A 230,686-nucleotide genomic window follows, 5' to 3' on the forward strand; every position below is an offset into this window, starting at 1 on the left:
GTTGCAGGACGTGGCCGACCCCGGCCGCGTGCCTTTGCTCAGCGCATCCCCGTTCACCAGCGCCGCGGGCGAGGCGGGCGTCGGCTACAGCTGGTTCAGCCTGTGGACGCCGCGCACGGCGCTCGACCTGTTCTCCGCCGGCGGCAATATGACGCCGTTGACGGCACCGGTCGGCACGGCCACCGACCTGGCCATCGTTTACCCGTCCATCGTGCGCGTCGCGGCGCCGAATGGCAGTTTGTACTACGGCAAGGCAACCGCCAGCTGGAATAGCGCCAACAGCTATGCCGAGCCGCTGGTGCTGGCGCCATCGCCGAATGCCCAACTGGAGTGGCTGGCCGGCGATTCCATCTATGCGGGCGGTTATGCCGTCAGCCAGTCCGGCGCCGGCGCGGACAGCATGGCGACGCCGTTCAAGCCAGCCTTCGTGGGCTGGAGCGCGAATGCGGCCGATGCTAATCCCGTGACGGGCAACATTTCCAGCACGGGCGCGCCGGCGACGCGCTGGAACTTCCCGCTGTTCGCCTTCGGCCCCGATTCCGCCGCCGGACCCGCCAACAGCGGCACGCAAGCGGCCCGCATCTACGCCGTGAAGGGCGATTTGATCGGCGTCAATAGTGGCCGCATGGTCGCGTTCTACGACGCCAGGCATGCGGGCACCACCTGGTATGAGGGGGCGCAACCGGTCTGGATGAAGGCGGGCCGCGATATCGTCAGCAGCGGCACGGCATTGCTTGAGGGTATAGACGGTGGCGAGAACACGAGCGGCATGATATTCAGGAATTACAGCAACCTGTTCGTGCACAACAATGCGTTTGACGTCTCGGTGGTCTCGGCCGGACGCGATATCCTGAACAGCTCCTTCAACGTGGCCGGCCCCGGCACGCTCGACATCAGCGCGGGACGCAACATATTGATGCAGGACAAGGGCAGCGTCGTCAGCCTCGGTCCCGTCGTCGCCGGAGATAAACGCCCGGGCGCCGGCATCGCGATGCAGGCGGGCGTGGGCGCGGCCGGTCTCGATTACCTGCGCTTCGTCAAGCCGTATCTGGACCCGGCCAACGTGGCCCAGGCGGGCGTGCCGCTGGCCGAGCAGGCCGGCAAGGTGGTGAAGTCGTACGCGACCGAATTGACGACCTGGCTGAATGAACGCTACGGCTTCAAGGGCACGGCTGCCGAGGCGCAGGCCTTTTATCTGGCCTTGCCCGAGCCGCAGCAGCGCGTCTTTGCCCGCGACGTGTATTTCGCGGAACTGAAGGCGGGCGGGCGCGAATTCAACGATGCGGACAGCGCCCGCTACGGCAGTTTCCTGCGCAGCCGCAATGCCATCGCGGCCCTGGCGCCGGCCAAGGACGCCAGCGGCAAGGCCATCGATTATGCGGGCGACATCGTCATGTACCGCGGGCTCTACGCCAAGCGGAACGACGGCGAGCAGCGCTGGGACTATTTCCCCCGCAGCGGCTACGTGCACACCAACTTCGGCGGCGACATCCAGCTGTTGACGCCTGGCGGCAAGCAGGTGTTCGGCATCGAAGGCGAGGCGCCGCCGTCGACCTCGGGCGTCATCACCAAGGGCGGCGGCAACATCGAGCTGTTCTCGCGCGGCAGCATCCTGCTGGGCCAGAGCCGCGTCATGACGACGTTTGGCGGCGATATCCTCGGCTGGTCGTCGGAGGGCGACATCAACGCGGGGCGCGGCTCGAAGTCGACCATCGTCTACACGCCGCCCAAGCGCGTGTATGACAACTGGGGCAACGTGACCCTGTCGTCCGACGTGCCGAGTACGGGCGCCGGCATCGCCACCTTGGCGCCGATCGCCGAAGTGCCGGCCGGCGACGTCGACTTGCTGGCGCCGCTGGGCACCATCGATGCGGGCGAGGCGGGCATCCGCGTCTCGGGCAGCGTCAACCTGGCCGCGCTGACGGTGGTGAACGCGGCGAACATCCAGGTCAAAGGCGAATCGAAGGGCATGCCGACGGTGGCGTCCGTCAACGTGGCCGCCATGACGAACGCCAGCGCGGCCGCCACGCAGGCCACGGCCGCCGCGCAGGACGTGGTGCAGCGCGAGCGCGCCGCCACCCGCGCCGCGCAGCCGTCCGTGTTCACGGTTCGCGTGCTGGGCTTTGGCAACGACGCCCCGCCCGACAGCGCGCAAGCGGCGCCGCAGGATGGCGCGCGCACCGAGGCGGCCGACTACAACCCGCGCAGCGCCGTGCGCGTGCTGGGCCTGGGCACGCTGCCGGAATCGGCCACGCGCCAGCTGACGGCGCAAGAGCGCAGCAGGTTGTCGCCATGATGGCCGGCATGGCTGGCGCCTTGCCCTTGCGCATGACAGGTGCCATGCGGCAGGCAGGCATGGCCTGGTACCGGCCCGCCATCCGGCCCCGCATGCAGGCGGCCAATGATATGGCGCCCGTGTCAACGCCGGCGCCGGGGCAGGGCGCAAGGCTGCAGGCGGTGCTGGAAGGCAATTACGCGGCCCTGCACCGGCGCCTGGCGCGCCACCTGGGCTGCGCCGAGCTGGCCAGCGACAGCCTGCACGACGCATGGCTGCGCCTGGGCGCGCTGACGGCCGGGGACGGCGCGGCGCTGGCGCACAGCCCCGTCGCCTATGTGTTTCGCGTGGCGTGCAACGCGGCCATGGACAGTCTGCGGCGCAATCGCGCCTGGCTGTATGCGGACGAGGAGGATGGCGTCGCAGGCCTCGTCGATTTCCTCGCCGATACGGCGGCGGGACCGGAGCGCCTGGCCGAGCTGCATGCCGACGTGCGGCGGCTGGCGCAAGCCGTCGACTTGCTGCCGCGGCGCCACCGGCAGGTGCTCGAAGCGCTGCGCGTGGATGAGCTGACCCGCCAGGAAGTGGCCGAGCGGCACGACATGTCGCTGCGCAACGTCGATACGGCCTTGCGCCAGGCGCTCGACCATTGCGCCCGCCACACGGGCTACGCGGCGCAGGGCGGCGTCGGCACGACCCGGCGCAGCTTGAGGCTGAACGTTCGTTCGCGTACAGACGCTTAGGCATCCGGCGGCCAGACTGCTGCTTCGGGCCTGCATGCGCCCACCCAGCCAGTCCACAGCCAGGAGGAAGCGCGAGATGACAGACTCTAATCACATCAATGCCGGCAGGCGCGGCTTGCTGATCGCCGGTGCGCTGTCGGCCACGGCGGTGGCCGTGCCCGGCGTGACGGGGGCAGCCGAAGCGGCCCATGGCGCGGCCCAATCCGGACATGTGCCGCCCGTCCTGATGAAAGTCGGCCTGAACGTCAACGGCCGGCGCCACAGCCTGGAACTCGACACGCGCACCACCTTGCTCGACGCTTTGCGCGAACATTTGCAACTGACGGGAACCAAAAAGGGCTGCGACCACGGCCAGTGCGGCGCCTGCACCGTCATGCTCGACGGCCAGCGCATCAATGCCTGTCTGACCCTGGCCGTGATGCATGACGGCGCCAGGGTCACCACCATCGAAGGGCTGGGCACGCCGGAGAAACTGCATCCGATGCAGGCCGCCTTCATCGCGCATGACGGTTATCAATGCGGCTACTGCACCCCGGGGCAGATCTGTTCGGCCGTCGCCGCGCTGGGCGAGATCCGCCAGGGCATCCCCAGCCACGTCAGCGCGGACCTGAACGCGGCCCCGCAAGCGACGCCCGAAGAATTGCGCGAACGCATGAGCGGCAATATTTGCCGCTGCGGCGCCTATTCCAACATCATCGAAGCCATTACCGAGGTGGCGGGGAGGCCCGCATGAGAGTGTTCAGCTATCAAAAGCCCGCCACGCCGGCCGAAGCGGCGGCGGCCGCCTTGACTACGCCGGGCGCCCGCTTCATCGCGGGCGGCACGAATCTGCTCGACCTGATGAAACTGGAAATCGAGACGCCCGCGCATTTGATCGACGTCAATGGCCTCGCGCTGGACAAGGTGGAGACGACGAAGGACGGCGGCTTGCGCATCGGCGCCCTCGTGCGCAACACGGCCCTGGCCGCGCACGCCACGGTGCGGCGCGACTATGCCGTGCTGTCGCGCGCCTTGCTGGCCGGCGCCTCGGCGCAATTGCGCAACAAGGCGACGACGGCCGGCAACCTGCTGCAGCGCACGCGCTGCCCGTATTTCTATGACACGAACCAGGCCTGCAACAAGCGCGTGCCGGGCAGCGGCTGCTCGGCCATAGCCGGCTTCAGCCGGCCGCTGGCCATCCTGGGCGGCAGCGAGGCGTGCATCGCCACGCACCCGAGCGACATGGCCGTCGCCATGCGCGTGCTCGACGCCGGCATCGACACGGTGCGGGCCGACGGCAGCACGCGCAGCATCCCCATCGCCGACTTTTACCGCTTGCCGGGCAGTACGCCGCAGCTGGAAACGGTGCTGCAGCCGGGCGAATTGATCACCAGCGTGACCTTGCCCCGGCCTATCGGCGGCACGCACGTCTACCGCAAGGTGCGCGACCGCGCCTCGTACGCGTTCGCGCTGGTATCCGTCGCGGCGATCATCTTGCCCGATGGCACCGGCAGGCTGGCCCTGGGCGGCGTCGCGCCGCAGCCGTGGAGAATTGCCGCCGCCGAGCAGGCCATGCCCGCTGGCGCGGCCGCCGTGAGCGAACGCCTGCTGGCCGGCGCCAGGCCGACGGCCGATAACGGCTTTAAGCTGATCCTGGCGCAGCGCACCGTGGCGTCCGTCCTGGCGCAAGCACCAGCGAAGAAAGGCTAGAGCGATGAAATTCACGACACCTGCGACCACCAATCCCATCGACCAGCTGAAGGTCGTGGGCCGCCCCACGGACCGCATCGACGGCCCCCTGAAAACCACGGGCATGGCGCCGTACGCGTATGAACAGAACAAGGCCGCGCCGCATGCCGCCTACGGCCACGTCGTCGGCGCGGCGATTGCCAAGGGGCGCATCGCTTCGATCGACACCAGCGCCGCGCGCCGCGCGCCCGGCGTGCTGGCCGTGGTGACGGCGGAATCGGCGGGCAAGCTGGGCAAAGGCAAGATGAACACGGCGAAGCTGCTGGGCGGGCCGGAGATCGAGCATTACCACCAGGCCATCGCGCTGGTGGTGGCGGAAACGTTCGAGCAAGCGCGTTCGGCCGCGCAGTTGCTCGACGTCAAGTATGTCGAGCAGCCGGGCGCCTTCGACCTGACCAAGGCCAAAGGCAGCGCTGCCAAGCCGAAGGACGGCAAGCCCGACAGCAAGACGGGCAACTTCGCCGGCGCCTTTGCGAATGCGCCAGTGCGGCTGGACGCGACCTATACGACGCCTGACCAGTCGCACGCCATGATGGAGCCGCACGCCTCGATTGCCGCCTGGGAGGGGGATAAATTGACGGTGTGGACGGCGAACCAGATGGTGGACTGGGGCCGGGGCGATCTGGCCCGCACCCTGGGAATGCCGAAGGACAAGCTGCGCATCGTCTCGCCGTATATCGGCGGTGGCTTCGGCGGCAAGCTGTTCGTGCGCGCCGAAGCGCTGCTGGCGGCCTTGGGGGCCCGGGCGGCGCAGCGTCCCGTCAAGGTGGCCCTGACGCGGCCCATGATGATCAACAACACGACGCACCGGCCCGCCACCATCCAGCGCCTGCGCATCGGCGCCACGCGCGACGGCAAGATCACGGCCATCGGCCATGAATCGTGGTCCGGCGACCTGAAGGGCGGTCAGCCGGAAACGGCCGTGATGCAGACGCGCCTGCTGTACGCGGGGCCGAACCGCATGACGGCCATGCGCCTGGCCGTGCTCGACTTGCCAGAAGGCAACGCCATGCGCGCGCCGGGCGAGGCGCCGGGGCTGATGGCGCTGGAAATCGCCATGGACGAGCTGGCGGAGAAATTGAACATGGACCCCATCGTCGTGCGCATCCTGAACGACACCAGGGTGGACCCGGAAAAACCGGGCCGGCCGTTTTCCCAGCGCCGCCTGATCGACTGCCTGCGCACGGGCGCCGTGGAATTCGGCTGGAAAGAGAGAGCAGCGCAGCCGGGCATGCGGCGCGACGGCCGCTGGCTCGTGGGCATGGGCGTGGCGGCCGCTTTCCGCAACAACCTCGTCATGCAGTCCGCCGCCAGGGTGCGCCTGGACGGCAACGGCATCGTGACCGTGGAAACGGACATGACGGATATCGGCACGGGCAGCTATACCATCATCGCGCAGACGGCGGCGGAAATGCTGGGCGTGACCTTGAACCGGGTCGTCGTGCGCCTGGGCGACTCGGATTTCCCCGTCTCGGCCGGTTCGGGCGGGCAGTGGGGCGGCAACAGCTCGACGGCCGGCGTGTACGCGGCCTGCGTGCGCCTGCGCCAGGCCATCGCCGGCAAGCTGGGCTTTGATGAAAAGGAGGTGCGCTTTTCCGATGGGCAAGTCAGCCAGGGCGAACGCAGCGTGCCGCTCGCGGCCGCCGCCTTTCATGGCGACGTCGTCGCGGAAGACCATATGGAATACGGCGAGCTCGATAAAAAATTCCAGCAATCGACGTTCGGCGCGCATTTCGTCGAAGTGGGCGTGGACAGCGACACGGGCGAAGTGCGCGTGCGCCGCATGCTGGCCGTGTGCGCGGCCGGCCGCATCCTGAACCCGAAATCGGCGCGCAGCCAGGTGATCGGCGCCATGACCATGGGCGTGGGCGCGGCCCTGATGGAGGAACTGGTGGTCGACCAGCGCCGCGGCTTCTTCGTCAACCACGACCTGGCCGGCTACGAAGTGCCCGTGCACGCCGACATCCCGCACCAAGACGTGATCTTTCTCGATGAAACGGATCCCATGTCCTCGCCCATGAAAGCCAAGGGCGTGGGCGAGCTGGGCATCTGCGGCGTGGCGGCGGCCGTCGCCAACGCCGTCTACAACGCGACGGGCGTGCGCGTGCGCGACTATCCGCTGACCCTCGACAAGTTGCTGCGCGGGCTGCCCGTCATGAGCTGACATCTGCCCGGCGCCGGCGCGCGCGTGACAAAGCGTGTATTTTTGGTAATTTCCAGATGCTATGCTCGGAACGCATGCTGCGGGGCAAGTTCCCTCTCCGCAAGGCCATGCCGCCAGGAGAATGCATGAACAGATCATCAATGCCGCCCCGGATACTGATCGTCGATGACGAGCTGGCGCACGTGCGCGCCCTGTGCGACACCTTGCGCGGCCAGGCGTACGACACGACGGGGCTCGCTTCGGGCGAGGCGGCGCTGGCCCTGCTGGCCGTCGAATCGTTCGACCTGCTGCTGGTCGACCTGATGATGCCGGGCATGAACGGCATCGCCGTGGTGGAAGCGGCGCGCAAGATCGATCCGGACCTGGCCTGCATCATCATGACGGGCGAAGGCACGATCGCCTCGGCCGTGCAAGCGATGAAGGCGGGCGCGCTCGATTACGTCGTCAAGCCGTTCAAGGTGTCGGGCATCCTGCTGATACTGGCGCGGGCGCTGGAGACGCGCCAGCTGCGCATCGCCAATGCGCGCCTGGAACTGCTGCTGCGCCAGCACACGGCCGAACTCGACGCCATGAACCGGGATTTGCGGCTGGCGCGCGAAGTGGCCGAGCGGGCGAACGAGGAAAAGACCAATTTCCTGGCCAGCATGAGCCACGAGCTGCGCACGCCGCTCAACGCCATCCTCGGCTTTTCGCAGATGCTCACGTCCGACTCCATCCCCTCGACGGCGCAGGAAAAGAAAACCTTTGCCTCGCACATCTTCGGCGCCGGCCGGCATTTGCTGACCTTGATCAACGATATCCTCGACATCGCCAAAATCGAGTCGGGCAATATGGCGCTGTCGATGGAGTCCGTGGGCCTGGCCGGCATTTACCACGAATGCTGGCAAATGATGGAGCCGCTGGCGCGCAAGCGCGGCATCACCTTGACGTTCGTCGAAGCGGGCAGCGTGCACGTGCTGGCCGACCGCACGCGCCTCAAGCAGGTGCTGCTCAACCTGCTGTCGAACGCCGTCAAGTACAACCGCGATCAGGGCGAGATCCACGTCGATTGCCAGCCCGTCGATGCACGGCAGCTGCGCCTGTCCGTGCGCGACACGGGCGGCGGGCTGAGCGCCGCGCAGCTGGAGGTGCTGTTCCAGCCCTTCAACCGCCTGGGACGCGATGGGCGCGACGAGGAGGGCACGGGACTGGGGCTGGTGGTCAGCAAGCGCCTGGCCGAAGCCATGCAGGCGACCATAGGCGTGACCAGCACGCCCGGGCGCGGCAGCACTTTCTGGCTCGATATCGACAGTTGCCCCGCGCGCTACCCGCTGCAGGAAAGCCCGCGCCTGTCGGCCATTGCCCGGCCCGCTGAATCGATGCCCCTGCCGGAGCGCAAGACGCTGCTGTATGTGGAAGACAATCCCCTGAACGTGACCCTGGTGGCGGGCTTGGTGCATTTTCGCCCCGATCTCGACCTGCTGTCTGCCGGCGACGGGCAGACGGGCCTGGACATGGCGCGCCGCCACCTGCCGCAGCTGATACTGATGGATTGCGACTTGCCCGACATCAGCGGCACGCAAGTCATGCAGCTGCTGCGTGCCGATGCCCGCACCGCGCACATTCCCGTCATCGCGCTGACGGCCGTGGCCGGACCCGGCGATATCCGCCAGGGGCTGGCGGCGGGCTTTTTCCGCTATCTGACCAAGCCGATCGACGTGGCGGCGTTTTCCGAGGCCGTCAACAGCGCGCTGGAGTCGGCCACGGCGCAGTGCAACGCATGAACGGCCCGGCGCCGGCGCGGCGGACGGTCTGGCTGGCGGCCGCACTGCCGCTGCTGGCGCTGGCCGCCGTGGCCGTCTGGCGGCTCGCTGCCCGTCCCGCGCCGCCGCCCGGCCCCGTGGAAGTGCTGCGCCTGGCCGTGAATGCGGAGTACGTGGGCAGCTGCCCCGTGCTGGCCGCGCACGCGCAGGGCGATTTCGCGCGCGAAGGCATCGACGCGCTGGTGCAGCCGTATTCGTCGGGCAAGGCCTCGCTGGAAGCCGTGCTGCAGGGCAAGGCCGACCTGAGCACGGTGTCCGATATTCCCGTGGTGCTGGCCAGCCTGCAGAACCAGTCCGTCGTCATCATCGCCAGCATCTTCGAGGCCGAGCGCGACCACGGCATCGTGGGGCGCCTGGACCGCGGCGTGTCCACGCCCGCGAGCCTGAAGGGCAAGCGCATCGGCGTCACGTTGGGCACATCCGGCCAGTTCACGCTCGAGGCCTTTTTGAACCGCCAGAAGCTGCTGCCCGCCGAAGTCAGCGTGCGCAATTACACGCCGGACCAGCTGGCCGGGGCGCTGGCGCGGGGCGAGGTCGATGCGGCGGCAGGCTGGGAACCGTTCCTGACGGGCATGACGCACGCCATTGCCGGCAATGCGGCCATCTTCTATGGCGAAGACGTGTATGCGGGCCTGTTCAACGTGGCCGGCACGGGCGGCTATGTGCGCAGCCACCCGGCGACGATGCGCAAGGTGCTGCGCGCACTGATCGCCGGCGCGCGCTTTTGCCGGGACGAGCCCGATGCCGCGCGCGCGCTGTTTGCCAAGGCGTCGGCCAGCGAGGCGCAGCGCCTGCAGGCAGCCTGGCACGGTTATCAGTTCGGCATCGTGCTCGACCAGCGCTTGCTGCTGGCGCTGGAAGACGAGGCGCGCTGGGCCATCAAGAACCGCCTGGCCGGGAACGGCGAGATGCCGAACTTCCTCGATGCCGTCTACCTGGACGGCCTGGAAGCCGTGGCGCCGTCGGCCGTGACGGTCATCCATTGAGAAGGCCACCGTGAAAATCGTCACGCGCTTCAAACTGGCAGAACTGTTTTGCGTGCTGCTCGTGGCCATCATCGTCGCCGTGCTGTTCTCCACCAGCATGGCGATGCAGCGCGAACTGGCGAAGAACAAGGCGGCGGCCGATATCCTGCAAGCCGTCACGTCGCTGCGCTACCTGTCGATCGAATATGCGCTGCACCATGGCGCGCGCACGCGGGCACAGTGGCAGCTGCGCAGCGAGTCGCTGTCCACCGGCTTGCTGGCCACGCCGGCCTTCGCCGCCGGCGAGGAGCGCGCGCTGCTGCGGGAATTGCGGCGCGACCTGGCAAGCGTGGACGGCCTGTTCGAGCTGTTTGTCGCGAATCACCGCGAGCTGGGTCAGGACCCGCAGCGGCGCGAGGTGCTGGGCGAGCTGGAGTCGCGTCTGTCCGGCCAGATCATGGGCAAGGTGCAGGGCATGATCGCCGATGCGATGCGGCTGTCCGCATTGAGCCGGCAAGGCGTGCTGGACGCCCAGCAGCAGGCCAACGTGGCCGTGATATTGTTCGGCGGCATGATCATCGCGCTGGTGGCCGGTTTGATCTATTTCACCATGACCAGCGTCACGGGGCCGCTGGAGAAGCTGCGCCAGGGCACCCTGATCGTCGGCGAAGGCAAGCTCGATTTTGCGCTCGGCGTGCATACCAGGAATGAAATCGGCGACCTCGCACGCGCCTTCGACGGCATGACGGAAAAGCTGCGCCGCACCACCGTCTCGCGCGACGAACTGGCGCAGGCGAATGCGGCCCTGGAAACGCAGATACAGGAACGTCAGCTGGCCGAGCGCAAGGTGCATGAACAGCTTGAGCGCCTGAACCTGCTGCAGCAGATCACGCGCTCGATCGGCGAGCGGCAGGATTTGCGCAGCATTTTCCAGGTGGTGGTGCGCAGCCTGGAAGAGCAGCTGCCCATCGATTTCAGCTGCATTTGCCTGTACGAACCGTCCGAACACGCGCTGCAGGTGATGTGCGTGGGCGTGCGCAGCGAGGCGCTGGCGCTATCGTTCATGATGGGCGAACACGCGCACATTCCCATCGACGAGAATGGCCTGTCGAGCTGCGTGCGCGGCAAGCTCGTGTATGAAGCCGACATCGCCGACGTGGCGTTCCCGTTTCCGCAGCGCCTGGCGCAAGGGGGGCTGCGCGCCCTCGTCATGGCCCCGCTGCCGGCCGAAAACACGGTCTTCGGCATCCTCATCGTGGCGCGCCGCGCCGCGCACAGCTTTACCAGCGGCGAGTGCGAATTCCTCAGCCAGCTGAGCGAACACGTGGCGCTGGCCGCCAACCAGGCGCGGCTCTACGGCGCGCTGCAGCGCGCGTATGACGATTTGCGCCAGACGCAGCAGTCGGTAATGCAGCAGGAGCGCCTGCGCGCGCTGGGGCAGATGGCCAGCGGCATCGCGCACGATATCAATAACGCCATTTCCCCCGTGGCCCTGTACACGGAATCGCTGCTGGAGACGGAAACTAATCTCAGTCCGCAGGGCCGGCACTGCCTGGAAGTGATCGAACGCGCCATCGACGACGTGGCCGCCACCGTGGCGCGCATGCGCGAATTCTACCGCCAGCGCGAACCGCAACTGGCGCTCTCGCCCATCGACGCGAACCTGGTGGTGCAGCAGGTGCTGGACCTGACGCGCGCGCGCTGGAGCGACATGCCGCAGCAGCGCGGCATCGTCATCGCCCTGCACACGGAGCTGGCGCACGGCCTGCCCATGCTGCCCGGCAGCGCGGGCGAGCTGCGCGAAGCGCTGACGAACCTGGTCTTCAACGCCGTCGACGCCATGCCGGAAGGCGGCACCCTGAGCGTGCGCACCAGCTGCGCCGACGTGGCGGGCGAGGCGGCGCGGCAGGTGCGGATAGAAGTAGCCGACACGGGCATCGGCATGGACGACAATACGCGCCGCCGCTGCCTGGAACCGTTTTTTACCACCAAAGGCGAGCGTGGCACGGGTCTGGGCCTGGCCATGGTGTACGGCATGATGGAGCGCCATGGCGCCAGCATCGACATCGTCACGGCACCGGGGCAGGGCACGGCGGTGCGCCTGGTTTTCCCCGCCTGCGCGGCGCACGAGGAAAATGAAGCGCCCGACATGGCCTACCTTGTGCCGCCGCGCCTGCGCATCCTCGTGGTGGACGACGACCCGATGGTGCTCAAGTCCCTGCGCGACATCCTGGAAATCGATGGCCACGACGTGGTGTCGGCCGATGGGGGCCAGGCCGGCATCGATAGCTTCCTGGCCGCGCGCGACAGGCACGAGGATTTTGCCGTGGTCATCACGGACCTGGGCATGCCTCACGTGGACGGGCGCAAGGTGGCCAGCGCCGTGCGCCGCTGTTCGCCGGCCACGCCCATCATCATGCTCACGGGCTGGGGCCAGCGCCTGGCGGCCGACAGCGATTATCCCGACCACGTCAACTGCGTGCTGGGCAAGCCGCCCCGGCTGAAAGAATTGCGGCGCGCCCTGAATGCGGTCATGTCGACGGGGTAGAGCCTATCCCAGTAGGGAGCGTCTTCTGCTGGCAGTTCATCAGGAGTGCGGACAAGGCGTGAGGAGGACGCGTGGCGAGCCACGCGACGACGACCAACGCAGTCCCCGCTTCTGAGGGGCGCCAGCAGCGGATGTATTCATCTACTGGGATAGGCTCTTAGCCTGCTGCGGCATCTCTCATCGCTGAAAAACCAGCCAGGACCAGCTGACTCCCGCGTGGCGGTTCTGCTGCTGAACGGATGGCGCCTGCGCACTCAGCACCACCTTCAGATGGTGGCGTGCCGCGAGGGCGATCGTTTCACTGGCAGAGACGTCAAAGATGCGCCGGTTCTCCGGGGCGGGGCCATGCCTGAGCGACATGACGAGCAGCGCGCCAGGCTTGAGCAACTGGCCGATGTTTTCCATCGCCGCGCTTCTTTCTTCCGCTGCAAGATGCATCCAGACGGCGGCGAGTACAACCAGGTCGAACCTGGTTTCGCGCGCCGTCATCACTGACAGCGCGGGCAGGCTGTCGTCCACCCACTCGATATCGGACGACGCATGCGCCTGCATGCCCGCTTCCCGGAACGCGGCGACGGGCTCCACTGCCACCACCTTGTGCCCCAAGCTCGCAAGCCACGCCGAATCGGCGCCTGTGCCGGCACCGATGTCGAGCACGGCGCCTGCCCGGCGTGGCAGCAGGTGGCTGACCACTTTGTATTTATCAGCGGCGATCACGCCGGCATACCGGGTGATCAGCTGTCCGGCATTGTCGGCATATCCTTCGGTGCCCGGGACTGGGGATGCATGCATGCGATGGCGAGTGTCCAATGGGATGGAGGTCAAATCAACACCCTGCGCGCGGCGCGTGCGATCGGTGGTGTTGCCTGCATAGGACAACTTTAGCAAAATTGCGCGACATCTTCCAGTCCCTGCCATATAATGAGAATCATTATCATTTATATCGCCGGATCCGCTCTTGTCTGCCTTTTCTTTTCCCCCGAATGACGCCGCCTTGGCCGCCAGCCTCTTTACGGGCCACCAGGGCTGGCTGCTGCAGCGCTTGCTGTTGCGCTTGCGTAATCGGGCGGAAGCCGAGGATGTGGTGTCGGAAACCTTTGTGCGCGTGCTGCATGCGGGAAGATTGTCCGCCATCCGCGAGCCGCGCGCCTACCTGACGACGGTAGCGAAAAGCATCTTGCTGCAGCAGTGGCGGCGGCGCGATATCGAGCAGGCGTATCTGGAGACCCTGGCGCTGCTGCCCGATGCCGTCCAGCCGTCGCCGGAGGAACGCGCCGTGCTGCTCGAAGCGCTGGAACGCCTGTCGCGCGCGCTCGAGACCCTGTCCGCCAAGGCCCGCAGCGCTTTTCTGATGAGTCAGCTCGACGGCTTGACGTATGCGCAGATCGCCGCCCGCCTGGGCGTGTCGGCCAGCATGGTGCGCCAGTACATGGCGCAGGGCTTGCGCTGCTGCCTGGCGGTGGCGGACGCGGCATGAGCGTTGCTTCGTCCGTCCAGGATGCCGCCATCGGCTGGCTGGTCGAACTCAGCTCGGGCGAAGCGGACGAAGGACAACGCCAGGCCTTCGCCCGCTGGCTGGCCGCCGATGCGCGCCATGCGGCCGCTTGGCGTACGTTGGGGCAGGCTGTCGAGCACAGCGTCGGCCCGCTGCAGGCAGCGGGCGGGGCGGCGGCCGTCGGGCACACCCTGGCGCGCGCCGCGCGGCACGATGACCAGCGGCGCCAATGGCTGCAGGGCGTCCTGTGCCTGGCGGGCGCGGCGTTCGGCGGCGCCTGGCTGCTGCGCGGCAGCCCGTTTTTGCCGGACTGGAGCGCGGACCTGCACACGGCCACGGCCCGGCGGGGCCGCTACACGCTGGCTGATGGCAGCGTGCTGACCCTCGACGCCCGCTCCTCGGCCGATACGGATGTCCGTCATGAACACCGGCAAGTCGCCTTGCGCCAGGGCCAGTTGCTGGCGCGCGTGGCACCTGTTGCCAACGCGCCGTTCGTGCTGCGCAGCGCGCATGGCACGGTGACGGCGCTGGGCGGCGAGCTGATGCTGCGGCGCGAAGCGCGCGGCACCGTGGCGCTGGCCGTGCGGGGCGATCTCGACGTGCGTCCGGCCGGCAAAGGCCTGGCGCGCGTGCTGCGCCAGGGCCAGGCGGCGCGGTTTGACGAGGATCGATTGACCCTGCTGCCCGGCATGGCGGCTGGGCAGGCGACGGCGTGGGAGCAGGGCATGCTGGTGGCTGTCGATGAGCGGCTGGGCGACGTGGTGGCCGCCTTGCGCCCGTACCGCCACGGCTACATCGACATCACGGCGCAGGCGGCGGCGCTGCGCGTGTCCGGCAATTATTCGCTCGACGACAGCGGCGCCACCCTGCTGGCCCTGGCCGAAACCCTGCCCTTGACCTTGCGCCAGGGCCCTGGGGGCTGGTGGACGGGACTCGACCTGAAGACAAGCTGACATATTTTTTGCGCCGGCACTGTCACTTTCGGCGCGCCGCGACTCATACCTGGTGTAGCCCCACTTTTCCTTCACCATCAAGATAGAGTCCCAGCATGCCACCATTGTTGATGCGCCAGATTCCCCTGGCTGTAATGTTACTTTCCTGCGCCGCGCCCACCGTCCTGGCGCAGACGCCACCGGCCCACGTCGCGTCGGCCACCATGCGCTACGATGTGCCGGCGCAGCCCCTCAATGCCAGCCTGATCGCCATTGCCAGCCGTGGCGGCGTGCGCATTTCCATTGATGCGGACCTGGCGCGCGGCGCCAGCGGAGCGGCCGTGCAGGGCGATTTCACGGCGGAGCAAGCCTTGCGCCGCGCCTTGCAGGGCACGCGGCTGGCCCTGCTGAAGACGGACAGCGGCGTGTATACCGTGCAAAGCGCCGCGCAAGCCGCGCCGCAGGCCGCCGCCCAGCTGGAGGCGACCATGCCGGAAGTGGTCATCACCACCAACTACCTGGGCCAGGTGACGGAGGACACGGGTTCCTACACGACGGGCGCCGTCAGCACGGCGAACCGCCTGGTGCTGTCGCCGCGCGAGACGCCGCACGCGGTCAGCGTGGTGACGCGCCAGCAGATGGATGATTTCGGCCTGGTGCAGCTGAGCGAGGTGCTCAATCACACGCCGGGCGTGTATGTGCAGCACATCGACAGCGAGCGCACGATTTATTATGCGCGCGGCTTTTCGCTCGACAATTTCAGCTACGACGGCTTGCCGTGGACGCGCGACGCCTCGCTGAACCTGGGCGAATCGCTGGCCAATATGGATCTGTACGACCGGGTCGAGGTGCTGAAGGGCGCGAATGCGCTGATGAGCGGTGCCGGCACGCCGGGCGCCACCGTCAACCTGATCCGCAAGAAACCCACGCGCGAATTGCGCGCGCTGGCCGACCTGTCGGCCGGATCGTGGAGCAATTACCGCGGCATGGCGGACGTGGGCGGTCCCCTGAACGCCAGCGGCAGCGTGCGCGCGCGCGCCGTCGCGTCCTACCAGGACAAGCACTCGTTCGTCGACCGCTACCAGCGCCGCTCCGAACTGGCGTACGGCACGCTGGAGGCGGATCTGTCGCCGCGCACCTTGCTGACCGTGGGCGCCGACTACCAGCACACGGTGCCGCGCAATAGCGACTGGGGCGGCGCACCGCTCTTCGACGCGGACGGCAAGCGTTTCACCATGCCCCGCTCGTTCAACGGCGCGCCCACCTGGAGCACGCAGCAGACGGAGGCCAAATCCGTCTTCGCTTCGCTCGAGCACACCTTCGACAATGGCTGGCTGGCCAATTTGCGCCTGATCCACCAGGCCAACGCCCTGTATGCGCCCGTCGCCTACCTTGACGGTTTTCCGAAGGCGGACGGCAGCGGCACGGCCGTCACGGCGCGCCAGTACAACAGCGATGCCACCAGCAATGGCCTGGACGTGTACGCCAAGGGCCCGTTTTCCCTGCTGGGCCGCACGCATGAACTGGTGGTGGGCGCGAACGCCTACCGCAAGCAATCGGACGACGTCTTCAGTCCGTATACCTTCATCAAGGTCGACAATATCTATACTTACCGTGGCGTCGTGCCGGAGCCGCAGTGGGAACTGGACACGGCCCGCGAAGTCATCCGCCAGAAGGCCGTGTACGCGACGGGCCGCTTTTCGCTGCCGCAAGGCGTGCACGTGATTCTGGGCGGCCGCCTGTCGTCCTACGTCAACCCCACGGCCGATATCGACGAGTCGTCCATCTTCACGCCGTATGCGGGCCTGACGTGGGACTTCGCGCCGAATTTGACGGCGTTTGCCAGCTATAGCGACATCTTCAGTCCGCAAAACAGCCGCGACGTCGACAACAGGACCCTGGACCCCGTGCTGGGCAAGAATATCGAGGCGGGCGTAAAGGGCGTGTTCCTCAACGGCCGCCTGAACGCCAGCGCGGCCGCCTTCGAGGTGCGGCAGGACAACTTCGCCGAGTCCGTCGATGCGGTCAACAAGGTGACGGGCATGGACGCCTACCGCGCCGTCGACGGCGTGCGTTCGCGCGGCGTGGAACTGGAAGTGTCGGGTCAGCTGATGCCGGGCTGGCAGCTGCAGGCCGGCTACACGCACAAGGTGGCGCGCGATGCGGGCGGCAAGGTCAATACCCTGGCGCCCGAAGACCAGCTGAGCCTGTACAGCACCTGGCAGCCGATACCGCGCCTGACCGTGGGCGGCGGCGCCCGCTGGCAATCGCATACCTGGCAGCAGACCCGGGCCGTGCGCGGCGGCATGACCACCGTGCACCAGGGCTCGTATGCCGTGTTCGACGCCATGGTGCGCTACCAGCTCTCCGGCCGGCTTGCCCTGTCGTTCAACCTCAACAACCTGACCGACCGCGCTTACTACGGCATCAGCACGGGCCGCAGAGTCAGTTACGGCGATCCGCGCAATGCCATGCTGAGCCTGAATTACCGCTATTGATAACAGTTGCCGTCGGGATGCGGCAGGGGAATGGGGCAGGGCTGCAGGGGCGTTGCATCGTCTATCCATGCGCCAAACAGTGGCGTGCTGCTATTTTTAGTGAGGCGTGAATTATTTTGCAAACTGGAGGTCTGATTTTTAGATATCTATACGCCTGTGCAACGTCCTTTGTGCGGTGTCGTGGTCCATTATGTCAACGGGGGGAGGGGTATGTCATCCGGAAATCAATCCTCCCCGCCGACAGAAGCGTCAACGCCAGTTGAGGTGCCACAGAGAAACGATGCCAATGCCGCACGCTTGGAAAACGTCAATCATCTGGCATCATTGGCCTACAAGATAGCCCTTGCCATTGGGGCCATCGTCGTCTTTTCATATTTATTCTCGATTCAGTTTTTCCCTGCCTCCTTGGCGCCTGGCGAGGTGGTTTTATTTGTCTTTATTGCACTGGCCTTCAGTTTCATATATGGCTTATTCTGGATGTATGGCACTTTCTCGGCATTGTGGGTGCTGCAGCTTGCCATTTGGCTAATGCCAAAATGCCGGTTCAGGCGTAAAAAATTATCGTCGTTTCGTCCATGGCGATATATGCAGGAAATAGCGGCCCTTCCGACTTCTCGCTGGTGGCCCGGCTTGCGTTGGATTCCCACAAGAATACGTCATTTTCGCAAGGCAGCGACGAGAAGTAGCAGCAGTCCATTAAATAACATTCCGGGTCCGCTGCGTGGCGCCTTTCCATCGTTATTTTCCATTACTGTATTCATCGTGATGTTGAGTCTTGTTCTCGTCAAAGGCTTGATGGTTTTTACCTTGCTATGGATAGGCTTCTTCCTGGCCGGTCTTTTCACCTTGTCGATGCTGATTGCGGTGAAATCAGGCTGGCCGGCAGACGCGGTTGCGCGCGGCTCCCTACGTCCAATTGTTTGGTGGCAATATGCTTTTTTCTTTTTCTTTTTCTTGCCCCTTGCCATCGTACTCTTTTACGCTGGCCCCACCAGATTGTCGCAGATGGCTTTCGAAGCCATGGGTATTCGCAGCCCGAACGTCAGTATCGAGGTAGCTGAGGCCGAATTGGGCGCGGTTGAACGCGCCAGCGAATTGATCGGCAGGCCCATTCTGGACTGTCGTCGCACTGCAGCAGGGCGACTGTTATTGCACGGTGCGGATGTATTGTGGACAGGCATAGGCACTACCTCTCTTGTGAGCTTCAGCCTGCGAGGGCCGGATCGATCGACAATCTTCGGCACGGAACAAGTGGTGCGGAGAGAAACTATCCTCCGTTTTGATTCGGCGTCATTGCGTGTCATTACCAGCAGTCCGGCGATCGATATGTGTTTCGACCTGAAGCATGAGCTGGGATTGGCATCGCGTGGTGACGAGTTGAATGCTCATATACTGGAGCGGCTGCACGACGCCGTCCTGACAGTGCGTGGCGCCGGTGTTCCGCGCAGCATGCTGGTGCTGGTGCAAGGCGTTGGCAAGGATGTGGTCCTTCCCAAGGATAAAGATGGCAATAAGTATGTGCAGCAGGCGCAGTTACGCGCCCGGGTGATTGCGAATGCAATCCGTCAGATAATGCATGACGACAATATCAAGATCGTGTCGGAAGGACGATTGAATACAGAAGCTGAGCATGTTCCTCTTCTGGCGGGGCCATGTATAGCGGATGATCGCATGGATTCATCTGAATGGAAGCGATGCGATATGCCGATTTTTAACGTTGAGTTGCACGTGAAATACGCGACCGCGCATGTGGACGAGCTCAGATAGGCACGAATCGTGTTGCTACCAGTGCCCGCCCTGCGCGCACGCCAACGAGGGACTGCTACATCAGAACCGGTACGTCAAGGTCCCTCGCACGCTGCGCGGCGCGCCATACGTGCCTTGCGCATAGGTGTTGATGTTGATGTATTTCTTGTCGAGCACGTTTTCCACGTTCAGCTGGGCCGTCAGCTGGCGTGACAGCTGGCAGGTGGCCATCAGGCTGACCGTGCTGTAGGCTTGCTGCGTGACGCGCTCTTTGCCGTTCGGGCCCGCATCGTCAAAGTAGAACTTGCTTTGCCAGTTGACGCCGCCGCCCACGGTGAGGTCGGGTCGTACTTTCCAGGTGGTAAACAGGCGCGCCGTCGAGCGGGGCGACAGGGTGTTGATATCCTGCTGTTCGCGGTCCTTGGCGCGGAAGTGGCTGGCGCTGGCCGTCACGTTCCAGCCTGGCGCCAGGCGGCCCGACAATTCCCCCTCGATGCCGCGGCTGGTGGCGCCGCGCGCCGCGTAATACGCTTGCGTGGTGGTGCCGGGGACCCGGTGTGCGCCGTCGGGCTGGGCCAGCTTGTCCTGTTTGATCTCAAAGAGGCCGATGGAGCCGTTGGCCTGGCCGCCGGCCCATTCTCCCTTCACGCCCACTTCCATGCTCTGGCCCGTCAGCGGGTCCAGCCAGGCGCCCGCGCGGTCCTGGTTTTCCTGCGGGCGGAAGATGTCCGTGTAGCTGGCATACATCGAATACGTGTCGTTCAGGTCCACCACCAGGCCCGCGTAGGGCACGAACTTGCTCTTGGCGAAGGCGAAGCGGGCGCTGCCGTCAAAGCCGGTGCGGTCCTTGTCCCAGCGGCTCAGGCGTCCGCCGACGATCAGTCTGGTGCTGTCGGCCAGGTTCAGGCGCGCCGCGCCATACGCGCCGTATTGTTTCGTCGTGTATTTTTCCGACAGCACGGGCTCGCCCCAGGCCGGCTGCGGGTAGCTGCCATCCCAGGCGAGGAAATTGCCGATCGGTTCGGGATCGAGCGCTTCCTTGACGCTGAATTGCGCGTGCTGCACCGTGTAATTGGCGCCGACGATGACTTCATGTTCGCGTCCGCCCAGGGTAAACGGGCCGGACAGTTTCAGGTCGGCGCTGCTCTGGTCGCGCGCGCCGATGTAGCGGTTCGGGTAACCGAGCATGCCCAGGCCCGTGATGCGGTCGGGCCGCTCGGCCAGGAACAGCAGCGGCGTGTCTTCCGTGTGCTTGCTGTACATGGCTTGCGCCTGCGCCTTCCAGCCCTGGCCCAGCGCGTGTTCCAAGGTGGCGTGCACATTCGTCTGTTCGGTGGCCCAGGCGGCCCAGCGGGGTGCCGTGGTGACGGAACGGTCGAAATCGGTGCGCGAACCGTCGCTGTACCACAGGGGGAAGCCGCCCCAGTTGCTGCCTTTCGGATCGTTCTTCTGGTAGCTGGCGCCCACCATGATCACGCTGCCGGGCGCCAGGTCCGCCTCGGCGGTGGCGTAGACGAGCTGGCGCTGGTTCGAATAGCCATTCGTAAACGACTTGCGGTCTTGCCAGGCGCCCGCCACGCGGCCGCGCACGGAGCCGTCTGCGTTCAGCGGCGCGGCCAGGTCGACGGTGCCCCGGTAATCGCTCCAGGAGCCGGCCGCCAGCGACCATTGCCCCTCGAACTGCCTGGCGCTGGCCCGCTTGCGCACCAGATTGATCGAGGCGGACGGGTAGCCGGCGCCCGTCAGCAAGCCCGTGGCGCCCCGCGTCACTTCCACGCGGTCGTAGATCAGGGAATCCATTTCCGATTCGCCGCCCGAATACTGCACCTTATACGTGGTGGGCACGCCGTCGTACTGGAAATTGTCGACGTCGAAGCCGCGCGCGGAAAAGGTGCTGCGCTCCGTGTCGAACTGGTTGACGGCGATGCCGGGCGTATTGCGCAGCACGTCGCGCACCGTCAGCAAGTCCTGGTCATCCATGCGCTGGCGCGTGATGACGCTGACCGATTGCGGCGTTTCGCGCAAGGACAGCACCAGTCCGGTGGCGCTGGCCGTGGCCGGCGTCGTGTACGAATGCGTCCCTTCCGTGCTGGTGCTGCGCTCGGCCGTGGCGCGCACGGCGATGCCGGGCAGGGTGGTTGCCTCGCTGGCGGACGGCAGCCTGCGCACGGCGTAGTGGCCGCCGCCCTGGTCGACCGCAATGAGGCCGCTGCCGTCGAGCAGGCGGGCAAAGCCGTCGGACACCTGGTAATTGCCGCTCAAGCCCCGGCTGTTCAAGCCGGCGTACAGGCTGGCGGCGCCGGAAATGCTGACGCCCGCCTCGGCCGCAAAGGCGGACAGGGCGGTACTGAGGGGACCGGCTGCCACCTGGTAGTGGCGCGCAGGCGCTTCCTGATGCTGGGCGAATGCGGGCGGCGTCAGGGCCAGGCTGCCCAACAAGGCCAGGGTCATGCTGGTGTTGCGGTAGTGCTTCATTGCTTGTTTCCCTTCGTTCATGTGTTGGTCCTGTGTGGATTGACGGGGCACATGCGCGAAAGGGACATTTTTTTAAAATATTGATGCGGGTTCGATGGAAATCCACCAGCGGCTGTGGCGCTGCACGCGGATGGGTAGCGATGCTTGCAATAGTGATAACAATTGATCCGTATCATGCAATTGGTACACGCCCGACACGCGCAGCCGCGCCACGGCCGGGTCGCAGCGCACCACGCCGTGGCGGTAGCGGCTCAGCTGCGCCAGCACGTCGGCCAGCGGCGTGTCGTCCGCGTACAGCAATCCTTTGGTCCACGTGAACGCATGCGGCGCCAGCGGCTGCGGCGCGCTGGCGGCGTCCGCGTCGAAACTGGCTTGCCAGCCCGCCTGCAGAAGGACGGGGCTGCCTTCGGCGGGCCGCACTTCGACGGCGCCCTGCGAGATGGCCACGTAGGTGTGCGCGCCCAGCAGGCTGTCTTCCTGGCGTACCGTGAAGCGCGTGCCGAGGGCGCGGATGCTGCCATTGCTGGTGCGCACGATGAACGGCCGCCCGAGGGCATCGGGGCTGGTTGCCACGTGAATCTCTCCGGCGCGCAAGTGCACCAGACGCAGGGATGCGCTGAAGGCGATGTCGGCGGCACTGGCCGTGTTCAGGCTCAGGGCGCTGCCGTCGGCCAGGGGCACATGGCGGATTTCGCCCGTCGCCGTGCGCAGTTCGGCCGTCCACGCCTGCCATGGCGGCACTTTCAGCATGGCCCAGCCGCCTGGCCCGGCGGCGATCAGCAGGGCCAGGGTTTTCAGGGCGGCGCGGCGCGGCGCGCCGGACGGACGGTCGAGCACCGGCATGGCCAGCGGCGGGGGCAGCATGCCGAAGGTGCGGCAGACTTGCTCGGCCCGCTGCCAGGCAGTTTCATGGTCGGGGTGGGCGGCGCGCCAGCGGGCCAGGTCCTGCTGCGCATCAGCGTCCAGTTCGCCGCCTTGCAGACGCATCATCCAGTGCGCCGCCACGCGCGCGGCGCGCGCATCGAGGGTTGCGCCCATGTCAGGCCAGCAGCAGGATGCATTGCTCGAACGCCTGCACCATATAGCGCTTGACGGTGCGCTCGCTGATGTTCAGGCGCGCGGCGATGTCCGCATACGCCATGCCTTCCAGCTGCGACAGCAAAAAGGCCGTGCGCACCTTCGTGCCCAGGCCATCGAGCATGGCATCGATCTGGTGCAGCGTTTCCAGGATCAGCAAACGCTCCTCCGCCGATGGCGCGGCGGGTGCGGGCAGCTGCGCCAGGGTGGCCAGCCAGGCTTGCTCCAGCGACTGGCGGCGGTAGTGGTCGATGAGCAGGCGCCGCGCCACGGTGGTCAGGTAGGCGCGCGGTTCGCGCAGAGTGGCGACAGGTTCGCCAGGCGTGGCCAGCAGCTTGACGAAGGTATCCTGCGCCAGGTCGGCCGCATGATCGGTGCAGGACAATTTGCCGCGCAGCCAGCGCAGCAGCCAGGGATGGTGCTGGCCATACAGCAGTGCGACAGGATCGGCGGCAGGGGATACGGCATACGTCACGGCACACTCCAGTTGGCGCGGAAGTCCCGTGCCGCTGGCGCATGCAGGCCCTTCTTAAATGCGAATGGTTCTCATTTTACATTGACGCGCCCGAATGTCAATGCGCTGGCTCAGTTGGCATGGCCATCATGGCATTTCCGCTATACTGGCCCCCCAATAATATTGCCGCCACCAGCCGAAAATCACCATGGACCTCAGTACCCACGCCGCCGTCGTCAATTGCGAAGCGTATCGCGACGGCAGGAAGATCGCCCACTTCGACATCGACAAGGTGGGCGACTTTCTTGGCGACCCCGATTGTTTCGTCTGGATCGGCATGGCCAGCCCCGACGCCACGGCCATGCAGGCGCTGCAATCGGCCTTTGGATTGCACGAACTGGCCGTCGAGGATGCGCAGGGCGCGCATGAGCGGCCCAAGCTGGAAGAGTACGGCGACACGCTGTTCATGGTGATGCACACGGCCACCCTGGACGGCGACGCCATCGTCTACGGCGAAACCCACGTCTTTCTCGGCCCCCGCTTCATCATCACTGTGCGCCATGGCCCCTCGGCCGGCTATGCGAAGCTGCGCGAGCGCAAGGAAAGCGTGCCCGAGAAGCTGGCCAGCGGCCCCGGCTACGTGCTGTATTCCATCATCGATTTCATCGTCGACCAGTACCAGCCCTGCATCGACCATTTGCAGGCCCGTTTCCAGCACTATGAATTGCAGCTGTTCAAGCCCAGCCTGAGCGAAGACAAGCTGCAGGATTTCTACCAGCTCAAGACGGAGCTGCTGAAGCTCGATGCGGCCGTCAATCCCCTGCACGACATCTGCACCCAGCTGATCCGTTTCCATGGCGATATCGTGCCCAAGGAAAACCGCATCTATTACCGCGACATCCTCGACCACGTCAAACGCGTCACGCACACGGCGGGGCAGATGCGCGAACTGGTCAATTCGGCCATGCAGGTGGCGCTGGGGCAGATTTCGATCCGCCAGAACGAGGTCGTCAAGCGCCTGGCCGCCTGGGCCGCCATCCTGGCCGTGCCCACCATGGTCTTCAGCCTGTACGGCATGAACTTCGAATTCATGCCGGAACTGAAGTGGCGCGGCAGCTATCCGGCCGTGATCGTCGTCATCATCGCCGGCTGCTGCTGGCTGCACCGGCGCCTGAAGCGCGAAGGGTGGCTGTAGCGGCAGATGGCCGGCATGCAAATATTGGAGAGTTTTGCCGCGCAATCAGCTGCTACGATGAAGTGGCATGGCAATGCGGTTGACGGCAGGTGGCTGAACCTCCTTGGCGTGGATAGCGGTCCGGCCGGCGCTGTACCCCAGAGCTGCCGGTGCGGACCACATTGCCTGTCCGGCGCCACAAGGCTCCTGTAACCCGGGAGCCTTCTTTTTTTGCCTATTTCACCAGCACCGCCGCAGCCGCCTCGAGGATCAGCGCGGCCACCTCAACGGGACGCGAGGCCAGCGAGGCGTGGCTGCTGGGTTTATGCTTGCGGCGCGGGTCGCCGAAGGCAGAAGGGCCGTCAATGCGGCTGTGCCCGGCAACAGCAGGCGGCGGGCGTGGCAATGCGTGCTGGCGGCCAATGCGCTGCTCATGCCGTAATCCCGTGAAGAAAGGCCGATGGCCTGCCGGGCGCGCTAGTGCGACACCAGCACCGGTAACGTCATCTCTTGCAGCACCGTGCGCGTGACGCCGCCCAGCAGCGCCTCGCGCAGGCGCATGTGGCCGTAGCAGCCCATCACGACCAGGTCGCAGTGCCGCTGGGCCGCCATGGCCAGCAGGGCCGTGCCCACGTCCTGGCCCGGCGGCGTGTCGTGCTGCAGCACCTCGACGTTGACGCCGTGGCGCGCCAGGTACAAGGCCAGGTCGGCGCCCGGCTGCTCGCCGTGCGCGGCCGGCTGGGCGTGCGAATTGACGACGGCCAGGGTCACTTGCCGGGCCCGCTGCAGCAGCGGCAGCGCATCGGTGATGGCGCGCAGCGCTTCGGCGCTGCCGTTCCAGGCCAGCAGCGGATGCTGCGCGATGCCCGCTGGCGCGGCGCAAGGCGCGTGCGGCACCATCAGCACGGGCCGGCCGCAATGGAGCATCAGGTATTCGGCCGTGCCGGCGATGACGCGCGACGGCGTATCCTGCGCATCCGTCTGGCCCAGGATCAGCAGGTCGCAATAGCGCGCCTGCAGCAGCAGCGCGCCTTGCGCATCGTCGTCGACGAAGCGCGTTTCGTAGGTGCCCAGGCCTTCCTCGCGGGCAATGCGCTCGAAGTCGTGCAAGGCCTCGCTGGCCTGGGTGCGCAGCGCCTGCATCTGCGCCGGTGCAAACTGCAGCGCGTTGACGCCGCCGCCATATGCGTAGCGCGAAATGCCGCTCATGGCCGAGCCGATCAGGTGCGCGCCTTCGGCAACGGCCAGGCGCACGGCCAGGCGGATGCGCTGGGCGCAATGGCGGGAATTGTCAACGTGGACCAGCAGGGTGGTGTAGGGCATGGCGTTTTCCTCGGTTGTTGGTTGTCAGGTCTGCAGCACGTAGCTGCCCGGCGCATCGCCCAGGTCGGGTCCCATGGCCGGCGGCGCCGCTTGCGCGCCCGGGCGTTCTGCCAGCCAGGCTTGCCAGGCGGGCCACCACGAACCGTCATGGTGCGCCACCTCGCGCTGCCAGCTGTCCGCGTCGATGTAGGGCGCGTCGTGGCGGTGCGTGGCCAGCTGGTAGCTGCGGTGCGGCTGGCCCGGCGGCGAGACCACGCCCGCATTGTGGCCGCCCGAGGTGAGCAAGAAAGTGACGTCCGTGTCGGTCAGCAGCTGCAGTTTGTAGACGGAGCGCCACGGCGCCACGTGGTCCGTCAGGGTGCCGACGGCGAAGACGGGCGCCTTGATGTCGGGCAGGGCGATGTGGCGGCCCGCCGTGCGGTAGCGCCCTTCGGCCAGGTCATTGTGCAGGAACAGACGGCGCAGGTATTCCGAATGCATGCGGCAGGGCATGCGGGTGGCATCCGCATTCCAGGCCATCAGGTCGCTGTCCTGTTCGTCGAGGCCAAGCAGATAATGGCGCAGCTGGCGCGACCAGATCAGGTCGTTCGAGCGCAGCAGCTGGAAGGCGCCCGCCATCTGTTTCGTATCGAGATAACCCTGCTTCCACATGGCCGCTTCCAGGAAACTGACCTGGCTCTCGTCGATGAACAGCGACAGTTCGCCCGGTTCCTTGAAGTCCACTTGCGAGGCCAGCATGGTCAGGCTGGCCAGGCGCATATCGCCGTCGCGCGCCATTGTCGCGGCGGCGATCGCCAGCAGGGTGCCGCCCAGGCAATAGCCGGCCGCGTGCACCTGCGGCGCGCCCGTGAGGCGAGTAATGGCATCGAGCGCCTCCATCACGCCCAGCTGACGGTAGTCTTCCAGCGACAGCTCGCGGTCTTCTTCCAGCGGATTTTTCCAGGAAATCATGAACACCGTGTGGCCCTGGCCCACCAGGTAGCGCACCAGCGAATTGTGCGGCGACAGGTCGAGAATATAGAACTTCATGATCCACGCCGGCACGAACAGCAGGGGCGTCGCATGCACCCTGGCGGTCGCGGGCGCGTATTGGATCAATTCGATCAAGTCGTTGCGGTAGACCACCTTGCCCGGCGTGACGGCCACGTTCACGCCCACCTGATAGGTGCGCTGGTCGGGCGCATGCGCGCCCATGGCGGCGCGCTGCCAGTCGTCGGCTGCGTGGGCCATGCCGCGCGCCAGGTTGGCGCCGCCGCTTGCCAGGGTGGCCTGCTGCACCACGGGATTGGTCAGCAGGAAGTTCGACGGCGCCAGCATGTCGAGCCACTGGCGCACGGTGAACGTGACGACATCCTCGTGGTGTGGCGCGACGCCGCGCACGCCCGTGGTGGCGCGGTGCCACCATTGCTGCTGCAGCAGGAAGCCCTGGTAGACCAGGTTGTAGGGCCAGCGCCGCCAGGCCGGGTCTTCGAAGCGCCGGTCCTGCGGCAGCGGCGCGATGCACGGCGGCTCGGCGGCGCCGCCAGCCATGGCCGATTGCATGGCGTACTGTTGCCAGCGGCCGATCTTCTTCCACGCTTCCTGCAGCAGGGCTTGCTGCTTCGATGGCGCCAGCGCCAGATGGCTGAGCCAGTCGGCATAGGCGTTGCCCAGCGCTGCCGGCGAAATACCGCCCGTAAACTTGCCCAGCCAGGCATTCAGCAGCAGGTCCAGGGAGGCGCCTTCCGGCGCGCTTTCCGGGTAGTCGGGCGCCGGTACGCCTTGCCAGGCGCTGCCCAGGCGCTCATGTTCCACGTTGTGCTGCGCATCGCTCGGCTGCGTCTTGCTCATCCACGGCTCCTGTCATTTTTTTACAGGATAGCAAGAGCTTGTTTAAAAAATTATGATCTACATCAAGTTTGGCCGGATGCGTGCAGCATATGGCTTGCCGCCTGGATGGCCGCCTCCGTTTCCTGCACAAACAGGCGCAACTGCTCTTCCAGCGCATCGAGGCGCGCCAGCAACGCGCCCTGCGGCGCCTTGGCCGCTTCGCGCTCGATGGCGGCGGCGATGGCGACGGCCGGCGCGGCGCGGAAGTTGGCCAGCAGGCCGGCCAGGGTGTGGGCTTGCCGGCTCACGGTGGCCCGGTCGCCTTCCCGCATGGCCGCCCGCAAGGCATCCAGCTGCGCCGGCAGGGCGGTCAGGAACGATGCGCCGATGATGCCGATCACGTCGGCATCGGCCTCGGCCAGCGCGGCCCCGTAGCCGAAGCGCGGCGTGTGCTTGTTTATTTGCAGCACATGCTGCTCGATCAGACTGTGGAAGGCGGCCGCGCGGAACGGCTTGGACAGGTAGTCATCCATGCCGCCGGCGATGCAGCGTTCGCGGTCGCCTTCGAAGGCGCTGGCCGTCATGGCGATGATGACGCTTCTCGGCATGCCTTGCGCTTCGCGCGCGCGTATCTGCGCGGTGGCTTCGAAACCGCCCATTTCCGGCATTTGCAGGTCCATCAGGATCATGTCGAAATGGCCGGCGGCCTGGCAATCGAGGGCGATGCGGCCGTTGGCCGCATGCGTGACGCGGTGGCCCGCGTTCGACAGCAGCACGGTGGCCAGTTCGCGGTTCATGGCGTTGTCCTCGACGAGCAGGATGTCCAGGCCGGGCGTGCCTTCGCTTACGGTCTGGCGCGTCGCCACGGGCGCGGCGCTGGGCATGCCGCGGCAGGTGCCCAGCACGCTCATGGTGACGGCCAGCAATTCCTCTGGACTGGCAGGCTTGAGCAGGTAGCCGTCGATGCCCAGTTCGCGGCAGCGCGCCGCGTCGCCCAGGCTGCCGCAGGACGACAGCACGACGACGGGCACCTGGCTCCAGTGGGGCAGGGAGGACAGCGCCGATGCCGTGTCGAAGCCATTCATGCCGGGCATGGCGAAGTCCATGATGATGCAGTCCGCCGGCAAGGCGCCGCGGCAGTGCTCCAGCGCCGCCTCGCCGGACTCGCAGGCCGTGACCATGGCGCCGCTGTGCTCGAAGATCCGGCGCAGGATGGTCAGGCTGCTGGGATTGTCGTCGACCACCAGGATGGCGCGTCCCGCCAGCGAGGCACCGGGCGACGGCAAGGACTGCTGTTCGCCGATGGGCAAGGCCAGGTCCACGGTGAAGCAGCTGCCCTTGCCCAGTTCGCTCGACAGGCCGATGCGGCCTCCCATCATCGTCACCAGGCGGCGCGTGATCGACAGGCCCAGGCCCGTGCCGCCGAAGCGCCGCGTGGTCGAACCGTCTTCCTGCTGGAAGGCGTCGAAGACGGCCTCCTGCATGTCGGCGGCGATGCCGATGCCGGTGTCGCGCACGCACAGGCGCAGGCGGGCCATGCCGTCGCCGCTGGCGCGCAGCCTGGCGCTGACGACCACCTCGCCCTGCGGCGTGAACTTGATGGCGTTGCCCGCCAGGTTGGTCAGTACCTGGCGCAGCCGGCCCGGGTCGCCGAGCAGGGTGTGCGGCAGCGCGGGATCGACGTCGAGCACCAGTTCCAGGCCGCTGGCCTGCGCCCGCATGGCGTGGGCGCGCATGGTTTCCTGCAGCAACCGGTGCAGGTCGAAGGGGATGCTTTCCAGGGTCAGCATGCCCGCCTCGATCTTCGAGAAATCGAGGATGTCGTTGATGATGCACAGCAGGGCGTCGGCCGAGGCCTTGACGATTTCCAGGTACTTGCGCTGGTGGGCATCGAGGTCGGAATCGAGCACCAGGTCCGTCATGCCCAGGATGCCGTTCATCGGCGTGCGGATCTCGTGGCTCATGTTGGCCAGAAATTCGCTCTTCGAGCGGCTGGCCGATTCGGCCACTTCCTTGGCCAGCAGCAGCGCGCGCTCGGCCGCCTTCTGACTGGAAATGTCGACGATGGTGCCCACCAGACCGTGCAGGCTGCCGTCGGACTTCAGCAGGGCCGCCTTGCTGCACAGGACATCGACCTGCCGCGTGCCGACGATCACCCGGTCTTCATATGTGTGGTTGCCCCGGTCCTGCAGCAGCGCCACGTCGTGCTGCCGCGCTTGCTGCGCCTGCTGCTGCGGCAGGATGTCCGCCACCGTCAGGCCCGCGATGCGCGCCTGGTCGAGATGGAAGAAGGCGCAAAAGGCGCGGTTGGCGCGCAGGTAGCGGCCGTGCACGTCTTTCAGGTACAAGGGGATGGGAATGGTCTCGATCAGCGCATCGACGAAGTTGAGGTTGTGCCGCAGCTCGCGCGCCGCCTGGCGCCGCTCCGTGATGTCCGTCAGGCTGCCGGTGATGCCGGCCAGCTGCCCCAGTCCATCGCGTTCGGCGCGCGCGCACACGTCGATCCAGCGCACGTCGCCGTCGCGGGTGACATAGCGCGCTTCATGGCGCATGCTGTCCACCTGGCCGCCCAGCAGCTGGGCCAGGCCGGCCGCGGCGCGCTCGCGGTCGCGCGCATCGACGAATTGCAGGATATGCTTGCCCAGGCTGTCGGCGGCGTCGAAGCCGGTGATGGTGTGCCAGGCGGGATTGAGGAAGGTCCAGGCGCCGTGCAGGTCCGTGCGGAAGACCACCTCGTTGAGGCTGTTGACGACGTTGCGGTATTCGCGTTCGCTTTTCGCGATGGTCTCGGCCATGCGCTTGCTGTCGCTGATTTCCGTGCGGATGGCGATGTACTGGTATGGCTTGCCGGCCGCATCGAGGAAGGGCACGATGGTGGCGTCCACCCAGTACTGCCCGCCATCCTTGGCATGGTTGCAGATTTCGCCATGCCAGACCCGGCCGGCGGTAATGGTTTGCCACATCTGCGCAAAGAAGGCGTCCGGATGCGCGCGCGAATTGATCAGGCGGTGCGTCTGGCCGACCAGCTCTTCGCGCGCGAAGCCGCTGATGGCGCAGAATTTGTCGTTGACGTAGATGATGACGCCGGCCGTATCGGTGACGCTGATAATGGCGTGCTGGTCCATCGCAAAGCGCTGGTTCTGCAGTTCGATGCGGCGCAGCTCCTGCTGCGCCACCAGTTCGGCCAGCAGCACCGACAGGCCCTCGATATCGCCTTCCTGCGGCAGGTGCAGGCCGGATTCGTCGTTGTCGAGCAGGCGCACGGCCGCCACGCGCAGCGACTGGATCACGCGGTTGCGGCTGGCCAGTTCCGTGCGCAGCAGGTCGTTGGTCATGCTCAGTTCATTCGAACTCAGTTCCAGGCTGCGCGAGCGCAAGTCCAGGTCGCGTTCGGACTGGTCGTAGGCGCCGTCGATGCGCTGCAGCAGGGCTGGCAAGCCGGCCAGGAAACCGGCCAGTTCACGCGGCGTGTCCGCTTTCCCGCACAGTGCCTGCGCCTGTTCCAGCAAGGCGGCGCAGGCGCTTTCCGAGTCGATATCGCAGACGCGGTTCAATTGGCGGGCGAGGGTGCGGTTCATGCTTCGCTCAACACAGTCACGGTCATCGTCTGGTTGTGCAGCTGGCAGCTGCCATGCGGCTGGGCGATGCCGATTTCGCCGTTGGAGTAAAAACCGGCGATACAGGACGCGCCGCCCAGCAGGTCGGCCACCGCTTCGACCTCTTCCTCGGCCCGGTCGCCCATCACCAGCTTGCGGCCCACGCAGCTGACCAGCAGGGCCAGCTGGTCGCCCTGCGCATCGGCATGGGGCACGACGCCGCGCGCGGCCGTCTCGGCCCCGTCGATCAGCCGGTTGGTACTGGAATGCATGAGCTTCAGGTAGCCGTCGGCGAGGATGTCGCCGGCCAGGGTCAGCGAACCCTGTTCTTCGTCGACGGCGAGGATGGTGCGGAAGACATTGCTTTTTTCATGCGCGGCCGTGAGCATTTCAAACGGGAACAGCAGGCCCGACGCGGGCAGATCGCGCGCATGGTCGCCCAGGTACAGCTTGTAGATGTCGAGCGCCCGCGCGCCATCGAGGCCATACAGCACGTTGTCGACGCAGCGCGTCACCTTGCGCGCGGGGCCGAACGCTTCCCAGCCCGCATGGCTGCCGTAGCCGAGGCGGATATGCTCGCCGTACAGGCCGACGGCGACGATGGTATTGTCGGCCGCGCCGCGCGGACCCAGGGTCCAGGTCTGGCGAAAGGCGCCGCCGTCCGCCGCCAGCCCGCCCGACACCGTCACGCCCGGCGGCAGGTTCGCCTGCAGGCCGGCGATGAGGGCGCTGCCGTTGATGGCCACGCCCGTGCCCAGCATGAAGACGGCCGTCAGACCGTCCTGCGGCAGCGCCTGCGCCAGGCGCTCGCCCGCCTCGTGCGAATCGGCCATGTCGCAGATGATGGCGTCGGCAATCGCCACCGTCGTGCGGGCGAAGCGGATGGCGGTGATGACGCAGCTGTCGTCGTAGACGCGCTTGCCGGCGATCTCGCCAGCCGTGGAGCAGCCGGCGATGACGGCGCCGGGCAGCTGGCGGCGCAGCGCCGCGTTTAGGCCGGGCGTGGCAAAGTAGGGGCAGGCGCCGAACACCAGCACCAGGTCGGGCGCCATCGCGGCCAGGGGCGCCAGGGCGGCATCGAAGTCGGCATGGTTTTTCAGGATCAGTTGTTGCACGCGCATGGCGGGCTCCTCGCTTACAGTGGGTGGGCGTGTTGCGGGACGGGGTCAGGCAGGCTGTCGCGGATGGCCAGCACCTCGTCCCAGGCGCCCAGGAAGGCGTCGAGGCAACGCGGGCAGAAATGGCTGCCCCTGTTTTGCTCCAGGTACTGGCGCGCCTGGGCCAACGGCCAGGCCGGCTTGTACGGGCGCTCCGAACTCAGCGCGTCGAAGACGTCGGCCACGGCGACGATGCGCGCCGACAGCGGTATCTGCTCCTCCGCCAGGCCGTCCGGATAGCCGCTGCCGTCGTATTTTTCGTGGTGGCCGCAGGCGATTTCCTCGGCCAGGCGGATCAGCGGTGAGTCGCTGCCGGCAAGGATATGGCCGCCGATTTTCGCGTGCTGGCGCATGATGGCCATCTCATCGGGGTCCAGCCGCCCCGGCTTGAGCAGGATATGGTCGGGCGTGGCCAGCTTGCCCACGTCGTGCATGGGCGCCGCCTTGAGCAGCAGGTCCTGCCATTGTGCGTCGAGGCCCAGCTCCCTGGCGATCAGCGCCGAGTAGCGCGCCATGCGCATGATGTGGGCGCCCGTTTCGGGGTCGCGGAATTCGGCCGCCCGCGCCAGGCGCGTAACCAGTTCCATCTCCCTGGCCGTGACGTTGGCGATCGCCTGTTCCACTTCGTGTTCGAGCAGCTTGGCGCGGTCGGCCAGCATGGTTTGCGCCGTGCGCAGGGCCAGCAGGTTGCGCACGCGCAGGCTGAACTCGATGGTGTCGACAGGCTTGGTGAGAAACTCCGTCACGCCCAGCGAAAAAGCCTGCTTGCGCACGGCGTGGTCGTTTTCGGTGGTCACCATGATGATGGGGATGTCGGCCATGCCCGGCATCTTGCGGAAAATGCTGAGGAACTCGTTGCCCGACAGGCTGGGCATCCGGTAGTCGAGCAAGACAAGGTCCGGCACATGCGACTCGCACCAGTACAGCGCATCGACGGGATCGTTCATGCAGACGGGTTCGATGCTGCTGGCCTTGCCCGCCAGGGTCGCCAGCAGGCTCAGGTTGGTGTCGTTGTCATCGACGATCAGGATGCTCATGGTGTCTCCGGCGGGGCGGGTTCGGGTGGTGGCGTGGCTGGTGGCTGGCTCAGGCCGCCAGTTTTCCGCCGGCGTGCATGCCCATGCCCGCCAGCAGGCTGTCGATGTCGAGTACGATCAGCATGCGCTCGTCGAGGGCGCCGATGGCCGTCACGTGGCCGGCCATGGCTGAACCGTGCAGCTGCGGCGGCGGCTTGATCTGCGCCGGCGCCAGCGGCACCACGTCGGCCACGCGGTCGACCACGATGCCGGTGGCGCCATGCGCGAAGATCAGGATGATCACCACGGTCGAGGCGTCGTAAGCGGGTTCGGCCTGGCCCAGCGCGATGCGCAGGTCGACCAGCGGCACGATGCTGCCGCGCAGGTGGATGAACCCCTTGAGGAAGGCGGGTGCGTTGGCGATGCGGGTGACGGCGCCGTAGCCGCGGATTTCCTGCACCAGGCCGATGTCGATTGCATATTCCTCCTTGCCGAGTCCGAAGACCAGCAATTCCCGGGCATCCGCTTGCGCCAGCTGGCTCGCTGCTGCGGCATGTGTCGTGATGGTTTCCATGTGCTTGCTCCTGTCAGGTGCTGCGTGATGCGTGAAACTGCGAAGGGTGTCGGGCGGGATTCAAGCCTGCTCGACGCGGTTGCGGCCATTGTTCTTGGCCTGGTACAGCGCGGCATCGGCTTGCATGAAGGCCGCCTTCCAGTCGCCGTTGTCGGGTAGCGGCGCCATTCCGATGCTGATCGTCACCGGAATGGACAGCTTGCCGAACTCGAAACGCGTCTCTTCCACGGCGCGGCGTATGCGCTCGGCCACCTGGCAGGCCATGCTCATGTTCGTATGCGGGAACAGGAAACCGAATTCCTCGCCTCCCACGCGGGCGACGACGTCCGAGGCCCGCGCCTGGAACTGGAACACGGCGGCGATGGTTTGCAGGACGGCATCGCCGGCGGCATGGCCATGCTGGTCGTTGACGTGTTTGAAGAAGTCGATGTCGGCGATGCCGATGGCCAGTGGGGTGTGGGCGCGTCTGGCACGCGCGGCCGCGCGCACGGCTTCGACCTCGAAGGCGCGGCGGTTGGGCAGATGGGTCAGCGGGTCGCTCAGGGCGATGCGCTGCAACTGCTGCCAACGGGCCGCATTCTGCTGTTCGAGCGCGCGCTCGCGGCGCTGGTCGATGAAAAAGGCGCCCATGTAGTTTTCGTCGCCGAGCTTGCCCAGGTCCATGGCCTTGAGCACGATGGGCAGCATGGAGCCGTCGTGGTGGCGAATGGCGAAATGGCGTTTGTGCCCGAGTACCCTGGACTTCTTCTCGCCGGCCAGATAGGCGCCGATCTGCGCGCCATGCTGCTCGCGCACGGCATCCGGCAGCAGCGCCTCGATCTGCTGGCCCGCCAGGCTGCCCTGCGCATAGCCGCTCAGCGCATACATGGCGTCGTTCGCATACTGGATGCGTGAAGCGGTGTCGATGATGACGGCAGCGTCTTCTGCGGCGTCGAGCAAGCGCAAGGCCAGGACTTTGTTCATGCGTATCTCCCTACATTGGTGCGGATTTCCCGAGTGGCGAAAGGCACGATGTCGTCGCATCGTTTTCGTTTCCCCATATCAATCATCATACCTCAAATAAAATAGAATGCAATGAATTTCATGATTTTAATGATTTGTGTTTGCCGTGCAACTGCCGTCTTGTTTGCAATATTGCCTCGAGACGCTGTGTTTTTCCTCTGTTGAGGCGAAAATCTATCCATTTGTCATCATTTCAAAAGTGATAAATTCGTTTAAATTTTTTATTTAAATGTTGTAATTGGTTAAATCATGGAGCAAAATGAATTTGATCTAAGTCAAAAAGATGGCAAATAGAGGCAAGTTGTTGGCAAGGCGCCTCTCGTCACTTGTCAGGATCTGTGCAGGAAAGAGCAGTGTTGTTCAGGCCAGGGCGCGAGCCCGCTTCTTTTCGGGTGGCGCCGCCATTCGCTTGTGTAGGACAGGGGAGATAGAAATGCGTACAAATATGCCGGTAACGAACAGGGAATATGTGCTTCATGACGGTCAGACGGTGGTATCGAAGACTGACCTGAAGGGCAACATCACCTATGTCAACCAGGATTTTATCGATATCAGCGGCTTTTCGGCCGAGGAGCTGATCGGCGCGCCGCAAAACATCGTGCGCCATCCGGATATGCCGGCCGAGGCCTTCGCCGACTTCTGGCGCACCATCAAGAGCGGCAAGGCGTGGACGGGCATGGTCAAGAACCGCTGCAAGAATGGCGATTACTACTGGGTGGAAGCGAATGCCGCGCCGATGCTGGAAAATGGCCAGATGGTGGGCTACACCTCGATCCGCGTCAAGCCCAGCCGGGAACAGGTGGCCGCTGCCGAGCAGGCATACCAGGCCATCAAGCAAGGCGGCACGACGCTGGAAGTGCGCGAGGGCGTGGCCGTGCACCGCTCGCTCGTGCGGCGCCTGAATCCGCTGGCGCAATTGACGCTGCGCGCCCGGATGTCTCTCGTGTTCGGCTCGCTGGCGCTGCTGTTCGTTGCCGCGCCGGCCATCTCCTATGTGGCGTCGGGACACGCCGGCATGCCGATGCTGTTCAGCACTCTCTGCGGCGTGGTGTCGTGCGCGGCCGGCGGCTACACCGTGCAGCGCGCGGCCGTGGTGCCGCTGGAGCGCATGCGCGGCGATATCGAGCGCATGAGCGCGGGCGACCTGTCGGGCAACATCAGCGCCAGCGGCAACGACGAACTGACGGCGGTGGCGCAGGCGCTGCGCGTCCTGCAGACGAACGTCAAGCTGCTGGTCGGGCAAATCAAGGAATCGACGGGCGTGGTGGGCCGCGGCGCGGAGGAAATCGCCGCAGGCAATGCGAACCTGTCGCGGCGCACGGAGTCGCAGGCCAGCGCACTGGAAGAGACGGCGTCGTCCATGGAAGAACTGACCGGCACGGTCAGGCAGAATGCCGACAATGCGCGCGAGGCGAACCGCCTCGTCAGTACCGCCTCCGAGACCGCGCACAAGGGCGAACAAGCCATGTCGCAGGTGATTGCCACCATGGGCTCAATCCAGGACAGCTCGCGCAAGATCGTCGACATCATCGGCGTGATCGACGGCATCGCCTTCCAGACGAATATCCTGGCGCTGAATGCGGCCGTCGAGGCGGCGCGGGCCGGGGAACAGGGGCGCGGCTTTGCCGTGGTGGCGTCCGAGGTGCGCAGCCTGGCGCACCGCTCGGCGCAGGCGGCCAAGGAAATCAAGGTGCTGATCGGCGATTCAGTGGACAAGGTGGGGGCGGGCAGCCGGCTGGTGCAGGATGCCGGCAAGACGATGGGCGATATCGAGCAGTCGGTGCGCCAGGTGGCCGGCTACATGGCGGACATTACGGCGGCCAGCCAGGAGCAGAGCGAGGGTATCGAACAAATCAACCAGGCCATCACGCAGATGGACGACGTGACGCAGCAAAATGCGGCCCTGGTCGAGCAGGCCGCCGCCGCCGCGGCCGGCATGCAGCAGCAGGCCGTGCAACTGGCGACGCTGGTCGATTCCTTCCAGCTGGTGCGCAGTGTGGCGGCCGGCGCGGCGGCCCGGCCGGCAGCCCGGGCTGCCGCGCCGCGCAAGCAGTTATCAGTGACGAGCCTGCTGAAACCGCAGCTGGCGTGATGCCGCGCCAGGCGCTGGCGCTGGCGCTGGAAAAGCCCGCTTACACCGCCTGGCTGGCGGCGTAGATCAGCAGGCCGGCCAGGCCGCCCACGATGGTGCCGTTGATGCGGATGAACTGCAGGTCGCGCCCGATGGCCAGTTCGATGCGCTCGCTCATTTCTTCCTTGCTCCACAAGTCCAGGCGGGCGGCGATGAAGGCGCCCACCTCGCCCCGGTAGCGTCGTACCAGCGCGCCGCTGCCGGCGACGATGGCGCCGTTCAGCCATGCCCGGGCATGCTCGTCCTTGCCCAGCACCTGACCCGTGTTGCGCGCCAGGCTGGCGACGGCTTGCGCCAGCACGGGCGCGTCGGCGTGCAGGTCGGCCAGCAGGCGCGCGCGGATGGCGTCCCACAGCTCGCCCAGCATCGCTTGCACCGTATCGCTGGCGATCAGCTGCAGCTGGTAGCGGCGCACCGTGTCCTGCCACTGCGGATCGGCCTTCAGGTGCAGCGCGCTGTCGGCGATCCAGCCGGCGATGCGCTGGCGCAGCGGGTGAGCCGGGTCGATGCGCACGGCGAGCGCGAATTTTTGCAGCGAAGCGATCATGCGCGGCTCGTACGCCTTCACGGCCTTTTTCACCAGCGTGTTCTCGATCTGGAAGGCGCCCAGCACAAAGTCGCCGATGGCGGCGTGGTGCGCCTCGTCGTCCAGGTAGGCGGCGCCCCGGTCGAGCAGGAAGTCCAGCAGCTGCTGCGGCTTGCCGTCGGCGATCAGTGCGTCGATGCAGTCGGCCGCCACGTCCGATACATTCAATTGACCGAGGTAGGCGCTGGCCTGCTCGCGCAGCAGCTGCCCCAGCTTGTCGTGGTCGGCCATCGCCAGCAGCTGTTTCACCACGCCCGCGCTGGCCATGCCCAGCTGCCGCGCATGGACCTCGTCACTGAGCCAGGCGCCCAGGCGGGCAGCGGGATCGGCTTGCACGATGCGCTCGGCGATGCCTTGCTCGGTAATGAAATGGTTTTCCACGAAGGCGCCCAGGCTGCGCCCGATATCCGCCTTGCTGTTCGGGATGATGGCCGTATGCCACAGGGGAATGCCGAGCGGGTGGCGGAACAGGGCGACGACGGCGAACCAGTCGGCGATCGCGCCCACCATCGATGCTTCGGCGAATGCCTCCACATAGCCCCATGCGGGATGGCCGCCCCGTTGCGAGCGGGCAACGGCGAAGACCAGCGCGGCCAGCAGCAGCAGGCCGGCGGCCAGCCACTGCATGTTGCGCAGGCGCGCGCGCTTGAGCTGGTCCGTGCTCTGGTCCAGCTGGGCGATAAGGTCGGGGGAAGGTTGCATGGATGGCGGTCTGCACAGTTGCGTGACCGCCATCTTACTGCGATGGCGCAGTGACGCGCTTACTGTTGCGGATGCAGCAGCGAACGGCGGCGCGCGTAGCCGAAATAGATGGCCAGGCCGATCACCAGCCAGATGGAAAAGGCCATCCAGGTGACCCAGCTGAGGAAGGTCATCAGGCCTACGCACAGGATCACGGCCAGCGCCGGCACGAACGGCACGCCGGGGCAACGGAAGGCGCGCGGCAGGTCGGGACGCTTCTTGCGCAGCACCACCACGGCGACGGAGACCATGGTGAAGGCGGCCAGGGTGCCGATGTTGATCAGCTCGGCGAGGATGTTGAGCGGAATCGTGGCGGCGATCAGGCCGAAGACGATGCCGACCAGCCAGGTGGCGAAGAACGGCGTGTGGAAGCGCGGGTGCACGGTCGACAGGCGCTTGGGCAGCAAGCCGTCGCGCGACATGGCGAAGATGATGCGCGTCTGACCGAAGGCCATCACGAGGATCACGGTGGTCATGCCGAGGATGGCGCCCAGATCGACGAAGCCGGCGATCCAGTTTTCGCCCGCATATTGCAGGGCCAGGGAGACGGGATGGTCGACGCCGAGGAATTTCTGGTACGGCACGATGCCCGTCATGATGGCCGACACCACCACGTACAGCACGGCGCACACGGCCAGTGAACCGATGATCCCGATAGGCAGGTCGCGCGACGGTTTCTTGACTTCCTCGGCGGCCGAGGTGACGGCGTCAAAGCCGATGAAGGCGAAGAAGACGAGGGCGGCGGCGCTCAGCATGCCGTGGTAGCCGAACGGCATGTAGGGTTGCCAGTTGGCCGGCTGCACGTGGCGCGCGCCGAAGATGATGAACAGCAGCACCACGCCCACCTTGATGGCCACCATGATGTTGTTCAGGCGCGCCGATTCGCGCACGCCCCAGCCCAGCATGGCCGTCAGCAGCAGCATGATGACGAGGGCCGGCAGGTTGATGAAGGTCGTCACGCCGGGCAGGGCGCCCGGTGCGGCCGTCAGGGCCACGGGCAAGGTGATGCCAAAGCCCGACAGCAGCGACTGGAAATAGCCGGACCAGCCGACGGAGACGGCGGCCGCGGCCAGGCCGTATTCGAGCAGCAAGTCCCAGCCTATCATCCAGGCCGCCAGCTCGCCCAGGGTGGCATAGCTGTAGGTATAGATGGAGCCGGCCACTGGCACGGTGGAGGCGAATTCCGCATAGCACAGGGCGGCGAAGCAGCAGGCGACGGCCGCCACGACGAAGGACAGCGACAGGGCGGGGCCGGCCGTCAGCGCGCCCGTGCCGGTGAGTACGAAAATACCGGTGCCGACGATGGCGCCGATGCCCATGAGCACAAGGTCGAACGGCCCCAGCACCTTGGCCAGACCTCCCGGCTTCTTGCTGTGGGCAATCATGTCATCCAAATTCTTGGTTCTAAATAAGCTCACTGTGTCTCCTGGTGGTTTTTGTCATGGCGCCATTGCCGCCTCGTGAGTAGCACGACGCAGCCAGATTCTAGCCCACGCGCCCGTGATTCTAGAAGGAAAACCGTACGCTACCGTGCGCGCCAGCCCTGTCAACTTGCCCGGCAGGCAAAAAAACAGCCCCGGACGGTGGGCCGGGGCTGGAAAGGAGACTGCTACAGTTGGTTACTCGGGCTTACTTGGAAAAGTGCGCCTCGATCTCTTCCAGGGTCTTGCCCTTGGTCTCCGGCAACAAAAACGCGGCCGCCAGGAAATACAGCACGGTGCAGCCGGCGCCGAAGAAGAACAGGGTCGAATAACCGTGCAAGCCCACGGTCGGCAGGAAGATGGCGGCGATCACGGTCGAGACGAACTGGTTGACCAGCAGGGCGATGCTCATGCCGTTCGAGCGGATGCGGGTCGGCATCAGCTCGGACAGGGCCAGCCACACGCACACGCCCGGTCCCACGGCAAAGCTGGAGACGAACACGCAGATGGCGATCGCCACCAGCCAGCCGTGCGTGGACGGGGGCACGGGGCCCAGGCTGGCCTTTTCGATGCGCAGCGGCGCCTCGCGTCCGGCGGCCGGGTCGGCGAACGGGTTCAGGTGCAGCTTGCGGAAGAACACGCCGATCACGCTGTCGGCCTGTACGGCGTCTTCGCGGGCGATCGTCACCTGGCGCAGTACGGGGTCGTCGCTGCGCAGGCTTTTCACGTTGGTGAACGGACCGTAGGCGTAGGCGATGGTCAGCTGCTGCGGCGTGCCGTCGGCGGCCGCGCCCAGGGCCGTCAAGGTGGCCGCATCGAGGTGCACGGCCAGGCCGTCGTTTTGCACCTGGGCGGCGATGGCGGGGCGCACGTCGGCCAGGTTGGCTTCGGCGCCGCGGAACAGCAAGCCGGCCGCCAGCAGCGAGACGACGATGCCGCCCGTGCCCAGCATCAGCAGGAACTTGCGGCCCTTGCGGTCGACCAGCAGCACGGCCACCACCGTCATCACGGCGTTCAGCACTTTCAGCAAGACGTCCGCCATATTGGCCGAGGCGCCCGACAGGCCCGCCTGGTTCAGGATATTGACGACATAGGCGAGGATGGAATTGATGCCCGTCGCCTGCGTGCAGGCGAGGATCAGGCAGGCCAGCAGGAAGGGCAGCACGTAGCGGCGGCTCAAGAGCGGGTCTTTTGCCCTGGCATTGCCGCTGGCCTTGGCCGCGTTCTCGGGCGTATCGAGCATTTCGCGCAGTTCCAGGTCGGCGGCGGCGGGCAGGCGCGTGCGCAGCAGCGACTGGCGCGCCTGTTCGACGCGGCCGCGGCGCGCCAGCCAGCGCGGCGACTCGGCCAGCAGCAGGGCGCCGATGGTGAATACGAGGCCAGGCGCCAGGCAGACCCAGAAGATGCTGCGCCAGGCGTGGTCCTTGGCGGCGAAGATGGCGGCGATGCGGCCCGCTTCCGGCAACGACTGCGCCGCCTGCGTGGCCGTTTCCACCGTCTGCGCCTGCAGCAGGCCGATCAGGGCGGCCGCTACCAGGCCGATGGTCAGCAGCAGCTGGAACAGGGCGGCACCGCGCCCACGCTGTTGCGCGGGCAGGCATTCGGCCAGGTACAGGGGCACGACGACGCCGATCAAGCCGCCGCTGATGCCTTGCAGCAGGCGGCCTAGCAGCAGCGGCGTGTAGCCGTCGGCCAGGGCGATCAGCGGGATGCTGGCGCTGAACAGGGCGCCGGCCAGGAACATCACCCAGCGCCGGCCCAGGATGTCGGCCAGGGCGCCGGCGAACAGCGACGACAGCACCGAACCCAGGAGCACGGCGGCGACGATAAAGCTCAGCTGCTGGGCCGTCAGTTTCCAGGCCACCGAGGCCGTCGATTCCAGGTAGGGCAGGGCGCCGGCGATGATGCCGATGTCTATGCCGTACAGCAATCCCCCCATGCCGGCAATAAATAGCAGGTAGCGCATGGCCCACACGGGGGCCTTGTGTGACGTGTCGTGCATGGTAACTCCGGGACGGGGTTGAGGTTGGGGGCTGGTTCTAGAGACGGAATCTAGCGGGTGGAAAGATCGATGGCCGCGCCTTCGACGAAGACGGACACTGGCTGTAGTGTGGAATCGAGGACGACGATATCGGCCCAGGCGCCCGGTGCCAAACGGCCCCGTTCGGATTCGCCCAGGTAATCGGCCGGGTACAGCGACAGGCGGTTCGAGGCGTCGGCCAGGTCCAGGCCCAGGTCGACGAAATTGCGCAGGGCCTGGTCCATGGTCAGCACGCTGCCGGCCAGCGAGCCCGTGGCCAGGCGCACGCAGCCCATGCATTTGTAGACGCGCTGCGTGCCCAGGCCGTATTCGCCATCGGGCATGCCGGTGGCCGAAGTGGCGTCCGTCACGCCGTACAGGCGCGGGATGGCGCGCAGGGCCGCGCGCAGGGCGCCCTTGGCCACATGCTGCAGGTCGGGGATGATTTCCGCGTATTCGGCATGCGCCAGCGCCGCGCCCACCATGCCGGGGTCGTAGTGCGTCATGCCCGTCATGCCGTTGTACAGGTGGGTGAAGCCCGAGACGCCGGCCTTGAGCGCCGCCACGCCTTCGTCATACGTGCCGGCGCTGTGGCCGATCTGCACGCGGATGCCCATCGCCGCCAGCTGCGGGATCAGTTCCAGGTGACCGGGAATTTCCGGCGCCATGGTCAAGACCTTGATCGGGGCGATGGCATGGAAGCGCTGCACCAGCGCCAGGCTCGCCTGCACCACGTCGGGCGGCTGCGCGCCCAGGCGGTGCAGGTTCAAAAACGGTCCTTCCAGGTGCACGCCCAGCATGCGCGCGCCGTTGGCGGGACGTTCGGCGATAACGCCGGCCAGTCCTTGCAGCGCGCGCACGATCGACGGCTCCTTGGCCGTCAGTGTGGTGCCCAGCAGGGCCGTGGTGCCGTGGCGCGCATGCACCTGCGCCACCGTGGCGCCCGCGTTTGCGCCCTCCATGATGTCGACGCCGGCCGCGCCATGCACGTGCAGGTCGATGAAGCCGGGCAGGATGGTGAGCGCGCTGTCGGCGGCAGGGTCTTCCTGTATCTGGACGATGCGCTGGTCAAAAGTGATGGTGCCCGTGATCCAGCCAGATGGGGTAAGGATTCTGCCGCTCAGCATGTGTTATTCCGCTATAAAAAGTTCGATGCCCAGCTTGTGCAGCCCTTCGCGGTATTCCTGGCTGATGCTGGCATCGGTGATGACGGTATCGACGCGGTCCAGCTGCACGATGCGGTGCAGGCTGACGCGGCCGAACTTGGAGGCGTCCGTGAGGACGATGATTTTCTTGGCCCGTTCCACCATCTTGTGGTTCAGGCTTGCTTCCGCTTCGTGGTGGGTGGTGACGCCGAACTGCAGGTCGAAACCGTCCACGCCCAGGAACAGCTTGTCGAAGCTGTAGGCCTGCAAGCAGGTTTCGGCCTGGCTGCCCTGGATCGACAGCGACTGCTTGCGCAGCAGGCCGCCCGTGAGGATCAGGTCCACGCCGGGCGCGTCGGCCAGTTCCCACGCGATGTTCAGGCCATTCGTGGCCACCGTCACGCCCGTCGCGTCGCGCAGATGGCGCGCCAGCGAGATGGTGGTGGTGCCCGAGTCGATGATGATGTTGTCGCCCGGTTCCACCAGCCGCGCCGCATAGGCGCCGATGCGCTCCTTCTGCTCGTGGTTGATGGCATCCTTCTGGCGTATCGTATGCTCGGGCGGCGGCGTGCGCGTCAGGGTCGCGCCGCCGTGGCTGCGCGTGGCCATGCCTTGCGCTTCCAGCGCATTCAAGTCGCTGCGGATGGTGACCGCGGACACGCCGAGCTTTTCCACCAGATCGGTCACCTGCACCGAGCCCTGCTGGGCAAGCATTTGGAGGATGGATTCACGGCGTTGGCTGGTATTTCGCATGGTGGCGGGCTCAGTAAAAAATGAAAATACCGAGCTTAACAGATTGCCGCTTCGGCAATGACGGCCACTGCCGCATTGCGGTTGCAGGCGCGCGCATATTGCGCCAGCAAGCTGCCGATCTTGTGCTCGATCAAGGCTGGCGCTTCCGCTTTCAGGCTGCCCTGCACCACGGCCAGATACTGTTCCGGCAAATGCTGGCTCAGCAGCGGCAGTGGAATCGCCACGGCATCGAGGTTGGCCAGCAGCTTGCCGACGGCGGCCGCCACTTCCGGCTCGCCCCAGTAATAGCGGCAACGGTCGCTCAAGCCGTAGCGGCGCATCAATCGCTGTTCTTCCGGCGTGCCCAGGTAATGCTTGATCCAGTTTTTCGGCTTGGCCACCATCACGTCGTCGAGCACCTGCATCAGCTGCGAGGTGGCGTGCGCCGGCAGCAGTTCTTCCTCGATCTGGCACAGGGCGAACAGTGCCTCGCGCAGGGCGAAGGTGGCGGCCGGGCCCACTTTCAGGATGGCGAAATGGTCGCGCACCATGGCGTGCAGGGCCGATTCGCGCTGGTAGTCGGTCGAGTGGGCTTCGAACACGAGGCCAGGCTGCTCGGCGACAAAGGCCGACAGTTCGGCGGCGGCCTGCGCATCGTAGTGCTGGATGCTGCTCTGGTCGAAATCGACGCCCGGCTGCACCACCATGGCGATGACGCGGCGCCAGGCGTCGTGCAGGCCGTTGTCGAGGAAGGCGCGGCAATGCACGTCGAGGGTGCGGCGCGCGGCCTGCGGGCTGGTGACGGCGCCGGCCTGCGCCAAGGACGCTTCGCCGCCGGGAACCGGCACTTCCGTGCCGATCACGTAGACGGGCGGCGCGAAGCCGGCCGCTGCGGCCGCCGCTTCGGCGACGATGCACAGGCGCGCCGAACGGGCGGCCACGGTTTCATCGTCGAGCTGCAGGGGATCATCGGCACAGCGCATGCTGCAATCGAGGTGGATTTTATGGAAGCCGGCCGACGCATACGCGGCGATCAGGGTCTCGGCGTGGGCCATGGCGGTGGCCGCGTCGAGGTGCTGCCAGGCGTTCGGACCCAGATGGTCGCCGCCCAGCACCAGGCGCTCGGTCGGGAAACCCTGTTCCCGGGCCAGTGCCAGCATGGTGTCGCGGAAAACGTTTGGTGTCATGCCCGTGTAGCCGCCGAACTGGTCGACCTGGTTCGAGGTCGCTTCGACCAGCAGCACGGTGTCGTACTCGCTGGCCACGCGCATGGCGGCGCGCAGCACGCTCGGGTGGCTGCAGCAGACGGCGTACAGGCCCACGCGCTCGCCGCGGCGGTGCGCCTTGATCACTTGCTGGATGGGCGACAGGGTAAAAGTCGGGTTTTCCGCTTGCTTCATCATGTTGACGCCTTTATATGTTGTCGTATCAAAAGGGCCGCGCCGCGCGCGCCGCCGGCGTCGCCAAAGCGGGGCGGCAGGATGGGCGGCACGTGCACGCCGGGGAACAGGTGGCGCTTCACGGCGGCCGGCAGCTTGTCGTACAGGTGCGGCAATTTGGACAGGCCGCCACCGAGCACGATGACGTGCGGGTCGTAGGCCAGCACCAGGCCGGCCAGGGCGTGGCCCAGCAAGTCGAGGTGCACGGCCACCGTGCGTTCGGCCACGGCGTCGCCCATGTTGGCGCGTGCCACGATGGCCAGCGGTTCGGCGCCATCGCCGCCAAAGTGCGCGTGAAGTTTGCTCATGGCGGGGCCGGAAACGTAGCGTTCCAGGCAGCCCGCCTTGCCGCACGGGCAGGCGTAATCGATCAGGCCATGCTGCGTCAGCAGGGTGGCGGGCAGGCTCCAGTGACCCCATTCGCCGGCCACGCCGTTAAAGCCGCGCAGCAGCTGGCCGCCCACGCAATAGCCGCCGCCGGCGCCCGTGCCGAGGATGGCGCCGAACATGCTGGCGGCATGGTCGGCCGCGCCGCCTTGCGCTTCCGACAGGGCGAAACACTGGCAATCGTTGCCGATGGCGACAGGGCGCTGCAAGGCTTGCTGCAGGGTTTGCGCCACCAGGCGGCCGTTCAGGGCCGGCACGTTGGAGCTCAGTTGCCGGCCGCTGGCGCTGTCGATCACACCGGGTAAACCGATGCCGACAGGCGCCGTCGTGCCCAGTGCCGCGTCGCCGCGCGCCACCAGGTCGACGATCGCCTGCACGAAGGCGCTAAAATCGTCGCCCGGCGTGGCGACTCTCTCGCGGAACATTTCGGTCAGTGCGCCGTCGCGGTCGGCAAAGGCGACCAGCTCCATCTTGCTGCCGCCGATGTCGATGCCGTGGTAGCCGGCCGTGTGATTAGAATTGGTCATGGCCATAGATGGTGACGCCCTGCACGACACGGTTGACGATGCCGCCGGCGAATGGATTGTCGGGGCGCAATTGCAGCAGCGCGGACTGGTGCAGCGCATATTGCTGGGCCATCAGCAGCCACAGCGGGGCCAGCCAGGCGTCGGGCCAGGCCGGCGCGTCGGCCGACAGGTCGCCGCCGATGCCTACCGTCAGGCACGTCTGCGCCACGCTGTCGCGCTGCAGCTCCTTGAGCAAATCATATTCGTACTGGCGCGCCAGTGGCTTGCTGCTGCGCAGCAGGATCACCAGGGACTCCGTGGTGACGGCCGATTTCGGGCCATGGCGGAAACCCAGCGGAGTATTTGCCATCGCCATCACGCGGCCGCCCGTCAATTCCAGGATTTTCAGGGCCGCTTCCTTGGCCAGCGCTTCCAGCGGGCCGCTGCCCAGGTAGACCACGCGCTGCACGGGTGTCGAGCCCAGGTCCGCCACGGGGGCAGACCAGTCGCGCAGGGCGTCTTCGCCCAGCTGCGCCAGGGTCTCCAGGCGCGCCACGTCGACGTCCTTGCCCAGTACCGACAGGGCCGCCAGCAGCATGCTGCTAAAGCTGCTGGTCATGGCGAAGCCGCGGTCGCAGCTGCCTTCCGGCATCAGCAGGTTATACGTATTGCTGTCGTTGGCGCCCTGGCGCGCCAGCTTGCCGTCGGCGTTGCAGGTGATGTTCAGGAAGCGCGCGCCGGGCACGACCTGGCGCAGCAGCTCCACGGCCGCCAGGCTTTCCGGGCTGTCGCCGCTGCGGGCAAACGAGACGAGCAGGGTGGGCGCATCCGCTTCCAGGTACAGCTCGTGGTGCGTCAGCAGGGTGGTGGTGGCGATGGCGCGGATCTGCGCGGGCCAGGCGGCATTCAGGGTGTCGACGGCGATTTCGCCCACATACGCCGAGCTGCCGGCACCCGTCAGGATCACGCGCTGCTGTGGATGGGACAGCGCATCGCCCAGAAAGGCGGCCAGGCTGGCTTGCTCGCTGCGCAAAATGCCGGCCAGCGCGCGCCAGATGGCGGGCTGATGGGCGATTTCCTCGGCCGTGTGCAGGCCGCCGATGTCGCGCCAGGTTTGAATGTCACGCTGAAGAAGGGTAGTCATGAGAGGTCAGTAAAGTGTTTGTTGGAGAAAGCATAAATACTAAATTTCGAAAAGTCAAATACGAAAGTAAAACGAAAGTAAATAGTTGTGTGGCTTGCGAAATAATGGCGTCGAACTGGTGCTTTTCTGGACATCAATCATGTTGCGCTGCCGCATGAAACCCAGTCGTGCCGCCGCCTGTCGCTGAAATGCCACGATAACGAAAGTATGTTTTGTGACATTTTGGTGAAACGTAAGAAAAATGCGCCAATTCTGGGCATTTTATTAATAAATCGGTCCAGGAACTTTCTTTTGATTGACGATATTTATTTTTCTTCTTAAAGTATTTCCATCACTTCGATTTCTGAAAGCCCGCAGATGAAACCTCTCCCGCTTCCCCGCCGCGCCCTTGCCGCCTGCGTTCTCGCCGCCGTTGCCACCCTGGCCGCTCCTGGCCTGCAAGCCGCGCCTATCGGCAATCTGCAGTCGCTCTCCGCCGTGCATGCGGCCGACGTGGCCAAGGGCGAGGCGCTGGGCTGGGATCTGCGCAGCGACACGGGCATGCAGCTGCGTATCAGCCTGCCGCAGGCGGACGTGTTGCGCATCCAGGCGGGCGGCAAGGGGGGCTTGACGGGTCCCGGCGACAAGGCCGCGCCCATCGTCGTGGGCCAGCCCGCCGCACAAGTGGCATACGAGATCAGCGAGCATCCCGACCATATCCTGATCAGCACCGAAGCCCTGAACCTGCGCATCGACCGCAAACCCTTGCGCCTTACCTTGTACCGCATGGGCGATGCGGTGCCGCTGTGGCGCGAAGTGCAGCCGCTGTCGCTCGACGACAAGCAGGGCGGGCAGGTGCTATCGAGCTTGCCGGGCGAGCGCTACTTCGGCGGCGGGCAGCAAAATGGGCGCTTCGAATTCAAGGGCAAGCAGGTGCCCGTGTCGTATTCGGGCGGCTGGGAAGAGGGCGACCGGCCGAATCCCGCGCCATTCCTCATGAGTTCACGGGGCTGGGGCATGCTGCGCAATACCTGGTCCGACGGGCACTACGATTTGCGCGACAAGGAACAGATCTCGCTGCAGCACGCGGAAGGGCGCTTCGATGCGTATTTCTTCGTCGGCAAGGACTTGCGCGACGTCGTCGCCCGCTACACGGACTTGACGGGCCGCGCGCGCATGCTGCCCCGCTGGGCGCTCGAATACGGCGACGCCGATTGCTACAACGATGGCGACAACGTGAAAAAGCCCGGTTCCGTGCCCAAAGGCTGGAGCGACGGCCCCACCGGCAAGACGCCGGACGTGGTGGAAACCGTGGCGCGCCAGTACCGCGAACACGACATGCCGGGCGGCTGGATCTTGCCCAACGACGGCTATGGCTGCGGCTACACGAACTTGCCGGAAACGGTGAAGGGCCTGGCCGGCTATGGCTTCCGCACGGGCCTGTGGACGGAAAACGGCGTCGACAAGATCGCCTGGGAAGTGGGCCAGGCGGGCAGCCGCGTGCAAAAGCTGGACGTGGCGTGGACGGGCAAGGGCTACCAGTTCGCCATGGATGCGAACAAATCGGCCTACGACGGCATCCTGAACAACTCCGACAGCCGCCCGTTTTTGTGGACGGTGATGGGCTGGGCCGGCATCCAGCGCTACGCCGTGGCGTGGACGGGCGACCAGAGCGCCAGCTGGGACTACATCCGCTGGCACATTCCGACCCTGATCGGCTCGGGCCTGTCCGGCCAGGCGTATGCCTCGGGCGACGTCGACGCCATCTTCGGCGGCAGCCCGGAAACCTATCTGCGCGACTTGCAGTGGAAGAGTTTTACGCCCGTCCTGATGGGCATGTCCGGCTGGGCCGCGGCCGAGCGCAAGCATCCGTGGTGGTTCGAGCAACCGTACCGCGACATCAACCGCCGCTATCTGAAGCTCAAGATGCGTTTGACGCCGTATATGTATACCCTGGTGCGCGAAGCGGAGCAATCGGGCGCGCCGCTGGTGCGCGGCCTGATGTGGGATTATCCGCAAGACCCGGCCGCCTACACGGAAGCCTATAAATACCAGTTCCTGCTGGGGCGCGACGTGCTGGTGGCGCCCGTCTACCGCAGCCAGGCCGTCAGCGGCGGCTGGCGCAAGGGCATCCACCTGCCGCAAGGCACGTGGTACGACTACTGGGATGGCCGCCAAGCCACGGCGGACGCGAAAGGGCGCGACCTCGATCTCCAGGTCACGCTGGACAAGCTGCCCGTGTTCGTGCGTGCCGGCGCCATCCTGCCCATGTATCCGGAAATGCTGTACGACGGCCAGAAACCGAAGGACCAGCTGACCCTCGATATCTACCCGCACGGCGATTCCGAATACACCCTGTATGAAGACGATGGCAACACGCGCCAGTACCAGGGCGGCGCCTTCAGCCAGCAAGTCATCCGCATGCGCCAGACGGGCGGCGACGTGCAGGTCGACATCGGTGCCGTCGATGGCAAGTACCAGGGCCAGGAAGCGCGCCGCGGCTATGCGCTGCGCATGCTGGCGGGCCAGCGACCTGCCGCCGTCAAGGCGGGCGAACGGCTGCTCGCGGCAGCCGCCGACCGTGCCGCCTACGACAAGGCGCTTGATGCCTGGTATTTCGACGCGGCAGACCGGCAAGGCACCCTGCACGTGAAAGTGGCGGCGCAGGACATCCGCCAGCCCTTGACCATGCAGGTGGCCGGCGCGCTGGCCGTGGCGCGTATCGATGCCGACCTCCCCGTCGCCCCCGTGCCGGGCCGCGCCTTGCCGGCCGACGCCATGCAGGTGGTGTCGCGTCCTGCGGAAGAAAGCGGCTATCCGCTGGAAAACGCCTTCGACGGCAAGCCGGAGACCTGGTTCCGCACCGTGCGCAGCCCGTCCGTGAAAAGCGGTCCGCATGAATGGGTGATCGGCTTTACGGAGCGCCGCCTGGTCGATGGCATCGAACTGGCGCCGCGCAACGACCAGCACTGGAAGCATGGCCAGGTTCGGGATTACGAAATCTACATCGGCGACAACAACGGCGAGTGGGGCGCGCCGCTTGCGCGGGGCACCCTCAAGCTGGAACAGGGCGTGCAGACGATCAATTTCCCCGCCACCGCCGGACGTTTGCTGCGCTTCCGCGTCATGAGCACGCAAAATCCGGAAGGCGATGGCGCCGCGTCCACCGACCCGATGGTGACGGCGGCGCAAACGGGCCCGGTGGCGCGCGCGTTCGACGCGGCGCTGGCGACCGACGTGGCGCCCGTGACCTTGTCCGAATTCCGCGTGCTCGAGCACCGCGTGGCCGAAGGAGAAGAGGTACAGCGCTATCTGTCGGACCTGGCGCTGCCGAAGACTGTCGCGAAAGACCGGCCGGCCGGCAAGGCCGCCGAGATGCGCATGAACGGGCTGTGGTTCCGCAAGGGCCTCGGCGTGGGACCCGCCAGCCGCATCGACTTGCAGCTGGCGGGCAACTGGAATCTGCTGCGCGCCGACCTGGGCGTGGACGATAGCTGCCGCAGCGCGGGCGGCTTGCAATTCCAGGTCTGGAGCGGCGAGCGGCTGCTGTACGACAGCGGCCTGGTCACGGCTCCCGGGGTGGTCAAACCCGAAATCGACGTGCGCGGCCTGAGCCAGCTCAGTTTGCGCACCCTGGGCGCGCGCGGCGCCCACCCGGCCCAGGTCTGCGGCAACTGGGCCAACGCCGTACTGACCGGCACGGAGGGCGCGACGGTCAAGCCGCGCTAACTACTTCAATTATTTCACCAAAACGAGCCCCTCTTCGGACCGGGGAGGGGCTCTTGCAGCCTGACGAAAACAAATCACTTATAAAAGGGAGATGGGAATGCACTTGAAAAAACTGATGGCCGCCATGGTAACGGTAGGGCTGGCGTCGACGGCGCTGGCAGCGGAGGAGGAGAAACTGGCGCGCGTCGAAGTGACGGGTTCCAGCCTGAAGCGCATCAACGCGGAAACGGCGTCGCCCGTGCAGGTGATCAATGCCAAGCAGATCGAAAACATGGGCGCGCTCACCTTGCTGCAGGTGCTGGACAACCTGCCTGCCGCCCGTCCTGCGCAGCAGGATTTCCGTTCGATGTTCACCGGCTCCGATGGCGGCTCGCAGGCGAACTTGCGCGGCATGGGCGCGCAGGGCACGCTGGTGCTGCTCAATGGCCGCCGCCTGTCGTTCTATGGCGCGCCGGCCGGTTTCCAGACCATGTTCGTCAATATCGACGCCATTCCCGCCGCCGCCATCGAGCGCATGGAAATCCTCACCGATGGTGCGTCGGCCGTGTATGGCTCCGATGCCGTCGCCGGCGTCATCAACGTGATCACCAAGAAGTCGTATCAGGGCCTCGAGGCGCGCGCCAACGGCGAGTTTTCGCCCAGCGTGAAAGCGTACGGCGAGCGCCAGGCCAGCGTGCTGTATGGCGTGGGCGACCTGGCCAGCGACGGCTACAACGTCTACGGTTCCGTCAACGTCTACCAGCGCGACCGCATCGCGCTGGCCGATACCTGGCAGAAGCGCCCCTCGTATTTTTATGTGAACAATCCCAATTTCATCCCGAACATGCGCGTGGGCGTGGGCAGCGAGCCGGGCGTGATGAATCCGGGGACCTTCTTTGTCTTCGACAAGGCCAACAACAATGCCCGCACCCAGCGCGCCGCACCCGGCTGCAACAACAGCATCACCGAAGCGTCGGGCACGCGCTGCGTGTGGAATGCGCTGCCCAACCAGCTCGATACGGGTCCCACTTCGGAGCGCGCCACGGCCTACTTGAGCGGCCGGCTGAAGCTGGGCGGCGACATGGAAGCGTTCGCGGAAGGTGCGTTCACCCACATCAAGATGCGCGGCGAGAATGGCCCGTCCAGCTTCAACAGCGGCAGCACGAACAACTGGTTCGCGCGCAATACGGGCACTACCCTCAATACCTTCGCCACGCCTTTCCTGAGTCCCAACAACGTCTACCTGAAGGGCAAGCTCGATGCCGACATGGTGGCCAAGATGGGCGGCGCGGCCGGTTTGAATTACCTGCTGCAGGATGCCACGGGCCACTTCGGCCAGAAGAATGTCGATGAAAACTACCGCGCGCTCGTCGGCCTGCGCGGCAGCATCGGCGGCGGCTGGGATTTTGAAACGGCGCTCAGCGTGGCGGGCAGCCATTCCACGCTGTTCCAGACGGCGAACCTGAATATCAATGGCTTCAAGCAGGCGTTCGGCCCGTTCACGAAAGATCCCGTCAGCGGCCGCACGTATATCTCCGACAATCCCGCCTACAAGTTCGGCGAAATCAGCGAAGCCAATGCGGCGCTGCTGCGCGCCGCCTATCCGACCTTCGCCATCGAATCCTGGACCAAATTGATGACCTGGGACGCCAAGCTGGAAGGCACGCTGTTCAAGCTGGGCGAGCGCGAAGTGCGCGCCGCCGTGGGCACCAACGTCATGCGCGAGAGCTTCCTCACGCCCGGCAACGCGGATGCGGCCAATGGCCTGATCACGCAGCAGGGCGGTTCCTGGTTCGATGGCAAGCGCACCATCGCCGCCGTGTTTGGCGAAGTGGTGGTGCCGCTCAGCGACACCCTGGAAGTCAACGCGGCCGCGCGCCTGGACAAATACCCGCATTTCTCGGCCAACCTGGCGCCCAAGCTGGGCGTGATCTGGCGCGCGCGGCCCGACCTGATGCTGCGCGGGACGTATTCGGAAGGCTTTCGCGCGCCCAACCTGGCTGAATCGGGCTCGGGCGGCGTCTTTGCCCAGGTGGGCGGCATCCGCGACACGGTGCGCTGCGATGAAACGAATGCCATGGCGCGCGCCCTGATGAAGTCCAGGGTGGCGACGGATGCGGACCTGGGCAAGAGCCTGCTCAATTCGAACTGCTCGACGACGGTAGGCGGCCTGACGCCGCCGAACCAGAACCTGCGTCCGGAAAAGGCCAAAATTTCCACCGTGGGCCTGGTCCTGCAGCCGGCCAAGGACGTGAGCATCTCCATCGATTACTGGTTCATCAACCGCCGCGACGAGATCGTGCGCCAGGACTTCAACGAACTGTTTACGGAACTGGTGGACAAGTACGGCCCGACCCTGGCAGGTACATCGAGCGCCATCCGCAACGACCTGACGGACACGGACCGGGGCAATATGGCGGCGGTGGCGGCCATGTGCGCCAATCCCGCCAATGCGGGCGTGTGCGCGGGCGGCGTGCCGGGCTACTCGGTGGGCAACCTGGGCGGCTTGATCAACTCGTATTCGAACCGCGGCCGCACCCTGATGGACGGCGTGGACATCGACGCGCGCACGCGCTTTACGCTCGGCGACTGGGGCAAGCTGAGTACCGGCATCGCCGCCACCATCCGCAAGCGCGACACCCACGACAGCGAAGACGGCAGCGACATCAAGGGCAATACCGTCGGCTACTACGATTCGCCGCGCTACCGCGCGACAGTCAACGCCGACTGGAGCTACCGCAATTTCGTCAGCAGCGTCTTCATCAACTATTCCGGCAAGACGCGCTGGGCCTACGGTCCGTGGGACAAGGACAACACGCCGGAAAATTGCACCGCCGCCTCGGTATCGCTGCCGGCCGGCCAGTGCAAGGGCGCGCCGTCGTACACCACGGTGAACCTGGCCTTCAGCTGGAAGCCGCTCAAGAACCTGGACGTGGGCTTGAATGTGAAGAACGCGTTCAACAAGCAGCCGTACTACGACCCGAACGGCTGGGAAGGCTACAACCATAGCCAGGACCTGTTCGGCCGCCAGTTTGCCCTGTCGGCCAGCTACAAGTTCTTTTAAGACGTGACGCCGCCCCGGCCTGCCAGCGGGCCGGGGCGTTGTCATGAAAAGAAAAAGACAATATTCCGAAATGCACAATACGAAAGATAAACGTAAGTGAAAGGGGATTGCCATGGCTACTTTCGCGTTTTTCCATCAGGATTGCCGTGCGGAATGTCCCCTGCGGGCCGCCTTATTGCCGATGCGTGTATCCGCCACGCCACGATAACGAAAGTTATATGCCGCATCACGGATTGAATCGAAAGATAAAACGTCTTTATTTACTGAATTTAGCGATAAATTTGCGCTGTAACTTTCTTTTTGTTGACGATACTTATTTTTCTTTTTAAAGTAATCCCAAGAAAACGAAAATCAGCCGATACGGACTGATTTCCCGGAAGGAACGGCTGCCTGGCTCTACCTTCCGACGCTCACCATAAGAATTGCATCCCCCCGACTTCGCCCTGGAGCGGGGAGGGCGCGTATAACCCTCGATATAGACGGAGAGACACATGCATACCACCCGACTCAAATTGCGCGACATCAGCCGCGCCGCCGCGATCGTGATTGCCCTGGCGGCCGGCGTGCCAGGCCAGGCCTGGGCACAGTCGAACGCCACCAGCACCATCTTCGGCGAAGTGAGCGCGCCCGCCGGCGCCACCGTGGTGCTGGAAAACCTGGCGACGGGCGTGCAGCGCACCTTGACGCCGGATACGTCGGGCCGCTATGTGGCCAACTCCATGCCGCCGGGCCGCTACGCGGTGCGCGTGCTGCGCGCCGGGTCGGTCGAAGCGTCGCAGGAAGTCGAAGCCCTGATCGGCGCGGGCGCCGAAGCGAACTTCGGTCCGGCCGGCGCGGCCGGCCCCGTGGGCCAGGAGCAGACCGTCGTCGTGAAGGCGTCGCGCAATCCGATCGACGTGTCGAACACGAACAATGGCGTGATCTTCACGGCCAAGGAATTGAAAGCGCTGCCGGTCGGCAATGACGTGGCCTCCATCGTGCAGCTGACGCCGGGCGTGTCGCGCGGCACCAATAGCGTGTACGGCAATGCGCCATCGATCGGCGGCTCGGGCCAGTCGGAAAACGCGTTCTACGTCAACGGCTTCCCCATCACCAACATCCTGACCCAGGTGGGCGCGTCGGAACTGCCGTTTGGCGCGATCTCCAACCTGCAGGTGCTGTCGGGCGGCTATGGTTCGGAATTCGGCCGCTCCACGGGCGGCGTGATCAATATCACCACCAAGAGCGGCGGCAACAAGGTCGAATTCGGCGGCAAGGTCTCCATCATTCCCCGTTCGCTGAAAGGCGAGCCGGAAAACACGTATTACCCGAACACGGGCGCCAATCCCAAGACGGACGGCAATCTGCTGTACTGGAACCGCGACAACGGCAGCACCAGCAAGGTGGTGGGCCTGTACGGCAGCGGTCCCCTGATCAAGAACAAGCTGTTCGCCTTCGTGGCGCTGGAACAGACGCGCACCGACAGCCAGGCCGTCGCCGCCACCGCCGACTCGGGCACGGCCCTGGCGCGCGGCTGGAGCACGAGCCAGAGCAAGGTGGACCGCATGACGGCCAAGCTCGATTTCAACCTGACGGACGACCATCACTTCGAATATACCAAGCTGTATGACCGCACGAAGACGGACAGCCAGGCGTATGGCTACAGCTACGCCACGCATGCGAGCAACGGCGTACAGGCAGGCAAGGGCGAGACGACGGTCAACTGCTGCGGCTCGTCGGCCGCGCCGGGCGCCAACATCGACATTTTCAAATATACGGGCTACCTGACGGACAACCTGACCGTGACGGCCATGATGGGCGAATCGCGCACCTCGCACACGCGCACGCCGAATGGCTACAATCCGCTGCTGGCGCAAACGTCGTCGAACGCATCGACCCAGGTGCCGGGCCTGAGCTATGCCAATCCGCAGACGGTGACGGGCACCCTGGTCGACCCGTCGTCGGAAGACCGCCAGAAAGCCAAGCGACTCGATCTCGAATACAAGCTGGGCAAGCATTCGCTGCGCGGCGGCATCGACCGCATCGACGTGGAATCGAAAGTGGGCCTGAGCCTGGCCGGCGGCTACCGCTGGAGCTACCAGCGCGCGACCGATCCGAACCGCCCGATCAACGGCGCGTTTGAGACGCCGGCCCAGGGCGGCGGCTACGGCGCGCAAGGCTACTACGTCAGCAAGGACTTGAACGCCAACCTGGCGCGTCCGACCAGCGTGCAATCGGCGCAATACATCCAGGATCACTACCAGGTCACGGAACGGGTGCTGCTGGACCTGGGCCTGCGCCGCGAACAGTTCACCAACTACAGTACCGATGGCGTGGCCTTCATTTCGCAGCGCAATATGATCGCCCCGCGCGTGGGCGCCACCTGGGATTACCTGGGCGACGGCACCCTGAAATTCTTCGCCAACGGCGGCCGCTACCACCTGCCGGTGCCATCGAATTTGTCGAGCAACATGGCCAGCCCCTTCCTGGCCACCAGCGAGATGTACACCTACACGGGTGTCGATCCCGTCACGGGCGCGCCGACGGGCCTGCACGCGATCAGCAAGCCGTATTCGGCCAACAACGCGTATGGCCAGAGCCGCGATGCGCGCGAAGTGACGGCCATCGGCCTCAAGCCGCTGTCGCAGGATGAATTCTCGCTCGGTTTCGAACGCGCCCTGAGCAAGAATCTGGTGGTGGGCGCCAGCGTCCTGTACCGCAAGCTGAACGACACCAATGATGACACCTGCGACGCGCGTCCGCTGCAAGCCTGGGCCACGCGCAACAGCGTCGACACGAGCAACTGGGGCGGCTTCCAGTGCGCCATCATCAACCCGGGCCGCGACAACAGCCTGATGGTGGACTTCGACGACGGCAAGGGCTTGCGCCGCGTGGATATTTCGGCGGCCGAGTGGGGCAACCCGCTGCCATCGCGCACCTACCGCGCCCTGAACCTGTTCGTCGAGCACCCGTACACGAACGGCTGGTACGGCAAGCTGACCTACACCCTGTCTGCGCTGAAGGGCAATATGGAAGGCCAGACGGACAGCATCGGCGGCGGCGACGTGGGCCTGACGGTCAGCGACGACCACAAGGAACTGATGTACAACGCCTATGGCTACCTGCCGGGCGACCACCGCCATGCGTTCAAGGCCTACGGCTTCATGCAGGTGATCCCGGACGTGACGGTCGGCGCCAACCTGTCGCTGACCTCGGGCGCGCCGCGCAACTGCATCGGCGCGCTGCCCGATAACCTGAGGTTCGAGAACGACTACGGCGATTCCTACTTCTATTGCAATGGCAAGCCGGCGCCGCGCGGCAGCCAGGGCCGCCTGCCATGGCAAGCCCAGCTGGACATGAATCTGGCCTATACTCCCAGCGCCGTCAAGGGACTGAGCCTGAAAGTGGACGTGTTCAATGTGTTCAACAGCCAGACCGTGACCCGCTACAACGAAACGCGCGAAGACCATGGCGCCATCGCCCGCAGCTATCTGCAGGTGGCAGGCCGCACGGCGCCGCGTTCCGTGCGCTTCACGGCGGAATACACTTATTAAACTGCAACCGGCCCGCCGTGCGGCGGGCCGGCGACGATCATTACCAATGGAAGCGAGAAGAGACCAATGACGACACAATTCAATCGACGCAATTTCCTGTCCGCCAGCGCCGCGCTGGCCGGTGGTGCCATGGCCGGTAGCGCCTTGCTGCCTGGCGAGGCCAACGCCGCACCCGCCGCCGGCCGCGACAAGGTCCGCCTGGGCCTGATCGGCACGGGCATGCGCGGGCAGGTGCTGCTGGCCGAACTGGTGCGCCGCGACGACGTGGAAGTCGTTGCCCTGTGCGATATCGAACCGATCATGCTGAAACATGCGCTGGGCCAGGTGGAAAAAGCCGGCAAGCCGCGTCCGCGCACGTATGGCGAAGACCGCGACCAGAAAGCCTACAAGCGCATGCTGGACGCGGGCGGCCTCGATGGCGTGATCATCGCCACGCCGTGGGAATTCCATGCGCCGATGGCCATCGCCGCCATGCAGGCGAAAATCGCCGTCGGCTGCGAAGTGGTGGCCGGCATCACCCTGCAAGACCACTGGGATGTCCTGAATACCCAGCTGAAGACGGGCACGCCGTACATGTTGCTGGAAAACGTGTGCTACCGCCGCGACGTGATGGCGGCGCTGCAGATGGTGCGCGCCGGCCTGTTCGGCGAACTGCTGCACCTGCAGGGCGGCTACCAGCATGATTTGCGCGCCGTGAAATTCAACAGCGGCAATCCGGCCAAGCCGTACGGCGGCGGCGTCGAATTCGGCGAAAAGGGCTGGTCCGAAGCCCATTGGCGCACGCAGCACTCGGTCGAGCGCAACGGCGAACTGTATCCGAGCCATGGCATCGGCCCCTGCGCCATGTACACCAACATCAACCGCGGCAACCGTTTTACGCGCATCAACGCCTTCGCCACCAAGGCGCGCGGCTTGCACGACTACATCGTCAAGCAGCCCGGCGGCGCGCAGCATGCGAACGCCAAGGTGAAATTCAAGCTGGGCGACGTGGTCACCACCACCCTGGCGTGCGAAAACGGCGAAACCATCATCCTGCAGCACGATACGAGTCTGCCGCGCCCGTATTCGCTGGGCTTCCGCGTGCAAGGCACGGACGGCCTGTGGATGGACTTGAACAATTCCATCCATATCGAAGGCGTCAGCAAGCCGCACCAGTGGGACGACTTCAAGGCTTACCAGGACAAGTATGAGCATCCCGTCTGGCGCAAGTACGCGGCGCAAGCCGAGGGCGCGGGCCACGGCGGCATGGACTTCTTCGTCATCCACGCCTTTGTCGAAGCACTCAAGGCCAACGCGCCGATGCCGATCGATATCTACGATGCCGTCACCTGGAGCGCCATCACGCCGCTGTCCGAGCAATCGATCGCCGCCAACTTCCAGACCCTGGACTTCCCGGACTTCACGGGCGGGCAGTGGAAATCGCGCAAGCCGATCTTCGCCCTCGACGGCAAGTACTAAGCCTTAACGACCCGCTACCGCACCAGTTGCCGTAGCGGGTTTTTTCTTTCCCTATCCATTTTTCAACCGCGGCGCAGGCGCGCAGGCCCTTGTTCGTCCGCCGCAAGCCGTACCGCACCAGGAGACGTTGATGAAGCACACAAGTTCATTGCTCTTTGCATTCCTTCCCGCCATGCCGATGCTGCTGGCGGCCTGCGGTGGCGCCACCGCCACCGGCTCGGGCGGCACCGCCTTGCTGGCCGCCACCGTGGCCGCGCCCGCCACGTCCGCCACCGTGGAACTGGCCGGCAACGCCTTCATCACGAGCGGGAATGAGGGCGCCGTCATCAACGAGCGTGGCCTGGCCGGCTGGAGCAATCCCGATGCCGTCGCCAGCACGTATTTCCGCGTGGCCGAGGCGGGACCCGTGCAGGTGGCGCTCGACGCCAGCCTGGCCGATGGCGGCAACAGCACCATCCGCGTGAAGGTCAACGGCACGCCGTTCGACGTCAAGCTGGCCGGCAAGGAGCGCAAGACCTATGCCGTCGGCACGGTGAACGTGGCGGCGGCCGGCTATGTGAAGGTCGACTTGCAGGGACTGTCGCGCGTGAAGGACACGTTTGGCGACGTTGCGGCGTTGAAGGTGACGTCGAACGCGGCGCTGACCTACGCCAACGACCCCGCCAATTACTACTGGTCGCGGCGCGGCCCGTCCGTGCACATGGGCTACACGGTGCCCGCCAATACCGAGTATTTCTATAACGAGATGACGATTCCCCAGGGCCAGGACGCGATCGGCTCCTACTTCATGGCCAACGGCTTCAGTCAGGGCTACATGGGCATCCAGGTGAAATCGCCGAGCGAGCGCTGGATCTTGTTCTCCGTGTGGGATGCCGACAATGGCGCGAAAACCACCCTGGTCAGCAAGGGCGCCGGCGTGGTCGACAATGCGTTCGGCGGCGAGGGCACGGGCGGCCAGACCTATCTGTCGTATAACTGGGCGGCCGGCACGACCTACCGTTTCATCACGCGCGCGCGGCCCGACGGCAATGGCGGCAGCGATTACTCGGCCTGGTTCTTCGCGCCCGAGACGGGCAAGTGGCGCTACATCGCCACCTGGAAGCGGCCGGCGATTTCCACGTATTTGACGGGCGTGCATTCCTTCCTCGAAAATTTCATCGATACCCTGGGCTACACGGAGCGCCGCGTCCAGTTCGGCAACCAGTGGGCGAGGAACGTTGCCGGCACCTGGTCGGAAGTGACGGCGGGGCGCTTCACGGGCGACGCCACGGCCACCAATGCACAGCGCATGGATTACGCGGGCGGCGTGGAGAACGGCAGGTTCTATCTGCATAACGGCGGCTTCTTTGCCGATGTCGTGAAAAGCAGCCAGAACTTCACGCGCCCCGCGACAGGCCAGGCGCCCGCCGTCGATGTGAGCGCCTTGCCGATGCAATAGGCGTGGGTGCTTAGCCCGGCCGCTTGCCCGCCATCGCTTCGATGCCGCGATAGTAGGTAAGCGGCCGGCCTATCGTCACGCCCATCAAGGCCGCCGCCTGGATGATGTCGTTTGTATCGCGCCGGTACACGAGCAGCGCATCCATTTCGTCGGAGCCGTTGCCGTCGATCTGGATCAGCTCATAGCCGCCTTCGTCCACGGCGCGCTGCGCCAGTTCCGTATCGAGCCACTCGAAGTACGGCAGCGCGCTGCCGCGGCCTGCCTTGAGCAGTTCGTACGGGAAGTCGGGGAATTCGTCGAACATGTCCTGTATCTGTTCGTGCAGCTCATCGAGCTTGTCGCTCGACGCCATATAGCCGCCCAGCTGCGAGAGGATCTCCAGCGCATAGGCCTGGGCATCGCTGTCGATCCACTCATCGCGTGGCGCGGAGGGCGCAGCGGTGATGGCGGCGACGGCCTCGTCGAGCTCCTCGCCTTCGAGGTCACCGCAGGTCAGTTTGGTCAGCAATTCGGATAGCAGCATGTTCGCCTTTCAATGGGGGATGCATGGCCAGGGTGGCCGGCTTGTCGATGATGTTGCCGATACTATCATTGCCGCGTAGCCGGGAGCGTTCTGCTGAATTTGCAATGCAGGCTACGCCACCGGATACGATCAGCAAGGAAATTTTGGAAAGAAGCGCGTCAAACAAGCGCTGGCAGGGCGCTTGCGCCGCAGCAGCGCATGGATATAGAATGCGAATCATTATTATTTGTGAATCAGGGAGTATGCGACGTGTCGGCTGCCCAACCCGGCGCTCACCAGGAGGTGGGCAGCCTGTATCACGAACACCACCGGTGGCTGCAAGGCTGGCTGCGGCACAAGCTGGGCAACGCCTTTGACGCGGCCGACGTGGCGCACGACACCTTCATGCGCCTGCTCAATCGCGACGAAGCCATCGCCGCGCGCGAGCCTCGCGCCTTTTTGACGACGGTGGCCAAGGGCGTGCTGGGCAATCTGTACCGCCGGCGCGACCTGGAGGCGGCTTACCTGGAAACGCTGGCCAGCCTGCCGGCGCAGCACGCGCCCGATCCCGAGGCGCAGGCGATCCTGCTCGAAGCCCTGTTCGACATCGACCGCCGCCTCGATGGCCTGGCGCCTGCTGTGCGCCGCGCGTTCCTGCTGTCGCAGCTCGATGGCATGCCGCAGGCGGCCATCGCGCTGGAATTGAATGTCTCGCTGGCGACCGTGCAGCGCTACCTGGTCAAAGCCATGCATCAGTGTTTCTTTGCCCATCCGGCATCGTGATGGGCGCCTTCACGCCGGAAGCGGCCAGCCTGCAAGCGGTGGAATGGCTGGTGCGCCTGCAGGCCGGCGACGCCACGTCGGAAGTGGAGCAGGCCTGGCGCGCCTGGCGCGACAGCGACCCCGAACATGAGCAAGCCTGGCAGCATGTGGAGGGCTGCATGGCGCGCATGCGTGCCTTGCCAGCGCCGCTGGCGCACGGCACGCTGGCGCGCAAGCCGGTCCATGCGCAGGCGAATGCGGCGCGCCGGCAGTCGCTCAAGCTGCTGGCGTTGCTGGCCGTGGGCGGCGGCGCCTGGCTGGCGGGCGGCGATGAGCAGGCGCGCTTCTGGCTTGCCGACTACCGAACGGGCACGGGAGAATTACGCCACGTCGTGCTGGACGACGGCACGCGCATCGCGCTCAATACGGCATCCAGCATCGACGTGCGCTATGACGCGGGCCAGCGCCTGGTGACGGTAGTCAAAGGCGAGATCATGGTCAGCACGGCGCGCGATCAGGCCGGCCGGCCATTTGTCGTGCAAACGGCACAAGGCCGCTTGCAACCGGTGGGCACGCGCTTTGCCGTGCGCGTGGAAGGAGAGCGCACGCAGCTGGGCGTGTTCGCCGGTGCCGTCGACATTCAACTGGAACAGGCGTCCGATGCGGCGCGCAGGCTGCAGGCGGGCCAGCAAACCAGCTTTACGGCGGCGCAGATCGGCGCCGTTCGGACCTTGGCTGCGGGTGCGGATGCGTGGACGGCCGGCATGCTGGTGGCGCACGACATGCCGCTGGCGGAATTTATCGGCGAACTGGCCCGCTACCGCCATGGGCGCCTGGCTTGCGATCCGGCCATCGCCCACTTGCGCGTGTCCGGCATCTACCCGCTGGCCGACACGGGGCAGGTGCTCGACATGCTGACGCGCACCTTGCCCGTCGACGTGCGCCAGACCACGCGCTTCTGGGTGAGCGTGGTACCGCATCGGCAGCCTGCATGAATATTTTCTGAAAAGTGAGGGGTTTGCGATTTTCGCGTGACATAGCAAGTGAACCCTTCATTTACTTTCAGGAAAACAGTCCGCATGCCCAGCACAACACTTATTCACGTTTCTTCCGCCTCCCGTACCTGCCGCCGCAGCGTGGCGGCGCTGGCTGTCAGCCAAGCTCTGTGGCTGCTCGCCGCCAGCGGCGCCACCATCTTCGCTCCTGCGGCCCAGGCCGCGAATGCGGCGCGCATCGCGCTGGCGATACCGGCCGGCTCCCTGGAACAGGTGCTGGTGCGTTTCGGCCGGGAGACGGGTACCATGATTTCCTACCAGGCCGCCGCCTTGGCGGGCAAGCGCAGCGCCGGCCTGACCGGTAGCTACAGCGTGCCTGAAGCGCTGGGCGCCATCGTCGCCGGCTCGGGCTTGCGCGCCGTGCCGCAGGCCAATGGCGGTTATGTGCTCGACGTGGCAGCGGCCGATGGCGGCCAGACCATGCCCGAGATGAAGGTCAGTGCCAGCTTTGATGCGAACGGCGCGACGGAAGGCAGCGGCGCCTATACGACGCAGACCATGCGCTCGGCCACGCGCCTGGGCCTGTCCGTGCGCGAGACGCCGCAAGCCGTCAGCGTGGTCACGCGCCAGCAGATGGATGACCAGAACCTGCAAACGGTGGAAGAGGTGCTGCAAAACGCGGCCGGCATCGCCATCAACCGCTACGACAGCGACCGCACCTCGTTCTTCGCGCGCGGTTTTTCCATCGCCAGCTACCAGTACGACGGCATTCCCACCACGGTCGACAATGCGTTCAATGTGGGCGACAGCACGCTGGACATGACGGCCTACGACCGGGTCGAGATCGTGCGCGGCGCCACGGGCCTGCTGACGGGCGCGGGCGAACCGTCGGCCACCATCAACCTGGTGCGCAAGCGCGCATCGTCGACGCAGCTGGCCGGGAATGCGGCCCTGAGCCTGGGTTCCTGGCAGAATGCGCGCGCCAGCGCGGACCTGTCCACACCCCTGAGTGCCGATGGCAAGGTGCGCGGAAGAGTCGTGGCCAGCTACCAGGACAGCGAATCGTATGTGAATCTGTATCATGGCAAGAAGGCCATGGCTTACGCCACCGTGGAGGCGGATCTGGCGCCCGGCAGCGTGCTGATCGCCGGCTATGAATACCAGGACAACCGCCCGCGTGGCGGCATGTACGGTGGCCTGCCGCTGTGGTACGCGGATGGCGAACGGGCCACGTTTTCCCGCTCCACCACCACGGCCACCACCTGGAGCCGCTGGTTCAGCACCAGCCAGACTGCCTTCCTGCGCCTGGAGCAGGAACTGGGCAAGGGCTGGAACCTGACGGCCATGCTGAATCATGGCTGGGGCAATTACTCGGCGGCCGAACTTTTCGCCAATACCTGGCCGGACAAGGCCACGGGCCAGGGCGTGACGGGCTACGCCGGCTTTTACTCGGGGACGCGGCGCCAGGACAGCGTCGACGCCTATGTGCAGGGACCGCTGCAGCTGCTGGGGCGCACGCACGACCTGGCGTTCGGCGTCTCGGGCAGCAACCAGTTCGCCAGCAACCCCGGCATTGCCGGCGGCAGCGTCGACTACGGCAATTTTCATCAGTGGCAGGGCGTGACGCCGGAGCCGGACTGGAACGACCCGAATTTCTCGCGCTGGAAGCTGCTCGACACGGTGCAGCAGCGCGGCATCTATGGCACGGCGCGTTTTTCGCTGGCAGATCCCCTGAAGCTGATCGTCGGCGCGCGCTACAGCCGCTACAAGGCGGACCACGTCGACGACTGGGGCGGCGGCTATGCGTATGCCAAGCACGCCGTCACGCCATATGCTGGCCTGGTATGGGATATCGATGCGCAGCATGTGCTGTACACCAGCTACAGCAAGATCTTCAAGCCGCAGGGCTACCAGGACCGGTTCGGCCGCTATCTCGACCCCGTGCAAGGCAAGAATGTGGAAGCGGGCGTGAAGGGCGAGTATTTCGGCGGCAAACTCAATGCGGCGCTGGCCGTGTTCCGCATCGCGCAGGATGGCCTGGCGCAGGAAGACACGGGCCATTTTGTCGGCAATTCGCTGACGCAGGCGTACTACGCGGCCTCGGGCACCACCAGCAAGGGTGTGGAACTGGACGTGTCGGGCGAGCTGGCCAAGGGCTGGAACGTCTCGGCCAGCGTGTCGCATGCCGCAGCCGAGGACAACACGGGCGCGCGCCTGAACAGCTATGTGCCGCAGACCTTGGCGCGCGTGTTTTCCACGTACCAGCTGCCTGGCGGCTGGCGCGCCTTGTCCGTGGGCGGCGGCGTGAACTGGCAGAGCGGCGCCTACCGCGATGCCACGGGGCCGGATGGCACGGAGCGCGTGGAGCAGGGCGGCTATGCCGTGGCCAGCCTGATGGCGAAATACGCGCTGTCGCGCCAGCTGTCCCTGCAGGCGAACATCAGCAACGTGTTCGACAAGCATTACTACAGCCAGCTCGGCATGTACAACCAGGGGTACTGGGGTGCGCCGCGCAACGCCAGCGTTACCCTGCGCTACATCTTCTGATGCGCTTGCCTGGTGCTACAGCGGCCAGGCCTGCTTGGTGACGGCCACGGCGACGATGTAGGCGAAGACCAGCACGGCGAGGGCGAAGGCGGCGCCGCGCACGGCCGGCGTCTTGCCCCGTTTCAGCGCAATGGTGCCCAGCGCGATGTAGGCCACCAGCGCGCACAGTTTGGCGGCCAGCCAGGGCTGGCTGCCCGGCGACTGGCCGCTCCACACGGCCAGGGCGATCGCGCTGGCCAGCAGTGCCGTGTCGACCAGGTGCGGCAGGATTTTCACCCAGCGCTGCTGCAAGGCGGGCGAGGCGCGCAGCATCCAGGCGCCGCGCAACAGGAAAAGACAGCCGCTGGCGGCGGCGCAGCCCATGTGGAAATGTTTGAGGCTCAGATAATCCATGCGAGAGGTGGTGGGCGTTGATTGATGGTGGCGCCAGCATAGCCGCCTTTGGCGTCCTGCGCCATACGCCGTCGGGACGAGATGCAGCTAACGCAGGAATTTCACGTACACGAACTCCGGATCGCCCTCATCGAGATGGTCGATCCGGCCGCTGCGCACGAAGCCCGCGCCGGCGAACAGCCGTTGCGCGGCGCCGTTCGACCGGTTCGTCGAGGTGAATAGCTTCCCTGTCTGGCACGCGTCCGCGGCGGCCGCCAGCAGGCGCAATCCCACGCCGCAGCACTGGTGCGCGGGCGCGACCACCACCAGCGAGACAAAATCGTGGCCGAAGAAGTCGTCGTGCAGGAGCACATAGCCTGCCATCTGGCCGGCCCGGAGGGCCACCTGGCAGTGGCCCTTGCCGACGGCGGCGCGCACGGCCTTGCCGCGCTCCGGGTGCGTCTGGGCATAGGCGTCGCAAGCGAGCATGGCGTCCACATCGCCGCATTCGGCCACGCGGGTGATGATAGGGTCTGTATCGTGCAGGTTCTCCATACCGCTCCTTTTCTCCTGGTGCCGAGTGTGCCAAAAATGCGCCGGTTTGTAAAACACCCGCCATCCAGGCTAGGCGCGCACCCCGTCATCTAGTCACTTTTGCCGATGCGGCTATCCAGATTGCCTTCCCAGAATCACCCTGTGGCCGATAGTGCCTTTCGCCGCTGCCACGTAAGCTGGTCGGGACGGCTGGCCAGACGGCCAGTGCATTCATGGAGAAACATCGTGGCTACCCTAGATGGCACTAACAAGAACAGTAACAGCAGTAACAAGGCAGTCGAACCGGGCATGCGGCGCAAGCAGGCGTCCGTATTAATCAGCAGTACCTTCGCATTTACCATCTGCTTTGCAGTCTGGATGATGTTTGCCGTACTGGGCATCCCCATCAAGACCAGCCTGGGCTTGACTGAAACGCAATTCGGCCTGCTGGCCGCCATGCCCGTGCTGACGGGCTCCCTCGTGCGCGTGCCGCTGGGCATCTGGACAGACAAATACGGCGGACGCCGCGTCTTCTTCCTGCTGATGCTGGCCAGCGTGGTGCCGATCTACCTGATTTCCTACGCCACCGCCTACTGGCATTTCCTCGTGCTGGGCATGTTCGTGGGCCTGGCGGGCGGTTCGTTTTCCGTCGGCACGCCGTACGTGGCGCGCTGGTACGAAAAAGAGCGCCGCGGCCTGGCGATGGGCATTTTCGGCGCCGGCAACTCCGGTTCCGCGCTGACCAAGTTCGTCGCGCCGGGCATCGTCGCCGCCTTCGGCTGGCAGATGCTGCCCAAGGTGTATGCGGTGGCCATGCTGGCCACGGCCATCATCTTCTGGCTGTTTTCGTACACGGACAAATCGCACCTGGCGCCATCGGGCGAAAGCTTTTCCGCGCAGATGAAGGTGCTGAAGGACCCGCGCGTGTGGCGCTACTGCCAGTACTACTCGGTGGTGTTCGGCGGCTACGTGGCGCTGGCCCTGTGGATGACGAAGTACTACGTGGCCGAATACGGTTTTGATCTGAAGCACGCGGCGCTGCTGGCCGCCTGCTTCTCGCTGCCGGGCGGCGTGCTGCGCGCGCTGGGCGGCTGGATCTCCGACAAATACGGTGCGGCGAAAGTCACCTGGGCCGTGATGTGGGTGTGCTGGGTGTGCTTCTTCCTGCTGTCGTATCCGCAAACGCAGATGGTGATCGAGACCGTCACGGGGCCGCTGGCCTTCCATATCGGCCTGTCGCCGCTGTGGTTCACCGTGCTGCTATTCATCGTCGGCATCGCCATGGCTGTCGGCAAGGCGTCCGTCTTCAAGTTCATCGGCGATGATTTTTCCGACAACATCGGCGCCGTCTCGGGCGTGGTGGGTCTGGCCGGCGGCTTGGGCGGCTTCATCCTGCCCGTGATGTTCGGCGCCCTGGTGGACTTCACGGGCGTGCGTTCGAGCTCCTTCATGCTCCTGTACGGCACCGTCTGCGTTTCCCTCGTCTGGATGCATTTCTCGTTCAAGCCGCTGCGTGCGGCACCAACTACTCAACCTGCAGGAGTTAAAGCATGAGCCGCTATATGATCAATACCTGGGAGCCGGAAACCCCGAGCTTCTGGCAAAGCACGGGCAAGGCCACGGCCGCGCGCAATCTGTGGATCTCGATTCCCGCGCTGCTGCTGGCGTTTGCCGTGTGGATGGTGTGGAGCGTGGTGGTGGTCAACCTGCCCAACATCGGTTTCACCTACAGTAACAACCAGCTGTTCTGGCTGACGGCCTTGCCGGGCCTGTCCGGCGCCACCTTGCGCATCTTTTACTCGTTCATGGTGCCAATCTTCGGCGGCCGGCGCTGGACGGCCATTTCCACGGGTTCGCTGCTGATTCCCGCCATCGGCATCGGCCTGGCCGTGCAGGACGTGAACACCGGTTATCCGACTATGCTGATCCTGGCGCTGCTGTGCGGCTTCGGCGGCGGCAATTTCGCCTCGTCGATGGCCAACATCAGTTTTTTCTATCCGAAGGCCAGCAAGGGCTTCGCGCTGGGCATGAATGCGGGCCTGGGCAACCTGGGCGTGTCGGTGGTGCAGTTCGTCGTACCGCTGGTGATCACGTTCGCCGTCTTCGGCGCCTGGGGTGGCGATTCGCTCACCTGGGTCAAGAATGGCGTGAGCAAGGAGATGTGGCTGCAAAACGCGGGCTTCATCTGGGTGCCGTTCATCGCGCTGTCCACTTTGCTGGCCTGGTTCGGCATGAATGACCTGGCGTCGGCCAAGGCGTCATTTTCCGAACAGGCCGTGATCTTCAAGCGCAAGCACAACTGGCTCATGTGCTGGCTGTACACGGGCACCTTCGGCTCCTTCATCGGTTACTCGGCCGCGTTCCCGCTGCTGATCAAGATCCAGTTCCCCGACGTGAACCCGCTCGATTACGCCTTCCTGGGACCGTTGGTCGGCGCCCTGGCGCGCGTCGCCGGCGGCGTGATTTCCGACAAACTGGGCGGCGCACGCGTCACCCTGTGGTCCTTCCTCCTGATGATAGGCGCCGTGCTGGGCGTGCTGTACTTCATGCCGCAAGCCGGCGGAAGTGTGCACACTGCGGGCAGTTTCAGCGGCTTCTTCTGGATGTTCATGCTGCTGTTCGCCGGCACGGGCATCGGCAATGCGTCGACCTTCCGCATGATTCCCGTGATCTTCCTGACGGAGCATCAGCGCGCTGCGGCCGGCAAGGGCAAGGCGGCGCAGGAGCAGGCGATCGTCGACGCCAACAAGGAAGGCGCGGCCGTGCTGGGCTTCACGTCGGCAGTGGCGGCCTACGGCGCCTTCTTCATCCCGAAAAGCTACGGCACGTCGATTGCGCTGACGGGCAGCCCCGACGCGGCCCTGTGGTGCTTCATCGGCTTTTATGTCAGCTGCATCGCCATCACCTGGTGGTGCTATGCGCGCAAGAATGCGCCGATGCCTTGCTAAAGTTGGAATGTCTGGCAAGTCGTTCTTGCCAGACGTTGAGGAAATGAGAGTATGTCATGGAAGAACTGGAAAAATTCGTCAACGGCTTCAGCCTGTTTCAGCAGCAGTATTTCAGCGAGCCGCAAACCTTGTACGACAGCCTGCGTGACGGGCAGCGGCCCACGACCCTGCTGATCGGCTGCTGCGATTCGCGCGTCGATCCCATGCTGCTGACGGGCAGCGACCCGGGCGACATGTTCGTCGTGCGCAATATCGCCAACCTGGTGCCGCCGTGCACGCCAGACGCGCCGCCCGGCGTCAGTTCGGCCATCGAATTCGCCGTCTGCAAGCTCGAAGTGGCCAGGGTCATCGTGCTGGGCCATGCGCGCTGCGGCGGCATCCGCGCGCTGCTGGAACCGCAGCCGCGCGCGGAAGGGCAGGAAACGGACTTCGTGGGACAGTGGATGCGCATCGCCGAACCGGTGGCGCAAAGGGTGCGGCGTGACCTGGCGCACCGCTCGTCGGAGGAACAGCACCATGCGTGCGAACTGGCCAGCATCCTGCAGTCGCTGGACAACCTGCTCACCTACCCGTGGCTCAAGCGCCGGGTGGAGCAGGGCGTATTGAAACTGCATGGCTGGTATTTTGACATCGACAGCGGGGCGCTGATGGCCTATTCGGCGCGCCAGCAGCAGTTTTTGCCGCTCGTCTGTCCGATAGAGCGGGCGCGCCATCTGCATGAGCGCCCTTGGCCGGATGCGGCCAGGTAATCCGAAACGTGCCGCCAACAATGTGTCGGATTACGCTACGCTAATCCGACCTGCATCTGGTAGGTCGGATTAGGCGGGGCCGCCGAGGCCGCAGGGCGTAATCCGACAAGTCCCCTCAGCTAAAACGCAATAAATCCCCGCTGCGGTCAAACGCCAGCAGGCTGTCGATGCGGCCTTGCTCGATGGCCGTTACCATGGCGCGCAGGGGCGCTTCGCATTCCTGCGCGGCTGGCGGCTGGCCCTCGCGACCCGCCAGTCCCGCCACGAAGACCACGTCCCAGTGCGTCTGCATCTGTTTCGACTCCTCCTTCAATGTCTCGAAGCTGCCCAGTTCATCGGGCAGCTTGTCGGCGCACATCACGGGCGTGAGGGACTTGCCCTGGCCGCCAGGCTGGGCCTGCGCCTGGGTAAAGGTGAACAGCAGGCGTTGCGGCTGCTCCTGGTTGCGGGCGCTGTGCAGCAGGCTGGCGTAATCGGTAATCGACATGGTGCTCTTTCTCTGTGTTGAACGATGACGACAGGTATACCGCAGCACGGTCGCGGCGCCCATAGGCAATAGTGACTATCCGGGTGACTACGCGCCTATGCATTCCTGGTGCCGGAAACCGACTTCTTGCCAATACCGCCGCGCAGGGCGCGTCGATAGACTGTTTGTATCGACGCGTGGGCCATCCGGCTTGCAGCGTTTTTATGACCTGGCGCCGCTTCGGCGGCGCAATGTGGAGGTAGCATGAGTCACTTTCTGGACCGTCTTAAATTTTTTAGCAAGCCCGCCGAGCCGTTCTCCAACGGCCATGGCACCGTGGTCGACGAAGACCGCACCTGGGAAAACGCCTACCGCCAGCGCTGGCAGCACGACAAGATCGTGCGCTCCACGCATGGCGTGAACTGTACCGGCTCGTGCAGCTGGAAGGTGTACGTCAAGAATGGCCTGATCACCTGGGAAACCCAGCAAACCGACTACCCGCGCACGCGGCCCGACCTGCCCAACCACGAACCGCGCGGCTGCCCGCGCGGCGCCAGCTATTCCTGGTACGTGTATTCGGCCCAGCGCGTGAAATACCCGATGGTGCGGGGCCGCCTGATGGAAATGTGGCGCGAAGCGCGCAAGACCATGGACCCCGTCACGGCCTGGGACTGGATCAGCCAGGACCCCGTGCGCTCGCAGCAGTACAAATCCATCCGCGGCCTGGGCGGCTTCGTGCGCGCCACGTGGGAAGAATCGAATGAAATCATCGCCGCCGCGAACGCGCTGACGATCAAGAAATACGGCCCGGACCGCATCGTCGGCTTCTCGCCGATTCCCGCCATGTCCATGGTCAGCTATGCCTCCGGCACGCGCTACCTGTCGCTGATCGGCGGCGTGGCCCTGAGCTTTTACGACTGGTACTGCGACTTGCCGCCGGCCAGCCCGCAAGTGTGGGGCGAGCAGACGGACGTGCCGGAATCGGCCGACTGGTACAACTCGACCTATCTGATGGTGTGGGGCTCGAACGTGCCGATGACGCGCACGCCGGACGCCCACTTCTACACGGAAGTGCGCTATAAGGGCACGAAAACCGTGGCCATCTCGCCCGACTACGGCGAAATGGTGAAGTTCGGCGACATCTGGCTGGCGCCGAAGCAGGGTACCGATGCCGCGCTGGCGCTGGCCATGGGCCACGTCATCCTCAAGGAGTTCCACTCGGAAGGCCAGAGCGCCTACTTCCGCGACTACGCGCGCCAGTACACGGACTTCCCCATGCTGGTGCTGCTCAAGGAGCATAACGGCACCCTGGTGCCCGATTACTTCCTGCGCGCCTCGCACCTGGACAACAACCTCGACGAAACCAACAACCCGGAATGGAAAACCCTCGTCATCGACGAAACCACGGGCGCCATCACCGCGCCGGCCGGCTCCATCGGCTTCCGCTGGGGCGAGTCGGGCAAGTGGAACCTGGAACAGAAGGCCGGCGGCAGCGGCGCGCCCATCGTGCCGATGCTCTCCATGATCAACGACAGCGACGCCGTCACGGAAGTGGGTTTTGCCTACTTCGGCGGCAAGGACGCGTCCGACATGCTGCTGCGCAAGGTGCCGGTGAAAACCATCCGCCTGGCCGACGGCACGACGGGTCTCGTCACCACCGTGTTCGACCTGACCCTGGCCAACTACGGCATCGACCGTGGCCTGGGCGGCGAGAACGTGGCCGAGAGCTATGACGACGACGTGCCGTACACCCCCGCGTGGCAGGAGAAGCACACGGGCGTGAAACGGGCCGACGTCATCACCGTGGCGCGCCAGTTCGCGGAAAACGCGGACCAGACGCGCGGCAAGAGCATGGTCATCGTGGGCGCCGGCCTGAATCACTGGTACCACATGGACATGACGTACCGCGGCATCATCAACATGTTGATGATGTGCGGCTGTATCGGCCAGTCGGGCGGCGGCTGGGCCCATTACGTGGGCCAGGAAAAACTGCGTCCGCAAACGGGCTGGACGCCTTTGGCCTTCGCCCAGGACTGGGTGCGCCCGATGCGCCAGATGAACGGCACCTCGTTCTTCTATGCCCACACGAGCCAGTGGCGCCATGAAAAGCTGGAAACGGGCGACATCGCCTCGCCATCGGCGGCCGGCGGCACGGGCGACCTGACCCTGCTCGACTACAACGCCAAGGCCGAGCGCATGGGCTGGCTGCCATCGGCGCCGCAGCTGCAGACCAATCCGCTGGAGGTGGCCAAGGCCGCCAAGGCGGCAGGGCAGGCGCCGGCCGCGTATGCGCTCGACCAGATCAAGGCGGGCCAGCTGCAGTTCTCGTGCGACGATCCGGACAATCCGGCCAACTTCCCGCGCAATATGTTTGTCTGGCGCTCGAACATCCTCGGCAGCTCGGGCAAGGGCCACGAGTACTTCCTGAAATACCTGCTGGGCACGCAGAACGGTTTGCTCAGCGACGAAGACGACTGCATCACGCCGAAACAGGTGAAAGTGCGCCCGGCCGCCGAAGGCAAGCTCGATCTGCTGGTGGTGCTGGATTTCCGCATGTCGACCACCTGCCTGTATGGCGATGTGGTGCTGCCGACGGCAACCTGGTATGAAAAAGACGATCTGAATACGTCGGACATGCATCCGTTCATCCATCCGCTGTCCGAAGCCGTGCAGCCGCTGTGGCAATCGAAGTCGGACTGGGAAATCTACAAGGGGCTGGCAGAGAAATTCTCGGAAATCGGCGGCGAGCTGCTGGGCACCCAGCAAGACATCATCCTCACCCCGCTGATGCACGATACCCCGGGCGAACTGGGCCAACCCTTCGATCCCAAGGATTGGCGCGCCGGCGAATGCGATGCGATTCCCGGCAAGACCATGCCGAACATGACGGTGGTCGAGCGCAATTACCGCGACGTCTACAAGAAGTTCACCTCGATCGGACCGCTGCTGGAAACCATCGGCAATGGCGGCAAGGGCATTTCCTGGAAAACGGGCCATGAAGTCGAGGTCCTGCGCGGCATCAACCGCACGGTGCTGGAAGAGGGCGTGTCGAAGGGCCAGCCGCGCCTCGATACGGCCATCGATGCAGCCGAAATGATTCTGTCGCTGGCGCCGGAAACGAATGGCCACGTGGCCGTCAAGGCCTGGGCCGCGCTGTCCGCCATCACGGGACGCGAGCACACACATCTGGCGCTCCCGCGCGAGCATGACAGCATCCGCTTCCGCGACGTGCAGGCGCAGCCGCGCAAGATCATTTCTTCGCCCACCTGGTCGGGCCTGGAAAGCGAGGAAGTCAGCTACACGGCCGGCTATACCAACGTGCATGAACTGATTCCATGGCGCACCCTGACGGGCCGTCAGCAGTTCTACCAGGATCACCTGTGGATGCGCGACTTCGGCGAGGGACTGTGCGTGTACAAGCCGGCCATCAACACGAAGACGACGGAAGCGCTGCTGGGCACCAAGCCGAACGGCAACAAGGAGCTGGCGCTGAACTTTTTGACGCCGCACCAGAAATGGGGCATCCACTCCACGTATTCGGACAACCTGCGCATGCTGACCCTGTCGCGCGGCGGACCGCACGTGTGGCTGTCGGAGACCGACGCGCAAGCTGCCGGCATCGTCGACAACGACTGGATCGAGGTCTTCAACGTGAACGGCAGCCTGACGGCGCGCGCCATCGTCAGCCAGCGCATCCCGGCCGGCATGACGATGATGTACCACGCCCAGGAAAAGATCATCAACGTGCCCGGCGCGGAGATGACGGGCAAGCGGGGCGGCATCCATAACTCGGTGACGCGCGCCGTGCCCAAGCCGACGCACATGATCGGCGGCTACGCCCAGCTGGCCTACGGCTTCAATTACTACGGCACGGTGGGCTCCAACCGCGATGAATTCGTATTGGTGCGCAAGATGAACAAGGTCGACTGGCTCGAAGGCCCGTTGCAGGAAGAAGGAGCATAGTATGAAAATCAGAGCGCAAATCGGCATGGTGCTGAACCTGGACAAGTGCATCGGCTGCCACACCTGTTCCGTCACCTGCAAGAACGTGTGGACCAGCCGCGACGGCGTCGAGTACGCATGGTTCAACAACGTGGAAACCAAGCCCGGCATCGGCTATCCGAAGCAGTGGGAAAACCAGGACAAGTGGAATGGCGGCTGGCGCCGCACGGACTCTGGCAAGATCGAGCCGCGCCAGGGCAGCCGTTTGAAGATCCTGGCCAATATCTTCGCCAATCCGAACCTGCCCGCCATCGACGAGTACTACGAGCCGTTCACCTACGACTACGAGCACCTGCAAAGCGCGCCGCTGTCGCAGACGCCGCCGACGGCCCGTCCGATCTCCGTGCTGACGGGGAAAAAGATGGAAAAAATCGAGTGGGGCCCGAACTGGGAAGATGACTTGGGCGGCGAGTTTGCCCAGCGCAGCAAGGACAAGCTGTTCGACAACATGCAGAAGGAGATGTACGGCACGTTCGAAAACACCTTCATGATGTATCTGCCGCGTCTGTGCGAGCATTGCCTCAATCCGACGTGCGTGGCGTCTTGCCCGTCCGGCTCCGTGTACAAGCGCGAAGACGACGGCATCGTGCTGATCGACCAGGACAAGTGCCGCGGCTGGCGCATGTGCATCTCCGGTTGCCCGTACAAGAAGATTTACTACAATTGGTCGTCCGGCAAGGCGGAGAAGTGCACGTTCTGCTTCCCCCGCATCGAGGCCGGCCAGCCTACCGTGTGCTCGGAAACGTGCGTGGGCCGCATCCGCTACCTGGGCGTGCTGCTGTACGACGCCGACAAGATCGAGGCTGCCGCCTCCGTGCCGCAGGAGCAGGACCTGTACCAGGCGCAATTGGGCCTGTTCCTCGATCCGCACGACCCGGCCATCATCGCCGAGGCGCGCCGCCAGGGCATCCCGGACCTTTGGCTCGAAGCGGCCGTCAAGTCGCCCGTCTACAAGATGGCCGTCGAGTGGAAAGTGGCGTTCCCGCTGCATCCCGAATACCGCACCTTGCCGATGGTGTGGTATGTGCCGCCGCTGTCGCCGATCCAGGCGGCCGCCGAATCGGGCAAGCTGGGCGTCAACGGCATGCTGCCGGACACGCAAAGCCTGCGCATTCCCGTGCAGTACCTGGCCAATTTGCTGACGGCCGGCGACCAGCCGCCCATCGTCACGGCGCTGGACCGCATGCTGGCCATGCGTGCCTACATGCGCAGCAAGACGGTCGAGAAGGTGGAGAACCTCACGGTGCTCAAGCAAGTGGGATTGACCAAGGCGCAGGTGGAGGACATGTACCACATCATGGCCATCGCCAATTACGAAGACCGCTTCGTCATTCCCAGCAGCCACAAGGAAATGGCCGAGGACAGCTTCAACGAGAAGGGTTCGTGCGGCTTCAGTTTCGGCAACGGCTGCTCGGACGGCAGCAGCGAACCGACCTTGTTCGGCAAGAAAAAACACGGTTCGGCCATCTTCATGCAGATGCCGAAGTCGCGCAAAACGGCGCCTGGCGCCTAAGGAACCGATATGAACAACGCTATGCATCACTACCAAGTCCTGTCGCGCCTGCTGCTGTATCCCGAGCCCGAGCTGATCGCGCACCTGCCGCAACTGGAGGCCGCGCTGGCGGCCGTGCCGGAGCAGCAGGCGCTGTTGCGGCCCTTGCTGGCGCACCTGGAAAGCAGCAGCCTGATCGACCTGCAGCAGCAGTACGTGGCCACGTTCGACCGCAATCCGTCGCACTCGCTGCACCTGTTCGAGCATATCCACGGCGAATCGCGCGACCGGGGCCAGGCCATGGTCGACCTGATGGAGGAATACAAGCGCCACGGCCTGCAGATGGTGGGCGACGACTTGCCCGACTTCGTGCCCCTGTTCCTGGAGTTTTTGGCGCAGCTCGACGAGGCAGTCTCGGCGCCGCTGCTGGGCGACGCCGTCCACGTGCTGGCGCACATCGGCCGCAAGCTGACGGCCAACGGCAGCCCGTATGCGCCCGTCTTCACCGTGCTCGAACGCCTGAGCCCCGTGGCGGCCGAAATGCTGGCCGAACCGCCGGTGCGCGACATGGATGAAGCGCTGGAAACCTTCGGTCCCGGTGCGGACGGCGTCGAGCCCTTGCTGCGTCAAGCCCCGGGCGGCGTCCATCCCGTGCATTTTCACCCGCAGCCGCGGCGCGCCGCCTGAATGGCCCACTGCGCCCGCATGAGGAGAGTACATCATGAGTAATTATTTGCATCAATTTGTGTATGGCATTTATCCATACATCGCGCTGGCCATCTTTTTTCTTGGCAGCCTGATCCGTTTCGACCGCGAGCAATACACGTGGAAGTCCGATTCCAGCCAGCTGCTGCACCGCGGCAGCCTGCGTTTGGGCAATATCCTGTTCCACATCGGCATCATCGGCCTGCTGTTCGGCCATGCGGCCGGCTTGCTGACCCCGGTCTGGGTGTGGGATACCTTGGGCGTGTCGCATAGCCTGAAGCAGGGCGTGGCCATGGCGGCCGGCGGCGTGATGGGCGGGCTGTGCCTGGCCGGCATCCTGATCCTGCTGGCGCGCCGCTTCGGCAATGCACGGCTGCGCGCCGTCACCACGGCCGGCGACAAGCTGGTGATGGTGTGGATTTTGCTGACCTTGCTGCTGGGCCTGTCGTCAATCTTCGTCTCGGCATCGCACATGGATGGCCACATGATGGTCTTGCTGATGAACTGGGCGCAGCACATCGTCACCTTCCGCGGCGACGCCGCCAGCTTCATCGTCGACGCGCCGCTGGTGTTCAAGCTGCACCTGTTCATGGGCATGTCGCTGTTCGTCATCTTCCCGTTCACCCGTCTGGTGCACGTGTGGAGCGGCTTTGGCGCAGTCGCTTATCTGGGACGCACTTGGCAACTGGTTCGTCGCCGTTAAGAAAGGAGTCATATCATGGGAATCTCCGTCAATGGCATCGATATCGACGATGCCGACATCGCGCAGGAATTGCCGCATCACGACGGTGCCGGCAATCCGCTGAAACAGGCCGTGCATGAACTGGTGCTGCGCCGGCTGCTGCTGGACGAGGCCGAACGCCTCGGCGTGCAGGGCGGCAGCGATAACGACCGCATCGAGGCGCTGTTTGCGCAGGAAGTACGCGTGCCGCCCGCCGACGATGCGGCTTGCCGCACCTTTTATGCACAGCGCCCGCAGCTGTTTCGCAGCGGGGCGCTGGTCGAGGCCCGCCACATCCTGTTTCAGGTGACGCCGGAGGCGCCTTTGGAGCTGCTGCGCACGACGGCGCAAGCCGTGCTCGATGCCCTGAAACTGGCGCCCGAGCGCTTCGCCGAACTGGCGGCGCAGTATTCGAACTGTCCGTCGGGCGCGCTGGGCGGAAGCCTGGGCCAGCTGTCGCCGGGCCAGAGCGTGCCGGAATTCGACGCCCTTGTGTTCCGCCTGGAGGCAGGCGCGCTGGCCGGCCATTTGCTGGAAACGCGCTTCGGCTACCACATCGTGCAGGTGCTGCGCCGGGTCGAAGGCCAGGCCATCCCGTACGAAGCGGTGCAGGCGCAGATCGCCGACCGCCTGGCGCGGGCGGCGTGGCAGCGCGCCGTGCACCAGTACCTGCACCTGCTCGTGGGGCGGGCCGACATTGCCGGTATCGAGCTCGAAGGCACAGCCAGCCCGCTGGTTCAGTAAGTAGAAATGCGTAGCTAAAAAGGCGTAGGCCGCTAGGCCTTCTGGGGCACAGCCAGATCGTGCCCCAGCCTTTACAATCACGGAAGAATCAGGAGTAGCGTCATGGGTAGCGTCAAGTTGCAGGACCGTTTTGGCCGTTCGATCGATTATGTGCGGCTGTCCGTCACCGACCGCTGCGATTTGCGCTGCGGTTATTGCATGCCCAAGGGATTTCGCGGCTTCGAGGAGCCGAAGGACTGGCTGACGTTCGACGAGATCGACCGCCTGCTGGGCATTTTCGTGCGCCTCGGCACGCGCCGCGTGCGGCTGACGGGCGGCGAACCGCTGTTGCGGCGCAATCTGCCGCAGCTGGCGCAAAGGCTGTCCGCGCTGCCCGGTCTGGACGACCTGTCGCTGTCGACCAACGCCACACAACTTGGCAAGCATGCCGTGGCCTTGCGCGCGGCCGGCGTGGACCGCATCAACGTCAGCCTCGATTCGCTCGACCGCGCCTGCATGCAGCAGATCACGGGGCGCGACAGCCTTCAGCCCATTCTGGATGGCCTGATGGCGGGCAAGGCGGCCGGTTTCGACCCGATCAAGATCAATATGGTGGCCATGCGCGGCATCAATGACGGCCAGATCGAGGCCATGGCGGCCTTCTGCATCGAGCAGCAGTTCATCCTGCGCCTGATCGAAGCCATGCCGATGGGCAGCACGGGCCGCAATGCCAGCTACATGCCGCTGGGCCCCGTGCGCGAACGCCTGGCGGCCCGCTTCGGCCTGGTGCCGCAGGCGATGGAATTGGGGGGAGGGCCGGCGCGCTACATGGCGACCCCCGACGGACGCTCGAGCATCGGCTTCATTACGCCCATGTCGCAGCATTTTTGCGCCACCTGCAACCGAGTGCGCCTGTCCGTCGATGGTACCCTGTACCTGTGCCTGGGACAGGAAGAGAAATTCGCGTTTGGCCCCATGCTGCGCGGCGGGGCCACGGATGCGCAGATCGAGGCGGCGATCCGCGCCGCCATCGAACTGAAGCCGCAGCAGCATGATTTCAATACGCAGCCCGATAAAATCATCCGGTTCATGGCACAGACGGGCGGCTGAGGCAGTTTGCATTCACATTCAAGGGCGGTATGAAATTCAAGGCGATGTTTTCCTCCTGGCAGAAGCTGTCGACCAAGATTGTCGGCGCGCTGCTGCTCATGCTGGTGCTGGCCTTGAGCGCCATCGGCTGCACCCTGTTTTTGTCGTGGCAGCTCGAAGGCAGTTCGGCCGCCATCAACGAGACGGGCCGGCTGCGCATGCAGACCTACCGCCTGACCCTGCTGCTTGCCAGCGACGCCCGCGAGCAGGCGCGCCAGCAAGTGCTGCTGATCGACGAGACCCTGGCCAAGATCGGCCACGGCGACCCGCAGCGTCCCCTGTTCCTGCCCCCCAGCACGGCCATCAAGTCCGAATTCGAACGCATCGGCGTCGCCTGGCGCAGTGCCTTGCGTCCGGCCGCCCTGGCCGCCGATTCCATTGTGCGCGCGCGCCAGTTCGAGCATGACGCCGACACCTTCGTGGGACAGGTGGACCAGCTGGTGCGCCTGATCGAGCACGACAGCGAACAGCGCACCTTCTGGCTGCGCGCCTCGCAGCTGATCCTCGTCGGCATGGCCGTCATCGGCACGGTCAGCATGATTTACCTGATGTTCATGCTCATCATCGAACCGGTGACGCGGCTGCGCCTGGGCATGCAGCGCATGAAGGAGCGCGACTTCAGCGTGCGCCTGGCCGTCGAGAGCAATGACGAATTTGGCCAGCTGGCCAGCGGCTTCAACCAGATGGCCGACCGCCTGCAGGCGCTGTACGGCAACCTGGAAGAGGGCGTGCGCAGCAAGACGGCCACGCTCGAATACCGCAACCGCGAGCTGGCGCTGCTGTATGAAAGCGCCGCCTTTTTGCAGCGCCCGCAGCCGCTGGAAGACATCTGCGGCGGTTTCATGCAGCGCATCGTCGATTATTTCGAGGCCGACGGCTCCACCGTGCGCGTGCTCGACGCCGAGCGGGGCAACCTGCACATGGTGGTGCATACGGGCCTGTCCGAAGAACTGGTGGCGTCCGAGCATTGCCTGAAGGTGGGCGACTGCCTGTGCGGCACGGCCGTCGAGATGAAGGTGGCGAAAGTGCACGACATGCGGCGCATCGACAAGGCGCACGAGCTGCGCTGCCACCGCGAGGGCTTTGCCACCGTCTCCGTTTTCCATATCCACGCGCACGAACAGCACCTGGGCTTTTTCAACCTGCATTTCCGCCATGCGCGCGTGTTTTCCGCGCGCGAGCTGGCCTTGCTGGAAACCCTGGGCCAGCTGCTGGGCATCGCGCTGGAAAACCTGCGCCTGGCCGCGCGCGAACGCGAGATGGCCATTTCCGAAGAGCGCAACCTGGTGGCGCAGGGTCTGCACGACAGCATCGCGCAAAGCCTCAACTTCCTCAACCTGCAGGTGCAGATGCTCGACGACTCCGTGCGCAATGCGCGTTTCGACGAGGTGGCGGGCATCGTGCCGGCCCTGCACGCGGGCGTGAAGGAAAGCTACGAGGACGTGCGCGAACTGCTGGCCAATTTCCGCAGCCGCCTGATGGAAGATGACCTGATCGGCTCCCTGCGCGCGGCGCTCGAGAAATTCCGCCGCCAGACGGGCATCGACGCCGAGCTGCTGGCCGACGTCGACGGCGCGCCATTCCCCCGCGAGCAGCAATTGCAGTTATTATTCATCGTGCAGGAAGCGCTGTCGAACATCCGCAAGCACGCGCAGGCCAGCCACGTCGAGGTGCGTCTCGCCGATCACCAGGATTTTACGCTGACGATCAGCGACAATGGCGTCGGCTTCGACGCTGCCGCCGTGCTGGAAAAGGGCGACAGCCATGTCGGCATCCATATCATGCGCGAGCGCGCGCAGCGCATCGACGCCACGTTCGACGTGCATGCCTGCCCCGGTGGCGGCACGACCGTCGAACTGCATTTGTCGCGCGAGCAGCGCCGCGCCGCCTAAGCCACTATCTGAAAGTATAAAAAAATGGAGATTCCCGATAAACCGATCACCGTCATGCTGGTGGACGACCACGCGCTGTTCCGCAGCGGCATACGCTCGCTGCTGCAGCGCCATACGGATTTTTCCGTCGTCGGCGAGGCGGCCGATGGCGTGGAAGGCATCAAGCGCGCCATCCAGCTGCAGCCCGACGTGGTGCTGCTGGACCTGAACATGGCCGGCATGTCCGGCGTGGAAGCGCTGCAGCTGATGCAGCACGACTGCCCCGATACGGCCATCGTCATGCTGACCGTGTCGGAAGACGCAGAAGACCTGGCCACGGCCCTGCGCGCGGGCGCCTGCGGCTATTTGATCAAGAATATCGACGCCGACTACCTGGTGCGCGCCATCCGCCGCGCGGCGGCCGGCGAAGTCGTCATCGCCGAAGCGATGACGGGCAAGCTGGTGGCGCAGCTGCAGGCGGGCACGCGGCGCGAGGAACCCGTGTCGGAACTCGACAAGCTCACCCCGCGCGAAAAGGAAATCATCGACTGCCTGTCGCGCGGCGAGAGCAACAAGGGCATCGCCCGCACCCTGGACCTGGCCGAAAGCACGGTCAAGATCCACGTGCAGAACGTGCTGAAAAAACTCAACCTCACGAGCCGCGTGCAGGCGGCCGTGTACGCGGTCGAGCACCGCCAGGGCAAGTAGCCCGAGTCGGGGTCGGACCCGCCGGGTCAGACCCCATGGTGACTTCTCGCTATCTCTCTAGTCCTTTATGCCGATGGCGGCATCTGCGCTTTTAAAGTAGTATATTGAATATATCTTTAAAGGCGACTCCATCATGGCCATCACCCCGATCAGCGAACCTTCTCCACCTTCCACGACAGCAGGCGCCGCTCCCTGGCATGCCGGCCACGCCGTCTGGCAACTGGGCTTCCGCCCGTTCTACCTGCTGGCGGCCGTGTTTGCGGCCATCGCCATTCCCCTGTGGCTGGCCAGCTATGCGGGCCTGCTGCCGGGCGGTCTGCAGGTGGGTCTGGGATGGCACATGCATGAAATGGTGTTCGGCTTCGCGCTGGCCGTCGTCGTCGGTTTCCTCTACACGGCGGGGCGCAACTGGACGGGCTTGCCCACGCCGCACGGTGCGCAGCTGATGGCGCTGGCGGGGCTGTGGCTGGCGGGACGCGTGGCCATGCTGTGCGGCCCCGGCCTGCTGCCGGCGCTGATCGACTGGCTGTTCCTGCCGCTGGCCGCCTGGCCCCTGTACCAGGTGCTGCGCCGCTCGGGCAATACGCGCAATCTGTTTCTCGTCGGTCTGCTGGCCTTGCTGGCGCTGGCCAATGCCCTGTTCCACGCGGCCGTGCTGGGCTGGCTGCCGCTGTCGCTGTTTGTGCCCGTGCAGGCGGCCATCTTCATCATCGTGCTGATCGAATCGGTGATCGGCGCGCGCGTCATTCCCATGTTTACCCGCAATGGCGCACCTGGCAGCACGCCGGTGGCCAGCCCGAAACGCGCGCTGGTCGCCGTGGCCTGCATGGCGGCGGCCGCGATCGCGTGGCTGGCCGGCGCGCCCGCCTGGCTGACGGCGCCGCTGGCCTTGTGCGCGGCAGGCGTATCGCTGGCCAATCTGCTGGCCTGGCAGCCGCAGCGCACGGTGCGCGTGCCGCTGCTGTGGATTTTGCACCTGTCTTACGCGTGGATCGGCATCGGCTTTGCGCTGCTGGCGGCCGCCAGCCTGGGTCTGCTGCCGGCCAGCGCCGCCTTGCACGCGCTGACGGTGGGATCGATGGCGGGCCTGATCATCGGCATGATGACGCGCACCACCCTGGGCCACACGGGACGTGCGCTCAAGGGAGGCAGGGCGGAAGCGGCGATGTACTGGCTGATCCAGCTTGGCGCGCTGGCGCGCCTGCTGGCTGCCGTCGGTCCCGCCGCGCTGTCCATGCCGCTGCTGCTGGCGGCCGGCGCGTGCTGGTCGCTGGCCTTTGGCCTGTATGCGTGCGTGTATGCGCCTTATTTGTGGCGTGCCAGGGTGGATGGCCGCGAAGGCTAGCCTGGCGTCAGAACGGGCGCCAGGCCAGCAGTTTCCTGATTTCCGGCGTCCAGTAGGACAGCGATTCGCCCACGACGAATAGCAGCATGCCCAGCATGAAGGCTCTCAACAGCAAATCCCTGCACCAGATCATGGTGTCTCCTAAAATTTCATATTGGCAAGTCTATCATTGGCATGCGCTGCCATGTTGCGTTTCTGGCATGGCCGGCTGGCCGGGCGCCGGCGTCTGTGCCGTGAATGCGGCGGCGGCATCGATGGCGTGCGCCAGCGCCTGTTCCAGGGCATCGAGCGCGGCAGACGCATCGCCGCCCGCGTGCAGCAGCTGTTCGGCTTGCTGGGCGGCTTGCAGGGTGGCGGGCAGGGCCAGGCTGCCTGCCACGCCGGCCAGCTTGTGCGCCAGCGCGGCGGCGTCGCCGCGTGCATTGGCCGCCAGCAGCGCGCGCATGGCGCCCACCGTGTTGCGGTAAGTGTTGCCGAAGTGCGACAGATGCTGGCGGTAGGGCGCTTCGTCGAGCCACTGCGCCATCCCTTGCGCCAGGTCGATCACGGGCGCCGCGCCGCCTGCCCGCAAGGGCGTCGCCGCTTCGGTCGCTGCCGGCGGCAGGGCCGGCAGCCCTTGCGCATGGCGCCGGTGCGCGCTCGCGATCAGGGCGATGGTCTGCGGCACGTCGAACGGTTTGCTGATGAAATGGTTCACGCCCGCTTCCAGCGCCGCCGTGCGCTGTGTCCGGAACGCCCCGGCCGTCAGGGCCACCACGGGCAAGTCCTGGAACTGCGGCAGCTGGCGCAGCGCGCGCGTCGCCTGCAAGCCATCCATGACGGGCATCTGCACATCCATCAGCACGATGTCGACGTCGGACGGGTGGGCCAGCAGCCAGTCCAGCGCCTGCTGGCCATCGCAGGCGAACGAGGGCAGGGCGCCCTGGTCGCACAGGATATGGTTGACCACGTCGCGGTTGATGTCGCTGTCGTCGACCACCAGCACGCGCACGCCGGCCAGCACGCGTGCGCCCAGCGCTGCGTGGCCCGTGTCCAGGCCGGCCGCTTCAGCACGCCGCTGGCGCGCTTCCATCGTCGCGTTGTACAGGCTGGAAGCCGTCACCGGTTCGTTGAGGATGGCATCGGCCGGATTGGCCGGGTCCGTATGGCGGCGCGCGGGCGCTGTCGCCGGTGCGCCGCTGGCCGCCAGGATCACGATGGGGCAATCCTGCGGCGGCAGGTGCTCGCGCAGGGCGCGCGCCGTGGTTTCCCCGTCCATGTCCGGCATGCGCGCGGCCAGCACGATGACGCCGGGCCGCGCGTCCTCGGCGCAGGCCAGCGCATGCTCGAGCGCCGCCTGGCCGCCGGAGACGGCATGCACGCGCCAGCCCAGACCCTGCGCGACGGCGGCCACGGCGGCGCGCGAGTCGGCCTTGCCGTCGGCCAGCAAGACGCGCAAGCCCTGCATGTCGGGCGAGGACGGGGCGCTGGCGGGCATCAGCTCTAGCGGCACCGTGAAACTGAATGTGCTGCCCTGGCCCATGACGCTTGTCAGGCGCATGGCGCCGCCCATCAGGCGCACCAGCTGGCGGCAAATGGTCAGGCCCAGCCCCGTGCCGCCGAAGCGGCGCGTGGTGGAGCTGTCGGCCTGGGCGAAGGCGGAAAAGATCGCCTCCTGCACCTCGGGCGCGATGCCGATGCCCGTGTCGCGCACGCTGAAACACAGCACCGCGGCGTCGCCGTCGCGGCTCTCCAGCGCGCTCGTCAGCTCGACCGCGCCTTGCGCGGTGAACTTGATGGCGTTGCTGGTCAGGTTGACCAGCACCTGTTCCAGCCGCAGCGCGTCTCCCATCACCTGCTCGACGCCATCGGGCAGTGGCCCGATGCGCACTTCGATCGGCTTGTCATGCGCGGCCACACCCATGCTGGCGGCGATCTTTTCGATCACGTCGGCCAGGCGTAACGGCGCCCGTTCGATGGTCATGTGGCCCGCCTCGATTTTCGATACGTCCAGCACGTCGTTGATGATGCCCAGCAGGGACTGGCCGGCGGCGCGGATCTTGCGCGCCATGAGCAGCGCTTCGCCATCGAGGCCGTCGCGTTCCAGCAGCCAGGCCATGCCGAGGATGGCGTTGAGCGGCGAGCGGATTTCATGGCTCATGTTGGCGAGGAATTCCGCCTTGCTGCGGTTGGCCGATTCGGCCGCGTCGCGCGCCAGCAGCATGGCCTCTTCGGCCTGCTTTTGCGTGGAAATATCCTGGGCAAAGATCAGGGTCGCCGGTCCATCCTTGAGCACCACGCGCGTGGTGGTCTTGTACATGGGCACGGGCAGGCCCTGCTTGCCCAAGCCCACGGCCTCGAACACCTGTTCGCTGGGCGAATCCGCCTCGATCAGCGCTTCATTGGCGGCCAGCGCCGCCAGCGATGGCGCGGAAATCATGGCGGACCAGGGCAGGCCGTTCAGATTGTCATCCGCCGTGTAGCCGTGCAGCCTGCGGTAGCGGGGATTCGAGTAGATGAAGCGGCCGTGGCGCAGGATGGCGATGGCCACGGGCGCGTCTTCGATCAGGGTGCGAAAGCGCGTTTCGCTGTCGGACACGGCTTGCATGGCCTGGCGCTCCGTTTCCTGCTCCGCATGCCAGGCGGCCTGCTGCCGGCGCCGCCGCTGGCTCCAGAACAGCAGGCTGGCCGCGGCCAGCGCCAGCACGGCAAAGGAAAGGACGTAGCCGAGCGCCTGGCGTTGCAGCGGGGCGGCGATGGCCGCTTCTTCGCGGCTCAGGCCGATGATGAGGGCGCGGTCCATGTGCAGGGCCGGCGGGGCGATGGTCGCCATGGACATGACGCGGGGGGCGGCGGGGGCGCCGGCAATGTCGACGCCGCTCAGGACGCCCGCCTGATAGCCGCTGTCGCGAAAGCGCCGCAGGAAGCTGCCGGGGACGTCCATATTGGCGCCATTGGCAGTCCTGGCCGGGTAATTCAGGAACTGCCGGCCGTCGCCATGCAGCACCACGGCCCAGACGTCGGGCGCGTACATGGCGGTGCGGAACTTGGCCGTGAAGTATTCGGGGGCGAAGGTGGCCACCACCACGCCGGCAAAGCGGCCTTGCTTGTCCTGCACCATGCGCGACGCCGTGATGACCAGGTCGCCCTTGAAGGTATGGAAGGGCGCCGAGATGTACAGCATGCGCGCATCGGGGGCGTCGCGCGCCGTCTGGAAGTAGCCGCGGCGCGAAAAATCCTGGTCCGCCAGTTCCGCGATGTTGGTGGCGACCGGCTTGCCTTGCGCATCGATGACCAGCATGGTGCGCACGCCAGGCATGGCGTCGACCAGCGCGGCCAGGCGCCGGGGCAGCGCTTGCCCGGCGTCCGGTGCCGTGCCGGCGGCCAGATAGTCGCGGATCACGCCGCCCAGCACCAGGTTGGTTGCCTCCAGGTCGACTTCGATATTTTTTGCCAGCAGCGCCGTCAGCACGCTCAGGCGCTCGCGTTCGGCCGCGTCGTGGCGCGCCGCCTCGGCCAGATGCGCATAGGCGAGGGCGGCAGCGACGATGAGCAGCCCGAGGAGCAAGAACAGCCATTCGATCCATTGTCTGCGCACCGCCGCCGCATCTGTGTGATAGGTCATGTGGCGATGCTATACCCGATATGGATTGAGAACAACTTTTGCGCACAACTATGCATGTGATAGTGTGGCCAATTTGCCCCCAAGGGGCAGGTGCAGGCGGAAGACGGCGCCCTGGCCCGGCGCGGATGCCACGCCGATGCTGCCGCCCATCAGCACGACGAGCTGGCGCGCGATGGCCAGGCCCATGCCTGCGCCGTCATGGGCGCGGCTCGGCGAGTCGTCCGCCTGCGAGAATTTGTCGAAGATGACGCCCTGCTGCGCCTGCGCGATGCCGATGCCCGTATCGCGCACTTCGATCTGCAGGTCCGCGCCGCTGTGCATGACGTGCACGTCGACCCGGCCCGCAGCCGTGTAGCGGATGGCGTTATCGAGCAGGATATCGAGCACGCGCACGAGGCGCACGCGGTCGCAATCGATGCAGGGCGGCGTGGCGGGCGCCACGTGCGCGGCCAGCTGCAAGCCCTTGCGGGCCGCGCGCGGCCGGTGCGGCGCCAGCGCCAGTTCCAGCAACTGGTCCAATGGCGCGGCGCTGGACTGCAGCCTTACCTGGTCTTGTTCGAGCGCGCTCAATTCCATCGCCGCCTCGACCATGGCCAGCAACTGGCGGCCGCTGTCCTGTATCGTTTGCGCGTAGGCGGCCTGTTCCGGCTGGCGCAGCTGCTCCAGCAGCAGCTCGGAAAAGCCGAGGATGCCGTTCAGGGGCGTGCGCAATTCATGCGACATGTTCGACAGGAAGCGCGACTTCGCCTCGCTGGCGGCGATGGCCCTGGCGCGGCTGTCGACCAGGCGGCCGATCAGCAGCACCAGCGCGGCCCACGACAGCACGATCAGGGCGCTCGTGATGGCCGCCATCAGCAAGGCCTGGTCGCGGCGCGAGACGTAGTCGGCCAATACCGTGTCGCGGTCCAGCCCGACCAGCATGTACAGCGGGTAGCCGGCCAGTTTTTCGAACGCGTAAAAGCGCAGGACACCGTCGACGGGACTGCGTTCGGTGAAGCCGCCCCGCGTTTTACCTTGCATCAGAGAAAATACCTTGCTGCCGCCGATATCCTGGCCGATGGTGTTGACGGCGCCGACCCGGCGCGCGCGCACCACGCCGTCGTTGCCGACCAGTTCGGTGGAGCTGTTGTCGCCCAGGTCGACTTCGTCGTACAGGCGGGTAAAGTAATACGGGTCCATCGAGACCACCACCACGCCCTTGAAGCGGCCATCGGCATGGTTGATGCGGCGCGTCATCTGGATCGACCATTTTTTCGACACGCGGCCCAGCACCGGCTTGCTGATATACAGTTCGCCGCTGTCGCGCTGCATGTGTACCCGGATGTGCTCTCGGTCGGCCAGGTTGGTGGGCTGGAAAGGGCGGCTCGACAGCACCATGTCGCCCTGTTCGTCGACAATGGTAAACAGGTTGTACAGGGGGCCGGGATTGAGGCCTTGCCGCAGATCGGCCACGATGTCGAGGCGGCTGCCCAGCGCCTGGTAGCGGCTGCGCAAATACGTGACCGCCTGATCCGCCGCCTCGATCGTGCGGATTGCGTGTTCGTCAAAGACGCGCGCCATGCTGCGCGCATCGCGCCCGGCACCGGCGACGGCGGCGTCGTAAGCGTGCCGCAGTTGCAGCATGGTGATGCCCCACAAGCCCGCCAGCAGCACGGCCATGAAGAGCGACAGCAGGGTGCGCGTATCCCAACGCTCCCAACGCTCCCAGGCCATGGCCTTCCAGTATCTGTGCTGCCGCATGCCGCCTCCGCAAGGTCTGCCAGTTGTGCCGTTGTGCGAGGATGCCCGGCGTCGCTGGCGCGTCGTTTTATCAATTATAGCAAATATAATTGATTTTAACGATTAAAATGATTTATCGAGGAAAAGTGTTGTTTTGTGCGCGGCCCGGGCGGCTAAGTAATCCTCGGGAAATTATTGTGAATTTATGACGAACAGAACCGGATGCTGTGCAAGGCGCCTGCAGTGACGCAGTGCGAGCACTGCTAGCTGCGGGCAACACAGCACAGCGCCGGTTATGGAAGTCAGAAATTACAATAATTTATTGGGGGTTACTTCGCGTATCGCCGCCTGGCGCGTCAGCCAGCGGTCGACCATTTCGCGCAGCTGGGCGGCCGTAAACGGCTTGGACAGATAATCGTCCATGCCGGCCGCCATGCAGCGCTGCCGGTCGTCCTCGGTGACGCCGGCCGTGAGGGCGATGACGGGCAGGCGCGGCGCGCCGCTGGCCGCTTCGCGGGCGCGCAGGGCCTGGCACGCCTGGTAGCCGTCCATGACGGGCATCATGCAGTCCATCAGGACCAGGTCGTACTGCTGCTCGGCCAGCGCCTGCAAGCCCAGCTCGCCGTTTTCCGCCGTGTCGATGCGGTAGCCGCGCGCGCCCAGCTGCAGGCACACCAGCTGGCGGTTCAGCGCCGTGTCTTCGACCAGCAGGATGCGCGCGCCCCCTTCCGATGCGGGAACGGGCGCGCAGGCGGCTGCGGATTCCGATGGCGCGGCTGTCTCCGGCTCCGGCTCCGGCTCCGGCTCCGGCGCCTGGGCCGGCATGCAGGGGATGCGCACGGTGAAGCGGGAACCGGCGCCGGGCGCGCTGCTGCAGAAAATCTCGCCGCCCAGCAGCGCCACCAGGTGCTTGCAGATGGTCAGGCCCAGCCCCGTGCCGCCATAGGCGCCGCTGATGCTGTCGTCGGCCTGGCAAAACGGCTCGAAGATGCGGCTCAGCTGGTGCCCCGTCATGCCGATGCCGTGGTCGCTGACCATGGCGACGAGGCAGGCGCTGGCGCCGTCCGGCGTGGCCGGTTCCAGGTGCAGGCGCACGGTCACCGTGCCGGAGGGCGTGAACTTGATGGCATTGCTGAGCAGGTTGCCGAGGATTTGCGCGAGGCGCGTGCGGTCCGAGCAGATCAGCGGCGGCACGCTGTTGCCGATTTCGCTGACCAGGAGCAGCTGTTTGCTATCGGCCTGCGGGCGGTGCAGCGCCAGCACGTCGTCGAGCAGCAGGCGCGGGTCGAAGTCGCGCAGCTCGATGCCCATCTGGCCTGCCTCGACCTTGGACAGGTCGAGGATATCGTTCAGGATGCGCATCAGGTGCTGCACGCCATCGCCGATGCGCTGCGCATGCTGCCGCTGCGACGCATCGAGCGCGGTGTCCTGCAGCAGTTCGGCCATGCCGGCGATGCCGGCCATCGGCGTGCGGATCTCGTGGCTCATGACGGCCAGGAAGCGCGACTTGGCGGCATTCGCCGCTTCCGCGCGCGTTTGCAGCGCCAGCGCCATGGCCGCGTCGCGCTCCTGGCGCCGCAGCAGGGCCAGGATCAGCGCGATGGCACCGGCCAGCACGAGCAGGCTGACCACGGCCGCCCCGCCCATGGTGCGCAGCATGCGCCGCCAGCCCGCCAGATACACCGCGTCCGTGACGGTCACGTTGACGGCCAGCGGATAGTCGCGCACCAGCCGGATGCCGGCCAGGCGGTCGACCGTGCGTCCCTGGTCGGCCGCGCGCGGCGTGTCCACCTGCAGCACGCCATCGCTCTTGCCCTGTTCCAGCAGGCGGTAGGTGCTGCCCGTCAGGTTGCGCTTGCCCATCATCTCGGGCACGGCCGGCCAGCGGGCCAGCAGCGTGTAGTCGCTGCGGTACAGGGAAAAGGCCGTGTGTTCGCCGATGCTGGTGCTCTGGAAGAATTTGCTGAAGAAGTCGCATGACAGGCCGACCAGCACCACGCCCAGGAAGCGGCCGTCCGGTCCGCTGATGCGCCGGCTGATATAGAAGGTCCAGGCGCCATTGCCCTTGTTTTGCACGGGCGCGCTGACGTGCATGCCGCCGTTCGGGTGGCGCCGGTGATACTCGAAGTAATCGCGCTCGCCGAGGCGGATGGACGGCGCGGGAAAGGCGCGGCTGAAGGCCAGCACGCTGGCGTCGCTGCCGACGATCGATACGACGTCCACTTGCGGCACGCCGCCGATCTTGTGCCGCAGCGTCTGGTGCATGGCCTGGGTACCGACGGCGGCGGCCAGCGCCTGCGCGTCCGCGGGGGCGGCGGCCTCGATCTCGTTGCTGACGCTGTCGAGCACCAAACGGGCCGCCGTCATGCTCTGCGCCGTGTTTTCCGCCAGCAGCAGCGACAGGTTCGACAGATCCTGTTTCCAGTCATCGACGGCTTCGCGGTGCAGCAGCACGCCGGAGACGGCGATGCGCAGCGCCAGCAGGCCCACCAGCACCAGGCCCACGACGGTCGTCATGGTGCGCGGCCGGTAGCGGTGCACCAGGCGCAGGACGGCCTGGCGCGCGTTCATTCCTGCGCGCCCGTGTATTCAAGCATGCTGCGGCGAACCTCCTGCTCCACCGCGCCGAGCAGCGCCGCCGTTTCGGTCAGCCAGTCCGCTGCCGCCGCACCTTGATGGCGCACCAGCTGCTCGAGCGCCGCCAGGCGCGCCACCAGGGCGCTGGCCCCCAGCAGGGCCACGGTGCCGCGCAAGGTATGGCAGCTATGCACGATGGCTTGCGCCGCACCGCCGCGCACGGCCTGCTCGACGCGCGCAAACATGGCCGGCGACGTGTCGAGGTAGGTCTGCGACAGGGCGCGGAACATCTCCAGGTCGTGGCCGGTGGCGTGGAACAGCACGGCAGGATCGATGTGGCGATAGGCTGGCATGGCGGCTCCGTGGCGAGGGGAAAGCGGTGGCGGGAAGGTGACGCGCTAGGCGGCCAGGCTGTTGCGCCGCGCATGGCCGGCGCAGCAGGCGCGCAGATAGCCGCGCAGTTCGTCGTAATTGACGGGCTTGGCAAAGAACACCACGCCGGGCGGCACGCCGCCCCGTTCTTCCAGCTCTTCCTGCGTCAGGCTCGACAGCATGGCGATGTGCATGTCCGCCAGCAGCGGGTCGGCCAGGATGGTACGGATCACTTCGTAGCCGTCGATGCCTTCCATGACGATGTCGGCCAGCAGGATGTCGGGCTGGTCGCGGGCGATTTCCATCAGCGCCTGGTAGCCGTTCTCGCAAAAGCGCAAGTCCGCCTGCAAGCCCCATGAACCGATCTGTTTTTCATACAGCGCGCGTTCGATGGGATTGTCCTCGATCACGAGGATGGACGGTGGACGGCCCGATGGGACGGGGCGGTTGGCCCGTGCCGCGCGCTGGTCCTGGCCCGGCTGGCCGGGATTGCCCTTGTAGGCTTCGACGGCCGCGAGGGGAATGCGCCGGTGGCCGCCCTTGGTCTTCCAGGCTTCGATCACGCCGGCCTCGACCAGTTGTTGCACCGAGGTGACCGAGATGCCGAGGATTTCAGCGGCCTTTTGGGTAGTGCAAACGTCTGCAGTGTGCATGATGGGCTTTATGGTCGCGGATATAGTTGAAGGGAATGATACGCAATCGGGCTCAAAAAATCAATTTCAACGAATTATATGAATTCACTAAAAACCTCGCGTGCGGCGGGCCGGACTCGCGTGCGCGTGCGGCCGGGGGCAATATGCGTCTGCGGTTCCAGGAGATCGCGCCGTTCGCTGCACTCGGCGCTGCTGTGGCGTAGCAGGGTTTCCATGTCGTTTCTGTCCAGGCCCAGTACCCGCGCGGCGGCCAGGACCGGTCCGCGAGGCCCCGCGCCGTTGCGCAATATCAGGTCGGCGAAGCCGCTGGCCAGCTTCAGCAGCCAGGCCAGGTCCGTCATGCGCCCGGCCCGCCCGAAGCCGGGCGGCGCGGCATGGCAGCGCACGGCGTCGCACAGGATGTCCGGCATGCCCCAGCCCCGCATGAGCATGGCCGACAACGCCAGCTGGTGGCGGCCGAAGCGCTGCGACTCCGCGCACAGCAGCCGGGCCCTGGCGCCATTGCCGTACTGGCCCAGCAGTTCCCCATATTCCTGCGGATGCCAGGTGGCCAGGGCCAGCTGGCCGCAGTTGGCCAGCAAGCCGCAACTGTACAGCTCATCGGCCGGCGCCAGCTGCAGCGCATCGCCGGCCACGCGGGCGGCGCACGCCATGGCCAGCGCGTGCGACCAGTAGCGCTGCGCGTCGAAGTGCGCGCACGTGGCCGCCGGCAGGGCCGGCGCGGCGAATGCCTGGCGCAGGGAGGGCAGGCCGATCGCGGCCAGCATCGCCGCGCTGACCGCCGCATGCGTGCGCTCGCCCGGCGGTACGCCCGCATTCGCCAGGCCGATGACCTTGCCCGTCAGGGCAGGATCGCAGCCCAGTTGTTCCGCCAGCTCATCGAGCGATACCTGCTGCTCGCACAAGTTTGCCAGCCAGTGGCAACGCCCGGCGGGCGAAGGCAGGATGGCGCCGCCGGGCAGGTGCGCGAGGTCGATATGCGCGCTCATGGCCGGCTCCCGACGCCGCTGCGGTCATCGGCTTGTGCCGCGCCCGCCGTCTGCAGGACCGTGACGGCCTGCGACAGCGCGTCGAGCGCCATCAGCAGTTCCGCATGCAGGCGGCGCAGCGCGCCGATATCGTTGGAAAAGCCCGCGTGCACGGCCTGGCGTGCCAGCGCCTGCAGCGGGAGCAGGCCCATGGACTGGCTGCCGTCGAGGATTTCCTGCGCCAGCACGCGCGCCGGCGCGGTCCGTTCGCAGCGCAGCGCATGGGCGATGCCGGCCAGGCGGTCGCGCGTCTCGGCCACGAACAGGGCCAGAATCTCGCCCTGCAGGCGCCGGTCGTAGCCGAACATGGCGTCCAGGCGGGCCGCGTCGAACGGCGGCGTGTCCGGCGCCCTGGACGCTGGTGGTGGCGGTGTGCTGTCCGCCACCTTGGCCAGCGGGACCATTTTGCGCATCTGCAACAGTGCATGCAGATCGGCCGGTGCCGCGCGGCCGGCCTGACGCCCGCGGGTACGGCGCCAGAGCAGGGCGGCCAGCAGCAACACCAGGCCGGCCAGGGCCAGCGCCGTGCGCATCAGCGACAGGTCTTCGCAGCGAAGGAAGGGGTGAATGGTGAAGAGGGTGTTCATGACCGTGCTCCAATGAATGCTATCTAGGCAAGTGATGCTGCGGGATGGCGGGCCTAAAAGACGTCCCAGTCGCCCGCGTCGGCGGTGGCCGGTGCCGCGGCTCTGGCCTGGCCTGCGGGCCGCGTGGCGACCAGCTTGAGCGCCGCCTTGTGCTGTGCGGGCCGCCGCGCGGCTGGCGCTTGCGGCGCCGCGCCGGCCTGTCCTGGCGCCAGCTTGAAGGCGCCCACCACGCCAGCGAGCTTGGCCGCCTGCTCCTGCAGCGATTGCGATGCGGCCGCCGCTTCCTCGACCAGGGCCGCATTCTGCTGCGTGGCTTCATCCATCTGCGTGACGGCGCGGTTGATTTCCTCGATGCCCGTGCTTTGTTCCGCGCTGGCGGCCGAGATTTCGCTGACGATGTCGGTGACGCCGCGTGCCGTGTCGACCACTTCCGTCATGGCCGCGCCGGCCTGCCGCACCAGCTTGCCGCCTTGTTCGACCTGTTCCACGGAATCGCCGATCAGTACCTTGATTTCCTTGGCGGCGGCCGCCGAACGGTGCGCCAGGTTGCGCACTTCCGTGGCCACGACGGCAAAGCCGCGCCCCTGTTCCCCGGCGCGTGCCGCTTCCACGGCCGCATTCAGGGCCAGGATATTGGTCTGGAAGGCGATGCCGTCGATGACGCTGATGATGTCGGCGATCTTGTTGGACGAGCTGTCGATCGCTTCCATGGTGCGTATCACGTCGTCCATGACTGCTCCGCCCCGCTGCGCCTTGTCCGAGGCGCTGACGGCCATTTGCTTGGCCTGGCGGGCGTTGTCCGCGTTTTGCCGCACGGTGGCCGTCAGTTCTTCCATGGCCGAGGCGGTTTCTTCCAGCGAGCCGGCCTGCTGCTCCGTGCGCGCCGACAGGTCCAGGTTGCCGGCCGCGATCTGGCCCGATGCGGTGCTGATGCTGTCCGTGCCGGAACGCACTTCGGCCACGATGCGTACCAGGCTCGCGCTCATGTCCGCCATGGCCTTCATCAGCTGGCCCACCTCGTCGTTTGACGCGGTGTTCACTTGCACGCTGAGGTCACCGCCCGCGATGGTGCGGGCCACGTCGATGGCGCTGGCCAGCGAAGCGGCGATGCGCCGCGCCAGCAGCAGACCCATGCCGGCCACCAGCGCCGTCACGGCCAGGGCCAGGCCGATGGAAATCCAGCGCGCGTTGGCGGCGGCGGCGGCGCCATCGGCCGCGCCCTTGGCGGACACGTTTTCGTTGTAGCGGTGGTGGGCGGCGAGGGCGTCGACCAGTTCCTTGATGATGGGCTGGTTTTCCATCAGCAAGTCGCGTGCCGCGTCCACTTCGCCCGCCTTCGACAGCGCCAGCACCTTGTCGCGCACCGTGTCGTAGCGCGCCAGCACGGCACGGTCGGCGGCCAGCAGCGCGCGGTCCTGCTCGTCGGTGACATCGTCTTTTTCATACTGGTCGAGCGCCTTGCCCACCGCCGCGCGCGCTTCCCTGATGCCCGCTTCGAGCTTGTCGCGCCCGGCCGCATCCTTGCTGGCCATGTGCTGCCAGACGGCCGTGCGCATCTGCGCGAACGGCACGAAAGCCTGGTTCAATGTCAGCAGGCTGGGCACTGTGTTGACGGTGGCATAGCTGGCCGCCGTGTACACGCGGTCCATCTGGTAAATGCCAAAACCCGCCAGAGCGGCCAGTCCGAGGACTACGGAAAGAATCAATGCGTACAGCCGTTTAGCGATGGTCATGATGGGCGCCGCTCCAGTGAAGTGAAATGCAAGAAAAAGTGGTTGGTTTCAGTGTTTTTTTCATTCTACGATAAAAATTCGTTTTATTCGAGAAATTTGTTGTTAATTTATTTTATTCAATGATTTTCATCAAAATCGTACTGCTGTGGCTGGCTCGACGGTCAGCTCGTGTATAAAAAGCCACACGGCACGCGGCGCGCGTTCTCGCGTGTGGCACGCTTTGCCGATTGGTGAAAAAATGGGATTTGCTTGATTGCAATCAAATACGGTGCGCAGGCGCGTGCCGCCGACTGACTCTTGTAAAGGAGCATCATGACTGCCTCTGCCCGGCCTGGACCCTTGCTTGTCATCACCGCAGTCATCTTCATCTTGCTGGGCCTGGCGCTTGCCGGCGGCGGCGCCTGGCTCGTCAGCCTCGGCGGTTCCTGGTATTACGTGGTGGCCGGCATCGGCATGCTCGTCGCGGGCGCGCTCGTGTGGAAGGGGCGGCGCAGCGCCCAGCTGTTTCTCGCGCTGCTGCTGTTCGCCACCCTGATCTGGTCCGTCATCGAAGTGAAGTTCGACTGGTGGCAATTGCTGCCGCGCCTCGATATCTGGTTCGCCGCCGCCGTCTGGCTGCTGCTGCCGTTCGTCGACCGCCGCCTCGATCCGCCCTTGACGGCCGGGGCCAAACCGCGCGACGCGGGCAAGAGCGCCCTGACGGCGGCCGTGGTGCTGACGGCCGCCGTGGGCGTGTTCTCGCTGTTCCAGGACTATTACACCTTGCATGGCGAAGTGCCGGCCGAGAACATGGCGGCCGCGCCGCAAGGCGATTTCGCGCCGGGCGTGGCGCCCAACGACTGGGCCGCGTATGGCCGCTCCGGCTATGGCGACCGCTATGCGCCGGCCGCGCAGATCACGCCGGCCAACGCGGCGCAGCTGAAACAGGCGTGGGTGTACCACACGGGCGACTTCAAGGGGCCGAACGACCCGGGCGAGATCGCCAACGAAGTCACGCCCCTGAAAGTGAACGGCATGCTGTACCTGTGCACGCCGCATAACATCGTCATCGCGCTCGATCCGGACACGGGCAAGGAACTGTGGCGCCACGATCCGAAGATCAACCGCGACGCGTCGAGCTACCAGCACATGATCTGCCGCGGCGTCGCCTACTGGGACGTCAACGCGGGCCGCGCCAAGGACGACCCTGCACCCGAGGCGGCCGGCATGGAGTGCCCGCGCCGCATCTTCGCGCCGACCATGGATGCGACCCTGATCGCCGTCAATGCCGATACGGGGGCAGCGTGCAAAAGCTTTGGCGAAAACGGCGTGATCGGCCTGTACCACGGCATGGGCATGAAGAAGCGGGGCTTTTTGATGCCGACCTCGCCGCCGGCCGTGGCGCAAAACGTGGTGGTGATGGCCGCCAGCGTGACCGACAATTTTTCCACGGAAGAGCCGTCGGGCGTGATTCGCGGCTACGACCCCGTCACCGGCAAGCTGATGTGGAACTGGGATGCCTCGAACCCCGACGACACGGCACCGATTGCCGATGGCAAGACCTACACCAACAATTCACCGAATTCCTGGGGCGTCTCCAGCGTCGATGAAAAGCTGGGCATGGTGTACATCCCGATGGGCAATGAAACGCCCGACACGTGGGGCGGCAACCGCAATCCGCATGGCGAGAAATACAATAGCGCCATCGTCGCGCTGGACCTGGCCACCGGCAAGGTGCGCTGGGTCTACCAGACCGTGCACCACGATATCTGGGACATGGATATCGGCGGCCAGCCGACCCTGGTCGACATCGATACGTCGAAAGGCAAGGTGCCGTCCGTGGTGGCGACCACCAAGCGGGGCGACATCTATGTGATCGACCGGCGCGACGGCAGCCTGGTCGTGCCGGCGCCGGAAAAACCCGTGCCGACCGCCAACGCGGCCCCTGGCGACCGCCTCTCGCCCACGCAGCCGTTCTCGGCGCTCACGTTCCTGCCCGAGAAGCACATCAGCGAAACGGATATGTGGGGCACGACACCGTTCGACCAGCTCGCTTGCCGCATCATCTTCCGCCAGCACCGCTACGAAGGGCCGTTCACGCCGCAGACGGTGGCCGAAGGCAAGATCAAGGGCGCCATCATTTCGCCCGGCCCGCTGGGCATCTTCGAGTGGGGCGGGGCGGCCGTCGATCCCGTGCGCCAGCTGCTGCTGGTCAATCCCGATTACATGGGCTTCCTCGAGCGCCTGGTGCCGCGCGCGCAAGCCAATGCGCCGGGCGGCACGGGCACGGAAATGGGCTTGCAGCCGCAGACGGGCGTGCCGTTTGCCGTGGAAATCAAGCCCTTCCTGTCGCCGCTGGGCTTCCCGTGCCAGGCGCCGCCGTGGGGTTATATCGCCGCCGTCGACCTGCGCACCATGAAAAAAGTGTGGATGCACAAAAACGGCACCACGCGCGACAGCGCCCCCGTGCCCATCGCCTTGCCGCTGGGCGTGCCCAGCCTGGGCGGCATCAGCACGACGGGCGGCGGCGTGGCCTTTCTCAGCAGCACGCTCGACTATTACATCCGCGGCTACGACGTGCGCAACGGCAAAACTGTATGGAAAGCCCGCTTGCCGGCCGGCGGCCAGGCCACGCCGATGAGTTATGTCTCCGACAAGACGGGCAAGCAGTACGTGGTGGTGATGGCCGGCGGCCACGGTTCGCTGGGCACGAAGATGGGCGACAGCCTGGTGGCGTTTGCCTTGCCGGATGAGGCCGTGAAGGAGGCGGGGAAAGGGAAGTAATTAAGTTCGCTGCGGTGCCGCCACTGCTGGTGGCAGCGCAGCATAATTAATTGCCGGGCTGGCGAGTTTTTAAAGTTGCATGTTGCTTATAATAATGTCGTTTGTTAGACTCGGGACCGGACTCATATCGCCTATCCTGTGACTTATTCAATGAACACGACGACCTTTTCGGTAATGACAGCAGTACTACTTTCCATTGGCGCTTGTTCTCCTAAAGCACCGAATGCCGAACTCGACGCGGCGAATAAAAAGATCGCCACGCTGGAAGCCGAGCTGGCGGTTGAAAAGGCAAAAAATACTTCAGTTCCCGTAGCCGCGGCCTCTGCGCCAGCGGCAAGTGCCGCCGCCGACATGGCCGTGACGGGAAAGCAGTGGAATTATGATGTGAACGAAGACAAGATGGATGGCGGCACGACTTATTTTGCCAACGTGTATAGCACCAATGCCGTCAATTTTGACTTCCCCTACAGCGGATTGCAAAACGCCAAATTGACTTTGCGGGCAGGATACCGTCAAGGTAAAGATGTGATCTTTTCGATCAGAAAGGGGCAGATATTATGCCCCTCCTATCAGGATTGCACGGTGCTGGTGAGATTTGATGATGAAAAGCCCGTCAATTATTCCGCGGCGGCGCCTGCTGATAATAGTTCAGATACGATTTTCTTCCGCAATTATGAGAAATTCCTGGGGAAACTGCAAAAAGCGAAAAGAGTACGCATTGCCGTGGATATTTTTCAGGAAGGCGCACCTGTATTTGAATTTGATGTCAGCGGATTTGATCGTCAACAATATCAGCCCAAGCGAGCAAAAGCATTGGGTACTTAAGCAATACCGCGAAAATGCTGGGGTCGGACCCTGAGGGTCCGACCCCAGATTTTATTGTGCCGCCAATCCCAGCTTCAAGCCCACCAGCTTGCCCGGCGTGGCCTCCGTTTTTTCCGGCGCGCCCGCGCTGACCCTGGCCGCCGGCGTGCCGTCCTGCTGCAGGGCAGCCACAATCGCCGCGCTGCGCTGGGCACCCAGTTTATTCAAGGCATCGGCAGGCAGGGGCTGCTTGGCTTCCAGCTGTTCGCGCAAGCCGTTGTAGAACGCTCCCGTGTCGGCCACTTGCGGCTCACCCTCGATCAGCTTGCCCAGGCGTTGGAAGACGGGGATCTTGGCCGCCGCCGGTGCGGAAGCGTTGGCGGAGGCCGCCGCTGGGGCAGGCGCAGTTGATTCCGCCGCCTTTTTCTGCTTGTCCAGCTCGGCCTTGCCGAAGCGCTCGCCGTACAGCTCGCGCAGGGCGCCCCGTATCTTGCGTTCGCCCAGATTCAACGGTCCCGGTTCCTCTCCCGCTTCGAGCTTGATGCCGGCCTTGGCGGCGACGGCGCGGCGCACGGCCTGGGCGCGCAGGGCGGCTCCGTCCGTGTCGCTGTACTGGCCCGGCACGGCCAGCTTCAGCTGTTCGCGCTTGGCGAGGATCTGCGCCACCTGCTTGAGTTTTTCCCGCTCGGGCGGCAGCAGCACGGCGCTGCCCGCATCGAAGTCGATCGATTCCAGCTTGTCGGCGCTGATGCCCAGCAAGTTGCCCAGCGCGCGGAACGGCGCCGTGACGATTTTCGTCAGCACATTGCCGACGGCTTTCCAGATCAGCGCGCCATAGCTGAATTGCGGATCGTTCATGTCGCCCGACACGGGCAGGCCCAGGTCGATGCGCCCGTCGCTATCCTTGAGGATGGCCAGCGCCAATTCCAGCGGCAGCTTCAGGGCGTCCGGACTGTCGATGCGTTCGCCCAGGGTCAGCTTGTCGAGCACAATCTGGTTGGTGCCGTCGAGCTGGCGGTTGCGCACCTTATACTGCAAGTCCAGCGAAATCTTGCCTTCCGCCACTTTATAGCCGGCGAACTTCATCGTGTACGGCGAGGCGGACACCATGTCGACGTTCTTGAAGACCACGTTCAAGTCCGTGTTGTCGGTCGGGGCGAAGGGATTTAATTGTCCGCGCACGCGGGCCAGGCCGAATTCGTCGATGCGGCCATCGAGTTCGATCTGGCTGCGCGCATCGCGCTTCGTCGACAGGCCCGTGACGACGCCGTTCAATTCATAGATCTTCGCCGCAAACTGCGGGCGCAGGCTCAGGTCGGCAAAGTCCAGCTTGGCATTCTGCAGGCGCACGCGGCGCACGCGCACGGGGAAAGCGGCGTCCGGCGCTGCCGTAGCGGCGGGCGCGCTGGCCGCCACTGGGGCTTGCGCCGGCTCCGGCGCCTTCACCAGCAGGCGCTGCGCATTGAGGCTGCGGTCGTTTTCGATGATCAGCTGCGCATTCGGTTCGACCACGCGCAGCTCGGGGATGTCGACAAAATCGGGCCCCACGCTGGCCGTCAGCTTGTCGGTGCGCACGCTTTTCCATGACGCAAAACGCTTGCCATCCGTTTCATTGAGCACGAGGCCGGCGATATCCACGCCGCCCTCATAGCGTACCTTGGGCGCTTTCGGCGCGCCGCCGCCCGTCGTCAGGCGGCCGCTGCCGGAGAGCGAGCCGCCCGCCAGCTTCAGTTTCAGATGCTGCGCCAGCAGCGGTTGCACGGGCGCCAGGGTCAGCTGTTTCAGGTTCAGCTGCGCATCGACGGCGCCCGTGCCCGGCACGAACTTGCCGTTGGCCGTGAGCAAGCCGCCTTCGCGCAGGCCCACGCCCAGCTCGAACGGCAGCGCCTGCTTCATGTCGTTGCTGACCTTGTGCAGCGACAGCCGCGCATCCTGCAGCGTGCCCTTGATGCCCGTGCCCGCATCGTCGAAACGGGCGCCGAACTTGCTCAGTTCCACCTTGTCTACCGTCGTGGACCAGGGCGCGGATGGCGCTTCCTTGCTTGCGTCGGCTTTGCCGGAGGCAAACACGGGCAGCTTTTGCGCAATCGCAAACTCTCCCTGGCGGTTGCGCGCCAGGTCGATCTGCGCGCCGCTGGCCGTCACGGCGCCCAGGTGCACGGTATGCGCCGCCAGGTCGACCTTGCCTTCCGTAAAGCCCAATTGGGCCAGCTTGAACGGCGTTTGCGCACCGCGCTGCATGGCCAGATCGGCCAGACTGAAATTGGCGCCGTCGATGACGGTCGCCATGCCCGCTGGCCCCTGCTGCATGCCCAGCTGCAGCTGCAGTTGCAACTGTCTGGCGCTCAATTGCAGGGCAGGCGAGACGGTTTCATCGATGGCGGACACGTCCACATTGGCCAGCGCCAGCTGTTTTAAATCCACCTTCCACTTGCCAGGTTTGGCTGGCGCGGCGGTGACCGATGCTGCGGGGGCGGGATTGCCCGGCAGCACCAGGTTCGCCACGTCGATCTCGCCCTTGCTGTCGCGCCGCACGGCCACCTTGCCGCCGTACAGATTGACTTTATCCACCGTGACATTCTGGCGCGCCAGGTCCACGTTCACGCCGGCGATGCCCAGGGTGTCCAGTGATGTAAATGGCGCGCCCTTGCCGTCTTGCACCAGCGCCAGGTCGCGCAAGGCCAGGCCCGCGCCCTTGACGGTCGCTTGCAGCGTGCCGTCGGCATAGGAAAAGGCGTAGGGCAGGCGGGCCGACAGCTTGCCGCTGGTGACCGTCGCCCGCGTGTACGCCTTCAAATACGCGGCCAGGCCGGGCAGGGAAGCGTCGTTCAGTATCAACTCGCCTTCGCCCCGGATCGGGCTCAGCGAGGCCGTGCCGCGCCAGTGCAGCTTGCCGCCGCGCGCCGCGTCGGCGCTGAGGCTGTAGCTGCCGTTGGCATCGGGCAGGGTGGAGATATTGTCGAGTGTAAAGTTGATCGGCGTGAAGTTGTCCGCATAACCGGCCTTCTGGTCTTGCCAGTCCACTTTGCCTTGCTCCAGCGCAAAGTGGCCGATGACGAGGCGCGGCATGCCGCCGTCGCTCTTGTCCGGATGATTGCGTTGCCAGGTGGCCAGCACTTCGGCCAGGTTGAACTTGCCGTCCGGCGTGATGGTCAACTGCGCCTGCGGCGCCGTGATGCGGATTTCCGCCAGGCTCCAGGCGCGGCGCACGATGGATTTCCATTCGAGTTGCACGGCCAGCGCGCCGATGGACAGCAGCGGCGCGCCGCTCTGGCCACCAGCGCTGGCCGCTTCCTTGAAAGCGATCTGGTCCGCTTCCAGGCGCAAGGTGAACGGGTTGAAGCGCACGTCGGCGATGCTGGCCTGGCGCGCCAGTTCTTTTTCTGCAAATTTGGGCAGCTGGTTTTTGATGACGTAGGGTACCAGCCAGAAACCGGCCGCGCTGTAGGCGGCCAGGACGCAGCCGGTGCCGACGGCCCAGCGCTGCCAGCGTTTCCAGCGAAATGTTTTCGTCTGCACGCTTTTGTTGTCGATTGTGTTCACGAACTTACCTTTTGATCTTGTTGGGCGGCACATCCTGCACGCCGTGACTGTCAGTATGCCTCTTTGCGGCCTCGTCTGCAAAATCCAAACGTGTTCAAGTGATAACAGGCGCCAGGGTGGCCTTGTTTCTCCTGTAAAACTCACACAAACCCACTCTTACTTGATAATGATTCTCATTATCGGTATCATGCGCGCTAACCGTAAGTTTCCATCCGTACATATTTTCTCATTGAAAGCCCGATGTCATGTCTGTCGTCTCTCCCCGCACCCGCTTACTTCCAGTCGCCGCGGCCCTGTCGCTGGCCTTCGCTTCCCATGCGGCCCATGCCGCCAGCGGCCAGGACGATCTGACGGCTGGCGATGAGAAAGTCATGCAAGCCGTGCAAGTGACGGGCGCCCGCGCGCAAGGCCTGGTGCCCGTCACGACGGAGGCGGGCAGCTTTCGCGGCGCCAACATCATGGACGTGCCGTCGACCGTCAACGTGATCACGCGCGAATTGCTGGAGCAGCAAGCCGTGTCCGGCCTGTACGATGCTGTGCGCAATACGGCGGGCGTGACGCGCCAGCAAAATGGCGGCGAAACGTGGGATCAGCTGGTGATACGCGGCATCGCCGTGGAAAACCGCACGAATTACCGCCTCAACGGTTCCATGCCCATCATGAATTTCTCGCAAGTGCCCATGGAAAACAAGGAACGGGTGGAAGTGCTGAAGGGCGCCTCGGCCCTGTACTACGGTTTTACGTCGCCGGCCGGCGTCGTCAACTTCGTCACCAAGCGGGCGGGCAGCAAGCCCGTCACCAGCATGGGCTTGAGCCTCGATGACCGGGGCAGTGCCGTGGCGAATGTCGACGTGGGCCGCCGTTTCGGCGCGCAGCAGGAATTCGGCGTGCGCATCAACGCGGCCGGCGGCACCCTGGGTTCCTACCTCGATCATGTCGGCAATGGCAACCGCAGCTTTCTCTCCACGGCGCTGGACTGGCGGGTGACAAATAAACTGCTGTTGAAATCCGACCTGGAATACGACCGCCGCAAGGTGACGGAGCAGGCGGGCGTGGCCTTGCCCACCGCCGTGAAAGGCGTGATCAACCTGCCGCGCGCCGTCGATCCGCGCAACTTGATCGGCCCCGACTGGTCGAATTTCGAGGCGCAGACGAAAAACGCGCAATTGCGCGCCGACTACGCCATCACGGATGGCTGGGCCTTGACGGTGGAGGCGGGCCACTCGGAAACGGCGCGCGACCGCCGCCTGGCCATCTTCCGCCTGAATAACGCGGCGGCGCTGGCCACGGGCGCGGGCCGCATCACGGGCAATATCCAGCACAGCGTGACGGCGTCGGACTTGCTGCGCGCGGAACTGGCCGGCAACTTTAATACGGGTTTGATTGCCCATGAACTGACCCTGGGCGCCTCGCGCACGGACAAGTCGCAAGATCCTATCTACCAGAGCAACTACACGATCGCGTCGCAAAACCTGTACAGCCCCGTACCCGTGACGAATGTCGTGTTCGGTCCCAAGCCGACGGCGCCGACGACGGCTGCGCTCGAGACGCGCGACACGGGCTTGTACGCGCTCGACCGCATGGTCTTCAGCCCGCAGTGGCAAAGCGTCATCGGCGTGCGCCGCAGCAGTTATCAGAGCGACCAGGGCGCCAGCCACTACGACGTCAGCAAGACGACGCCGATGGCCTCATTGATCTACAAGGCCACGCCCGAACTGTCGTTTTACGCGTCCACGGCGCGGGGCCTGGAAGAGGGCGAGACGGGCCCGACGGGCACCGTGAACCAGGGCGTCAAGATGGCGCCCGGCGTGAGCAAGCAGAAGGAGCTCGGTGCGCGCTGGCTGACGCCGGGCGGCACCTTGCTGTCCGCCGCGCTGTTCGACATCACGCGCCCCGGCTATTACACGAATAGCAGCAACGTCTTCACGTCGGACGGCGAACAGCGCTACCGTGGCCTGGAACTCTCGACGCAAGGCAAACTGACGCGCCAGCTGTCGTGGCAAACGTCGGCCCAGTTCCTCGACCCAAGCTTTGCGCACATCAACGCCGATTACAACGGCAAGGCGCCGGAAAACGCGTCGAAACGCACGGCCAGCGCCTTCCTCGCTTACGCGTTTGACGCCGTGCCCGGCTTGTCCGTCAACGGCGGCGCGTATTACTACAGCGCCCGTCCCGTCAACGACCTGAACCAGGCCTTCCTCGGCGGCGTGAGCCTGTTCAGCGCGGGTGCCCGCTATGCGAGCACGGTCATGAACAAGGCCGTCGTGTGGCAGCTGAACGTGGAAAACACGGCCGACAAGCGCTACTGGGCCGGCGCGGGCACGCGGCTGGCGTCGGGCGCCCCGCGCGCCATCAAGCTGTCGATGAAGGTGGATTTGTAAGAACGCCTATCAAAACCTACTGCGCGTCGTGATCTGCGGCCTGCGATGCTCACTGTGCTCAAGCACAGTTCCGCTTCTCAGCCACAGCTCCCTTCCGCTCGCTACGGTTTTGTTAGGCGTTGTAAGCAAGGTTTGACTTGCACCCTGTGCGCAGGGGCCTTGCCCTGATACAATGTTGCCATGTTCATCAGCAAAGGCAAGGCCGGCATCGTCCTGTGGATCGCGTGTATCGCCATCTTCCTGGCCACGCTCGCCCCTACGGTGTCGCGCGCGCTGACGGTCGCCAGCGGCCTGGCCGTGCCCAGCCTGGAAATCTGCTCGGTGGCGGGCGGCATGCAAGCCGTGCCCGCCCGCTACGATGCGCAAGAGCCTTCCGCGCCTGAGAAATCGGGCATGCGCATGGGCGATTGCCCCTGCTGCAGCATGCATGCGGACACCTTGTCGATACCGCCCACCACCCTCGTGCTCGCTTCCGGCGAGCTCCTCACGGGCTTGCTGCCCGAGCTGTTCTACCAGTCCGCCACGCCATTGTTCGCCTGGACGCCCGTCCAGCCCCGTGGGCCTCCCGCCGCTTTCTGATCTGTCCCTTTCCCTGAACTGCCTTGCGCCGCGCGGCCATGTGCTGTGTTGCGCTTGCGCCTGTTCATCTTACCTATACAGCATCTGAAAGCAGCACCATGAAACATTTACCGTTCTTGATTTCCCTCGCCATCGCCATGCCCGCCGTGGCGCAAACCCACAATGAAGCAGGCACCACCGTTTTGCCGGAAATGAAAGTCATCGTCACGGCCATAGGCGACGGCTACCGTCCTGCCGCCGACTCGGCGCTCATGCTCTCCAGCACGCCCGGCTACAGCGTGGCGGCCGGCGGCGGCGTGTCCGGCTTGCCAGTGGTTAATGGCTTTGCCGATGACCGCCTCAAGATTCGCATCGACGGCATGGAACTGACGTCCGCCTGCGCCAATCATATGAATGCGCCGTTGTCGTACATTGATCCGCAACAAGTGCAGCGCATCCGCCTGATCGCGGGTGTGACCCCCGTCAGCGCGGGCGGCGACAGCATCGGCGGCACCATCGAGGTGCAATCGAACGCGCCCGTTTTCGCCCGGCCGGGCGCGGGCCTGCTCACGCAAGGCAGCTTTGCCGTGTCCGGGCGCAGCGTCAACAACAGCGTGGCGACCAGCGTGCACGCCACGGCCGCCAGCGACGTGCTCAGCATCGGCTACAGCGGCGCTTACACGCGCGGCCACAGCTATGAAGACGGCCACGGCAATACCGTGCTGGGCAGCATGTTTGAAAGCATCAACCAGGCCATCGTGCTGGCGGCGAAGGGCGATGGTCAGCAGCTGACCTTGCGCGCCGGCGTGCAGCACATCCCGTACCAGGGTTTCCCGAACCAGTACATGGACATGACAGACAACCATGGCCAGTTCGCCAACCTCGCTTACCAGGGCACATTTGCCTGGGGCGTGCTGGACGCACGCGCCTACTGGCAGCAGACGGACCACGAAATGGGCTTTTTCACGCCCGAGCGCAAGGGTTCGATGCCGATGATTACGCATGGCCGCAACACCGGTTATGCGCTGATGGCCAGTCTGCCGACAGGGGCTGGCGAGTTGCGCCTGGGTCAGGAGTGGCACGGTTTCCGCCTCGACGATTACTGGCCGGCCGTGCCCGGTTCCATGATGATGGGGCCGCGCACCTACCTGAACATCAATGACGGCAAGCGCGACCGCACCGTGCTGTTCGGCGAACTGGAAACGCGCCACGCTGCGCGCTGGACGAGCGTGCTGGGCGTGCGTGGCGAATCCGTGCGCATGGATGCGGGCGACGTGCAATCGTACGGCACCAACATGATGAACATGCCCGACGTGATGGCTGCCAAGGCCTTCAATGCGCGCAGCCGCAGCCAGCGCGACACGAATATCGATGCCTCCGCGCAAGCGACGTTCACGCCGGACCTTGCCAGCAGCTATGCATTCGCGCTGGCGCGCAAGGTGCGCTCGCCCAACCTGTACGAGCGCTACTCGTGGGGCCGCGGCTCGATGGCCATGACCATGACCAACTGGTTTGGCGACGGCAACGGCTATGTGGGCGATATCGACCTGAAACCCGAGACGGCGTACACGGCCGCGTTCACGGCCGACTGGCATGGCGGCGGCGAGGAGGGCTGGTTCCTGCGCGTCAATCCCTATTACAGCAAGGTCGACAATTACATCGACGTCGACGTGCTGGCGTCTTTCCACCCGTACATGAAAATGGGCGCGAACGGTAACTTGCTGCGCTTTGCCAACCACGACGCCAAATTGTACGGCGCGAATCTGGCCTGGCAGCTGCCGCTGGCCAGCAGCGCCCGCTGGGGCCGCTTCATGGCGACGGGCAATGCGGCTTACACGCGGGGAAAGCGCAGCGATGCCGGCGACCTGTACCGCATGATGCCGTTCAACGCCTTGCTGGCCGTCGAGCACAAGCTGGGCGCCTGGAGCAACCGCATCGAAACGAAGATCGTGGCCCGCAAGGACAAGGTCGACGTGCGCCGCTTCGAGCCGGAGACGGGCGGCTATGCGCTCGTCAACCTGCGCAGCAGCGTGGCGCTGAACAAGATGGCCAGCCTGAGCGCCGGTGTCAGCAACCTGTTCAACCGCGCGTATGCGGACCCGCTCGGTGGCGTGTACCTGTCGGGACTGAAGGCGAACGGCGGGGCGCTGCAAGCCTTGCCGGCCGAGGGCCGGTCGATTGATATGGGGCTGCAGCTGAAGTTCTAAGCCTGCTATCAGTGTGCGCCTTCCTGCCACCGATGCGGCAGGAAGGCGCACGCTGGCATCGCCGCATCGGTGAGCGCCATGTGGGCGTGACAATGTGCGCATGTTTCTCGACGGTAATTTGTTATGCTCTCTGGCGCCTGCTTCTGGCGTTGGCGCACATCGGTGCGATAGCGGAGGCTGAAGGCTTTATCTGCTCAAATGAAGCTGACTGAATAAAAGGTGTCCATGATCGCATTTAAAGATTTTCGTTCGACCACTGCGGGCAGTCCGCTTTCCGATGGCATGGACCGGTCGCTGGTATTGGCCAATGAATGGCTGTTAAAAACCGGCGTTCGTCCGGTCAACATCGAAACCATCACGGAAACGCGAGGCTGGACGGCGTTAGCCAAGGTTGAGCGAGGGATACGGGTTTGGTATGAAGTGGCGCCTCCTCCCTTGAAGTCCTGAGCTGTTCAGGCAGACCATTCCCCGCTCACCGGCCGCAGAGCCATCAACTTCCGCCTCCGCTCTTTTTTCGCCGTGAGCCCGTCAGCACGCGCAGCGCGGTGGCGATCGGCACCTTGTTCTTGGCCAGGTAGGCGGCGGCCGTGGCGGTATCGAGCATTTCCTGGAAAATAATGCCGACCTCGACCTTTTGGGCCGTCAAATCGTCCTGCCTTGCGCAGTCGAGGATATCCATATTCGTAGCAGTAACTTTGTCATTCTTGGAGCGCATTTTTGCCTCGGTAGAAAAGAGAAAAAATGTCTCCTTTATTTGCCTTTAAGATAACTTATTTTTGTGACTTTGTGGAAATTTTTCTTTAATCGATAGTGCCTTCAAGAATTAAATTTAGCTATGGGCCAAGGTTAGTGCCTGGGGATGAATGCGTGATAGATGACATTCCCTCATGCATTGCCTGATCAACCATCGTTTGCCAGCGGCGCCCGGATGCGCTCTAATCATGGCTTGTTCCTACACGAGGTTGCCATGCTGCCCACTCCCGCCATCGCCGCGCTGCGCGAAAAATTTCCCCTGATTGCAGAACTGATGGCCTTGCAGCCCTTGAGCTGGTTCAATCCCCGCATCGCCCCGGCGGCCGAGGGTTTGAAGGATGTGGGCTTGACGGCGGACGACGTGGCCGATGCCAGCGCGCGCCTGGCGCGCTTCGCGCCGTACCTGGCCAAGGCGTTTCCGGAAACGCAGGCCAGCGGCGGCGTCATCGAGTCGCCCGTCGTGCCGCTGCCCGCCATGCAGGCGGCCTTAGACATGACGAGCGGTCAGCTGTGGCTCAAGCAGGACAGTCATTTGCCCATTTCCGGCTCGATCAAGGCGCGCGGCGGCATCTATGAAGTGTTGAAACATGCGGAAATGCTGGCGCTGGACGCGGGCTTGCTGAAGGAGGGCGATGACTACAGCCTGCTGGCCAGCGACGCCGTGCGCGCCTTCTTTGGCCAGTATGCGATCGCCGTCGGCTCCACGGGCAACCTGGGTTTGTCGATCGGCATCATGAGCGCGCGTCTGGGCTTTCGCGCCACCGTGCACATGTCGGCCGATGCGCGGCAATGGAAGAAGGATAAATTGCGCAGCCACGGCGTCACCGTCGTCGAGTACGCGACCGACTACAGCGTGGCCGTGGAAGCGGGGCGCCAGCAGGCGGAGAACGACCCCACCTGCCACTTCGTCGACGATGAAAATTCGCACGATCTGTTCCTCGGCTATGCGGTGGCGGGCCAGCGCCTGAAAGCCCAGTTTGACGCTGCCGGCGTCGCGGTCGATGCGCATCACCCGCTGTTCGTCTACCTGCCGTGCGGCGTGGGCGGCGGTCCCGGCGGCGTGGCCTTCGGCTTGAAGCTGGCCTTTGGCGATTTTGTTCACTGCGTCTTCGTCGAGCCGACCCACTCGCCGTGCATGCTGCTGGGCGTGCACACGGGCTTGCACGAGGGAATCAGTGTGCAGGAGATCGGCATCGACAACCTGACGGCCGCCGATGGACTGGCCGTGGGACGCCCGTCCGGCTTCGTCGGGCGCGCCATGCAGCGGCTGATCGACGGCTACGCCACCGTCACCGATGAAGAACTGTACCGCTTGCTGGCGACGCTTGAGCAAACGCAAGGCTTGCGCCTGGAACCGTCCGCCGTGGCCGGTTTCGCGGGCATCCCTGCCGTGCTGGCCGCGCCGCAATACCAGGCGCAGCTGGAAACGGCCACCCACCTCGTGTGGGGTACGGGCGGCAGCATGGTGCCCGAGCAGGAAATGGCTGCCTACGTGGCGCGCGGCCGCGCCTTGCTGGCGGCCGGAGCCGCCTGATGCCGCCCGGCATGCCGCGCATGTCCACGCTGACGGCCAGCCAGTTCGCCAACCTGCACACCTTTCTCGTGGCGGCGCGCCATGCCAGCTTCGCGCTGGCCGCGCAGGAACTGGCGCTCACGCCCAGCGCCGTCAGCCACCGCATCGCGCGGCTGGAAAGCAGCCTGGGCTTGCGGCTGTTCCAGCGCCTGACGCGGCAAGTCAAACTGACGGCCGACGGCGAGCGCATCTTTGCCGCCCTGCAAATCGGCTGGGATGGCTTGCAGGCGGCGCTGGCCGGCGGCGATGCGCTGGCGGGCAGCATCACCGTGCATGCGCGCCCGTCCATCGCCCAGTGCTGGCTGGTGCCGCGCCTGGCAGGCTTCGCTGCACAGTATCCGGACGTGTCGGTCGACTTGCGCGTGGACAATGAAAGCGTGGACTTTCGCGCCGGCCAGGTCGACCTGGCCTTGCACTATGGCGACGGCCACTTTCCCGGCCTGGCATCGCGCAAGCTGATGGAGGAATGGCTGGCGCCCGCGTGCAGCCCGCACTATGCGCGCGAACACGGCTTGTTTGACGCGCCGCATCAGCTGTCCAGCGCGACGCTGCTGCACGACACCCTGGCCTGGCCCGCCTGCGCGCCCGACGCCGAGTGGCGGTTGTGGCTGGACGGGCAGGCGCCGGAGGTGACCTTGCCGGCGCGCAGCCTGCGTTTCGACCGCGCCGACCTGTGCGCGCAGGCGGCCATCCACCACGCGGGCGTGGCCATGGGCCGGCGCCAGCTGGTGCAGCCGTGGCTGGCCAGCGGGCAGCTGGTTTTGCCGTTCGGCCCTTTTAACTTGCCCAGCCCGCAGGCGTATTACCTCGTGCACAGCGCACACGCCGCGCTGCCGGCGCGCGTGCAGGCCTTGTTCGATTGGCTGCTGGGGCAGGCAATTTGATACACTGCGCCCCTTGTTGAAGCACACGCCAGAAAGAACACCCATGCAGCCCTCCCCATCGCCCCCCACCGCGCCGGCGCAATTGCGCGAGTTACGCAGCACTGCGCTGGCCTGCCTGCTGGAACCGGACCCGGCAACCAAGGTGGCGATGGTAGCCGCCATGGCCGAGGCGCCGTTGGCACTCGACGCGCAGGCGGACTTGGCGCCCACGGGCGCCGTGCCGGGCCGGCCCGAGCGTCCGGAACTGGTGCCGCCGCGCCTGGTGGGGCGGCGTTCGATGATCACGCCGGAAGGGCGCGCCATGCTGGTGCACGCGCTCGCGCATATCGAATTCAACGCGATGAATTTGGCGCTCGATGCCCTGTGGCGCTTCCCGGACCTGCCGGCCGAATACTATATGGACTGGCTGCGCGTGGCGAAGGAGGAAGCGACGCACTTTGCCATGCTGCAGGCGCACCTGCAGGTCTTGGGCCACACGTATGGCGACTTCCCCGGCCACGACAGCCTGTGGGAAATGGTCGACAAGACGCGCGGCGACGTGCTGGCGCGCATGGCGCTGGTGCCGCGCACCCTGGAAGCGCGGGGCCTCGATGCGATTCCGCCGCTGCGCGCCAAGCTGGCGCAGGCGGGCGACATGGCCGCCGCAGCCATCCTCGACATCATCTTGCGCGACGAAGTGGGGCACGTCGAGATCGGCAACCGCTGGTACGGCTATCTGTGCGGGCAGCGCGGCCTGGAGCTGCGCGCGACGTATGCGGAACTGGCGCTGCGCTACGAGGCGCCCACCCTGCGCGGCCCGTTCAACCTGGAAGCGCGGCGGCGGGCGGGGTTTTCGGAGCTGGAATTGTCCGATCTGCCCGCCTGACCATGCTTACGGATGGGCCGTGATGCTGATGTGCCAGTGGCTCAGGTGTCCCGCCTCGATGTGCACTTTTGCCGGCTTGGTCCAGGCCCCGGCGCCGGGGATATTGTCGGTAGGGGCGGCGGAAAAACGCCCGTCGACGAGGGCCCGCTTGATGAAACTGGGGCCGATGTAGATGACGCGCGTGCTGGCCTGCGCCGCTTCCAGGGCCAGCATGGCCCGGTTTGCCGCGATCCACGCCAGCAGGGCTGCCAGTTTCGGCTTTTGCGCGGGGTTGGCCACCACTTCCGCTTTTGCGTCGTTGATCAGCTGGTGAATGGCGGCGCCGTCGTTCTGGCCGCCCAGCGCGTCCGTATAGCCGCCGGCGCCGTCCGCGTAGCGCAGGTCGATCTGCTGGCCGTCGCTGTGGCCGCTGTGGCCGAGGATGGACCGGCCCGTTGCCGTCTGCGTCACGTGCTGGCCGCTGATGTCGTCGAAACGGTAAGCCTTGCCCGCCAGCCAGGCGATGGCCAGGCGCGTGGCCCACGAATCGCCGCCAGGATCGCGCGTGCCGTAGCGCCGCGCCGCCAGCGCCGCCTCGTCGTTGGCCAGGTACAGGGGGATATAGGCCGTGTCGCCCTTGAACGCCACTTGTCCCCCTTCGGCCGGGTCGGAGCTGGCATCGGTATTGTCGATGCGGCCCTTCAGGCGCACCGTGACGACGGCCTTCTTGTCGAGCTTGGCGCCGGCAAAGGCGGGCAGCACCAGGCTGGGAAATTTCACGGTGCCGGCAGTCTTGGTATTGGTCTGGGACAATAAATTCTGCGTGCTGAAGGCGGGGTCGCCGCCGCCGGACGCAATGCCGATGTTCACTTCCGTAATCGTCGCCGCCGCCGGCGTGTAGTGCAATTCCAGCGGCAAGGTGTGCGTGGCCGTGGCGTTTCCTTGCGACACGGATACATACGGTCCCGGCAGATTGCCCGTCAACTTGATCGGCTGCAACACGGGGTGGGCATCCTTGTTGGGCGAAAGGAATTTTGCCAGCGTCACCTTCAAGCCCTTGCACGCGAGGCTCAGTTCCACCGTCGTCACGGTGGCCAGAGCGCTGTCGCCGATATTCGTGGCGCTGACATTGCCGCCCAGGGTCAACGCCCCATCCTTGGTTTGCTTGCTGACATCGACGCACTCGGTCCTGACGATGGTGCCCTGCGTAAAGTGGCTCTGGTTGACGGCGCCTGCGGCGGCCAGGTTGACCCCGGGCAGCCCCGTCACGGAATAGGACCAGGTATCGTTGTACTGGCTTTGCGCCGTCGTGTAGACGGGATACTCGGCCGTGCTGACGGTGATTTTCACGCCCACGTTTTTCGTATCCTTGGGCACCGTGAAGGCGATGGGCGAGCTGATGGTCTGGTTTTGCGCGGCCGCCGTGGCCGTGAAGGTCTTGCTGTCCGCGTCATCCTGCGGCGTGACGTCGCCCGCGGCGCGATGGCTGGCGGGCACCTCGCGCGCGGGCGGCGCGGCGCCATCCTGCGTGACGCTGCCGGCGGTATAGGTCTTCGCCTCGGCGCGCAAGGCCGGGCTCGCCGCATACGGGTAGACGATGTCGACATTGACGTTGCTGCTGCTGTTGAAGACGACGGCGCTGACGCTGACCACGTTTGGATGGACGAGGTCGTTCAAGGTCAGCTGGTAGGTGTCGGGCAGCACGCCATCGAAGTGGAAGGCGCCCGTGGCGTCGACCACGGCTACCTGGCGCTGGCGGTTGTTGTAGCCGGCCAATAACATTTTCTTGCCGGCCAGTCCCGTGGCATTGCCGCCTGCGGGCGTGCGCAGCTGTCCTTGCAGCACGATGCCGGACTTGATGACGATCAAGGCATAGCTGGCCGTGAACTCGCCATCCTGCGAGACGAAATTGAGGTTCAAGTCGTAGCTGCCGTTGGGCAAGGGTGCCAGCAGTTGCTGCATGGCCGTGGCGCCGATGCTGAAGGTGCCGCTGGCCGCATCGAACGTCCAGTAGCTCTTGAGGCTGATGGCCATGCCATCCGGGCCGGACAGCAGACCGTCGCTGTCATCCTGCAGGGCCAGCGGCGGCGCGCCCACGAGGCGCAATCCCAGGCCGCCCGGCTGCAGGCGGTTGTTCGGCCCCAGCCCAGTGATGGCCAGCACGGGCGCCGCCGCGGGCACGCTGCCGTCGTCGTTCGGCTCCACATAGGTTTCCACGGCCGTCGGCAGTTCGGTCTGGATCAGCAGATCCAGGATGGTGACCTTGCCGCCCTTGCTGAGGGAAAATTGCGCATGCTGGTCGACGCCCGTGTCGCCCGGCGTGGAAAAGCGCAGGCTGCCTTCCTGCAGCAGCACGTCCGTGACGGCGCCGCTGGCCTTGACGCTGTCGGCGCCGTCGGGAAAGCCCAGCCCGGACAGCGGCAGCACGACCACTTGCGCGGGCCGCACGGGGTCGAGGGCGATGCCGGTGCTGGTGCTGAAAGTCCAGGTCAGGCCGGCGCTCTGGAAGGCGATGCTGCGCTCGATGCGCAGGGTGATGGTGTCAGCGGGCGTGACGGTGGCGCCCGCGCCGATGCTGCCGGCCTGCACGTCGCCATCGATGATGGTGCTGCCTTCTGGCGCGCTGGCCAGCACGGCTTGCACATTGCCGGCCGCCTCGCTGCCATTGTTGCGGATGTGCACGCGGTAAGTGTAGTCCCAGACCGTGCGGCTGACGCGCTGTTCAGCCACTTTATCGAGCATCGTCACTTCAAAGTCGCCGGCGGCCTGGACTGTGGCTGCCGCTGCCGCCAGCATGACCTTCGGCGCGGGCGACTGCGTGGGATCGTTGGGGCCGCCGCAGGCGCACAGGCCGAGCGCCAGGCCTGTGGCCAGCGCGGCACACGCCAGCTGCCGGCGCCGCAGGCACGCCAAGCCCAGCACGCCGGCCAGCAGCAGCCATGGCGTGGAGGGCAGGGGCACGGCGGCCGGCTGCGTGATGCCTGCCTCCAGTTCGATGAAGGAGACGGGGTCGAGGATGGAAAACGGCTGGGTGCCGGGACTGCCCGCGCCCAGGTAATCGAAGGTGACGGAAAAGCCCGTGGCCGTGGCGCCGGGGGCGATGCCGCCGGCCAGCGCCAGCGCGTCGAGGTAGCCGCTGGCGGGAATGGCGGGATCGGGCTGCACCAGCAGCACGTCCCAGCCCGGCGCCGTGGAGACGCTCTGCAGGTTGGCGAACTGGCCCACGCTGAAGAACAAGGTGAATTCCTCGATGGGCACGGCCAGAGTGGTATTGCTGACCGTGTAGTCGTAGCGCCACTGCGTGCCGCCCAGCGACGTTGCCGTGTAGCCGATGCTGGTGGCGTGCGCGGCCGACATTGCGCATAGCAGCAGCGCCAGCAGCACTTGTTTGATAAAGCTCATGATCGTTCCCCCGTTGACTGGCGCCAAGCGTGCCCAGGCGAGAGGTCAAGCAGGAAACGTTCCTGTCTGGATTATGCTGCAAAAACAAGGGCTAGTCTCGGACGGGCCGGAGCAGGTGTCAAATTTGCCGACATCGGCATTTATGGCTGAGTCTGTCAGCGCTGTCCTACCCGTCTTGTCGAAACCGTCTGATTGTATGCCTTGTGGAAACACGCGATGATCGTGTCCATGCTGCAACAGCCAACCAGTCCGACGGAGTATGCGATGCAAAAGCCAGGCCAGTCCCTTCACGTGAACAAGCCATTCCTGCTGATCTGCCTGTTCACCTTTTCGACCCTGGCGGCCACTTTGATGAATGCGGGCGAGGCGCAGAACGGCGATGCCGCGCCGGCCCCCGTGGCGCGCGAAGCGGGGCATGGCGCCTTGCCCGTGTGCCGCAGCGATGCCCTCACGCTGTCGGCCCAGTGCCAGCGCCAGCCCGCGCGCCAGGCTTGACCGCACTCTGCAGGCGCTGCTGCAGCAAGGCCAGCACGGCCGCTTCCTCCGGCGCCAGCGCCGGCAGTTCTTCCCGTAATTGCTCCTGCGCCCGCGCGCGCATGCCTTCCAATAAACTGCCCTCCAGATACGATTCCAGCACGGCCGGGTGCACATAGCACTTGCGGCAGATCGTCGGCGTGTTGCCCAGTTTTTTCGCCACGGACTCGATCGCCTGCACGATGTTTTTCTTCGCTTGCGCATCGGAATCGACCTGCTCGAACGCCTGCAGGGCCAGCGCGGCCAGCAGGGTGCCGGACCAGGTGCGGAAATCCTTGGCCGTGTAGTCTTCGCCCGTCACCTCGCGCAGATAATCGTTGACGTCGCCCGAATCGACGCCGTGGCGAGCGCCATCGTCATCGATGTATTGAAACAGTTCCTGGCCCGGCAACTCGCGCATGCGCCGCAGCACTGTGGCCAGCTTGCGGTCGCTCAGGCGGATATCGTGGCGCACGCCGCTCTTGCCCTTGAAGTGAAAGGCCACGGCGCTGCCGTCGACCTGCACGTGGCGCGTGCGCAGGGTGGTCAGGCCGAACGATTTGTTCGCGCGCGCATATTCTTCGTTGCCGATGCGCATCATCGTCAATTCCAGCAGGTGCACGATGGTGGCCAGCACTTTTTCACGTGGCAAGCCCGGCAGCTGCATGCCGCGCGCGACGGCGGCGCGGATGGCGGGCAGGGCGCGGCCAAAGCTGAGCATGCGTTCATATTTCACTTCGTCGCGCACCTGGCGCCAGCGCGCATGGTAGCGGTACTGCTTGCGGCCACGCGCATCGCGTCCCGTCGCCTGCAAATGGCCATTCGCGTGCGGGCATATCCACACGTCCGTCCAGGCGGGCGGGATGGCCAGCGCCTTGATGCGCGTCAAGGCGGCGCTATCGCGCACGATCTGGCCGTCCGCGTCGCGGTAGCGGAACTTGCCGGGCTTGCCCGATCGGGCGATGCCGTTCTGATGGTCCCCCGTGTAGCGCAGGCCGGCGGCGCGGGCCGTGGTGGTGGCAGATATTTCCATGACGATAGCTTACCTTGCAGGCCGCCCACCCGGCGCGCCATTATGCTAAGGTGCGCATTCGTAACGCCGTGCGCGGCAGACAGGAGCAGCAGATGTTTGGCAGAAAAAAGAATCTGGAAGAAGACCACGCCCCCCAGGCCGACAAGCAGTATGAAAAGAAATACACGGATGACAGCTTCTGGGACAAGGTCGTCAAGTTCGCCAAGACGGCGGGGCGCGAAGTCATCGAAAAAGCCCTGTGGCTGTACTACGCGGCCCAGCAGCCGAACACCCCGCTGTGGGCCAAGACGGCCATTTACGGCGCGCTCGGCTATTTCATTTCACCCATCGATGCGATTCCCGACATTACGCCCGTGGTCGGCTATGCGGATGACCTGGCCGTGCTGGCGGCGGCCGTCGCCACCGTCGCCACCTACATCACGGCCGAGGTCAAGGAACGGGCCGCCGAGAAACTGCGCGGCTGGTTCGGCGCCTAACCGCCGGCAGCGGGCAGACCCGGCTGGCCTTTGACGGCGTTGCGGTACCTGGCCCTGGCTTCAGCCTTCTTCACCGCCTCGGCGGCGATGTTCTGCGCCTTGATGCGGGCTTTTTCACTCTTGCTGCGCTGCTGCGCCACGTCCTTGTTGCCGATGCGGTTCGTCATGCTGGTCTCCTCGTTGATGGTCAAGTTTGACCAGCACAGCATACGTTCTTGCCCAGGCGCTACCGTGCGCCCGCTAACACAAGCGCCATGCCTACCTGGCTGGCGCGCCGCCGGCCCCGTGCGCGAGCAGGCGCAGCACGACTTCTTTCTGGAATGAACGAAACTCCTTGTCGGCGCTGACGTTCGCGAAGGCCAGCACGGCCGTCTTGCTGGCCCGGTCGACGCAGACGACGGACGCGGCCCCCGGGTCGCCGCCGCTGTGCGTGGCCAGCGCCCGGCCGTCGACGTCGCGCAGCAGCCACACCAGCGCTTGCTGCACGGATGAATCGGCGGGCACGACGGGGGCCGCTTGCGGGGCGAAAAACAGTTGCAGCGTCGCGTCTTGCAGGTAGCGGTGGCCATCGACCCGGCCGCCATTGCTGAAAATGGCCAGGAAACGGGCAAAGTCCTGCGCCGAGCTGCGCAGCAGGCCGGCCGGCCAGTCCGGATAGCCGACGGGCGGCAGCGCTTGCAGGCCCGGCTCCTTGTGCGCGTACGGCTGGGCGACGACGGCGCGCCGCGGCAAGCCGGCCAAGTTCCAGGCCGTGCTGTCCATGCCCAGCGGTTCGAACAGGTGCTCGCGCGTGTAGGCGTCGAGGCCATCGGGGTTCAAACGGCCGACCAGATAGCCGAGCAGGGCGATGCCGACATTGCTGTAGCGCCATTCCGTGCCGGGCCGGGCGGCAAACGACACATCCGCGTCATACCAGGCGCCGCCGCGCGACAGATAGCCCTTGACGAAGTCGCGCAGGGGCAGGCGCGGGTCGCCCTGGACGGCAAACGCCGTCGTCTTGTCGTACACGGCGTCGGAAATGCCCGAGGTGTGGCTGAGCAAATGACGGAAGGTGATGGGCACGTCGGGAAACTTCGGATGCATGAGCGGAAAGTCCAGGTAGGCCGCCACCTTGTCGTCGAGCTGGAAGGCGCCCTGTTCCAGCAGCATCATGACGGCCGTGGCCGTGACGAGTTTGCTGACGGAGGCGACATGGAACACCGTGTTCGCATCAGCCTTCTTGCCGGCCTGGATGTCGGCCCAGCCATAGCCGCGCGCGAAGACGGTTTGTTCGCCGCGCACCACGGCCACGCTCATGCCCGGCGTTTCCGTGCGGGCCAGGCCATCGCGCATGAAGCCGTCAAATTCCGTTTCCCACGCCAGCCTGGCCGGATCGGTGGCGCAGCCCGTTTGCAGCAGGGCCAGTGAGACGCCCAGTCCCAGCATGCTTCGTCGTTTCATTGATTCTCTCTTTTGCCATTTTTAATTATCTTAACAATATTTCCGTCCGCCATAGGGGCAATTGACAAATCATTGCTTTGCAGCAATGACAAAGGGAGCGGCGGGTGCTTGTTTGGCCAGTTACTTGCGCCAGTAGCGTTCCAGCAAAGGCTTGACCGTCAGACCGTGCACGACGATGGAGAGGATGACGACGACGAGGGTGATGTCGGCCAGTTCGCGCGCCAGGCCGCGCGGCAAGCCATGCGCGATGGCATAGCTGAGGTAGTACAGCGAGCCGATGCCGCGCACGCCGAACCAGGCGGCCAGCCCCCGCAGCCGCACGCTGGTGCCGGAAGCCAGCAAGCCGAGCATCACGCTGGCCGGACGCGCCACCAGCAGCAGGAACAGCGCCACGCTCCATGCCCGCCAGCTCCAGGCGGCGGCCGTGACGGCGCCGCCCAGCAACAGCACCAGGGTCAGTTCGGACAGGCGTTCCAGATGTTCCTTGAAGACGAGGGCTTCGCCGCTGACGGTCAGCGTCACCTCGCTGTCGTGCGGTTTGGCGGCGGACACGGCATGGGTTTCTTCCGCCTGCAGCAAGCCTTGCCGGTCTTTCGGCGCGCCGGCCAGCCGTAGTTCCGTCTGGCGCAAGGCCACGCCGGCAAAGAACACGGCCAGGAAGCCCCACGCGTGCAGCCAGGTGGACACGCCGTAGACGAGGGCGATCAGACCCAGGGCCGCCAGGTCATCGAGCACTTCATGCTTCGGCTCCTTGGCGCGCAGCTGCCAGCCCAGCCAGGCCAGCAGCGCGCCGCCGGCCGCGCCCAGGGCGATGGCGCCCGCGCTGGCCCAGAGTAAATCGCGCCACAGCCAGGTGGCGCCATGCGGCCCCAGTTCATGCAAGCCCAGCAAGCCCAGGCCCAGCATGACGAAAGGAAAACCGCTGCCATCGTTCATGCCCGCCTCGCTGGTCAGCATGAAGCGCAATTGCTCGCTGTCGCCCGCATGGCGCAGCTGCACGTCGGTGGCCAGCACAGGGTCGGTGGGTGCGAGGATGGCGCCCAGCAGGATGCCCGCGCCCAACGGCAGGTCCAGCACCAGGCAGGCAAAGGCCGCCACGAGGGCCACGGAAATGGTCATCGACAGCCACGCCAGGCGCAGCGAAGGCAGCCAGCGCGCCAGGCTGAAGGGCACGGGCATTTTGACGCCGGCGGAAAACAGGGAGATGAGGACGGCGATTTCCGTCAGGGTTTCCAGCAGGGGCGCCTGTTGCACCAGGTCGAACGAGAACAGGCCGAGGAACAGGGGGCCCAGCAGCAGGCCCACGCCCAGGTAAGCCATGGCCGAGGTCAATGGCAGGCGCGCGATGCCGTCGGCGCCCAGGCCACGCGCCAGCATCAGGCAACCGATCAGGATGAACCAGGCGGTGGTGCTCATGCTCCTATTCTAGCGGCGCATGGGCCGGGGCAGCGCGCCGCAGGTTTTGTTATGCCTTGTACAACTGCACCGTATCGTTCTGCGCCTGCATGGCGTGCAGCTCGATGGGGTCGAGCGTGGAGCGCAAGCGGGGCAGGCTGTGCGGATAATTGGTCGTGATAAAGGCCAGCATCTGCTCGCGCACGAGGCAGCGCAATTCAAACGCCGTGCCTGAATCCACCGCGCTGATCAGGAAACGCACGCGCACGGCCCGCTCGTTCGAATCCGTCGCCTGCACGGTGCAGACGCGGCCGTCCCATTGCTTGGCGGATGCGCAGATGCGCGTCAGTTCCGCCCGCAGGGGCTCGATCGGGATGCTGAAATCGAGCCACAGGAACACCGTGCCGAGGATGTCGGAGGAGGTATGCGTCCAGTTCTCGAACGGATTTTCGATGAACCATTGCAGCGGCACGATCAGCCGGCGTTCATCCCACACGCGCACGACCACGTAGGTCCCCTTGATTTCCTCCACCGTTCCCCACTCGCCATTGACGATCAGCACGTCATCGATGCGGATCGGTTGCGAAAACGCAATTTGCAGCCCTGCAATGAAATTGCCGAGCACGGGCCGGGCGGCAATACCGGCCACCAGGCCAGCCACGCCGGCCGAGGCCAGCAGGCTGGCGCCGATCTGCCTTGCGCCGGGCAAGGTCAGCAGCACGAAGGACACGCCCAGCAGGACGACGATGGCATGCGCGCTGCGCGTGAGCACGCGTGCTTGCGTGATCCGGCGCCGCGCGCGCAGGTTGTCGGCCGCATCGACGGGATTGATCTGGGAAATCGTGATGCTGAGCGACTCGATGCATTGCATGGCCAGCCAGGTCAGCGCGATGATCAGCGCCACGCTGGCCAGGTGCGACATGGCGACGAGGCCCGGCGTGTCGTCGGGCGCGCTGGCCAGCACCATGCGCAGGCCGAAGACGATCAGGCACAGCTGGCTGGCGCGGAAGGCCACGCGCGCCACGTTGCTGGCCAGCGCGTGGCCATGGGCCAGTCTTTTCAGCAAGCCGATGCCGGCCCGGTGCACGCCGATGGCGACGAGGGTGACGAGCAGGGCGGAAACGAGCACGGTCAGCGCCGAGCGCAGCGGGCCTCCCATCAGCGAGTGAAACGTGCTGAGATCCATAGGCGAAAACTCCTTATTGATAAGTGAAATGGATGTCGGAAGCGGGTATTTTACGGGCAGATGACGTCGCGGGGGCGTGCGTTGCCGTACGGATAAGACTTCGGTCAAGGCGGATACTGGAAGAAATTGCTGCGCTGCGCCATGCCACGTTGACGTTTCAATACGGAAAGCAAGCGGGCGTCGCCGCATTGGAAACATAGTCATACTTGCCATGCTTTTTGTTTTTGCAAAGGAAACCGATGATAGTACGATCACTCCGCATGTCCTTGCGCTTCATCCTGCCGCTTGCCCTCGTGCTGGGACTGTTTGCTTATATCGTGGTACCCCTGTTAGACAATATTACCCTGCGCTGGTATGTGCGCGACCTCGACAGCCGGGCTGAATTGCTCGCTGGAACCCTCCGCCCCTCGCTCACCGAATACCTGCCTGCGCAAGACGCCGCGCGCATCGGCGAACTGTTCCAGGGCGCCACGCGCGACGAACGCCTGATCGCCATCGGCTTTTGCGACAACGGGGGCCACTTGCTGTACCAGTCCGCGCAATACCCAACTTCCATCGGCTGCTGGAGCACGCCATCGACGGGCGGTTTGTACAAATCCCTGGCGCAATTGCCGCAAGGGCAAGTCCACCTGAGCGAAACGCCCGTGATGCAGGACGCCTCGCAGCTGGGCCGCCTGGTGCTGGTGCAGGACATGAGCTTTGTCGAGCGCCGCAATACCGATACCAAGCGTTTTATTTTTGCCTTCCTGGCCGTGCTGGCCGTGCTCATTTCCCTGATGACCGTGTTCGTCGCCCACCTGAGCTGGCGCGGCTGGCTGTCGGCCGTGAAGGATATTTTACGGGGCGAGTTGCTGCCGAAAAGCAATGGCGCAGTGGCCGCCGCCACGGCGCCCGCCGCCGCACCCGCGCCGCCGCCGGAAATGCAGCCGCTGATCGGCGACTTGCGCGAATTGCTGCAGGAATACCATCTGGAACGCCAGGGCGATAACGGCTGGTCGTCCGACTGGACGCCGGACAAGCTGCGCGCCTTGCTGGAGGCGGACTTGCAGGGCGACCAGGTGCTGGTCGTGTCGAACCGCGAACCGTATATCCACACGAAAGCCGATGACGGCAGCGGCGATATCCGCGTGCAGCGCCCGGCCAGCGGCCTGGTGACGGCCGTGGAAGCCGTGATGCGCGCGTGCTCCGGCACGTGGATCGCGCATGGCGCCGGTTCCGCCGACCGCGAGACGGTCGACAAGCTCGACCACGTACCCGTGCCGCCTGATAATCCCAGCTATACCTTGCGCCGCGTGTGGCTGACGGAAGAGGAAGAACAGGGCTATTATTATGGTTTTGCTAATGAAGGCATGTGGCCGCTGTGCCATATCGCCCACGTGCGCCCCGTGTTCCGCTCGTCCGACTGGGAGCAGTACGTCAAAGTCAACCGCCGCTTCGCCGATGCCGTGATCGCCGAGGCGAAGACGGACAATCCCGTCGTGCTGGTGCAGGACTATCACTTCGCCTTGCTGCCGCGCATGGTGCGCGAGGCCTTGCCGAAGGCGACGATTATTACGTTCTGGCATATCCCCTGGCCGAACTCGGAATCGTTCGGCATTTGCCCATGGCGCGAGGAAATCCTCGATGGCTTGCTGGGCAGCACGATCCTGGGTTTCCATACGCCATTCCACCGCAAGAATTTCCTCGAAACGGTGGACCGCTACCTGGAAACCCGCATCGAGCCGGAAGCGTCGACCATTTCGTATGGCGGCGAGATGACGCAAGTCGAGGATTACCCGATCTCGATCGCCTGGCCCGAGGATGACCCGGCGCAGCCCGATGTGGCCGCGTGCCGCGCGCAAATCCGTGCCGAACTGGGCGTGGCGCCTGACCACTTGCTGGGTATCGGCGTGGACCGCCTTGACTATACGAAAGGCATCGTCGAGCGCTTCCAGGCCGTCGAGCGCATGCTGGAACAGCAGCCCGGCATGGTGGGCAATTTTACGTTCGTGCAGATCGCCGCCCCCAGCCGCGCGTCGCTTGACGAATATCAAAGCTTTGACGCCAGGGTGCGCAAGATGGTCGAGCGCATCAACCGCCGCTTCGGCAGCGGCGACTACGTGCCCATCCTGCTGAAAGCGGAACACCATGGCCAGGACGATTTGCAGCGCTATTTCCGCGCCTCGGAAGTGTGCATGGTGACAAGCTTGCATGACGGCATGAATCTGGTGGCCAAGGAATTCATCGCCGCGCGCGACGATGAGCTGGGCGTGCTGGTGCTGTCGCAATTCACGGGCGCCGCGCGCGAACTGCATGAAGCGCTGATCATCAACCCGTATCACATCGAGCAGGGCGCCGACGCCCTGTACCGCGCCCTCGTGATGCCGCCCGTGGAACAGCGCGAGCGCATGAAAAGCATGCGGGCGAGAGTCAAACATTTCAACGTCTACCGCTGGGCCGGGCGCATGCTGCTGGACGCGGCCCGCTTGCGCCAGCGCGACAAGGTCATGACCAAGATCGACGCCCACAGCCGCATCAAGCGGCGCAAGGGGATGTGATGGCCGATATCCCTGACGATAGCGCAGCCCTGTTGCAGCTGCTGAGTGCGCCCGGAACAGCCGTCTTCCTCGACTTCGACGGCACCCTGGTCGACCTGGCGCCCACGCCCGACGGCGTGCGCGTGGCGCCCGGCGTCATCGAAGCGCTGGCGCTGCTGGCCGAGCGTCATGGCGGCGCGCTGGCCCTCATTTCCGGCCGTCCCATCGCGCAGATCGACGCCATGCTGGCGCCCCTGGTCTTGCCTGTTGCCGGCGTGCACGGCGTGGAGCGGCGCGGCGCCGATGGCCAGTTGCACGTGGCCGCCACGCCCGACGTGGCGCCCGTGCTGGCGCGCGCGCAATCGCTGGCGGCGATTCACCCCGGCTTGCTGGTGGAACGGAAGCGGGGCGCCGTGGCCCTGCATTATCGGCTGGCGCCCCACCTCGAGCAATTGTGCTTGCAAGAAATGACGGCCGCCGTGCAAGCGTGCCCGGGGGTATTGCTGTTGCATGGCAAAATGGTCCTGGAAGCCAAGCCGGCCGCCACCGACAAGGGCGGCGCCATCGCCGCCTTCATGCAGGAAAGCCCATTCGCCGGCCGCCGGCCTGTGTTCGCGGGCGACGACACCACCGACGAGGCAGGCTTTGCCTTTGTACAACAAGCAGGCGGGCAGGGCGTCAAAGTGGGCAGCGGCCCCAGCGCCGCCACCTTGCGCCTGGCCAGCCCCGGCGCCTTGCGCACTGCGCTGCTGGCCGCTGCCGTATCCCCGACATCGAAGGAGTAGCCCATGACGACATCCCTTGACACCCGCGCCAGCCAACCGTCCGCGCAAGCATCGCTGAACTGCGGCGTGGTGGGCAATTGCGCCTTCAACGCCCTGATCGACCAGGCGGGGCAGGTCGTCTGGTCCTGCCTGCCCCGTTTCGACGGCGATCCCGTCTTCAACCGCTTGCTGGACGACACGGAAAACGGCAGCGTGTGGGCCATCGACATCGAGGACTTTGCGCGCAGCGAGCAATTCTACGAGCCAAACACGGCCGTGCTGCGCACGCGCCTGTACGACACGCAGGGGCGCGGCGTGGAAATCACGGATTTCGCGCCCCGTTTCCTCAGCCGCGACCGCATGTTCCGCCCGCTGATGCTGATCCGCCGCGTGCGCCCGCTCGACCACGCCGTGCGCATCCGCGTACGGCTGCGCCCCCGCTACGACTGGGGCCGGCTGGCGCCGCAGATCACGCAGGGCAGCCACCACATCCGCTACGTGGGACCGGAACAGACTTTGCGCCTGAACACCGATGTGTCGCTGAACTATGTGCTGAGCGAAACGTATTTCGTGCTGGGCGGCACGGCCAACTTCCTGCTGGGCCCCGATGAAACGCTGGCCGGCGGCATCGACGAGACGGCGCGCATCTTCGAAAAGGAAACGATTAACTATTGGCGCACCTACACGCGCCGCCTGGCCGTGCCGCTGGAATGGCAGGACGTGGTCATCCGCGCCGCCATCACCTTGAAACTGTCTTTATATGAAGACACGGGCGCCATCATCGCCGCCATGACCACCAGCATCCCCGAAGCGCCGGGCAGCAGCCGCAACTGGGATTACCGCTATTGCTGGCTGCGCGACGCCTTCTTCGTCGTGCGGGCATTGAACAGCCTGTCCGAAGTGGGCACGATGGAAGAATATCTGCGCTGGCTGACGAATATCGTCGCCCGCTCGAAAGGCGGCCACATCCAGCCCCTGTACGGCATCGGCCTGGAAGAGCAGTTGCCCGAATCGATACTCGACCACTTGCCCGGCTACCGGGGCAACGGCCCCGTGCGCGTGGGCAACCAGGCGCAGGAACACTTCCAGCACGACGTCTACGGCAACATTGTATTAGGCGCGGCGCAGGCCTTCCTTGACCACCGATTGTTCCACCGCGCCGGCAAGGCCGAGTTTGCCGCGCTGGAAGCCGTGGGCGACCAGGCGTTCCGGCTGCATGCGGAACCGGACGCGGGCATGTGGGAGCTGCGCACGCGGGCCCGCGTCCACACATCGTCCATGCTGATGAGCTGGGCCGCCTGCGACCGCCTGGCCAAGGTCGCCCATAAACTGGGCTTGGCGGACCGCGCCGACCACTGGAACAGCCGCGCCGTGCTGATCCGAGAAAGATTACTGCGCGAAGCGTGGAGCGAGGAACGCCAGGCATTTGCCGAAAGCCTGGGCGGGCGCGACCTCGACGCCTCCGTCCTGCTGATGGCGGAAGTCAACTTCATCGACCCCATGGACCCGCGTTTCATCGCTACAGTCGACGCGCTCGAAGCATCGCTGTGCGACGGCCCCTACATGCGCCGCTATGAAGCCCCCGACGACTTCGGCAAACCCGAGACCGCCTTCAACATCTGCACCTTCTGGCGCATCGACGCCCTGGCGCGCATCGGCAGGAAAGACGAGGCGCGCAAGATCTTCGAAACCATGCTGCTGGCGCGCAACCACCTGGGCCTGCTGTCGGAAGACACGCACCCGGTGACAGGCGAAATGTGGGGCAATTTCCCGCAGACGTATTCGATGGTGGGCTTGATTAACTGTGCCGTGCGGTTGTCGGCGCCTTGGGATAGTGCGGTGTGATCGTGTGACTGATATCAGCGAGAAAGTTTTCTTTATCGGCTTAACACGGAAAGCCCTCTGAAGGATAGTGCCGTTCAGGTGAGCCTGCACGGCATTTTTTTAGGAAATTCCATTTAAAAGAGCCTGCTAGCTAGTCTGACGAGATTAGTTGTGAATGCAGTTTCGAATCCTTTCATCAAGGATTCCACTCGTCCCCCAGATCCGTGCCAAGGTCGTGTTTTACACAGGTGCGTGTCGTCGCGCTGTATGTCGCTACTATTGAAAAACAAACGCATTGTACCAAAGCAGTTGATCGAACAAGGATTACAATAGACCTTCCCACACTACCTAAATTACGAAGTTGAGATCGAACTATAAGGCCATGCCGCAGCGTTACTCTGACCGAGTCTTGGCACTACACATTAACCGAGCGACATGAACATGTCCCACAGGCCATTGCTATGAAAGTGTCCAATTCGTGCTATCAATCTTCTCTTGTTCAACTAATCATTGCAAATTTCTTATCTAGCAAATATAGTATTTAAAACTAATATGCTAAATAGGAAGAGCAAGATGGCCAGAAAAATCGAGACGGATGCAACGGAGGCATCGGATAAGTTGGTTCAAGACTTATTGGGCCGGATTCAATTGGCAACTAAGTATATGCGCGAAGGTAAAGTAACCTATCTAATCGGTAATAATGGAACTGGAAAAAGCAGCATCTTAGGTAAATTGGCAGAGCAACTTGAACACACACGTCCTCTACGTCCGGTGGCTTGCATCGCTAATTCCATTTATGATAAATTTAAATTCAGAACTGTAAATGTTGGTAACGTCCGTTATCTGGGGGCGAAAAATGCACCCAATGCAGTATTTCATTCTGCGATTGATCGACAATTAAGTCGATTAATTCTTCAGGCTATGTTGCGTGATCGAAACCTTCTTAAGAAACTGTCTAATACTGTAAAAATGGATTTCTCCTTCTCGCTTGGGAAAGATTTAAAAAGAGAAGTTGAGGAGCGTATTGATGTAAAAACTACGCGTGGCAAGGCACGTGCAGACTTGCTAACATCCACATCCTTATCTATGCTTGATCGAATTTCCAAGGGTGGGGGGCGATTCGAACGCCTGACGGTTCCTCAAATAAGAGTATTTTTACGGTATCTGGAACTCAATATTGATTTTGATCTCTATGTTCGACTACCAAGTGAACAACTGCTTCTCTTTGGATTTCTCAGTACAGGAGAACAGAACCGAACATTGTTATTCGCAAAAATATTAAGCGTGATGGAAGAAGGTGTAGTTTTTCTCATCGATGAACCAGAGATTAGCCTGCATCTTCATTGGCAGATGGGATTTCACGGCACTTTGATGTCGTTGCTTTCCGGACTTAAACGTTTTCACGCAGTGATTGCAACACATGCGCCGATCGTAATAAGTGAGGCTGCTAGGTATGATCCTCAAAGTCAGCTTAATAAAGTTGCTGTCATGCGTCATATAAGGGCTGAAGGCAAAGTCCCTGGTGAAGAAGGCCCTGGTGCAGCTCCTGTGACATGTGAATTCCATACATTCGCTGAGGTTGCCAGTCATGATCAACTTGTACTTCGTTACTTTCAGACAGCTCCATATCACGCACGCGAGGTCAGCTTGGAAATTGCCGACGCCGTTCTGAGCGCCACAGAAGATTTTGGAGGTGAAAATGAGCGAAAAGCCAAGAAAATTTTACTCGACCTTCGAGAGGCAGTTGGTCTATCCGATCAAGTCAAAAAGCAAATAGATATGGCATTAGAACTTATTGAGCATGGACTTATGATGTCTCTAAAAGGTTAAGATAAATATGAAATCTTTATGTGTGGATTCGATCCAACTTGGACATCTCGCTAAGTTGGTGATGCTTATTCGATCGGGTTCAATAAATGGTACCCAAGCATGGTCGGCCTTCTCATCACCGGAAAACTCTAAAATATTGAAGCTGCGTGATGGTACATCGCAAACATTTAAGTTTTCCTTGGCAGAAAGAAAAACATATGATTTCATTCGCGAAGTTGCGCAGAAGAAGATCTATGAAAAATATGGGCGAATATGTTCTTACTGCCGACGTCCTGTTGGGCACTATGGCTACAGCTGGCATATTGAACACGTATTACCTAAAAGTATTTATCCATCTCTTACGTTTAAACTCGCTAATCTTATACCGGCATGTGTCGATTGCAATAGATGGAAAGGAGTAAGGGTTGATAAGTATGTAAAAAATAAGAAGTTATCAATCATAAATCCGTTAGATTCTGGATTTAAATATTCCAGTCATCTTCGTTACCTTCAAATAGGTACGGAAGATATTAGTTTCGCAAAATATATCCCCAATCCTGGATCCGCTGAAGGAATGGCGACGTATAAAAATTTAAGTTTTTCAGAAATTGAAATGGCGCACGCGATAGATAGACTTGATCCCATAACATCGGCACTTCATGAAAGGTTGATACGTGCGATGTCCATTGGGCTTGCAGCTAAAGATGCTAAAAATTTCTTAAATCTACTAGGTGAGATTAAGTCCGCCATTTACAGTCGGCCGTAATTGATAAATTTTAAGTTATTTTTTGAAATTTTAACTAATTTTATGTGATGTTAAATAGATTCGTTTAGAGGTCGAGCAACCATGCGGACAGGTGTTGCATAGAGGGTGTGTCTTGCAACAATAGCGCATAAGGAGGGGCGAATGCTATTGGCGACAGCGTCAGCTCCGGTATTCTGACACGACCTCGGCTGTAACTATACCGAATAAGTTGCTCATTCACTGCGCGATCCTCCCGGCTGCGAGGTGGACGGCAACTGCCATGCTTGCTTCGCTTGGGGGCTAAGGTGCGCGCCTAAGTATGCAGATGAAATTATGGTGTATGCAGTTCCAAAACCCTTCACCCGTGATTTGACCTCGCTCTGCCACTCACTTGGCTGGCTCCCTGCGCCCATACAACCTGCACTCCGCCGCCAGCGCCAGCAAATTGGGATCACGCTCGCGGCTGCTCTGCATCAACAGGGTGATTTGCTGGTGCGAGCCGTAGCGCGCGTCGAGGGGCAGCAGTTCGATGCGCGAGCTGAAGGCGCGCACTCTGCCTGGCAGCAGGCTGTAGCCGATGCCGCCGCTCACCAGGTTGATCAGCGAGAAGATGTCGCCCACCCTCATGGCCGTGTCGGGCACGAAGCCGGCCAGCTCGAATGCGTGGTTGAAGCTTTGCGAGGTGACGAATCCCTCGTTGAGCGTGACGAATTTGTCGTCGCGCAACTGTTGCAAGTCCACCGAGGCCGCGCCCGCATAGGGCGAGGCGAGCGGCGCGGCCAGGAAGATGTCGTCTTGGAACAGGGGCACGGCCACCAGGCCCGCATGCTGTTCGTCTTCCTGCACGCCGATGATGATGGCGTCCAGCCGGCCGTCGGCCAGGCTTTGCAGCAGGTCGCGGTTCGAACCCAGGGTCAGGTCGATGTCCAGGCCCGGCCGGCGCAGTTTCAGGGCGATCACCAGCTGCGGGATGCAGTGCAGGGTCAATGAATACAGCGAACCGATCTTCAGGCGCACGGGGTTGATGCCCGACATTTCGCGCACCTTGCGCACGCCTTCCTCGCATTCGGCCAGCGCGCGCCGCGCCGACTCGGCAAAGGTGTAGGCCGTATGCAGCGGGATCAGGCTGCGGCCCTCGCGCTTGAACAGGGGGCAGCGCAAGCCGTCTTCCAGCGAGTGCAGGGCGCGGTGCACGCTGACCGTGCTCTGGCCCAGCGCATCGGCTACCCGCGCCAGGTTGTTCAATTCCATGAAGCTGAGAAAAACTTCCAGCTTTTTCAAGGTAATTTCTTCGTTGATGGCCATGCCTACCCTTTTTAACGGCAGTTCATTAACTTCAGAGTAATGAACATGCTAGCAGATTGATTGTCGCGCTGGCGCTTTCGTTCTATCGTCTGGATTCGATAGCTCATTCCGGAGGCATGATGTCAACCGCCACAGCAGCGCCAGTGCAGCGGCAAAAACAATGGGACACGCGGCGCACCGAGAAACGCCGCCGCCTCGACGCCGTGCGCGACTACGCGAGCGGCCCCGTGCTGCAACAGGGCGACATGGTCGCCGTGCTCGAAGCGCTGCTCGCGCCGGGCGACCGCGTCGTCCTCGAAGGCAATAACCAGAAGCAGGCCGACTTCCTCGCCCGCATGCTGACCCAGGTCAACCCCGACAAGATCCACCATCTGCACCTGATCATGCCCAGCGTCAGCCTGCCCGAGCACCTGGACCTGTTCGAACGGGGCATCGCCCGCAAGCTCGATTTTTCGTTTGCCGGCACGCAAAGCCTGCGCATCGCCCAGTTCCTGCAGGATGGCTTGCTCGAGGTGGGCGCCATCCACACGTATATCGAACTGTATGCGCGCCTGTTCGTCGACCTCACGCCCAACGTCGTCATGGTGGCCGGCTACATGGCCGACCGCCAGGGCAATCTGTACACGGGCCCCAGCACCGAGGACACGCCGACCCTGGTGGAATCGGCCGCCTTCCGCGACGGCATCGTCATCGCCCAGGTGAACCAGATCGTGGACGACGTCAGCGACTTGCCCCGGGTTGACGTGCCCGGCTCGTGGATCGATTTCGTCGTGCAGTCCGACAAACCGTTCTTCATCGAACCGCTGTTTACCCGCGACCCGCGCGTGATCAAGCCCGTGCACGTGCTGATGGCCATGATGGCGATCCGCGGCGTGTATGAAAAACACCAGGTGCAGTCGCTCAATCACGGCATCGGTTTCAATACGGCCGCCATCGAGCTGATTTTGCCCACGTATGGCGAGCAGCTGGGTCTGAAGGGCAAGATTTGCCGCAACTGGGTGCTGAACCCCCATCCCACCCTGATCCCCGCCATCGAAACGGGCTGGGTCGAGAGCGTGCATTGCTTCGGCGCGGAGCTGGGCATGGAAGGCTATGCGGCCGCGCGGCCCGACGTGTTCTTCACGGGCCGCGACGGCTCGATGCGCTCGAACCGCGCCCTGTGCCAGCTGGCGGGCCAGTACGCGGTCGACCTGTTCATCGGCGCCACCTTGCAGATGGATGGCCTGGGCAATTCGTCCACCGTGACGAATGGCCGCCTGGCCGGCTTCGGCGGCGCGCCCAATATGGGCCACGACCCGCATGGCCGGCGCCACCCGACGCCGGCCTGGCTCGACCTGATCGAGACGGACGACCCGCTGGCGCGCGGCAGGAAGCTGGTGGTGCAGATGGTCGAGACGTTCCAGGACGGCGGCCAGCCGACGATCGTCGAATCGCTCGATGCCGTCGCCGTGGGCCAGGCCAGCGGCATGCCGCTCGCGCCCGTGATGATCTACGGCGACGACGTCACCCACGTGCTGACGGAAGAAGGCATCGCCTACCTGTACAAGGCCCGTTCGCTCGACGAGCGCAAGGCCATGCTGGCGGCGGTCGCGGGCGTGACGCCCATCGGCCTGCGCCACGACCCGAAAACGACGGCGGCATTGCGCGCCGACGGCCTGATCGCGCTGCCCGAGGATATCGGCGTGCAGCGCGGCGCAGCGAACCGCTCGCTGCTGGCCGCGAAAAGCATCGCCGACCTGGTCGAATGGTCCGACGGCCTGTATCAACCACCCGCCAAATTCAGGAGCTGGTAATGAGCACGATGATGACGACGATGACAATGACGCCGGTGCGGGAACGCTCGTTTGCGCTGGGGCGGCAGGTGCTGCAGGCGCTGCTCGATGAAGTGACCCTGACGCCGAAACCGGGCCTGGTCGATTTGCGCAGCCGGGGCGCCCACGCGGACTTGAACTGGGCCCTGATGTGCCACTCTGCCTGCGTGCTGGAACCCGTGTTTGCCGCCATGGCCCAAGCGGCTTGGGAAAGCGGCGATGACGATGGCCTGCGCCAGCGCATCGGCGCCCTCGGCCGCGAAGGCGAGGCGTTGATGCTGGCAGCGACGGGCGGCGTGAACACGCACCGGGGCGCCATCTGGGCGCTGGGCCTGCTGGCGACGGCGGCGGCGCAGCTGGGCGCGCGCGGCGCGTCGCTGGCGCCGCACGCCGTGGCGGCGCGGGCCGGCGCGCTGGCCCGTTTGCACGATCGTGGCGCGCCTGTCGCCACCGGCAACAAGGGCGAGCTGGCGTGCCGCCAGTACCAAGTGGACGGGGCGCGCGGCCAGGCCCGCGCCGGCTTTCCCCTCGTGACGGGTGCCGGACTGGCGCAGCTGCGCGCCTCGCGGGCGCGCGGCGACAACGAGACGACAGCGCGCCTGAATGCCTTGCTGGCGATTATCAGCCAGCTGGACGACACCTGCGTGCTGTCGCGCGGGGGCGAGGCGGCCTTGCTGGACCTGCAGGCGGGAGCGGCGCGGGTGCTGGCGGCCGGCGGCGCGGCTACCAATGCCGGAACGCAGGCGCTGCTGGCGCTGGAAGCGGCGGCGCTGGCGCGCGGCGTGTCGCCGGGCGGCGCGGCCGATCTGCTGGCGGCGACCCTGTTCCTGGACAGATTACAAGAAGGAGAAGCGCATGGAGACGCGTGACTATACATTCCCCGCCGGGCAGCCGGCATCGGGGCGCGCGCTGGCCGGCGTCGTCGGTTCGGGCGACCTGGAAGTGCTGCTGCAGCCCGCCGACGATGGCGTGACCCGCATCGTCGTCAACACGTCCGTCGACGGCAAGGGCGCCGTCTGGGACGCGCTCTTGCTGCGCGTGTTCGGCGGCGAGCTGCTGCCGGCGGCGACCATCGTCATCAACGATTGCGGCGCCACGCCGGGCGTGGTGCGCATGCGCATCGAGCAAGCCTACGAAGAATTGCAAGCGGGGAGGGCGGCATGAGCACATTACAACAACTGCTTGAGCGCGACAGCTTCATCGAACGGGGGGCGCGCAGCCGCGCTAAAGCCTTGCTGGATGCGGGCAGCATGCGCGAACTGCTCGACCCGTTCTGCGGCATCGCGTCGCCGTGGCTGCCGCAGCAGGGCGTCACGGCCCAGGCGGACGACGGCGTGGTGGTGGCCAAGGGCCTGTTCGACGGCCAGCCGGCCGTGGTGCTGGCCATCGAGGGCGCCTATCAGGGCGGCAGCATGGGCGAAGTGGGCGGCGCGAAGATCGCCGGGGCGCTGGAACTGGCGGCGCGCGACAACCGCCAGGGCGTGCCGACGCGCGCCGTGATCCTGTTCGAGACGGGCGGCGTGCGCCTGCAGGAAGCCAACCTGGGCCTGGCGGCCATTGCCGACATCCATGCCGCCATCGTCGACCTGCGCCGCTACCAGCCCGTCATCGGCATCACGGCCGGCACGGTGGGCTGCTACGGCGGCATGTCGATCGCTGCGGGCTTGTGCAGCTATTTAGTAGTGACGCGTGAAGCGCGACTGGGTCTCAATGGCCCCGCCGTGATCGAGCAGGAGGCGGGCGTGGACGAATTCGACTCGCGCAGCAAGCCATTTATATGGAGCCTGACGGGCGGCGAACAGCGTTTTAAGAGCGGCCTGGCCGACGCCTATGTGGAAGACGATACGGCGCAGATGCGCGCCATGGTGGCCGAGCTGTTCGCGCGCGGCGTGCCGGATCGGCACCGCAGCGACCAGGCGGAAAGCTACCTGGCGCGCCTGGCCGATGTCGACGCGGCCGTGCAAGCCACGCCGGAAGCCGTGCGTTTGATCTACAGCAAAGGAGCCGCAGCATGAACGCCATCACCGATACGAGCCGCGGCGCCGTCTGGCTGGCGGCCCTGACGCACAACGCCGCGCCGCTGGACGGCTATCCGCCTTCCGTGCGCGTGGTCGACGCGCCGCTGGCCGGCGCACCGGCGCGCTATCTGGCCGTGCTGCCCGACCCGGACAACCGTTTTATGCGCGCCCGCACGGGTGAAATCGGCCTGGTCGAGGCGTGGCAGCTGGCGCGCGCCGTGCAGCAGGTGGTTGTTGAAGACCGCGACTTGGCCGTCAAGCGGCCGTTTGTTGCCGTCATCGACGTGGCCAGCCAGGCGTATGGCCGGCGCGAAGAGGCGTACGGCATCCACCAGGCGCTGGCCGGCGCGGCGGGGGCTTACGCCGAGGCGCGCCTGGCCGGCCATCCCGTCATCGGCCTGATCGTCGGCAAGGCCATGTCGGGCGCGTTCCTGGCGCACGGCTACCAGTCCAACCGCCTGATCGCGCTCGACGATCCGCAAGTGATGGTGCACGCGATGGGCAAGGCCTCGGCCGCGCGCATCACCTTGCGCACGGTGGCAGCGCTCGAAGCGCTGGCCGCGACGATTCCACCGATGGCTTATGACGTCAAGAATTACGCGACCCTGGGCCTGCTGTGGCAAACCTTGCAGGTGGCGCAGCCCGACCATCCTTCGCCGCAGGACACGGCTGCCGTCGATGCCTGCCTGCAGGCGGCCCTGGCCGACATCCGCGCCGATCCGGAAAGGGACCTTTCCAGCCGCCTGGGCGCGCCGCAGCGCCAGGCGTCGGCAAAAGTCAGGGAGGTGCTACGGCAGCAGTGGTAAGTGAAATAACAGAGAAGACAGCAAGTCATTCCTATTCCAATAACGGAGACAATCATGATCATTTACGGAACCGCACTGCTGGCCCTGTGCCATTTGCTCGGCATCTTCCTGGGCGACCTGCTCGGGCAGCTGATGGGCGTCAAGACCAACGTGGGCGGGGTGGGCATCGCCATGCTGCTGCTGATCTGCGCCCGGCTCTATATGCAGCGCCGCGCATGGCTGCCGCAGATGACGGAGCGGGGCGTCGAATACTGGGGCGCCATGTATATTCCCGTGGTGGTGGCCATGGCGGCGCAGCAGGACGTGGTCGCGGCGCTGCGCGGCGGGCCGGTGGCCGTCCTCGCCGCCATCGGTTCCGTGCTCGTTTGCGGCGCCGTGATTTCGTTGATTAACCGCTCGGAAAGCCCTGCTGCCATCGCTGCCGCTGAAGCTGACCGCGTGCAAGCCGACTCGATGTTGATGAAGGAGCACCGTCATGCTTGAGCTCTTTGAAAAAGCCGCCATCCACAATGGCCTGGTGACGGCCTTCGCCTTTGTCGGCCTGATCATGCTGGTCTCGATGGCGCTGTCGAAATACCTGACCTTCGGCCGCGTGCACGGCTCGGCCATCGCCATCGTGATCGGCCTGGGGCTCGCTTACTGGGGCGGCGTGCATAGCGGCGGCCACAAGGGCCTGGCCGATTTGTCGCTGTTCGGCGGCATCGGCCTGATGGGCGGCGCCATGCTGCGCGACTTCGCCATCGTCGCCACCGCCTTCGAAGTGCAGGCGACCGAGGCGCGCAAGGCGGGCCTGATCGGCCTCGTGGCGCTGCTGCTGGGCGTGGTGCTGCCGTTTCTCGTCGGCGCCGGCGTCGCTTACGCGTTTGGCTATTCGGACGCCGTCAGCATGACCACCATCGGCGCCGGCGCCGTCACCTACATCGTAGGCCCCGTCACGGGCGCGGCCATCGGCGCCAGCTCGGACGTCATGGCCCTCAGTATCGCGGCAGGCCTCATCAAGGCCATCCTCGTGATGGTGGGCACGCCCGTCGCGGCGCGCTTCCTGCGTCTAAAAACGCCCCGTTCGGCGATGGTCTTCGGCGGCCTGGTCGGCACCGTCAGCGGCGTGTCGGCGGGCCTGGCCGCCACCGACCGCAAACTGGTGCCGTATGGCGCGCTGGTGGCCACGTTTCACACGGGCCTGGGCTGTCTGCTGGGACCTTCGCTGCTGTTCTTTGCCGTCAAGGCGGTGGTGGCCTGATGGAAGCCTGGCGCGCGCATGATTTGCTGTGGGTGTCCGGCTTGTCGGACGGCGCATCCTTGCCCGCCTGGCTTGATGCCGCGTGGCTGGCCGCCGCGCCGCTGGTGGTGCGGCGCGCCAGCACCGTGCCAGGGCGCATCCCCGTCGGTGTGCGCGGCATGCTGCGCAGCGAGCGGCAGGCGTGCGAAGTGGACGTTGCCGCCGTCGTGCGCCGCGTGACGCCGGAAACGGTGGCGAGGATGCCGCTGCCTGATTTTTCCTGCGCCGCGCTGGACGCATTGCGGCTGGTGGCGCCGCTGCTCGACGCCACGGGCTGGGCCTGGGGCCCGACGGGCGGCGTGGGTTTCGCCCTGGCCAGCGGCTTGCCCGTGCTGCGGGCCGACAGCGATCTCGATCTCGTGCTGCGCATGGCCGCGCCGCCGGACGCCGCGCAGGCCGAGGCCCTGCGCGCCATCGCCGCCAAGGTCACGGCGTGCCGGCTGGACCTGCAGATCGACACGGGCCATGGCGGCTTTGCGTATGCCGAGTGGGCGGCGGGGCGGGGCCGGGTCTTGCTGAAGACGGATCGCGGTCCCGTGCTGACGGCCACGCCATGGGAGCCGGCATGAGCGTGCTGTTTACCTTTCCCGGCCAGGGCGCCCAGACTCCGGGCATGCTGCACGCGCTGCCCGACGACGCGGCGGTGGCCGATACCTTGGCCGAGGCGGCTGAAGTGCTGGGCCACGATCCCTTGAAGCTGGACACGGCTTGCGCGCTGGCGTCGACGCGGGCCGTGCAACTGTGCTTGCTGATCGCGGGCGTGGCCATGGCGCGCTCCTTGCGCGCGCGCGGGGCGCCGCCCGACATGGTGGCCGGCTTTTCCATCGGCGAGTATGCGGCGGCCGTCGTCGCCGGCGCGCTCGATTACGGCGATGCCGTGCGCCTGGTGGCGCTGCGCGGACAGTTGATGGAGCAGGCGTATCCCACCGGTTACGGCATGGCGGCCATCATCGGCCTGGATCTGGCGCAACTCGAACCCTTGCTGGCCCGGGTGCACGGCGCCGCCACGCCCGTGTATATCGCCAACCTGAATGCGCCGCGCCAGATCGCCATTGCCGGCAGCGAACCTGCCTTGGAGGCCGTGATGGCGCTGGCCCTGGCGCACGGCGCCGGCAAGGCCAAGCGCCTGGCCGTCAGCGTGCCGTCGCACTGCCCGCTGCTGGAAGGCGCCGCGCTGGACTTGCGCGCGGCTTTCGACGGCGTGGCCATGCGCCGGCCGTCGCTCGTCTACCTGAGCAGCAGTGCGGCGCGCGCGCTGTTCGACCCGGCCCGCATCCGCGACAGCCTGGCCGCCAACATGGCCCAGCGCGTGCAATGGGCCGCCACGGCGCGCCTGGCGTGGGAACGGGGCGCCCGGCTGGCGCTGGAAATGCCGCCCGGCAGCGTGCTGACGCGCCTGACGGCGCCTGACTTCACGGATGGCGTGGCCGTCTGCTGCGACGGCAACCGGGGCGACAACCTGCTGGCGCTGGTGGGGCGGGAGCGCAACGGCAGCGTGCCTTAAAGCCTGGCGCTCAGGCCAACTTGGAAGCCACGGCCCGGCAAGGGCGCGATGTATTTCAGTGGAGAGTTGTGCGGCCTGGCATCGACATCGAGCAGGTTGCTGCCGCTGATGAACACCTCGACGCTGGCAAACGGCGAATCCGGCACCTGCAGTGCGCGGCTTACCTGGAAGTTCACCATGGTGTAGCCGTCGAGCGGCACTTCCTCGCTGACGCTCTTGCCCAGGTACTTCTGCTTGTCGTAGCGGGTGCCTGACAACCGCGTCTTCCAGCCCTGGTTTTCCCACTGCAGATTGGCGCCGTAGCGGTTGGTGGGCATGTTGGGCAGGTAGGCGCCGTCATTGTGCGCGCGCAGCTTGTCGGGATAGTCCGCCTTGTTCTTGACCAGGTCAGCAAATGCGGAGAGGTTCAGCTTGCCGTAGGCGCCGAGTTGAACGGTCTGTGAGGCATCGATCTCGAATCCCCGGACCGTCGTATCGGTCTGCTTCCAGTATTTTAATGGCAGGCGATTGGCCATCTGGGCGCCCGAATGGCCAAGGTAGAGATAGTTCTCGTATTTCATGACGTAGCCCGTCGCGGACAGCTGGAAGCCGCGATTGGCGAACAAACCGGTCAGTTCCGTATTCCTCGCGCGCTCGGCCTTCAAGTCCTGGTTTCCCTCTTCCTGGGTCATGATCGAATAGTGGCGGTTGCTCGCATACAACTCATTGACGTCGGGCGCTCTTTCCGACGCCGAGTAGCGCAGCTTTGCGCCGAACAGCTGGCCAAGCCTGGTTGAAGCGCCCAGGCTGTAGCTGTTCAGGCTGAACGACTTGTCGTCGAGTGTGGAGTTGCTCGCATTCCTCGACGTCCTGAATCCGCTCTTGCGGATATCGTGCTCCACGTTTTCATGGCGAAAGCCCGCATCGAAGGTGGCCCAGTCGAATTCCAGGTTTTGCTTGACGAACAGGGCGCGGCTGAGCGTGCTTGCGTCGGGCAGGTACAGCTGCGTCCCGCTGCCGGTGATATCCCTGGCCTTGTAGCTGAGGCCAAGCAAGCCGCTCAAGGGACCGGCGCGCCGCTGCGCCAGCAGGAGCTCGGCTTGATTCGTGTCAAACCGGTAGTCATTCGCCTTGGCGGCACCGAGGCGTTCTCCCGACGTATTGTTCAGGCGGGACACGCGCAGTTGTGCGCTTTCAATGTAAGCGACGGGGTCGCGCAGATGCGCTTCCAGCGCATATTTATCCTGCTTGATGATCACGCCGACGGGCAGCCCCTCGTCATAGTTCGCCCCGAACGACTTGTTTTCCATGGAAAAGCCCGGCACGCCATATTCGCTTTCCTTCGAATCGAGGCTGACGGCCACGTAGCCGCGATCGAAAAAGTAGGTGCTGCCGACGCCAAAGTGGGCATTGCTGGCGTGGCTGTTGCCCAGGGTGCCGTGGTAATCGGGCGTCACGTCCTTGTTGATCTTGTTCTGGGTCATCGATGGCGTGCCCGGCACGTAGGCGGGGTTGGCCGGATTGACGTAGGTCTTGCGTTGCCAGACGGAGGTCGGCTGATTGGTATAGAAGGAAAAATCGCCGTCCGCCCAGTCCGGATTTTCCTTCATGAACTGGTCGATAAACGGCTGCGACGCCTTGTTGTAGACTTGCTGGATCCGCGCTTCCTTCTGGCAACTGTCGGCCAGAAAGGTATTCACGCCGCCCTTCGCGGGGAACAGCTGGCTGTTGCACACGCCTGCCTTGCTGTTGCCGGGAATATCGTAATGGCCGATCTTCTGGAATGACAGCTGCAGATTCGTCGAAAAGCGCTGCCCGTCGTTGAAGTTCGCGCGCAAGCCTTGCGCGTTCGCATCATTGAAGCCCTTGCGCAGCACCAGTTCCACATCCTTCCGCGTGCTCTCCATCTTGCGGGAAACGAGGCCGGAATCGACGTCGACGCTGCCGCCGATCGCATTGCCGCCGAAACGCACGCTATCGGATGATTTGTTGACGGTGACGCTGCGCGCAAACAGGGGATCGAACGGGATGTCGATGTCGCCGCTGAGCGCATTCATGCCGAGGATGGACTGGCCGTCTTCGAGGATCTGCACGCGGCTGCCGCTCAGGCTGCGGATCACCGGTGCGCCCGCATTCGGCCCGAAGGCGCTGCTTTGCACGCCCGAGACATGCTCGAGCATGCCGCCCAGCGTCCTGTTCTGGGCTTGCGTATTCTCGACCAGAACGACGCTGTCGATGTTTGAAGGCTTGTCTGCCCGGACCTTGATGGTTTGCAGGGTGACGTCGTCTGCCGCATAAGCGAGTGGGGCGGTGGACAGCATGGCAGCTGCGAATACGTGATGGCGCATGGATCTCTCTAAAAAGGCGGAATGGGGTGCTGGCGCGGGATGCAGGCGCAGCGCGATGGTATAGATGCAATCGAGTTGCAATAATAGCCGGCACGCCATGCTAATGCAAGTAAACTGCATTTGAGGGTTTGGGATGTCTGGCGCACGGCAAGCGCGCAGCGCAGACGGCCGGCATGTGCCGGCGACTGTGGTGCAAAGTGCTGAGGTGCGAGGGGCGTTGCGCGTTGCACATGATCGTGCCGGTGGCAATGCGTGCGGCGCAGGCTGAGTCAGTCCGCCTGCGCCCTATGGGGCGCTACTTGAGGCGGGTGTCAGCGGCTTTTCGCCTGCAGCCGGCGCGCGCGGCGCTTTCTTTCCCAGATGACGATGCCCGTCACGGACAGCATGGCGACCATCAGCCCCATGCAGGACATCAAAATACGCCCCGGCAAGCCGAGGATGCGGCCCGAGTGGAGGGGAAATTGCAGTTGCACGAAGACGTCGGCGGCCGTGCCTTCCCAGGGTTTGTGCTGGCCGATGATGCTGCCGTCCATGCCGTCGACGTACAGGTTCGACAAGCCCATGCCGGCCGTGCCGAACTCGTCGGCCGGGTCGAAGAACGAGACGTTGTAGAACGAATAATTGCCGCCATAATAAATGCCGCCGATGGGCGCCGTGATGCCGCGCTGCACGGCTTGCTTTTTCGCAATGTCCACCGCCTGCTCGAAGCCGATCACGGGCGTGATGTAACTGCCGTACGGCGCCGGCGTCTGCGTTTCATACGGTCCCGGCGTGGTGGTGGAGACGAGCGACATGACGGGGTAAAACACTTCGCGGTACAGGTTCAGCGAGAACGACGTGAACGCGACGACGATGATGACGGCCCACACCCACAGGCCGCCCGCGCGGTGCAGATCGAAATTGAGCTTGTAGCCGCCGGCCGCCCAGCGCACCACCCACGACGGTTTCCAGCGTTGCCACCAGCTGGCGGCGTCGCGGTGGCGCGGCGCTTCGTCCGGGGCGCGCTGGCGCAAACGGCGCGGCGTGGTCAGATACAAGGCCACCATGCTGTCGAGCAGCCAGATGAGGGCCACGCTCCCCATCAGCCAGTAACCCCAGCGGTCCGTGCCCCAGAAGGCGGGCACGTGCAGGCTGTAGTGCAGATGGCGCAAGAACGGCATCAGGCTGCGGCGCGACAGGGAAATGGCCGTCGAATCGCGCGTGCCCGTGATCTGCGCCGTGACGGGGTCGATGTAGACGGTGTTGTAGCCGAGCACGAACGGTTTGCCCGTGGCCGTATCGGTCAATGGGCGCACCATGAAGGCGGCCGCATGGCCTTCTTCCAGGCCCAGGGTCATGTAATTGACTTCCACGCGCGGGTCGGCGGCGGCCACCTTGTGCGCCAGCGCAAACGGCGCCTGCAGGGGGCCGCGGCCCGGGGTGTCCATGATGTCGGCGTTGAGCCATTCATCGAGTTCATGGTCCCACGACGTGACGGCGCCCGTGAGTCCCGCGACGATGAGGAAGAGGGCGATGGTCAGGCCGGCCCAGCGGTGTATGACAGTCCAGAAAGCGCGCATGCGGTACAAACCTTCAACATGAAACCGGCTTGTTGCCGCCAGCAGGCGCCAGAGCGGCGCACAGGAAAACGCCAGGCATACGCCTGGTAGTCTGATAATGGGAATCGTTCTCATTATCCGCCGTGGCCAGGCGTTTGTCCAGCGCCAATGGTGTTGCCCAAGGTCAAATCGCGCATGTTAAGATGCTAGCAATAAATTAATTTACATTCCACATGGAAATATCCAAGGCTGAAGCGGCATGCGTATAGAAGATCGGAACAATGTCCGCGTAAGCGAACGCAGCGGTGCATCGCAGGCGGGCGCGGCAGCCACCATGGTGTTCATGCACGGTTTTGGCTGCGACCAGACCATGTGGCGCTATCTGGAGCCGCTGTTCCGTCCCCGCTACCGCACGGTGCTGTTCGACCTCGTCGGCAGCGGCGCTTCGGACCTGGGCGCCTATGATTTCGATCGCTATGCGCGGCTCGACGCGCATGGCGCCGATTTGTGCCAGATCATCCATGCCGTCGGCGGCGGCCCCGTCATTTGCGTGGGCCATTCCGTCAGCGCCATGAGCGCCTTGCTGGCCAGCATCGCCGAGCCGGAGCTGTTCGCCGCGCAAGTCATGCTGGCGCCGTCGCCGTGCTATGTCGACGATGCGGCGGCCGGCTACCGGGGCGGCTTCAGCCGTGCCGATATCGACGACTTGCTCGATGCCATGGACAGCAATTACCTGGGCTGGTCCGCCGGCATGGCGCCGGCCATCATGGGCGCGCCCGGCCAGCCGGCGCTGGGCGAGGACCTGGCAAGCAGCTTTTGCCGCACCGACCCCGCCATCGCCCGGCATTTCGCGCAAGCGACGTTTTTGTCCGATCACCGCGCCAGCTTGCCGCACAACCGCACGCCGGCCCTGATCGTGCAATGCAGCGACGACTTCATCGCGCCGCCGCCCGTGGGCGTGTACTTGCGCGAAACGCTGCCGCACAGCAGTCTGCACGTGGTCGAGAATGCGGGCCATTGCCCGCACATGAGCGTGCCCGACGCCAGCTACCGCGCCATCCGTCACTTTCTCGACGGCCTGCACCTGTAATGCGGGACGCGATGCCTTCCTTGCCTGATACCGGTACCTTGTTCCAGCATGCGGCCTGCGGCTTGCTGCTGTGCACAGCCGACGGGACCATCGTGCAGGCGAACGCCACCTTTTGCGGCTGGCTCGGTTATGGTGCCGGGGAATTGCTCGGGAAAAAGAAACTGCAGGACTTGCTGACCATCGGCGGGCGCGTGTTCCATCAGACGCACTGGCTGCCGCTGATGCAGGTGCAGGGCAGCGTGTCGGAAATCCTGCTCGACATGCGCCAGCGCCATGGGCAATCCATCCCCATGCTGTTCAATGCCGTGCGGCGCGTGCACGAGGGCGTGCGTTATGACGAGATCGCCGTCTTTGTCGCCAGCGACCGCCGCAAATACGAGCAGCAGCTGCAGCTGGCGCGCAAGGACGCAGGCGAGCTCAACGACCAGTTGGCGGCCGCCGACCGGCGCAAGGACGAGTTCCTGGCGACCCTGGCGCACGAGTTGCGCAATCCGCTGGCGCCGATCCGCAACGTGCTGGAAGTGCTGCGCCTGGCGCAGCTGGACGATCCGCAGCTGCGTTGGGCCCGCGACGTGCTGGGGCGGCAAGTGGGGCACATGACGCACTTGGTCGACGATCTGATGGAAGTGTCGCGCATCACGCGGGGGCGCCTGGAATTGCGCCGCGCCAGCGTGGAGCTGGCGCCCGTGGTGGAAGCGGCCCTGCACGGCGTGGCGGAGCTGGCGGCGCAGTCGGGTCACAAGGTGCACGTGGAGCAATGGCCGCAGCCGATCTGGCTCGACGCCGACGCCACGCGCCTGGGGCAGATGATCGCCAACCTGCTGACCAATGCCGTCAAGTACACGCCCGCCAACGGCGTCATCGGGCTGGAAGTGGCCTGCACGGAAAGCGACGTGCACATTACCGTGCGCGATTCGGGCATCGGCATTGCGCCCGAGCACCTGGACACCGTCTTCGACATGTTTTCGCAGCTGGAGCCGGCCCTGTCGCGCGCGCAGGGCGGCCTGGGCATTGGCCTGTCGCTCGTGCGGGGCCTGGCCGAATTGCATGGCGGCAGCATCAGCGCCCGCAGCGATGGCGTGGGGCAGGGCAGCACGTTCGAACTGCGCCTGCCGCTGCCCGCCGTGCCCCTGCAGGCGCCGCCCGAGCCCAATCGACGCTTGCTGGCCGGCACGCGCGAGGGCAAGGTGCTGGTCATCGACGACAGCGCCGACGCGGCCGAAAGCCTGGCGCTGGCGCTCGACATCCTCGGTTATGAAGTGCGCACGGCCTACGATGGCGCGGCCGGCATGGCGGCCGCGCAAGCTTTTATGCCGCGCGTGATCCTGCTCGACATCGGCTTGCCGCACATGAATGGCTACGACGTGGCGCGGCTGCTGCGCAGCGAGCCCTGCGGTCAGAACGCCATCCTCGTGGCCGTCACGGGCTGGGGCCAGGACAAGGATCGCCAGATGGCGTCCGACGCGGGCTTCGATCTGCACCTGACCAAGCCTGTGGATTTTTATGAGCTTGATGCGGTGCTGCAAAAGATGCTGCAGGCGCAGTGAGGGACATATGCTGTGTCAACAATCATCGCGCAGCGTGATCCAGGAAGAATGGCATCTGCCTGACTTGCTGGATGGCGCCCGCGCGCTGCACGATGCCTTGCTCGATTATGCAGGCGATGGCGTGTATGCCGACCTGCTCCTTCCCTGGTTGCGCGACAATCCGCAGGTACTGGGCTGGCTGCGTTCATTTTCGAAAAGGCAAGGAAATCCTGTTCCGCCAGCGAGCAGGGAGGAATTGTGGGTATTGCACGCGCTCAGCCGCATAGGCCAGCTGCTGCTCTTGCCCTTGCAACAGGGGCGCGGCAATGGGGAAGGCTGGGCCGGACCGCCGCTGTCGCTCCCCGAGTATGAGGCTTTCGTCGAGGCGCTGGGCATGACGGTGCTGCGCCCGGCGCAATTTTCGCCTTTTTATCACGAGATAGTCGAGCTGCAGCCCGCTGGGTCTGCGCATGCGCGCGCCGCGATCTTGGCATGGCGATGGCCGTGCGTGATGCTCGGCAACATGCTGTTTTCGCGTGGCGGCGTCGATGTCTGCGCTGGCAAGACAATTTTCAAGCCCGGCATCGCCGACGCATCGACGCTGTACTGGACTGACCGCCGCAAGGGACGCCCTGTCAACGACCTGTCGCATGGATGGGGTGCTAATTCGCAATGGCGCACGTCTTTCCGCCGCGACTACGTCGTCGGCGATACGCGACTTTACAATGTGGATGGCAAGTATGATCTGGCGACGAAAGGGACCGATACGGCAGATGACGGCCGGTTTCCGGTGCTGACCCTGGCGGAAAGAATTGAGCTGCTGACGCAGCGATGCCTGGTCAGCAGCACGAAGGCCCATGATGAGCTGTGGCCCTATGACGACTGCTGGCGCGACTCGGCAGACAACGGCGGCGTGCGGGAGCGGTGGCCGCGCTGGCTGTCAGCCTTGCGCGGCAGCGGCAGGCGGGGAACAAATGCGTGAAACCGCGATACGGGATGCAAGCGAACTCCACCCGGTGTCGGCATGACAATCACCGGTATTGAATGGAAAAACATGGAACAACTGACAGAATTGGAAATCGCATTTTTTCAACTGCACATGGGTTTTGGTCCGGCGGACCGCTGTGTCGACTGGGCCGTGGAGCGTTTGCGCCTGGATGAGGAAGGCGACGACCTCGAGGTCGTGCTGCTGGCCAGCGCCCGCGGCCGCGATGAGGTGCTGCACTTGGGCGAGGCCATCATCGAGCGCTACCGGGGTGTGCAGCGTCTCAGTGACCAGTTTCTGGCGGGAAAATTCATCGTCGAATTGCGCGCCGCCTATCTGTCGGGCAGGGAAAGCGTGGCGTCGCTCGACGCCATCCTGACACGCCTGTACCCGGCGCTTCGCTATCCCGACTGGCTGGTCATGCTGAGCCGCAATTGCGAGTATGCGACGGACGTGGCCGACTTTGAGCAGCCGTTCGAGCGGGAGTTCGATTACGTTGCGGGCTTATGGTCCGAGGCCGGTAGTGCTGCCGAGTTTGAGCAGCGATATTCCCGCGAGACGTCGAACCGGCACGATGTGAGCGCTACCTGATGCAGAACCCACGATGAAGAAAATCGATATCTTTGTCTGTTCCGATGCCGAGATGCGCGCATGTGCCAGCTGGCACGTTTCCCGTCACCGGCATCACCTTGCCCGGCGAGCTGGATTTTATGTCACTTGGGCAATTGTTGACGCAGTCGACAGCGCCTGCTCTCCGGCCTGCGCCGATGCAGGGCCGGGAACTTTACGTGTTTACGGACGCCATGGCGCAGGCGATCGGGGGCGTGGCGGCCGACGACTTGTCGGATATCGCCGTGGCGTGGTCGAAGACGGCTCCTTGGGCCGGTGCGGATATCAATCCCTTCGACCTGGCGGGATTTCTCATGGAGCTGCAGTCGGCCTGGCATCAATCCGTGACACCGGACAAGGCGCTGTTTGCGTGGATCGACGCGTAATGTCGGCATACTCATGGCGGGTGATCGCTATCGTATAATTTGCGCAATTCTTTTCGCTGGGAATAATGTGCAACACAAAACGATAGGCTTGATCGGCGGCATCGGCTGGGCTTCCACCCTGGAATATTATCGCTTGCTTAATGAAATGCTGGTGGCGCGCCTCGGCCCCGCGCATAGCGCGCGCATCATGCTGGTCAGCATCGACCAGGCCGATTTCGTCGCGCACGCGGCGCAGCCCGATTCCCGCGCCATCGAGCAATTTCTCGTCGCGGAAGGGCAACGCCTGCAAGGCATGGGCGCGGATTTCTTCCTGCTGTGCGCAAACGGCGCCCACCGTTTCGCCCCGGCCGTCGTGCCGCGCATCGGCTTGCCTTTTATCAGCATCGTCGAGGAAACGGCGAAGCGGGTGCGGCAGTCGGGTGTGCGCAAGGTTGGCTTGCTGGGCGTCAAGCAAACGATGGCGGGCCGCTTTTATCACGATGCGCTGGAGCAGCAGGGCATCGCGACGGCGACGCCCGACGCGGCCGACCAGGATATCCTGCACGATATTATCTACACGGAACTGGTGCAGAATATCTTTACCGATGCGAGCCGGAACATTTTCCTGGAGATCATCGAGAAACTGCGGCGGCAAGGCGCGCAGGGCGTGATTTTGGGCTGCACGGAGATTCCGCTGCTGATCCAGCCCGGCGATATCGACTTGCCGCTATTTAATACCACAGCCATTCATTGCGAGGCGGCGGTGGCGTTTGCCGTCGAAGACTAGCCGCTTGCATGTGCGCGGCGCCCGCAGGGGGCTGCCGCTCATTTCACACCATCAAGCCGGCTGCACACCGCCCACATTCCGGCTGCGATTTTCCACCAGCACGGAAATGCCGAGCACGACGATGCCGCCGCAGGCCAGCATGGCGCCCACCCAGCCCGTCGAGCGCAAGCCCATGCCCATGGCGATGGCGATGCCGCCGGCCCAGGCGCCCAGGGCGTTGGCGATGTTGAAGGCGGAATGGTTGAGGGCGGCGGCCACCGTTTGCGCGTCGCCGGCCACGTCCATCAGGCGCGTCTGCACGGCCGGGGCGACGGCGATGCCGGCGCCGATGGCGAACAGGTTGATCGCCGTCAACCAGACATTGCTGCTGGTATAAGTAAACGCGGCCAGCGCGGCCACGTTCCACAGCAGCACGCCGAAGATGGTCCACAGGCGCGAGCGGTCGGCCAGCCAGCCGCCGATCAGGTTGCCCACCGTCATGCCCACGCCGATGATGGCCAGCAGGATCGAGATGACGAGGGGCGAGACTTTCGTGATTTCCAGCAAGGTTGGCGTAATAAACGTGTAGACGGCAAACATGCCGCCGAAGCCGATCGCCACCATCAGCAGGGTCAGCCACACTTGCAGGCGGCGGAACACGCCCAGTTCGCGGCGCGGGCTGGAATCGCCGGCGGCGACCATCGGCACGAAGATGCGCACCATCAGCATGGTCAGCAAACCCAGCGCGGCGACCAGCAAAAAGGCCGAGCGCCAGCCCAGGGTCTGGCCGATATAGGTGGCCAGCGGCACGCCGAAGATATTTGCGACCGTGAGGCCCATCAGCACGCGGGCAACGGCCTGGCCGCGCCGGTCCGGTTCGGCCAGCGCGGCCGCCACCAAGGCTGCCACGCCGAAATACGCGCCATGCGGGATGCCGGCGACGAAGCGGGCGACGACCAGCAAGCCGTAGTTGGGGGCGATGGCGCTGAGCAGGTTGCCGCCGGCGAACATCAGCATCAAACAGATCAGCATCAGCCGGCGCGGCATGCGCGCCAGGAAGATCGTGATCAGGGGCGCGCCGATGACCACGCCCAGCGCGTAGGCGCTGATCATGTGGCTCATCTGGGGCAATGTCGTGCCCAGGTCGTCGGCCACCACGGGAAGGATGCTCATGGAGGCGAATTCGCCCGTGCCGATGGCGAGGCCGCCGATGGCCAGGGCCAGGTCGGCATAGCCAGCGCCAAAAGGCGCGGTGACGCGCGGAATCAATGGGTCTACGGAGGCGTGCATGTTCTTGTTGTTTGGGTAAAGAATGACAGGGTGGAGAGGGCGCGCTGTGGCCCGGCCGGAAGTGGCAATGCGCCACCAGAGTCGACGGCTGGCCGGTATTTTCGGGCTATAACAACTGCCCAAGGACAACATTGTAAAAGATTCGGGCAAGCTCTGCTGGGCGGCGGCTAAAATCTGCTGCACTGCACACAACAGCGATGGCGCTTGTTGTTAACGATAACACGGAATGCGCGCGATTCCGCCACAGGGCAGGCGAAGAAAACCTGGCTGTGGCGGAAATGGTCTTACTTCGCCAACGTTTGCTGCAGCGCTTCCAGTCCCGCCACGTAGATCCCGTGGAACAAGTCGGTTACTTCCTGCTCGCTCGCGCCCACGGGCGTGAAGCGGCCCGACCAGGTGACCCGCGCGCCAGCGCCGCCTGCCAGGGGTTCGACTTGCAGGGTGGACAGATAATCGCTGGCGGGAAACGGCGCCTGCAGGATGGAATAGCTGTAGCTGCGCGCCGTGTTGTCGTACGCTTCCAGTTGCTCGACGATGACGTCGCCGGCCGGATTGGCCAAGTGGCGGATGCGGCCCCCGTCGCTCAAGGTGCTGCTGGGAATGTAGGGCAGCCAGTCGGGCAGCGAGTCGAAGCCGCCGATCAGTTGCCAGACCTTTTCCGGTGTGGCGGCGATGTCGATGGAGGTGGTGGTATGGGCCATGGTGCGTTCCTTGTATCTATTAGTTGGAGCCGGTTGGCAGCGGAGCATGGGCGGCTACCAGCTGTTCGGCGCGCATGTCGTGCCAGAACGCGGCGGGGATGACGCTGTGCAATGCTTGCTGATCTTCGGCCAGGCGTTCGGGACGGCTGGCGCCCGGAATCACGGCGGCCACGGCCGGATTGGCCAATGAAAACTGCAGGGCGGCCGCCTTCACGCTGACGCCATGGCGCGCGGCAATCGCCTTGATGCGTTCGACCTTGGCGATGATGGCGGGCGAGGCCTTCTGGTATTCGAAGTGCGCGCCGCCGGCCAGGATGCCTGAGCTGTAGGGGCCGCCCACGACGATGTCGACGTTCTGGCTTGCCGCGGCCGGCATCAGCCGCTGCAGCGCCCGTTCATGGTCGAGCATGGTGTAGCGCCCGGCCAGCAGGAAGGCATCGGGCTGCGCTTCGCTTAAATCGAGGGTCAGTTCCAGCGGTTCCACCTTGTTCACGCCCACGCCCCAGGCCTTGATGACGCCTTCTTCGCGCAAGCGGGTCAGCACGCGGAAGGCGCCCGTGCGGGCAATCTCGAATTGCGCCAGCCAGTTGTCGCCATGGAAGTCTTGCGCAATGTCATGCACCCAGACGATGTCGAGGCGGTCCGTGTCCAGGCGCTTGAGGCTGTCTTCGATCGAGCGCAGGGTGGCGTCGGCCGAATAGTCGTCGACGATTTTGTTCTTGCGGCCGAATTCGAACAAGCCGCCTTTTTCGCCCAGTTCGCGGGCAGCCGGGTCTTCCAGTTCGTCGAGGATGAGGCGGCCGACCTTGGTGCTGAGCACGTAATCGTCGCGGCGGCGCTGCTTCAGGGCGGCGCCCAGGCGCAGCTCGGCCAGGCCGGCGCCGTAGAACGGGGCCGTATCGAAATAGCGGATGCCTGATTCCCAGGCGGCGTCAACGGTGGCCAGCGCTTCTGCTTCGGGAATGTTGCGGAACATATTGCCCAGCGGCGCCGTGCCGAAGCCCAGTTTGCCTGTCAGTAAGTGTTTGATCGTCATGGTGTTTTTCCTTCAATGAGTGAGTCAATGGAGACAGAATAGCTGGACAAGTTAAGCCTGTCCAAGACATAATTTGCGTAACTTGAGTCCTGAAAGGTCTGACATGTTGGACATACGCCAATTGCAATATTTCATCGCCGTCGCCGAGGAAGAACATGTGGGACGGGCCGCCGAGCGCCTGCATATTTCCCAATCGCCGCTGAGCCGGCAAATCGCCCAGCTCGAAGAGAAGCTGGGCCTGACCTTGTTCGAGCGCAGCGCCCAGCGCATCCGCCTGACGCGCGACGGCCATACCTTCCTGGCCGAAGCGCGCGCTTTTATTACCCACGGGAACCGGCTGGAAGCGCTGGCCAAGCGCCTGGGGCGCGGGGATGAAGGGGGCTTGTGCATCGGCTACATCGAAAACGCCATGCATGCGGGCGTCTTGCCGGACGGCTTGCGCACCTTGCGCGCCACGCGGCCGCAAGTGCACGTCGCCCTGTATAACCTGCATTCGGCCGAGCAGATCGAGGGCTTGCGCCAGCGCAGCCTCGACATCGCCTTGCTGTGCGAACCGCCGTTGCCGAACGACCCGGACCTCGATTGCGCGCAGGTGCTGAGCGACCCCATGCTGCTGGCAATGCCTGAAACGCATCCACTGGCAGGCAAGGCCGAGCTGACCCCGACCGACCTGGCGGGCCAGGAGTGGATTGCCGTGCTGCACAAGGAAAGCGTGCTGAAACACGATAACTTCATCGCCGCCTGCGCGCGCGCCGGTTTTACGCCCGATATCCGCATGGAAGCAACGGAGCCGCTGACGGCGCTGGGCCTGGTGGCGGCGGGCCTGGGCATGGCCATGATCCAGCACAGCCTGCGCCAGCACGCGCCGGCCGGCGTCGTCGTGCGCGAGCTGCCGTGGTTCAGCTACCGCACGCCATTGTGGCTGGCCTGGCACAAGGTGAATTTGCGCCCGCTGGTGGGGATCTTCCGTGCAACCTTGCTGGAACAAGCCAGCGGTGTGGCCATGGCGGGGCAAAAAGACGTATAAATAAGGCAATCATCTGTCGGGAGGATTGCCATGTTCGATCTGGAGGTGCCGGTGTGGGAACTGGTGGTGCGCGCCGTCATCGTCTACCTTGCCTTGCTGCTGATGGTGCGCATGACGGGCAAGCGGACGGTGGGGCAATTCACGCCGTTCGACTTGCTGGTGGTCATGTTACTGAGCGAAGCCGTATCGAATGCCTTGTCCGGTGGCGACGATTCCGTTCCCGCCGGCCTGGTGCTGGCCTTGACCCTGATCTGCCTCAACATGCTGATTGCGTGGATCACCTCGCGCAGCCGCAAGCTCGCCGAGCTGGTCGATGGCACGCCCGTGCTGCTAGGCCGCGATGGCGTGATTTTCGATGATGTCGTCAAGAAATGCAGGGTGGCGGGCGGCGATGTCGAGCAAGCGCTGCGCGAGGCCGATTGTCCCTTGCCGGACATGAAATGCGCGTTCCTGGAAGCGGACGGCAAGATCACCATTCTGCAAAAATAGCCGCGGCGGCCAGCCACGCCTATATTTTCTTGCTGCGTTTTAAGTGCAGGGGCAGCAGCCACCACATACAGACGATCAGCGTGCCCATCAGGATGCTGGCGACGATGCCGGGCAGGTGGCCAAAGACTTCCGACATCACCAGATTGGTGCCCAGAATAAACGCCAGCGCGAGCGAAAAGGCGCCGCACATCATGATGCGGTCAGCCACGCGCTTGAAGCGTTCGCGGTCTTGCAGGGGGCGCATCACGCGGTGCTGGATGGCTGGCGCGCTGAGCAGTACCAGACTGGTCATGGAGAGGAAAAACGTCAGCAGGAAGACGACCTTTTCCGTCTGCACGATCTTCGCGAAGCCGCCGTTGAAGGGCAGGATGATGAGGAAGGCCGTCAGCATCTGCGCGCCCGGCAAGAGGATGCGCAACTCGCTGAGCAGATCGGACAGGTCGCCGTCGTCGCTTGGCTGGTCATCGTCTTGCTGCTGTCGCGCGTGTGGCATGGGGTGGTCCTTGAGGTAGTGATGGGACCAGTCTACGCGCAGGCGCCCAGGCTGACTGTGGGCGCGCGCACCTTCAGAAGCATTGCGCGATGTGTTGGCGCAAGCGCCACAGCGGTGTCGAGACGATGGCCGTGGCGCTGTGCGAGGCGTCATGGCCGCAATGGCCGCAGCTGTGGCGGCGGTGCGGCGCCAGCGCGAAGCTGCCCAGGTCCAGGTGCGGATGGCCGCAGCGGGCGCAGTCGCTGCAGTCCAGCGGCATGCCTGCCTGCAAGGCGGCGGCGTAGGCTTGCGCGGCGGGCGGCGTGAGGTTCAGCTGGACCATGTCGGGCGGGAACAGGCCGGGCAGGGCGCGGCAATCGATGGCCAGCGCGGCCGCGTCGCGCGCCAGCAGGCTGCCGCCATCATTGGCCAGGGCGCGCAGTTGCAGCAAGCCATCGGGGGACAGGCGCAAGGTGGTGGCGTGAAAGCGGCCGGGGTCGAACAGTTCCGGATACAGCACATAGCCCATGGGGCTGGCGTGCTGGCGGCAGCGCATCTGCCGCGTCGCCTGCCAGTCGGCCAGGTCGGCCTTGGCGCCCCAGTAGCACTGGTGCGTGCGGCACCAGTGGCGCGCCGCGCCATTGCGAAATTTTCCAGCCGGCAGCAGGTCGCACAGCACGATGGCATCGCAGCCCGCGCCGGCGCGAAAGTGCCCGGTGATGTGCTGCGTGGTGACGGCGAGATGGCCCGTGCTCGCTTGCAGGGGCCAGCAGATGCCGGGCAGGGTCAGCGGCGTGGGCAAGCGCGCCTCCGCGCGGCGACCGGCTTGCCAGCCGCCATGGCGTAAAAAAGCCCGCCGGCTGGGGCGGGCCGTGCTGACGGGAATGCCTGCGGCATGGCCCGGTTTATTCTTCCGTATCGGCCAGGGTGACGATGGCGCGCGCCCACTTCGAGTATTTCAGGTTCGCCAGATCGCGCACGGTCTTGATATTGAACGCCTGCTTGAGCAGTTCCGCATCCTTCTCGCTCACGCCTTGCAGCGCATCGACGGGGGCATCGGCAATTTCCTTGAACGTCTTTTTTTCGTAGGCTTTGTCTACCGCTTTATTGATGTTCATGTGTTGATACTCCTCAGTAAGTAGGAAAATTAATTCTACACGGTTTTGTAACTCGTCAATTTACGCTTGCATGTTGTGCCGAACTAAATATGATGGAGGTGGGTGAGGCTGCGGCCGAGCCTGGTTTTGTTCCGCCTGTTAAATTGTAATTATAGCATTTGAATTATGTATAGTATAATTGTTGCGTGTGTCGGCGACTATGCGCCGGCCTTACCGGATGCCGCTGTATGCGGCACCAATTGACAGCGTTCAGGAGAATACGATGAGTTTGCTAGATCAACTTGCAGGACAGGCGATGAGCGCTTTGGGCAACAAGGGTGCGGACGGCGAAGCCTCGTCGGGACTGATGGCCAGCGTGATGGACCTGGTCAACCAGCATGGCGGTTTGCCCGGCCTGCTGCAGAAATTCCAGGAAAGCGGCCTGGGCGACCAAGTGGCCAGCTGGATCGGCACCGGCGCCAATGCGCCCGTCTCCGGCGATCAGATCAAGGATGCGCTGGGCGCCGACACGATCACCGAGATCGCTGCAAAAGCGGGCGTCGCCCCGGACGCGGCCTCGGGCGGCCTGGCCGCCTTGCTGCCCCAGCTGATCGACAAGCTGACGCCGAACGGTCAAGTACCTGAAGGCAATGACCTGGTCAGCCAGGGCTTGAATATGCTCAAGGGCAAGATCTTCGGTTGAGCAGCCAATGCCACAACAAAAAACCTCGCAGCGATGCGAGGTTTTTTTATGTGCAAGGTTTTGTGTGCGAACTATGAACGTCTGAAAAACGCCCAGGGCTAGGCGCCGCCCCGAAGACAGTACGCGAGTACGGCGAGGGGCAGGCAACAACGCCATGGGCGTTTTTCAGGCGGCGGCCATCATGCCGAAGTGGGGAGGCGCGCCGGTCAGCCTGGCCGTACTCCCCTCGACCAGATAGGAACAATAGCGGCGCCGCTCGGCGATGCCGCCGCGCCGCTCCATCAGCTCGCCCAGCATGGCGACGGCATCGGCGGCCATCTTTTGCACGGGCTGGCGCAGGGTGGTGATGTCGTAGCTGAGCCAGCCCGATGCTTCCAGCGCGTCGAAGCCGGCCACGGACATTTGCAGCGGCACCTGGATGCCCATCTGGTGGCGTGCCGTGTCCAGGCAGCCGATGGCCATGATGTCGTTGCCGCAAATGACGGCGTCCGGCACGCGTCCCAGGCGGTCGATGACTTTGCGCAAACCATGGCCGCCGCTGGCGTAATCGTAGTTGCCGCTGACGACGATGGGCGCGGGCAAGCCCAGTGTGAACAGCCGGTCCAGCACGCCGGCCTTGCGCTCCTGCGCGACGGCCGAGTCGCCGGGGCCGTCGATGACGGCGAACTGGCGGTGGCCCGCCTCGGCCAAGCGCGAGACGAGCAGGCGCGCCGCTTCGCCCTGGTCGCACAGCACCGCGTGCACGGCGTGTTCGCGCGGGCTGCGGTTGAACAGCACCAGCGGCACGTCGCGCCGGCCGAATTCGGCCATCTGCTCGTCCGACAGGCAGGCGGCCACGACGGCGCCATCGACCTGGTATTGCCACACGTCGCTCAAGACCTTGCCGATGTCCGCTTCGCGCTCCAGGGTAAACAGCAATAAACGCTTGCCCTGGCGGGCGATTTGCTGGCTCAGGTCGGACAACACTTGCGGATAGTACAGATTGGCCAGGTTGGAAATGATGACGGCCACCAGATTCGAGCGCCGCGTGATCAGGCTGCGCGCGGCCGCGTTGGGAATGTAGTCGAGGCTGATGGCCGCCTGCATGACCTTGGCATGCGTGGCGGGCGAGACGCTGGCGCCCGGCTTGAAGCAGCGCGACACGGCCGATTGCGACACGCCGGCCAGCAGGGCCACGTCATACGAGGTCACGCGCCGTCCGGCACCGGGTATGGCGCGGGCAGTGGTGCCGGGTGTCCGGGCTACAGTATTCTTTTTTCGCATATTGGTCTGGCAAGCAACCTGTCTCAAAGTATTCCTGCAGGCCCGGCCGCTTGTGGCGGCCTGGGCGGGAAAAATGAGCATAGCGAAAATATTTCCATGTGGCAAGACTGTTTTCTTATCCATGTTGCAAATAATTTGATTGAATGGCAAGTGGTATCCATGCCCTTCCATGGTCATGGTCGCAGGGGCCGCTGCCATAGGGGCGGAGGCGTCCCGTCGGGTCCCGGCATCAATTTTCCAACAGGAGCTTTTGCGTGGGGCCCGTACCGAATGCAAAGCAAGCTTGGGATGTTCACCGGGCTGAACGGGTTTTTCTGGTGCAATGGCCTGCCTTCTGATAACATAACGCCCCTTTATTCAGGGAAGGGTCGACATGGCCAATGCTTGCGGCGTCGATTTCGGCACGTCAAATTCCACGGTAGGCTGGGCGCGTCCCGGGCAGAGCACCATGCTTGGCCTGGAAGATGGCAAGACGACCTTACCGTCCGTTGTCTTCTTCAATGCGGAAGACGAGGAAGTCAGTTTTGGCCGCGCGGCGCTGGCCGGCTATCTGGCCGGTTACGAGGGGCGTCTGATGCGCTCGCTGAAAAGCTTGCTGGGCACGAGCCTCATCGATGGCCAGACGGAAGTGGGTGGCCGCGCCTTGCCGTTCCGCATGTTGCTGGCGCAATTCATCGGCGAAGTGAAACGCCGTGCCGAGCAGTCCGCCGGCCGCGAATTCACGTCCGCCGTGTTCGGCCGTCCCGTCTTCTTTATCGACGATAATGCGCAGGCCGACCAGCTGGCGCAGGATACCCTGGCCGAAGTGGCCCGCTCCGTCGGTTTCAAGGACGTCGCCTTCCAGTTCGAGCCGATCGCCGCCGCCTTCGACTACGAGTCGCAAATCGACAAGGAAGAGCTGGTGCTGATCGCCGACATCGGCGGCGGTACTTCCGACTTTTCGCTCGTACGCCTGTCGCCGGAACGGGCGAAAAAGATGGAACGGCGCGACGATATCCTCGCCACGGGCGGCGTGCACATCGGCGGCACGGACTTCGATAAATACCTGAGCCTGTCCTCCGTCATGCCCTTGCTCGGCTATGGCAGCCGCCTGCACAACAATAGCGAAGTGCCGTCCAGCTATTATTTCAACCTGGCAACCTGGCACACGATCAACCTGGCCTACACGAAGAAGATCTGGGTACAGCTGGCCGACGTGTGCCGCGATGCACGCGAGCAAGACAAAGTGAAACGGCTGCAAACGCTGATCGACGAGCGCGCCGGCCACTGGCTGGCCATGAAAGTGGAAGAGGGCAAGATCGCCCTGTCCGACGCGGCCGAAGTACAGCTGGAGCTGGACCGTTTGTCGCCCGCGCAAAGCCTGTTGCTCAAACGTACGCAATTCGACGACGCCATCGGCCACCTGTGCGGCTCCGTGGAAGAAACCGTGCTGCGGCTGCTGCGCGACGCGGGCGTGGCGCCGGACGCCGTCGACACCGTGTTCTTCACGGGCGGCTCGAGCGGCGTGCGCTTGTTGCGCGAAAAGATCGCCGCCCTGGTGCCGGCCGCGCGCAAGGTCGAGGGCGATTTGTTCGGCAGCATCGGTGCGGGCCTCGCGCTGGACGCGGTACGTAAATTTGGTTGATAAAATGTGCATGGCGGCGTTGCCGCGTCTTGCCGTACTAGTGTACTGTCTGCGACGCGGCGCCTTGCCTTGCGCATTTTATCGATACACCCACTGTTGCACCCACGAAAGAGCGTCCCATGCATGTGTTTGACAAACCGATCGTCATGATCGACTTCGAGACGACCGGCTTGTCGCCCGACATGGGCGAACGCATCACGGAAGTGGCGGCGCTGCGCATCGAGGGCGGGCGGATCACGGACCGCTATGTGACCTTAATCAATTGCCATGCGCGCATTCCCGCGTTCATCACAGGCTTGACGGGCATCACGCAGGCCATGGTGGACAAGGCGCCGCCCGTGGCCGAGGTGGTGCCGCAATTACTGGACTTTATCGGCAGCGACGCCTTGTCGGCGCACAATGCCAGCTTCGATGAAAAATTCCTGCGCGCCGAAAGCGCCAGGCTGAACCTGACGCCCGCGCACCAGTCGCTCGTGTGTTCCTTGAAACTGTCGCGCCGCGTGTTTCCCGGCATGGCCAGCTACAAGCTGGGCTTGCTGTCGAGCCAGCTGGGTATCGCCTTCAAGAGCGCCGCCCACAGGGCCGAGTCCGATGCGGAAGTGGCGGCGCAAGTGCTGATCCATATCGGCCGCCACTTGCGCAGCAGCTACGGTATCGCCGATGTCGATGCCGACCTGCTGGTGTCGCTGAACAAGCTGGCCGCCGCCAAGGTGCCGCAATTCCTGCAAAAGCATCCATCGCGCCGCTGAGCGCCTTAGCCTGTCTAAGCAGGCTCATCAAAACGATATAATTTTGTTATTTCCTTTGAGCCTGCTCAAGTCCTTCGCCCGCATCGAATTTAAAATTTAAGCAACACACGATTTCGCCGCCCTGGGCCGCCGTTTTGCGCGTGCTGCCGGCAAGCGCAATGTGGATGGGGGCGCACATGGACAAGCACCATACTGCCAGAGATAGCCACGAAGCATATATCTGGTTCCGCACGGCTGCCGAGCAGGGCAATGCGTACGCCCAGTTCAATCTGGGATTGATGTACAAGAAGGGCGAAGGCGTGGCGCAGGACGATGCGCGCGCCTTTGTCTGGCTGCGCCTGGCCGCGCTGCAAGGGCTGGCTTTCGCGCAGAACCATCTGGGCGCCCTGTATTACCACGGCCGCGGCGTGGCGCAGAGCGATGCAGACGCTGTGCTGTGGTTTCGCCGCGCGGCTGCCCAGGGCGATGCCTCGGCCCAGCAAAACCTGGGGCAGATGTACCGCAAGGGGCGCGGCGTGCTGCAGAGCGACGAGCTGGCCCTGGCGTGGTTCTACCGCGCTTCCGAGCAGGGCGTGGCCAGTGCGCAATCCTTGCTGGGCGAAGCGTATGCGCAGGGGCTGGGAGCGAAAAAAAACGATGCGCTGGCCCTGGCCTGGTTCCGCAAGGCGGCCTTGCAGGGCGATGCCCAGGCGCAGCTGAACCTGGGGCTCGTCTACAAACGCGGGCAAGGCGTGGCGCAAAGCGATGCCCAGGCGCTGGCCTGGTTCCGCCAGGCCGCCGCCCAGGGCTTGGCCGTGGCGCAGCGGCAACTCGGCGTGGCATATGCGGAAGGCCTGGGCGTGGCGCCCGACCAGCTGCGCGCCTATGCCTGGCTGCAGCGGGCGGCTGAACAGGATGACGCCGACGCCCAGTTCAACCTGGGCCTGATGCTGGCGCGCGGCCAGGGCGTGGACAAGGACGAGGCGCGCGCCGTCGTCTGGTACAGGCGTGCCGCCCTGCAAGGCCATTGCATGGCGCAATACAATCTGGGTGGCATGTTTGCCGGCGGGCGCGGCGTTGCCCGCGATTTGCGCCAGGCGCTGGACTGGTATGCGAAGGCGGCGGCCCAAGGCGCGTCGAATGCGCAATTCAACCTGGGCGTGATGTATGCCAACGGCCAGGGCGTGGAGCGTGACGAGGTGTGCGCCGTGCGCTGGTACCGCACGGCTGCCGAGCAGGGCGATGCCAGCGCGCAAAATAACCTGGGCGTCATGTATGCGAATGGTCATGGCGTGCCGCAAGACGATGGCCTGGCCGTGCATTGGTATGCGCGCGCGGCGGGCCAGGGCCATGCGCTGGCGCAGTACAACCTGGGCGGCATGTACAACGGCGGGCGCGGCGTGGAGAAGGATCGCGTCTGCGGCTATATGTGGCTGGCGCTGGCGGCCGAGGGGGGCGATAGCGGGGCGGTCAGGGCCAGGGAAGCGGCTGCCACCAGGCTGGCGCCGGCGCAGCTGCAGGAGGCGCAGCAGCGCGTGCGGCAATGGCATCAGGTGCGCTCGCCGCCGTTGCCGCCGGTCGACTGACGCGCCGGCGCCGTGCGCGCAGCGATGCGCGCTGCATGCGATAATTGCCCAAGAGCATGCCGCGAAGGCGGCGCGGTTTTCGGCAAAGTGAAAGGTGGAGCATGGTAAGGCAGGCAGGTGAGGATGCATCCGAGCAAAAAGTTATCGACGACATCGCCACGCATGGCTGGCATGGCGTCCATATCGGTCCCGATGAAGAGGGGCCCGGCTATGCGTTCACGATAGGCGCCGGCCACAGCTTCGGCCAGCCTGAATTGCTGATCATGGGCTTGCCGCGCGCCATGGCCCACCAGATACTCGACGTGGCGCTCGATGCCGTGCGCAGCGGCGCCATCACGGATTTCACGGCCACCACGGACGCCTTGCTCGAAGGCCATCCCTGCGCCTTCGTGCGCGTGCCCGTCGAGCAATACCGCAACTACGTCGGCTATGCGCGCTGGTATTACCAGGGCGATGATTTTACCTTGTACCAGATCGTCTGGCCGTCGCGTGATGGCCATTTTCCGTGGCAGGCGCAAGCGAGCGCGCAGTACGTGGAGAGCCAGCCCCTGTTGGGGCCGGCGCCGCTGGCCGCATGACGGCAGGCACCTCCGTCCGCATTCTGACCGGCACGGCGACCTTGTGCGTGTTCGACCCGGCCCTCCTGCGCCACAAGCTCGACGATGACTGCGACTGGTGGAGCCTCCCCAGCGCGGAACTGGCGGCCGTGAATGCGGGGCAGGCGGCGTTTTTCAACGTGGGCGGCGACGGCGCGTATGACATGGTTTTGCACGGGGAACTTGCCGAGCCGCATGCGAGCGTGCACCTGGTTGTGGCCTCGGGCCGCGTCTTCATCGGCGCCGGGGAAGACGTCACGGGCGGCGGCCTGGAACCGGACACGGCATACGGCGGCCTGTTCGTGGACGTGCCCGTGGGCAGCTACCGCGTGCAGGCACGCCGCGATGGCGCGCGCATCAGCCTGGCATTCGTGCCCGATGCGCGCAGCAGCAATGCGTTTGCCGACCTCGTGCGTATTTGATGCGCCGTTGCACCTTGGCTAGGCGTCCATGCGGGCCACGGCCGCGCCTTGCCGCCGGTCCAGGAACAGGCTGTTGCCGTGGATTTTCTTCGCCTGTTTCTTCGCTTCCGCCGCCTGGGTGGCGATCTGATGGTGCGTGTAATACTGGTGCGCCTCGACCTTGATCGCGCCCAGCGACAGGCTGATCAAGGAATAAAACACTTTTTTGCCTTGCCGGTCTTCGCTGATGTAGCCGCCCCGTTCGCAGTCGCTGGTGCTGTAGTAGGCGGGGATGGCGGCCGCGAAGTCGTCCAGCATGGCCTGGCAGCGCGTTTCCCAGTCTTCGCTCTGGAACAGGATCATGAAATCGTCGCCGCCGATGTGGCCGATGAAGTCGCGGTTCGGGTCGCAATGGCTGCTGAGAATTTCTCCCGTCAGCTGGATCACGTCGTCGCCCTTGCGGTAGCCGTACACATCGTTGAAGGGCTTGAAGTGGTCGAGGTCGCAATAGCAGACCCAGAAGCGGCTGCCGCTGTGCAATAAGCGGTCGATATGTTCGTTGATGGGCACGTTGCCGGGCAGTTGCGTCAGCGGGTTGGCGTACCGGGCCGCATTGATCTGCATCTGCGTGATTTCGCGCATCAGGTCGTGGCCCGTGCCCATGCCCAGGTAGCGGCCGTGTTCGGTAATGATGAAGCCGTTGAACAGGTGGTGAGCATCAGACTGCACCATGGTGTAGCTGAGTTCTTGCAAGCTCGTCTCGTGGTCGGCGATCAGGGGCGTGGCATCCATGAACAGGCTGCATGATTTCTTGCCGTACAGTTCGCGCTGGTAGGGGCGGGCGAAGTGGTCGATCATTTCGAAGCGGCTGATCAGGCCCAGCGGCACGCCGTCGTCGACGACGGGGATGATCATCAGCTTCGGTTCTTTCAGGAAGATGTCGTAGACCTCGTTATTATTGAACTGCGGCGAGACGGCCGCCACCTTGTTCAGCAGCTTGCGGATGCTGGCGCCGTTCTTTTCCAGGCTGCTGCGTTGCGGATACACGGCCACGCCATTGCGCCCCAGCGCCTGCACCACTTCGGCGGGCAGCGCGCGCGCCGGCACCGCGTTGGGCCGGCCCAGGTGGTAGCCTTGCCCGAACGCCACGCCCAGGTCGCGCAAGACCAGCAATTCCGTCTGCGCCTCGATGCCTTCGGCGATCACCAGGGTGCCCGATTTTTCCGCGATTTCCTGGATTGAGCGCACGAACTGCAGTTTCACGGGGTCGTTGTTGATGCCCTGGATGAAATGCATGTCGATCTTCACATATTCAGGGCGCAGTTCCGACCACAGGCGCAGGCTGGAAAAGCCTTCGCCCAGGTCGTCGATGGCGATCTGGAAACCCATGTTGCGGTAGTGCAGCACCGCTTCGCGCATCAGCTCGTAGTCATACGTGGGCTGGTTTTCCGTCAGTTCGATGATGACACGGTCCGGGTTGATGCCGATGTGCTCGATATATTCGAGGGTTTCGCCATGGCGGGCATTGCGCAGCAGCAGGCATTCGGGACTGACATTGAGAAACAGTTTTCCTGGCAACTGCAGTTCGGCGAAGCGTTCAAGCACGACTTGGCGGCACAGGTGTTCTACTTCGAGGGTCAGGTCGTGCGCGCGCGCCACCTTGAACAGATTCATCGGCGCGTGCAGCGGGCTGTCGGACGGACCCCGTATCAAGCCTTCGTAGCCGATGATGTCGCCGCTGTGCATGTGGATGATGGGCTGGAACAGCGCGCTGAGCTTGCGGCCCGCCAGGATCTCGTGCAAGGCATCCGTCCCTTCGATGGTCATGCTGGCCGATGGGGGCTTCAGGTAAGCCACGTTCGATGGCGTCGCGGGGGCCGGCGCGGCGGTGGCGGAGGGGAGGGCGAGAGTGTACATAGGCGGACGTGGCGGCACGGCCTCTGGACGGGCCATGAACATGTTGCCGATAGTAAAGAAGTTTTATGACAGCTTGATGAAACGACTTTGCTTTTGATAATGTTTCTTGTATGAACGTCAGTTTGCCGATTCCGCCGAAAGCGAGATTTATCATGGCGATCCATGTAAATTTGCCAAACAAAAGACGGCAAATCCATCGGATAACTGTGCTTTAAAAGTGGCAATCCGCGCTATGATTTCTCTTGGCGAAAGTCAACATGGGCAGCCGCGGTGAGTGTGCGGCTTGCTTTCCTCGACATCCAACAATGAGACAACAACCCATGCAATTACGTAGTGCAACCCTCATATTCAGCTTGCTGGCCGCTTTCGGTGGCAATGCCCTGGCGCAAAACGCCGCGATGCCATCGTGCCCGGCCGGCGACGGCGCTCCCGTGACGTATCCGGTCAGCAAAAAAGTCGATCAGCAAGACAGCTATTTCGGCACCACCATCGCTGATCCGTACCGCTGGCTGGAAGACGCCAACAGCGCGGAAACGGGCGAGTGGGTCACGGCGCAAAACAAGCTGACGCAGTCGTACCTGGGCACCATCCCCGAGCGCGCGGCGATCAAGCAGCGCCTGACCAAGCTGTGGAATTATGAGCGTTTCTCTACGCCAACGAAGCAGGGCGGCCGCTACTTCTACAGCCGCAACGACGGCTTGCAGAACCAGGCCGTGCTGTACACGGTGAAAAAGCTGACGGACGAACCGCGCCTGCTGCTGGACCCGAACACCCTGTCCACCGATGGCACGGTGGCGCTGGCCGGCACCTCGATCAGCCCGAACGGCAAGTACCTGGCCTACGCCACGTCCGCGTCCGGTTCCGACTGGAACGAGTGGAAAGTGCGCGACATCGAATCGGGCAAGGATTTGACGGACCACATCAAGTGGGCCAAGTTCTCGGGCGCTTCGTGGACCAAGGACAACACCGGTTTCTTCTACAGCCGCTATGACGCGCCGAACGAAGCGACCAAGCTGGCCGATATCAATTATTTCCAGAAACTGTATTTCCACAAGATCGGCACGCCGCAAAGCGACGACGTGCTCGTCTTCGACCGTCCCGACCAGAAGGAATGGGCGTTTGGCGGCAGCACCGTCAGCGATGACGGCAATTACCTGATCATCACGGCCACGCAGGGCACGGAACGCAAGAACCGCGTCTTTTACAAGGACTTGCGCCAGAAGAATGCCAAGGTGGTGGGCTTGCTGGAAGAGTTCGACGCATCGTACTCGTTCATCGACAATGACGGCCCCGTCTTCTTCTTCAAGACGGACAACAAGGCGCCGAAATCGCGCGTGATCGCCATCGATACGCGCAAACCCGCGCCTGCCGACTGGAAAGAGATCGTGCCGCAGGCGGCGGAAACCCTGGTCGCCGTCAACCTGATCAACAACCAGCTGGTGCTCGATTACTTGAAAGATGCGCAAACGCAAATCAAGATCGTCGATCTGAAAGGCAAGCTGGTGCGCGAAGTGGCTTTGCCGGGCATCGGTTCGGCCGGCGGTTTTGCGGGCAAGCGTGGCGACACGGAAACGTTCTACTCGTTTACCAGCTTCACGACGCCGGCGACCATCTATCGCTACGACATGAAGTCGGGCAAGAGCACGGTGTACCGCCAGCCGAAGGTCGATTTCGACCCGAACGCCTTTGAAACGCGCCAGCAATTCTTCACCAGCCGCGACGGTACCAAGGTGCCGATGTTCATCGTCTCGAAAAAAGGCATGAAGCTCGATGGCACGAATCCGACCTACCTGTACGGTTATGGCGGCTTCAATATTTCACTGACGCCGAGCTTCTCCGTGGCGAATCTTGCCTGGGTAGAAATGGGCGGTGTCTACGTGATGGCCAACCTGCGCGGCGGCGGAGAGTACGGCGAAGCCTGGCACCAGGCTGGCACCAAGCTGAACAAGCAAAACGTGTTCGACGACTTTATTGGCGCGGCGCAATGGCTGGTGGACAACAAGGTCACCTCGCCATCGAAGCTGGCGATCGGCGGCGGCAGCAATGGCGGCCTGCTGGTCGGCGCGGCCATGACGCAGCGTCCCGACCTGTTCGCCGCAGCGATTCCGCAGGTCGGCGTGCTCGACATGTTGCGTTTCCACAAGTTCACCGTGGGCTGGGGCTGGGTACCTGACTACGGTTCGTCGGACGATGCCGAACAGTTCAAGGCGCTCGTGAAATACTCGCCGCTGCACAACCTGAAGGCGGGCGGCTGCTATCCGGCTACCATGATCACCACGGCCGACCACGACGACCGCGTCGTGCCTGCCCACAGCTTCAAGTTCGCCGCCGCGGCCCAGGCAGCGCAAGGCGGCCCGGCACCCGTGCTGATCCGCATCGACAGCAAGGCGGGCCACGGCGCCGGCAAGCCGACGACCAAGCAGATCGAAGAAGTGGCCGACCGTTGGGGCTTCCTCAGCCGTTCGTTGAAGATGACGCCGGCAGTGGTGGAGCCGGCCAAGGTGGCGGCACAGTAAAACCGGGTAGGTCGGATTAGCGCGGCATCGCCGTGCGTAATCCGACACCACCTGTCATGTCAGCACGATGTCGGATTACGCGGCGTGCCGCCGCTAATCCGACCTACGCTGGCCTGCTTCCGTAATCCTCGCCAGCACCCCCTCCCCAAACACCGCCTGAAACGGCAAATCCTTGCGCTGCGCATAGCCGATGTAGCAATCGCACTTGAAACGCGGACAGCTGCGTTCCTGCAGCATGTCGGCCAGGTCATCCTCATATAAATTCCCCAGCCGCTCGGGCACGAAGTGGCAGCGCGCCAGTTCGCCGTCGCCATCGACGGACAGCGACGCTTCGCCCGCCAGGCACGGTTTGCCGCGTGAGGGAGACGGGCGGCGGTTTTGCGCAAACCACGGGTCGACGGCGTCCAGTTCGGCCAGGTCTTGTTCGCTGTAGTAGCCGGGGCCACGCCGGTCGTAGGCGTTCAGCCACAGGTAGATGTGGGCGGGCAGCGCCGCGCGCAGGGCGCGGATGGCGTCCAGGTGCTCGTTCATGGCGACGACGCCGACGGAGTAGCGCACGCCCATGGCATCGAGCTTCGCGCAGCGGGCGAGAAAGCGGGACAAGGTCGTCTGGTCCGGGTGGTAGGTGCACCACAGGCCGACCTTTTCCAGCCCGTCCATGTTCTCCAGCCAGTCCAGGGGGCCGGACAGATTCGTCTGCAGCGCCACTTGCCGTACGTGCGGCAGGCTGGCCAGGGTTTGCATCGCGCTCCGGTAGTGGCGCCGCACCAGCGCCTCGCCCCAAGGCGTGAACAGCACGCCGATGGGGCGCGTCTGCTGCGCCAACCAGCCGGTAAAACGCGCCACTTCGCGCGCATCGCGGGCCAGCGCGGCGCGGCTGTCGCGCTTCTTGGCGAACGGGCAGTAGCCGCAGGCGTAATTGCAGCTGGCCAGCGTGCCCCGGTACAGCAGGGACAAAGCGCCAGGCTGCGTTGTCAGCACGTCTGGCCGCCTTCGGCCATCAGCGCGCGCACCGTATCGGACGCCAGCCAGGGGCCGATGGTGTCGGCGTAGCTGTAGCCCCGGTCATTCAGGCGCAGCAGCGGGCCTTCTTCTTCCACCAACTCCAGCGCGTGCAGCTCGACCAGCTGCGGCAAATCTGCTTCGCAGCGGGAGCCGAAGCGCGCCGCGTAGGCGTCGCGGTCGAGGCCCGGCTCCGTCAGCAGCGACTGGATCACGTAGCGCCGGCGCTGTTCTTCGTCATCGAGCTGGTAACCGTGTTCGGCCTGCGCGAAGCGCGCCTCGTCGAGCGCCAGGTAGTTGTCGATGATGTTGATGGTGTCAAGCCGCGCCACCGCGTATTCGCTCGAATAATGTAGGCGCGACGTGTAGGAGCGGGCGCCCGCGCCCAGGCCCACCATGCCGTCGTTCTGGCAGCAGTACGAAGGACCATTCTGTTCCGGCGCATGGGGGGCGCGGAACATGCGCATCGAGACCTGCTCATAGCCCTGCGCGCGCAAATGGTCGCGCGCGGCCGCGTACAGGGCCAGACGGCTGTCGCCATCGCGCGCCAGCATGATGGGGTTGAGCGACTGCGCGCCCTGGCGGCGCGCTACCTTGCCGAGACCCGTCTGTTCGCGCACATACAGCGGATACAGATAGAGCTCTTCGGGCCGGAAGGCCAGCGCGCTGTCGATGGAGGCCAGCAGGCTGGCGACGGTTTGCCCCGCGATGCCGTAGATCAGATCCAGGTTCAGGGTGGGAAAACCGGCCGCGCGTATCAGACCGATGGCGTGATGGACGGTGGCGTTTTGCTGCGGACGGGCCAGCGCGCGCATTTCGCCTGCGGCAAAGCTCTGGATGCCCAGGCTGACCCGGTCGATGCCATGCGCGCGGCACACGGCCAGCCGTTCCGCCGTGATGGTTTCGGGCGACGCTTCGATGCCGGCCGGCGTGTGCTGCAGGTCGATGCCGAGGATGTCGCGCGCGCCGCACAGCAGGGTGCCCAGCTGCGCGGGCGACAGATAGGTGGGCGTGCCGCCGCCCAGCGCGAAGCGGGCGAAGCGCCGTTCGCCCAGTGCGCCGTTGAGTGCGCGCATCTGCACCAGCACTTGCTGCACGTAGCGCTCGACCATGTCGGCGCTTGGGCGGGCCATGGCGAACAGATTGCAAAAGCCGCAGCGCATCTCGCAGAACGGGATGTGGATGTAGGCGAAGAGGGCGGAACGGTCCTGCTGCGCCCACAGCGGTGCCAGGGGCGCGGCCTGCGGCAAGGCGCGGTAGGCCGCCTTGTGCGGATACGAATAGGAATATGCCTGGTAGGGCGTGTGGCGCATGCGCTGCGCCAGGGTGCCCGGCTGTTCGGATGGGTTCACGGTGGGGACTCCTGGGGTGGCGGCGTTGAGGCGGCCGTATCTGGTTGAATAAAAAAGTGCGCATACGGCACGTTCCACACGCTGTCGTGGGCGATCCTGTGGCCCCGGTAGCCGTCTTCGCCATACGCGCTGCCGTGGTCCGAGCAGACGATGGCGAACGTGGGCGCGCGCGCGGCGCAGGCGGCGAACAGCGGCGCCAGTGCCCCGTCCACATAGCGCAGGGCGGCAGCATGGCTGTCGAGGTTGTCGGCGCGGCAGCCGGGCAGGTAGGCGCGGTTCGGCGTATGCAGCGCGGCCACGTTGATGAACAAAAAAGTGCGTTGATCGTTTTGCGCCAGCAGCTGGGTCGCCAGCGCCACCTGCTTTTGCGTCGAATGGCGGCTGGCCACGCCCATGCCCGCGCTCCAGTGGCTTTCCTGGAACAGCGAGGGCAGCACGGAGCCCAGCGCCGTCTGTTTGTTAAAGAAACCCACGCCGCCGATGCAGATGGTGCGGTAGCCGCGCGCGGCCAGCGCGGCGGGAAGGTCGGCCTCTTCGAAGGCCAACGTGTGCGGCGACGTCGTTTCGCTGCCCGCAAAAGCACTGGCCAACAGACGCGGGTGGCGGCCCGGCGCGGCCGGCGTGGGCAGAAAGCCCGCGAAGAAGGCCTGGTGCGCCGCGTAGGTGAACGTGGCGGGCGAGTGGCGCCGTTCCCAGCCGCCCGGTGCTAAAAAACGCCCCAGCACGGGCAATTCGCCCGCCTCGTACAGGGCTTGCGCCACGTCAAAGCGCAGGGTGTCGAGCGTGAGGAAGACGATGTCGTGGCTGCCGACGACGGCGTGCATGTCGGGGATGATCGGTGTTTCTTTAAGCATGGGCCAGTTGTGCCGTGTAAGTATCGATGCCTTGCCAGAGCAGGCCGGGCAGCAGGTCGCCGAAGGCGTTCGCTTCCAGCACATGGGCCTGGCCGTGGCGCACGACCAGGTCGTAGCCCGTCACGTGGCTGGCGGGGAAGGCGCGCGCGGCCAGGGCGGCGGTGTCTTCCAGCGCGGCCAGATCGGCTGCGTTCAAGAGGCCGGACGCGTCGCCGCGCCGGTTGTCGAGGTGCAGATTCGTCATCATCTGCTGTCCGATGCGCGCCACGCGGTGCGCTGGCTGGCCCGCCACGGTCACGACTCTCAGGTCGTAATGGCTGTCGCCGCAGCGGGGCTTGTTCAGCCACCCTTCCGCGTACAGCTCCTGCGCGGCCAGCGCGTCGACGAGGGCGGCGATGTCGGCGGTCGTCTCGTAGCGCGCCATGCGCTTGACGTTGAACAGGCGCGCCGCGCCGTCCCCATGCTGCAAGGCGGCCGAGGTGGTGGCTTGCTGGCGCCCGGCCCGGTTGCGCCGGTAGGCGACGACGCCCGATGCGGACGAGCCGTAGCGCGGTTTCAGGTAGACGCGGTCCAGGTCATGCTGGTGCAGCAGCGCCTGCAGATGCTCGTAGCCGTGCACTGGTCCCAGCAAGTCAGGTATCGGCACGCCGTGCGCGGCCAGGTGGCGCTGGCATGCCAGCTTGTCCGTCATGCGGCTGATGTCGGACGGCGCATTGAATACGCGCGTGTGCGGCAGCTCAAGCAATTGCGCCGCCAGGGCCGCCATGGCCGCCGTAAAACCGGCAAACCACGCATCCATGGCCAGCAGTTCGCCGTGTTCGGGCGCAGCGACCGGCGGACGCTCCAGCAGCCTGCAGCCTGCCTGCAGCAACAGCCGGTGGGCGGCGGGATCGTCGCCGGGCGGTTCGATTTTCAGCAAGCCTGGCTGGCTCAGTGCAACATCGAGCAGCACCGGCTGCGCCAGCCAGTCGCGCCATTCCAGCACTTGCGCGGGCGGCAGGCGCAGTTGCGCGCGCGCCGCCTGCATCAGGCGCACGCGCTTGCTGCCCTGTGTCGCCAGCAGGGTGAGTTGCGTGTGCAAAGGGCGAAGCTCCGCTTATTCGCCCACGGCCACGTAGCGGTAGCTTTCGCCGTCGTCCTCGTCCGCTTCCTGCGGGTCGTCCAGCACCACCTCGAAAGGCAGCGCCTTCAGTTTCGCCTGGTTTTCCTCGGAAATGTAATGGTGCGACAGGTCCAGGCGCTTCAGGTTCCCCAGCTGCGTGTGATTGAGCACGGCCACGGCGCCCAGGTCGCCGATGGTGCCCAGCGACAGGTCCAGCGTGTCGAGCTGCGCCACCAGCGGTTCCTCGGCCAGCCAGACGGCCAGGTCGTCGGCGATTTCCGCGTCGCGCAAGCCCAGGTAGCGCAGGGTCGGCACGGTCAGCTGCGCCAGCACCTTGCGGTACAGGTCCACGTCGCCCGAGAAGCCATAGTCGTCCGTGCCCAGCCACAGCTCCAGGTGTTCCAGCTGCGGCATGCTCGATTGGGCCAGCGCTTCGGCGATCTTTTGATCGAGGCCGCCCGCTTCGATGGTGAAGCGGCGCAGGTGCTGGTGCGCGAACGGCTCGATGACGAGCTCATTGCCGCCACGGATGCGCAATTCTTCCAGCAGCGGGAAGGCGTCCAGCAGGGGCTTGTAACTGCCTTGCACGATCCACGAGATTTCGCATTCCTCGTAAGTCATGTCGCCGATGAACAGGGCGCGCAGCTTCGGCAGCTGCGGCGCGTGGGCGATCAGCGCGGCCATCACTTCGTCGGCGCCCGATTCGTACGGGTCGCCCCACATGCCGATGATCAGCGCTTCGAGCGCGCCCTTGTCGGCTTTGTCGAGGAAGCCGGCGATCAGCTCGTCCATCTTGCGCTTGTCGTCGTATTCGAGCGACAGGCGGTAGACGATGCCCGGTGACGCATCGAACGGCAGGTCGGGGTCGTACTGGACGACTGTCTTGTTGTGGAAGGTGGTGGTGCTGTCGGAAATGGTCATCGCTGTGGCTCCGTGTAGGCGGTGGAGGCCTGGATGCCGCGCGCAGTGTGGCGGAGGGACGAGCCGGGATGTGCCGCGACGCTCTGCGAAGACATCCAGGCCTGGAAATCTTGTCTATACTAAAATCTTAGCATAGCCATATGGACATATTGCGCACTGCTGGCGTGCCTTATCGATGGATCACCACCAGCAAAGCCTTGCCCTCGGTCTTGCCCAGGTTGCGTATCGTATGCGGCTGGTCCGCCGGATAGCGAGCCGTGCCGCCATTCTTGACCTTTTTCTTCGCCGCGCCCACTTCCAGTTCCAGGTTGCCGTGGATGACCGTCAAATGCTCGGTGGTGCCCGGGTCGTGCGGCTGCGACGCCAGTTCGCCACCGGGCGCCAGGGTCACTTCATACCACTCGTATTTGCCGGCCAGTTCCATCGGCCCCAGGATGCGCAGCACGTAGCCCGCGTGGTCGCCGGGCAGGGTGGGGGTTTCGTGGGCATCCGTGATGCGGATGGTTTCCACGGCTTTTTCCGCGCTCGACAGCAATTCGCCGATCTGCACGCCCAGGGCGTTGGCCAGGCGCCACGTAATGGCGATGGTGGGATTGGCTTTTTCGCGCTCGATCTGCGACAGCATGGACTTCGACACGCCCGCGATGCGCGACAAATCCTCGAGTGTCAGGCCGCGCGCCAGGCGCAGCCGTTGCAGGGTGGCACCCACTTCAGGGGGAGAATTGGTCGAAACGCTGGTTTTCATCGGCAGGTGGCTTGCAAAGTTCAAAAGGCTTGGGTAATATCCACTATATTGAATTTCAGTTCGAAATAGTGGATTTTGAAGAAAAACATGGAAACGTGTAGACTTCAAACAGCGCTTCACGGTACAGCATTGTGCGCGCACCGGTCAAGCGGCGGCTTTTTCCCTATGGCGGCTGAAACCACACGCACACCACACGCATACATCAGGGACACAAGGAATATCATGAGCGAGCAAGCGAAGAACACCTTTTTCAGCGGTCTGCAACAGAATCTCGATCAACTGCGCCAGCAGGGCTTGTACAAGCCCGAGCGCGTGATCGCCTCGCGCCAGGGCGCTGAAGTGGTGTGCGACGATGGCCGTACCCTGATCAATATGTGTGCAAACAACTACCTGGGCCTGTCCGGCGACCTGCAGACGCAGGAAGCATCTATTGCCGCCACGCAAAAATACGGCTACGGCCTGTCATCCGTGCGTTTTATCTGCGGCACGCAAACCGTGCATAAAGAGCTGGAGCAGGCGATTTCCGCCTTTCTGGGCACCGAGGACACGATCTTGTATGCGGCTGCCTTCGACGCCAACGGCGGCGTATTCGAGCCCCTGTTCGATGAAAACGACGCCATCATCTCGGACGCGCTGAACCACGCTTCCATCATCGACGGCATCCGCCTGTGCAAGGCCGGGCGCTACCGCTATGCGCACAACGACATGGCCGACCTGGAAGTGCAGCTGCAGGCGGCGATTGCCGCCGGCAAGCGCCATAAAGTCATCGTCACGGACGGCGTGTTCTCGATGGACGGCACGATTGCGCAACTCGACAAGATCTGCGACCTGGCCGACAAGTACGGCGCGCTGGTGATGATCGACGAATGCCACGCTTCCGGCTTCATGGGCGCGACGGGCCGCGGCACGCACGAGCACCACAATGTGATGGGCCGCATCGACATCATCACGGGCACCCTGGGCAAGGCCCTGGGCGGCGCCATGGGCGGCTTTACCTCGGCGCGCAAGGAAGTCATCGACACCCTGCGCCAGAAATCGCGTCCTTACCTGTTCTCGAACACCCTGGCGCCATCGATCGCCGGCGCTTCGCTGTCTGTGCTGGAGCGCCTGGCCAAGTCGACGGAACTGCGCGACCGCCTGCATGACAACACGGCGTTCTTCCGCAGCGAGATCGAGCGCATCGGATTTACCATCAAGCCGGGCACCCATCCGGTAGTTCCCGTGATGCTGTTCGACGCGCCCGTGGCACAGAAATTCGCCGCCCGCCTGTATGAACTGGGCGTGCTGGTGACGGGCTTCTTCTACCCGGTCGTGCCGATGGGCCAGGCCCGTGTCCGTGTGCAGCTGTCCGCCGCGCATACCCGCGAGCAGCTGGTGCAGGTGCTGGCCGCCTTCGAGCAGGCCGGCAAGGAACTCGGTCTGCTGACCACCACGACCACGACCAATTAACAAGAATTCAGGAAAATAGCATGGAACGCATCTTAGTCATTGGCGCAAACGGCCAAATCGGTAGTGAACTGGTGGGCGCGCTGGCGCAGCAGCACGGCGCGGACAACGTCATCGCCAGCGACATCGGCACGAACAATCTGTACCAGGCCAGGCGCTACGCGCAGCTGAACGTGCTGGACAAGGACGGCCTGGCGAAGATCATCGCCGACGAGAACATCACCCAGGTGTACCAGCTGGCGGCCATGCTGTCGGCCACGGGCGAAGCGGCGCCGCTGAAGGCGTGGAGCCTGAACATGGATGGCTTGCTCAATATCCTGGAACTGGCGCGCGAGCGGGGCGAGGCGGGCAAGCCGCTGCGCATCTTCTGGCCATCGTCGATCGCCGCCTTCGGCCCGAACACGCCGCAAGTGAACACGCCGCAAATGACGGTGATGGACCCGACGTCGATGTACGGCATCAGCAAGCTGGCCGGCGAGCGCCTGTGCGAATACTACTTCAACAAGTATGGCGTGGACGTGCGCAGCATCCGCTACCCTGGCATCATCAGCTACAAGTCGCCTCCGGGCGGCGGCACCACCGATTACGCGATCGCCATCTTCCATGCGGCCTTGCGCGGCGAGCGCTATGACTGCTTCCTCGATGCGAACACCACCTTGCCGATGATCTACATGCCCGACGCGATCCGCGCCACCATCGAACTGATGGACGCGCCGGCGGCATCGATCAAGATCCGCTCGTCCTACAATGTGGCCGGCGTGTCGTTCAACCCCGAGCAGCTGGCGAAGGCCATCGTGCGCATGGTGCCCGACTTCAAGATCAGCTACAAGCCGGACAGCCGCCAGGCCATCGCCGACAGCTGGCCGCAAAGCCTGGACGACAGCAAGGCCAGCGCCGACTGGGGCTGGAAGGCGCAGATCGGCGTCGAGCAGATGGTCACCGACATGCTGGCCAATGTCGATGCGGGGCAGGCGGCCAAGGCGGCCTGAATTCAGCACCGGCATTTATAAAAACATACTAATATAAAGAGACACTACATGGATATGAGCGTATTTGACCTGTTCAAGATCGGCATCGGGCCGTCGAGTTCCCACACGGTGGGGCCGATGGCGGCGGCGCGGCGTTTTCTGGTCGAATACGGTCCGCTGGACCAGGTGGTGGGCGTCGAGGCGGCACTGTATGGCTCGCTGGCGCTGACGGGCGTGGGCCATGCCACGGACAAGGCCGTCATTCTTGGCCTGATGGGCGAAACGCCGCAAGACGTGGCACCCGACGAAGTCGACAGCAAGCTGGCCGCCATCGAGGCGGCCGGCGAGATCGCGCTGCTGGGCACGCACGTGGTGCCGTTTACGGCGGCCACGGGCTTGATCTGGCACAAGAGCGAATCCTTGCCCGAGCACCCGAACGGCATGCGCTTTACGTTGAAGCTGGCTGACGGCGGCCGGGTCGACAAGGTGTATTACTCGATCGGCGGCGGCTTTATCCGCGAGGCTGGCGAAGCCCAGGCGGAAGCGGCCGTGGAATCGGCCGCTGCTGCCCGCGTCGTCTTCCCCTTCGATACCATGGAGCAATTGCTGGCGCATGGCGTGGAAAGCGGCCTGTCGATCCCGGAAATGCTGCGCGCGAACGAGTGCGTCAAGCGCAGCGACGAGGAATTGAACGCGGGCCTGGACCGCATCTGGCACGTCATGCGCGACTGTATCGCGCACGGCCTGGAAACGACGGGCAACCTGCCGGGCGGCTTGAACGTCAAGCGCCGCGCCGCCAAACTGTGGCGATTGGCGCAGGAAGCGAAGGCGTCGGACAACCGCGCCAACGACTTGCCGCACGACGCCGTGCACCTGGTCAGCCTGTACGCGATGGCTGTCAACGAGGAAAACGCGGCCGGCGGCCGTGTGGTCACGGCGCCGACCAATGGCGCCGCCGGCATCATCCCGGCTGTGCTGCGCTACTACGCCCAGGATTGCCGCCCCAGCGATCCCGTCGGCGGCGTGCGCCGCTTCATGCTGACGGCCGCGGCCATCGGCATGCTGTGCAAACGCAATGCCTCGATCTCGGGCGCCGAAGTGGGTTGCCAGGGCGAAGTGGGCGTGGCCTGCGCCATGGCGGCGGCCGGCCTGGTGGCGGCCCTGGGCGGCACGAATGAACAGATCGAGAACGCGGCCGAAATCGGCATCGAACACCACCTGGGCATGACGTGCGACCCCATCGGCGGCCTGGTGCAGATCCCATGTATCGAGCGCAATGGCATGGGCGCCGTGAAAGCGATCACGGCCGCCTCGCTGGCGTTGAAGGGCGACGGCACGCACTTCGTCAGCCTCGACGAAGTCATCGAAACCATGCGCCAGACGGGCGCGGACATGCAGGACAAGTACAAGGAAACGTCCCTGGGCGGCCTGGCCATCCACGTGATTACAGTCAACCACGCCGCTTGCTGATGCGCTGGTGGTGGCGTCGGATTACGCGCGCAGCGCTAATCCGACCTACGCCATGACGCAAGCAACGCAGGTTGGTGCAGGTTGGCTCCGGTCGGCGTAGGTCGGCGTAGGTCGGCTTAGCCCGCAGGGCGTAAGCCGACATCACCACGGCAGCAAGCCGACATCACCAAATAAGTAAGCCGACATCACCAATGCAGCAAGCCCACATCACCAAAGCAGCAAACCACCACCTCACTCATCCTCAAACAACTGCTCCAGCCTCCGCGGGTAGTTATTCAAAAAATCACGCGTCACGGCATAGTGTTCCGTGTCTTCATACGCCACTTCATGGATGCCGCCGCCCGTAAACATCAGGATTTTCGCGTTCGGGTAGGCGAGCAGTATCGGCGAGTGGGTGGCGATGATCAGCTGCGAGTCGTCCTGCACCAGCTGATGGATCACCGATAAAGCCGCCATCTGGCGGCTGGGCGACAGGGCCGCCTCGGGTTCGTCCAGCAAATACAGACCTTTTCCGCGCAGCTTGTTGATCAGGGTCGCCATGAATGCTTCGCCGTGCGATTGCGCGTGCAGCGACTTGCCGCCGTAGCTGCCCAGGTATTCCGGCATGGCGTCCATGTAGGTGGCGACGTTGAAAAAGCTTTCGGCGCGCAGGAAATAGCTGTCCTCGGGTTTTTTATGGCTCTTGCTCAGGCGCAAGTGTGCATGCAAGCCCGATTCCTCGTCCGACGGCAGGGCGATGCGCACGTTGCGCGTGCCGCCATCCTTGCCGAAGCCCAGCCCCACGGCCAGCGCCTCGAGCATGGTCGACTTACCGCTGCCGTTCTCGCCCACGAAAAACGTCACGTCGGGGTGGAAATCCATGTGCACGAAGTCGCGGATGGCGGGGATGGTGAACGGATAGTGATCGAGGTCGACGACAGCGTCGGAGCGCAGCGCGGCGCTTTGCAGATATGGTTTTTTACTCAGCGACATGGCCGGTTTTCGACTCCATTATTGGCATTTTGCAGGGCAGAAAGCTCAGTGTGGCCTAAATCGTCGGCGCGCGCCAGTGCATACGCGGGTCATGTTCGCCTGGCTTGATCTCATACAATTATGGCTTGTTTGATAATAAGCAGGCTCTCCAATTGTCACATCTTGATCAGGCTGGCGCCACGCGATTCGCCTTGGACGGCCGCTGGCACTATAATATCCGCTGCCATTCATGATCAACCGCACTCAGCTCAACTGGACTCTTCAAATCTATGCATTACGTGTCTACCCGCGCTGACAAAGCGCCATCGAATCCGCAGCAATTCTCCGACATCCTCCTGGGCGGCCTGGCCCCCGATGGCGGACTGTATCTCCCTGAACACTACCCGCAAGTCACTGGTGCCGAGCTCAATGCCTGGCGCACATTGTCGTATGCCGACCTGGCCTGCGAAATCCTGAAGAAGTTCGCCACCGATATCCCGGCCGCGGACCTGAAGGCACTGACGGCGAAAACCTACACCAAGGCAGTCTACAAGAACGCCCGCGCCGGCGAAAACGCGGCCGACATCACGCCGCTGCGCGTGCTCGAAGAAAACGTCGTCAAGGGCGGATCGACCACGCTGATGCTGCAGGCGCTGTCGAACGGCCCGACCCTGGCCTTCAAGGACATGGCCATGCAGCTGCTGGGCAACCTGTTCGAATACACCTTGGCCAAGCACGACGCCGAACTCAATATCTTCGGCGCCACGTCCGGCGACACGGGCAGCGCGGCCGAATACGCGATGCGCGGCAAGAAGGGCATCCGCGTCTTCATGCTGTCGCCGCACAAGAAAATGAGCGCCTTCCAGACGGCGCAGATGTTCAGCCTGCAAGACCCGAACATCTACAATATCGCCGTCGAAGGCGTGTTTGACGACTGCCAGGATATGGTGAAAGCCGTGTCGAACGACCTGCCGTTCAAGGCGAAACAGAAGATCGGCACCGTCAATTCCATCAATTGGGCGCGCGTCGTGGCGCAGGTCGTGTATTACTTCCGCGGCTACCTGGCGGCCACCACCAGCAACGAGCAAAAAGTGTCGTTTACGGTGCCGTCTGGCAACTTCGGCAATATCTGCGCCGGCCATATCGCCCGCATGATGGGCTTGCCGATCTCGAAACTGGTAGCGGCGACGAATGAAAACGACGTGCTCGACGAATTCTTCCGCACGGGCGTCTACCGCGTGCGCAAGTCAGCCGAAACGTACCACACGAGCAGCCCGTCGATGGATATCTCGAAAGCGTCGAACTTCGAGCGCTTCGTCTACGACCTCGTGGGCCGCGACAGCGAGCGCGTGCGCGCCCTGTTCACGAAAGTGGAAACGCATGGCGGCTTTGACCTCTCCGGCAAGCCTGGCAGCGACGGCGACGAATTCAAGCTGGTGGCCAAATACGGCTTCAAGTCGGGCAAGTCCACGCACCAGGACCGCCTCGACACCATCCGCGACGTCGCCGACGACTACGGTATCACCATCGACACGCACACGGCCGACGGCATCAAGGTGGCGCGCGAACACCTGGAGCCGAACGTGCCGATGATCGTGCTGGAAACGGCGCTGGCGGCCAAGTTCAACGAAACCATCCTCGAAGCGCTGGGCGTGGACGCGGAACGCCCGACCGGCTTCGAAAACATCGAAGATCTGCCGCAAAAGTTCGTTGTGATGGGCACGGACGTGGAAAAAATGAAGGCGTACATCGCCGCCAATACGGGCTTGTGATGAGCGATCCGACTGCACAACGCAAACCCATGCTGTCGGTGGCCGAAGCGCAAGCCTTCATGCTGGGCGCGGCGCGCCCGGTGACCGAGGTGGAGCTGGTCGACACCATGCGCGCCAACGGCCGCGTGCTGGCCACGGCGCAAACGTCGACCCTGAACGTGCCCGAGCGCGACAACACGCAGATGGATGGCTATGCCGTGCGCGCCAGCGATTGCGCCAGCGGTGCGGCCAGCCTGCCCGTGTCGCAGCGCATCGCGGCCGGTCACGTGGGCCAGCCCCTGCAGCCGGGGACGGCGGCGCGCATCTTCACGGGCGCCCTGATCCCCGAAGGCGCCGACTGCGTCGTGATGCAGGAGCAGTGCACGGCGGCGGACGGCATGGTGACGGTCAACCACGTGCCGAAAGCCGGGGAATGGGTGCGCCGCCAGGGCGAGGATATCCGCGCCGGCGGCATCATCCTTGGCGCGGGCCGGCGCCTGCGCAGCCAGGAAATGGGCCTGGCCGCCTCCGTGGGGCTGGCGCAGTTGCCGGTGCTGCGCAAGCTGCGCGTGGCCGTGTTCTTCACGGGCGACGAACTGGCCATGCCGGGCGAACCTTTGGTGCCGGGCGCCGTCTACAACTCGAACCGTTTTACCTTGCGCGGCCTGCTGGAAAACCTGGGCTGCGAGATCACGGACCTGGGCATCGTGCCCGACAGCCTGGAAGCGACGCGCGCCGTGCTGCGCCAGGCGGCGCAGGGCAATGATTTGATCATCACCTCGGGCGGCGTGTCCGTGGGCGAGGAAGACCATATCAAGCCGGCCGTGGAAGCGGAAGGGCGGCTGAACATGTGGCAGATCGCCGTCAAGCCGGGCAAGCCGCTGGCGTTTGGCGAAGTGCGGGAGGCGTTCTTTGTCGGTTTGCCCGGCAATCCCGTCTCCAGTTTCGTCACGTTTTTGCTGTTCGTGCGCCCGTTCATCCTGCGCCTGCAGGGCGTGGCGGGCAGCCTGGCGCCGCGCAGCTACAAGCTGCCGGCCGCGTTCGAGCGCCTGAAGGCGGACAAGCGCAACGAGTTCCTGCGCGCCAAAGTGAATGATGAGGGCGAGCTGGAATTGTTCGCCAACCAGAGTTCGGGCGTGCTGACGTCCACCGTGTGGGGCGACGGCTTGATCGATTGCCCGCCGGGGCTGTCGATTGCGCGCGGCGACATGCTGCGTTTTATTCCGTTTAACGAATTGCTGTACTAAGGAAGTATCGATGAAGATCAATCTGCGATTTTTTGCCAGCGTGCGCGAACTGGTGGGCACGGGCCACGAAGTGCTGGAAGTGGCCGGGCCGCTGACGGTGGGCGAGGTGAGAAACCTGCTGATCGCCCGCGGCGGCAACTGGGAGTACGCGCTGGCCCAGGGCCGCGCGCTGCGCACGGCGCACAAGCAGGTGATGTGCGATGCCGATACCGTGATCGGCGAAGGCGACGAGGTGGCGTTCTTCCCGCCCGTAACGGGCGGCTGATTCCGTTTCTCAAACAAGACGGCCACTTCATCGAAGTGGCCGTTTTTTCATGACGATCTGGTTTTCGGTTTGTCCCCGCTGCACGTGGCGCAGGCGACGGCCTTCCTGTAGCGCCAGTATTTCGAGCCGATGAAGATGGCCGACGCCACCAGCGACCAGGCCAGCGCGCTGAGGATGTCGGTCTGGCTGGTCGTGCCCTTGCTGTACTCGACCACCGTCAGGATGATGAATAAGATCGAGCTGGCCAGCAAATAACGGGAAATCCAGAATCCTGCGCCCATGTGTTTCTCCTCTTGTCGTCGCGTTGTCGCGTGAAGTCAAGCCGCCGGTCGCTGCGGCCTCTGCGCGCAGTATGCATCATTTTTCGGCATTCTTGCCATCTCCGGGCCTTATCTCGACTAAAATGCCGGGGTTTTCACCGTCTTTCAGCCTGCCATGACCGATTCCAGCCTTCCTCCCTTTCACATCGCCGTCATCGGCGGCGGCCCCGCCGGCCTGATGGCCGCCCAGGCGGCCAGCGAGCAGGGGGCCAGGGTGGAGTTGTTCGACGCCATGCCGTCCGTCGGCCGCAAATTCCTGCTGGCGGGGCGCGGCGGCATGAACATCACGCACGCGGAAGGCTACCAGGCCTTCGTCTCGCGCTACGCCCGGCAGGCGCACCGCGTGAAACCGGCGCTGGACCAGTTCGGCCCGCAAAAGGTGCGCGACTGGGTGCACGGCCTGGGCGTCGACACCTTTGTCGGCTCCTCGAACCGCGTCTTCCCGACGGACATGAAGGCAGCGCCCCTGCTGCGAGCCTGGCTGCACCGCCTGCGCGAAGCGGGCGTGCAATTTCACATGCGCCACCGCTGGACGGGCTGGCGCGACGGCCAGCTGGTCTTTGCCACGCCGGACGGCGAACGCATGTGCGCCTTCGACGCCGTGATCCTCGCGCTGGGCGGCGGCAGCTGGGCGCGGCTTGGTTCGGACGGCGCCTGGGTGCCGCTGCTGCAAGGGCAGGGCGTGGCCGTGGAAGCGCTGGCGCCGGCCAATTGCGGCTTCGACGTGGACTGGAGCGAACATTTCAGCAGCCGCCATGCTGGCGAACCGCTGGTGACCGTGGCCATCACGGCGCATGACATCGACGGCTTGATCATCAAGCGCCAGGGGCAGTTCGTCATCACGGCGGGCGGCGTCGAAGGCAGCCTGATTTATGCGCTGTCGGCCGCGCTGCGCGAGCAGATCGCACGCGACGGCCACGCCACCATCTGGCTCGACCTGGCGCCCGACCACACGCATGAACGCGTGTTCGAGGAAGTGACGCGCCCGCGCGGCGCCCGTTCCATGTCCAGCCACCTGAATAGCCGGCTGGGCATCAAGGGCGTGAAATCGGGCTTGCTGCGCGAATGCCTGAGCGCGGCCGACTTTGCCGACGAGGCCAGGCTGGCGGCCGCCATCAAGCTGCTGCCTGTCACGCTCAAGCGTGCGCGCCCCATCGATGAAGCGATCAGCAGCGCCGGCGGCGTGGACTTCGACGGCATTAACGGCAGCATGCTGCGCGCCATGCCAGGCGTCTTCGTGGCGGGGGAAATGCTGGACTGGGAAGCGCCGACGGGCGGCTACCTGTTGACGGCCTGCCTGGCGCAAGGCAAGGCGGCCGGCGAGCAGGCGGTCAGTTGGCTGGAAGGGAATTTTTGAAATTACAACAGCATTTGATCGTTAGCGCCACGACGCTGTTCACAATCGTAGCGAGCGGCCCCGAGTTGTGGCTGAGAAGCGCAGCTGTACTCTGGTACGGGGCCGCCGAGGCAGCGAGCATCGCCAGCCGCAAATCGCGCCGCGCAGTAGATTGTGAACTGCGTCATCATTAATGCCAGATGATGTCGCCTGACCCGCTTTTCTGGGTCTCGCGCTGGCGCGGGTTGCCGTGCACGTGGATGTCGCCGCTGCCGCGCAGGGTCAGGTTGGCGGCGTCGCGCACGAAGACGGTGCTCTGGCCCGAACCTTGCAGGCTGACGCTGGCCTTGTCGGCGGCCAGGTGTTCGGCATCGATGTCGCCTGAGCCGCTCAGGTCGGCACGCAGGAATTTCGTGTTGCCGCTGGCGGCGATGCGCCCGGAACCGACCATTTCCAGCACGACGCTGTCGCTGTTGCCGGCATTGATATCGAGATCGCCACTGCCGTTGACGGTCGCTTGCACTTGCTTGTAGCGGCCCGTGAAGCTGACGTCGCCTGAACCCATAAGTTCCAGGATGAAACTGTCGCCGGAAAATCCCGTGATCCTGCTGTCGCCATTGCCGTGCACTTCCAGTCGCACGAGACTTGGCAGCACCAGTTCCACCTGCAGCGGCTGGCGATGGTGGAACAGCATGCCTTTCGGGCCGATATGCAGGGTCGTGCCGTCGGCCGTCGTGTCGACGTTCGACAGCAGGCGTTGTTCGCCGCTCACTTTCAGCGATGGCGTGGCGCCGCGGCGCAGCACCAGGTCGATGGGACCGGCCAGATCGATGCTGTTGATATTGGCGGAAATCGGGCGCGTGTCGCTGCGCACGGCGCGGCCGGCAGCGCTGCTGGGATTGCTGATCCCCTTGGCGCGCAGCGCCGCATACGACATGGCTATCAGGACCATGGCCAGCAAGAGCATGGACAGGCCGACTTTGAGCAAGCGTTTCATGGCAGCCTTTCTAGTGACCTTTGAGCAGGGAGACATTCATGGCGATATAGCGCTTGATACCGATCAAGGTATAGCGCGTGACCACCAGACTGAGCAGGAATATGGCGATGCCGCCGAGCAGCATGCCCACGCCGAAGACGGTTTGTGTGGTGCGCGCATCGCGGTCCATGTCGGTGGAGATGCGGATGCCGCCGCCGGCCAGCGCTTCGGCCCGCTCCATCATGCGCGACGAAGCGCCGGGTGCCTCGGCTTCAGCCGGTTCACGCTGCAAGGGGCCGGGCACATGGTCGATTTCGATGCCCTTGTCGCCGATGGTGATGCGCGTTTCGCGCCGTTCGTCGCCTTCGCCGCCCTCGTCGTCATGAATGAAGACGTGGCGCAGCGGCCCCTCGAGCACCAGTTCGTTGGCGCCGGACAAGCCGCTGGCCGTGATGGCGATGCCGGCCAGGTAAAAGCTCAGGCCGACCGCATACAGGGCGGCCAGCAGCGCCGCGTAGACTGCGGCGGGCACGACCATGAACAGGTTGAAGATGGCCAGGCCCACCAGCGAGACGAGCAGGCGCAGCAGGTTGACGGGAGTTTTCTTTTGCTCGAACGCCTGGCGGTGGGTGCTGCTGCGCAAGGTGAGGGCGATCTTTTTCGGGTCGCCCAGGTCGTCGGCGATTTCGTGCTCGCTGCGGCCGGCCGCAGCGCCTTCGATGAAGGTCTGTTCGTAATAATCGAGGGTCTTGGCCACCAGGTCTGGCGGCAAGCCTGCCAGCGCGCGCCGCAGTGCCTCGAGATAGTCTTGCTTGTTCATCATATTCTTCCTGTTACTCCGCTTCGCCGCCTCAGCCCACCGCCGGCAGCAGCATGCTTGCCTGGCTCAGCAGCAATGGCGTTTGTGGCACTTGCTGTCCGTGAATGACGATGACGGTGGCGAGCAGCACACAAGCGAGCAGCGCCATGGCTTTCAAGCTGTTTTTCAAGTGCAAGGTGGGGTGCATGGTATTTTCCGTGGCATGGCCGTTGTCGATGATCAGACTGTACCCAAGCGCACGCGAGCGCACCAGCACGGTGCGACAGAATGCAATTTCGCGGGGGCGAGCGACGCCAGGGCGGGATGCACCGTCAAGTCTGTTTTGCCGCCTTGCCCGTGTTCGCCATCCTGGCCGCCGCCACGCCGCTGCGCACGGCCGCTTCGATGGTGGCCGGATAGTCTTGCGTCCGGTCGTCATTGGCCGTGTAGTCGCCGGCCAGCAGCAGGCCCGGCATGCCGCTGGCATTGCCGGGGCGCGCCAGGTCCGGCGTGCAGGCAAAGGTGGCGCGCTTTTCCGTGATCAGCTGGGCCCAGGCCGGTTGCGCCAGTTCCGGGCGCTGCAGCAGTTGCGCCAGCTGCGCAGCGATCGCCTGCGCCAGCGGGCCATGGCCTTGCTCGGCGGCAGGGCCGGACGCGCTGATGACGACGGCCAGCAAGCCGGCCTGATTCGCGTCGAGCTGGCCCCGGTCGAAGACGAACTGCCCCCAGTGCTGTTGCTCTGGCGCATCGACAAGCGCGTAAAACGGCAAGTCCAGGCGCACCGACGGATCGTATTGCAGGTAGCAGGTGCTGATGGCTTCCGGCGTGAAGGCCTGCATTTTGGTAATAACGTCATTGAGGCGCGGGTCGTGCACGCCTTGCAGCAGGCCGGCCGCTTGCACGGATGAGGTGGCGACGATGACGCCGTCATAGTGTTCGCCATCATCGACGCCATCATCGAGTCGCCAGCGGCCATCGGGCAAGGCGTGCAAGGCTGCCACCTTGGCGCCCGTGCGCACTGCGCCGCCATGTTGTTCCAGATAGCGGGCGGCCGCGTCGGGCAGCAGGGCGGAGAGGTCCGCCTTCGGGATCAGCATGTCGGAGGCGCGGCGGCGCGATGCGCCCAGGCTGTCGCGCAGCACGTTGATGAAGACGCGGGCCGACGCGCGCTCGGGCGGCGTATTCAAGGCCGCCAGGCACAGCGGATGCCACATCAGGCGGTTCAAGGTGTCCGTCTGGTCGAAGCGCTGCAGCAATTCGGTTACCGTGCAATCGTTGTACAACTGCCAGCCCATCCACCGCATGGCCGTGGAAAAACGCATTAGGGACAGCTTGTCGGCGCGCTGCAGCCCCTTGGCGCGCAGCAAGGCCCATGCCAGGTGCAGCGGCGCAGGCAGGCGCGGCGCGAGAAAATCCATGCCTTTGGTGCCGGGTGGATAGCGCATCTGCAGGGGCAGGGTGAGGATCAGCTCGGCAGGGTCTTGCCCTGCGAGCTTGATCAGGCGCAAGGTTTCCGTGTACGCGCCCAGCAGGATGTGCTGGCCGTTGTCGAGCACCGTCTTATCCCGTTCGACCCGGCGCGCACGCCCGCCCAAGGTGCGCGCCGCCTCGTAGACGGTCACGGCATGGCCGGCGCGCGCCAGTTCCATGGCTGCCGCGCAGCCGGCCCAGCCGGCGCCGATGACGGCGTAGCGTTGCTTCACGCTACTGTCAGCCACGAACCCAGGTCTTCCAGGCCAGCCACAGTTTGCGGATCGGCGTGAGCGAGATGCGCTGGTTCAGCACGTGATAGCCGTCGCGCTCGACTTCGTTGAGCAGGGTGCGGTAGATGGCGGCCATGATCAGGCCCGGGCGCTGGGCGCGGCGGTCCTCCGCCGGCAGCAGGGCGAACGCTTCGTCGTAGGCTTTTTGCGCGCGCGCCACCTGGAAGCGCATGAGGTTTTCAAAGTTTTCGCTGTGGCGCGCGTTCAGCAAATCGGCCGCCGTTACATTGAATTGCTGCAATTCGCTGATCGGCAGGTAGATGCGACCCTTGCGCGCATCTTCGCCCACGTCACGGATGATGTTGGTCAGCTGGAAGGCATGGCCCAGCTTTTCCGCGTACAGCAGGGTTTCCGGGCGCGTCGCGCCGAAGATGCTTGCCGACAAGATACCGACCACGCTGGCCACGTGCCAGCAATAGCGGCTCATGGCCTGGTAATCGAGGTAGCGGGTCTGGTTCAAGTCCATTTCCATGCCGTCGATGATGGCCTGCAAATGCTTTTCTTCCAGCTTATACACGGCCAGGTGCGGCTGCAGCGCGCGCATCACGGGATGTGTGGGGTTGCCCTCGTACATGGCCTTGACTTCCTTGCGCCACCACACCAGCTTGGTGCGTGCCACGGCTTCGTCCGTGCATTCATCGACCGTATCGTCGACTTCGCGGCAGAAGGCGTACAGGGCCGTGATGGCCTTGCGGCGCTCGGCCGGCAGGAACAGGAAGCTGTAGTAGAAGCTGGAGCCGCTCTGGGCGGCCTTTTGTTGGCAGTATTCGTCGGGAGACATAGTCAAAAGAGCAAGGGTTGCAGATCGAAGCCGCTATTCTATCGTCTTACAGAGTGGGCGACGGGGGAAAAGCCGTTTTTACTTGTGTCTCTTGATGCAGGCTTTTGCGCGACATGCGCAGGGCGCGCCAGAAAATGATCAGCCAGTCGCGTTTCTCCAGCTTGGGACGGCGTCGGAACACGTCGTAATTGACGGCTTCGATGCATTCGAGAATGCGCAAGCCCCCTTGCACCACCAGGCGCAGTTCCCAGCCGATGCGTCCGCGCAAGCGCAGGGCCAGCGGCGCGCCGGACAGCATCAGCGCGCGCGCGCGGGCCACTTCGAAGCGCATCAGGGCACTCCACTTGCCGTGCGCCTCGGGCCGCTCGAAGGCGGCGGCGGAGACGGCAAAGCGGCTCAAGTCTTCCATCGGCAGGTAGATGCGCTCTTTTTGCTGGTCGATGGCGACGTCTTGCAAGAAATTAATTAGTTGCAAAGCTGAACATATGGCATCGGAATCGCGTACATTCTGTTCATCGGCCGCACCGTACAGATGCAGCATCAGCAGCCCCACGGGGTTGGCGGAGCGGGCGCAGTAATCGAGCACGTCATCGTAGCTGGCGTAGCGCGTCGTTTCCACATCCTGCTTGAAGGCGGACAATAAATCGTGGAACGGCTTGAGCGGCAGCTGGAACTTGGCGATGACGGCGGCCAGACGTTCGAACATGGCGGCGTTCTCGCCGGCATGGCCTTCCTGGCGGGCGATGCGGCCCAGCGCCTCTTCGTAGGCGTGTAGAAAGGCCAGGCGTTCGGCCGGTGTGGCGTCGCCTTCGTCGGCCAGGTCGTCGGCGCTGCGGGCGAAGGCATAGATGGCTTCGACGGCGGGCACCAGGCGGCGCGGCAGTAAAAATGATGCAACAGGAAAATTTTCGTAATGGTCTACAGGCATGAACACACTTCTCTAGTCTTGCGTTTGTCCGGCACTCCCGCAAACGCTGGAATGTGGTCGGACGTTGTACGTCTCAAGATTAATGACGCAAAAGTCACTAAAAACTTTTACGCACGATTATAATTAATAACCAGAAAGTCATTAGCGGAAAATCGTCCTCCGCTACGACCAAACTGATATTGTCACAAATTTAAGGATATCGCGTGCGAAAAAGTTTGGCTTGGCCCAAAGGACAGGCAAAAAGTTTCTCCGCATAAAAATATTGCAGCCCGCATAGTAAAGGAAAATACCTTGTTTGCCCTGAAAACCCTGCGCCGCGAGACCGGCGCATCCGCACTTCCTGCCTTGCGGCTGATTGCCGCCGCGGCCCTTGCGACTACCCTGGCGGCCTGTTCCAAGCCTGCCGTCAAAGTGGAAGACGTGCGTCCCGTCCGTGCCATCGTGTTGTCTAGTAGTAATGTTGACGTGAGTGCCGAGCTGTCGGGCGAAGTCGTGCCCCGCGTCGTATCGCAGCTGGGTTTCCGCGTGGGCGGCAAGATCGTCGCGCGCAAGGTCGACGTGGGCGCCAGCGTCAAGAAGGGGCAAGTGCTGATGCAACTCGATCCTGTCGACTTGCAGCTGTCGCAGGCGCAGGCGAAGGCCTCGCTGGTGAGCGCGGAAACGAACCGCGACCTGGCGCGCGCGGAATTGAAGCGCTACCAGGACTTGCGCGAGAAAAACTTCGTCAGTCAGGCTGTGCTCGATGGCAAGGACGCCACCTACAAGGCGGCGCAGGCAAACGTGGAAGCGGCGCAAGCCCTGTACCGGGGCCAGGCGAACCAGTCCGGCTATGCCAGCCTGCTGGCCGATGCGGACGGCGTCGTCACGCGCATCGATGCGGAAGTAGGGCAGGTGGTGGCGCCCGGTGCGCCCGTCGTGGTGGTGGCCAAGAGCGGCGAGAAGGAAGTGGTGATCGGCATTCCTGAAGACAAGGTAGAAACCTTGCGCAGTGTCAAGGATGTGGTCGTGCGTCTGTGGGCCGACCCGAAGCAGGCGCTGCCGGGCAAGATCCGCGAAGTGTCGCCCGTGGCCGATGCGGCCACGCGCACCTATACTGCCAAGGTCAGCATCCCTGACGCGCCGCAAGTGCGCCTGGGCATGACGGCCGTGGTGCAGTTCGCTTCGCAGACGGCCACGCCGCAGATCAAGGTGCCGCTGACGGCCCTGTTCAATGAAAAGTCGCAAAGCTCCGTCTGGGTGGTGGAAAACGGCGCCGTGAAGCTCGTGCCGGTGACGGTGGGCGGCGTGGCGGGCAATGAGTTGCTGCTGGCCTCGGGCGTGAAAGCGGGGCAGACGGTGGTCACGGCCGGCGTCAACCTGCTCAAGCCTGGCCAGAAAGTGACCATCCTCGGCGCCGAACTGGCCAGCAAGCCGGATGTCGCCGCTGCCGCCGTCAGCGTGGGTGCGGCCAAATGAAGGGCGGCTTCAATCTGTCGCGCTGGGCCCTCGAACACATCCCGCTGACGCGCTACCTGATGGCCGTGCTGCTGATCGGCGGCATGCTCAGCTACGCCAACCTGGGTCAGGATGAGGATCCGCCGTTCACCTTCCGCGCCATGGTCCTGCAAGCGTACTGGCCCGGCGCCACGGCGCTGCAGATGGCCGAGCAGGTGACGGACAAGCTGGAAAAGAAACTGCAGGAAACGCCATACATCGACGAGATCACCAGCTATTCGAAGCCGGGCGAAACCCTGATTCTGCTGGAGCTGCGCGAATCGGCGCCGCCCAAGGAAACGGCGGCCGCCTGGTACCAGGTGCGCAAAAAGATCGGCGACATCAAGGGCACCTTGCCGGCCGGCGTCGTGGGCCCGTTCTTCAATGACGAGTTCGGCGACACCTACGGCTCCATCTTCGCCCTGTCCGGCGACGGTTTTACCTATGCCGAAATGAAGGATTACGCGGACAAGGTGCGCCAGGAACTGCTGGCCGTGGGGCAGGTGTCGAAAGTGGAACTGTTCGGCGTGCAGGATGAAAAGATCAATATCATCTTCTCGCACAAGAAATTTGCCCAGTTGGGCATTCCTTTCGATGCCATCGTGCAGCAATTGTCCGAGCAAAACAGCATCAACGCCACGGGCGTGCTGGTGACGCCGACGGATAACCTGCAAGTGCGCGTGACGGGCGCCATGCTGACCGTCAAGGACCTGGAAAACCTGGAATTGCGTGCCAACGGCACGACCTTCCGCCTCGGTGACTTTGCCACGGTGAAGCGCGAATTCGTCGATCCGCCCAAGGATAAGATGCGTTTCAATGGCAAGGAAGTGATCGGCCTGGGCGTATCGATGGAAAAGGGCGGCAATATCATCGACATGGGCAAGGCCTTGCAGGCAACGGTGACGCGCATGAAGAGCGAGTTGCCGGTTGGCATAGAATTGCAGCGCGTGTCGAACCAGCCGGAAGCCGTGTCCGCTTCCGTGGGCGAATTCGTGCATACCCTGATCGAAGCCATTCTGATCGTGCTGGCCGTCAGCTTTGTCGCGCTGGGCTTGCACACGAAGCCGCTGCGCATCGACGTGCGCCCGGGCCTGGTGGTGGCGCTGACCATTCCGCTGGTGCTGGCCGTCACCTTCCTGTTCATGCGCCTGCTCGACATCGACTTGCACAAGATCTCGCTGGGCGCGCTGATCATCGCGCTGGGTTTGCTGGTCGATGACGCCATCATCGCCGTCGAGATGATGGTGCGCAAGATGGAAGAGGGCATGTCCCGCTTCGATGCGGCCACGTTCGCCTATACGTCCACGGCCATGCCCATGCTGACGGGCACCCTGATCACGGTGGCGGGCTTCTTGCCCATCGGCCTGGCCAAGTCGGCCGCCGGCGAATACACGTTCTCTTTGTTCTCCGTCAATGCGCTGGCCCTGATCATTTCCTGGGTGGTGGCCGTCGTCTTCACGCCCTACATCGGCTACGTCTTGCTCAAGGTCAAGCCGCACGCGCATAACGACCATGAATTGTTCGATACGCCGAACTTCCGCCGCTTCCGCCGCGCCGTCACCTGGTGCGTGGAATGGCGCAAGACGACGATTGTCGCCACCCTGGCCATCTTTGCACTGGGTATTTACGGCTTTAACTTTATCGAAAAGCAATTCTTTCCCGATTCCAGCCGTCCGGAACTGATGGTGGAACTGTGGTCGCCCGAAGGCACGACGTTTGCTGCTAACGAGAAACAGGTGAAGAAGTTCGAGGCTTTTGTTGGCAAGCTCGACGGCGTGGAAAGCGTCACCAGCTACGTGGGAACCGGTAGTCCTCGTTTCTACTTGCCGCTCGATCAGATCTTCCCGCAGACCAACGTGTCGCAAGTGGTGGTCTTGCCGAAGAGCCTGGCCGACCGCGAACGCTTGCGCCAGCAAATCGTCGACGTCTTCAAGAAAGATTTCCCGGAAGTGCGGGGCAGGGTGAAACTGTTGCCGAACGGACCGCCGGTGCCGTATCCCGTGCAATTTCGCGTCATGGGGCCGGAGGTGGCCGGTGTGCGGGCCATTGCCGACCAGGTCAAGGACATCATGCGCGCCAATCCGAACACCCTGGGCGTGAACGATAACTGGAACGAATCGGTGAAAGTGCTGCGCCTGGACCTGGACCAGGACAAGATGCGTGCGCTGGGCGTTACCTCGAAAACGGTGATGCAGGCGGCCAATACGATTCTGTCGGGCACGGTCATCGGCCAGTTCCGCGAAGACAACAAGCTGATCGATATCCAGGTGCGCCAGCCTTTGGCCGAGCGGGCGACGATTTCCGTGCTGAATGACACGAATATCCCGACGGCAACGGGCAAGTCAGTGCCCATCTCGCAGCTGGCCCGCGCGCATTTCGTGTGGGAGCCGGGTGTCGTCTGGCGCGACAAGCGCGAATGGGCCATTACCGTGCAGTCGGACGTGATCGACGGCATCCAGGGCGCCACCGTGTCGACGCAGCTGGCGCCGCAGCTCGATGCCTTGCGCGCCAAAATGCCGGCCGGTTACCGCATCATCGTGAAAGGCGTGGCGGCCGACAGCGGCGAGGCGGAAGCGTCGATCTCGGCGAACTTGCCGCTGGCCATTTTCATCATCTTCACCTTGCTGATGCTGCAGCTGCACAGTTTCTCGCGTTCCTTGCTGGTCTTCCTGACGGGGCCGCTGGGCGTGGCGGGTGCCGCGTTTGCCTTGCTGGCGCTGGGCCGGCCACTTGGTTTCGTGGCCAACCTGGGCATCATCGCGCTGTTTGGCATGATCATCCGCAACTCGGTGATCCTTGTCGACCAGATCGAGCAAGACATCAATGACGGTTCGACGCCATGGGACGCCATCATCGACTCGGCTGTGCGCCGCTGCCGTCCCATCGTGCTGACGGCCGCCGCCGCGGCGCTGGCCATGATCCCGCTGTCGCGTTCGGTCTTCTGGGGGCCGATGGCGGTCGCCATCATGGGGGGATTAATCCTGGCAACGGCCTTGACCTTGCTGTTCCTGCCGGCCCTGTATGCGGCCTGGTTCCGGGTCAAGAAGCCGGACCCTGCGGCAAGGGAAGCGGGTACGTCGGCTGTGTAGTGCTCTGACGGGTGGCCGCATGCTGCATACGCCATTGACCCGGACGGCGAAAATGCCGGGGTCGTACCCTGAGGGTGCGACCCCAGTGCTTGCTTTGGGGTAAAAATGCCGCCAACTGGCCGGCGGCGCGCTCTGAGGCGCAGCAAAAAAAAGGCGGCATCCCTCTGGGAAATCCAGTAGAATGCCGCCTTTGCTTTACCGCAAGCTTGTCCTGCAAGTCCAAGGTAGCCAGATCGCTCCCGAGTTGTTAAAATCAGGGGCGGCAGCAAAGTGGTATGTACAAGCTGCGTACAAAAGATGCGGATGTGGTGGAATTGGTAGACACGCTGGTCTTAGAAGCCAGTGCTTCGGCTTGGGAGTTCGAGTCTCCCCATCCGCACCAATCCGGGTTGTTCCAGCCCGGAAGTGCAGCACCATCAAAATTTTCCCTGAACTAATTTCATCAGCCCAGTGCGCCGAGTGCGCCCAGTTGCCGGCTCGACTGTTGCACCATCTGCGCAATCAGTGCCTGCGCCTGCGGGTAGCCGCGTCTTTCCATTAATTTATCATCTTCAGTCAGCGGCCAAAGTGCCTGCAAGACGCGCTGCCGTGCCTGCGGCCAGTTGTACTCCTGCACATGGGTTGACTGCGGTGCTTCCTGATCCAGCAGATACAGCGCCTCGCGCGTCATCGCCACCTCTTGCTGCGCCTGGGCGGCCAGCGTGTCGCTGCGGGGCGGCGGCTGCCGCGCGAGGAAAGTATCGAGCTTGCGGCTCTGGCGTTCGTACAGGTCGAGCAGCAGGTGCAAGGTGGCGCCGCTGGGCCGCCGTTGCGTATCGAGTGCGTCGAGCACGTCCAGCAGCCAGCGCGTCATCTGGCGCCCGGCCAATCCCAGTTCCGGCCAGGTGGTGCTGTGCAATTGTTCGCCCAGGTAGCGGGCGCGGTCGATGGCGCGCCGGCTGCCGCTCATGTGCTGGCCGATGGGGCCGTACCGGGGCGCCAGCGCCGCTTCCTGCCGCTCGGCCAGCAGGCACAGCAAGGCCAGGTGGACGTACACGTGGAAGGCGGCCAGGGTGCGGTGGGCATCCCAGTAGTGATTGCCGTCATCATCGGGCGCGTTCCACAGCGAGCAGACCTTGGCGCCGTCGTCGCGCGCATAGTCGGGCGCCAGCAGGCTGTGGCCGTGGCGGAAGTCGTACAGTTTCTGGTGCAGCGACTCGTGCAGCAAGTGTTCGGCCAGCCACCACGGGTTGCCGATCAGCTCCTGGTTCAGGAACACGCTGCCATTGACGCGAAATTGCGAGCTGGACGCCTTGCCGCGCCACGTGCCCAGCTTGGGAAACAGGGCGATCAACTGGACATGAGAAAGCGCGCTGGCCGTCAGGCGGGGCAGCAGGGTTTCCAGCAAGCCTAGCCCGCGGCGCAGCAGCGCCCGTTCCTGCGGCGTAGGGGTGGCCAGCGGCGCGCCGTAGTTATCTTCCATCACGGCAAGAAAGGCGCGCGCATATGGCGTGCCTTCCTGCCAGGCATGCCATATGCAGGTGTCACATCCGGTGTCCGCGTCTTCCATGGTGCGCCCCTCGTGCAAGCGTGCCATGGGCGGCAGATGGGCTACCAGCGGGCCGCCGGGCAGGCCTGCGTCCAGGTGCTCGCTGGCCGCCTGGAACAGCGCCGCGCATTGCGGCAGGGGCAGTCCGTACTCGTCACCCAAGTGCAGCTGGCGCATGGCGTGCTGGACGGCGCAGCGCAGCACCGTGTCGCCCAGCAACTGGCGTTGGCGCGCGGGCGACGCCGTATCGAGCGCGCCGGCCAGCCGTTCGGCCTCGGGCAGGGTGCCGCCCAGCTTGTGCAAGCGCCGCCGGTAGGCGACGGCCAGCTGGTCGCGGATGTAGCCGCTGTCGCCAAAGGCACGGTGGGTCACCAGTGCCGTTTCCACGGCGGTCAGCACGTCCGCATCCGGTGGAGCGGCTCGCAGGGTAGGCGCAGCCACTGCCGGGTCAGGCGACGGTAGGGTGGTCGTGGTCGTGGTGGCCATCGCCCTTCATGCGCAATTCCATTTCATCGACTTCCGTCTGGATTTTTTGCAGATCGTCGTCCGTGACGCCGTCGAGCAGGCGGCTGAGGACCATTTGCAGCTTGGCTTTGGCGTTGCTGGAACTGCCGGGTGTGCTATCGCTCATGATGTTTTCTCCTTTAAATTCACTTGGAGAGGGGATGCGCGGCTTAGGTTTGCCTGAAAAATGGCCAAATTGAGGTAAATCAAAGGTTTTTTGGCCGAAATCTTCGCCAGGAGCGCATTTCTTTGTTTCGGACGGGGCGCCAGTTCGCATATACTAATGAACGAAGCAGGCTGGAAAGCCTGTCTCTGGCGAAATAAAGAATGCCGGGGCAAGAGTAAAGACAGGGCCACCGAGGCTGTAGCGATTCGTTCGCTGCCGCCGGTATCCTCTGTGGCGCGGCTGCAAAGCCAGCCACTTTCCCGAAGTCCTTTGTTATAATGCCACGCTTTACCGAATGATAGCCGGCCCTGCATTTACTGAGAAGCAGGGTTGGACGCTCGGAGCCCTGTCGCAGTACTGGAAGCGGCGGATTGTTTGGTGCCTGGTGCGGGTTTTTCCCTCCGCCGGGTAGACCAGGTCCATCGTCCTGTTTTCAGTGCTTTTACAGATGAATATGCGAGCGAGTGAAGCTGGACCCATGTCTTGCCGCCAGTGATGGTGCAAGGGGTCGGGTCTTCTTTTCTCGCACCAACAGTGTTTATTTTTTGGACGATTTTTTACATGGCAACTGCAGTCGAAACCTTGGGCAAACTCGAACGTCGTATCACGATCTCCTTCCCGCTGACGGACGTCCGCACGGAAGTTGAGAAGCGCCTGAAAGTGCAAGCCCGTACGGCTAAGGCACCGGGCTTCCGTCCGGGCAAAGTGCCGTTGAAAATGGTCGCAGCACAATACGGCTACCAAATTGAATCCGAAGTGCTGAATGACAAAGTCGGCCGCGCGTTCAACGACGCCGCCAACGAAAACAATCTGCGCGTGGCCGGTTTTCCGAACATCGTGCCGAAAGAAGAAGCAGCCGAAGGCCAGCTGGCTTTCGACGCCACGTTCGAAGTGTATCCGGAAGTCGCCATCGGCGACCTGACGGCCGTTGAAATCGAAACCGTGCAAGCCGACGTGTCGGAAGCCGAAATCGACAAGACCATCGACATCCTGCGCAAGCAGCGCGTGCACTTCCACACCAAGGGCGAAGCTGGCGAACACGGCGACGGCGGTGAGGCTATCGCTGCCAGCGGCGACCGCGTGACCGTCGACTTCGTCGGCTCGATCGACGGCGTTGAATTCCCAGGCGGCAAAGCTGAAGGCTACGCTTTCGTGCTGGGCGAAGGCCGCATGCTGCCGGAATTCGAAGCAGCGACCCTGGGCCTGAAAGTGGGCGAGTCGAAGACTTTCCCGTTGTCGTTCCCAGAGGACTACCACGGTAAAGACGTTGCCGGCAAAACCGCTTCGTTCACCATCACCCTGCAAAAGCTGGAATGGGCGCACCTGCCGGAAGTCGATGCCGAATTCGCCAAATCGCTGGGCGTTGCCGACGGCGACCTGGCCAAAATGCGCGAAGACATCAAAGTCAACCTGCAGCGCGAAGTCGCTGGCCGCGTGAAAGCACGCAACAAGGAAGCCGTCATGGACGCGCTGATCAAAGTTGCTGAGCTGGAAGTGCCAAAAACCCTGATCGCTCAGGATTCCGAGCGTCTGGCCGAAATGACCCGCCAGGACATGGCGCAGCGCGGCATGAACGTCAAGGACGTGCCTTTCCCAGCAGAACTGTTCGCGGAAAAAGCCGAGCGTCGCGTACGCCTGGGCCTGATCCTGTCGCAACTGGTGGGCGACAACAACCTGCAGGCAACGCCTGAGCAAGTCAAGGCGCAGATCGAAGATTTCGCCCAAAGCTACGAAGACCCGCGCGAAGTGCTGAAGTACTACTACAGCGACCGTCGTCGTCTGGGTGAGATCGAAGCCCTTGTATTGGAAGAAAACGTCGTCACTTACGTGTTGGGCCTGTCGAAAGTCACGACGAAAGCAGTTGCTTTCGACGAACTGATGGGAAGCAACGCACAAGCGTAAACCAGTTGGTATCCGGATGCCGCTCCCGGCCGTCAGGCCGGGGCGGCGCCCTCTAACTGCTTCACAAGGAAATGAAATGACAGGTATGAACCGTAATCCGGCGCTGGACACAGAGATGCTCGGCCTGGTGCCGATGGTGGTGGAACAAAGCGGTCGCGGCGAGCGCTCGTATGATATTTACTCGCGCCTGCTGAAGGAACGCTTGATTTTCATGGTCGGCCCGGTCAATGACCAGATGGCCAACCTGGTTGTCGCCCAGCTGCTGTTCCTGGAAAGCGAAAATCCGGAAAAGGAAATCTCGCTCTACATCAACTCGCCAGGTGGTTCGGTCTCGGCCGGCATGGCCATCTACGACACCATGCAGTTCATCAAGCCGGACGTCTCGACCCTGTGCACGGGCATGGCTGCTTCGATGGGCGCTTTCCTGCTCGCCGCTGGCGCCAAGGGCAAGCGTTTCTCGCTGCCGAACTCGCGCATCATGATTCACCAGCCGTCCGGTGGTTCGCAAGGCATGGCGTCCGACATCGAGATCCAGGCGAAGGAAATCCTTTACCTGCGCACCCGCTTGAACGGCATCATGGCCGAGCGCACGGGCCAGACGATCGAACAGATCGCCAAGGACACCGACCGCGACCGTTTCATGTCCGCCGACGAGGCCGTTGAGTATGGTTTGATCGACAAAGTGTTGACCAGCCGCGCTTGATGAGCCCCTACCGGTATTGCTAAGCAAGTAAGTAAACGCCCGGGCGATCAAACGTTCGGGCGTTTCGCTTTTATTTCGGGTAGCATGGAGCTTGTGCACGTTGTTGACTTGCGCCATGGGTAGCTGCCTTTCCGGCAACTACCGCACTCCGGCTTGCGATTTTGCAATATTGTTAATGCAGTTCCAACCAAAATGCCTTATGTCAGACAAAAAATCCTCTAGCGGCGAAAAATTACTGTATTGCTCGTTCTGCGGCAAAAGCCAGCACGAGGTGAAGAAACTCATCGCCGGCCCGTCCGTGTTCATTTGCGACGAGTGCATCGACCTGTGCAACGACATCATCCGTGATGAAACGTCGAGCATCGAGACGGTGACCGGTACCAAATCCGACCTGCCGACGCCGCAAGAAATTGCCGCCTTGCTCGATCAGTACGTGATCGGCCAGCAGACTGCCAAGCGCATCCTGTCGGTGGCGGTGTACAACCATTACAAGCGCCTCAAGCACCTGGGCAAGAAAGACGACATCGAACTGGCCAAGAGCAACATCTTGCTGGTCGGTCCTACCGGCTCGGGCAAGACCCTGCTGGCACAGACCCTGGCGCGCATGCTCAACGTGCCGTTCGTGATCGCCGACGCCACCACGCTGACCGAAGCCGGTTACGTGGGCGAGGACGTGGAAAACATCATCCAGAAGCTGCTGCAAAGCTGCAACTATGACGTCGAGAAAGCCCAGCGCGGCATCGTCTACATCGATGAAATCGACAAGATTTCGCGCAAGTCCGACAATCCGTCCATCACGCGCGACGTGTCGGGCGAGGGCGTGCAGCAAGCCTTGTTGAAACTCATCGAAGGCACGATGGCTTCCGTGCCGCCACAAGGCGGCCGCAAGCATCCGAACCAGGATTTCGTGCAGATCGACACGACCAACATCATGTTCATCTGCGGCGGCGCCTTTGACGGCCTGTCGAAAGTGATCGCCAACCGTTCCGAAAAGAGCGGCATCGGCTTCTCGGCCACGGTGCGCAGCAAGTCGCAAAGCTCGGCCAGCGAACTGATGTTGCAAGCGGAGCCGGAAGATCTGGTCAAGTTCGGCCTGATCCCGGAACTGGTGGGCCGTCTGCCCGTCATCGCCACCCTGGCGGAATTGACGGAAGAGGCGCTGATCCAGATCCTCGTCGAGCCGAAGAATGCGCTGATCAAGCAGTATTCGAAGCTGCTCGAGATGGAAGGCGCGGAACTGGAGATTCGTCCGGCCGCCCTGCATGCGATCGCCAAGAAGGCGCTGGCGCGCAAGACCGGCGCCCGTGGCCTGCGTTCCATCCTGGAACATGCTTTGCTGGACGTCATGTACGAACTGCCGAGCGAACAAAATGTGGTGAAGGTCGTCATCGACGAAAATACCATCACCAGTGGCGCCAAACCTTTGTTGATTTATCAAGAGACTGCCAAGGCCTCCGGAGAAAATTGATTACTGCCGAGACAAATGCATAAAAAGGATTTTGATTCCTTAATGCATGGCAGTACAATTTAAATCAATGAGTGCAGGCTTCAATCGGAAAGCCACTCGCGGCGCTTAGCTGCGCGTGGCTTTTTTACTGTGAAAACTGCATTTATTACCGTCATGCGGGTGTGTTTTGCGAAATAGACAGAAAAATGTTTGTTTCACAGAATTATTTATTCTCGCCGGTCTTGTGTTTTGGCAGCGAGCGCCAACATCGTAAACACGCTTTCTATAAGGTACGCCATGACAACTTCCAAATTAACTGAGCAAACTCAACTGCCGTTATTGCCGTTGCGGGATGTCGTCGTTTTCCCGCATATGGTGATACCGCTGTTCGTTGGCCGTCCAAAGTCGATCAAGGCGCTGGAAGCTGCGATGGAGCAGGGCAAGAGCATCATGCTTGCCGCTCAAAAAGCAGCCGCGAAGGACGAGCCGTCTCCTTCGGATATCTATGAAATTGGCTGTGTTGCCAATATTCTGCAAATGCTGAAGCTGCCCGATGGCACCGTCAAGGTGCTGGTCGAAGGCGCGCAGCGTGCCCGTATCAACCACATCAGCGATGCGCCGACGCACTTCATCGCCGACCTGACGCCGCTCGAGTCCGAGCCGGGCGACGAGTCGGAAGTCGAAGCCATGCGCCGCGCGATCGTGCAGCAGTTCGACCAGTACGTCAAACTGAACAAAAAGATCCCGCCGGAAATCCTGGCATCCTTGTCGGGCATCGACGATGCCGGCCGTCTGGCCGACACGGTGGCCGCGCATCTGCCCCTGAAACTGGAGCAAAAACAAGTCATCCTGGAAATTTTCAGCGTGGCCAAGCGCCTCGAGCACCTGCTGGGCCAGCTCGAAGGCGAGCTCGACATCCTGCAGGTGGAAAAACGCATCCGCGGCAGAGTCAAGCGCCAGATGGAAAAGTCGCAGCGCGAGTACTACCTGAACGAGCAAGTCAAGGCGATCCAGAAAGAGCTGGGCGAGGGCGAAGATGGCGCCGACCTCGACGAGCTGGAGAAAAAAGTCGCTTCGGCCAAGATGCCGAAGGAAGCGCTCGACAAGGCTACCAACGAGTTGAAAAAGCTCAAGCTGATGTCGCCGATGTCGGCCGAAGCCACCGTTGTGCGCAACTACATCGACACCCTCGTCAACTTGCCTTGGAAAAAGAAATCCAAGGTCAATAACGACTTGTCGAATGCGGAAAAAGTGCTCGAAGGCGACCACTACGGCCTCGACAAGGTCAAGGAACGCATCCTGGAGTACCTCGCGGTGCAACAGCGCGTCGACAAGCTCAAAGCGCCTATCCTGTGCTTCGTCGGTCCTCCGGGCGTGGGCAAGACCTCGCTGGGCCAGTCCATCGCCCGCGCGACGAACCGCAAGTTCGTGCGCATGGCCCTGGGCGGCGTGCGCGACGAAGCCGAGATCCGTGGCCATCGCCGCACCTACATCGGCTCGATGCCGGGCAAGATCCTGCAATCGCTGTCGAAAGTCGGCGTGCGCAATCCTTTGTTCCTGCTCGATGAAGTCGACAAGATGGGCGCCGATTTCCGTGGCGATCCTTCGTCGGCCCTGCTGGAAGTGTTAGACCCGGAACAGAACCACACGTTCTCCGACCATTACATCGAAGTCGATTTCGACCTCTCCGACGTGATGTTCGTGGCCACGTCGAACTCGTACAACATTCCGCCAGCCTTGCTTGACCGCATGGAAGTGATCCGTCTGTCCGGTTACACGGAAGATGAAAAGACCAGCATCGCGCAGCGTTACCTGCTGCCGAAGCAGATCAAGAACAATGGCTTGAAGGAAGAGGAAATCTCGGTGGCCGAGTCGGCCTTGCGCGACATCATCCGCTACTACACGCGGGAAGCCGGTGTGCGTTCGCTCGAGCGTGAAGTGTCGAAGATCTGCCGCAAGGTGGTCAAGATGCTGCTGCTGAAGAAATCCGACAAGAAAGTCATCGTCAACTCGAAGAACCTGGACAAGTTCCTCGGCGTGCGCCGCTATGATTTCGGTGTCGCAGAGAAAGAAAACCAGGTGGGCCAGGTGGTCGGTCTGGCATGGACGGAAGTGGGCGGCGATCTGCTGACCATCGAAGCCGTGTCGATGCCGGGCAAGGGCGGCATCATCCGCACGGGTACCCTGGGCGACGTCATGAAAGAGTCGATCGAGGCAGCCCGTACGGTGGTGCGCAGCCGGGCACAGCGCCTGGGCATCAAGGCGGACGTGTTCGAAAAGAGCGACATCCACATCCACGTGCCGGAAGGCGCGACACCGAAGGATGGTCCTTCGGCTGGCGCGGCCATGACGGTGGCGATGGTGTCGGTCTTCACGGGCATTCCCGTGCGCGCCGACGTGGCGATGACGGGCGAGATCACCTTGCGCGGCGAAGTGTTGCCGATCGGCGGCCTGAAAGAAAAGCTGCTGGCGGCCCATCGCGGCGGCATCAAGACGGTCCTGATTCCAGAGCAGAATGTGAAAGACCTGGCCGACATTCCGGACAACGTCAAGAACAAGCTGGAGATCGTACCCGTGCGCTGGATCGACAAAGTGCTGGAAATCGCCCTCGAACGCATGCCTGAAGCGTTGGCGGACGTCGCTGCGGTGGAGGCTGTCACGGCCGCCGCGGCCAAGCCTGACGCGGCCGGCGAGGTAGTAAAACACTAACGTTTTACCCCTGTTTTCCCCAAACAAGCGCTTTTAGAGCGCTTGTTTTATATTGAAACGTGAATTGCGCCCCCAAAGCGCTTGACACATATACAGTGTGGCTTGTTTAATACGCCTGCACATTTTTTTCGCCGGACAGCTGTGGTGCCAAAAGTGCCGCAACGATACGGTAAACGTTTTATACCTTTGTAATTGGGGATGCTAGTGAACAAGACTGAATTGATCGACCACATTGCTGAAAAAGCTGACATTTCCAAAGCCGCCGCTGCGCGCGCACTCGACGCTGTTATCGGCGGCGTGACGGAAACTTTGAAAAACAACGACAGCGTAACGCTGGTTGGTTTTGGCACTTTCTCGGTCAGCGAACGCGCTGAACGTACCGGCCGCAATCCGCGTACCAAAGAAGCGATCACGATCGAAGCAGCAAAAGTTCCAAAATTTAAAGCTGGTAAAGCTTTGAAGGATGCTGTAAACTAACGGACTTCGGTGAGGTGACAATCACCGGAAACATTTGGCGGCGCCTTCGGGTGCCGCGATTTCAAGGTTGACGTTCTGCGAATTGCAGCCTTGAATGCAAATGCAAGCAGTACTGTGTATTTTTCGGAGTGGTAGTTCAGTTGGTTAGAATGCCGGCCTGTCACGTCGGAGGTCGCGGGTTCGAGTCCCGTCCGCTCCGCCAAAAAAATACGCTCTTAAGGAGTGGTAGTTCAGTTGGTTAGAATACCGGCCTGTCACGTCGGGGGTCGCGGGTTCGAGTCCCGTCCGCTCCGCCAGAATATAGAAGCCCGCGCTGCTGAATAAGTAGCGCGGGTTTTTCTTTTTCAGCGCCAGATTATCTCGGTGCGACGTCTTTTAGAATCCCTTCCTGCCGTTTTGAATAAAACGCACCTCGATTTAAATCCGCTTTAAGCTGCGCCCGGTTTAATGCCTGCCCTGGCGCCTTGCCGTTCAGGCGGCGCCAGGGCAGGGCGCGCGCCCTGATTTACCCTTGCTATAGCGCTATGGGCATTGTAGAATCAGGAGATAATGGCTTGGGCGTCAGAATCCTGCTTTAGTTCCAGCGCCAAGTTGTTGAATCTAAAGGGGAAGTGGACATCTGTCCCGTCCATTCCGCCGAAGAAATCAAGGCGAACGCATGTTCGCCTTTTTTTATAGTGATCCACTCATCCCGAATTGGCTGACCATGTTTGAATTTATTCGTACCCATCGACGCTTGATGCAGTTTCTTCTGATGCTGGTCATCGTCCCGTCTTTTGCACTGGTCGGTATCAGCGGCTACCAAAGCTTCGGCGATGGCGCGAACACCATCGCCAAGGTCGGCGACCAGGTCGTTACGCAGCAGCAATATGAAGAAGCGCAACGCCAGCAGATCGACCGCTACCGCCAGATGATGGGCGAGCAGTTCGACCAGAAAATGTTTGACACGCCGGAAGCCCGCAAGAGCATCCTCGACAACCTGATCGCCGAGCGTGCCGTGGCCGCCGAAGTGGGCCGTAGCCGCCTGGTCATCAGCGATGCCGTGCTGCAAAAGGAAGTGCTGGAAATTCCAGGCTTGACCTTGCCGGACGGTAAATTCGACCTGGAACGCTACAAGGCCATGCTGGCCGCCCAAGGCATGTCCCCACAGCAATACGATGCGCGCCGCCGCAGCGACCTGGCCCTGCAGCAACTAGTCGGCGCCGTGCAAGGCACGGCCTTCGCCCCGAACACCGTGTCCAAGCGCCTGTCCGACATCACCTCGGAAGAGCGTGAAGTGCAGGAACTGCTGTTGCCGATCGCCCAGTACGTGCCGGAAGTCAAAGTGACGGACGCCATGATCAAGGCCTTCTATGACAAGAACAGCAAGTTCTTCGAAATCCCGGAACAAGCCAAGATCGAATACGTCGTGCTGGACGACAGCGCGGCGGGCGAGCAAGTCGACGTCAGCGACGCTGACGTGACTGCCTACTACGCGAAGAACCAGAAAGCCTACACGACGCCAGAAGCGCGTCAGGCCAGCCACATCCTGGTCGCCGTCAAGAAAGACGCATCGGCCGCCGACAAGGCCGCCGCCAAGGCCAAGGCCGAAGCGATCCTGGCGGAAGTACGCAAGGCGCCTGCCAGCTTCGCCGCCGTGGCGAAAGCCAAGTCGGAAGATCCGGCATCCGCCGAACAGGGCGGCGATCTGGGCGTGATCGGCAAGGATGGCTTGCCGGCACCGCTGCTGAGCGCTGTCGCGAAACTCAAGCAAGGCGAAATCAGCGATGTCGTCGCTTCCGATTTCGGCTACCACATCCTGACGATCACCTCGCTCAAGCCGCAGCACGTGCGTGCGCTCGATGAAGTACGCGGCGAAATCACGGCCGACCTGCGCAAGCAATTTGCCGCCAAGAAGTATTCGGAAATGGCTACCGTCTTTACCGAGACTGTGTATGACCAATCGGACAGCCTGAAACCGGTGGCCGACAAGCTGAAGCTGAAAGTGGAAACCGCCGCCAACCTGTCGCGCACGCCGTCGCCGGCACTGGGCAAGGCGCCGTTCAACAACGCCAAGTTCCTCACCGCCATCTTCTCGAACGACTCGCTGAAAGACAAGCGCAACACGGAAGCCGTCACCGTCGCGCCGAACGTGCTGATCGCCGGCCGCGTGGTAGAATTCAAGCCCGCCTCGAAGCGTCCGCTGGCCGAAGTCGAAGCGATGATCCGTCAGCGCGTGACCATGGAAGAAGCGGAAAAGCTGGCCAGGAAAGCGGGCGAGACCAAGCTCGCCGCCTTGAAAGCCTCGGGTGATGCGAGCGGTTTCGGCGCGGCGCAATGGGTGTCGCGCAGCAAGCTGGACGGTATCAACCGCGCCGCCATCGCGCAAGTCATGAAGGCGGACACGAGCAAGCTGCCAGCGTACGTGGGCGTGGACTTGCCAGCCCTGGGTTACGGCATCTACCGCATCGCCAAGGTGCAGCAGCCGGCGCAAGTGGACGCGGCGCGCCGCCAGCAAGAGAAAGACCAGATCAGCGGCATCCTGGCGCAACAGGAAATGTTCGACTACGTCGAATACCTGAAAGCCAAGGCCAAGGTGAAGATCGTCAAACCGGTCACCGCACCAGCGGCCCCAGCGCCAGCGCCGTAAGATTTAGTTTTCACGCATAAAAATAGCCGCTTTCGAGCGGCTATTTTTTTGTCTGCGAGTCGGGAACTTTATTTAACCCACAGGCGTAAGACTGGGGTCGGACCCTCAGGGTCCGACCCCGGCAGTTCGGTTTTCGGGGTGAAAATTGAGTGAACTTATGAACCGGTTTACTTCGCCCCCAGCAACGGCGCCAGCCGCGGCCAGATATTTTTCAAAATGGTCGGGTGCGCCTGCGCATTCGGGTGCATGCGGTCGGCCTGGAACAGCTGCGGCTGGTCGGCGATGCCCTCGAACATGAAGGGCACGAGCGGCGCCTTCCATTCCTTGGCCAGCTTGCCGTACACGCCATAAAATTGTTCACCGTAGGCGCGGCCATAGTTGGGCGGCATGCGCATGCCCACCAGCACCACCTGCGCCCCCGTCTTTTTCACGGCGTCGCCCATGGCGCGCAGGTTCGCTTCGGCGGCCGCCACGGGCAAGCCGCGCAAGCCGTCGTTGGCGCCCAGTTCGATCAGCACGACGTCGGGCTGGTGCTTGGCCAGCAGGCCGGGCAGGCGCGCGCGGCCGCCGCTGGTGGTCTCGCCGCTGATGCTGGCGTTGACGATGCGCGTGTCGTTCTTTTGCGCTTGCAGCCGCTGTTCCAGCAGCGCCACCCAGCCAGTACCGCGTGCCAGCCCATACTCGGCCGAGAGACTATCGCCGAGCACCAGCAGCGTTTTTGGTGCAGAATAGGCGTTCGTCATGCCTGACACCAGCAGCAGGGCTGCCGCAGGAAGCAGGGACAGCGTGCGCCGCCGCAGGCGGTTGCCGCCCTTGACACTTATTTGTTCACGAAATTTTTTAAGATAGATCAGCATGCCCGAATTCCCTAAAGCGACTTCCACCAGTTTTCTTCCGTCCGACGCGGCGGCCCAGCGGCCCGCCGCACTCAACAGTCAAAACAGCCAAAATGCCCGGCCGGCCATCGAAGTGGTCCAGCTGGCCAAGCGCGTACCCGATGCCGATGGTGAGCTGACCATCCTGCATCAAGTCGATTTTACCGTGCAAACGGCGGAGACGCTGGCCATCGTCGGCGCCTCCGGTTCCGGCAAGTCGACGTTGCTCGGCTTGCTGGCGGGACTGGACACGCCCAGCGACGGCAAGGTGGTGCTTGACGGCACCGATATCTTCGCCCTCGATGAAGACGGCCGCGCCGGTTTCCGCAAGGAAAAGCTCGGTTTCGTGTTCCAGTCCTTCCAGCTGCTGGCCCACCTGACGGCGCTGGAAAACGTCATGCTGCCGCTGGAATTGCGGGGCGACGCCGATGCGAAGGAAAAGGCGCAAGCCATGCTGGGCAGAGTCAACCTGGGTAGCCGCCTGAAACACTATCCGAAATACCTGTCCGGCGGCGAGCAACAGCGCGTGGCCCTGGCCCGCGCGTTCGTGACGGAGCCGCCGCTGCTGTTTGCCGATGAACCGACGGGCAGCCTGGACGCCGCCACGGGCGAGGCCGTGATCCAGCTGATGTTCGAGCTGAACCGCGAACGGGGTTCGACCCTGGTGCTCGTCACGCACGACAGTTCAATTGCGGCCCGTTGCGGCCGCACCATCACGATTGCGGCGGGCAGGTTGGTGTGATTGCTGGTGGTGATTGTCGGATTACGCGCTGCGCGCTAATCCGACCTACCCGACTTCCGGGCCGTAGGTTGGATTAGCGCAGCGTAATCCAACGCCACCACACCGCATGCCTATGCCGACAAGGCATTGATCAAGCTGCGTATCGCCGGGATCAATTCCCCCGCCGTCAAGCCGATCGGGCCGCTGCCTGCCGCCACCAGCGCATCGGCCGCCGCGCCGTGCAGCCAGACGGCGCCGAGCGCCGCTTCCCATTCCGGCCAGCCCTGGGCCAGCAGGCTGCCGCACAGGCCGGACAGCACGTCGCCCGTGCCGGCCGTCGCCAGGGCGGGGCCGCCCGTGTTGTTGACGACCACCTGGCCATCGGGCGCGGCGATCACCGTGCCCGACCCTTTCAATACGACGATCACGCCCAGCTGCGCCGCCAGCTGGCGCGCCGCGCCCAGGCGGTCGGCCTGCACCTCGGCTACTGTCATGTCCAGCAGCCGGGCCGCTTCCAGCGGATGCGGCGTCAATATCGTCGCGCCCGCGCCCGTGCGCACGGCCAGCGCCGATTGCAGCTCCGGCTCGGCCGCCATCAGGTTCAGCGCGTCCGCGTCCAGCAGCAGCGGGCTGTCGCTGTCAATGGCACGCTGCAGCAGTTCCACCGTATCGGCGTCGTCGCCCAGGCCCGGACCCGCCACCAGCGCGGCAAAGTGCAGGCCCGAGAAATCCACGTCCTGCGCGCGGCGGCACATCAGTTCCGGCTGGCCGCTGTCGAAGGCGGGCGGTACATCGGGAAAGGCGATGTAGACTCTTCCCGCGCCCGCATGCAGGGCCGTACGGGCCGCCAGGATGGGCGCGCCGGCCATGCCTTGCGCGCCGCCGATGACGGCCACGCTGCCGTAGCTGCCCTTGTGCGTATTTTGCCGGCGCGGCTGCAACTGGCGCGCGAACAGGTGCAGGCCGCCCAGCTGGGCCCTGGCTTCCGGCAGCAGGGACGGATCGATGGCCAGCGCCGCCACTTCCACTTCGCCCGCGTAGTCGCGGCCATTCGCCGTGTGCAGGCCCGGCTTGTCGCCGATGAAGGTGAGCGTGTGCGTGGCGCGGATGGCGACGCCGTCGACGGCGCCCGTGTCCGCATGCAGGCCGCTGGGCACGTCGAGCGCCAGCACGGGGCAATCGAGATTGTTGACCAGCTGCGCCATGTCGCGGCATTCGCCTTCCAGGGGGCGCGACGCGCCGATGCCGAACAGGCCATCGATGACCAGGTGCCACGGCGCGGCGCCCACGGCGGCCGAGGCCATGGACGTTGCCGCATCCATGAAGCGCACGGCGCTGTTGCGGGCGCGGCTCAGGGCCTGTTCGCGTTCGGGCGACGTGGCCGGTGCTTCGGGCGCCAGCCAGACGAGCACTTCGAGGCCGCTGGCGGCCAGGTGCGCGGCCGCTTCCAGCGCATCGCCGCCGTTGTCGCCGGGGCCGGCCAGCACCAGCACGCGCCGGTGGCCCGTCTCGTCGCCATCCTCCTGGGCGTGCAGCAGCTTCAGGGCGGCGCTGGCGGCGGCCTGGCCCGCGCGCTGCATCAGCAGCCCTTGCGGCAGGTCGCGCAGGGCCGCTTGTTCGATGGCGCGTAGTTCGGCGATGGAGTACAGCGCGAGGGTGTTACCGGCAGAGTCGATCAGGGTCATGGGGTGTTCCGTTAGTCAGCATGTCTTCAACATAAGGCCGAAGCGGGCGAAAGGCAAGGCGCGCACGCCTGAAACGCGCCCCTGTTTGGCGGCTACAATAGCCATCTCACATAAGCGCGGGGGCAGGGCGATGGACTGGCAATTCTGGATCGACCGGGGCGGCACCTTTACGGACATCGTGGCGCGCCGTCCTGACGGCAGCCTGGCCACGCATAAACTGCTGTCGGAGAACCCGGGCCAGTACCGCGATGCGGCGCTGGCCGGCATGCGCCAGCTGATGGATCTTGCGCCCGGCGCGCCCTTGCCCGTCGAACAGGTGGGCGCCATCAAGATGGGCACGACGGTGGCCACCAATGCGCTGCTCGAACGCAAGGGCGAGCCCACCGTGCTGGCCATCACGCGCGGCTTTCGCGACGCGCTGCGCATCGCCTACCAGAACCGTCCGCAGCTGTTCGCGCGCCAGATCATCCTGCCGGAACTGCTGTACGGCGACGTGATCGAGATCGATGAACGCCTGGGCGCCCATGGTGAAGTGGTCGCGCCGCTCGACGAGGCGGCTGCCCGCGCCGCGCTGGCACACGCGCATGCGCGCGGCGTGCGCGCCATCGCCATCGTGCTGATGCACGGCTACCGCTACCACGCGCACGAGGCGCGGCTGGCGCAGCTGGCGCGCGAAACGGGCTTTACGCAGGTGTCCGTGTCGCACGAGGTCAGCCCCATGATGAAGCTGGTGGCGCGCGGCGACACCACGGTCGTCGACGCCTACCTGTCGCCGATCCTGCGCCGCTACGTCGACCAGCTGGCGATGGAGCTGCCCGGCGTGCACCTGCAATTCATGCAGTCGAACGGTGGCTTGACGGATGCGCGTGCCTTCCAGGGCAAGGACAGCATTTTGTCCGGCCCCGCCGGCGGCATCGTCGGCATGGTGCGCGCCAGCGCGCTGGCCGGCTTCGATAAAGTCATCGGCTTCGACATGGGCGGCACCTCGACGGACGTGTCGCATTACGCGGGCGAGTTCGAGCGCGTGTTCGAGACGCAGATCGCCGGCGTGCGCATGCGCGCCCCCATGATGAGCATCCACACGGTGGCGGCGGGCGGCGGCTCCATCCTGCATTTCGACGGCGCCCGCTACAAGGTGGGGCCGGACAGCGCGGGCGCCAATCCCGGCCCCGCCAGCTACCGGCGCGGCGGCCCGCTGGCCGTCACCGACTGCAACGTCATGCTGGGCAAGCTGCAGCCCGCCTTCTTCCCCCGCGTCTTCGGCCCCGACGCCGATGAAGCGCTGGATGCGGCCACGGTGCGCGCCCAGTTTGAAGCGCTGGCGCGCACGGTGGACTCGACGCCGGAACAGGTGGCCGAAGGTTATATTGCCATCGCCGTGGGCAATATGGCCAACGCCATCAAGCAGATTTCGGTGCAGCGCGGTCACGACGTCACCGACTATACGCTCACCAGCTTTGGCGGCGCGGGCGGCCAGCATGCCTGCCTCGTGGCCGACGCGCTGGGCATGCGCACGGTCTTCATCCACAGCCTGGCGGGCGTGATGTCGGCCTACGGCATGGGCCTGGCCGACCAGAGCGCGATGCGCGAACGGGCCGTCGAGGCGGCCTTGGGCAAGGACTTGGCAAGCGATTTCGCGGTCCTGGGCGTCCTGGCGCGGGGCGACTTGCTGCGCCAGGGCGTGGCGGGGGAGCGCATCGCGCTCGTGCATCGCGTGCACCTGCGCTACGAAGGCACGGATACGGCCCTCGTCGTGCTGTTCGATACGGCCGCCGGCATGCAGGCGCAATTCGAAACTGCATACAAAAAACGCTTTTCCTTTTTGATGCCGGCGCGCGCCCTGATTGTCGAAGCCATTTCCGTGGAAGCCATCGGCGCGTCTGATGCGCCGGAAGCGGCCGCGCCCGCGTATGCGCCCCGTGAAGGCGCTCTGGCGCCCGTGCAGACGGTGGCCATGTACTGCGCCGGCGCCTGGCGCGACAGCGGCCTGTATGGGGCGGACAGCCTGCGTCCCGGCGATACTATCGACGGCCCGGCCATCGTCAGCGACGCCAACGCCACCACCGTCATCGAACCTGGCTGGCGCGCGGACGTGACGGCGCACGGCCATTTGATCTTGCGCAGAGTCGTCGCCGTGCCGGAACGTGTCGCCATCGGGACCAATGCCGACCCCGTGATGCTGGAAATTTTCAATAATCTGTTCATGTCGATCGCCGAGCAGATGGGACTGCGCCTGCAGAACACGGCCCATTCCGTCAACATCAAGGAGCGGCTCGATTTCAGCTGCGCCATCTTCGACGCCCAGGGCCACCTGATCGCCAACGCGCCGCACATGCCCGTGCACCTCGGTTCCATGGGCGAGAGCATTCGCACCGTCATGACGCGCAATGCGGGCGCCATGCGGCCCGGCGACGTCTTCATGCTGAACGACCCGTATCACGGCGGCACGCATCTGCCCGACGTGACGGTGATCTCGCCCGTCTTCGATGAAAACGGCGCGGCCATCCTGTTCTACGTGGGTTCGCGCGGCCACCATGCCGATATCGGCGGCACCACGCCCGGCTCCATGCCGCCCGATTCCACGCGCATCGAGGAAGAGGGCGTCCTGATCGACAATTTCAAGCTGGTCGACGGCGCCACCGGTTTGCTGCGCGAAGCGGAAACACTGGCCCTGCTGGCGGGCGCCAGCTGGCCCGCCCGCAATCCCCGGCAAAACCTGGCGGATCTGCGCGCCCAGGTGGCGGCCAACCAGAAGGGGGCCGACGAACTGCATAACATGGTCGCGCATTTCGGCTTGCCTGTCGTGCAAGCCTACATGGGCCACGTGCAGGACAACGCCGAGGAAGCCGTGCGGCGCGTGATCGGCACCCTGAAGGATGGCGCATACGCGCTGGACCTGGATAACGGCGCGCGCATCGAGGTGGCGATCAAGGTGGACGTGGCGCAGCGCAGCGCCGTCATCGACTTCACGGGGACGTCCGTCCAGCTGCCGAACAATTTCAATGCGCCGTCCGCCGTCTGCATGGCGGCCGTGCTGTACGTGTTCCGTACCCTCGTCGACGACGAGATTCCCCTGAATGCGGGCTGCCTGAAGCCTTTGACCGTTGTTATCCCGACCGGCTCTATGCTCAATCCGCAGTACCCGGCCTCCGTCGTCTCGGGCAACGTGGAAACCTCGACCTGCATCACCAACGCCCTGTACGGCGCGCTGGGGGCGATGGCCGCCTCGCAAGGCACGATGAACAATTTCACGTTCGGCAGCGAGCAATATCAGTATTACGAGACGATATCGGGCGGCTCGGGCGCCGGTCCCGGTTTCGACGGCACGGACGTGGTGCAGACGAACATGACCAATTCGCGCCTGACGGACCCGGAAATCCTCGAGTGGCGCTTCCCCGTGCGCCTCGACAGCTACGGCATCCGCGCCGGTTCCGGCGGCGCGGGGCGCTGGCACGGCGGCAATGGCGGCGTGCGCCGGGTGCGCTTTCTGGAACCGATGACGGCGGCGATTTTGTCGAACAACCGCATTATTCCGCCGTTCGGCATGGACGGCGGCGCGCCAGGCGCGCTGGGGAGCAACTACGTCGAGCGCGCGGACGGCATGGTGGAGAAGCTCGCGCATATCGGCAAGACCGCCATGCTTCCTGGCGACGTGTTCGTGATCGAGACGCCGGGCGGCGGCGGTTACGGCAAGACGGAATAGGCCAGGTCAGCGCTGGCACTGGCTCCGCTCAGCTGCGCGCGCACCTGACCCACGTCGCGCATGGGTGCGCGGCCGAACTGGCGGCTGTATTCGCGGCTGAACTGCGACTCGCTGGCGTAGCCGACGCGGTAGCCGGCCGTGCCCGCGTCGATCTGCTCGACCAGCATGAGGCGCCGCGCTTCCTGCAGGCGCAGCAGCTTCTGGTACTGCATCGGCGTCATGGCCGTAATCGCCTTGAAGTGGTGGTGCAGCGACGACATGCTCATGTTCGCCATGCCGGCCAGGTGCTCGATGCGCAGCGGCTGCGCGTAGTGGTGCTTGATCCAGTCGATGGCTTGCGCCACCTGGTGCGACTGGCTGCTGGCCAGCGCCATGTGGCGCAGGCGCGCGCCGACGGGACCATTGAGCAGGCGGTAGGTCAGCTCGCGGCGGATCAAGGGCGCCAAGGTGGCGATTTCCTCCGGCTTGTCGAGCAGGCGCACGAGGCGCAGCATGGCGTCGAGCAGTTCGGCCGACACGTCGCTGACGGAAATGCCGCGCGTGGCGGGCAGGATTTTCTGCTGCGCCGCGCCGGCTGCGCCGCTGGCGCTTTCGCTGTCGAGCAGCGCGGCCACGTCGGCGATGTCGATGCCCAGCACCACGCACAGGTGTGGCTGCTCCACGCTCGCCTCCACCACGCGCACCTGCACCGGCAAGTCGACGGACGTCAGCAGATACTGCATGCGGCTGTAGTGGAAGGTTTCGCTGCCCAGGGTGACGTCCTTCGCGCCCTGCGCGATGATGGCCACGCTGGGGCGCGCCGCATGGAACAGCGATTCCGTGACGGACGACTGGCGGTGGAAGGTCAGGTTGCCGATGGCCGTCGTGAAGTCGCCCGTGCGCGGCGCGTGGCGGATGATCAGGGCGGCGATTTCATCTTGCGGAGTAAGTGGCGTGGACATGGAGGTCAGTATGCGTGAGGCGAGGGAGGGCAGGGGATGATCTTACGCAGATTTGGAGGATCGTGCAAAGGTCTTGCAGGATCGCGGTAACGGCGGACGGGCATCTCGGGCACACTTGTGCAATCGCATGCACGGCACGCGTCACCCCTCGCCACACATTACAGATACAGGAGTTTTCATGACCACCATCGCCAAAGGCTACGCCGCACTGGGCCCGACTTCCGCACTGCAACCGTTCACGTTCGAGCGCCGCGCCCCGCGCGAAGACGACGTGGCAATCTCGATCAAATACTGCGGCGTGTGCCATTCCGACATCCACCAGGCGCGCGACGAATGGGGCGGTGCCGCCTTCCCCATGGTGCCCGGCCATGAAATCGCGGGCGTCGTCACGGCCGTCGGCGCCAATGTGAGCAAGTTCAAGGTGGGCGACCACGTGGGCGTGGGCTGCTTCGTCGATTCCTGCACCACCTGCAAAACGCGCAACGTGGATCTGGAGCAGTACATGCCAGGCCTGATCCAGACCTACAACGGCCTGGAAGCGGACGGCAAGACGGCCACGCAGGGCGGCTACTCGGACAGCATCGTCGTCAAGGAAGGTTATGTGCTGTCGATTCCCGACAACCTGCCGCTGGACGCGGCCGCGCCGCTGCTGTGCGCCGGCATCACGCTGTATTCGCCGCTGAACCACTGGAAGGCCGGCCCCGGCAAGCAGGTCGCCATCCTGGGCATGGGTGGCCTGGGCCACATGGGCGTCAAGATCGCCCACGCCATGGGCGCCGAAGTGACGGTGCTGAGCCAGACCCTGTCGAAGCGCGAAGACGGCCTGCGCCTGGGCGCCGACCATTACTACGCCACCAACGACGCGGAAACGTTCAGCAAGCTGGCCGGCACCTTCGATCTGATCATTTGCACGGTGGGCGCGGCCATCGACTGGAACCAGTACATCAACTTGCTGAAAGTCGATGGCAACATGGTCATCGTCGGCATCCCGGATGGCGCCGTGCCGCCCGTGAACGCCTTCGGCCTGGTGGGCGCGCGCCGCAGCCTGTCCGGCTCCATGATCGGTTCGATCAAGGAAACCCAGGAAATGCTGGATTTCTGCGGCAAGCACAATATCGTGTCCGACATCGAGATCATCCGCATCCAGGATATCAATGAGGCGTTTGAGCGCGTGGTCAAGAGCGACGTCAGGTATCGTTTCGTCATCGACATGGCATCCCTGTAACACCCGGCGCGCCTGTGTTTGTTGGATTACGCGCTTTGCGCTAATCCAACCTACGCCTGTCCAGCGGTCCGGTTCGTCTGATTAGTGCGGTAGGTCGGATTAGCGCGTACGCGCGTAATCCGACTACCCCGCCAGCTCCCCATCCCCGCCCAAAATCAAGCACCCATGTCAATTTTTCTTTCCTTGCATCAAAAATCGGCATAAAATAAAACCGTACAGTACAGTTTCACTACGTAGATTTAAAAAACCAGCCATCCCCGGCGTGCTTGCCTGGGCAGGGGAGGCGTCATGGATAAAAAATGGACACTTCAGTAAATAAAGGAGCGCCGGCGATCCCGGCGGTCTTCAGGGGCAAGCGGCTTGCCCTGACGGTTTTCGGCATCTTTCTTGGATTCTCCGGCCTGGCCCTGGCGGCGGGCGGCATCGAACTCATCACCCTTGGCGGTTCCTGGTATTACCTGCCGGCCGGCCTGGGCCTCATCCTCGCCGGCGTGCTATATCTGCGCCGCAAACCGCTGGCCAGTGCCGTCGTCGCCGCGCTGCTCGTCGCGACACTGATCTGGGCCGTGTGGGAAATCGGCTTTGCCTTCTGGCCCATGGTGCCGCGCCTGGTGCCGTTCCTCGTCATCGGCCTGGTGGCTGCCTTGCTGCATCCGTGGCTGGCCGGGCGTTCACACAGTGGCCAGTCGCGCGGTTTCGCGGCGCTGTTTGCCGTCGTGCTGGCGGCCGGTTTCGCCTCGATGTTCAAGCCGCATGGCGTGACGGAGGCCACGGCGCAGCCGCAGCAGGATGCGGTGGCGGCCATCAATGACGGCAGCGCCAACTGGGCGCATTACGGCTATGGACCGTCGGGCACGCGCTTTGCGCCGTACACGCAGATCGGCAAGGCCAACGTCGACCAGCTGCAGGTGGCGTGGACCTACCGCTCGGGCGAGCTGGCCGAAGGGGCGTCCGAATCGCAAAACACGCCGCTGCAGATCGGCGACACCATCTATACGTGCACGCCGACGAGCAAGGTCATCGCGCTCGACGCGGACACGGGCAAGGAACGCTGGACCTTCGATCCGAAGCCGGCCAACACGAAGACGTGGAACCGCTGCCGCGGCGTGGGCTACTACGAGCCGGCGAAAGTGACAAAGCCGTTCCAGTTCGAGGGCATGCAGGCGGCCAGCGCGCCGGCGACGGGCGCGTGCGCCAAGCGTATCGTGCAGGTGACCATGGATGCGCGCCTGATCGAGATCGACGCGCAGACGGGCAAGCAGTGCGAGGGTTTTGGCGACAAGGGCTCCGTCGACCTGACGGTCGGCCTGGGCAAGGTCAAGATGAACGTGCCGTACTACGCCTATACGTCCGCACCCACCGTGGCGCGCAACCTGATCATCCTCGGCGGCTGGGTCTTCGACGGCCGCTCGACCGATGAACCGTCGGGCGTCGTGCGCGCCTACAGCGCCGACACGGGGGAGCTGGTGTGGGCCTGGGACCTCGGTAATCCAGCCATCACGAAGCTGCCGCCGGAAGGGCAGACCTACACGCGCAGCACGCCGAACATGTGGTCGGCGCCCGCGTTCGACGATGCGCTGGGCCTGGTCTACCTGCCGACGGGGAACGAGCAGCCGGACTTCTGGGGCGGCAAGCGTCCGCCGCTGACAGAGAAGTATTCGTCGGCCATCGTCGCCCTCGACATGGCCACGGGCCGCGAACGCTGGACCTATCAAACCGTCCACCACGATATCTGGGATTACGACGTGGCCGCGCAGCCGGCCCTGTACGACGTCCCGGACGGCAAGGGTGGAAAAATACCCGCGCTGGTGCAGCTGACCAAGCGGGGCCAGATCTTCATGCTGGACCGCCGCACGGGCAAGCCGATTGCGGAGGTGGAGGAAAAGACCGTGCCGCAGGAGCACGCGGCCGGCGACTGGGTGTCGAAAACGCAGCCATACTCCACCGGCATGCCTGCCCTCGGCGCGGAAACGCTGACGGAACGCGACATGTGGGGCGCCACCTTCTTCGACCAGCTGGCTTGCCGCATCAGCTTCCGCAAGCTCAATTACCAGGGCGAGTTCACGGCGCCAAGTACCAGGGAAACCTTGATCTACCCGGGCTACTACGGCGGCTTCAACTGGGGCGGCGCTGCCGTCGATGAGAGCAATGGCTACATGTTCGTCAACGATATCCGCATGCCGCAGGTGGTCAAGCTGGTGCCGCGCGAGACGGTGGACGTGGCCAAGCTGACGTCGGGCCACGGCGTGGGCAGCACCTATCCGATGGATGGCACGCCCTTCGTCATCGACCACAAGGCCTTCAATTCGCCGCTGGGCATACCGTGCCAAAGCCCGCCGTGGGGCGTGTTTGCCGCCATCGACCTGAAAACGCGCACGAAAGTGTGGGAGCGCCCGGCCGGCACCGTGCGCGATGCCGTCATCCACGGCGTGCGCGCAAGCCTGCCCATCCCGCTGGGCATGCCGACCCTGGGCGGCGGCGTCAGCACGGCGTCCGGCCTGGTGTTTTATGCGGGCACGCAGGATTACTATTTGCGCGCCATGGATATCGCCACCGGCCGTGAAGTGTGGAAGGCGCGCATGCCCGTCGGTTCGCAAGGCACGCCGATGACGTATGTGTCGCCCACGTCGGGCCGCCAGTACGTCGTGGTGGTCGCGGGCGGCGCCCGCCAGAGTCCGGACCGGGGGGATTACGTGATAGCATACGCGCTTCCCAAGACACAGTAAGAGTTTGCTTCATGCCCCAGTTGCACACCGTTTCCGCTTCCCCGACGACCCGAAGCGAGGAGCGGCGCCGCAAGCTGCTGGTGGCGGCGGCGGACCTCTTCCTCGCCTCCGGCTACGACGGCGTCAGCATGGACGCCATCGTGGCCGAGGCGGGCGGCTCGAAAGCCACCGCCTACCGCTACTTCGGCAGCAAGCAGGAACTGCTGGTGGCCGTGGTCGAGTACCTGTGCGCCGACTTCATCATCGCGCTGCGCCAGCTCGATACGTCGCAGGCGGGCCTGGAGCAGGGTTTGCAGCTGATCCTCGATGAACTGGTGGCGGTCGTCACCAGCCCCCGCCATGTAGACTTTTATCGCCTCGTCGTCACGGGCGCGGCCGCCGTGCCGGCCGTGGGCCAGACCTGGTACGAGCACGGCCCGCAAGTGTGGCACGCCCTGATCCTGCGCCTGCTGGAGCAGCAGCGCACGCAGGGCCGCATCGCGCCCGCCACCTCGTTTTCCAATCTGCCGCAGATCCTGTTCGACGCCGTCTTCTCGCACCTGACCACGCGCACCGTGATGCTGGGGCAGGGCGGCGATGCCGCCACGTTCCGGCCCTTGATCGCGGAGCTGATCGAGCTGGTGGTGGCGAGGGTGGAGCGCAGGTAAGCGGCGAAAAGAGACTTGAGCCCATCGGGCAGCATGCTTTAGCCATAGCATCACTCCTGCCAAGAACCCGCCGGTCATCCTGTCGCTGACTGTCGTGTCGCTGACTGCCGTGTACGTCCGCTATCGCCCCAAACCGGAAGTTCAGGAAGCGTCTAAGCGATCATTCAGCCTGTAAATTTAGCCGCGCTCACGCTTTGGGCGGCGAGCTGACAAACTAATCAGTCCAAGCAGCTAACATCATCAAGAATCCAATTTCGGCGACCTTGCTGCCATTCAGAAAGCGAGTCAGGCGAAATGTAAGATGACCAATTCTCGATATATTCGGCGATGGCTGCCGACGTTTGGTCATTAGTACGTTCGAGGTACGACAAAGTCTCATTAAGCCCAGCGCCGATGAAATACCACCCATCTAGCTCACCAATGTCCTGATTAAGGTACTGCGCCCTCCATATATTCACCGTATCGCTTGGCTCTGCGCAGCAGTAAAGCAGAAATGCGCAGTGGTAGATACATTCGGAAAACGCCCCATTGTCCTTCACAGTTCCGTCCCACAGCGCATTCCGGAATGCAATCTCTTCATCGAAGAGACGAAGCAACAATTGCCGGAATTGCTGGGGTTTTCGATCAACGATGAATCCATACATCGCCAATCGGTCATCAGGGTTTCGAAGACGCGCCGCCAAGGTGGGAGGTATTGCGCCAGTTTCCAAGACTTGGATGAGTTCGTGCTGGATGAGCTTCATTGTCAGCTTCCCGGTTGGTTCAGGTGTTCCTTGCGGTGTTCGCTGGAACAAAGTGTTGGGCGAAAATTTTAAGAAAACTTCCACCATGGCTGCGGTGCCGCAGTAGTATTTAAATGTCCGCTGCTGGCCGCCAGCGGCCCACGAGCATAACGAATTATCAAGCGAGAAAAGTCACGCATTGTCACCTCAACGTGAATGGCCGTTTGTGGCGGCGGATTCTATCGGTGGTCGCAGCACCTTGGAGTACGCTAAAGTCAAGCGGCCAGCGCAAGCTTCTGCTTGGGCCAGACGCCAGACGCCATGTCGCGCCGATTCTGATGGCAACTGCATCATCAGCATGCAAAATCGCCGGTCCCATCGAGCGCTCCCGGCAGAAGATGGGCCAGGCTGTTGTCGCCAACTGTGACGTTATCACGCGCAGAAGCAGGCGCTCTGCCGCGGCTGCTCCGGCCGGGGCGATGGACTCGTTCCGCCCCCGGGTCGCGTTGCGCCAGGGGCGAATGATATAGTGGCGGAAATGTATACACTGAAAGAAACTACCATGAAAAACGATGCAAGCACTCGCCCGCCAGCCAGCCAGGCACCTGCCAGGCTCAGCAAAGGGGACTTCGTCACCGCACTGCGCAAGCAGTTGCAAGAAGAAGGAAAGGCCGGCAAGTCCAGCGTGGACGTACGCGCTGCGACCCTGCACACGGACGTTGGCGTGTATCCGGCGCGCGGCCACTCGATGCCGACCTGTTGCACGGTGATGTATGAAGAGATGCATCCCGGTGACGAGATTCTGCTGACGCCATCCGGCGGCAAGGGACCGACGCTGCTGGTACGGTATAAACTCCCGCGCTGATCGAACCTTGCCCTGCGCCGTGAACAGGTGTACACGGCACCGCTCTGGCTTGCGGCGGCAAGCGGCGGCAAGCGGCGGACAGAGGCCGCTCAGCGGATGTTCAGTGCCGGTACCTTTGAAAACGCTTCCGCGATGAAGTCCATGAACACGACGGCCCGCGTTGGCAGCAGCCTGTTTGCGACATAGACGATTTGAACCGGGACGGGCAGGGCAGTGTGCGCCGTCAGGAGCAACTGCAAATTGCCATTCCTGAGTCCTTCCTCGAACAGCCACTGCGGCCCATGTCCGATACCGAGTCCCGCATTGACCAGTTCGCGCACGGCCTCGGGTGAGTTTACCCGTACCTTTCCCGATACTGCTACTTCCGTATCGCGGAAGCGCCATGTGGCACCCGACGACAGCAGGGTGTAGATCACGCAATCGTGCCCGCGCAGATCATCGGGCGTGACCGGCACGCCGCGTCTGGCGAGATAGCCCTTGCTGGCGACGAACACGCGCTCGAACAGGCCGATGCGCCGCGCGCGCAGGGCGCTGTCTTCCAGATGGCCGATCCGAATTGCCAGTTCCGCTCCTTCATCGACGAGACCCACATAGCGATCATTGATCTGGAGATCGAGCGCCAAGCCGGGATAGCGCTCCAGAAAGGCGGGGACATGCGGCAACACAAATGCATGCGCCAGAGCGGTCGGGCATGCGACGCGCAGCAATCCGGACGGATCGACGTTCTCCCTGAAGGACGATTCGGACTCGTCGACGGCGTCAAGGATGCGCCGCACTTCCGCATAGTAGCGTTCCCCTTCGGGCGTGAGGGCAAGCTTGCGCGTGGAGCGGTGCAGCAGCCGCGTCTGCAGATGCTCTTCCAACGCCGCCACATGACGGCTGACGTTGGGCTGCCCCAGGCCCAGGTCGCGGCCGGCAGCGGAGAAGCTCCCCGTCTCCACCGCGCGCGCGAAGCATGTCATCAAAAGAAACCGGTCCAAACTTACTCTCCCCGATTCATGCAATTGGAGCATGAATTATATGCAAAGATACGATCTTATCGAATTTCAAGCATGGGCGCATAGTTCTTCCCACGGCAGGTCAGCCAATGCTGGCTGACCCTGAATCACCTACAGGAGAATTTTATGTCCCGCTTGCAAGGAAAACGTACTCTTATCACCGGCGGCACCAGCGGCATCGGCCTCGAAACAGCCAGGCAGTTTCTCGCCGAAGGCGCACGCGTCATCGTCACCGGCGTCACTCCGGAATCGATCGAGAAGGCCAGGAAAGAACTTGGCGCCGAGGTTCTCGTGCTACGCGCCGATTCCGCCAATGTCGCCGCCCAACAGGAGTTGGCGCGCGCCGTCCAGGCGCACTACGGCCAGCTCGATATCGCCTTTCTCAACGCTGGCGTATCCGTCTGGAAGCCAATCGAAGCGTGGACGGAGGAAATGTTCGACCGATCGTTCGACATCAACGTCAAGGGTCCCTATTTCCTGATCCAGGCGCTGCTGCCAGTGTTCGCGAACCCCGCATCGGTGGTGCTCAACACATCGGTCAGCGCGCACGTGGGCTCGGCGCATTCATCGGTATATGCCGCGACCAAGGCCGCATTCTTGAACTTGTCGAAAACGCTGTCGGGCGAATTGCTGGCACGCGGCATTCGCGTCAACGCCGTCAGTCCCGGCCCGGTCGAAACGCCGCTGTACGACAAGCTCGGCATCCCGGATGCCTACCGCGATCAACTCAACAAGGACATTGTCGCAACGATTCCGTTCGGCCGCTTCGGCATGCCGGAGGAAGTGGCCAAGGCGGTGTTGTACCTCGCTTCCGACGAGTCCCGCTGGACCGTCGGCTCCGAAATCATCGTTGACGGCGGCCGTACGCTTAACGGCTGACGTCACACAACTGCCGAACTATACGGATGCGCCCGCTCCGAATGCGTGAGCGGGCTTCATTTTGAAAGAGAGTATTCCAATTGCGCAAACGGAGGCGGTGGGACGGCCCACCTTGTCGAACGGCTTGTTGTCGATTGACAAGCAGGGCACAGGCAAGAGTCAGGTCGCAATACCATACTTGTGCTGCGTAGCCGCATACTGCTGCTTGAGCGACTCCAGCTGCGGATGCCTGGGGTCGATCTTGCGGATCACCTGCATCTGGTGCTGCGCCTGTTCAGCGAGCGGGGCTTCCCAGCCCAGCATGTTGAGCTGGCGCAGGATGGCCTCGACGGAGGCGAACAGCACGGGCAGGTTGCCCGGCGTCTTGCGCAGGGCCTGGCGCAGCACGAAGACGGCGCCCTTGAGTTCTCCGCTTTCCGCCTTGCTGGCCGCATCCTGCATCAATTCCTGCACCTGGTTCGTGATCTGCTGGCCCATGCCTTGCGCCAAGTCGTGGCGGCCCGCTTTTTCAAAGACATCGACGGCCGCTTCCATCGTCACGTCGCTGTCGGCTTCGTTGACGAGTTTCATCATGACGTCGGACGCGGCCTGTTCCAGGTTGTTCTTCAGGCAGCTTTGCACGAGGCCCACCTTCAGCTGCGTCGACAGGCCCCGCGCGTCGTCCAGGGCGGCGGCGGCCAGTTGCAGTTCGGTGGCGGCGGCGATGTCGTTGCCCGACAGTTCATGCAGCATGGCGGCCGAGATGGCGCGGCACGCTTCCACGTTGGCGCTGCCCCGCAGGGAGCGCTCCATGTCGCGCAGCACGCCGCTCGCTTGCGGCGCGTCGCCCTTTTTTACCAGCGTTTTTACCAGGTTGACGTGGTCTTCCGGGTCGCGGAATTCGGAGTACTTCGCTTTCGTCACGACCTGCTTGTAGGCCCGTTCGGCCGCGCCGATGTCGCCCGTGTCGAAGGCGATGCCGCCCAGGTGGCGCAAGCGGCGCACCATGTGCGGCGAGATGGCCACCGCGTCCTCGAGGATTTTCTTGGCCTGCAGTTGCTGGCCCATGGCTTCATGGTTTTGCGCCAGCAAGTCGTAGGCGGCCATGAAGCGGGGATAGGTCTCCACCAGTTCCAGCAGCGCTTCCTGCGCATCCTCGTGGCGCTGCTGTTCGAACAGGGTGCGCGCCAGGCCCAGGTGCGCCCAGGCCATGGGCCGCGTGGCGAGCATGTCGGCGTAGAGCTGTTCCGCTTCCTTCCATTCGTCCAGGCTGATGTGCAGTTCGGCGCGCAGGCGGGCGAAATCGGCCGCCAGGCGCGGGTGCTGCAGTTCGGCCGCGCGGCAGCTTTTCACGGCTTCGCGCAGGTCGCCCTTGTCGATCAGCTGATACGTGGGCAGAAAAACGGCGCGCCGCTCGATGGCGCGCGCGATGCGGCCGCTCAGCACGTCGACGGTGAACGGTTTTAATATGTAGTCGGACGGGGTCAGCTCCGCTGCGCTGATCACCTTGCTGTGGATGGCCTCCGAGGTCAGCATGATGAAGATCGTCCACAGGCCGATCAGCTTATGGTGGCGCAAGTCTTCCAGTAATTGCTGGCCATCCTGGCCGTCCGTGCCGCTGCCAAGGTCGTATTCGCACAGGATGATGTCGAACGGTTTCTTCATCAGCAAGCGGATGGCCGTGCCGGCATTGACGGCATATTCCACCTTGGTGATGGCGGCCTGGTTCAGCATATTGTGCAGATTGCCCCGCATGCTGGGGTTCGGGTCGACGATCAGGACAGATAAGTCGCTAGTTTCTGGCATGGTTCAGCTCTCGTTCATCTGTTCGGTCATTTGCGGGAACTCTTCTTATATGTAGCTGCCTGGCAGTATTGTTTTTTATCAGCATACTGCAAAGCCGCCCGACACTGCCAGCAAAATGCATGCAATCGGGTGCCGTGCGCAAGGGCAGGCGCGTCCAGCGCCGTCCGGCGTTGTATTTCATGACACGAGCGCCCTTTGCGACAGTGCGGGCGCCTGTTTTTCCGGCCATTCCCTGACTACCGTGATAGTATTCTAAAATGCAACACCTGTTGCATGCCGCACCACGTCGCGGCAAGGCATGCGCAAGGCTTTAACGGGCGCTTTATCCCTCTCTGGTGTCGATACCCGTCATGCGCGTTCCTGAACTGTCTACCTTGCGGCGCATTGCCGTTCCCCTTGCCTTTGGCGGCAACAGCGAACAGCAGCATACGTATTTTGCGGAATTGCACCGGGTCGGCCTGATCACGCAAGTAATGGGCATCATCGCCTTCAGCCTGGCCTGGCTGCTGATGCCGCCGGCCTACCATCCGAACCTGACGCACGCCGTGCTGGCCTTGCTGGGCATGTTGGCGAGCCTGGTCGTGCGCGCCCGCTGCACCACCTTGCCCGTGCTGACCATGACGGGTGCCTGCGCCGTGCTGGCGCTGACCTTCGGCTTGCGCACCATGGCCGATGCTGTCCACCACGCCAGCTTCTGGGTCTTGCCCGTGGGTGTCTTCATGACCCTGGCCATCGCTTCCATCTTCAATGGCGGTCTGAGCTACCTGGCCGTGGTGGCCGGCGTGTGGTGGAACGTGGGCCACGGCCTGTATCCGGTCAACGCTGGCTTGCCCGACCAGCCCTGGGTGCCGTTGATGATCGCCGTCAGCGTGCTGTTCGGGCTGGCGCTGAACGTCAGCTTCAGCTTATTGCGCCTGCGTAACTATCACGCCAGGGTGGAATTGACGCGGCTGGCCTTCCAGGACAGCCTGACGGGCTTGAACAACCGCCGCATGTTCACGCAGCGGGCCCAGCAGATGCACGGTGCGCATCAGGGCGGCATGCTGCATTTCCTGATGATCGACATCGACGATTTCAAGATCATCAACGACCAGCAGGGCCACGACGCGGGCGACGCGGTGCTCATGCGCACGGCCGCCATCATCGCGGACAAGGCGCAAAGCCATCTGTGCGGACGCCTGGGCGGCGAGGAATTCGGCATCGTCTACGCGGGCGACCGCGAGGCCGTGCGCGCCTTCGCCGGCGCCCTGGTCGCCGCCGTCAGCCAGGCTTTCCATGCGGCACAGTTCGTGTCGATCAGCGTGGGCGTGGCCGAGCTGGACCGGGACAAGGAGCTGAGCCACAGTTACCGGCTGGCCGACGAGGCGCTGTACCTGGCCAAGCGCCAGGGCAAGAACCGCTATGTGATTGCCTGATCCTGTTGTTGCAAGTTGGCAAAAACTGCCGGTTTCAGGGGCAAAATGGCCGGAAAGCCATAAGTTCCGGTAATAAAGCAGGGGTAAAACGGGTATAATGCGCGCAAAGGAAATTTGCCGTACGAAAGATATTGTCATACCTACCTTTAACCCGCAGCCACGCTGCATCAACCACCTTCCAATCATGTTGATACTGCCGGGTTCCAATGCCCTGTCCCATTTCCGTAGCCACCGTCTGTTAAGCCAACTGCAAGCCGTCTCGCCTGCGATCGTTGCCGTGCAAGCACGCTATGTCCATTTCATCGATGCCAGCGCGCCGCTCACGGCCGACGACAGCACGCGCCTTGGCGCCTTGCTGACGTACGGCGAGCCGGCCCAGGCCGACAATACGGAAGGCGCTGCCGAAGAATTCTTCGTCATCCCCCGTTTCGGCACGATTTCGCCGTGGGCTTCGAAAGCCACCGACATCGCGCACAACTGCGGCATGGCGCACATCAAGCGCGTCGAACGCGGCATCGCTTTCCGCATCAACCTGAAATCGGGCATCCTGGGCAGCGCCATCGGCGCCGGCAAACTGACGGACGAGCAAGTACAGGCCGTGGCCGACCTGCTGCACGACCGCATGACGGAATCCGTGCTGCGCAGCGCCGACGACGCCAAGGACTTGTTCCGCACGCTGGAAGCGCGTCCGTTGGAATCGATCGACTTGCTGGGGCAGGGCAAGCGCGCGCTGGAAGCGGCGAACACGGAACTGGGCCTGGCGATGTCGGAAGACGAAATCGACTACCTGGATGCCGCCTTCACCAAGGCCGGCCGCAATCCGACGGATGTGGAACTGATGATGTTCGCGCAGGCGAACAGCGAGCATTGCCGCCACAAGATCTTCAACGCCGACTGGACCATCGACGGCGTGGCGCAGCCCAAGTCGCTGTTCGGCATGATCAAGAACACGCACGAACTGCAGCCGAAGGGCACCGTCGTCGCCTACAGCGACAACTCGTCCATCATGGAAGGCGCCACCGTCTCGCGCTTCTACCCGCGCGGTGCGAACCACGAATACGCGGCATCGACGGAACTGACGCACACGCTGATGAAGGTGGAAACGCATAACCACCCGACGGCGATTTCTCCCTTCCCTGGCGCGTCCACGGGCGCGGGCGGCGAGATCCGCGACGAAGGCGCGACGGGCCGCGGCGCCAAGCCGAAGGCTGGCCTGACGGGTTTCACCGTGTCGAACCTGTCGCTGCCCGACGCCGTGCGCAGCTGGGAAACGGCCGCTTCCGTGACGGCGCCGCTGGCGGGCCGTGCGGACGCGGAGCAATACGGCAAGCCGGAACGCATCGCGTCGCCGCTGCAGATCATGATCGAAGGCCCGCTGGGCGGCGCCGCGTTCTCGAACGAATTCGGCCGTCCGGTACTGGGCGGTTACTTCCGCACCTATGAGCAGAACGTCGGCGCCGACAAAGACGCCGTATTCGGCTACCACAAGCCCATCATGATCGCGGGCGGCATCGGCAATATCTCGGCGCAGCACACGCACAAGAACGACATCCCTGTCGGCAGCCTGCTGGTGCAGCTGGGTGGCCCGGGCATGCGCATCGGCATGGGCGGCAGCGCCGCCTCGTCGATGACCACCGGCAGCAACACGGCCGACCTGGACTTCGATTCCGTCCAGCGCGGCAATCCGGAAATGGAGCGCCGCGCCCAGGAAGTCATCAACGCCTGCTGGCAAATGGGCGCGGACAATCCGATCATCTCGATCCACGACGTGGGTGCGGGCGGCTTGTCGAACGCGTTCCCGGAAATCACCAACGACGCCAAGCGCGGCGCGATTTTCGACCTGCGCAAGATCCCGCTGGAAGAATCGGGCATGGCGCCGAAGGAAATCTGGAGCAATGAATCGCAGGAACGCTACGTTCTGGCCATCGCGCCGGAAAGCCTGCCGCTGTTCAAAGCCATGTGCGAACGCGAACGCTGCCTGTTCGCCGCCGTGGGCGTGGCCACCGAAGAGCGTCAACTCAAATTGATCGATCCGGAACTGGGCAACGAGCCGGTCGACATGCCGATGGACGTCTTGCTGGGCAAGCCGCCGAAGATGCAGCGCGACGTGGTTCACGTGGCCAACGATTTCCCGGCGATTGACCTGACGGGCATGGACCTGGTTGATGTAGCGCAAAAAGTGCTGCTGCTGCCGACCGTGGCCGACAAATCCTTCCTGATCACCATCGGCGACCGCAGCGTGGGCGGCATGACCGTGCGCGACCAGATGGTGGGACCATGGCAAGTGCCGGTGGCCGATTGCGCCGTCACCACCATGAGCTTCGAAGGTTATCTGGGTGAAGCGATGGCCATGGGCGAACGCACGCCGCTGGCCGTCATCGACGCAGCAGCTTCCGGCCGCATGGCCGTGGGCGAAGCCGTCACCAACATCGCCGCCGCGGCGATTGCCGACATCTCCGATATCAAGCTGTCCGCCAACTGGATGGCCGCCTGCGGCCAGCCTGGCCAGGACGCAGCCCTGTACGACACGGTCAAGGCCGTCGGCATGGACCTGTGCCCGGCGCTGGGCATCAGCATTCCTGTCGGCAAGGATTCGCTGTCGATGCGCACGACGTGGAAAGACGAGGGCACGGGCGCGGCGAAATCCGTCACGTCGCCGGTCTCCCTGATCGTTTCCTCGTTCGCGCCAGTCACCGACGTGCGCAAGTCGCTCACGCCGCAGCTGAAGACGGACCAGGGCGACACGTCATTGATCCTGATCGACCTCGGTCGCGGCAAGAACCGCCTGGGCGCCTCCGCCTTGGCGCAAGTGTTGCAGCAGCTGGGCAATGAAACGCCGGACGTGGACAGCGCGGAAGACCTCAAAGGCTTCTTCGCCGCCATCCAAAAGCTCAACAGCGACGACAAGCTGCTGGCCTACCATGACCGTTCGGACGGCGGCCTGTACGCCACCCTGACGGAAATGGCCTTCGCCGGTCACACGGGCATGTCCGTCAACCTGGACATGCTGACCATGGAAGGCGAGCACTCGAGCGACTGGGGCGACGCCAAGAACTGGGCCGGCCAGGTGGCGGAACGCCGCAACGAACTGACCCTGCGTGCCTTGTTCAGCGAAGAGCTGGGCGCCGTCATCCAGGTGCGCGCGGAAGAAAAGTCGCTCGTCATGGACGTGCTGCGCACGTTTAACTTGGGCGCCTGCAGCCATATCATCGGCAAATTGAACGACCGCGACGTGATCGAATTCACGCGCGACGCCAAGCTGATTTACACCCAGCCGCGCACGGACCTGCACCGCCTGTGGAGCGAAACGAGCTGGCGCATCGCCCGCCTGCGCGACAATCCGGCCTGCGCGGACGCCGAATACGACCGCCTGCTGGACGTGCAAGACCCGGGCATGTCGCCCATCGTCACGTTTGACCAGAACGAGAACATCGCCGCGCCATTCATCGCCACCGGCGTGCGTCCGCGTGTCGCCATCCTGCGCGAGCAGGGCGTCAACTCGCACATCGAGACGGCGTACGTGATGCACCAGGCAGGTTTTACGGCCGTCGACGTGCACATGAGCGACCTGATTGCGGGCCGCGTCAAACTGGACGACTTCCAGGGTGTCATCGCCGTGGGCGGCTTCTCCTACGGCGACGTGCTGGGCGCGGGCGAAGGCTGGGCGAAGACGATTCTGTTCAACGCCAGCCTGGCGGAACAGTTCGCGCGCTTCTTCAACCGCACGGACAGTTTTGGCCTCGGTATCTGCAACGGCTGCCAGATGATGAGCAATTTGAAATCCATCATCCCCGGCGCCCACGCCTGGCCTAAATTCACGCGCAACAAGTCGGAGAAGTTCGAAGGCCGCTTTGCCATGGTCGAAGTGATGGATTCCCCATCGATCTTCTTCAACGGCATGGCCGGCACCCAGGCCGGCATCGCCATCGCCCACGGCGAAGGCTACGCCGACTTCTCGCAAACGGGCGACATCACCCGAGTCACCAAAGCCATGCGTTTTGTGGACAACAAGGGCGCCGCCACCGAAGCCTACCCGTACAACCCGAACGGCTCGCCGGAAGGCATCACCTCCGTCACCACGCCAGACGGCCGCTTCACGGTGCTGATGCCGCACGCGGAGCGCGTGTTCCGGTCAGTCCAGCAGTCGTATCACCCTGAAGCATGGGGCGAGGACTCGCCGTGGATGCGCATGTTCAGGAATGCACGGAAGTTTGTGGGGTAATTAGCTCGCTTGCAGGGCAGCGCTGGAGTTCAAGGCGCTGCTGCTGGGGTAGGAATGAGAAAGCCGCTGTTGGGAGACAGCGGCTTTTTATTTTTTAAAATACATTACTTCATATTTTTAATGATGGCTTGCAAACTCTGAAATCGTTGCTCGTTAAGAAATTTTATTTCACCTATGCTTCCAAAGTCAAAAATTTCGTCAGCTTTTTTTAGACGACTAAGTAAAGGTATTGCAATCCCATCTACCAAGTCGGCGAAACCAATCAAGTCGGCATAGCTAGCGGGTATTTTGTAGCCTTTGGTTGAGCTGGCTATTACAACGTCATGATCTCTAAGTTTTGCAATTGCATTTGAGCGCAGATATTGTTTTGTTATATCATGAAAACCTTGATCTTTTAGATGGTCAAGAATTTCATTTGTAGAGGTAAAAATTTTCTCAAAAGGAAATCTGGCGCGAAAAAGTAAATAACTTAGTGTGGCATATTGTATTTTTATTTCTCTATCTGAAGAGTTGAAATTTTCCCTCAAAAATTCAGATGCTTTTTGAAGTGAAATGTTGGAAATTTTCGTATCAATAGCGTTGGACGAATTGCTGAATGCTAGATTTGTTTCAAATTTTGGAGGCCATTCATCTATTCTTATTCTTTTATTTTGTATGAAACGTAAAAAACAATCTCTGGTTTGCCCAGAAACTCTTCCCTCGTATAACTTTGCTGTGGTACCAACTAAGAAATCAGCAAGTTGCACTAATATTTGATTTTTGCTATCGACAATCTCGATTTTTGAATCGAAGAAAAGATCAGGAATGTGGTTTTCGGAAATGTACTTGCTGAAACTATCGATAAAATTGGATCCACCGTGTCCATCAGCATAAATTGTTATGTTATTTACTGAACTAAATATTTGATTGTAGAGAAGTCCATTCGTGAATTTTATGAAAGACTTTTTGTATTGCAATCCACTATCTTTTATGATCCTTGATTTGTCCACGCAAACCGCATAAAATTTAAAATCCAGCGATGATATTTCATTGACTATTTTTAATCTTCTTTCATTACTTAGTTTGCTTGACTTGATTTCGTTAGAATTGAAATATTTCAGTCTAATTTTTTCGATGGCTATTTCAAGTTCCGATCTTTGTTCTGTTGGAATTATTACTGCCAGTACTATGAAATAATTTGACGCACCATCCTTTTCGGTCGCTAAATCATGGTTTCCGGATTCATCGACGAAGGCAACGTAATCGCTCATTGGTAGTCCATTTTAAGTTTGTACTTTTGTATACTTTTCATATTCACAATCCCTTCGGCACCCCCACAATCACCACCGTCGACGGCACCAGCAAAAGCTGTGCAATCAGCGTCCCCTCCAGCCGGCTTCCCACCAGCCACACCACCGCGCGCCGGAACTGCGATTCTTCGATCTTGCCCTCGATGACGTCATCCGTCATGCCCGACATGTGCGGGTCGATGAAGACGGCCATCATGATGGTCGAGCCGCCGTTGATGATCGATGAAAGCGTGCTGGAGGTGACGCGCACGCTGGGGGCCAGCACTCCTGCGTACAGCGCCGCAGTGTAAGGTGGGCAACGATGCACCCACCGTCCACAGGGCCGTGGCGATGACGTTCATCGCTGTCATGGAGATAGAGACGCCGGATTTTTCGCGCAGGCCCGTGACGTTGGCGGGCTTGGGCAGGCTGGCGGAGGTCTTGATGTAGGACAAGCCGCCCTTGAAGACGGCGTGCAGCAGCAGCTTCGGCACCGACCTGTGCACCTGGAAGTGCTCGACGGCGCGGCAGAAGGCGCGCTGGAATGAATTTAAGGGGCGCGACAGCAGCATGAGGATGCTGAACAATGCCAGCGAGACGGCGATGCGCCGCGTGCGGATGCCTGCGATGCGCACGGAGTAGGCCAGGGTGGCGATGAAGGGGATGATGAACGCCAGTGCGTAAATCAGCAGCAATTGCTTGTCCATCACAACCTTGCAGTATGGAAAATGTAATTCCATGCTGCCATGAAATTATTTATTTTTCAACTGCAAATAAGTTAATTTTCCTGTGATGGGAGATTTGTGGTGTTTTGGCTGGCGCGCAGTGTATTGCCAGCCCGGTACAGAAACCGGGGTACACTCTGCCGTTGGGTGACGGCGGCAGCGTAACTGCGCTACATGCGTTCGTCTTATTCGGGACGGAATTGCAAAAAATGCAAAAACTTATTAAAATGAAAATTCTGCTTTGATAAGGAATGCCATGCGCCAGCTCGCTTTCAGCCGTATCGCCGTACTCATGGGCACTTGCCTGACAGGGCTGGCCATCGCTGCGCCCACTGTGCACTTGTCCGCCAGCCCGGACGTGGTGGCCAAGGGAACGAGCACCTCGATCGCCTGGGATGCGCTGGGCGCCGAATCGTGCGCTGCGTCGTGGTCGCCGTCGCTGCCCCTGACGGGCTCGTACACGCCGCCGGCGCTGCAGGGGGCCACTAGCTATACGGTGACGTGCCAGGGTGGCGGTGCCAGCGTGTCGCAGCAAGTGATGGTGCAGCTGGCGCCCGCCTGCGTAACGAATTGCTTTACCAAACGCTGGATCTATTTTTATGGCGGTATTGCTTGGGGTAAAAAAACCGCGAACGCGGACTTCAACAAGTTGTCTGCGCTGATCGTCAACGCGGCAGCGCTGGGCTATAACGGCATCGTCGTCAATATCGGCGGCGAAGACTCATATATTTCCGACTCGCGCGATTCGCCCGATTTCGCCGGCAATCTGGCGGCGATCAAGCAACTGGCGCTGGAGCAGCAAATAGAATTGATACCGATGGGCGGCCATCCGCACATCCCTGCGCAATTGCAGCCGGAACTGTCGGAGGCGCTTGCCGTGGAAAAGACGCCGTTTGTCGTCACCCAGGGGCGGGCGGTACCGGCCGTGCGCTGGCTGGCCAACGACAATTTCAGCAACGGCAATGGGCCATGGGACTTGATGGACCCCGGCACGGTCAGCTTCGACGGCGGTACCGACCACCTCAAGACGGGCAACGTGCCGGGCAAGGGTGCGATCCGGCTGTCGCAGCCGAATGTGTTGCTGCCTGACGGCAGCGTGAAGACGCAAACGCGCTTGCATCGGCGGTTTGTCAATTTGAAGGCGCACACGGCTTACCGCGTGTCGTTCTGGCTGCGCACGGCGAACTACAAGGCGCCGCTGAAGGTGCAGATCTATGACGATGCCGTCAAGGTACCGCTGTACCTGAATTTGTATCCGATGGGGCGGGGTACGACGAATGGTGCCTGGAACGCCTTGCCGAACACGGTATTGCCTGACCAGGATTGGACGAACTACAACTTCGATTTCAATACCGGCGCCAATACCAGCATCCGTTTCTACCTTGGCGCCTGGAGCAATGCAAAGAATAACGAGGCGGGCCAGGCCTGGATAGACGACATGCAGATCCGCGAAATTGGCCTCGCGCATACAATCACGCGCGCGGGGCTGCCGATAGTCGTCACTTCGGCTGATGGCACGGTGCAATACTCCTCGGTGAATGGCAAGGATTACGTGGCTGGCATCGAATCGCTGGCAATTCCCGCCACCAGCGCCATCCCCGATGGCAGCAACTTGCTGGTGTCGTGGTACCAAGAGGCGAAGAACATGATGCCGGTCTGGACCTCGCCCGCCAGCGCTTGTCCGCCGCAATTCATGGCCTTGCAAAGGCAGGGCTACGAAAAAATCAAGGCGCTGTATCCCACCAGCCAGAAGTTCTTCATCAATTACGACGAGTGGCGCATCATGAACTGGGACCCGACCTGCCAGTACGCGAGCGCGGGCGCCTACCTGGCCGGCACGATGACGGCCATGCAGGCGATGGTCAAGCAGGTCAATCCTGGCGTGGAACTGTATGTGTGGAACGACATGTTCGATCCCAACATGAATGCCATCGACAAGTATTTCATGGTCAATGGCAGTCTGCTGGGGGCTGCCGACGGCATCGACCCGAATACCGTCATCGTCAACTGGACGCAGAGGAATGTGTACGTTGACCCGCCGGCCATCCCGCTGCAGCAGTCTTCGTTGAAATTTTTCCACGACCGCAATCTCAAGCAGGTGATTGCCCTGTATTACGACGACTTGCCGCTGACGGACGAATGGCTCGACAATCTGGATGCGGCCGAAGCAGACGGCGTGACGGGCGTCGATGGCTTCATGTACACCACCTGGGTCGACAATGGCAAATATGACGACCTGGCGGCAGTCGCCAGCAAGATCAAGGCGCGCGCCAAGGCCCGCTGGCCGCAGTGACGGGCAATGGTGCGCTGGCGTGCCTTGGCTGCCTACATTCCGGGCAAGCGGCCTCAACCGAAGTCACGGCACGACTAGCTTTTGTCCCACCACGGCGGCGTGCCCGACGACCAGGGGCACGCCATGTCCACTTCGCTTATCCTGTAGCGTATCTCGATCACCTGCCCGGGGCTGAAGGGACCGCGCTTCCAGTCGCCGGAATCAAAGACGTAGCCTTTGCCCTTGATGCAATGCGTGGTCGGATTGTTGCCGATGGGACCGGTAGAGTGCAGGGTAACGCGCACTTCGCCGTTGGCGTCCAGCGGGGCGTCGCCGCCCGTGAACAGGGCATCCGAGCCGATGTCGCAGACAGTGGTGCTGCCTATCTTGCTGCAGCGCTTGATGTACGTTTGCTGGCGCGCATTGGCCAGGTAATCGTCATGCCGCATCGGCTTGCCGTCGTCATAGGTAAAGCGCAGGGTCACTTGCGTGGGCTCGCTGGCCGGATGGCGCGTGGTGCTGGTGCAGGCGGCGCTGACCAGGGCCAGCAAGGGCCAGGCCAGCAGGCGCAGGCCGCCGCGCAGCAGCGTCGAGATCGGGTTGTTGCCGGGTGAGTGTTGCATGTACCGTTGCCATCTGTCTCATGAGCGGGGCGCCGATCATAGCATGTGCCGGCAGCGGTTCGGCTAGGGCGCGCCCTGATTCAATTCCTGCAGCACTTTCTTGCACAACACCCCATAGCCCACGCCCGTGCCGCGCTTGTGTGCGGCCAAGTCAACTCTGGCGCTGATGTCGTCCCACGCCACGCTGCCAGGCAAGGCACGCAGGTCGTCGTCGAGGTCCATTTCGAAATGGATGAAGCGGCCATCGGCGCTCAGCAGCTTGCCGCAGACGAGGGGGAGGTCGGGGAAGGCCAGTTGCAGGTCGAGCATGATGGCCGTGTCCAGCGCCACGCCATGGCTGGCCGCGCACTGGCGCAAGGCGTCGGGCAGGGGGCGGGCGCGCCACCAGGCCGCCGTCTGTTTGATGGCGGCCAGGGTCAGCGCATTTTGCTGTTGCACAGAATATTGCTTGCTCATGGCTGTCACCCATGCAGAAGGCGGCTTGCTGCATCAGCGCGATGCCAGGCTCATGCTTTGCACATGGGCGGGCACGATGTCACCGCTGGCCAGTTTTTCGGCCGGCACCACCATCAGCACTTCGCCGCCCACGCTGCCATTGTCGCGCAAGTCGATGCGCATGGCCATTTGCCGGTCGAGCGCCACGAAGCTGTTGCTGCCGCTGGCGACGATGCGGTGTTCTTCCTGGTCATCGATGCGCGCATACATCATGGCGCCGATGCTGCTGGCGTTGCGCAGGTACAGTACCTGGCCGTTCGACAACTCATAGCCGCCGCGGAACGGAGAAAATTCTTGCGCGCTCATGAAGTGCCTGTGGGCGGGCAGTTCGATCGTCTGCATGCGCCCGCCTGGAATGACGACGGTCTGGCTGTCGGGAAGCGTTTGTGCATTTGCCAGCAGGGCGCAGATGCCCAGGGTGCCGGCCAAGATCCATGTCTTCATTTTTTTACCCATCCTTGAACTTTGGTGCCGTCCGCTGCCGGCGCGGCGATATTGTTGTCGATGCCAGGGAAATCGCGCCGGGTGGCCCGCATGCGCCGTGGTGACCTTGGCAAGGCGGGGGCGCCCGGTCTTGCCAGTGTAGGCAGGCAAGATGCCGCGCACATCATCCGATCGGATGACACGGCCTCAGGCATCCAACACGGTCAGGT

At 64.0% G+C, this 230,686-nt stretch carries 178 protein-coding genes, 3 tRNA genes and 1 pseudogene (2 of these 182 cut by a window edge); 102 read left to right on the forward strand and 80 right to left on the reverse strand.

Going from position 1 to position 230,686, the window contains the following annotated elements; translation table 11 throughout:
• From JAB8_RS01455 to JAB8_RS01490, 8 genes are all read left to right on the forward strand, one after another.
• Positions 1-2,296, forward strand: the 3' portion of a protein-coding gene (locus JAB8_RS01455) for a filamentous haemagglutinin family protein (protein ID WP_083287519.1). 10,328 nt of this gene lie to the left of the window's left edge; 2,296 of the gene's 12,624 nt are visible here — the last part of the coding sequence; the start codon falls outside the window, past its left edge; its stop codon occupies positions 2,294-2,296.
• The gene (locus JAB8_RS01460) at positions 2,293-3,018 is read left to right on the forward strand and encodes a sigma-70 family RNA polymerase sigma factor (protein WP_070288126.1); all 726 of its coding nucleotides are present in this window, start codon (positions 2,293-2,295) and stop codon (positions 3,016-3,018) included. Before JAB8_RS01455 ends, JAB8_RS01460 begins: the two co-directional genes overlap by 4 nt.
• A 76-nt stretch (positions 3,019-3,094) precedes the next feature.
• Positions 3,095-3,751 (forward strand): aldehyde dehydrogenase iron-sulfur subunit PaoA, encoded by a 657-nt coding sequence (paoA, locus tag JAB8_RS01465; RefSeq protein ID WP_070288128.1) that lies wholly within the window; start codon positions 3,095-3,097, stop codon positions 3,749-3,751.
• A complete protein-coding gene (locus tag JAB8_RS01470; protein WP_070288130.1) occupies positions 3,748-4,707 on the forward strand; it encodes a xanthine dehydrogenase family protein subunit M in 960 nt (319 codons plus the stop codon). Before paoA ends, JAB8_RS01470 begins: the two co-directional genes overlap by 4 nt.
• A gap of 4 nt (positions 4,708-4,711) precedes the next feature.
• On the forward strand, positions 4,712-6,910 hold the full coding sequence (gene paoC, locus JAB8_RS01475; protein ID WP_070288132.1) for an aldehyde oxidoreductase molybdenum-binding subunit PaoC: 2,199 nt from the start codon (positions 4,712-4,714) through the stop codon (positions 6,908-6,910).
• A 125-nt stretch (positions 6,911-7,035) separates the two neighbouring features.
• Entirely contained in the window at positions 7,036-8,673 is a 1,638-nt protein-coding gene (locus tag JAB8_RS01480; RefSeq protein WP_254679416.1) for a response regulator, read from the forward strand.
• Entirely contained in the window at positions 8,670-9,698 is a 1,029-nt protein-coding gene (locus tag JAB8_RS01485; protein WP_070288136.1) for an NrtA/SsuA/CpmA family ABC transporter substrate-binding protein, read from the forward strand. The genes JAB8_RS01480 and JAB8_RS01485 overlap by 4 nt, the downstream gene beginning before the upstream one ends.
• Positions 9,699-9,708: 10 nt before the next feature.
• Positions 9,709-12,225 (forward strand): ATP-binding protein, encoded by a 2,517-nt coding sequence (locus tag JAB8_RS01490; RefSeq protein ID WP_070288138.1) that lies wholly within the window; start codon positions 9,709-9,711, stop codon positions 12,223-12,225.
• A 177-nt stretch (positions 12,226-12,402) separates the two neighbouring features.
• Here the strand turns inward: JAB8_RS01490 and JAB8_RS01495 are convergent, their stop codons facing one another.
• Positions 12,403-13,017, reverse strand: a complete 615-nt coding sequence (locus tag JAB8_RS01495; protein ID WP_070288140.1) for a methyltransferase domain-containing protein — start codon at positions 13,015-13,017, stop codon at positions 12,403-12,405.
• Between the two features lie 166 nt (positions 13,018-13,183).
• Here JAB8_RS01495 and JAB8_RS01500 point away from each other — a divergent pair, with 166 nt between their 5' ends.
• The 4 genes from JAB8_RS01500 (at position 13,184) to JAB8_RS28775 (ending at position 18,917) form a co-directional block, all read left to right on the forward strand.
• Positions 13,184-13,702, forward strand: a complete 519-nt coding sequence (locus JAB8_RS01500; RefSeq protein WP_070217884.1) for a sigma-70 family RNA polymerase sigma factor — start codon at positions 13,184-13,186, stop codon at positions 13,700-13,702.
• On the forward strand, positions 13,699-14,673 hold the full coding sequence (locus JAB8_RS01505) for a FecR domain-containing protein (RefSeq protein WP_070217847.1): 975 nt from the start codon (positions 13,699-13,701) through the stop codon (positions 14,671-14,673). The genes JAB8_RS01500 and JAB8_RS01505 overlap by 4 nt, the downstream gene beginning before the upstream one ends.
• Before the next feature lie 95 nt (positions 14,674-14,768).
• On the forward strand, positions 14,769-17,150 hold the full coding sequence (locus JAB8_RS01510; protein ID WP_070288142.1) for a TonB-dependent receptor: 2,382 nt from the start codon (positions 14,769-14,771) through the stop codon (positions 17,148-17,150).
• Between the two features lie 210 nt (positions 17,151-17,360).
• On the forward strand, positions 17,361-18,917 hold the full coding sequence (locus JAB8_RS28775; protein ID WP_139142894.1) for a hypothetical protein: 1,557 nt from the start codon (positions 17,361-17,363) through the stop codon (positions 18,915-18,917).
• A 60-nt stretch (positions 18,918-18,977) separates the two neighbouring features.
• Here the strand turns inward: JAB8_RS28775 and JAB8_RS01520 are convergent, their stop codons facing one another.
• From JAB8_RS01520 to JAB8_RS01530, 3 genes are read right to left on the reverse strand one after another with little or no spacing between them, the layout of a single operon-like run.
• Entirely contained in the window at positions 18,978-21,392 is a 2,415-nt protein-coding gene (locus JAB8_RS01520) for a TonB-dependent receptor (RefSeq protein WP_070288146.1), read from the reverse strand.
• A 51-nt stretch (positions 21,393-21,443) separates the two neighbouring features.
• The gene (locus JAB8_RS01525) at positions 21,444-22,409 is read right to left on the reverse strand and encodes a FecR domain-containing protein (RefSeq protein ID WP_070288147.1); all 966 of its coding nucleotides are present in this window, start codon (positions 22,407-22,409) and stop codon (positions 21,444-21,446) included.
• Between the two features lies 1 nt (position 22,410).
• Entirely contained in the window at positions 22,411-22,923 is a 513-nt protein-coding gene (locus JAB8_RS01530; RefSeq protein WP_070288149.1) for a sigma-70 family RNA polymerase sigma factor, read from the reverse strand.
• A 187-nt stretch (positions 22,924-23,110) separates the two neighbouring features.
• On the opposite strand from JAB8_RS01530, the gene corA reads away from it, so the two are divergent.
• On the forward strand, positions 23,111-24,097 hold the full coding sequence (corA, locus tag JAB8_RS01535) for a magnesium/cobalt transporter CorA (RefSeq protein ID WP_070217858.1): 987 nt from the start codon (positions 23,111-23,113) through the stop codon (positions 24,095-24,097).
• 214 nt (positions 24,098-24,311) lie between these two features.
• Here the strand turns inward: corA and JAB8_RS29360 are convergent, their stop codons facing one another.
• The 8 genes from JAB8_RS29360 to JAB8_RS01570 form a co-directional block, all read right to left on the reverse strand.
• Positions 24,312-24,482, reverse strand: a complete 171-nt coding sequence (locus JAB8_RS29360) for a hypothetical protein (RefSeq protein ID WP_175445141.1) — start codon at positions 24,480-24,482, stop codon at positions 24,312-24,314.
• 71 nt (positions 24,483-24,553) lie between these two features.
• A complete protein-coding gene (locus JAB8_RS01540) occupies positions 24,554-25,399 on the reverse strand; it encodes a universal stress protein (RefSeq protein WP_070288151.1) in 846 nt (281 codons plus the stop codon).
• Positions 25,400-25,423: 24 nt separating this feature from the next.
• Positions 25,424-27,229, reverse strand: a complete 1,806-nt coding sequence (locus JAB8_RS01545; protein ID WP_083287520.1) for an alpha/beta fold hydrolase — start codon at positions 27,227-27,229, stop codon at positions 25,424-25,426.
• Positions 27,230-27,291: 62 nt separating this feature from the next.
• The gene (locus tag JAB8_RS01550; protein WP_070288153.1) at positions 27,292-30,786 is read right to left on the reverse strand and encodes a PAS domain S-box protein; all 3,495 of its coding nucleotides are present in this window, start codon (positions 30,784-30,786) and stop codon (positions 27,292-27,294) included.
• Positions 30,783-31,925: an FIST N-terminal domain-containing protein gene (locus tag JAB8_RS01555; protein WP_070288155.1), complete on the reverse strand. Its 1,143-nt coding sequence runs from the start codon at positions 31,923-31,925 to the stop codon at positions 30,783-30,785. The genes JAB8_RS01550 and JAB8_RS01555 overlap by 4 nt, the downstream gene beginning before the upstream one ends.
• A 14-nt stretch (positions 31,926-31,939) precedes the next feature.
• The gene (locus JAB8_RS01560) at positions 31,940-32,998 is read right to left on the reverse strand and encodes an HD domain-containing phosphohydrolase (protein ID WP_070288156.1); all 1,059 of its coding nucleotides are present in this window, start codon (positions 32,996-32,998) and stop codon (positions 31,940-31,942) included.
• 49 nt (positions 32,999-33,047) lie between these two features.
• Positions 33,048-33,551, reverse strand: coding sequence for a chemotaxis protein CheW (locus JAB8_RS01565; RefSeq protein ID WP_070217875.1), 504 nt, complete (start codon positions 33,549-33,551; stop codon positions 33,048-33,050).
• A 60-nt stretch (positions 33,552-33,611) separates the two neighbouring features.
• The gene (locus JAB8_RS01570) at positions 33,612-34,514 is read right to left on the reverse strand and encodes a sensor domain-containing diguanylate cyclase (protein WP_070288158.1); all 903 of its coding nucleotides are present in this window, start codon (positions 34,512-34,514) and stop codon (positions 33,612-33,614) included.
• A gap of 508 nt (positions 34,515-35,022) precedes the next feature.
• Here JAB8_RS01570 and JAB8_RS01575 point away from each other — a divergent pair.
• Entirely contained in the window at positions 35,023-36,645 is a 1,623-nt protein-coding gene (locus JAB8_RS01575; protein WP_343216093.1) for a methyl-accepting chemotaxis protein, read from the forward strand.
• A gap of 40 nt (positions 36,646-36,685) precedes the next feature.
• Here the strand turns inward: JAB8_RS01575 and JAB8_RS01580 are convergent, their stop codons facing one another.
• From JAB8_RS01580 to JAB8_RS01615, 8 genes are all read right to left on the reverse strand, one after another.
• Positions 36,686-37,972: a DUF445 domain-containing protein gene (locus JAB8_RS01580; protein ID WP_070223664.1), complete on the reverse strand. Its 1,287-nt coding sequence runs from the start codon at positions 37,970-37,972 to the stop codon at positions 36,686-36,688.
• 59 nt (positions 37,973-38,031) lie between these two features.
• Positions 38,032-39,429, reverse strand: coding sequence for an amino acid permease (locus JAB8_RS01585; protein WP_070223661.1), 1,398 nt, complete (start codon positions 39,427-39,429; stop codon positions 38,032-38,034).
• Between the two features lie 211 nt (positions 39,430-39,640).
• Positions 39,641-41,434, reverse strand: coding sequence for an MFS transporter (locus tag JAB8_RS01590; protein ID WP_070288162.1), 1,794 nt, complete (start codon positions 41,432-41,434; stop codon positions 39,641-39,643).
• Positions 41,435-41,484: 50 nt separating this feature from the next.
• A complete protein-coding gene (locus JAB8_RS01595) occupies positions 41,485-42,579 on the reverse strand; it encodes an N-acetylglucosamine-6-phosphate deacetylase (RefSeq protein WP_070223657.1) in 1,095 nt (364 codons plus the stop codon).
• A gap of 3 nt (positions 42,580-42,582) precedes the next feature.
• Positions 42,583-43,350 carry a DeoR family transcriptional regulator gene (locus tag JAB8_RS01600; RefSeq protein WP_070223655.1) on the reverse strand — a complete coding sequence of 256 codons (768 nt, stop codon included), beginning with the start codon at positions 43,348-43,350 and terminating at the stop codon, positions 42,583-42,585.
• 35 nt (positions 43,351-43,385) lie between these two features.
• Complete coding sequence (locus tag JAB8_RS01605; protein ID WP_217494186.1) at positions 43,386-44,729, reverse strand: D-tagatose-bisphosphate aldolase, class II, non-catalytic subunit; 1,344 nt, start codon at positions 44,727-44,729, stop codon at positions 43,386-43,388.
• The gene (locus JAB8_RS01610) at positions 44,729-45,682 is read right to left on the reverse strand and encodes an ROK family protein (protein WP_070223653.1); all 954 of its coding nucleotides are present in this window, start codon (positions 45,680-45,682) and stop codon (positions 44,729-44,731) included. The genes JAB8_RS01605 and JAB8_RS01610 overlap by 1 nt, the downstream gene beginning before the upstream one ends.
• Positions 45,669-46,805: an SIS domain-containing protein gene (locus JAB8_RS01615; protein WP_070223651.1), complete on the reverse strand. Its 1,137-nt coding sequence runs from the start codon at positions 46,803-46,805 to the stop codon at positions 45,669-45,671. The genes JAB8_RS01610 and JAB8_RS01615 overlap by 14 nt, the downstream gene beginning before the upstream one ends.
• A 357-nt stretch (positions 46,806-47,162) precedes the next feature.
• Between JAB8_RS01615 and JAB8_RS01620 the strand changes: the two genes are divergently transcribed.
• From JAB8_RS01620 to JAB8_RS01640, 5 genes are all read left to right on the forward strand, one after another.
• A complete protein-coding gene (locus JAB8_RS01620; protein WP_254679417.1) occupies positions 47,163-50,513 on the forward strand; it encodes a TIM-barrel domain-containing protein in 3,351 nt (1,116 codons plus the stop codon).
• A 97-nt stretch (positions 50,514-50,610) separates the two neighbouring features.
• Positions 50,611-53,556 carry a TonB-dependent receptor gene (locus tag JAB8_RS01625; RefSeq protein ID WP_070288164.1) on the forward strand — a complete coding sequence of 982 codons (2,946 nt, stop codon included), beginning with the start codon at positions 50,611-50,613 and terminating at the stop codon, positions 53,554-53,556.
• A 491-nt stretch (positions 53,557-54,047) separates the two neighbouring features.
• Positions 54,048-57,089 carry a TonB-dependent receptor gene (locus tag JAB8_RS01630; protein ID WP_070223647.1) on the forward strand — a complete coding sequence of 1,014 codons (3,042 nt, stop codon included), beginning with the start codon at positions 54,048-54,050 and terminating at the stop codon, positions 57,087-57,089.
• Between the two features lie 66 nt (positions 57,090-57,155).
• The gene (locus tag JAB8_RS01635) at positions 57,156-58,547 is read left to right on the forward strand and encodes a Gfo/Idh/MocA family oxidoreductase (protein WP_070223645.1); all 1,392 of its coding nucleotides are present in this window, start codon (positions 57,156-57,158) and stop codon (positions 58,545-58,547) included.
• A gap of 130 nt (positions 58,548-58,677) precedes the next feature.
• Positions 58,678-59,985 carry a DUF5077 domain-containing protein gene (locus tag JAB8_RS01640; RefSeq protein WP_227741959.1) on the forward strand — a complete coding sequence of 436 codons (1,308 nt, stop codon included), beginning with the start codon at positions 58,678-58,680 and terminating at the stop codon, positions 59,983-59,985.
• Positions 59,986-59,995: 10 nt separating this feature from the next.
• Here the strand turns inward: JAB8_RS01640 and JAB8_RS01645 are convergent, their stop codons facing one another.
• A complete protein-coding gene (locus tag JAB8_RS01645; protein ID WP_070223641.1) occupies positions 59,996-60,508 on the reverse strand; it encodes a hypothetical protein in 513 nt (170 codons plus the stop codon).
• Positions 60,509-60,757: 249 nt separating this feature from the next.
• Between JAB8_RS01645 and JAB8_RS01650 the strand changes: the two genes are divergently transcribed.
• The 3 genes from JAB8_RS01650 (at position 60,758) to JAB8_RS01660 (ending at position 64,791) form a co-directional block, all read left to right on the forward strand.
• Complete coding sequence (locus JAB8_RS01650; protein WP_070223639.1) at positions 60,758-61,270, forward strand: sigma-70 family RNA polymerase sigma factor; 513 nt, start codon at positions 60,758-60,760, stop codon at positions 61,268-61,270.
• Positions 61,270-62,244, forward strand: a complete 975-nt coding sequence (locus JAB8_RS01655) for a FecR domain-containing protein (RefSeq protein ID WP_070223637.1) — start codon at positions 61,270-61,272, stop codon at positions 62,242-62,244. The genes JAB8_RS01650 and JAB8_RS01655 overlap by 1 nt, the downstream gene beginning before the upstream one ends.
• Positions 62,245-62,328: 84 nt before the next feature.
• Positions 62,329-64,791, forward strand: coding sequence for a TonB-dependent receptor (locus JAB8_RS01660; protein WP_083287084.1), 2,463 nt, complete (start codon positions 62,329-62,331; stop codon positions 64,789-64,791).
• A gap of 15 nt (positions 64,792-64,806) precedes the next feature.
• Here JAB8_RS01660 and JAB8_RS01665 read toward each other — a convergent pair whose 3' ends face one another.
• Both JAB8_RS01665 and JAB8_RS01670 read right to left on the reverse strand, forming a co-directional pair.
• Positions 64,807-65,184 carry a SirB2 family protein gene (locus tag JAB8_RS01665; protein ID WP_070223635.1) on the reverse strand — a complete coding sequence of 126 codons (378 nt, stop codon included), beginning with the start codon at positions 65,182-65,184 and terminating at the stop codon, positions 64,807-64,809.
• Between the two features lie 87 nt (positions 65,185-65,271).
• Entirely contained in the window at positions 65,272-65,718 is a 447-nt protein-coding gene (locus tag JAB8_RS01670; protein ID WP_070288166.1) for a GNAT family N-acetyltransferase, read from the reverse strand.
• 288 nt (positions 65,719-66,006) lie between these two features.
• Between JAB8_RS01670 and JAB8_RS01675 the strand changes: the two genes are divergently transcribed.
• Genes JAB8_RS01675 through JAB8_RS01685 form a run of 3 tightly spaced genes read left to right on the forward strand, consistent with a single transcriptional unit; the run spans position 66,007 to position 69,394 of the window.
• Positions 66,007-67,251: a nitrate/nitrite transporter gene (locus tag JAB8_RS01675; RefSeq protein WP_070223631.1), complete on the forward strand. Its 1,245-nt coding sequence runs from the start codon at positions 66,007-66,009 to the stop codon at positions 67,249-67,251.
• On the forward strand, positions 67,248-68,645 hold the full coding sequence (locus JAB8_RS01680) for a NarK family nitrate/nitrite MFS transporter (protein WP_070288168.1): 1,398 nt from the start codon (positions 67,248-67,250) through the stop codon (positions 68,643-68,645). Before JAB8_RS01675 ends, JAB8_RS01680 begins: the two co-directional genes overlap by 4 nt.
• Positions 68,646-68,701: 56 nt before the next feature.
• Complete coding sequence (locus JAB8_RS01685; RefSeq protein ID WP_070223626.1) at positions 68,702-69,394, forward strand: carbonic anhydrase; 693 nt, start codon at positions 68,702-68,704, stop codon at positions 69,392-69,394.
• A 115-nt stretch (positions 69,395-69,509) separates the two neighbouring features.
• On the opposite strand, the gene JAB8_RS01690 is transcribed toward JAB8_RS01685, so the two are convergent.
• Positions 69,510-69,881, reverse strand: coding sequence for a ribonucleotide reductase subunit alpha (locus JAB8_RS01690; protein WP_070223625.1), 372 nt, complete (start codon positions 69,879-69,881; stop codon positions 69,510-69,512).
• A gap of 243 nt (positions 69,882-70,124) precedes the next feature.
• On the opposite strand from JAB8_RS01690, the gene JAB8_RS01695 reads away from it, so the two are divergent.
• The 9 genes from JAB8_RS01695 (at position 70,125) to JAB8_RS01735 (ending at position 82,576) form a co-directional block, all read left to right on the forward strand.
• Positions 70,125-73,823, forward strand: coding sequence for a nitrate reductase subunit alpha (locus tag JAB8_RS01695; RefSeq protein WP_070288169.1), 3,699 nt, complete (start codon positions 70,125-70,127; stop codon positions 73,821-73,823).
• A gap of 1 nt (position 73,824) precedes the next feature.
• Positions 73,825-75,375 (forward strand): nitrate reductase subunit beta, encoded by a 1,551-nt coding sequence (narH, locus tag JAB8_RS01700; RefSeq protein WP_070223621.1) that lies wholly within the window; start codon positions 73,825-73,827, stop codon positions 75,373-75,375.
• 21 nt (positions 75,376-75,396) lie between these two features.
• Positions 75,397-76,041 (forward strand): nitrate reductase molybdenum cofactor assembly chaperone, encoded by a 645-nt coding sequence (gene narJ / locus JAB8_RS01705; RefSeq protein WP_083287560.1) that lies wholly within the window; start codon positions 75,397-75,399, stop codon positions 76,039-76,041.
• A gap of 34 nt (positions 76,042-76,075) precedes the next feature.
• Positions 76,076-76,762 carry a respiratory nitrate reductase subunit gamma gene (gene narI / locus JAB8_RS01710; RefSeq protein WP_070223616.1) on the forward strand — a complete coding sequence of 229 codons (687 nt, stop codon included), beginning with the start codon at positions 76,076-76,078 and terminating at the stop codon, positions 76,760-76,762.
• 15 nt (positions 76,763-76,777) lie between these two features.
• Positions 76,778-77,524, forward strand: coding sequence for a peptidylprolyl isomerase (locus JAB8_RS01715; RefSeq protein ID WP_070288171.1), 747 nt, complete (start codon positions 76,778-76,780; stop codon positions 77,522-77,524).
• Positions 77,525-77,626: 102 nt separating this feature from the next.
• Entirely contained in the window at positions 77,627-78,613 is a 987-nt protein-coding gene (gene moaA, locus JAB8_RS01720) for a GTP 3',8-cyclase MoaA (RefSeq protein WP_070288172.1), read from the forward strand.
• A 44-nt stretch (positions 78,614-78,657) separates the two neighbouring features.
• The gene (locus JAB8_RS01725) at positions 78,658-80,544 is read left to right on the forward strand and encodes a type IV pili methyl-accepting chemotaxis transducer N-terminal domain-containing protein (RefSeq protein ID WP_343216094.1); all 1,887 of its coding nucleotides are present in this window, start codon (positions 78,658-78,660) and stop codon (positions 80,542-80,544) included.
• A gap of 24 nt (positions 80,545-80,568) precedes the next feature.
• The gene (locus JAB8_RS01730) at positions 80,569-81,231 is read left to right on the forward strand and encodes a response regulator (RefSeq protein WP_175445142.1); all 663 of its coding nucleotides are present in this window, start codon (positions 80,569-80,571) and stop codon (positions 81,229-81,231) included.
• A 133-nt stretch (positions 81,232-81,364) separates the two neighbouring features.
• Positions 81,365-82,576 (forward strand): NnrS family protein, encoded by a 1,212-nt coding sequence (locus JAB8_RS01735; RefSeq protein ID WP_083287085.1) that lies wholly within the window; start codon positions 81,365-81,367, stop codon positions 82,574-82,576.
• Positions 82,577-82,583: 7 nt separating this feature from the next.
• Here the strand turns inward: JAB8_RS01735 and JAB8_RS30095 are convergent, their stop codons facing one another.
• The 9 genes from JAB8_RS30095 to JAB8_RS30100 form a co-directional block, all read right to left on the reverse strand.
• Positions 82,584-82,709, reverse strand: a complete 126-nt coding sequence (locus JAB8_RS30095) for a hypothetical protein (RefSeq protein WP_265334661.1) — start codon at positions 82,707-82,709, stop codon at positions 82,584-82,586.
• Between the two features lie 33 nt (positions 82,710-82,742).
• On the reverse strand, positions 82,743-86,180 hold the full coding sequence (locus tag JAB8_RS01740; protein WP_070288174.1) for a response regulator: 3,438 nt from the start codon (positions 86,178-86,180) through the stop codon (positions 82,743-82,745).
• A gap of 48 nt (positions 86,181-86,228) precedes the next feature.
• On the reverse strand, positions 86,229-87,920 hold the full coding sequence (locus JAB8_RS01745) for an ATP-binding protein (RefSeq protein WP_254679418.1): 1,692 nt from the start codon (positions 87,918-87,920) through the stop codon (positions 86,229-86,231).
• A 288-nt stretch (positions 87,921-88,208) separates the two neighbouring features.
• A complete protein-coding gene (locus tag JAB8_RS01750; protein WP_083287522.1) occupies positions 88,209-90,470 on the reverse strand; it encodes a hybrid sensor histidine kinase/response regulator in 2,262 nt (753 codons plus the stop codon).
• Positions 90,467-90,829, reverse strand: coding sequence for an Hpt domain-containing protein (locus tag JAB8_RS01755; protein WP_070223602.1), 363 nt, complete (start codon positions 90,827-90,829; stop codon positions 90,467-90,469). The genes JAB8_RS01750 and JAB8_RS01755 overlap by 4 nt, the downstream gene beginning before the upstream one ends.
• 45 nt (positions 90,830-90,874) lie before the next feature.
• Positions 90,875-91,501 (reverse strand): response regulator, encoded by a 627-nt coding sequence (locus tag JAB8_RS01760; protein ID WP_070288176.1) that lies wholly within the window; start codon positions 91,499-91,501, stop codon positions 90,875-90,877.
• A 74-nt stretch (positions 91,502-91,575) separates the two neighbouring features.
• Entirely contained in the window at positions 91,576-92,490 is a 915-nt protein-coding gene (locus JAB8_RS01765) for an HDOD domain-containing protein (RefSeq protein WP_070288177.1), read from the reverse strand.
• Positions 92,487-93,116 (reverse strand): Hpt domain-containing protein, encoded by a 630-nt coding sequence (locus JAB8_RS01770; protein WP_070288178.1) that lies wholly within the window; start codon positions 93,114-93,116, stop codon positions 92,487-92,489. The genes JAB8_RS01765 and JAB8_RS01770 overlap by 4 nt, the downstream gene beginning before the upstream one ends.
• Before the next feature lie 53 nt (positions 93,117-93,169).
• Positions 93,170-94,849, reverse strand: coding sequence for a methyl-accepting chemotaxis protein (locus JAB8_RS30100; RefSeq protein WP_071654369.1), 1,680 nt, complete (start codon positions 94,847-94,849; stop codon positions 93,170-93,172).
• Positions 94,850-95,161: 312 nt separating this feature from the next.
• Between JAB8_RS30100 and JAB8_RS01780 the strand changes: the two genes are divergently transcribed.
• Together JAB8_RS01780 and JAB8_RS01785 are read left to right on the forward strand one after the other, a co-directional pair.
• On the forward strand, positions 95,162-97,612 hold the full coding sequence (locus JAB8_RS01780; protein ID WP_070288179.1) for a membrane-bound PQQ-dependent dehydrogenase, glucose/quinate/shikimate family: 2,451 nt from the start codon (positions 95,162-95,164) through the stop codon (positions 97,610-97,612).
• Between the two features lie 150 nt (positions 97,613-97,762).
• Positions 97,763-98,437 carry a hypothetical protein gene (locus tag JAB8_RS01785; protein ID WP_139142895.1) on the forward strand — a complete coding sequence of 225 codons (675 nt, stop codon included), beginning with the start codon at positions 97,763-97,765 and terminating at the stop codon, positions 98,435-98,437.
• Between the two features lie 51 nt (positions 98,438-98,488).
• Here JAB8_RS01785 and JAB8_RS01790 read toward each other — a convergent pair whose 3' ends face one another.
• Positions 98,489-101,959, reverse strand: a complete 3,471-nt coding sequence (locus JAB8_RS01790) for a DUF748 domain-containing protein (protein ID WP_254679419.1) — start codon at positions 101,957-101,959, stop codon at positions 98,489-98,491.
• A 245-nt stretch (positions 101,960-102,204) separates the two neighbouring features.
• Between JAB8_RS01790 and JAB8_RS01795 the strand changes: the two genes are divergently transcribed.
• The 4 genes from JAB8_RS01795 (at position 102,205) to JAB8_RS28780 (ending at position 107,552) form a co-directional block, all read left to right on the forward strand.
• A complete protein-coding gene (locus JAB8_RS01795; protein WP_070223592.1) occupies positions 102,205-104,340 on the forward strand; it encodes a TonB-dependent siderophore receptor in 2,136 nt (711 codons plus the stop codon).
• Positions 104,341-104,520: 180 nt separating this feature from the next.
• Positions 104,521-104,919: a DUF2946 domain-containing protein gene (locus JAB8_RS01800; RefSeq protein ID WP_070223590.1), complete on the forward strand. Its 399-nt coding sequence runs from the start codon at positions 104,521-104,523 to the stop codon at positions 104,917-104,919.
• Positions 104,920-105,017: 98 nt separating this feature from the next.
• Positions 105,018-107,105, forward strand: a complete 2,088-nt coding sequence (locus tag JAB8_RS01805) for a TonB-dependent receptor (protein ID WP_070223588.1) — start codon at positions 105,018-105,020, stop codon at positions 107,103-107,105.
• Between the two features lie 225 nt (positions 107,106-107,330).
• Positions 107,331-107,552 carry a hypothetical protein gene (locus JAB8_RS28780; protein WP_139142896.1) on the forward strand — a complete coding sequence of 74 codons (222 nt, stop codon included), beginning with the start codon at positions 107,331-107,333 and terminating at the stop codon, positions 107,550-107,552.
• Positions 107,553-107,595: 43 nt separating this feature from the next.
• Here the strand turns inward: JAB8_RS28780 and JAB8_RS01810 are convergent, their stop codons facing one another.
• Complete coding sequence (locus tag JAB8_RS01810) at positions 107,596-107,784, reverse strand: hypothetical protein (RefSeq protein ID WP_139142897.1); 189 nt, start codon at positions 107,782-107,784, stop codon at positions 107,596-107,598.
• A gap of 288 nt (positions 107,785-108,072) precedes the next feature.
• On the opposite strand from JAB8_RS01810, the gene JAB8_RS01815 reads away from it, so the two are divergent.
• Genes JAB8_RS01815 through JAB8_RS01825 form a run of 3 tightly spaced genes read left to right on the forward strand, consistent with a single transcriptional unit; the run spans position 108,073 to position 111,180 of the window.
• The gene (locus JAB8_RS01815) at positions 108,073-109,392 is read left to right on the forward strand and encodes a D-serine ammonia-lyase (RefSeq protein WP_070288181.1); all 1,320 of its coding nucleotides are present in this window, start codon (positions 108,073-108,075) and stop codon (positions 109,390-109,392) included.
• Positions 109,392-110,315: a DNA-binding transcriptional regulator DsdC gene (gene dsdC / locus JAB8_RS01820; RefSeq protein WP_070288182.1), complete on the forward strand. Its 924-nt coding sequence runs from the start codon at positions 109,392-109,394 to the stop codon at positions 110,313-110,315. The genes JAB8_RS01815 and dsdC overlap by 1 nt, the downstream gene beginning before the upstream one ends.
• 43 nt (positions 110,316-110,358) lie before the next feature.
• On the forward strand, positions 110,359-111,180 hold the full coding sequence (locus JAB8_RS01825; protein ID WP_070288183.1) for a ferritin-like domain-containing protein: 822 nt from the start codon (positions 110,359-110,361) through the stop codon (positions 111,178-111,180).
• A 6-nt stretch (positions 111,181-111,186) separates the two neighbouring features.
• Here the strand turns inward: JAB8_RS01825 and JAB8_RS01830 are convergent, their stop codons facing one another.
• Positions 111,187-114,561 carry a hypothetical protein gene (locus JAB8_RS01830; RefSeq protein ID WP_070288184.1) on the reverse strand — a complete coding sequence of 1,125 codons (3,375 nt, stop codon included), beginning with the start codon at positions 114,559-114,561 and terminating at the stop codon, positions 111,187-111,189.
• A 228-nt stretch (positions 114,562-114,789) separates the two neighbouring features.
• Here JAB8_RS01830 and JAB8_RS01835 point away from each other — a divergent pair, with 228 nt between their 5' ends.
• Positions 114,790-115,056, forward strand: a complete 267-nt coding sequence (locus JAB8_RS01835) for a hypothetical protein (protein WP_139142899.1) — start codon at positions 114,790-114,792, stop codon at positions 115,054-115,056.
• Here JAB8_RS01835 and JAB8_RS01840 read toward each other — a convergent pair.
• The gene (locus JAB8_RS01840) at positions 115,010-116,107 is read right to left on the reverse strand and encodes a DNA topoisomerase IB (RefSeq protein ID WP_070288186.1); all 1,098 of its coding nucleotides are present in this window, start codon (positions 116,105-116,107) and stop codon (positions 115,010-115,012) included. The genes JAB8_RS01835 and JAB8_RS01840 overlap by 47 nt on opposite strands.
• Positions 116,108-116,199: 92 nt before the next feature.
• On the opposite strand from JAB8_RS01840, the gene JAB8_RS01845 reads away from it, so the two are divergent.
• Positions 116,200-116,583 carry a DUF1232 domain-containing protein gene (locus JAB8_RS01845; protein ID WP_046685558.1) on the forward strand — a complete coding sequence of 128 codons (384 nt, stop codon included), beginning with the start codon at positions 116,200-116,202 and terminating at the stop codon, positions 116,581-116,583.
• On the opposite strand, the gene JAB8_RS29365 is transcribed toward JAB8_RS01845, so the two are convergent.
• The 4 genes from JAB8_RS29365 to JAB8_RS01860 form a co-directional block, all read right to left on the reverse strand.
• The gene (locus tag JAB8_RS29365; RefSeq protein ID WP_162995635.1) at positions 116,580-116,750 is read right to left on the reverse strand and encodes a hypothetical protein; all 171 of its coding nucleotides are present in this window, start codon (positions 116,748-116,750) and stop codon (positions 116,580-116,582) included. The two genes, JAB8_RS01845 and JAB8_RS29365, sit on opposite strands and share 4 nt — an antisense overlap.
• 91 nt (positions 116,751-116,841) lie before the next feature.
• Positions 116,842-118,023, reverse strand: a complete 1,182-nt coding sequence (locus JAB8_RS01850; protein WP_070288187.1) for a serine hydrolase domain-containing protein — start codon at positions 118,021-118,023, stop codon at positions 116,842-116,844.
• Between the two features lie 120 nt (positions 118,024-118,143).
• Positions 118,144-119,439, reverse strand: a complete 1,296-nt coding sequence (locus JAB8_RS01855; RefSeq protein ID WP_070288188.1) for a cation:proton antiporter — start codon at positions 119,437-119,439, stop codon at positions 118,144-118,146.
• 49 nt (positions 119,440-119,488) lie between these two features.
• Positions 119,489-120,604, reverse strand: a complete 1,116-nt coding sequence (locus JAB8_RS01860) for a mechanosensitive ion channel domain-containing protein (RefSeq protein ID WP_070218622.1) — start codon at positions 120,602-120,604, stop codon at positions 119,489-119,491.
• Positions 120,605-120,864: 260 nt separating this feature from the next.
• On the opposite strand from JAB8_RS01860, the gene JAB8_RS01865 reads away from it, so the two are divergent.
• The 5 genes from JAB8_RS01865 to JAB8_RS27970 all read left to right on the forward strand — a co-directional run bounded on the left by JAB8_RS01865 (position 120,865) and on the right by JAB8_RS27970 (position 128,283).
• A complete protein-coding gene (locus JAB8_RS01865) occupies positions 120,865-123,141 on the forward strand; it encodes a trehalose-6-phosphate synthase (RefSeq protein WP_139142900.1) in 2,277 nt (758 codons plus the stop codon).
• The gene (gene otsB, locus JAB8_RS01870) at positions 123,141-123,905 is read left to right on the forward strand and encodes a trehalose-phosphatase (protein ID WP_070218624.1); all 765 of its coding nucleotides are present in this window, start codon (positions 123,141-123,143) and stop codon (positions 123,903-123,905) included. Before JAB8_RS01865 ends, otsB begins: the two co-directional genes overlap by 1 nt.
• A gap of 3 nt (positions 123,906-123,908) precedes the next feature.
• A complete protein-coding gene (locus tag JAB8_RS01875; RefSeq protein ID WP_070288190.1) occupies positions 123,909-125,729 on the forward strand; it encodes a glycoside hydrolase family 15 protein in 1,821 nt (606 codons plus the stop codon).
• Positions 125,730-126,281: 552 nt separating this feature from the next.
• Positions 126,282-127,538: an ATP-binding protein gene (locus tag JAB8_RS28490; RefSeq protein WP_139142901.1), complete on the forward strand. Its 1,257-nt coding sequence runs from the start codon at positions 126,282-126,284 to the stop codon at positions 127,536-127,538.
• Between the two features lie 7 nt (positions 127,539-127,545).
• Complete coding sequence (locus tag JAB8_RS27970) at positions 127,546-128,283, forward strand: HNH endonuclease (protein WP_083287525.1); 738 nt, start codon at positions 127,546-127,548, stop codon at positions 128,281-128,283.
• A 366-nt stretch (positions 128,284-128,649) separates the two neighbouring features.
• Here the strand turns inward: JAB8_RS27970 and JAB8_RS01885 are convergent, their stop codons facing one another.
• On the reverse strand, positions 128,650-129,567 hold the full coding sequence (locus JAB8_RS01885; RefSeq protein WP_070288192.1) for a LysR family transcriptional regulator: 918 nt from the start codon (positions 129,565-129,567) through the stop codon (positions 128,650-128,652).
• 116 nt (positions 129,568-129,683) lie between these two features.
• On the opposite strand from JAB8_RS01885, the gene mdcA reads away from it, so the two are divergent.
• From mdcA to mdcH, 9 genes are read left to right on the forward strand one after another with little or no spacing between them, the layout of a single operon-like run.
• Entirely contained in the window at positions 129,684-131,360 is a 1,677-nt protein-coding gene (mdcA, locus tag JAB8_RS01890) for a malonate decarboxylase subunit alpha (RefSeq protein WP_254679420.1), read from the forward strand.
• A 20-nt stretch (positions 131,361-131,380) separates the two neighbouring features.
• The gene (locus JAB8_RS01895) at positions 131,381-132,247 is read left to right on the forward strand and encodes a triphosphoribosyl-dephospho-CoA synthase (RefSeq protein ID WP_254679435.1); all 867 of its coding nucleotides are present in this window, start codon (positions 131,381-131,383) and stop codon (positions 132,245-132,247) included.
• Entirely contained in the window at positions 132,234-132,542 is a 309-nt protein-coding gene (locus tag JAB8_RS01900; protein WP_070288193.1) for a malonate decarboxylase subunit delta, read from the forward strand. The genes JAB8_RS01895 and JAB8_RS01900 overlap by 14 nt, the downstream gene beginning before the upstream one ends.
• Entirely contained in the window at positions 132,539-133,393 is an 855-nt protein-coding gene (locus tag JAB8_RS01905) for a biotin-independent malonate decarboxylase subunit beta (protein ID WP_070288194.1), read from the forward strand. Before JAB8_RS01900 ends, JAB8_RS01905 begins: the two co-directional genes overlap by 4 nt.
• On the forward strand, positions 133,390-134,202 hold the full coding sequence (mdcE, locus tag JAB8_RS01910) for a biotin-independent malonate decarboxylase subunit gamma (RefSeq protein WP_070288195.1): 813 nt from the start codon (positions 133,390-133,392) through the stop codon (positions 134,200-134,202). The genes JAB8_RS01905 and mdcE overlap by 4 nt, the downstream gene beginning before the upstream one ends.
• Before the next feature lie 54 nt (positions 134,203-134,256).
• The gene (gene madL, locus JAB8_RS01915) at positions 134,257-134,685 is read left to right on the forward strand and encodes a malonate transporter subunit MadL (RefSeq protein WP_070288196.1); all 429 of its coding nucleotides are present in this window, start codon (positions 134,257-134,259) and stop codon (positions 134,683-134,685) included.
• Entirely contained in the window at positions 134,678-135,442 is a 765-nt protein-coding gene (gene madM, locus JAB8_RS01920) for a malonate transporter subunit MadM (protein WP_070288197.1), read from the forward strand. Before madL ends, madM begins: the two co-directional genes overlap by 8 nt.
• The gene (locus JAB8_RS01925) at positions 135,442-136,050 is read left to right on the forward strand and encodes a malonate decarboxylase holo-ACP synthase (protein WP_070288198.1); all 609 of its coding nucleotides are present in this window, start codon (positions 135,442-135,444) and stop codon (positions 136,048-136,050) included. Before madM ends, JAB8_RS01925 begins: the two co-directional genes overlap by 1 nt.
• Entirely contained in the window at positions 136,047-136,985 is a 939-nt protein-coding gene (gene mdcH, locus JAB8_RS01930; protein WP_070288525.1) for a malonate decarboxylase subunit epsilon, read from the forward strand. The genes JAB8_RS01925 and mdcH overlap by 4 nt, the downstream gene beginning before the upstream one ends.
• Here the strand turns inward: mdcH and JAB8_RS01935 are convergent.
• The gene (locus tag JAB8_RS01935) at positions 136,982-139,312 is read right to left on the reverse strand and encodes a TonB-dependent receptor (protein WP_070288199.1); all 2,331 of its coding nucleotides are present in this window, start codon (positions 139,310-139,312) and stop codon (positions 136,982-136,984) included. The two genes, mdcH and JAB8_RS01935, sit on opposite strands and share 4 nt — an antisense overlap.
• 311 nt (positions 139,313-139,623) lie before the next feature.
• Entirely contained in the window at positions 139,624-140,871 is a 1,248-nt protein-coding gene (locus tag JAB8_RS01940) for a PepSY-associated TM helix domain-containing protein (protein ID WP_070288526.1), read from the reverse strand.
• Between the two features lie 238 nt (positions 140,872-141,109).
• Here JAB8_RS01940 and JAB8_RS01945 point away from each other — a divergent pair, with 238 nt between their 5' ends.
• The 6 genes from JAB8_RS01945 (at position 141,110) to JAB8_RS01970 (ending at position 146,212) form a co-directional block, all read left to right on the forward strand.
• The gene (locus JAB8_RS01945) at positions 141,110-141,940 is read left to right on the forward strand and encodes an alpha/beta hydrolase (protein WP_070288200.1); all 831 of its coding nucleotides are present in this window, start codon (positions 141,110-141,112) and stop codon (positions 141,938-141,940) included.
• 11 nt (positions 141,941-141,951) lie between these two features.
• The gene (locus JAB8_RS01950; RefSeq protein WP_070288527.1) at positions 141,952-143,487 is read left to right on the forward strand and encodes an ATP-binding protein; all 1,536 of its coding nucleotides are present in this window, start codon (positions 141,952-141,954) and stop codon (positions 143,485-143,487) included.
• 7 nt (positions 143,488-143,494) lie between these two features.
• Positions 143,495-144,448 carry a hypothetical protein gene (locus tag JAB8_RS01955; RefSeq protein ID WP_070288201.1) on the forward strand — a complete coding sequence of 318 codons (954 nt, stop codon included), beginning with the start codon at positions 143,495-143,497 and terminating at the stop codon, positions 144,446-144,448.
• Between the two features lie 72 nt (positions 144,449-144,520).
• Positions 144,521-145,042: a hypothetical protein gene (locus JAB8_RS01960; RefSeq protein ID WP_070288202.1), complete on the forward strand. Its 522-nt coding sequence runs from the start codon at positions 144,521-144,523 to the stop codon at positions 145,040-145,042.
• 197 nt (positions 145,043-145,239) lie between these two features.
• Positions 145,240-145,446, forward strand: a complete 207-nt coding sequence (locus JAB8_RS28785; RefSeq protein ID WP_139142903.1) for a hypothetical protein — start codon at positions 145,240-145,242, stop codon at positions 145,444-145,446.
• 67 nt (positions 145,447-145,513) lie between these two features.
• Positions 145,514-146,212, forward strand: a complete 699-nt coding sequence (locus tag JAB8_RS01970; RefSeq protein WP_070288204.1) for an amino acid racemase — start codon at positions 145,514-145,516, stop codon at positions 146,210-146,212.
• Between the two features lie 51 nt (positions 146,213-146,263).
• Here the strand turns inward: JAB8_RS01970 and JAB8_RS01975 are convergent, their stop codons facing one another.
• The 3 genes from JAB8_RS01975 to JAB8_RS01985 form a co-directional block, all read right to left on the reverse strand.
• A complete protein-coding gene (locus JAB8_RS01975; protein ID WP_083287090.1) occupies positions 146,264-147,481 on the reverse strand; it encodes an MFS transporter in 1,218 nt (405 codons plus the stop codon).
• A 284-nt stretch (positions 147,482-147,765) separates the two neighbouring features.
• Positions 147,766-148,182, reverse strand: coding sequence for an SRPBCC family protein (locus tag JAB8_RS01980; RefSeq protein ID WP_070288205.1), 417 nt, complete (start codon positions 148,180-148,182; stop codon positions 147,766-147,768).
• 19 nt (positions 148,183-148,201) lie between these two features.
• Entirely contained in the window at positions 148,202-149,218 is a 1,017-nt protein-coding gene (locus JAB8_RS01985) for an aldo/keto reductase (protein WP_070288206.1), read from the reverse strand.
• 103 nt (positions 149,219-149,321) lie between these two features.
• Here JAB8_RS01985 and JAB8_RS01990 point away from each other — a divergent pair, with 103 nt between their 5' ends.
• Together JAB8_RS01990 and JAB8_RS01995 are read left to right on the forward strand one after the other, a co-directional pair.
• Positions 149,322-150,245, forward strand: a complete 924-nt coding sequence (locus tag JAB8_RS01990) for a LysR family transcriptional regulator (protein ID WP_070288207.1) — start codon at positions 149,322-149,324, stop codon at positions 150,243-150,245.
• Between the two features lie 30 nt (positions 150,246-150,275).
• Positions 150,276-150,734, forward strand: a complete 459-nt coding sequence (locus JAB8_RS01995; protein WP_070218644.1) for a YetF domain-containing protein — start codon at positions 150,276-150,278, stop codon at positions 150,732-150,734.
• 19 nt (positions 150,735-150,753) lie between these two features.
• Here JAB8_RS01995 and JAB8_RS02000 read toward each other — a convergent pair whose 3' ends face one another.
• From JAB8_RS02000 to JAB8_RS02010, 3 genes are all read right to left on the reverse strand, one after another.
• Positions 150,754-151,227, reverse strand: coding sequence for a DUF6328 family protein (locus JAB8_RS02000; RefSeq protein ID WP_070218645.1), 474 nt, complete (start codon positions 151,225-151,227; stop codon positions 150,754-150,756).
• Positions 151,228-151,300: 73 nt separating this feature from the next.
• On the reverse strand, positions 151,301-152,008 hold the full coding sequence (locus JAB8_RS02005; RefSeq protein WP_070288208.1) for a hypothetical protein: 708 nt from the start codon (positions 152,006-152,008) through the stop codon (positions 151,301-151,303).
• A 103-nt stretch (positions 152,009-152,111) separates the two neighbouring features.
• Positions 152,112-152,324 (reverse strand): hypothetical protein, encoded by a 213-nt coding sequence (locus tag JAB8_RS02010; protein ID WP_034751103.1) that lies wholly within the window; start codon positions 152,322-152,324, stop codon positions 152,112-152,114.
• A 262-nt stretch (positions 152,325-152,586) separates the two neighbouring features.
• Between JAB8_RS02010 and JAB8_RS02015 the strand changes: the two genes are divergently transcribed.
• The gene (locus JAB8_RS02015) at positions 152,587-153,006 is read left to right on the forward strand and encodes a YidB family protein (RefSeq protein WP_070218647.1); all 420 of its coding nucleotides are present in this window, start codon (positions 152,587-152,589) and stop codon (positions 153,004-153,006) included.
• Between the two features lie 165 nt (positions 153,007-153,171).
• On the opposite strand, the gene JAB8_RS02020 is transcribed toward JAB8_RS02015, so the two are convergent.
• Entirely contained in the window at positions 153,172-154,197 is a 1,026-nt protein-coding gene (locus tag JAB8_RS02020) for a LacI family DNA-binding transcriptional regulator (protein WP_254679421.1), read from the reverse strand.
• A gap of 445 nt (positions 154,198-154,642) precedes the next feature.
• On the opposite strand from JAB8_RS02020, the gene JAB8_RS02025 reads away from it, so the two are divergent.
• From JAB8_RS02025 to JAB8_RS02045, 5 genes are all read left to right on the forward strand, one after another.
• Positions 154,643-155,893 (forward strand): Hsp70 family protein, encoded by a 1,251-nt coding sequence (locus JAB8_RS02025; RefSeq protein WP_070288209.1) that lies wholly within the window; start codon positions 154,643-154,645, stop codon positions 155,891-155,893.
• A 119-nt stretch (positions 155,894-156,012) separates the two neighbouring features.
• On the forward strand, positions 156,013-156,642 hold the full coding sequence (locus JAB8_RS02030; protein ID WP_175445144.1) for a 3'-5' exonuclease: 630 nt from the start codon (positions 156,013-156,015) through the stop codon (positions 156,640-156,642).
• 176 nt (positions 156,643-156,818) lie between these two features.
• Positions 156,819-158,207, forward strand: coding sequence for an SEL1-like repeat protein (locus tag JAB8_RS02035; protein ID WP_070288530.1), 1,389 nt, complete (start codon positions 156,819-156,821; stop codon positions 158,205-158,207).
• 101 nt (positions 158,208-158,308) lie between these two features.
• The gene (locus JAB8_RS02040; protein ID WP_070288210.1) at positions 158,309-158,785 is read left to right on the forward strand and encodes a DUF4262 domain-containing protein; all 477 of its coding nucleotides are present in this window, start codon (positions 158,309-158,311) and stop codon (positions 158,783-158,785) included.
• Entirely contained in the window at positions 158,782-159,225 is a 444-nt protein-coding gene (locus tag JAB8_RS02045; protein WP_070288211.1) for a DUF6386 family protein, read from the forward strand. Before JAB8_RS02040 ends, JAB8_RS02045 begins: the two co-directional genes overlap by 4 nt.
• Before the next feature lie 18 nt (positions 159,226-159,243).
• On the opposite strand, the gene JAB8_RS02050 is transcribed toward JAB8_RS02045, so the two are convergent.
• On the reverse strand, positions 159,244-161,031 hold the full coding sequence (locus JAB8_RS02050; protein ID WP_070288212.1) for a GGDEF domain-containing protein: 1,788 nt from the start codon (positions 161,029-161,031) through the stop codon (positions 159,244-159,246).
• Positions 161,032-161,441: 410 nt separating this feature from the next.
• Here JAB8_RS02050 and JAB8_RS02055 point away from each other — a divergent pair, with 410 nt between their 5' ends.
• Positions 161,442-163,637: a prolyl oligopeptidase family serine peptidase gene (locus JAB8_RS02055; RefSeq protein ID WP_139142904.1), complete on the forward strand. Its 2,196-nt coding sequence runs from the start codon at positions 161,442-161,444 to the stop codon at positions 163,635-163,637.
• Positions 163,638-163,730: 93 nt separating this feature from the next.
• On the opposite strand, the gene JAB8_RS02060 is transcribed toward JAB8_RS02055, so the two are convergent.
• The 6 genes from JAB8_RS02060 to JAB8_RS02085 form a co-directional block, all read right to left on the reverse strand.
• Positions 163,731-164,618 (reverse strand): STM4011 family radical SAM protein, encoded by an 888-nt coding sequence (locus JAB8_RS02060; RefSeq protein WP_083287529.1) that lies wholly within the window; start codon positions 164,616-164,618, stop codon positions 163,731-163,733.
• Positions 164,612-165,991: an STM4012 family radical SAM protein gene (locus tag JAB8_RS02065; protein WP_217494179.1), complete on the reverse strand. Its 1,380-nt coding sequence runs from the start codon at positions 165,989-165,991 to the stop codon at positions 164,612-164,614. The genes JAB8_RS02060 and JAB8_RS02065 overlap by 7 nt, the downstream gene beginning before the upstream one ends.
• Positions 165,988-166,845 (reverse strand): STM4013/SEN3800 family hydrolase, encoded by an 858-nt coding sequence (locus JAB8_RS02070; protein WP_070288213.1) that lies wholly within the window; start codon positions 166,843-166,845, stop codon positions 165,988-165,990. The genes JAB8_RS02065 and JAB8_RS02070 overlap by 4 nt, the downstream gene beginning before the upstream one ends.
• Complete coding sequence (locus JAB8_RS02075; protein WP_083287530.1) at positions 166,838-167,926, reverse strand: STM4014 family protein; 1,089 nt, start codon at positions 167,924-167,926, stop codon at positions 166,838-166,840. The genes JAB8_RS02070 and JAB8_RS02075 overlap by 8 nt, the downstream gene beginning before the upstream one ends.
• A gap of 15 nt (positions 167,927-167,941) precedes the next feature.
• A complete protein-coding gene (locus JAB8_RS02080) occupies positions 167,942-168,868 on the reverse strand; it encodes an STM4015 family protein (RefSeq protein ID WP_070288214.1) in 927 nt (308 codons plus the stop codon).
• Between the two features lie 169 nt (positions 168,869-169,037).
• Positions 169,038-169,613 (reverse strand): XRE family transcriptional regulator, encoded by a 576-nt coding sequence (locus tag JAB8_RS02085; RefSeq protein ID WP_070218654.1) that lies wholly within the window; start codon positions 169,611-169,613, stop codon positions 169,038-169,040.
• Between the two features lie 222 nt (positions 169,614-169,835).
• Between JAB8_RS02085 and kbl the strand changes: the two genes are divergently transcribed.
• Genes kbl through JAB8_RS02100 form a run of 3 tightly spaced genes read left to right on the forward strand, consistent with a single transcriptional unit; the run spans position 169,836 to position 173,497 of the window.
• On the forward strand, positions 169,836-171,062 hold the full coding sequence (kbl, locus tag JAB8_RS02090) for a glycine C-acetyltransferase (protein WP_070218655.1): 1,227 nt from the start codon (positions 169,836-169,838) through the stop codon (positions 171,060-171,062).
• 20 nt (positions 171,063-171,082) lie between these two features.
• The gene (locus JAB8_RS02095) at positions 171,083-172,048 is read left to right on the forward strand and encodes an NAD-dependent epimerase/dehydratase family protein (RefSeq protein ID WP_070288215.1); all 966 of its coding nucleotides are present in this window, start codon (positions 171,083-171,085) and stop codon (positions 172,046-172,048) included.
• 48 nt (positions 172,049-172,096) lie between these two features.
• Entirely contained in the window at positions 172,097-173,497 is a 1,401-nt protein-coding gene (locus tag JAB8_RS02100) for an L-serine ammonia-lyase (protein ID WP_070288216.1), read from the forward strand.
• Positions 173,498-173,728: 231 nt separating this feature from the next.
• Here JAB8_RS02100 and JAB8_RS02105 read toward each other — a convergent pair whose 3' ends face one another.
• Positions 173,729-174,469, reverse strand: coding sequence for an AAA family ATPase (locus JAB8_RS02105; protein WP_070288217.1), 741 nt, complete (start codon positions 174,467-174,469; stop codon positions 173,729-173,731).
• 269 nt (positions 174,470-174,738) lie between these two features.
• On the opposite strand from JAB8_RS02105, the gene thrC reads away from it, so the two are divergent.
• The 3 genes from thrC to JAB8_RS02120 are packed head-to-tail and all read left to right on the forward strand — an operon-like array spanning position 174,739 to position 177,711.
• Positions 174,739-176,220: a threonine synthase gene (gene thrC, locus JAB8_RS02110; protein ID WP_070288218.1), complete on the forward strand. Its 1,482-nt coding sequence runs from the start codon at positions 174,739-174,741 to the stop codon at positions 176,218-176,220.
• Positions 176,220-177,446 (forward strand): gephyrin-like molybdotransferase Glp, encoded by a 1,227-nt coding sequence (gene glp, locus JAB8_RS02115; protein WP_070288219.1) that lies wholly within the window; start codon positions 176,220-176,222, stop codon positions 177,444-177,446. The genes thrC and glp overlap by 1 nt, the downstream gene beginning before the upstream one ends.
• A 10-nt stretch (positions 177,447-177,456) precedes the next feature.
• The gene (locus tag JAB8_RS02120) at positions 177,457-177,711 is read left to right on the forward strand and encodes a MoaD/ThiS family protein (RefSeq protein WP_070288220.1); all 255 of its coding nucleotides are present in this window, start codon (positions 177,457-177,459) and stop codon (positions 177,709-177,711) included.
• Positions 177,712-177,758: 47 nt separating this feature from the next.
• On the opposite strand, the gene JAB8_RS02125 is transcribed toward JAB8_RS02120, so the two are convergent.
• Positions 177,759-177,992 carry a hypothetical protein gene (locus JAB8_RS02125; protein ID WP_070218662.1) on the reverse strand — a complete coding sequence of 78 codons (234 nt, stop codon included), beginning with the start codon at positions 177,990-177,992 and terminating at the stop codon, positions 177,759-177,761.
• A 154-nt stretch (positions 177,993-178,146) separates the two neighbouring features.
• On the opposite strand from JAB8_RS02125, the gene JAB8_RS02130 reads away from it, so the two are divergent.
• Positions 178,147-179,388, forward strand: coding sequence for a TIGR03862 family flavoprotein (locus JAB8_RS02130; protein WP_070288221.1), 1,242 nt, complete (start codon positions 178,147-178,149; stop codon positions 179,386-179,388).
• Positions 179,389-179,557: 169 nt separating this feature from the next.
• Here the strand turns inward: JAB8_RS02130 and JAB8_RS02135 are convergent, their stop codons facing one another.
• The 6 genes from JAB8_RS02135 to hpnC form a co-directional block, all read right to left on the reverse strand.
• Entirely contained in the window at positions 179,558-180,364 is an 807-nt protein-coding gene (locus tag JAB8_RS02135) for a head GIN domain-containing protein (protein ID WP_070288222.1), read from the reverse strand.
• 10 nt (positions 180,365-180,374) lie between these two features.
• Positions 180,375-181,166 carry a DUF1700 domain-containing protein gene (locus tag JAB8_RS02140; RefSeq protein ID WP_240453620.1) on the reverse strand — a complete coding sequence of 264 codons (792 nt, stop codon included), beginning with the start codon at positions 181,164-181,166 and terminating at the stop codon, positions 180,375-180,377.
• A gap of 28 nt (positions 181,167-181,194) precedes the next feature.
• The gene (locus JAB8_RS29370; protein ID WP_175445145.1) at positions 181,195-181,350 is read right to left on the reverse strand and encodes a hypothetical protein; all 156 of its coding nucleotides are present in this window, start codon (positions 181,348-181,350) and stop codon (positions 181,195-181,197) included.
• A 124-nt stretch (positions 181,351-181,474) separates the two neighbouring features.
• Positions 181,475-182,845, reverse strand: a complete 1,371-nt coding sequence (gene hpnE, locus JAB8_RS02150; protein ID WP_343216095.1) for a hydroxysqualene dehydroxylase HpnE — start codon at positions 182,843-182,845, stop codon at positions 181,475-181,477.
• A gap of 7 nt (positions 182,846-182,852) precedes the next feature.
• Entirely contained in the window at positions 182,853-183,686 is an 834-nt protein-coding gene (gene hpnD / locus JAB8_RS02155; RefSeq protein WP_070288226.1) for a presqualene diphosphate synthase HpnD, read from the reverse strand.
• 46 nt (positions 183,687-183,732) lie between these two features.
• A complete protein-coding gene (gene hpnC / locus JAB8_RS02160) occupies positions 183,733-184,614 on the reverse strand; it encodes a squalene synthase HpnC (RefSeq protein ID WP_070218668.1) in 882 nt (293 codons plus the stop codon).
• 291 nt (positions 184,615-184,905) lie between these two features.
• On the opposite strand from hpnC, the gene JAB8_RS02165 reads away from it, so the two are divergent.
• The 3 genes from JAB8_RS02165 to JAB8_RS02175 all read left to right on the forward strand — a co-directional run bounded on the left by JAB8_RS02165 (position 184,906) and on the right by JAB8_RS02175 (position 189,558).
• On the forward strand, positions 184,906-186,069 hold the full coding sequence (locus JAB8_RS02165) for an efflux RND transporter periplasmic adaptor subunit (protein WP_083287531.1): 1,164 nt from the start codon (positions 184,906-184,908) through the stop codon (positions 186,067-186,069).
• On the forward strand, positions 186,066-189,176 hold the full coding sequence (locus tag JAB8_RS02170; protein WP_070288228.1) for an efflux RND transporter permease subunit: 3,111 nt from the start codon (positions 186,066-186,068) through the stop codon (positions 189,174-189,176). The genes JAB8_RS02165 and JAB8_RS02170 overlap by 4 nt, the downstream gene beginning before the upstream one ends.
• A 299-nt stretch (positions 189,177-189,475) precedes the next feature.
• Positions 189,476-189,558: transfer RNA gene (locus tag JAB8_RS02175), tRNA-Leu, on the forward strand.
• A gap of 60 nt (positions 189,559-189,618) precedes the next feature.
• On the opposite strand, the gene JAB8_RS02180 is transcribed toward JAB8_RS02175, so the two are convergent.
• Positions 189,619-191,190 carry a hypothetical protein gene (locus JAB8_RS02180; RefSeq protein ID WP_139142905.1) on the reverse strand — a complete coding sequence of 524 codons (1,572 nt, stop codon included), beginning with the start codon at positions 191,188-191,190 and terminating at the stop codon, positions 189,619-189,621.
• Positions 191,153-191,335: a hypothetical protein gene (locus JAB8_RS02185; protein ID WP_070288232.1), complete on the reverse strand. Its 183-nt coding sequence runs from the start codon at positions 191,333-191,335 to the stop codon at positions 191,153-191,155. The genes JAB8_RS02180 and JAB8_RS02185 overlap by 38 nt, the downstream gene beginning before the upstream one ends.
• A 600-nt stretch (positions 191,336-191,935) precedes the next feature.
• On the opposite strand from JAB8_RS02185, the gene tig reads away from it, so the two are divergent.
• The 8 genes from tig (at position 191,936) to JAB8_RS02225 (ending at position 201,241) form a co-directional block, all read left to right on the forward strand.
• Complete coding sequence (gene tig, locus JAB8_RS02190; RefSeq protein WP_070288537.1) at positions 191,936-193,276, forward strand: trigger factor; 1,341 nt, start codon at positions 191,936-191,938, stop codon at positions 193,274-193,276.
• A 76-nt stretch (positions 193,277-193,352) separates the two neighbouring features.
• Entirely contained in the window at positions 193,353-193,979 is a 627-nt protein-coding gene (gene clpP, locus JAB8_RS02195) for an ATP-dependent Clp endopeptidase proteolytic subunit ClpP (RefSeq protein ID WP_034787300.1), read from the forward strand.
• A 199-nt stretch (positions 193,980-194,178) separates the two neighbouring features.
• On the forward strand, positions 194,179-195,447 hold the full coding sequence (clpX, locus tag JAB8_RS02200; RefSeq protein WP_010398446.1) for an ATP-dependent Clp protease ATP-binding subunit ClpX: 1,269 nt from the start codon (positions 194,179-194,181) through the stop codon (positions 195,445-195,447).
• A gap of 276 nt (positions 195,448-195,723) precedes the next feature.
• Positions 195,724-198,135 carry an endopeptidase La gene (gene lon, locus JAB8_RS02205; protein ID WP_034751007.1) on the forward strand — a complete coding sequence of 804 codons (2,412 nt, stop codon included), beginning with the start codon at positions 195,724-195,726 and terminating at the stop codon, positions 198,133-198,135.
• A gap of 204 nt (positions 198,136-198,339) precedes the next feature.
• Positions 198,340-198,612, forward strand: a complete 273-nt coding sequence (locus tag JAB8_RS02210) for an HU family DNA-binding protein (RefSeq protein WP_010398442.1) — start codon at positions 198,340-198,342, stop codon at positions 198,610-198,612.
• Between the two features lie 125 nt (positions 198,613-198,737).
• Positions 198,738-198,814 (forward strand) — tRNA-Asp (locus JAB8_RS02215).
• Positions 198,815-198,831: 17 nt separating this feature from the next.
• Positions 198,832-198,908: transfer RNA gene (locus tag JAB8_RS02220), tRNA-Asp, on the forward strand.
• Between the two features lie 410 nt (positions 198,909-199,318).
• On the forward strand, positions 199,319-201,241 hold the full coding sequence (locus tag JAB8_RS02225; protein WP_070288538.1) for a SurA N-terminal domain-containing protein: 1,923 nt from the start codon (positions 199,319-199,321) through the stop codon (positions 201,239-201,241).
• Positions 201,242-201,408: 167 nt separating this feature from the next.
• Here the strand turns inward: JAB8_RS02225 and JAB8_RS02230 are convergent, their stop codons facing one another.
• Positions 201,409-202,098: an arylesterase gene (locus tag JAB8_RS02230; RefSeq protein WP_083287533.1), complete on the reverse strand. Its 690-nt coding sequence runs from the start codon at positions 202,096-202,098 to the stop codon at positions 201,409-201,411.
• 112 nt (positions 202,099-202,210) lie between these two features.
• Between JAB8_RS02230 and JAB8_RS02235 the strand changes: the two genes are divergently transcribed.
• Positions 202,211-202,858, forward strand: coding sequence for an ABC transporter ATP-binding protein (locus JAB8_RS02235; protein ID WP_070288540.1), 648 nt, complete (start codon positions 202,211-202,213; stop codon positions 202,856-202,858).
• 110 nt (positions 202,859-202,968) lie between these two features.
• Here the strand turns inward: JAB8_RS02235 and JAB8_RS02240 are convergent, their stop codons facing one another.
• On the reverse strand, positions 202,969-204,522 hold the full coding sequence (locus JAB8_RS02240; protein ID WP_070288234.1) for an NAD(P)H-hydrate dehydratase: 1,554 nt from the start codon (positions 204,520-204,522) through the stop codon (positions 202,969-202,971).
• A gap of 130 nt (positions 204,523-204,652) precedes the next feature.
• Here JAB8_RS02240 and JAB8_RS02245 point away from each other — a divergent pair, with 130 nt between their 5' ends.
• Positions 204,653-208,225 (forward strand): hydantoinase B/oxoprolinase family protein, encoded by a 3,573-nt coding sequence (locus JAB8_RS02245; protein ID WP_070288236.1) that lies wholly within the window; start codon positions 204,653-204,655, stop codon positions 208,223-208,225.
• On the opposite strand, the gene JAB8_RS02250 is transcribed toward JAB8_RS02245, so the two are convergent.
• Positions 208,207-209,166, reverse strand: a complete 960-nt coding sequence (locus JAB8_RS02250; RefSeq protein ID WP_070288240.1) for an AraC family transcriptional regulator — start codon at positions 209,164-209,166, stop codon at positions 208,207-208,209. The genes JAB8_RS02245 and JAB8_RS02250 overlap by 19 nt on opposite strands.
• A gap of 178 nt (positions 209,167-209,344) precedes the next feature.
• On the opposite strand from JAB8_RS02250, the gene JAB8_RS02255 reads away from it, so the two are divergent.
• The 3 genes from JAB8_RS02255 (at position 209,345) to JAB8_RS02265 (ending at position 213,764) form a co-directional block, all read left to right on the forward strand.
• Positions 209,345-210,391: an NAD(P)-dependent alcohol dehydrogenase gene (locus JAB8_RS02255; RefSeq protein ID WP_070218675.1), complete on the forward strand. Its 1,047-nt coding sequence runs from the start codon at positions 209,345-209,347 to the stop codon at positions 210,389-210,391.
• Between the two features lie 299 nt (positions 210,392-210,690).
• A complete protein-coding gene (locus JAB8_RS02260) occupies positions 210,691-213,117 on the forward strand; it encodes a membrane-bound PQQ-dependent dehydrogenase, glucose/quinate/shikimate family (RefSeq protein WP_083287534.1) in 2,427 nt (808 codons plus the stop codon).
• Between the two features lie 11 nt (positions 213,118-213,128).
• Positions 213,129-213,764 (forward strand): TetR/AcrR family transcriptional regulator, encoded by a 636-nt coding sequence (locus JAB8_RS02265; RefSeq protein ID WP_071654371.1) that lies wholly within the window; start codon positions 213,129-213,131, stop codon positions 213,762-213,764.
• Positions 213,765-213,982: 218 nt separating this feature from the next.
• Here the strand turns inward: JAB8_RS02265 and JAB8_RS02270 are convergent, their stop codons facing one another.
• A complete protein-coding gene (locus JAB8_RS02270) occupies positions 213,983-214,594 on the reverse strand; it encodes a hypothetical protein (protein WP_139142906.1) in 612 nt (203 codons plus the stop codon).
• 454 nt (positions 214,595-215,048) lie between these two features.
• On the opposite strand from JAB8_RS02270, the gene JAB8_RS02275 reads away from it, so the two are divergent.
• Entirely contained in the window at positions 215,049-215,351 is a 303-nt protein-coding gene (locus tag JAB8_RS02275) for an HNH endonuclease (protein WP_070288542.1), read from the forward strand.
• A gap of 89 nt (positions 215,352-215,440) precedes the next feature.
• Here JAB8_RS02275 and JAB8_RS02280 read toward each other — a convergent pair whose 3' ends face one another.
• Entirely contained in the window at positions 215,441-216,364 is a 924-nt protein-coding gene (locus tag JAB8_RS02280) for a LysR family transcriptional regulator (protein ID WP_254679423.1), read from the reverse strand.
• Between the two features lie 111 nt (positions 216,365-216,475).
• Between JAB8_RS02280 and JAB8_RS02285 the strand changes: the two genes are divergently transcribed.
• Positions 216,476-217,228: an SDR family oxidoreductase gene (locus JAB8_RS02285; RefSeq protein WP_070288248.1), complete on the forward strand. Its 753-nt coding sequence runs from the start codon at positions 216,476-216,478 to the stop codon at positions 217,226-217,228.
• 159 nt (positions 217,229-217,387) lie between these two features.
• On the opposite strand, the gene JAB8_RS02290 is transcribed toward JAB8_RS02285, so the two are convergent.
• A complete protein-coding gene (locus JAB8_RS02290) occupies positions 217,388-219,013 on the reverse strand; it encodes a response regulator (protein WP_070288250.1) in 1,626 nt (541 codons plus the stop codon).
• Positions 219,014-219,363: 350 nt separating this feature from the next.
• Here JAB8_RS02290 and JAB8_RS02295 point away from each other — a divergent pair, with 350 nt between their 5' ends.
• On the forward strand, positions 219,364-220,428 hold the full coding sequence (locus JAB8_RS02295) for a GGDEF domain-containing protein (protein ID WP_083287535.1): 1,065 nt from the start codon (positions 219,364-219,366) through the stop codon (positions 220,426-220,428).
• Between the two features lie 184 nt (positions 220,429-220,612).
• Complete coding sequence (gene purL, locus JAB8_RS02300) at positions 220,613-224,650, forward strand: phosphoribosylformylglycinamidine synthase (RefSeq protein WP_070288254.1); 4,038 nt, start codon at positions 220,613-220,615, stop codon at positions 224,648-224,650.
• A 104-nt stretch (positions 224,651-224,754) separates the two neighbouring features.
• On the opposite strand, the gene JAB8_RS27975 is transcribed toward purL, so the two are convergent.
• Both JAB8_RS27975 and JAB8_RS02305 read right to left on the reverse strand, forming a co-directional pair.
• Positions 224,755-225,900 (reverse strand): DUF3800 domain-containing protein, encoded by a 1,146-nt coding sequence (locus JAB8_RS27975; RefSeq protein WP_071654372.1) that lies wholly within the window; start codon positions 225,898-225,900, stop codon positions 224,755-224,757.
• A gap of 43 nt (positions 225,901-225,943) precedes the next feature.
• Positions 225,944-226,625: pseudogene (locus JAB8_RS02305) on the reverse strand (DUF2837 family protein).
• Between the two features lie 274 nt (positions 226,626-226,899).
• Here JAB8_RS02305 and JAB8_RS02310 point away from each other — a divergent pair.
• Positions 226,900-228,936: a hypothetical protein gene (locus JAB8_RS02310; protein WP_070288256.1), complete on the forward strand. Its 2,037-nt coding sequence runs from the start codon at positions 226,900-226,902 to the stop codon at positions 228,934-228,936.
• A 74-nt stretch (positions 228,937-229,010) separates the two neighbouring features.
• On the opposite strand, the gene JAB8_RS02315 is transcribed toward JAB8_RS02310, so the two are convergent.
• The 4 genes from JAB8_RS02315 to JAB8_RS02330 form a co-directional block, all read right to left on the reverse strand.
• Positions 229,011-229,538, reverse strand: coding sequence for a hypothetical protein (locus JAB8_RS02315; RefSeq protein ID WP_070288258.1), 528 nt, complete (start codon positions 229,536-229,538; stop codon positions 229,011-229,013).
• Between the two features lie 63 nt (positions 229,539-229,601).
• Positions 229,602-229,976 (reverse strand): hypothetical protein, encoded by a 375-nt coding sequence (locus JAB8_RS02320; RefSeq protein WP_175445146.1) that lies wholly within the window; start codon positions 229,974-229,976, stop codon positions 229,602-229,604.
• A gap of 51 nt (positions 229,977-230,027) precedes the next feature.
• Positions 230,028-230,477, reverse strand: a complete 450-nt coding sequence (locus JAB8_RS02325) for a hypothetical protein (RefSeq protein WP_070288261.1) — start codon at positions 230,475-230,477, stop codon at positions 230,028-230,030.
• A 186-nt stretch (positions 230,478-230,663) separates the two neighbouring features.
• Positions 230,664-230,686 carry the final stretch of a helix-turn-helix transcriptional regulator gene (locus JAB8_RS02330; protein WP_083287536.1) on the reverse strand. Its footprint extends 712 nt past the window's final position, so only the last 23 of its 735 coding nucleotides appear in the window; its start codon lies off the right edge, out of view; it ends in the stop codon at positions 230,664-230,666.

This window comes from Janthinobacterium sp. HH106 (assembly GCF_001758725.1).
Classification (GTDB): domain Bacteria; phylum Pseudomonadota; class Gammaproteobacteria; order Burkholderiales; family Burkholderiaceae_D; genus Janthinobacterium.

Coding starts and splice junctions, on each gene's coding strand:
- JAB8_RS01460 (WP_070288126.1), top strand. CDS start 2,293: ATGATGGCCGGCATGGCTGGCGCCTTGCCCTTGCGCATGACAGGTGCC.
- paoA (WP_070288128.1), top strand. CDS start 3,095: ATGACAGACTCTAATCACATCAATGCCGGCAGGCGCGGCTTGCTGATC.
- JAB8_RS01470 (WP_070288130.1), top strand. CDS start 3,748: ATGAGAGTGTTCAGCTATCAAAAGCCCGCCACGCCGGCCGAAGCGGCG.
- paoC (WP_070288132.1), top strand. CDS start 4,712: ATGAAATTCACGACACCTGCGACCACCAATCCCATCGACCAGCTGAAG.
- JAB8_RS01480 (WP_254679416.1), top strand. CDS start 7,036: ATGAACAGATCATCAATGCCGCCCCGGATACTGATCGTCGATGACGAG.
- JAB8_RS01485 (WP_070288136.1), top strand. CDS start 8,670: ATGAACGGCCCGGCGCCGGCGCGGCGGACGGTCTGGCTGGCGGCCGCA.
- JAB8_RS01495 (WP_070288140.1), bottom strand. CDS start 13,017: ATGCATGCATCCCCAGTCCCGGGCACCGAAGGATATGCCGACAATGCC.
- JAB8_RS01505 (WP_070217847.1), top strand. CDS start 13,699: ATGAGCGTTGCTTCGTCCGTCCAGGATGCCGCCATCGGCTGGCTGGTC.
- JAB8_RS01510 (WP_070288142.1), top strand. CDS start 14,769: ATGCCACCATTGTTGATGCGCCAGATTCCCCTGGCTGTAATGTTACTT.
- JAB8_RS28775 (WP_139142894.1), top strand. CDS start 17,361: ATGTCATCCGGAAATCAATCCTCCCCGCCGACAGAAGCGTCAACGCCA.
- JAB8_RS01520 (WP_070288146.1), bottom strand. CDS start 21,392: ATGAACGAAGGGAAACAAGCAATGAAGCACTACCGCAACACCAGCATG.
- JAB8_RS01525 (WP_070288147.1), bottom strand. CDS start 22,409: ATGGGCGCAACCCTCGATGCGCGCGCCGCGCGCGTGGCGGCGCACTGG.
- corA (WP_070217858.1), top strand. CDS start 23,111: ATGGACCTCAGTACCCACGCCGCCGTCGTCAATTGCGAAGCGTATCGC.
- JAB8_RS01540 (WP_070288151.1), bottom strand. CDS start 25,399: ATGCCCTACACCACCCTGCTGGTCCACGTTGACAATTCCCGCCATTGC.
- JAB8_RS01545 (WP_083287520.1), bottom strand. CDS start 27,229: ATGAGCAAGACGCAGCCGAGCGATGCGCAGCACAACGTGGAACATGAG.
- JAB8_RS01550 (WP_070288153.1), bottom strand. CDS start 30,786: ATGAACCGCACCCTCGCCCGCCAATTGAACCGCGTCTGCGATATCGAC.
- JAB8_RS01555 (WP_070288155.1), bottom strand. CDS start 31,925: ATGCGCGTGCAACAACTGATCCTGAAAAACCATGCCGACTTCGATGCC.
- JAB8_RS01560 (WP_070288156.1), bottom strand. CDS start 32,998: ATGAGCATCCTGATCGTCGATGACAACGACACCAACCTGAGCCTGCTG.
- JAB8_RS01565 (WP_070217875.1), bottom strand. CDS start 33,551: ATGGAAACCATCACGACACATGCCGCAGCAGCGAGCCAGCTGGCGCAA.
- JAB8_RS01570 (WP_070288158.1), bottom strand. CDS start 34,514: ATGAACAAAGTCCTGGCCTTGCGCTTGCTCGACGCCGCAGAAGACGCT.
- JAB8_RS01580 (WP_070223664.1), bottom strand. CDS start 37,972: ATGCAACCTTCCCCCGACCTTATCGCCCAGCTGGACCAGAGCACGGAC.
- JAB8_RS01590 (WP_070288162.1), bottom strand. CDS start 41,434: ATGCACGACACGTCACACAAGGCCCCCGTGTGGGCCATGCGCTACCTG.
- JAB8_RS01595 (WP_070223657.1), bottom strand. CDS start 42,579: ATGCTGAGCGGCAGAATCCTTACCCCATCTGGCTGGATCACGGGCACC.
- JAB8_RS01600 (WP_070223655.1), bottom strand. CDS start 43,350: ATGCGAAATACCAGCCAACGCCGTGAATCCATCCTCCAAATGCTTGCC.
- JAB8_RS01605 (WP_217494186.1), bottom strand. CDS start 44,729: ATGAAGCAAGCGGAAAACCCGACTTTTACCCTGTCGCCCATCCAGCAA.
- JAB8_RS01610 (WP_070223653.1), bottom strand. CDS start 45,682: ATGACCAATTCTAATCACACGGCCGGCTACCACGGCATCGACATCGGC.
- JAB8_RS01615 (WP_070223651.1), bottom strand. CDS start 46,805: ATGACTACCCTTCTTCAGCGTGACATTCAAACCTGGCGCGACATCGGC.
- JAB8_RS01620 (WP_254679417.1), top strand. CDS start 47,163: ATGAAACCTCTCCCGCTTCCCCGCCGCGCCCTTGCCGCCTGCGTTCTC.
- JAB8_RS01625 (WP_070288164.1), top strand. CDS start 50,611: ATGCACTTGAAAAAACTGATGGCCGCCATGGTAACGGTAGGGCTGGCG.
- JAB8_RS01630 (WP_070223647.1), top strand. CDS start 54,048: ATGCATACCACCCGACTCAAATTGCGCGACATCAGCCGCGCCGCCGCG.
- JAB8_RS01635 (WP_070223645.1), top strand. CDS start 57,156: ATGACGACACAATTCAATCGACGCAATTTCCTGTCCGCCAGCGCCGCG.
- JAB8_RS01640 (WP_227741959.1), top strand. CDS start 58,678: ATGAAGCACACAAGTTCATTGCTCTTTGCATTCCTTCCCGCCATGCCG.
- JAB8_RS01645 (WP_070223641.1), bottom strand. CDS start 60,508: ATGCTGCTATCCGAATTGCTGACCAAACTGACCTGCGGTGACCTCGAA.
- JAB8_RS01655 (WP_070223637.1), top strand. CDS start 61,270: ATGGGCGCCTTCACGCCGGAAGCGGCCAGCCTGCAAGCGGTGGAATGG.
- JAB8_RS01660 (WP_083287084.1), top strand. CDS start 62,329: ATGCCCAGCACAACACTTATTCACGTTTCTTCCGCCTCCCGTACCTGC.
- JAB8_RS01665 (WP_070223635.1), bottom strand. CDS start 65,184: ATGGATTATCTGAGCCTCAAACATTTCCACATGGGCTGCGCCGCCGCC.
- JAB8_RS01670 (WP_070288166.1), bottom strand. CDS start 65,718: ATGGAGAACCTGCACGATACAGACCCTATCATCACCCGCGTGGCCGAA.
- JAB8_RS01675 (WP_070223631.1), top strand. CDS start 66,007: ATGCGGCGCAAGCAGGCGTCCGTATTAATCAGCAGTACCTTCGCATTT.
- JAB8_RS01680 (WP_070288168.1), top strand. CDS start 67,248: ATGAGCCGCTATATGATCAATACCTGGGAGCCGGAAACCCCGAGCTTC.
- JAB8_RS01685 (WP_070223626.1), top strand. CDS start 68,702: ATGGAAGAACTGGAAAAATTCGTCAACGGCTTCAGCCTGTTTCAGCAG.
- JAB8_RS01690 (WP_070223625.1), bottom strand. CDS start 69,881: ATGTCGATTACCGATTACGCCAGCCTGCTGCACAGCGCCCGCAACCAG.
- JAB8_RS01695 (WP_070288169.1), top strand. CDS start 70,125: ATGAGTCACTTTCTGGACCGTCTTAAATTTTTTAGCAAGCCCGCCGAG.
- narH (WP_070223621.1), top strand. CDS start 73,825: ATGAAAATCAGAGCGCAAATCGGCATGGTGCTGAACCTGGACAAGTGC.
- narJ (WP_083287560.1), top strand. CDS start 75,397: ATGCATCACTACCAAGTCCTGTCGCGCCTGCTGCTGTATCCCGAGCCC.
- narI (WP_070223616.1), top strand. CDS start 76,076: ATGAGTAATTATTTGCATCAATTTGTGTATGGCATTTATCCATACATC.
- JAB8_RS01715 (WP_070288171.1), top strand. CDS start 76,778: ATGGGAATCTCCGTCAATGGCATCGATATCGACGATGCCGACATCGCG.
- moaA (WP_070288172.1), top strand. CDS start 77,627: ATGGGTAGCGTCAAGTTGCAGGACCGTTTTGGCCGTTCGATCGATTAT.
- JAB8_RS01725 (WP_343216094.1), top strand. CDS start 78,658: ATGTTTTCCTCCTGGCAGAAGCTGTCGACCAAGATTGTCGGCGCGCTG.
- JAB8_RS01730 (WP_175445142.1), top strand. CDS start 80,569: ATGGAGATTCCCGATAAACCGATCACCGTCATGCTGGTGGACGACCAC.
- JAB8_RS01735 (WP_083287085.1), top strand. CDS start 81,365: ATGGCCATCACCCCGATCAGCGAACCTTCTCCACCTTCCACGACAGCA.
- JAB8_RS30095 (WP_265334661.1), bottom strand. CDS start 82,709: ATGATCTGGTGCAGGGATTTGCTGTTGAGAGCCTTCATGCTGGGCATG.
- JAB8_RS01740 (WP_070288174.1), bottom strand. CDS start 86,180: ATGACCTATCACACAGATGCGGCGGCGGTGCGCAGACAATGGATCGAA.
- JAB8_RS01745 (WP_254679418.1), bottom strand. CDS start 87,920: ATGCGGCAGCACAGATACTGGAAGGCCATGGCCTGGGAGCGTTGGGAG.
- JAB8_RS01750 (WP_083287522.1), bottom strand. CDS start 90,470: ATGAACGCGCGCCAGGCCGTCCTGCGCCTGGTGCACCGCTACCGGCCG.
- JAB8_RS01755 (WP_070223602.1), bottom strand. CDS start 90,829: ATGCCAGCCTATCGCCACATCGATCCTGCCGTGCTGTTCCACGCCACC.
- JAB8_RS01760 (WP_070288176.1), bottom strand. CDS start 91,501: ATGCACACTGCAGACGTTTGCACTACCCAAAAGGCCGCTGAAATCCTC.
- JAB8_RS01765 (WP_070288177.1), bottom strand. CDS start 92,490: ATGAGCGCGCATATCGACCTCGCGCACCTGCCCGGCGGCGCCATCCTG.
- JAB8_RS01770 (WP_070288178.1), bottom strand. CDS start 93,116: ATGAACACCCTCTTCACCATTCACCCCTTCCTTCGCTGCGAAGACCTG.
- JAB8_RS30100 (WP_071654369.1), bottom strand. CDS start 94,849: ATGACCATCGCTAAACGGCTGTACGCATTGATTCTTTCCGTAGTCCTC.
- JAB8_RS01780 (WP_070288179.1), top strand. CDS start 95,162: ATGACTGCCTCTGCCCGGCCTGGACCCTTGCTTGTCATCACCGCAGTC.
- JAB8_RS01785 (WP_139142895.1), top strand. CDS start 97,763: ATGAACACGACGACCTTTTCGGTAATGACAGCAGTACTACTTTCCATT.
- JAB8_RS01795 (WP_070223592.1), top strand. CDS start 102,205: ATGTCTGTCGTCTCTCCCCGCACCCGCTTACTTCCAGTCGCCGCGGCC.
- JAB8_RS01800 (WP_070223590.1), top strand. CDS start 104,521: ATGTTCATCAGCAAAGGCAAGGCCGGCATCGTCCTGTGGATCGCGTGT.
- JAB8_RS01805 (WP_070223588.1), top strand. CDS start 105,018: ATGAAACATTTACCGTTCTTGATTTCCCTCGCCATCGCCATGCCCGCC.
- JAB8_RS28780 (WP_139142896.1), top strand. CDS start 107,331: ATGATCGCATTTAAAGATTTTCGTTCGACCACTGCGGGCAGTCCGCTT.
- JAB8_RS01810 (WP_139142897.1), bottom strand. CDS start 107,784: ATGGATATCCTCGACTGCGCAAGGCAGGACGATTTGACGGCCCAAAAG.
- JAB8_RS01815 (WP_070288181.1), top strand. CDS start 108,073: ATGCTGCCCACTCCCGCCATCGCCGCGCTGCGCGAAAAATTTCCCCTG.
- dsdC (WP_070288182.1), top strand. CDS start 109,392: ATGCCGCCCGGCATGCCGCGCATGTCCACGCTGACGGCCAGCCAGTTC.
- JAB8_RS01825 (WP_070288183.1), top strand. CDS start 110,359: ATGCAGCCCTCCCCATCGCCCCCCACCGCGCCGGCGCAATTGCGCGAG.
- JAB8_RS01830 (WP_070288184.1), bottom strand. CDS start 114,561: ATGAGCTTTATCAAACAAGTGCTGCTGGCGCTGCTGCTATGCGCAATG.
- JAB8_RS01835 (WP_139142899.1), top strand. CDS start 114,790: ATGCTGCAACAGCCAACCAGTCCGACGGAGTATGCGATGCAAAAGCCA.
- JAB8_RS01840 (WP_070288186.1), bottom strand. CDS start 116,107: ATGGAAATATCTGCCACCACCACGGCCCGCGCCGCCGGCCTGCGCTAC.
- JAB8_RS01845 (WP_046685558.1), top strand. CDS start 116,200: ATGTTTGGCAGAAAAAAGAATCTGGAAGAAGACCACGCCCCCCAGGCC.
- JAB8_RS29365 (WP_162995635.1), bottom strand. CDS start 116,750: ATGACGAACCGCATCGGCAACAAGGACGTGGCGCAGCAGCGCAGCAAG.
- JAB8_RS01850 (WP_070288187.1), bottom strand. CDS start 118,023: ATGAAACGACGAAGCATGCTGGGACTGGGCGTCTCACTGGCCCTGCTG.
- JAB8_RS01855 (WP_070288188.1), bottom strand. CDS start 119,439: ATGAGCACCACCGCCTGGTTCATCCTGATCGGTTGCCTGATGCTGGCG.
- JAB8_RS01860 (WP_070218622.1), bottom strand. CDS start 120,604: ATGGATCTCAGCACGTTTCACTCGCTGATGGGAGGCCCGCTGCGCTCG.
- JAB8_RS01865 (WP_139142900.1), top strand. CDS start 120,865: ATGTCCTTGCGCTTCATCCTGCCGCTTGCCCTCGTGCTGGGACTGTTT.
- otsB (WP_070218624.1), top strand. CDS start 123,141: ATGGCCGATATCCCTGACGATAGCGCAGCCCTGTTGCAGCTGCTGAGT.
- JAB8_RS01875 (WP_070288190.1), top strand. CDS start 123,909: ATGACGACATCCCTTGACACCCGCGCCAGCCAACCGTCCGCGCAAGCA.
- JAB8_RS28490 (WP_139142901.1), top strand. CDS start 126,282: ATGGCCAGAAAAATCGAGACGGATGCAACGGAGGCATCGGATAAGTTG.
- JAB8_RS27970 (WP_083287525.1), top strand. CDS start 127,546: ATGAAATCTTTATGTGTGGATTCGATCCAACTTGGACATCTCGCTAAG.
- JAB8_RS01885 (WP_070288192.1), bottom strand. CDS start 129,567: ATGGCCATCAACGAAGAAATTACCTTGAAAAAGCTGGAAGTTTTTCTC.
- mdcA (WP_254679420.1), top strand. CDS start 129,684: ATGATGTCAACCGCCACAGCAGCGCCAGTGCAGCGGCAAAAACAATGG.
- JAB8_RS01895 (WP_254679435.1), top strand. CDS start 131,381: ATGACAATGACGCCGGTGCGGGAACGCTCGTTTGCGCTGGGGCGGCAG.
- JAB8_RS01900 (WP_070288193.1), top strand. CDS start 132,234: ATGGAGACGCGTGACTATACATTCCCCGCCGGGCAGCCGGCATCGGGG.
- JAB8_RS01905 (WP_070288194.1), top strand. CDS start 132,539: ATGAGCACATTACAACAACTGCTTGAGCGCGACAGCTTCATCGAACGG.
- mdcE (WP_070288195.1), top strand. CDS start 133,390: ATGAACGCCATCACCGATACGAGCCGCGGCGCCGTCTGGCTGGCGGCC.
- madL (WP_070288196.1), top strand. CDS start 134,257: ATGATCATTTACGGAACCGCACTGCTGGCCCTGTGCCATTTGCTCGGC.
- madM (WP_070288197.1), top strand. CDS start 134,678: ATGCTTGAGCTCTTTGAAAAAGCCGCCATCCACAATGGCCTGGTGACG.
- JAB8_RS01925 (WP_070288198.1), top strand. CDS start 135,442: ATGGAAGCCTGGCGCGCGCATGATTTGCTGTGGGTGTCCGGCTTGTCG.
- mdcH (WP_070288525.1), top strand. CDS start 136,047: ATGAGCGTGCTGTTTACCTTTCCCGGCCAGGGCGCCCAGACTCCGGGC.
- JAB8_RS01935 (WP_070288199.1), bottom strand. CDS start 139,312: ATGCGCCATCACGTATTCGCAGCTGCCATGCTGTCCACCGCCCCACTC.
- JAB8_RS01940 (WP_070288526.1), bottom strand. CDS start 140,871: ATGCGCGCTTTCTGGACTGTCATACACCGCTGGGCCGGCCTGACCATC.
- JAB8_RS01945 (WP_070288200.1), top strand. CDS start 141,110: ATGCGTATAGAAGATCGGAACAATGTCCGCGTAAGCGAACGCAGCGGT.
- JAB8_RS01950 (WP_070288527.1), top strand. CDS start 141,952: ATGCCTTCCTTGCCTGATACCGGTACCTTGTTCCAGCATGCGGCCTGC.
- JAB8_RS01955 (WP_070288201.1), top strand. CDS start 143,495: ATGCTGTGTCAACAATCATCGCGCAGCGTGATCCAGGAAGAATGGCAT.
- JAB8_RS01960 (WP_070288202.1), top strand. CDS start 144,521: ATGGAACAACTGACAGAATTGGAAATCGCATTTTTTCAACTGCACATG.
- JAB8_RS01975 (WP_083287090.1), bottom strand. CDS start 147,481: ATGCACGCCTCCGTAGACCCATTGATTCCGCGCGTCACCGCGCCTTTT.
- JAB8_RS01980 (WP_070288205.1), bottom strand. CDS start 148,182: ATGGCCCATACCACCACCTCCATCGACATCGCCGCCACACCGGAAAAG.
- JAB8_RS01985 (WP_070288206.1), bottom strand. CDS start 149,218: ATGACGATCAAACACTTACTGACAGGCAAACTGGGCTTCGGCACGGCG.
- JAB8_RS01990 (WP_070288207.1), top strand. CDS start 149,322: ATGTTGGACATACGCCAATTGCAATATTTCATCGCCGTCGCCGAGGAA.
- JAB8_RS01995 (WP_070218644.1), top strand. CDS start 150,276: ATGTTCGATCTGGAGGTGCCGGTGTGGGAACTGGTGGTGCGCGCCGTC.
- JAB8_RS02000 (WP_070218645.1), bottom strand. CDS start 151,227: ATGCCACACGCGCGACAGCAGCAAGACGATGACCAGCCAAGCGACGAC.
- JAB8_RS02010 (WP_034751103.1), bottom strand. CDS start 152,324: ATGAACATCAATAAAGCGGTAGACAAAGCCTACGAAAAAAAGACGTTC.
- JAB8_RS02015 (WP_070218647.1), top strand. CDS start 152,587: ATGAGTTTGCTAGATCAACTTGCAGGACAGGCGATGAGCGCTTTGGGC.
- JAB8_RS02025 (WP_070288209.1), top strand. CDS start 154,643: ATGGCCAATGCTTGCGGCGTCGATTTCGGCACGTCAAATTCCACGGTA.
- JAB8_RS02030 (WP_175445144.1), top strand. CDS start 156,013: ATGCATGTGTTTGACAAACCGATCGTCATGATCGACTTCGAGACGACC.
- JAB8_RS02035 (WP_070288530.1), top strand. CDS start 156,819: ATGGACAAGCACCATACTGCCAGAGATAGCCACGAAGCATATATCTGG.
- JAB8_RS02040 (WP_070288210.1), top strand. CDS start 158,309: ATGGTAAGGCAGGCAGGTGAGGATGCATCCGAGCAAAAAGTTATCGAC.
- JAB8_RS02045 (WP_070288211.1), top strand. CDS start 158,782: ATGACGGCAGGCACCTCCGTCCGCATTCTGACCGGCACGGCGACCTTG.
- JAB8_RS02050 (WP_070288212.1), bottom strand. CDS start 161,031: ATGACCATCGAAGGGACGGATGCCTTGCACGAGATCCTGGCGGGCCGC.
- JAB8_RS02055 (WP_139142904.1), top strand. CDS start 161,442: ATGCAATTACGTAGTGCAACCCTCATATTCAGCTTGCTGGCCGCTTTC.
- JAB8_RS02070 (WP_070288213.1), bottom strand. CDS start 166,845: ATGCTTAAAGAAACACCGATCATCCCCGACATGCACGCCGTCGTCGGC.
- JAB8_RS02080 (WP_070288214.1), bottom strand. CDS start 168,868: ATGACCATTTCCGACAGCACCACCACCTTCCACAACAAGACAGTCGTC.
- JAB8_RS02085 (WP_070218654.1), bottom strand. CDS start 169,613: ATGAAAACCAGCGTTTCGACCAATTCTCCCCCTGAAGTGGGTGCCACC.
- kbl (WP_070218655.1), top strand. CDS start 169,836: ATGAGCGAGCAAGCGAAGAACACCTTTTTCAGCGGTCTGCAACAGAAT.
- JAB8_RS02095 (WP_070288215.1), top strand. CDS start 171,083: ATGGAACGCATCTTAGTCATTGGCGCAAACGGCCAAATCGGTAGTGAA.
- JAB8_RS02100 (WP_070288216.1), top strand. CDS start 172,097: ATGGATATGAGCGTATTTGACCTGTTCAAGATCGGCATCGGGCCGTCG.
- JAB8_RS02105 (WP_070288217.1), bottom strand. CDS start 174,469: ATGTCGCTGAGTAAAAAACCATATCTGCAAAGCGCCGCGCTGCGCTCC.
- thrC (WP_070288218.1), top strand. CDS start 174,739: ATGCATTACGTGTCTACCCGCGCTGACAAAGCGCCATCGAATCCGCAG.
- glp (WP_070288219.1), top strand. CDS start 176,220: ATGAGCGATCCGACTGCACAACGCAAACCCATGCTGTCGGTGGCCGAA.
- JAB8_RS02120 (WP_070288220.1), top strand. CDS start 177,457: ATGAAGATCAATCTGCGATTTTTTGCCAGCGTGCGCGAACTGGTGGGC.
- JAB8_RS02125 (WP_070218662.1), bottom strand. CDS start 177,992: ATGGGCGCAGGATTCTGGATTTCCCGTTATTTGCTGGCCAGCTCGATC.
- JAB8_RS02130 (WP_070288221.1), top strand. CDS start 178,147: ATGACCGATTCCAGCCTTCCTCCCTTTCACATCGCCGTCATCGGCGGC.
- JAB8_RS02135 (WP_070288222.1), bottom strand. CDS start 180,364: ATGAAACGCTTGCTCAAAGTCGGCCTGTCCATGCTCTTGCTGGCCATG.
- JAB8_RS02140 (WP_240453620.1), bottom strand. CDS start 181,166: ATGATGAACAAGCAAGACTATCTCGAGGCACTGCGGCGCGCGCTGGCA.
- JAB8_RS29370 (WP_175445145.1), bottom strand. CDS start 181,350: ATGCACCCCACCTTGCACTTGAAAAACAGCTTGAAAGCCATGGCGCTG.
- hpnD (WP_070288226.1), bottom strand. CDS start 183,686: ATGTCTCCCGACGAATACTGCCAACAAAAGGCCGCCCAGAGCGGCTCC.
- hpnC (WP_070218668.1), bottom strand. CDS start 184,614: ATGCCTGTAGACCATTACGAAAATTTTCCTGTTGCATCATTTTTACTG.
- JAB8_RS02170 (WP_070288228.1), top strand. CDS start 186,066: ATGAAGGGCGGCTTCAATCTGTCGCGCTGGGCCCTCGAACACATCCCG.
- JAB8_RS02180 (WP_139142905.1), bottom strand. CDS start 191,190: ATGGCCACCACGACCACGACCACCCTACCGTCGCCTGACCCGGCAGTG.
- JAB8_RS02185 (WP_070288232.1), bottom strand. CDS start 191,335: ATGAGCGATAGCACACCCGGCAGTTCCAGCAACGCCAAAGCCAAGCTG.
- tig (WP_070288537.1), top strand. CDS start 191,936: ATGGCAACTGCAGTCGAAACCTTGGGCAAACTCGAACGTCGTATCACG.
- clpP (WP_034787300.1), top strand. CDS start 193,353: ATGACAGGTATGAACCGTAATCCGGCGCTGGACACAGAGATGCTCGGC.
- clpX (WP_010398446.1), top strand. CDS start 194,179: ATGTCAGACAAAAAATCCTCTAGCGGCGAAAAATTACTGTATTGCTCG.
- lon (WP_034751007.1), top strand. CDS start 195,724: ATGACAACTTCCAAATTAACTGAGCAAACTCAACTGCCGTTATTGCCG.
- JAB8_RS02225 (WP_070288538.1), top strand. CDS start 199,319: ATGTTTGAATTTATTCGTACCCATCGACGCTTGATGCAGTTTCTTCTG.
- JAB8_RS02230 (WP_083287533.1), bottom strand. CDS start 202,098: ATGCTGATCTATCTTAAAAAATTTCGTGAACAAATAAGTGTCAAGGGC.
- JAB8_RS02240 (WP_070288234.1), bottom strand. CDS start 204,522: ATGACCCTGATCGACTCTGCCGGTAACACCCTCGCGCTGTACTCCATC.
- JAB8_RS02245 (WP_070288236.1), top strand. CDS start 204,653: ATGGACTGGCAATTCTGGATCGACCGGGGCGGCACCTTTACGGACATC.
- JAB8_RS02250 (WP_070288240.1), bottom strand. CDS start 209,166: ATGTCCACGCCACTTACTCCGCAAGATGAAATCGCCGCCCTGATCATC.
- JAB8_RS02255 (WP_070218675.1), top strand. CDS start 209,345: ATGACCACCATCGCCAAAGGCTACGCCGCACTGGGCCCGACTTCCGCA.
- JAB8_RS02260 (WP_083287534.1), top strand. CDS start 210,691: ATGGACACTTCAGTAAATAAAGGAGCGCCGGCGATCCCGGCGGTCTTC.
- JAB8_RS02265 (WP_071654371.1), top strand. CDS start 213,129: ATGCCCCAGTTGCACACCGTTTCCGCTTCCCCGACGACCCGAAGCGAG.
- JAB8_RS02270 (WP_139142906.1), bottom strand. CDS start 214,594: ATGGTGGAAGTTTTCTTAAAATTTTCGCCCAACACTTTGTTCCAGCGA.
- JAB8_RS02275 (WP_070288542.1), top strand. CDS start 215,049: ATGAAAAACGATGCAAGCACTCGCCCGCCAGCCAGCCAGGCACCTGCC.
- JAB8_RS02280 (WP_254679423.1), bottom strand. CDS start 216,364: ATGCTCCAATTGCATGAATCGGGGAGAGTAAGTTTGGACCGGTTTCTT.
- JAB8_RS02285 (WP_070288248.1), top strand. CDS start 216,476: ATGTCCCGCTTGCAAGGAAAACGTACTCTTATCACCGGCGGCACCAGC.
- JAB8_RS02290 (WP_070288250.1), bottom strand. CDS start 219,013: ATGCCAGAAACTAGCGACTTATCTGTCCTGATCGTCGACCCGAACCCC.
- JAB8_RS02295 (WP_083287535.1), top strand. CDS start 219,364: ATGCGCGTTCCTGAACTGTCTACCTTGCGGCGCATTGCCGTTCCCCTT.
- purL (WP_070288254.1), top strand. CDS start 220,613: ATGTTGATACTGCCGGGTTCCAATGCCCTGTCCCATTTCCGTAGCCAC.
- JAB8_RS27975 (WP_071654372.1), bottom strand. CDS start 225,900: ATGAGCGATTACGTTGCCTTCGTCGATGAATCCGGAAACCATGATTTA.
- JAB8_RS02310 (WP_070288256.1), top strand. CDS start 226,900: ATGCGCCAGCTCGCTTTCAGCCGTATCGCCGTACTCATGGGCACTTGC.
- JAB8_RS02315 (WP_070288258.1), bottom strand. CDS start 229,538: ATGCAACACTCACCCGGCAACAACCCGATCTCGACGCTGCTGCGCGGC.
- JAB8_RS02325 (WP_070288261.1), bottom strand. CDS start 230,477: ATGAAGACATGGATCTTGGCCGGCACCCTGGGCATCTGCGCCCTGCTG.